Annotated in this window: 225 protein-coding genes and 3 tRNA genes (1 of these 228 running past the window's edge); 101 read left to right on the forward strand and 127 right to left on the reverse strand. The window is 66.1% G+C overall.

Annotated features, from left to right (window positions below; all coding sequences use genetic code 11):
* Positions 1-77: the 5' portion of a histidine kinase N-terminal 7TM domain-containing protein gene (locus VJ109_RS03775; protein WP_324759129.1), read on the reverse strand. 1,663 nt of this gene lie to the left of the window's left edge; the window shows 77 of its 1,740 coding nt (coding positions 1-77); its start codon is at positions 75-77; its stop codon lies beyond the left edge, outside the window.
* Between the two features lie 65 nt (positions 78-142).
* The gene (locus VJ109_RS03780) at positions 143-481 is read right to left on the reverse strand and encodes a DUF7977 family protein (RefSeq protein ID WP_324759131.1); all 339 of its coding nucleotides are present in this window, start codon (positions 479-481) and stop codon (positions 143-145) included.
* A gap of 144 nt (positions 482-625) precedes the next feature.
* On the opposite strand from VJ109_RS03780, the gene VJ109_RS03785 reads away from it, so the two are divergent.
* The 3 genes from VJ109_RS03785 (at position 626) to VJ109_RS03795 (ending at position 3,564) form a co-directional block, all read left to right on the forward strand.
* Positions 626-1,525 (forward strand): MogA/MoaB family molybdenum cofactor biosynthesis protein, encoded by a 900-nt coding sequence (locus VJ109_RS03785; RefSeq protein WP_324759132.1) that lies wholly within the window; start codon positions 626-628, stop codon positions 1,523-1,525.
* A gap of 258 nt (positions 1,526-1,783) precedes the next feature.
* Complete coding sequence (locus VJ109_RS03790; RefSeq protein ID WP_324759134.1) at positions 1,784-2,746, forward strand: WD40/YVTN/BNR-like repeat-containing protein; 963 nt, start codon at positions 1,784-1,786, stop codon at positions 2,744-2,746.
* A gap of 143 nt (positions 2,747-2,889) precedes the next feature.
* Positions 2,890-3,564: an MBL fold metallo-hydrolase gene (locus VJ109_RS03795; protein ID WP_324759136.1), complete on the forward strand. Its 675-nt coding sequence runs from the start codon at positions 2,890-2,892 to the stop codon at positions 3,562-3,564.
* Here the strand turns inward: VJ109_RS03795 and VJ109_RS03800 are convergent.
* Together VJ109_RS03800 and VJ109_RS03805 are read right to left on the reverse strand one after the other, a co-directional pair.
* Positions 3,559-3,870: a DUF7126 family protein gene (locus VJ109_RS03800; RefSeq protein ID WP_324759138.1), complete on the reverse strand. Its 312-nt coding sequence runs from the start codon at positions 3,868-3,870 to the stop codon at positions 3,559-3,561. The genes VJ109_RS03795 and VJ109_RS03800 overlap by 6 nt on opposite strands.
* 24 nt (positions 3,871-3,894) lie before the next feature.
* Positions 3,895-4,269, reverse strand: a complete 375-nt coding sequence (locus tag VJ109_RS03805; RefSeq protein ID WP_324760383.1) for a DUF5802 family protein — start codon at positions 4,267-4,269, stop codon at positions 3,895-3,897.
* Between the two features lie 126 nt (positions 4,270-4,395).
* Here VJ109_RS03805 and VJ109_RS03810 point away from each other — a divergent pair, with 126 nt between their 5' ends.
* The 3 genes from VJ109_RS03810 to VJ109_RS03820 all read left to right on the forward strand — a co-directional run bounded on the left by VJ109_RS03810 (position 4,396) and on the right by VJ109_RS03820 (position 7,299).
* Positions 4,396-5,052 carry a DUF1405 domain-containing protein gene (locus VJ109_RS03810; RefSeq protein ID WP_324759140.1) on the forward strand — a complete coding sequence of 219 codons (657 nt, stop codon included), beginning with the start codon at positions 4,396-4,398 and terminating at the stop codon, positions 5,050-5,052.
* Positions 5,053-5,147: 95 nt separating this feature from the next.
* Positions 5,148-6,599, forward strand: coding sequence for a hypothetical protein (locus VJ109_RS03815; RefSeq protein WP_324759141.1), 1,452 nt, complete (start codon positions 5,148-5,150; stop codon positions 6,597-6,599).
* A gap of 52 nt (positions 6,600-6,651) precedes the next feature.
* Complete coding sequence (locus tag VJ109_RS03820) at positions 6,652-7,299, forward strand: ArsR/SmtB family transcription factor (protein ID WP_324759143.1); 648 nt, start codon at positions 6,652-6,654, stop codon at positions 7,297-7,299.
* Here VJ109_RS03820 and VJ109_RS03825 read toward each other — a convergent pair.
* Positions 7,291-7,791 (reverse strand): DUF8526 domain-containing protein, encoded by a 501-nt coding sequence (locus VJ109_RS03825; protein ID WP_324759144.1) that lies wholly within the window; start codon positions 7,789-7,791, stop codon positions 7,291-7,293. The two genes, VJ109_RS03820 and VJ109_RS03825, sit on opposite strands and share 9 nt — an antisense overlap.
* A 102-nt stretch (positions 7,792-7,893) precedes the next feature.
* Here VJ109_RS03825 and gatD point away from each other — a divergent pair, with 102 nt between their 5' ends.
* Positions 7,894-9,141, forward strand: a complete 1,248-nt coding sequence (gene gatD, locus VJ109_RS03830; RefSeq protein ID WP_324759145.1) for a Glu-tRNA(Gln) amidotransferase subunit GatD — start codon at positions 7,894-7,896, stop codon at positions 9,139-9,141.
* Positions 9,142-9,199: 58 nt separating this feature from the next.
* On the forward strand, positions 9,200-10,090 hold the full coding sequence (locus VJ109_RS03835; protein WP_324759146.1) for a GNAT family N-acetyltransferase: 891 nt from the start codon (positions 9,200-9,202) through the stop codon (positions 10,088-10,090).
* On the opposite strand, the gene VJ109_RS03840 is transcribed toward VJ109_RS03835, so the two are convergent.
* The 3 genes from VJ109_RS03840 to VJ109_RS03850 are packed head-to-tail and all read right to left on the reverse strand — an operon-like array spanning position 10,087 to position 13,741.
* The gene (locus VJ109_RS03840) at positions 10,087-10,362 is read right to left on the reverse strand and encodes a ubiquitin-like small modifier protein 1 (RefSeq protein ID WP_324759148.1); all 276 of its coding nucleotides are present in this window, start codon (positions 10,360-10,362) and stop codon (positions 10,087-10,089) included. The genes VJ109_RS03835 and VJ109_RS03840 overlap by 4 nt on opposite strands.
* A 41-nt stretch (positions 10,363-10,403) precedes the next feature.
* Positions 10,404-12,527: a cation:proton antiporter regulatory subunit gene (locus tag VJ109_RS03845; protein WP_434737273.1), complete on the reverse strand. Its 2,124-nt coding sequence runs from the start codon at positions 12,525-12,527 to the stop codon at positions 10,404-10,406.
* Entirely contained in the window at positions 12,524-13,741 is a 1,218-nt protein-coding gene (locus VJ109_RS03850; protein WP_324759150.1) for a potassium channel family protein, read from the reverse strand. Before VJ109_RS03850 ends, VJ109_RS03845 begins: the two co-directional genes overlap by 4 nt.
* Before the next feature lie 94 nt (positions 13,742-13,835).
* Between VJ109_RS03850 and VJ109_RS03855 the strand changes: the two genes are divergently transcribed.
* Entirely contained in the window at positions 13,836-14,996 is a 1,161-nt protein-coding gene (locus VJ109_RS03855; RefSeq protein WP_324759152.1) for an NAD-binding protein, read from the forward strand.
* Here the strand turns inward: VJ109_RS03855 and VJ109_RS03860 are convergent.
* The 4 genes from VJ109_RS03860 to VJ109_RS03875 form a co-directional block, all read right to left on the reverse strand.
* Positions 14,993-16,438 (reverse strand): HPP family protein, encoded by a 1,446-nt coding sequence (locus tag VJ109_RS03860; RefSeq protein ID WP_324759154.1) that lies wholly within the window; start codon positions 16,436-16,438, stop codon positions 14,993-14,995. The two genes, VJ109_RS03855 and VJ109_RS03860, sit on opposite strands and share 4 nt — an antisense overlap.
* Positions 16,439-16,496: 58 nt before the next feature.
* Complete coding sequence (locus tag VJ109_RS03865) at positions 16,497-17,222, reverse strand: guanosine phosphorylase (RefSeq protein ID WP_324759155.1); 726 nt, start codon at positions 17,220-17,222, stop codon at positions 16,497-16,499.
* A 101-nt stretch (positions 17,223-17,323) separates the two neighbouring features.
* Positions 17,324-17,803 carry a hypothetical protein gene (locus VJ109_RS03870; protein ID WP_324759157.1) on the reverse strand — a complete coding sequence of 160 codons (480 nt, stop codon included), beginning with the start codon at positions 17,801-17,803 and terminating at the stop codon, positions 17,324-17,326.
* Between the two features lie 128 nt (positions 17,804-17,931).
* Positions 17,932-18,768: a DUF63 family protein gene (locus tag VJ109_RS03875; RefSeq protein ID WP_324759158.1), complete on the reverse strand. Its 837-nt coding sequence runs from the start codon at positions 18,766-18,768 to the stop codon at positions 17,932-17,934.
* Positions 18,769-18,846: 78 nt separating this feature from the next.
* Here VJ109_RS03875 and deoC point away from each other — a divergent pair, with 78 nt between their 5' ends.
* The 3 genes from deoC (at position 18,847) to VJ109_RS03890 (ending at position 21,495) form a co-directional block, all read left to right on the forward strand.
* On the forward strand, positions 18,847-19,500 hold the full coding sequence (deoC, locus tag VJ109_RS03880) for a deoxyribose-phosphate aldolase (RefSeq protein ID WP_324759159.1): 654 nt from the start codon (positions 18,847-18,849) through the stop codon (positions 19,498-19,500).
* 53 nt (positions 19,501-19,553) lie between these two features.
* Positions 19,554-20,837, forward strand: a complete 1,284-nt coding sequence (locus VJ109_RS03885) for a tRNA (N(6)-L-threonylcarbamoyladenosine(37)-C(2))-methylthiotransferase (protein WP_324759160.1) — start codon at positions 19,554-19,556, stop codon at positions 20,835-20,837.
* A gap of 91 nt (positions 20,838-20,928) precedes the next feature.
* Positions 20,929-21,495, forward strand: a complete 567-nt coding sequence (locus VJ109_RS03890) for a YbhB/YbcL family Raf kinase inhibitor-like protein (RefSeq protein WP_324759161.1) — start codon at positions 20,929-20,931, stop codon at positions 21,493-21,495.
* A 30-nt stretch (positions 21,496-21,525) separates the two neighbouring features.
* Here VJ109_RS03890 and VJ109_RS03895 read toward each other — a convergent pair whose 3' ends face one another.
* Both VJ109_RS03895 and VJ109_RS03900 read right to left on the reverse strand, forming a co-directional pair.
* Positions 21,526-22,440, reverse strand: a complete 915-nt coding sequence (locus tag VJ109_RS03895; RefSeq protein ID WP_324759163.1) for a cation diffusion facilitator family transporter — start codon at positions 22,438-22,440, stop codon at positions 21,526-21,528.
* Positions 22,441-22,564: 124 nt separating this feature from the next.
* Positions 22,565-23,104 (reverse strand): HIT family protein, encoded by a 540-nt coding sequence (locus VJ109_RS03900; protein WP_324759165.1) that lies wholly within the window; start codon positions 23,102-23,104, stop codon positions 22,565-22,567.
* 240 nt (positions 23,105-23,344) lie between these two features.
* Here VJ109_RS03900 and VJ109_RS03905 point away from each other — a divergent pair, with 240 nt between their 5' ends.
* Positions 23,345-23,542: a DUF7835 family putative zinc beta-ribbon protein gene (locus VJ109_RS03905; protein ID WP_324759166.1), complete on the forward strand. Its 198-nt coding sequence runs from the start codon at positions 23,345-23,347 to the stop codon at positions 23,540-23,542.
* Here VJ109_RS03905 and map read toward each other — a convergent pair whose 3' ends face one another.
* The 3 genes from map to VJ109_RS03920 are packed head-to-tail and all read right to left on the reverse strand — an operon-like array spanning position 23,543 to position 25,686.
* Positions 23,543-24,439 carry a type II methionyl aminopeptidase gene (gene map / locus VJ109_RS03910; protein ID WP_324759167.1) on the reverse strand — a complete coding sequence of 299 codons (897 nt, stop codon included), beginning with the start codon at positions 24,437-24,439 and terminating at the stop codon, positions 23,543-23,545.
* A 44-nt stretch (positions 24,440-24,483) separates the two neighbouring features.
* Positions 24,484-24,801, reverse strand: coding sequence for a hypothetical protein (locus tag VJ109_RS03915; protein WP_324759169.1), 318 nt, complete (start codon positions 24,799-24,801; stop codon positions 24,484-24,486).
* A 33-nt stretch (positions 24,802-24,834) separates the two neighbouring features.
* On the reverse strand, positions 24,835-25,686 hold the full coding sequence (locus VJ109_RS03920; RefSeq protein WP_324759171.1) for an isoaspartyl peptidase/L-asparaginase: 852 nt from the start codon (positions 25,684-25,686) through the stop codon (positions 24,835-24,837).
* Between VJ109_RS03920 and VJ109_RS03925 the strand changes: the two genes are divergently transcribed.
* From VJ109_RS03925 to VJ109_RS03945, 5 genes are all read left to right on the forward strand, one after another.
* Positions 25,685-25,882 carry a hypothetical protein gene (locus tag VJ109_RS03925; RefSeq protein ID WP_324759173.1) on the forward strand — a complete coding sequence of 66 codons (198 nt, stop codon included), beginning with the start codon at positions 25,685-25,687 and terminating at the stop codon, positions 25,880-25,882. The genes VJ109_RS03920 and VJ109_RS03925 overlap by 2 nt on opposite strands.
* Positions 25,883-25,920: 38 nt before the next feature.
* A complete protein-coding gene (locus VJ109_RS03930) occupies positions 25,921-26,307 on the forward strand; it encodes a hypothetical protein (RefSeq protein ID WP_324759174.1) in 387 nt (128 codons plus the stop codon).
* A gap of 25 nt (positions 26,308-26,332) precedes the next feature.
* Positions 26,333-26,914: an NfeD family protein gene (locus tag VJ109_RS03935; protein WP_324759176.1), complete on the forward strand. Its 582-nt coding sequence runs from the start codon at positions 26,333-26,335 to the stop codon at positions 26,912-26,914.
* A 65-nt stretch (positions 26,915-26,979) separates the two neighbouring features.
* Positions 26,980-28,158 (forward strand): SPFH domain-containing protein, encoded by a 1,179-nt coding sequence (locus tag VJ109_RS03940; protein WP_324759178.1) that lies wholly within the window; start codon positions 26,980-26,982, stop codon positions 28,156-28,158.
* Between the two features lie 49 nt (positions 28,159-28,207).
* A complete protein-coding gene (locus tag VJ109_RS03945; protein WP_324759180.1) occupies positions 28,208-28,822 on the forward strand; it encodes a winged helix-turn-helix transcriptional regulator in 615 nt (204 codons plus the stop codon).
* A 64-nt stretch (positions 28,823-28,886) separates the two neighbouring features.
* Here VJ109_RS03945 and VJ109_RS03950 read toward each other — a convergent pair whose 3' ends face one another.
* The 3 genes from VJ109_RS03950 to VJ109_RS03960 all read right to left on the reverse strand — a co-directional run bounded on the left by VJ109_RS03950 (position 28,887) and on the right by VJ109_RS03960 (position 31,011).
* A complete protein-coding gene (locus VJ109_RS03950; RefSeq protein WP_324759182.1) occupies positions 28,887-30,158 on the reverse strand; it encodes a transposase in 1,272 nt (423 codons plus the stop codon).
* A gap of 1 nt (position 30,159) precedes the next feature.
* Positions 30,160-30,552 carry an IS200/IS605 family transposase gene (tnpA, locus tag VJ109_RS03955; protein WP_324759184.1) on the reverse strand — a complete coding sequence of 131 codons (393 nt, stop codon included), beginning with the start codon at positions 30,550-30,552 and terminating at the stop codon, positions 30,160-30,162.
* Between the two features lie 216 nt (positions 30,553-30,768).
* On the reverse strand, positions 30,769-31,011 hold the full coding sequence (locus tag VJ109_RS03960; protein ID WP_276180175.1) for a DUF7123 family protein: 243 nt from the start codon (positions 31,009-31,011) through the stop codon (positions 30,769-30,771).
* 215 nt (positions 31,012-31,226) lie between these two features.
* On the opposite strand from VJ109_RS03960, the gene VJ109_RS03965 reads away from it, so the two are divergent.
* The gene (locus tag VJ109_RS03965) at positions 31,227-31,628 is read left to right on the forward strand and encodes a TRAM domain-containing protein (RefSeq protein ID WP_276180173.1); all 402 of its coding nucleotides are present in this window, start codon (positions 31,227-31,229) and stop codon (positions 31,626-31,628) included.
* A gap of 19 nt (positions 31,629-31,647) precedes the next feature.
* On the opposite strand, the gene VJ109_RS03970 is transcribed toward VJ109_RS03965, so the two are convergent.
* The 3 genes from VJ109_RS03970 to VJ109_RS03980 are packed head-to-tail and all read right to left on the reverse strand — an operon-like array spanning position 31,648 to position 33,439.
* Positions 31,648-32,340, reverse strand: a complete 693-nt coding sequence (locus VJ109_RS03970) for a YkgJ family cysteine cluster protein (RefSeq protein ID WP_324759187.1) — start codon at positions 32,338-32,340, stop codon at positions 31,648-31,650.
* Positions 32,341-32,389: 49 nt separating this feature from the next.
* Complete coding sequence (locus VJ109_RS03975; protein WP_324759189.1) at positions 32,390-33,154, reverse strand: MBL fold metallo-hydrolase; 765 nt, start codon at positions 33,152-33,154, stop codon at positions 32,390-32,392.
* Between the two features lie 15 nt (positions 33,155-33,169).
* The gene (locus VJ109_RS03980; protein ID WP_276180167.1) at positions 33,170-33,439 is read right to left on the reverse strand and encodes a MarR family transcriptional regulator; all 270 of its coding nucleotides are present in this window, start codon (positions 33,437-33,439) and stop codon (positions 33,170-33,172) included.
* 169 nt (positions 33,440-33,608) lie between these two features.
* On the opposite strand from VJ109_RS03980, the gene VJ109_RS03985 reads away from it, so the two are divergent.
* Positions 33,609-34,313, forward strand: a complete 705-nt coding sequence (locus tag VJ109_RS03985; protein WP_324759192.1) for a class I SAM-dependent methyltransferase — start codon at positions 33,609-33,611, stop codon at positions 34,311-34,313.
* A 75-nt stretch (positions 34,314-34,388) separates the two neighbouring features.
* Positions 34,389-35,291 carry a glycosyltransferase family 2 protein gene (locus VJ109_RS03990; RefSeq protein ID WP_324759194.1) on the forward strand — a complete coding sequence of 301 codons (903 nt, stop codon included), beginning with the start codon at positions 34,389-34,391 and terminating at the stop codon, positions 35,289-35,291.
* Here the strand turns inward: VJ109_RS03990 and VJ109_RS03995 are convergent.
* Positions 35,288-36,097, reverse strand: a complete 810-nt coding sequence (locus tag VJ109_RS03995; protein ID WP_324760386.1) for an amidohydrolase family protein — start codon at positions 36,095-36,097, stop codon at positions 35,288-35,290. The genes VJ109_RS03990 and VJ109_RS03995 overlap by 4 nt on opposite strands.
* Positions 36,098-36,261: 164 nt before the next feature.
* Between VJ109_RS03995 and thsA the strand changes: the two genes are divergently transcribed.
* Complete coding sequence (gene thsA / locus VJ109_RS04000; protein WP_324760388.1) at positions 36,262-37,821, forward strand: thermosome subunit alpha; 1,560 nt, start codon at positions 36,262-36,264, stop codon at positions 37,819-37,821.
* 448 nt (positions 37,822-38,269) lie between these two features.
* Here the strand turns inward: thsA and VJ109_RS04005 are convergent, their stop codons facing one another.
* The 3 genes from VJ109_RS04005 to VJ109_RS04015 form a co-directional block, all read right to left on the reverse strand.
* Positions 38,270-40,732 carry a DUF5059 domain-containing protein gene (locus tag VJ109_RS04005; protein ID WP_324759196.1) on the reverse strand — a complete coding sequence of 821 codons (2,463 nt, stop codon included), beginning with the start codon at positions 40,730-40,732 and terminating at the stop codon, positions 38,270-38,272.
* An 80-nt stretch (positions 40,733-40,812) separates the two neighbouring features.
* Complete coding sequence (locus VJ109_RS04010; RefSeq protein ID WP_324759198.1) at positions 40,813-41,568, reverse strand: SAM hydrolase/SAM-dependent halogenase family protein; 756 nt, start codon at positions 41,566-41,568, stop codon at positions 40,813-40,815.
* Positions 41,565-42,137, reverse strand: a complete 573-nt coding sequence (locus VJ109_RS04015) for a nicotinamide-nucleotide adenylyltransferase (RefSeq protein ID WP_324759200.1) — start codon at positions 42,135-42,137, stop codon at positions 41,565-41,567. Before VJ109_RS04015 ends, VJ109_RS04010 begins: the two co-directional genes overlap by 4 nt.
* Positions 42,138-42,308: 171 nt before the next feature.
* Between VJ109_RS04015 and lonB the strand changes: the two genes are divergently transcribed.
* The gene (gene lonB / locus VJ109_RS04020) at positions 42,309-44,396 is read left to right on the forward strand and encodes an ATP-dependent protease LonB (RefSeq protein ID WP_324759202.1); all 2,088 of its coding nucleotides are present in this window, start codon (positions 42,309-42,311) and stop codon (positions 44,394-44,396) included.
* 4 nt (positions 44,397-44,400) lie between these two features.
* Positions 44,401-45,246 (forward strand): CPBP family intramembrane glutamic endopeptidase, encoded by an 846-nt coding sequence (locus VJ109_RS04025; RefSeq protein ID WP_324759204.1) that lies wholly within the window; start codon positions 44,401-44,403, stop codon positions 45,244-45,246.
* Here VJ109_RS04025 and VJ109_RS04030 read toward each other — a convergent pair.
* The gene (locus VJ109_RS04030) at positions 45,241-45,711 is read right to left on the reverse strand and encodes a methylated-DNA--[protein]-cysteine S-methyltransferase (protein WP_324759205.1); all 471 of its coding nucleotides are present in this window, start codon (positions 45,709-45,711) and stop codon (positions 45,241-45,243) included. The genes VJ109_RS04025 and VJ109_RS04030 overlap by 6 nt on opposite strands.
* An 89-nt stretch (positions 45,712-45,800) precedes the next feature.
* Here VJ109_RS04030 and trpC point away from each other — a divergent pair, with 89 nt between their 5' ends.
* The 4 genes from trpC to VJ109_RS04050 are packed head-to-tail and all read left to right on the forward strand — an operon-like array spanning position 45,801 to position 49,592.
* The gene (gene trpC / locus VJ109_RS04035) at positions 45,801-46,601 is read left to right on the forward strand and encodes an indole-3-glycerol phosphate synthase (protein ID WP_324759207.1); all 801 of its coding nucleotides are present in this window, start codon (positions 45,801-45,803) and stop codon (positions 46,599-46,601) included.
* Positions 46,598-47,887: a tryptophan synthase subunit beta gene (trpB, locus tag VJ109_RS04040; RefSeq protein ID WP_324759209.1), complete on the forward strand. Its 1,290-nt coding sequence runs from the start codon at positions 46,598-46,600 to the stop codon at positions 47,885-47,887. The genes trpC and trpB overlap by 4 nt, the downstream gene beginning before the upstream one ends.
* Positions 47,887-48,762, forward strand: a complete 876-nt coding sequence (trpA, locus tag VJ109_RS04045; protein WP_324759211.1) for a tryptophan synthase subunit alpha — start codon at positions 47,887-47,889, stop codon at positions 48,760-48,762. The genes trpB and trpA overlap by 1 nt, the downstream gene beginning before the upstream one ends.
* Before the next feature lie 26 nt (positions 48,763-48,788).
* Positions 48,789-49,592: a 2-amino-3,7-dideoxy-D-threo-hept-6-ulosonate synthase gene (locus tag VJ109_RS04050; RefSeq protein WP_324759213.1), complete on the forward strand. Its 804-nt coding sequence runs from the start codon at positions 48,789-48,791 to the stop codon at positions 49,590-49,592.
* On the opposite strand, the gene VJ109_RS04055 is transcribed toward VJ109_RS04050, so the two are convergent.
* Positions 49,589-50,512, reverse strand: coding sequence for a P-loop NTPase (locus tag VJ109_RS04055; protein ID WP_324759215.1), 924 nt, complete (start codon positions 50,510-50,512; stop codon positions 49,589-49,591). The two genes, VJ109_RS04050 and VJ109_RS04055, sit on opposite strands and share 4 nt — an antisense overlap.
* 208 nt (positions 50,513-50,720) lie before the next feature.
* On the opposite strand from VJ109_RS04055, the gene VJ109_RS04060 reads away from it, so the two are divergent.
* Complete coding sequence (locus tag VJ109_RS04060) at positions 50,721-51,887, forward strand: 3-dehydroquinate synthase II (protein ID WP_324759216.1); 1,167 nt, start codon at positions 50,721-50,723, stop codon at positions 51,885-51,887.
* Between the two features lie 40 nt (positions 51,888-51,927).
* Here the strand turns inward: VJ109_RS04060 and VJ109_RS04065 are convergent, their stop codons facing one another.
* Together VJ109_RS04065 and VJ109_RS04070 are read right to left on the reverse strand one after the other, a co-directional pair.
* Positions 51,928-53,175, reverse strand: coding sequence for an MFS transporter (locus VJ109_RS04065; protein ID WP_324759218.1), 1,248 nt, complete (start codon positions 53,173-53,175; stop codon positions 51,928-51,930).
* A 1-nt stretch (position 53,176) separates the two neighbouring features.
* The gene (locus VJ109_RS04070) at positions 53,177-53,599 is read right to left on the reverse strand and encodes a zinc ribbon domain-containing protein (RefSeq protein WP_324759219.1); all 423 of its coding nucleotides are present in this window, start codon (positions 53,597-53,599) and stop codon (positions 53,177-53,179) included.
* A gap of 104 nt (positions 53,600-53,703) precedes the next feature.
* Here VJ109_RS04070 and VJ109_RS04075 point away from each other — a divergent pair, with 104 nt between their 5' ends.
* Entirely contained in the window at positions 53,704-54,039 is a 336-nt protein-coding gene (locus tag VJ109_RS04075) for a hypothetical protein (protein WP_324759220.1), read from the forward strand.
* A 15-nt stretch (positions 54,040-54,054) separates the two neighbouring features.
* Here VJ109_RS04075 and VJ109_RS04080 read toward each other — a convergent pair whose 3' ends face one another.
* The 4 genes from VJ109_RS04080 to VJ109_RS04095 all read right to left on the reverse strand — a co-directional run bounded on the left by VJ109_RS04080 (position 54,055) and on the right by VJ109_RS04095 (position 57,775).
* Positions 54,055-54,744, reverse strand: a complete 690-nt coding sequence (locus VJ109_RS04080; protein ID WP_324759222.1) for a type I 3-dehydroquinate dehydratase — start codon at positions 54,742-54,744, stop codon at positions 54,055-54,057.
* Between the two features lie 40 nt (positions 54,745-54,784).
* Positions 54,785-55,813, reverse strand: a complete 1,029-nt coding sequence (locus VJ109_RS04085; RefSeq protein ID WP_324759224.1) for a DNA-methyltransferase — start codon at positions 55,811-55,813, stop codon at positions 54,785-54,787.
* 37 nt (positions 55,814-55,850) lie between these two features.
* The gene (locus VJ109_RS04090; protein ID WP_324759226.1) at positions 55,851-56,735 is read right to left on the reverse strand and encodes a methyl-accepting chemotaxis protein; all 885 of its coding nucleotides are present in this window, start codon (positions 56,733-56,735) and stop codon (positions 55,851-55,853) included.
* A gap of 77 nt (positions 56,736-56,812) precedes the next feature.
* The gene (locus VJ109_RS04095) at positions 56,813-57,775 is read right to left on the reverse strand and encodes a transcription initiation factor IIB (protein WP_276180123.1); all 963 of its coding nucleotides are present in this window, start codon (positions 57,773-57,775) and stop codon (positions 56,813-56,815) included.
* A 286-nt stretch (positions 57,776-58,061) separates the two neighbouring features.
* Here VJ109_RS04095 and VJ109_RS04100 point away from each other — a divergent pair, with 286 nt between their 5' ends.
* Positions 58,062-58,772: a class I SAM-dependent methyltransferase gene (locus VJ109_RS04100; protein WP_324759228.1), complete on the forward strand. Its 711-nt coding sequence runs from the start codon at positions 58,062-58,064 to the stop codon at positions 58,770-58,772.
* Between the two features lie 41 nt (positions 58,773-58,813).
* Entirely contained in the window at positions 58,814-59,140 is a 327-nt protein-coding gene (locus tag VJ109_RS04105; protein ID WP_324759230.1) for a VOC family protein, read from the forward strand.
* A 51-nt stretch (positions 59,141-59,191) separates the two neighbouring features.
* Here the strand turns inward: VJ109_RS04105 and VJ109_RS04110 are convergent, their stop codons facing one another.
* The 7 genes from VJ109_RS04110 to VJ109_RS04140 all read right to left on the reverse strand — a co-directional run bounded on the left by VJ109_RS04110 (position 59,192) and on the right by VJ109_RS04140 (position 65,820).
* Entirely contained in the window at positions 59,192-59,359 is a 168-nt protein-coding gene (locus VJ109_RS04110) for a hypothetical protein (RefSeq protein WP_324759231.1), read from the reverse strand.
* A gap of 122 nt (positions 59,360-59,481) precedes the next feature.
* Entirely contained in the window at positions 59,482-60,402 is a 921-nt protein-coding gene (locus VJ109_RS04115; RefSeq protein WP_324759232.1) for a sulfide-dependent adenosine diphosphate thiazole synthase, read from the reverse strand.
* A 90-nt stretch (positions 60,403-60,492) separates the two neighbouring features.
* The gene (locus VJ109_RS04120; RefSeq protein WP_324759234.1) at positions 60,493-61,281 is read right to left on the reverse strand and encodes a hypothetical protein; all 789 of its coding nucleotides are present in this window, start codon (positions 61,279-61,281) and stop codon (positions 60,493-60,495) included.
* Between the two features lie 42 nt (positions 61,282-61,323).
* A complete protein-coding gene (locus tag VJ109_RS04125) occupies positions 61,324-63,861 on the reverse strand; it encodes an ATP-binding protein (protein ID WP_324759236.1) in 2,538 nt (845 codons plus the stop codon).
* A complete protein-coding gene (locus VJ109_RS04130; protein ID WP_324759238.1) occupies positions 63,858-64,604 on the reverse strand; it encodes a 4-phosphopantoate--beta-alanine ligase in 747 nt (248 codons plus the stop codon). Before VJ109_RS04130 ends, VJ109_RS04125 begins: the two co-directional genes overlap by 4 nt.
* A gap of 38 nt (positions 64,605-64,642) precedes the next feature.
* Positions 64,643-65,479 carry a pantoate kinase gene (locus VJ109_RS04135; RefSeq protein WP_324759240.1) on the reverse strand — a complete coding sequence of 279 codons (837 nt, stop codon included), beginning with the start codon at positions 65,477-65,479 and terminating at the stop codon, positions 64,643-64,645.
* A gap of 95 nt (positions 65,480-65,574) precedes the next feature.
* Positions 65,575-65,820: a DUF8593 domain-containing protein gene (locus VJ109_RS04140; protein WP_324759241.1), complete on the reverse strand. Its 246-nt coding sequence runs from the start codon at positions 65,818-65,820 to the stop codon at positions 65,575-65,577.
* Between the two features lie 261 nt (positions 65,821-66,081).
* Here VJ109_RS04140 and VJ109_RS04145 point away from each other — a divergent pair, with 261 nt between their 5' ends.
* Complete coding sequence (locus tag VJ109_RS04145) at positions 66,082-66,339, forward strand: DUF5789 family protein (RefSeq protein WP_324759243.1); 258 nt, start codon at positions 66,082-66,084, stop codon at positions 66,337-66,339.
* Positions 66,340-66,775: 436 nt separating this feature from the next.
* The gene (locus VJ109_RS04150) at positions 66,776-68,008 is read left to right on the forward strand and encodes a hypothetical protein (RefSeq protein ID WP_324759245.1); all 1,233 of its coding nucleotides are present in this window, start codon (positions 66,776-66,778) and stop codon (positions 68,006-68,008) included.
* 71 nt (positions 68,009-68,079) lie between these two features.
* Here the strand turns inward: VJ109_RS04150 and VJ109_RS04155 are convergent.
* From VJ109_RS04155 to VJ109_RS04165, 3 genes are all read right to left on the reverse strand, one after another.
* Positions 68,080-68,153, reverse strand: a tRNA-Ile gene (locus VJ109_RS04155).
* Between the two features lie 87 nt (positions 68,154-68,240).
* Entirely contained in the window at positions 68,241-68,795 is a 555-nt protein-coding gene (locus VJ109_RS04160) for an FxsA family protein (RefSeq protein ID WP_324759246.1), read from the reverse strand.
* A 57-nt stretch (positions 68,796-68,852) separates the two neighbouring features.
* Positions 68,853-70,229, reverse strand: a complete 1,377-nt coding sequence (locus tag VJ109_RS04165; protein WP_324759247.1) for a cytochrome P450 — start codon at positions 70,227-70,229, stop codon at positions 68,853-68,855.
* Between the two features lie 104 nt (positions 70,230-70,333).
* On the opposite strand from VJ109_RS04165, the gene VJ109_RS04170 reads away from it, so the two are divergent.
* The 3 genes from VJ109_RS04170 (at position 70,334) to VJ109_RS04180 (ending at position 74,068) form a co-directional block, all read left to right on the forward strand.
* Positions 70,334-71,950, forward strand: coding sequence for a DUF255 domain-containing protein (locus VJ109_RS04170; protein WP_324759248.1), 1,617 nt, complete (start codon positions 70,334-70,336; stop codon positions 71,948-71,950).
* A 62-nt stretch (positions 71,951-72,012) separates the two neighbouring features.
* Entirely contained in the window at positions 72,013-72,819 is an 807-nt protein-coding gene (locus VJ109_RS04175; RefSeq protein ID WP_276180096.1) for a TrmB family transcriptional regulator, read from the forward strand.
* A 52-nt stretch (positions 72,820-72,871) separates the two neighbouring features.
* Positions 72,872-74,068 carry a PQQ-binding-like beta-propeller repeat protein gene (locus VJ109_RS04180; protein WP_324759249.1) on the forward strand — a complete coding sequence of 399 codons (1,197 nt, stop codon included), beginning with the start codon at positions 72,872-72,874 and terminating at the stop codon, positions 74,066-74,068.
* Positions 74,069-74,072: 4 nt separating this feature from the next.
* Here the strand turns inward: VJ109_RS04180 and VJ109_RS04185 are convergent, their stop codons facing one another.
* The 4 genes from VJ109_RS04185 to ahbB all read right to left on the reverse strand — a co-directional run bounded on the left by VJ109_RS04185 (position 74,073) and on the right by ahbB (position 78,240).
* Complete coding sequence (locus VJ109_RS04185) at positions 74,073-75,185, reverse strand: outer membrane protein assembly factor BamB family protein (RefSeq protein WP_324759251.1); 1,113 nt, start codon at positions 75,183-75,185, stop codon at positions 74,073-74,075.
* A gap of 172 nt (positions 75,186-75,357) precedes the next feature.
* Positions 75,358-76,305, reverse strand: a complete 948-nt coding sequence (gene mptA, locus VJ109_RS04190; RefSeq protein WP_324759252.1) for a GTP cyclohydrolase MptA — start codon at positions 76,303-76,305, stop codon at positions 75,358-75,360.
* Between the two features lie 158 nt (positions 76,306-76,463).
* Positions 76,464-77,057: a response regulator gene (locus VJ109_RS04195; protein ID WP_324759254.1), complete on the reverse strand. Its 594-nt coding sequence runs from the start codon at positions 77,055-77,057 to the stop codon at positions 76,464-76,466.
* 88 nt (positions 77,058-77,145) lie between these two features.
* Complete coding sequence (ahbB, locus tag VJ109_RS04200; protein ID WP_324759256.1) at positions 77,146-78,240, reverse strand: siroheme decarboxylase subunit beta; 1,095 nt, start codon at positions 78,238-78,240, stop codon at positions 77,146-77,148.
* A gap of 109 nt (positions 78,241-78,349) precedes the next feature.
* Here ahbB and VJ109_RS04205 point away from each other — a divergent pair, with 109 nt between their 5' ends.
* A complete protein-coding gene (locus VJ109_RS04205; RefSeq protein ID WP_324759257.1) occupies positions 78,350-79,435 on the forward strand; it encodes an anthranilate phosphoribosyltransferase in 1,086 nt (361 codons plus the stop codon).
* A gap of 4 nt (positions 79,436-79,439) precedes the next feature.
* Here the strand turns inward: VJ109_RS04205 and VJ109_RS04210 are convergent, their stop codons facing one another.
* Positions 79,440-79,748 carry a hypothetical protein gene (locus tag VJ109_RS04210; protein ID WP_324759259.1) on the reverse strand — a complete coding sequence of 103 codons (309 nt, stop codon included), beginning with the start codon at positions 79,746-79,748 and terminating at the stop codon, positions 79,440-79,442.
* 98 nt (positions 79,749-79,846) lie between these two features.
* On the opposite strand from VJ109_RS04210, the gene VJ109_RS04215 reads away from it, so the two are divergent.
* The 3 genes from VJ109_RS04215 (at position 79,847) to VJ109_RS04225 (ending at position 82,351) form a co-directional block, all read left to right on the forward strand.
* On the forward strand, positions 79,847-80,791 hold the full coding sequence (locus tag VJ109_RS04215; RefSeq protein WP_324759261.1) for an alpha/beta fold hydrolase: 945 nt from the start codon (positions 79,847-79,849) through the stop codon (positions 80,789-80,791).
* 121 nt (positions 80,792-80,912) lie between these two features.
* Positions 80,913-81,461 carry a peptidylprolyl isomerase gene (locus tag VJ109_RS04220; protein ID WP_324759263.1) on the forward strand — a complete coding sequence of 183 codons (549 nt, stop codon included), beginning with the start codon at positions 80,913-80,915 and terminating at the stop codon, positions 81,459-81,461.
* Between the two features lie 113 nt (positions 81,462-81,574).
* Entirely contained in the window at positions 81,575-82,351 is a 777-nt protein-coding gene (locus VJ109_RS04225) for an MOSC domain-containing protein (protein WP_324759264.1), read from the forward strand.
* A 16-nt stretch (positions 82,352-82,367) separates the two neighbouring features.
* Here VJ109_RS04225 and VJ109_RS04230 read toward each other — a convergent pair whose 3' ends face one another.
* Positions 82,368-83,678, reverse strand: a complete 1,311-nt coding sequence (locus VJ109_RS04230; protein WP_324759266.1) for a metallophosphoesterase — start codon at positions 83,676-83,678, stop codon at positions 82,368-82,370.
* Positions 83,679-83,848: 170 nt separating this feature from the next.
* Between VJ109_RS04230 and VJ109_RS04235 the strand changes: the two genes are divergently transcribed.
* The 3 genes from VJ109_RS04235 (at position 83,849) to VJ109_RS04245 (ending at position 85,097) form a co-directional block, all read left to right on the forward strand.
* A complete protein-coding gene (locus VJ109_RS04235) occupies positions 83,849-84,190 on the forward strand; it encodes a ferredoxin (RefSeq protein WP_324759268.1) in 342 nt (113 codons plus the stop codon).
* A gap of 40 nt (positions 84,191-84,230) precedes the next feature.
* Positions 84,231-84,315, forward strand: a tRNA-Leu gene (locus VJ109_RS04240).
* Between the two features lie 269 nt (positions 84,316-84,584).
* Positions 84,585-85,097 carry a DUF5813 family protein gene (locus VJ109_RS04245; protein ID WP_324759270.1) on the forward strand — a complete coding sequence of 171 codons (513 nt, stop codon included), beginning with the start codon at positions 84,585-84,587 and terminating at the stop codon, positions 85,095-85,097.
* A 186-nt stretch (positions 85,098-85,283) separates the two neighbouring features.
* Here the strand turns inward: VJ109_RS04245 and VJ109_RS04250 are convergent, their stop codons facing one another.
* Both VJ109_RS04250 and VJ109_RS04255 read right to left on the reverse strand, forming a co-directional pair.
* The gene (locus VJ109_RS04250) at positions 85,284-85,514 is read right to left on the reverse strand and encodes an Lrp/AsnC family transcriptional regulator (RefSeq protein WP_324759271.1); all 231 of its coding nucleotides are present in this window, start codon (positions 85,512-85,514) and stop codon (positions 85,284-85,286) included.
* A gap of 3 nt (positions 85,515-85,517) precedes the next feature.
* Positions 85,518-86,204, reverse strand: a complete 687-nt coding sequence (locus tag VJ109_RS04255) for a potassium channel family protein (RefSeq protein WP_324759272.1) — start codon at positions 86,202-86,204, stop codon at positions 85,518-85,520.
* Between the two features lie 156 nt (positions 86,205-86,360).
* On the opposite strand from VJ109_RS04255, the gene VJ109_RS04260 reads away from it, so the two are divergent.
* Positions 86,361-86,588: an Lrp/AsnC ligand binding domain-containing protein gene (locus tag VJ109_RS04260; protein ID WP_276180062.1), complete on the forward strand. Its 228-nt coding sequence runs from the start codon at positions 86,361-86,363 to the stop codon at positions 86,586-86,588.
* Positions 86,589-86,638: 50 nt separating this feature from the next.
* Positions 86,639-86,959 carry a DUF7991 family protein gene (locus VJ109_RS04265; RefSeq protein ID WP_276180060.1) on the forward strand — a complete coding sequence of 107 codons (321 nt, stop codon included), beginning with the start codon at positions 86,639-86,641 and terminating at the stop codon, positions 86,957-86,959.
* Here the strand turns inward: VJ109_RS04265 and tmk are convergent.
* On the reverse strand, positions 86,956-87,549 hold the full coding sequence (tmk, locus tag VJ109_RS04270; RefSeq protein WP_324759275.1) for a dTMP kinase: 594 nt from the start codon (positions 87,547-87,549) through the stop codon (positions 86,956-86,958). The genes VJ109_RS04265 and tmk overlap by 4 nt on opposite strands.
* Positions 87,550-87,649: 100 nt before the next feature.
* Here tmk and VJ109_RS04275 point away from each other — a divergent pair, with 100 nt between their 5' ends.
* From VJ109_RS04275 to cofG, 5 genes are all read left to right on the forward strand, one after another.
* On the forward strand, positions 87,650-88,552 hold the full coding sequence (locus VJ109_RS04275) for a complex I NDUFA9 subunit family protein (RefSeq protein ID WP_324759277.1): 903 nt from the start codon (positions 87,650-87,652) through the stop codon (positions 88,550-88,552).
* 317 nt (positions 88,553-88,869) lie between these two features.
* Entirely contained in the window at positions 88,870-90,051 is a 1,182-nt protein-coding gene (locus VJ109_RS04280; RefSeq protein ID WP_276180054.1) for a tubulin/FtsZ family protein, read from the forward strand.
* On the forward strand, positions 90,029-90,808 hold the full coding sequence (locus VJ109_RS04285) for a hypothetical protein (RefSeq protein ID WP_324759279.1): 780 nt from the start codon (positions 90,029-90,031) through the stop codon (positions 90,806-90,808). The genes VJ109_RS04280 and VJ109_RS04285 overlap by 23 nt, the downstream gene beginning before the upstream one ends.
* Positions 90,809-91,420 (forward strand): 2-phospho-L-lactate guanylyltransferase, encoded by a 612-nt coding sequence (gene cofC, locus VJ109_RS04290; protein WP_324759281.1) that lies wholly within the window; start codon positions 90,809-90,811, stop codon positions 91,418-91,420.
* A 33-nt stretch (positions 91,421-91,453) separates the two neighbouring features.
* On the forward strand, positions 91,454-92,563 hold the full coding sequence (cofG, locus tag VJ109_RS04295; protein ID WP_324759282.1) for a 7,8-didemethyl-8-hydroxy-5-deazariboflavin synthase subunit CofG: 1,110 nt from the start codon (positions 91,454-91,456) through the stop codon (positions 92,561-92,563).
* Between the two features lie 111 nt (positions 92,564-92,674).
* Here cofG and cofH read toward each other — a convergent pair whose 3' ends face one another.
* Together cofH and VJ109_RS04305 are read right to left on the reverse strand one after the other, a co-directional pair.
* Complete coding sequence (cofH, locus tag VJ109_RS04300; protein WP_324759283.1) at positions 92,675-94,012, reverse strand: 7,8-didemethyl-8-hydroxy-5-deazariboflavin synthase subunit CofH; 1,338 nt, start codon at positions 94,010-94,012, stop codon at positions 92,675-92,677.
* 62 nt (positions 94,013-94,074) lie between these two features.
* Positions 94,075-95,088 carry a sodium:calcium antiporter gene (locus VJ109_RS04305; protein WP_324759284.1) on the reverse strand — a complete coding sequence of 338 codons (1,014 nt, stop codon included), beginning with the start codon at positions 95,086-95,088 and terminating at the stop codon, positions 94,075-94,077.
* 149 nt (positions 95,089-95,237) lie between these two features.
* On the opposite strand from VJ109_RS04305, the gene VJ109_RS04310 reads away from it, so the two are divergent.
* Complete coding sequence (locus VJ109_RS04310) at positions 95,238-96,122, forward strand: NAD+ synthase (RefSeq protein WP_324759285.1); 885 nt, start codon at positions 95,238-95,240, stop codon at positions 96,120-96,122.
* A gap of 36 nt (positions 96,123-96,158) precedes the next feature.
* Entirely contained in the window at positions 96,159-97,193 is a 1,035-nt protein-coding gene (locus tag VJ109_RS04315) for a phosphoribosylaminoimidazolesuccinocarboxamide synthase (RefSeq protein WP_324759286.1), read from the forward strand.
* Between the two features lie 114 nt (positions 97,194-97,307).
* Here the strand turns inward: VJ109_RS04315 and VJ109_RS04320 are convergent, their stop codons facing one another.
* Positions 97,308-98,291 carry a formyltetrahydrofolate deformylase gene (locus VJ109_RS04320; protein WP_324759288.1) on the reverse strand — a complete coding sequence of 328 codons (984 nt, stop codon included), beginning with the start codon at positions 98,289-98,291 and terminating at the stop codon, positions 97,308-97,310.
* A gap of 112 nt (positions 98,292-98,403) precedes the next feature.
* Here VJ109_RS04320 and VJ109_RS04325 point away from each other — a divergent pair, with 112 nt between their 5' ends.
* The 5 genes from VJ109_RS04325 (at position 98,404) to VJ109_RS04345 (ending at position 101,962) form a co-directional block, all read left to right on the forward strand.
* On the forward strand, positions 98,404-99,285 hold the full coding sequence (locus tag VJ109_RS04325; protein WP_324759290.1) for a GAF domain-containing protein: 882 nt from the start codon (positions 98,404-98,406) through the stop codon (positions 99,283-99,285).
* Between the two features lies 1 nt (position 99,286).
* Positions 99,287-99,937, forward strand: a complete 651-nt coding sequence (locus VJ109_RS04330; RefSeq protein WP_324759292.1) for a DUF7504 family protein — start codon at positions 99,287-99,289, stop codon at positions 99,935-99,937.
* A gap of 41 nt (positions 99,938-99,978) precedes the next feature.
* Positions 99,979-100,233: a phosphoribosylformylglycinamidine synthase subunit PurS gene (purS, locus tag VJ109_RS04335; protein ID WP_324759294.1), complete on the forward strand. Its 255-nt coding sequence runs from the start codon at positions 99,979-99,981 to the stop codon at positions 100,231-100,233.
* Entirely contained in the window at positions 100,230-100,904 is a 675-nt protein-coding gene (purQ, locus tag VJ109_RS04340) for a phosphoribosylformylglycinamidine synthase I (protein ID WP_324759296.1), read from the forward strand. The genes purS and purQ overlap by 4 nt, the downstream gene beginning before the upstream one ends.
* Before the next feature lie 425 nt (positions 100,905-101,329).
* Entirely contained in the window at positions 101,330-101,962 is a 633-nt protein-coding gene (locus tag VJ109_RS04345; protein WP_324759298.1) for a hypothetical protein, read from the forward strand.
* Positions 101,963-101,984: 22 nt separating this feature from the next.
* Here the strand turns inward: VJ109_RS04345 and VJ109_RS04350 are convergent, their stop codons facing one another.
* Genes VJ109_RS04350 through VJ109_RS04360 form a run of 3 tightly spaced genes read right to left on the reverse strand, consistent with a single transcriptional unit; the run spans position 101,985 to position 104,937 of the window.
* A complete protein-coding gene (locus VJ109_RS04350) occupies positions 101,985-103,118 on the reverse strand; it encodes an archaeosine biosynthesis radical SAM protein RaSEA (protein ID WP_324759300.1) in 1,134 nt (377 codons plus the stop codon).
* A gap of 38 nt (positions 103,119-103,156) precedes the next feature.
* Complete coding sequence (locus VJ109_RS04355; RefSeq protein ID WP_324759302.1) at positions 103,157-104,533, reverse strand: outer membrane protein assembly factor BamB family protein; 1,377 nt, start codon at positions 104,531-104,533, stop codon at positions 103,157-103,159.
* A gap of 41 nt (positions 104,534-104,574) precedes the next feature.
* The gene (locus VJ109_RS04360) at positions 104,575-104,937 is read right to left on the reverse strand and encodes a VanZ family protein (RefSeq protein WP_324759303.1); all 363 of its coding nucleotides are present in this window, start codon (positions 104,935-104,937) and stop codon (positions 104,575-104,577) included.
* A 127-nt stretch (positions 104,938-105,064) separates the two neighbouring features.
* On the opposite strand from VJ109_RS04360, the gene VJ109_RS04365 reads away from it, so the two are divergent.
* Complete coding sequence (locus VJ109_RS04365) at positions 105,065-106,141, forward strand: CobW family GTP-binding protein (protein WP_324760389.1); 1,077 nt, start codon at positions 105,065-105,067, stop codon at positions 106,139-106,141.
* Positions 106,142-106,145: 4 nt separating this feature from the next.
* Here the strand turns inward: VJ109_RS04365 and VJ109_RS04370 are convergent, their stop codons facing one another.
* The 3 genes from VJ109_RS04370 to arcS all read right to left on the reverse strand — a co-directional run bounded on the left by VJ109_RS04370 (position 106,146) and on the right by arcS (position 109,589).
* Entirely contained in the window at positions 106,146-106,304 is a 159-nt protein-coding gene (locus tag VJ109_RS04370; RefSeq protein ID WP_324759305.1) for a hypothetical protein, read from the reverse strand.
* Between the two features lie 57 nt (positions 106,305-106,361).
* A complete protein-coding gene (locus VJ109_RS04375; protein WP_324759306.1) occupies positions 106,362-107,537 on the reverse strand; it encodes a glutathione-independent formaldehyde dehydrogenase in 1,176 nt (391 codons plus the stop codon).
* Positions 107,538-107,801: 264 nt separating this feature from the next.
* The gene (arcS, locus tag VJ109_RS04380) at positions 107,802-109,589 is read right to left on the reverse strand and encodes an archaeosine synthase subunit alpha (protein WP_324759307.1); all 1,788 of its coding nucleotides are present in this window, start codon (positions 109,587-109,589) and stop codon (positions 107,802-107,804) included.
* A 127-nt stretch (positions 109,590-109,716) separates the two neighbouring features.
* Here arcS and VJ109_RS04385 point away from each other — a divergent pair, with 127 nt between their 5' ends.
* The gene (locus VJ109_RS04385; RefSeq protein ID WP_324759309.1) at positions 109,717-109,974 is read left to right on the forward strand and encodes a hypothetical protein; all 258 of its coding nucleotides are present in this window, start codon (positions 109,717-109,719) and stop codon (positions 109,972-109,974) included.
* Between the two features lie 11 nt (positions 109,975-109,985).
* Here VJ109_RS04385 and VJ109_RS04390 read toward each other — a convergent pair whose 3' ends face one another.
* Positions 109,986-110,147: a hypothetical protein gene (locus tag VJ109_RS04390; protein ID WP_324759311.1), complete on the reverse strand. Its 162-nt coding sequence runs from the start codon at positions 110,145-110,147 to the stop codon at positions 109,986-109,988.
* A gap of 97 nt (positions 110,148-110,244) precedes the next feature.
* On the opposite strand from VJ109_RS04390, the gene VJ109_RS04395 reads away from it, so the two are divergent.
* Positions 110,245-110,616 carry a CBS domain-containing protein gene (locus tag VJ109_RS04395; protein WP_324759312.1) on the forward strand — a complete coding sequence of 124 codons (372 nt, stop codon included), beginning with the start codon at positions 110,245-110,247 and terminating at the stop codon, positions 110,614-110,616.
* A gap of 31 nt (positions 110,617-110,647) precedes the next feature.
* Here VJ109_RS04395 and tgtA read toward each other — a convergent pair whose 3' ends face one another.
* The 3 genes from tgtA to VJ109_RS04410 all read right to left on the reverse strand — a co-directional run bounded on the left by tgtA (position 110,648) and on the right by VJ109_RS04410 (position 115,841).
* Positions 110,648-112,120 carry a tRNA guanosine(15) transglycosylase TgtA gene (gene tgtA / locus VJ109_RS04400; protein ID WP_324759313.1) on the reverse strand — a complete coding sequence of 491 codons (1,473 nt, stop codon included), beginning with the start codon at positions 112,118-112,120 and terminating at the stop codon, positions 110,648-110,650.
* Between the two features lie 46 nt (positions 112,121-112,166).
* Entirely contained in the window at positions 112,167-115,157 is a 2,991-nt protein-coding gene (locus VJ109_RS04405; RefSeq protein ID WP_324759314.1) for a glycosyltransferase, read from the reverse strand.
* 138 nt (positions 115,158-115,295) lie between these two features.
* A complete protein-coding gene (locus VJ109_RS04410; RefSeq protein ID WP_324759316.1) occupies positions 115,296-115,841 on the reverse strand; it encodes an NUDIX hydrolase in 546 nt (181 codons plus the stop codon).
* 86 nt (positions 115,842-115,927) lie between these two features.
* On the opposite strand from VJ109_RS04410, the gene VJ109_RS04415 reads away from it, so the two are divergent.
* Together VJ109_RS04415 and VJ109_RS04420 are read left to right on the forward strand one after the other, a co-directional pair.
* On the forward strand, positions 115,928-116,053 hold the full coding sequence (locus VJ109_RS04415; protein ID WP_324759318.1) for a hypothetical protein: 126 nt from the start codon (positions 115,928-115,930) through the stop codon (positions 116,051-116,053).
* Positions 116,054-116,094: 41 nt separating this feature from the next.
* The gene (locus VJ109_RS04420) at positions 116,095-117,738 is read left to right on the forward strand and encodes a DUF3604 domain-containing protein (protein WP_324759319.1); all 1,644 of its coding nucleotides are present in this window, start codon (positions 116,095-116,097) and stop codon (positions 117,736-117,738) included.
* Between the two features lie 70 nt (positions 117,739-117,808).
* Here VJ109_RS04420 and VJ109_RS04425 read toward each other — a convergent pair whose 3' ends face one another.
* From VJ109_RS04425 to VJ109_RS04440, 4 genes are all read right to left on the reverse strand, one after another.
* Positions 117,809-119,968: a hypothetical protein gene (locus tag VJ109_RS04425; protein ID WP_324759321.1), complete on the reverse strand. Its 2,160-nt coding sequence runs from the start codon at positions 119,966-119,968 to the stop codon at positions 117,809-117,811.
* A gap of 105 nt (positions 119,969-120,073) precedes the next feature.
* Positions 120,074-120,670, reverse strand: coding sequence for a tRNA (pseudouridine(54)-N(1))-methyltransferase TrmY (trmY, locus tag VJ109_RS04430; protein WP_324759323.1), 597 nt, complete (start codon positions 120,668-120,670; stop codon positions 120,074-120,076).
* A 335-nt stretch (positions 120,671-121,005) separates the two neighbouring features.
* Positions 121,006-121,737 (reverse strand): hypothetical protein, encoded by a 732-nt coding sequence (locus VJ109_RS04435; RefSeq protein WP_324759325.1) that lies wholly within the window; start codon positions 121,735-121,737, stop codon positions 121,006-121,008.
* A complete protein-coding gene (locus VJ109_RS04440; protein ID WP_324759326.1) occupies positions 121,734-123,263 on the reverse strand; it encodes a hypothetical protein in 1,530 nt (509 codons plus the stop codon). The genes VJ109_RS04435 and VJ109_RS04440 overlap by 4 nt, the downstream gene beginning before the upstream one ends.
* Positions 123,264-124,772: 1,509 nt before the next feature.
* Here VJ109_RS04440 and VJ109_RS04445 point away from each other — a divergent pair.
* Positions 124,773-125,240, forward strand: a complete 468-nt coding sequence (locus tag VJ109_RS04445; RefSeq protein ID WP_324760390.1) for a type IV pilin N-terminal domain-containing protein — start codon at positions 124,773-124,775, stop codon at positions 125,238-125,240.
* Between the two features lie 169 nt (positions 125,241-125,409).
* Here VJ109_RS04445 and VJ109_RS04450 read toward each other — a convergent pair.
* Positions 125,410-125,482: transfer RNA gene (locus VJ109_RS04450), tRNA-Pro, on the reverse strand.
* A 114-nt stretch (positions 125,483-125,596) separates the two neighbouring features.
* On the opposite strand from VJ109_RS04450, the gene VJ109_RS04455 reads away from it, so the two are divergent.
* Together VJ109_RS04455 and VJ109_RS04460 are read left to right on the forward strand one after the other, a co-directional pair.
* The gene (locus VJ109_RS04455) at positions 125,597-126,100 is read left to right on the forward strand and encodes an OB-like fold-containing membrane protein (protein WP_324759328.1); all 504 of its coding nucleotides are present in this window, start codon (positions 125,597-125,599) and stop codon (positions 126,098-126,100) included.
* Positions 126,093-126,599, forward strand: a complete 507-nt coding sequence (locus VJ109_RS04460; protein WP_324759329.1) for a hypothetical protein — start codon at positions 126,093-126,095, stop codon at positions 126,597-126,599. The genes VJ109_RS04455 and VJ109_RS04460 overlap by 8 nt, the downstream gene beginning before the upstream one ends.
* A gap of 9 nt (positions 126,600-126,608) precedes the next feature.
* Here the strand turns inward: VJ109_RS04460 and aglM are convergent, their stop codons facing one another.
* The 4 genes from aglM to VJ109_RS04480 are packed head-to-tail and all read right to left on the reverse strand — an operon-like array spanning position 126,609 to position 129,992.
* Positions 126,609-127,913, reverse strand: a complete 1,305-nt coding sequence (gene aglM / locus VJ109_RS04465) for a UDP-glucose 6-dehydrogenase AglM (RefSeq protein WP_324759331.1) — start codon at positions 127,911-127,913, stop codon at positions 126,609-126,611.
* Between the two features lie 43 nt (positions 127,914-127,956).
* Positions 127,957-128,607, reverse strand: coding sequence for a bifunctional 4-hydroxy-2-oxoglutarate aldolase/2-dehydro-3-deoxy-phosphogluconate aldolase (locus VJ109_RS04470; protein WP_324759333.1), 651 nt, complete (start codon positions 128,605-128,607; stop codon positions 127,957-127,959).
* Positions 128,608-128,663: 56 nt separating this feature from the next.
* Positions 128,664-129,038 (reverse strand): cupin domain-containing protein, encoded by a 375-nt coding sequence (locus tag VJ109_RS04475; RefSeq protein ID WP_324759335.1) that lies wholly within the window; start codon positions 129,036-129,038, stop codon positions 128,664-128,666.
* A 42-nt stretch (positions 129,039-129,080) separates the two neighbouring features.
* Positions 129,081-129,992, reverse strand: coding sequence for an AEC family transporter (locus VJ109_RS04480; RefSeq protein ID WP_324759336.1), 912 nt, complete (start codon positions 129,990-129,992; stop codon positions 129,081-129,083).
* A 107-nt stretch (positions 129,993-130,099) separates the two neighbouring features.
* Here VJ109_RS04480 and VJ109_RS04485 point away from each other — a divergent pair, with 107 nt between their 5' ends.
* Entirely contained in the window at positions 130,100-131,506 is a 1,407-nt protein-coding gene (locus VJ109_RS04485) for a signal recognition particle protein Srp54 (RefSeq protein WP_324759337.1), read from the forward strand.
* Between the two features lie 45 nt (positions 131,507-131,551).
* Here the strand turns inward: VJ109_RS04485 and VJ109_RS04490 are convergent, their stop codons facing one another.
* From VJ109_RS04490 to surE, 5 genes are all read right to left on the reverse strand, one after another.
* Positions 131,552-131,854, reverse strand: a complete 303-nt coding sequence (locus tag VJ109_RS04490; RefSeq protein ID WP_324759339.1) for a DUF7521 family protein — start codon at positions 131,852-131,854, stop codon at positions 131,552-131,554.
* Positions 131,854-132,204, reverse strand: a complete 351-nt coding sequence (locus tag VJ109_RS04495) for an ArsR/SmtB family transcription factor (protein ID WP_324759340.1) — start codon at positions 132,202-132,204, stop codon at positions 131,854-131,856. The genes VJ109_RS04490 and VJ109_RS04495 overlap by 1 nt, the downstream gene beginning before the upstream one ends.
* Before the next feature lie 65 nt (positions 132,205-132,269).
* Positions 132,270-133,316 carry a YihY/virulence factor BrkB family protein gene (locus VJ109_RS04500; protein ID WP_324759342.1) on the reverse strand — a complete coding sequence of 349 codons (1,047 nt, stop codon included), beginning with the start codon at positions 133,314-133,316 and terminating at the stop codon, positions 132,270-132,272.
* A 43-nt stretch (positions 133,317-133,359) separates the two neighbouring features.
* Positions 133,360-133,572: a YgaP family membrane protein gene (locus tag VJ109_RS04505; RefSeq protein WP_324759343.1), complete on the reverse strand. Its 213-nt coding sequence runs from the start codon at positions 133,570-133,572 to the stop codon at positions 133,360-133,362.
* 27 nt (positions 133,573-133,599) lie between these two features.
* Positions 133,600-134,487 (reverse strand): 5'/3'-nucleotidase SurE, encoded by an 888-nt coding sequence (surE, locus tag VJ109_RS04510; RefSeq protein ID WP_324759344.1) that lies wholly within the window; start codon positions 134,485-134,487, stop codon positions 133,600-133,602.
* A gap of 94 nt (positions 134,488-134,581) precedes the next feature.
* Between surE and VJ109_RS04515 the strand changes: the two genes are divergently transcribed.
* The 4 genes from VJ109_RS04515 to VJ109_RS04530 all read left to right on the forward strand — a co-directional run bounded on the left by VJ109_RS04515 (position 134,582) and on the right by VJ109_RS04530 (position 138,097).
* Complete coding sequence (locus VJ109_RS04515) at positions 134,582-134,980, forward strand: universal stress protein (RefSeq protein ID WP_276179967.1); 399 nt, start codon at positions 134,582-134,584, stop codon at positions 134,978-134,980.
* Positions 134,981-135,064: 84 nt separating this feature from the next.
* Entirely contained in the window at positions 135,065-136,900 is a 1,836-nt protein-coding gene (locus VJ109_RS04520) for a bacteriohemerythrin (RefSeq protein WP_324759347.1), read from the forward strand.
* A gap of 50 nt (positions 136,901-136,950) precedes the next feature.
* Positions 136,951-137,529 (forward strand): magnesium transporter, encoded by a 579-nt coding sequence (locus VJ109_RS04525; RefSeq protein WP_324759349.1) that lies wholly within the window; start codon positions 136,951-136,953, stop codon positions 137,527-137,529.
* A 49-nt stretch (positions 137,530-137,578) separates the two neighbouring features.
* Complete coding sequence (locus VJ109_RS04530) at positions 137,579-138,097, forward strand: magnesium transporter (RefSeq protein WP_434737286.1); 519 nt, start codon at positions 137,579-137,581, stop codon at positions 138,095-138,097.
* Here VJ109_RS04530 and VJ109_RS04535 read toward each other — a convergent pair whose 3' ends face one another.
* A complete protein-coding gene (locus tag VJ109_RS04535) occupies positions 138,098-140,233 on the reverse strand; it encodes a PAS domain S-box protein (protein ID WP_324759351.1) in 2,136 nt (711 codons plus the stop codon).
* A gap of 82 nt (positions 140,234-140,315) precedes the next feature.
* Here VJ109_RS04535 and VJ109_RS04540 point away from each other — a divergent pair, with 82 nt between their 5' ends.
* Positions 140,316-141,338 (forward strand): nucleoside recognition protein, encoded by a 1,023-nt coding sequence (locus VJ109_RS04540; RefSeq protein ID WP_434737274.1) that lies wholly within the window; start codon positions 140,316-140,318, stop codon positions 141,336-141,338.
* On the opposite strand, the gene VJ109_RS04545 is transcribed toward VJ109_RS04540, so the two are convergent.
* Together VJ109_RS04545 and VJ109_RS04550 are read right to left on the reverse strand one after the other, a co-directional pair.
* Positions 141,323-142,057, reverse strand: coding sequence for a GNAT family N-acetyltransferase (locus VJ109_RS04545; protein ID WP_324759352.1), 735 nt, complete (start codon positions 142,055-142,057; stop codon positions 141,323-141,325). The genes VJ109_RS04540 and VJ109_RS04545 overlap by 16 nt on opposite strands.
* 72 nt (positions 142,058-142,129) lie before the next feature.
* Positions 142,130-143,023 (reverse strand): CBS domain-containing protein, encoded by an 894-nt coding sequence (locus tag VJ109_RS04550; RefSeq protein WP_324759353.1) that lies wholly within the window; start codon positions 143,021-143,023, stop codon positions 142,130-142,132.
* 100 nt (positions 143,024-143,123) lie between these two features.
* Here VJ109_RS04550 and VJ109_RS04555 point away from each other — a divergent pair, with 100 nt between their 5' ends.
* Positions 143,124-144,122: a lamin tail domain-containing protein gene (locus tag VJ109_RS04555; protein ID WP_324759354.1), complete on the forward strand. Its 999-nt coding sequence runs from the start codon at positions 143,124-143,126 to the stop codon at positions 144,120-144,122.
* A gap of 101 nt (positions 144,123-144,223) precedes the next feature.
* Entirely contained in the window at positions 144,224-145,279 is a 1,056-nt protein-coding gene (locus VJ109_RS04560; protein WP_324759356.1) for a molybdopterin-dependent oxidoreductase, read from the forward strand.
* Here the strand turns inward: VJ109_RS04560 and VJ109_RS04565 are convergent.
* From VJ109_RS04565 to VJ109_RS04585, 5 genes are all read right to left on the reverse strand, one after another.
* On the reverse strand, positions 145,276-145,893 hold the full coding sequence (locus tag VJ109_RS04565; protein WP_324759358.1) for an HAD family hydrolase: 618 nt from the start codon (positions 145,891-145,893) through the stop codon (positions 145,276-145,278). The genes VJ109_RS04560 and VJ109_RS04565 overlap by 4 nt on opposite strands.
* Positions 145,890-146,306 (reverse strand): RNA-binding domain-containing protein, encoded by a 417-nt coding sequence (locus VJ109_RS04570; RefSeq protein ID WP_324759360.1) that lies wholly within the window; start codon positions 146,304-146,306, stop codon positions 145,890-145,892. Before VJ109_RS04570 ends, VJ109_RS04565 begins: the two co-directional genes overlap by 4 nt.
* On the reverse strand, positions 146,303-146,863 hold the full coding sequence (locus VJ109_RS04575; protein WP_324759362.1) for an AAA family ATPase: 561 nt from the start codon (positions 146,861-146,863) through the stop codon (positions 146,303-146,305). The genes VJ109_RS04570 and VJ109_RS04575 overlap by 4 nt, the downstream gene beginning before the upstream one ends.
* A 32-nt stretch (positions 146,864-146,895) precedes the next feature.
* The gene (locus tag VJ109_RS04580) at positions 146,896-147,738 is read right to left on the reverse strand and encodes a polyprenyl synthetase family protein (protein ID WP_324759363.1); all 843 of its coding nucleotides are present in this window, start codon (positions 147,736-147,738) and stop codon (positions 146,896-146,898) included.
* Between the two features lie 176 nt (positions 147,739-147,914).
* On the reverse strand, positions 147,915-149,030 hold the full coding sequence (locus VJ109_RS04585; RefSeq protein ID WP_324759365.1) for a helix-turn-helix transcriptional regulator: 1,116 nt from the start codon (positions 149,028-149,030) through the stop codon (positions 147,915-147,917).
* Positions 149,031-149,186: 156 nt separating this feature from the next.
* Between VJ109_RS04585 and VJ109_RS04590 the strand changes: the two genes are divergently transcribed.
* The 6 genes from VJ109_RS04590 to ftsY all read left to right on the forward strand — a co-directional run bounded on the left by VJ109_RS04590 (position 149,187) and on the right by ftsY (position 153,355).
* Positions 149,187-150,425: a DUF7096 domain-containing protein gene (locus VJ109_RS04590; RefSeq protein WP_324759367.1), complete on the forward strand. Its 1,239-nt coding sequence runs from the start codon at positions 149,187-149,189 to the stop codon at positions 150,423-150,425.
* A gap of 50 nt (positions 150,426-150,475) precedes the next feature.
* Entirely contained in the window at positions 150,476-150,829 is a 354-nt protein-coding gene (locus tag VJ109_RS04595) for a DUF5658 family protein (protein WP_324759369.1), read from the forward strand.
* A gap of 199 nt (positions 150,830-151,028) precedes the next feature.
* Positions 151,029-151,190, forward strand: coding sequence for a hypothetical protein (locus VJ109_RS04600; protein ID WP_324759370.1), 162 nt, complete (start codon positions 151,029-151,031; stop codon positions 151,188-151,190).
* Positions 151,191-151,477: 287 nt separating this feature from the next.
* Positions 151,478-151,651 (forward strand): 50S ribosomal protein L18Ae, encoded by a 174-nt coding sequence (gene rpl18a / locus VJ109_RS04605; RefSeq protein ID WP_276179931.1) that lies wholly within the window; start codon positions 151,478-151,480, stop codon positions 151,649-151,651.
* A complete protein-coding gene (pfdA, locus tag VJ109_RS04610; protein WP_324760394.1) occupies positions 151,651-152,124 on the forward strand; it encodes a prefoldin subunit alpha in 474 nt (157 codons plus the stop codon). Before rpl18a ends, pfdA begins: the two co-directional genes overlap by 1 nt.
* A 7-nt stretch (positions 152,125-152,131) precedes the next feature.
* A complete protein-coding gene (gene ftsY / locus VJ109_RS04615; RefSeq protein ID WP_324759371.1) occupies positions 152,132-153,355 on the forward strand; it encodes a signal recognition particle-docking protein FtsY in 1,224 nt (407 codons plus the stop codon).
* A 75-nt stretch (positions 153,356-153,430) separates the two neighbouring features.
* Here ftsY and VJ109_RS04620 read toward each other — a convergent pair whose 3' ends face one another.
* Positions 153,431-153,598 carry a hypothetical protein gene (locus VJ109_RS04620; RefSeq protein ID WP_324759372.1) on the reverse strand — a complete coding sequence of 56 codons (168 nt, stop codon included), beginning with the start codon at positions 153,596-153,598 and terminating at the stop codon, positions 153,431-153,433.
* A 392-nt stretch (positions 153,599-153,990) separates the two neighbouring features.
* Here VJ109_RS04620 and VJ109_RS04625 point away from each other — a divergent pair, with 392 nt between their 5' ends.
* The gene (locus tag VJ109_RS04625; protein WP_324759373.1) at positions 153,991-155,928 is read left to right on the forward strand and encodes an archaea-specific SMC-related protein; all 1,938 of its coding nucleotides are present in this window, start codon (positions 153,991-153,993) and stop codon (positions 155,926-155,928) included.
* Here the strand turns inward: VJ109_RS04625 and rdfA are convergent.
* Positions 155,925-156,533: a rod-determining factor RdfA gene (gene rdfA / locus VJ109_RS04630; RefSeq protein WP_324759374.1), complete on the reverse strand. Its 609-nt coding sequence runs from the start codon at positions 156,531-156,533 to the stop codon at positions 155,925-155,927. The two genes, VJ109_RS04625 and rdfA, sit on opposite strands and share 4 nt — an antisense overlap.
* 192 nt (positions 156,534-156,725) lie before the next feature.
* Here rdfA and VJ109_RS04635 point away from each other — a divergent pair, with 192 nt between their 5' ends.
* Positions 156,726-157,385: a helix-turn-helix domain-containing protein gene (locus tag VJ109_RS04635; RefSeq protein WP_324759376.1), complete on the forward strand. Its 660-nt coding sequence runs from the start codon at positions 156,726-156,728 to the stop codon at positions 157,383-157,385.
* 7 nt (positions 157,386-157,392) lie between these two features.
* Here the strand turns inward: VJ109_RS04635 and VJ109_RS04640 are convergent, their stop codons facing one another.
* Positions 157,393-157,656 carry a hypothetical protein gene (locus tag VJ109_RS04640; RefSeq protein ID WP_324759378.1) on the reverse strand — a complete coding sequence of 88 codons (264 nt, stop codon included), beginning with the start codon at positions 157,654-157,656 and terminating at the stop codon, positions 157,393-157,395.
* Between the two features lie 489 nt (positions 157,657-158,145).
* On the opposite strand from VJ109_RS04640, the gene VJ109_RS04645 reads away from it, so the two are divergent.
* Together VJ109_RS04645 and VJ109_RS04650 are read left to right on the forward strand one after the other, a co-directional pair.
* Entirely contained in the window at positions 158,146-158,643 is a 498-nt protein-coding gene (locus VJ109_RS04645) for a dihydrofolate reductase (RefSeq protein ID WP_324759380.1), read from the forward strand.
* 116 nt (positions 158,644-158,759) lie between these two features.
* Positions 158,760-160,139, forward strand: a complete 1,380-nt coding sequence (locus tag VJ109_RS04650; protein WP_324759382.1) for an aminomethyltransferase family protein — start codon at positions 158,760-158,762, stop codon at positions 160,137-160,139.
* A 177-nt stretch (positions 160,140-160,316) separates the two neighbouring features.
* Here the strand turns inward: VJ109_RS04650 and VJ109_RS04655 are convergent, their stop codons facing one another.
* The 7 genes from VJ109_RS04655 to VJ109_RS04685 form a co-directional block, all read right to left on the reverse strand.
* Positions 160,317-160,787 carry a hypothetical protein gene (locus VJ109_RS04655; protein ID WP_324759384.1) on the reverse strand — a complete coding sequence of 157 codons (471 nt, stop codon included), beginning with the start codon at positions 160,785-160,787 and terminating at the stop codon, positions 160,317-160,319.
* A 64-nt stretch (positions 160,788-160,851) separates the two neighbouring features.
* Complete coding sequence (glyA, locus tag VJ109_RS04660; RefSeq protein ID WP_324759386.1) at positions 160,852-162,099, reverse strand: serine hydroxymethyltransferase; 1,248 nt, start codon at positions 162,097-162,099, stop codon at positions 160,852-160,854.
* Positions 162,100-162,216: 117 nt separating this feature from the next.
* On the reverse strand, positions 162,217-164,175 hold the full coding sequence (locus tag VJ109_RS04665) for a molybdopterin oxidoreductase family protein (RefSeq protein WP_324759388.1): 1,959 nt from the start codon (positions 164,173-164,175) through the stop codon (positions 162,217-162,219).
* Between the two features lie 12 nt (positions 164,176-164,187).
* Positions 164,188-164,925 carry a DUF1641 domain-containing protein gene (locus VJ109_RS04670; protein ID WP_324759390.1) on the reverse strand — a complete coding sequence of 246 codons (738 nt, stop codon included), beginning with the start codon at positions 164,923-164,925 and terminating at the stop codon, positions 164,188-164,190.
* Between the two features lies 1 nt (position 164,926).
* Complete coding sequence (gene fdhF / locus VJ109_RS04675) at positions 164,927-167,161, reverse strand: formate dehydrogenase subunit alpha (protein ID WP_434737287.1); 2,235 nt, start codon at positions 167,159-167,161, stop codon at positions 164,927-164,929.
* 29 nt (positions 167,162-167,190) lie between these two features.
* A complete protein-coding gene (locus VJ109_RS04680; RefSeq protein ID WP_324759394.1) occupies positions 167,191-168,117 on the reverse strand; it encodes a 2Fe-2S iron-sulfur cluster-binding protein in 927 nt (308 codons plus the stop codon).
* Positions 168,114-169,589, reverse strand: coding sequence for an NADH-ubiquinone oxidoreductase-F iron-sulfur binding region domain-containing protein (locus VJ109_RS04685; protein WP_324759396.1), 1,476 nt, complete (start codon positions 169,587-169,589; stop codon positions 168,114-168,116). The genes VJ109_RS04680 and VJ109_RS04685 overlap by 4 nt, the downstream gene beginning before the upstream one ends.
* Positions 169,590-170,298: 709 nt before the next feature.
* On the opposite strand from VJ109_RS04685, the gene VJ109_RS04690 reads away from it, so the two are divergent.
* Positions 170,299-170,499, forward strand: coding sequence for a hypothetical protein (locus VJ109_RS04690; protein WP_324759398.1), 201 nt, complete (start codon positions 170,299-170,301; stop codon positions 170,497-170,499).
* Between the two features lie 58 nt (positions 170,500-170,557).
* Here the strand turns inward: VJ109_RS04690 and VJ109_RS04695 are convergent, their stop codons facing one another.
* A complete protein-coding gene (locus VJ109_RS04695; RefSeq protein WP_324759400.1) occupies positions 170,558-171,451 on the reverse strand; it encodes a bifunctional methylenetetrahydrofolate dehydrogenase/methenyltetrahydrofolate cyclohydrolase in 894 nt (297 codons plus the stop codon).
* A gap of 294 nt (positions 171,452-171,745) precedes the next feature.
* Between VJ109_RS04695 and VJ109_RS04700 the strand changes: the two genes are divergently transcribed.
* Positions 171,746-173,245, forward strand: coding sequence for an anthranilate synthase component I family protein (locus VJ109_RS04700; RefSeq protein ID WP_324759402.1), 1,500 nt, complete (start codon positions 171,746-171,748; stop codon positions 173,243-173,245).
* Positions 173,242-173,814 carry an anthranilate synthase component II gene (locus VJ109_RS04705; protein ID WP_324759404.1) on the forward strand — a complete coding sequence of 191 codons (573 nt, stop codon included), beginning with the start codon at positions 173,242-173,244 and terminating at the stop codon, positions 173,812-173,814. Before VJ109_RS04700 ends, VJ109_RS04705 begins: the two co-directional genes overlap by 4 nt.
* A 23-nt stretch (positions 173,815-173,837) precedes the next feature.
* Here VJ109_RS04705 and VJ109_RS04710 read toward each other — a convergent pair whose 3' ends face one another.
* Together VJ109_RS04710 and VJ109_RS04715 are read right to left on the reverse strand one after the other, a co-directional pair.
* Positions 173,838-175,694, reverse strand: a complete 1,857-nt coding sequence (locus tag VJ109_RS04710; protein WP_324759406.1) for a BCCT family transporter — start codon at positions 175,692-175,694, stop codon at positions 173,838-173,840.
* A 71-nt stretch (positions 175,695-175,765) separates the two neighbouring features.
* Positions 175,766-177,004 carry an NAD-binding protein gene (locus VJ109_RS04715; RefSeq protein WP_324759408.1) on the reverse strand — a complete coding sequence of 413 codons (1,239 nt, stop codon included), beginning with the start codon at positions 177,002-177,004 and terminating at the stop codon, positions 175,766-175,768.
* Between the two features lie 163 nt (positions 177,005-177,167).
* Between VJ109_RS04715 and VJ109_RS04720 the strand changes: the two genes are divergently transcribed.
* Complete coding sequence (locus tag VJ109_RS04720) at positions 177,168-177,578, forward strand: EamA family transporter (protein ID WP_324759410.1); 411 nt, start codon at positions 177,168-177,170, stop codon at positions 177,576-177,578.
* Positions 177,579-177,710: 132 nt separating this feature from the next.
* Positions 177,711-178,091 (forward strand): Rid family detoxifying hydrolase, encoded by a 381-nt coding sequence (locus VJ109_RS04725; protein WP_324759412.1) that lies wholly within the window; start codon positions 177,711-177,713, stop codon positions 178,089-178,091.
* A gap of 90 nt (positions 178,092-178,181) precedes the next feature.
* On the opposite strand, the gene VJ109_RS04730 is transcribed toward VJ109_RS04725, so the two are convergent.
* Together VJ109_RS04730 and VJ109_RS04735 are read right to left on the reverse strand one after the other, a co-directional pair.
* Positions 178,182-179,909: a formate--tetrahydrofolate ligase gene (locus VJ109_RS04730; RefSeq protein ID WP_324759414.1), complete on the reverse strand. Its 1,728-nt coding sequence runs from the start codon at positions 179,907-179,909 to the stop codon at positions 178,182-178,184.
* Between the two features lie 142 nt (positions 179,910-180,051).
* Complete coding sequence (locus VJ109_RS04735; protein ID WP_324759416.1) at positions 180,052-181,239, reverse strand: alanyl-tRNA editing protein; 1,188 nt, start codon at positions 181,237-181,239, stop codon at positions 180,052-180,054.
* A gap of 96 nt (positions 181,240-181,335) precedes the next feature.
* On the opposite strand from VJ109_RS04735, the gene folP reads away from it, so the two are divergent.
* Together folP and VJ109_RS04745 are read left to right on the forward strand one after the other, a co-directional pair.
* Positions 181,336-183,756: a dihydropteroate synthase gene (gene folP, locus VJ109_RS04740; RefSeq protein WP_324759418.1), complete on the forward strand. Its 2,421-nt coding sequence runs from the start codon at positions 181,336-181,338 to the stop codon at positions 183,754-183,756.
* 25 nt (positions 183,757-183,781) lie between these two features.
* Entirely contained in the window at positions 183,782-184,006 is a 225-nt protein-coding gene (locus tag VJ109_RS04745; protein WP_324759420.1) for a hypothetical protein, read from the forward strand.
* Positions 184,007-184,015: 9 nt separating this feature from the next.
* Here the strand turns inward: VJ109_RS04745 and VJ109_RS04750 are convergent, their stop codons facing one another.
* Positions 184,016-184,435 carry a hypothetical protein gene (locus tag VJ109_RS04750; protein ID WP_324759422.1) on the reverse strand — a complete coding sequence of 140 codons (420 nt, stop codon included), beginning with the start codon at positions 184,433-184,435 and terminating at the stop codon, positions 184,016-184,018.
* Between the two features lie 109 nt (positions 184,436-184,544).
* Between VJ109_RS04750 and VJ109_RS04755 the strand changes: the two genes are divergently transcribed.
* Positions 184,545-185,150 carry a hypothetical protein gene (locus VJ109_RS04755; protein WP_324759424.1) on the forward strand — a complete coding sequence of 202 codons (606 nt, stop codon included), beginning with the start codon at positions 184,545-184,547 and terminating at the stop codon, positions 185,148-185,150.
* A gap of 57 nt (positions 185,151-185,207) precedes the next feature.
* Here VJ109_RS04755 and VJ109_RS04760 read toward each other — a convergent pair whose 3' ends face one another.
* Positions 185,208-186,962, reverse strand: a complete 1,755-nt coding sequence (locus VJ109_RS04760; RefSeq protein WP_324759426.1) for a BCCT family transporter — start codon at positions 186,960-186,962, stop codon at positions 185,208-185,210.
* A 406-nt stretch (positions 186,963-187,368) separates the two neighbouring features.
* Between VJ109_RS04760 and VJ109_RS04765 the strand changes: the two genes are divergently transcribed.
* Positions 187,369-187,530, forward strand: coding sequence for a hypothetical protein (locus VJ109_RS04765; protein WP_324759428.1), 162 nt, complete (start codon positions 187,369-187,371; stop codon positions 187,528-187,530).
* A gap of 62 nt (positions 187,531-187,592) precedes the next feature.
* On the opposite strand, the gene VJ109_RS04770 is transcribed toward VJ109_RS04765, so the two are convergent.
* The 6 genes from VJ109_RS04770 to VJ109_RS04795 all read right to left on the reverse strand — a co-directional run bounded on the left by VJ109_RS04770 (position 187,593) and on the right by VJ109_RS04795 (position 196,441).
* A complete protein-coding gene (locus VJ109_RS04770; protein WP_324759430.1) occupies positions 187,593-188,036 on the reverse strand; it encodes a universal stress protein in 444 nt (147 codons plus the stop codon).
* Positions 188,037-188,097: 61 nt separating this feature from the next.
* A complete protein-coding gene (gene ilvA, locus VJ109_RS04775; protein WP_324759432.1) occupies positions 188,098-189,348 on the reverse strand; it encodes a threonine ammonia-lyase in 1,251 nt (416 codons plus the stop codon).
* 3 nt (positions 189,349-189,351) lie between these two features.
* On the reverse strand, positions 189,352-191,904 hold the full coding sequence (locus VJ109_RS04780) for a GcvT family protein (RefSeq protein WP_324759434.1): 2,553 nt from the start codon (positions 191,902-191,904) through the stop codon (positions 189,352-189,354).
* A gap of 287 nt (positions 191,905-192,191) precedes the next feature.
* Positions 192,192-192,572 (reverse strand): hypothetical protein, encoded by a 381-nt coding sequence (locus VJ109_RS04785; protein WP_324759436.1) that lies wholly within the window; start codon positions 192,570-192,572, stop codon positions 192,192-192,194.
* Positions 192,569-193,708: an aromatic ring-hydroxylating oxygenase subunit alpha gene (locus VJ109_RS04790; RefSeq protein WP_324759437.1), complete on the reverse strand. Its 1,140-nt coding sequence runs from the start codon at positions 193,706-193,708 to the stop codon at positions 192,569-192,571. Before VJ109_RS04790 ends, VJ109_RS04785 begins: the two co-directional genes overlap by 4 nt.
* Positions 193,709-193,855: 147 nt before the next feature.
* The gene (locus tag VJ109_RS04795) at positions 193,856-196,441 is read right to left on the reverse strand and encodes a GcvT family protein (protein WP_324759438.1); all 2,586 of its coding nucleotides are present in this window, start codon (positions 196,439-196,441) and stop codon (positions 193,856-193,858) included.
* A gap of 234 nt (positions 196,442-196,675) precedes the next feature.
* On the opposite strand from VJ109_RS04795, the gene VJ109_RS04800 reads away from it, so the two are divergent.
* On the forward strand, positions 196,676-197,095 hold the full coding sequence (locus VJ109_RS04800; protein ID WP_324759440.1) for a GlcG/HbpS family heme-binding protein: 420 nt from the start codon (positions 196,676-196,678) through the stop codon (positions 197,093-197,095).
* On the opposite strand, the gene VJ109_RS04805 is transcribed toward VJ109_RS04800, so the two are convergent.
* A complete protein-coding gene (locus VJ109_RS04805; RefSeq protein WP_324759442.1) occupies positions 197,092-197,820 on the reverse strand; it encodes a creatininase family protein in 729 nt (242 codons plus the stop codon). The two genes, VJ109_RS04800 and VJ109_RS04805, sit on opposite strands and share 4 nt — an antisense overlap.
* 77 nt (positions 197,821-197,897) lie before the next feature.
* On the opposite strand from VJ109_RS04805, the gene VJ109_RS04810 reads away from it, so the two are divergent.
* The 4 genes from VJ109_RS04810 (at position 197,898) to VJ109_RS04825 (ending at position 201,515) form a co-directional block, all read left to right on the forward strand.
* Positions 197,898-198,860, forward strand: a complete 963-nt coding sequence (locus tag VJ109_RS04810; protein ID WP_324759444.1) for a succinylglutamate desuccinylase/aspartoacylase family protein — start codon at positions 197,898-197,900, stop codon at positions 198,858-198,860.
* 91 nt (positions 198,861-198,951) lie between these two features.
* A complete protein-coding gene (locus VJ109_RS04815) occupies positions 198,952-199,962 on the forward strand; it encodes a DUF8073 domain-containing protein (protein WP_324759446.1) in 1,011 nt (336 codons plus the stop codon).
* 59 nt (positions 199,963-200,021) lie between these two features.
* Complete coding sequence (locus VJ109_RS04820; RefSeq protein WP_324759448.1) at positions 200,022-200,882, forward strand: methylenetetrahydrofolate reductase; 861 nt, start codon at positions 200,022-200,024, stop codon at positions 200,880-200,882.
* Between the two features lie 45 nt (positions 200,883-200,927).
* Positions 200,928-201,515, forward strand: coding sequence for a cyclodeaminase/cyclohydrolase family protein (locus VJ109_RS04825; protein ID WP_324759450.1), 588 nt, complete (start codon positions 200,928-200,930; stop codon positions 201,513-201,515).
* A gap of 444 nt (positions 201,516-201,959) precedes the next feature.
* Here VJ109_RS04825 and VJ109_RS04830 read toward each other — a convergent pair whose 3' ends face one another.
* From VJ109_RS04830 to VJ109_RS04845, 4 genes are all read right to left on the reverse strand, one after another.
* Positions 201,960-202,937 carry a Gfo/Idh/MocA family protein gene (locus VJ109_RS04830; RefSeq protein WP_324759452.1) on the reverse strand — a complete coding sequence of 326 codons (978 nt, stop codon included), beginning with the start codon at positions 202,935-202,937 and terminating at the stop codon, positions 201,960-201,962.
* A 63-nt stretch (positions 202,938-203,000) separates the two neighbouring features.
* The gene (locus tag VJ109_RS04835) at positions 203,001-203,765 is read right to left on the reverse strand and encodes an IclR family transcriptional regulator (RefSeq protein ID WP_324759454.1); all 765 of its coding nucleotides are present in this window, start codon (positions 203,763-203,765) and stop codon (positions 203,001-203,003) included.
* Positions 203,766-203,803: 38 nt separating this feature from the next.
* Positions 203,804-204,877 (reverse strand): D-xylose 1-dehydrogenase Gfo6, encoded by a 1,074-nt coding sequence (gene gfo6, locus VJ109_RS04840; RefSeq protein WP_324759456.1) that lies wholly within the window; start codon positions 204,875-204,877, stop codon positions 203,804-203,806.
* 61 nt (positions 204,878-204,938) lie between these two features.
* Positions 204,939-205,982, reverse strand: coding sequence for a zinc-dependent alcohol dehydrogenase (locus VJ109_RS04845; protein WP_324759458.1), 1,044 nt, complete (start codon positions 205,980-205,982; stop codon positions 204,939-204,941).
* Between the two features lie 99 nt (positions 205,983-206,081).
* Here VJ109_RS04845 and VJ109_RS04850 point away from each other — a divergent pair, with 99 nt between their 5' ends.
* The gene (locus VJ109_RS04850; protein ID WP_324759460.1) at positions 206,082-206,855 is read left to right on the forward strand and encodes an SDR family NAD(P)-dependent oxidoreductase; all 774 of its coding nucleotides are present in this window, start codon (positions 206,082-206,084) and stop codon (positions 206,853-206,855) included.
* A gap of 33 nt (positions 206,856-206,888) precedes the next feature.
* Here VJ109_RS04850 and VJ109_RS04855 read toward each other — a convergent pair whose 3' ends face one another.
* The 4 genes from VJ109_RS04855 to xacF form a co-directional block, all read right to left on the reverse strand.
* Positions 206,889-207,128, reverse strand: coding sequence for a TOBE domain-containing protein (locus tag VJ109_RS04855; protein ID WP_324759462.1), 240 nt, complete (start codon positions 207,126-207,128; stop codon positions 206,889-206,891).
* Between the two features lie 134 nt (positions 207,129-207,262).
* Positions 207,263-208,498, reverse strand: a complete 1,236-nt coding sequence (locus tag VJ109_RS04860) for a mandelate racemase/muconate lactonizing enzyme family protein (protein WP_324759464.1) — start codon at positions 208,496-208,498, stop codon at positions 207,263-207,265.
* Between the two features lie 127 nt (positions 208,499-208,625).
* Positions 208,626-209,489 carry a fumarylacetoacetate hydrolase family protein gene (locus VJ109_RS04865; protein ID WP_324759466.1) on the reverse strand — a complete coding sequence of 288 codons (864 nt, stop codon included), beginning with the start codon at positions 209,487-209,489 and terminating at the stop codon, positions 208,626-208,628.
* A 511-nt stretch (positions 209,490-210,000) separates the two neighbouring features.
* A complete protein-coding gene (gene xacF / locus VJ109_RS04870; protein WP_324759467.1) occupies positions 210,001-211,449 on the reverse strand; it encodes a 2,5-dioxovalerate dehydrogenase in 1,449 nt (482 codons plus the stop codon).
* Positions 211,450-212,132: 683 nt separating this feature from the next.
* Between xacF and VJ109_RS04875 the strand changes: the two genes are divergently transcribed.
* A complete protein-coding gene (locus tag VJ109_RS04875) occupies positions 212,133-213,701 on the forward strand; it encodes a spermidine synthase (RefSeq protein ID WP_324759469.1) in 1,569 nt (522 codons plus the stop codon).
* A 288-nt stretch (positions 213,702-213,989) separates the two neighbouring features.
* Here the strand turns inward: VJ109_RS04875 and VJ109_RS04880 are convergent, their stop codons facing one another.
* Positions 213,990-215,213 (reverse strand): LolA family protein, encoded by a 1,224-nt coding sequence (locus VJ109_RS04880; RefSeq protein WP_324759470.1) that lies wholly within the window; start codon positions 215,211-215,213, stop codon positions 213,990-213,992.
* A 601-nt stretch (positions 215,214-215,814) separates the two neighbouring features.
* Between VJ109_RS04880 and VJ109_RS04885 the strand changes: the two genes are divergently transcribed.
* Complete coding sequence (locus VJ109_RS04885; RefSeq protein WP_324759472.1) at positions 215,815-216,489, forward strand: CPBP family intramembrane glutamic endopeptidase; 675 nt, start codon at positions 215,815-215,817, stop codon at positions 216,487-216,489.
* Positions 216,490-216,705: 216 nt separating this feature from the next.
* On the opposite strand, the gene VJ109_RS04890 is transcribed toward VJ109_RS04885, so the two are convergent.
* The 5 genes from VJ109_RS04890 to VJ109_RS04910 form a co-directional block, all read right to left on the reverse strand.
* Positions 216,706-217,050, reverse strand: coding sequence for a MarR family transcriptional regulator (locus tag VJ109_RS04890; protein ID WP_324759474.1), 345 nt, complete (start codon positions 217,048-217,050; stop codon positions 216,706-216,708).
* A gap of 69 nt (positions 217,051-217,119) precedes the next feature.
* Positions 217,120-217,326: a hypothetical protein gene (locus tag VJ109_RS04895; protein ID WP_324759476.1), complete on the reverse strand. Its 207-nt coding sequence runs from the start codon at positions 217,324-217,326 to the stop codon at positions 217,120-217,122.
* Between the two features lie 386 nt (positions 217,327-217,712).
* Positions 217,713-219,215: a DUF6036 family nucleotidyltransferase gene (locus VJ109_RS04900; protein ID WP_324759478.1), complete on the reverse strand. Its 1,503-nt coding sequence runs from the start codon at positions 219,213-219,215 to the stop codon at positions 217,713-217,715.
* Positions 219,216-219,712: 497 nt separating this feature from the next.
* Positions 219,713-220,972, reverse strand: a complete 1,260-nt coding sequence (locus VJ109_RS04905; protein ID WP_324759480.1) for an RNA-guided endonuclease InsQ/TnpB family protein — start codon at positions 220,970-220,972, stop codon at positions 219,713-219,715.
* Positions 220,973-220,975: 3 nt separating this feature from the next.
* Complete coding sequence (locus VJ109_RS04910; RefSeq protein ID WP_324759482.1) at positions 220,976-221,098, reverse strand: hypothetical protein; 123 nt, start codon at positions 221,096-221,098, stop codon at positions 220,976-220,978.
* Between the last annotated feature and the right edge of the window lie 75 nt (positions 221,099-221,173).

Raw genomic sequence — 221,173 nt, forward strand, 5'->3', positions numbered from 1 at the left:
CGGTCACGGTGGAGCCAGACCAGGAAGGCAACACACATCCCGAGAACGGCCGCCAGGAGGACGACCGAGAGGAGCATTTGTCGGAGAGTACAGGAAACCCGAGTATAAATCGTTCCCCGACGTTACAAGCTCTGATACTGCGTTACGACCGACGGGACCGTAGCGCGGACCAGACGGCGACCGTACCCAGAACGAACGCCGGAACCAGCGGTAACACCAGGTAGGCGTCCCGGAGCGTCAGTCCCAGCGAGGCGACGATCCCCCGCGCTGCTGGGAGATAGAGGATCGCTGCGGGAACGACGAGGAAGGCGACGAACACCACACCGACGAGTATCCAGCCGTGCCAGCCAAACCCCTCGGTCGGTTCGGCCTGGCGGGGCGGCTCGCCGCTGGGTCGCTCGTAGCCGGAGTCGTCGTCAGTGACCGTCACCGAGCCGTCGCTGTCGATGGATACCCGGTCGCTCGCGGCGTCGTCACTCATCGCTGGCGAAACGGGTGACGACCCTTCGGCCGTAGTCAGAACGGACCATACCTCACGGTCGGGTCAGCGGCCGCAAAACGCTGACGGTCCGGCCGGCCAGCGGCCGCCCCCGAGTATTTACCCGGGGACCGTCCACGTACTGACATGGTCGATTTCCAGTCCAGGGATACGCGACGGGGGGCGAGCGAGCAGTCCGACGATGAGCCGGAAACGGACCCCGATCAGGAGACAGAGCCGCCCGGTGACGACGGAACGAACGAGACGGGGACAGCGAACGAGGCAGAGACGGCGGACGGAACAGAGATCGCAGACGAGACAGACACAGTGGACGGGACGGACACGCGGACGACGGAGGCAGACGCGGCCTCACGGACCGAAACAGCGGACGAAGCCGAGAAGACAGCCCCGGCCAGCGATATGGAGCCAGCCGAATCACCCGGCTCCCCGCCCGAATCGGCCTCGGCCGACACCCAGGAGCCGGCCGAAACAACCCCGGCGGGATCGAAACCAACCAGTTCGGAGCCAGTAGCGACAGCGCAGACGGCACAGTCGGTATCGATGACACCTACACGATCGATCGACGTGGCGCTCGTCGCCGTCGGCGAGGCAGCGACTTCGGAGGACGATCCGAACCCGACGGCGGATCGACTGACAGAGAGTCTGACCGACGCCGGCCACTCGGTGACTGTGACCCGGGAGCTGTCGGGCGGATACGACGAGGTCCAGGGGGCCGTCGACGGACTGGTTTCGCGACCGGACGTGGAGGCGGTCGTCACCGTCGGCGGGACCGGTATCGCGCAGTCGGAGGTCGTCATCGAGGCGGTCCACCCGCTGTTCGAGAAGGTCTTGCCCGGGTTCGGTGAAGTCGTCAGGAACCTCCTGTTTTACCGGGCCGGGACCAGCGTCGTCGGCGTCCGAACGACGGCGGGGATCGCCGGCGGGAGCCCGGTATTCTGTCTTCCCGGCGAGCGAGAACTGGCGGTCCGCGCAGTCGAGGAAGTCGTCACGACCGAAGCACCGGCGCTCGTCGCCGAACTCGAATAGCCCCGTTCGACCGGTTTTTCCCCGCGAAATCGAGGGCATAAAACGAATAAAACGTCTTAATCGAGCCGGCAGTTCACAAAACGAATGAACAGAGACGCTATGAACTGCTTGACCGACCGCTGAATCGCGATACCCCTCGGTTCCGGTAATTCCCCCTTCAGCGTCTCGAAAAATGCCCGTACAATCCCTCTAAAGGACCTAAATCGTCTTAACTGCGTCAACCCTTCAAGTGGTTTCCACCCCCCAGGTGAGCGTGCAATGTCCGATCGAACTGCGACGCGACGCGGTGCGCTCAAGGGTATCGGTGCGACAGTTGCCGCAGCCACGGGGATCGCGACGTTCTCCGGCTCGGGGGCGGCCCAGTCGCCCTGGACCGCCGTCGAGTCGCCGACGGGGAACACGCTCCACGATGTCGAGTACACGGACGAGGGCGCGTACGCGGTCGGTGGTGGCGGTATCGTCCTCGAACGGACGCCGCTGGGCTGGCAGAAGATCGTCGACTGCGGTCCGACGGGGAACGGAAACAGCCTCTACGGCGCGGACGTGACCGACGACGGCAAGCGCCTGTGGTTCGTCGGTTCCTCGGGCGCGATCGGCGAGTACGACATCGAATCCGGCGTCCTGACCGACCACAGCGCCCCCATGGACGTGACCAACAACTTCAACGATGTCTCGGTCACGGGCCGGGCCGACGAGGCGAACGTCTACGTCGCCGGTGACTCCGGGAAGATGTACTACTCCTTCGAGAACGGCGCCAGCCAGACTTGGGAGTACGTCACGCCCGGCTCGGGCTCGGCAATCAACGCCGTCGACTTCTTCGACGACCGCAAGGGCCACATCGTCGACGGCAACAAGTCGGTCTTCCGGACCAGCGACGGCGCGACCTGGGACAAGACCGGGCTGGCCGACGCCAACGTCAACTTCTACGGCGTCGATTCAGACGGCTTCGACGACGTGTGGATCTCCGGCGGTGGCGGGATGATCTTCCACTGGAACGGGGTTGAGTGGACGCCCGCCGACACCGGCGACGCCGGCCTGCGCGACATCGAGGTCACCGACGACGACAGTGACGGTCTCACGGTCGGTGGCGGCGGGAAGGTGTACGACCTCGACGGGAAGTGGAACCAGCAGGCGACCCCCAGCGGCCAGAACCTGAAAGCGGTCGTCCGGGGCAGCACCGACATCGCCGTCGGCTCCGGCGGGACCATCGTCGAGCGGTAACGGAGTGCGTGATAGGTTCGTTCGGCCCTCCAGCGACACACATCGTTGTGACGGACGACACCATCCTCTGACTGGCGGCTCGGTCAGGAAGGTCGCCGACAGAGCCGTGAAGGGTTTTGGCGTCGGCGTTCGTACCGACAGCTATGGTACAGCCTCTCGGCGACGGCGTGTGGTGGTACGACCTCACGGGCGTCAACGCCGCGCTCGTCGACGACGGCGGGACGCTGACGCTCGTCGATACCGGGATGCCCTGGCACGGCGACCGACTGATCGCGGGCCTGATCGACGCCGGGTTCGAGCGCCGCGACGTCGAACGGATTCTCCTGACCCACTACGACATGGACCACGTGGGCGGTCTGTCCGCCTTCGAACAGACCGACGCCACGATCTACGTGGGGGCCGCCGACGCGAACGTCGTCGCCGGCGACCGTTCGCCGCCCCTGCGAAACCACAAGGGCGCGCTCCAGCGACTCACGTCGCCACTGGTCGACGCCCCCGACCTCCCGATCGAACCACTGTCCGACGGCGAGACCGTCGGGAGCTTCACCGCCTATCACACGCCGGGCCACACGCCCGGCCACGTCAGTTACGTCAGTGAGTCGCTGTCGACGGCGCTGCTCGGCGATCTGGTCCGGGAGAAGCGGGGACAGTTTCACCCCTCGCCGTGGCACCTGAGCTACGACAGCCAGGAGGTCCGTCGGTCGATCCAGTCGCTCGTCGAGGACGCGCCGTCGTTCGAGATCGCGGTGCCCGGCCATGGAACGCCCTTCGAACGCGGCGGCTCAGACCGGCTTGCCGATCTGGCTGCCCGGTTATAGCTCCTCTGCGACCGCTTCCGGGCTCAGCAGGTCGGGGTCGACGACGAGATCCGCCTGCCGGCTGGCGAAATCCGGGAGCGAGCCGTCGGCGTAGATGACGACCCGGACGTCCGGGTTGAGGTCTTTCGCGACCGCGATCGAGGTCGCTTGGCGCATCTCGGTCAGCAGATAGACATCGGCCTCGTGGATGCCGGCTTCCTCCAGGCCCGGCCGGTTCGCGACATCGACCGCATGGACGTCGGCTTCGATGTCGGAAAGCGCTGCGCCCAGTCCGTCCTCGTCGGCGCCGGCGATGACGATTTGCATACCTTGACGGGGAGCTTCGAGGCGTTAATGTGTTCGGTTCCAGAACGGCCCGTTCTCGGGGGTATCGGCGCTCACAGAGAGCAGTTGCTGAGCATGGTCGGCCTTCGCCAGGAACACCTCGCGGAGATCCGGCGGGTTCTCGAACCGGTGGTCTTCGAGGAGGTCACGAGGGACTGCGAGTGTATCGGCCGGGACGCCGTCGTCGCCGTGGACGGTGAAATGCTGTGAACCGAGTTTCATTACGAGCGGGAGGTCTGTGCGTTCGACCCCGTCACCGGTCGTGTACAGCTGTCGGTTGACGCGCTCGTGTTGTTCGCGACACATCGTTGCGGCTGCGTCGTCGTGTGGCTCGACGTACAGCCGCCCGAGATAGTATCCGCGGGAGAACTGTTCGAACATCGGTGCAGTCGAGTGTGTGTCATCGACACGCATAAACGCTGGCCCATAGGTTTTTGTCGTCGCGCAATCCGACCGCCAGCAGGGCGACTCCGACAGTGCTTTTTTCTGTGGGGTCCCGGACACGGTATGGACAGCGAGCGAGCGACCGGTACCGGTGACTACCTGCTCCCCCGCCGGTACGCACGCTACTACCTGGAGAACACGCCGAGTCTGGTCTGGTTGCTGCTCGTCAACGTCGTCGCGATGTTGGTCGGCGTCCGGTACTACGTCGAGACGATGCCAGAGGTTTCGACGTTCCTCTGGCCGCTGTATGCCGACTCACCGGCGGCACTGTTTCTCATGACGCTCTCGCTGGCGACACTGCTGCCGTTTCTCGGTCGGTCGTTGGACGAGGTTCCGCTGAGTCGACCGCTCGCGTATCTCCACACCATCGCGCTGGTCTGGCTGCTCAAGATGGGGCTCTGGACCGTCGTTGCGCTGAACCTGGGGTTCGACGCCTACTTTCCCGCGCCGTGGGCGTACTTCGGGATCATCGTCACCCACCTCGGGTTCGTCGCCGAGGGGTTGTTCGTCCCACACTACGCGCGGACGACCCGCGGTGCGCTCCTGGCAGCGCTTGCGCTCGCGCTCGGCAACGACCTCCTCGACTACGGGTTCGGCTACTACCCACCGCTTCGCTACGATCCGGGGATCACGCTCACAGCAGCGACAGTCGCACTCTCGGTCGGCGCGGTCGCCGCCGCGTCCTGGCTGCTTCCGAGACACGCTGAAAACGAAGTATAAACGCTATTGGACGGTTTATGGACCCCTCGGCGGACGGTAAACGCTTCGAACGAAGACCCCTATTTTTACCACTGGATGGCCATAGCTGTCGATAGATGCGCCACCGTTACCTCGTGTTAGTCGCTGTCGTCGCTCTCGCATTCGGTGTTCCGGGTGTCGCCGCACAGGGAACTGTGGCGGACAACGACTCCGGGAGCGGCGTCGTCAGCCAGGCGAACACGACCGGTAACACCACACTAGGGACGCAGCTGAGCGCCTTCCTACAGGCCAGTTCGGCGGCAGCTGACGACACGGTCGAGTCGGGGATGTGGCGCGCCGGCTACGAGCAAGCCAGCGACGAGGAGCAGCCGGGTCTCGTTAGAAACCGAACGGGGACGCTCGAACGCCGACTCGAACGGCTCCAGGAGCGAAACGAGTCGCTCGAGGAACGGTTCGAGAACGGTTCGCTTTCGGAGCAGGCCTACGTCGCACAGCAGAGCCGGCTCGCAGCCCGGATCACGGGGCTGAAGACGGCGGTCAACGAGACCGACACGGCTGCCCGGGAGACGGGCGTCAACGACACGCAACTCGAACGGCTCAAGCGGAACGCCAGCAACCTCACCGGACCGGAGGTGTCCCAGATCGCCCGCGGGGTCGCCGGACCGCCGGATAGGGCAGGTCCGCCGAACGCGAGCGAGCGGGGACCACCGGGTGACAACGCCAGCGAGCGTGGGCCGCCGAACGCCAGCGAACGTGGCCCACCGGATGACAACGACAGCGAACGTGGGCCGCCAGATGACGCCGGCCCATCTGACGACCGGTCCGATCGAGGATCGTCGGACGATTCCGGCCCGTCTGACGAGGCAGGGAGTGAGCGAGGACCGCCGGAAGACGCCGGACCTCCTGACGATGACGACTCCGAACAGGGACCGCCGGAAGATGCGGGTCCTCCGGAAGACAGTGACTCGGAGCAAGGACCACCGGACGACACTGGACCCTCCGACGATAGCGATTCCGATCAGGGACCACCGGAAGACGCCGGACCTCCCGATGACACCGAGAGCGACGGGGGGCCGCCGGACGACACTGGCCCGCCAGCGGACAACGGGCCACCGGACGACAGCGACGGTGAGAGCAACCCATCCGAGGAAACGACACCGTCCGATGAGGATACCTCGCCCGACAACGAGGACGACGATCCGTCCGAGAGCGGAGACGAACCATCCGACGACGGAGAAGACCCATCCGACGACGGATCCCCGGACAACGGTGGGGAATCGCCCGATGATAGTGACGACCAGGACGACACCGAATCCGACGACGACAGTGACAACCAGGACGACACCGAATCCGACGACGGCAGTGACGATCAGGACGACACCGAATCCGACGACGGCAGTGACGACCAGGACGACACCGAATCCGACGACGACAGTGACGACCAGGACGACACCGAATCCGACGACGGCAGTGACGACGGTGGACCGCCGGATAGCGGCGACAGGGGGAACGGCGGCCCACCGAGTGACGATCAGTCCGGCAACGGCGGCAGCGGTGGCCCACCCTGACCCCGCTCGAAGGGGTCACCCTTTTCTACGCAGACCCGCTACCCTCGGGTGAATGGACTCCGCCGAGTTGCTCGATCTCCTCGGGAACGCCAACCGTCGGCGTATCCTCCGACTGCTCGCTCACAAACCCTGTTACATCACGGAGATCAGTGAGTACCTGGGCGTCAGTCCCAAGGCGGTCATCGACCACCTCCAGAAACTGGAAGACGCCGGACTCGTCACCTCCCGGACCGACGACAAGCGCCGAAAGTACTTCTCGATCTCGCGGAACCTCCGACTGGAGGTTCGCGTCTCGCCCTACGAGTTCGGGACCAAGAGCGCCTACCCGACCAATCCCGGTTTCGACATGTCCAGATGTCGCCATCTCAGCATCGATGTCGGCGACGGCGGAGAGGAGACGCTGGGCGACCTCGCGAGCGAACTCGAACGGCTCGAACAGTTGGAGAACGAGCTTTCGCTGGCCCAGCGGTGGGTCCAGGGCCGCGCGACAGATATCCGCGATCGGATCGACGAGGCCGTCGACGACGGCGACGGCCGGCTCTGTGCCGAACTCGTGAGCGCGCTGGCAGCCGGTGTCTCCACCGTCCCGGCGCTGTCCCGCGAAGTCGAAGCGCCACCGGAACTGATCGAGGAGGCACTCGACCGGCTGGCGGCACAGGACGTAGTCGAGGAGACCGAGGACGGCTGGCAGTTACGATAGGTCGGCGGTGAGGCCGGCCCGTAGATCCCGGCCGAAGTAGTGAGCGACCAGCGAGGCGACCAGGCCCAGTACCGCCGCGACGAGGAACAGACGGCCGGCACCGATGTTCCCGCCGGCGACGCCCCGCAGCGCGAGCTGTGAGAACACCGAGAGGACGGTGCCGATGCCGGCGACGAGCCCGCCGGCCAGTCCCGTCTCGATGTAGCGCCGCTCGCTCGCCGCGAGGCCGTAGAGAAAGGCACCGACGGGGATACCCAGGATCGCGGTATACGGGATCAGCGGGACGAGACTGCCCGCGACCATCCCGCCGCCGGTCGCGGCGAACGCGAACAGGAGCGCCCGGGCGGAGAAGTAACTCCCACCGGACTCCGCCGTCTCGTCAGTGGACTGGCGTTCGGTCGTAGTCCCGCCGATCCCACCGACGTCGACGCCCGTGTCGGCATCCGCCGTGGTGTCTGCCTCGCGGGTCCGCTCCTCGGTTCGCTCGGACATACCTACCGATGGCACGCCGAGGGGCATGGACCTTTCGGGAGCGTGTCACCTTCCGGGCCGCGAACGGATGGGTTCAAGTCCCGCCGGGCGGAACTGGCGCCCATGAACGCAGGCGACCGCGTCCGCGTCGACCGCGCGGACCAGACCTACGAGGGGGTCTTGCTCCCGTCGAGCACCCCCGACCACCTCGCGATCAAACTCGACGGTGGCTACAACGTCGGCGTCGACCGGGCCGAGGCCGAGGTCGAAGTACTCGAATCCGACGTGTACGACGTCGAGAGCGCCCAAGACGAACAGGGACAGTCCGAGATCGAGTTCGACGACGACCTGCCGACGGTGTCGCTCATCTCGACCGGCGGCACCATCGCCTCGACCGTCGACTACCGCACCGGCGCGGTCACCGCACAGTTCGACGCCGAGGACGTCCTCCGGGCGGTACCGGACCTGGCGGGGATGGCGAACTATCGCGGTCGCGTCGTCGCCAACATCCTCTCAGAGAACATGACCCCCGCGGTCTGGCAGGACCTCGCAGCGGCCATCTACGAGGAGATCGAAGCGGGCGCCGACGGCGTCGTCGTCATGCACGGCACCGACACGATGCAGTTTACCGCCGCCGCGATGGCGTTCATGTTGGATACACCGGTTCCCATCGTTTTCACCGGGAGTCAGCGGTCGGCCGACCGCCCCTCCTCGGACAACGTGATGAACGCCGTCTGCTCGGTCGAGGCGGCCACGAGCGACTGCGCGGAGGTCCTGGTCTGTATGCACGCCGACGAGTCCGACGACGTATGTGCGCTCCACCGCGGAACCCGCGTCCGGAAGAACCACACCTCCCGCCGGGACGCCTTCGAGACGGTCGGCGCAAACCCGCTGGGAGAAGTCGACTACGACACCGACGGCGACAACGAAGTTACCTTCCGCCGCGAGTACGCCGAGCGCGGCGAGACCGACCTGGCGCTGGCCGACGACCTGGCGACCGACGTGGAACTCGTGAAGTTCACGCCAGGGATGGACCCCGCGCTGCTCGAAACGGCTGCCGAGGACAGCGCCGGCATCGTCATCGAGGGGACCGGCCTGGGCCACGTCAACACCGACTGGATCGACGCTATCGACGCGCTGGACGTGCCGGTCGTGATGACCAGCCAATGTCTCGAAGGCCGGGTCTGTGACCGGGTGTACGACACCGGCCGGGACCTGTTGGAGGCCGGCGTCATCGAGGGCGAGGACATGCTGCCCGGGACGGCGAAGGTGAAACTGATGTGGGCGCTGGCAAACGCCGGGGACGTCGAGGACGCCATCCGGGAACCCCTGGCCGGTGAGATCCAGCAGCGCTCGACCCCCTGGCTGTAGCCTGCAATTGTCGGTTTTCTGCCACAGTTTCAAGACGGAGGCCGCCACCAGTCGTCGTATGTCATCGACCGTCCGGCAGGCACGCGAAGCCGACTACGAGGACGTGGTATCCGTCGTCGAGGGCGTCTGGGACGACCGCGAGACTGACGACTACGTTCCGGCCGTCTTCGACGACTGGGTCCACAGCGACGGCCCGAGTCAGCGGACCGTCGTCGTCGAGGTCGACGGGACCGTCGTCGGCCTCTGCCAGGCAGCGCTGGTCTCCGACCACGAGGCCTACGTCCAGGGAATCCGGGTCGATCCGGCCCACCGCGGCGCCGGCTACGGGCTGGCGATGCTCGGGGACCTCTTCGAGTGGGCCAGCGACCGCGGTGCGACCGTCGCCCGCGGGATGGTGTTCTCCTGGAACGACGCCGGCCTCGGACAGGCCGTCGCCGCCGGCTTCCGACCCGAGAGCGCCTTCCGGTGGGCGCGGCCGGAACCGGGCGAAGCGGAGCCGTCGATGCCCGTCGAGCGCGACCCGACGGCGGCCTGGAGTTACTGGACCCGAAGCGACGGCCGGACCGCCCTCTCCGGGGTCACACTGGACACAGAACAGACGTGGGCGGTCGCCGAGTTGACACGGGAGCGCCTCCAGCGGTTGGCCGACGAACAGGCCGTCTTCGCGGTCGCCGGGAGCGGGACCCGGGGCATAGCCTGTCGCGTCCGGACGACCGAAGACGCGGCCGACCGGACGCTCGCCGAATACGCCGTCGGGACGTGGGACGACACCGACGCGGCGGACGCGCTGTTCGACGCCGTCCGGGCCGACGCGGCTGAGTTGGGCGTCGACGGGACACGGGTCTTCATCCCGGAGACGCCGCGTCACGTCGCCGAGGCGGCCTACGTCCGGGCGAACACGAGCGACTGGCCGACGTTCGTCCTCTCGGCCGACCTCACCGGGACTTAGCCGCCGCTGACCGGCGGGAACAGGGCCAGTTCGGTGCTCTCGTCGACGGTCGTCGCCAGGCCCTCACCCGCAGCGAAGGGGTCTTCGCCGTCGACCAGGAGTCTGACGTGGTCGACCAGTTCGCCGTCCTCCGATACCTCGGCGGCCAGGGAGGGGTACTCCTCGCGGAGTGCGTCCAACGCGGCGCCGACTGTCGGTTCGCCGTCGACGTCGACGGTGACGGTGTCACCGCCGGCGACTTCCCGGAGGTGTGCGAACAGTTTCCACTCCATATCTGGAGGAGATAGCCGGGAGACAAAGAGGGTTCCGAAGGTCACTCGCGGTCACGATCGTCCGGGTCGCCGTCGGGATCGTCCCCCGTCTCGTCGTCGCTTTCGGCGGCGTCGGGGTCCCAGACTGCCACGTCCTCGTCCTCGCCCTGGAGGAGCGCGTCCAGATCGATATCGTCCCCGTCGCTCTCGTTGAGCGACTCGAAGATGTTGTCGGCAGTGTCGACGGCCTGGTCGGTCGGTTCGTCCGGCCCAGTCAGTTCGTCGGGATCAGTCGCTGCCTGCTCGGGATCGCGTGCTGATACGTCCTCGTCCGTCTCGTCGGCGAACGAGTCCAACAGATCGGTGTCCGGGGCTGTCTCGTCGTCGGACTGGTCGGGATCTGTCTCGTCGGGAGACCGGTCGGCCGCTGAGCCGTCGGTTTCGGCCGAAGGGTCGGAACCATCGTCGGCATCTGTCGGTGTTTCGTCGGCATCCGACAGTGCGGCGTCGGTCTCCTCACCCCCGTCGTCTTCGGTGTCCGTCTCGTCTCCGTCGGAGTCGTCGACCGGCGGCTCGGTTTCGGAGGTGTCGTCAGGACCCGCCCTATCGGGCGTGCCACCCAGCACGTCGACGAGTGACTGGTCGTCAGCAGGCTCTCTCGGGTCGGCCTCGTCCCCGCCGGCTGTCGGTTCGTCGGGACCGTCCGATTCGACCGCGTCCACAGCGTTCGAAGCCGGCGCGTCCTCCATCGCGTCCGAGTCAGGCCCGTCGGTGTCGGCACTCTCATCACTGTCGGACTGCTCGTTGGCCGCCGCGTCTGTCGTCGCTGCCTGCTCGGAGTCTGCGTCGGGGTGAGACGTTGTATCCGCTTCGGACGCCGTCGACTGCTCGACGGCGGGCTCGGACTGTGCGGCCGCCGGTGGTCCGGAGATGTCGTCGGTGTCGTCACCGGTTTCAGTCGTGGGAACAGCCGCCGTCGGCAGTTCCTCGCTGGCGTCGACATCGGTGGGTTCTGAACCCGCAGCCGCGGCTTCGAGCCGGCGGAGCGCGTCGGGCGTCGCGATCGCATAGAGGATGTCACCCGCGGACAGGACCCGGCTCCTGTCGGGAATCGGCTCCGGTTTCGCGCCCTCGCGGGTGATCGCGACGACGGTGGCCTGCAACCCGCCGACCGTGACCCCGTCGAGATCGCTCCCGGCCCCGACTGTCGCGGTCCCAAGCGTCTCGTCGGCCGCCCGCAACAGGGACGCGAACTCCCGGTCGGGCCGGTCCTGGACCGGGAGCGTGACGAGTTTGTACTGCGTGCTGGGGTCGACTTTCTGCGTGTCCGCCGCGTCGATAGCGACGGTGACGATCTCGCCGGCGACGCCGCGGAGCTCCCCCGTCAGGACCCGCTGGAGCGGGTCCGTCTCCCAGACCTGAACCAGGTCGCCGGCGCTGGCTGCGTTGGCCGGGTCCGCCTGGATGGCGACGGCGTTGGTCGCCGGCGGGAGCGTCGGTCCGATCCCCGCGGCCCGGGAACCGACCGCGAGGTATTCGACGGTGCCGTCGCCGGTCAGTTCCAGATCGACGTGGCCGACGCCGTAGTCGACTTTGAGCCGGGAGACCAGCCGCTCGCGGAGTTCCGTCTTCGTCAGCCGCCGCGGGAAGAGGAACCGGCGGCCGGCCAGTTTCTCCTTCGTCTTCTCGGGCATCGGGTCATAGCCGACGATATCGTCGATCTCCTCGGGCAGCGTGACAGACGTGACGCGGCCGACCGTCCGGACGATCTCGCTGACATCGGCGTCGATCTCACGACCGCCGGTCACGCCGAACAGGTCAGTCCCCAACCGCTCGCCGACGCGAGTGCCGGTGTAGGCCCCGAAGCCGCCGACGACGAACGCGCCAATGTTCGCCAGGATCGCTTCGGGGGCGAGTACGTCGTCGCTCTGGCCGATGACCTGACCCAGCGCAGTCGTCGTCCCCATGTAGAGCGCGACGGCGCTCAGGCCGACCAGAACCGCCAGTCCGGCGGGGACCCGCTCGCGGACGTACCAGCGGTACACCAGGGCAACGGTTCCCGAGAGGGTTCCGGCCACCGTCGACAGGGCGAGCAGGCCGGCAACCACGGCGACGATCTGGTCGGTGAGTGTCCCGCCCTGTGGAACCACGCCCTGGAGCGCCAGGCCGGCGACAGCGGGACTCACGCGACCGCCTCCGTGAACGCCGTCAGGGCCTCGCGGGGGCCGACCGCGTACAGTTCGTCGCCGGCGGTCAGATCGCTGTCGCCACGCGGGGCGAGTCGCCACCCCCCCTGCGTACGCACGGCCACGATCGCGACGCCGTAGGTCTCTCTGACGGCCGCGGCGCCGATCGTCTGTCCGTCGAGCGCGCTGTCGGCCCCGATCGTCACCCGCTGGAACCGGCTGCCGGCCCGGCGAAGCAAGGAGACGAGTTCGAACTCCCGACGGGTCCCGCGGGGCTCGACGACCACTTTCGCCGTCGAGGCCCTGAGCAGCGGTTGTGCGTCGGTCCGCCGGACCCCGACAGTCAGCCGACCCTGCCCGCCGTCGGTCGTCGGCGCCTGCGCCGGTGTCGGCGGTTTCTCGGTGGCGTCGACCTCGGGTTCTTCGGGCGTCTCGACCGGTTTCGACCCCTCACAGCGGGCACTGACGACGGTCCCCCGAACCTGTGCGTCGGTCGTCAATACGGTCACTTCGTCGCCGCGAGCGAGTCCCGTCGGGAGTTTCGCGTCGACCGACACCGCGTGACGACCGTCACCGATGCGTTTCGAGAGTCCCGAGAACGGCGGCGCGGCGACGACGGTCGCCTGCCCCCGCTCGTCGATGTTTACCGCGACGTCCCCGAGATCGTGTTCGGTCTTCAGGCGGTCCTCCAGTCGGGATTCGAGTTCGCCGATCCGCAGATCGACCGGAAACGTCCACTCGCTACCCCGGATCTCAGCCCGGAGCGGTTCCGAGAGCGGGGGATACCCCTCCATGTCGGCGATCTCCCCGACGACGTGGATACGGACCTCGTCGCGCCCGCCGACGAGGTCGGCCAGATCCGTCGAGAGTTTCTTCTCCCGCAGCGACTGTAAGGAGAGCCGTTTCGGGAAGTTCGCGCCCATCTGATCGCCCTTGGCGTGTGCGTACAGCGACACCATCGCGACGACCAGGATCGCGGTGATGACGCGCTCGGCGTTTGGTAGTGAGGTGATCGACTGGTCGGCAAGCGCCAGCAGTCCCCCGCTGACGCCGGCCAGCGCGATCGCTAACACGGCGACACCGAAGCCGGGCAGTGTCACCCCGGTGAAATACCTGAACGCGAACCCCAGCGCACCGGAGACGAGCGCGGGGATGACCCCCACGAGCAGTCCCAGGTAGACACCCAGGAGAATCTCGACCGGGAGCGAAGCCATGTCCCCACCGTGTATGTCCGGCAGTAAATCGCTTCCGGCGCCGGCCACCCTGCCGAGGCAGTACATTTAGGACAGGGCACGGTGACAGGGAGATATGGATCAGCCACGGAACTGGGTGGGTGTCCGCGCCGCGATCCTCCTGCCGACGGTGGTGGCGATCCTCTCGTTTGCGACCGGGGTGGTCAACATCAGCGAGGCCCCCGCCTTCGGCCCGCTGGCCGCGTACGTCCCCCGGAGCGCCCAGCGGGCAGCGGGGTTCACGGGTGCGCTGACCGGCTTCACGCTGCTGGTCGGTGTCTTCGGACTGCGGCGACGGCTCCGACTGGGCTGGTACGTGACAGTGATCCTCCTGCCGGTTTCCGCCGCACAGGGCCTCGTCCAGTCGTCGGCGGTATCGGTGCCCCTCGTCGCGCTCTCGCTGGTCTCGATCCCGACGATGCTGTTCAACCGCCGACGGTTCGACCGGGCAATCGACCTCTCGACGGCACAACTGGCCGCCGGCGCGGCGCTGATCGGCGCACAGGTGTACGGCACGGCCGGGACGTTCGCGCTGCGCGAGGAGTTCAACAACGTCTCGACACTGACCGACGCGTTCTACTACACGCTCGTGACCGCCAGCACCGTCGGCTACGGCGACGTGACACCGAACACCGAGCAGGCGACGCTGTTCGCGATGTCGGTTGTCGTGCTGGGGACCGCCAGTTTCGCGATCGCGCTGGGGACCCTGCTCGGCCCCGCGATCGAGAAACGCCTCTCAGAGGCACTCGGGAACATGACTGACGCACAACTGGAACTGTTCCAGGACCACGTGCTGGTCCTGGGCTACGGCGACCTGACGGAACCGATCCTCGAAGAACTGACCGGCGTGGTGGAGTTCGTCGTCGTCACCCCCGACTCGGACACGGCGTCACGGCTCCAGCAGCGGGACATCGCCGTCCTCACCGCCGACCCCAGCGACGAAGAGCCGCTCCAGCGGGCCGGCATCGAGGACGCCAGCGCGGTCGTGGCAGCCACGAACGACGACGCACAGGACGCGCTGGCGCTGCTGACGGCGAACAACATGAACCCGTCGGCGACGCTCGTAGCCGCGGCGACGGACCGCGAGAACATCGAGAAGCTCCGCCGGGCCGGCGCCGACACGGTCATCAGCCCGGCGGTCATCGGCGGACACCTCATCGTCCAGTCCGCGCTGGGCCGCGAGGGAATGGAGAACGTGGCCGACACGATCCTCGAAGTCGACGACGACGAACTCTAGTTCCGGTCGACGATGGCCACGTCGGCCTCGACGGCGTCGAGCCGTTCGAACGTCGGCGGCGAGACGAACCGCGAGGCGGCGCTGCGATCCTGGCTGGCACCGATCACGACCAGGTCGTACTGCGAGCCGGTCTCGGTGAGAAACGACTGGATGTCCGTCCGGGCGACGCGGGTCTCGAAGGACCCCTCGAACGGTTCGACCAGGTCCGCCAGCATCTCCTCGGCCCGGCGCCGATCCGACCGGGCGCCGATACAGGTGGCGACGGCGACCCGGCCGCTGCGGCCGGCCAGCCGGGTCGCGAAGTCGACCATGTTGTGCGAGACGTCGCTGACCCGGCGCACCGAGACCAGGACGTGTTTCCAGCGGGTCCGCTCGGTCCGTGAGCGGTGGACCAACACGTCGGTGTCACCGCCGAGCAACCGCCGGAGGTACGGCGTGAGCGCCCCGTGTTCGCTCTCGTAGGGCGCGACGACGAGGTCGCAGTTGACCGCGTCGGCCGTCCCGAGCGTGGTCGCCGCCGGGGTCCCGTCGTCGACGGCCACGACCACCTCACAGGGGACGCCGGCCCGGGTCTCGATCCGACCAGCCTCCCGCTCTAAGGCGTCGACGCGGGTCCCCAGCTCCTCGTCCAGTGGCTCGTCGCCGCCGTCGTCGGGGTCGATGTCGGTGTCCTCGCCGTCCAGTAGCGCCCGTTCCGCCGCCGCGACCGCCTGGTCGGGGACCAGATCGAGCAGGACGACCTTCCCGGCGTCGTGGGCCGCGGCCAACCGCGCGCCGAGCAGTGCGGTCCGGCCCGGCGTCTCGCCGCGCATCGGCACCAGGACGTGGTCGTCGCCCTGGGTCGACTCGTAGAGGTAGGTCGCGCGCCGGTCGTAGAACCGCTCACGCCAGACAGTGAAGACGACTGCGACGAATGAGCTCGCGAGGAAGATACTCCCGAGATAGGGGAACCGTTGGGCAGGCTGGAGCAACAGCGTCAGCAGCGCGGTGGCGTACCCCGACGGCTCCTCGATCCCCAGCGGCCAGGTCACGAGCCCGGTCAGCAGGACCGCACCCCCCGCGGCGACGGCGTTGACCGCGAACGGCCCGGGCGGTGTCGTGAGAAACGACTGTGAGACCCACAGCGCGGCGAGGCCACAGGCAGCCCCCAGTGTCAGCCCGGCGACGAACCGCCCCGGGCTGGAATATTTCCCCGTGGGGTCGACGAAGAGCGTGTAGGTGCCCGACGCCAGCGGCGGGAACAGCAGGAACGTCAGCGACGGGACGGCGTTGGCAAGCGCCGTTACCAGCCCGATGAGCAACGGCACCACCACGAGCATCGAGAGGTGGACCAGGTGGTCCGTGGTCTCCATCCACCGGCGGAACTCCCGCAACTCGCGTCGCTCGACGCGACGGAGCCGCTGGGCGCCCGTCCGGACCCGGTCTCTGACCCCGTCGAGCATGATATCTCTATCGTGTGGGCCAGCCGGAGTAAAACCACCGCCCGGCGGTCGGCGTCCCCTACAGCGACGCCGCGGCGGTCAGCCCGAGTTCGATCGCCCGCTCGACGTTGTTCTTGGCCTTCTCCGGGAGTTCGTCGGCGTCGGTCTCGCCCTTCTGTGTCCCCTCGACGAGGTTCCCGTCGACGGTACAGATAGCACCCGCGGCCAGTCCCTTCCGGCGGGCCAGCGAGAAGACGGCCGACGCCTCCATCTCGACGGCCAACAGCCCCGCCGCCTCCCAGTCGTCGACGTAGGCGTCAGTCTCGGCGTAGAAGGCGTCGTCAGTGGCGATCGGGCCGACGTGGACGTCCTCGCCGTTGGCCTCCGCGGCGTCGACGAGCGCCGAGAGGACGGCGTAGTCCGGGACGGCCGGGACGGTGAGGTCCTCGTAGCGCTCGCTGGTCCCCTCGTCTTTGGCGGCACCGGTGGCGACGACCATGTCACCGATCTCGATATCGGACTGGAGCGCCCCCGTGGTCCCGACGCGGATGAACGTCTCGACGCCGACGGCGGCCAGTTCCTCGACGGCGATGGCCGCCGACGGGGAGCCGATCCCGGTCGAACAGATCGTCAGGTCCCGCCCCTCGTAGGTGGCGTTGACGAGCTTGTACTCGCGGTTCTGTGCGACGGTCTCGGTGTCCTCGCAGTGACCGGCGATGCGGTCGACACGACCGGGATCGCCCGGAATAAGCGCGATATCGTTCAGATCGCCCGGTTCGACGAGCAAGTGGGGTTGTTTAGCCATACCCGGGGTTGCACTGGTGGGGCGAAAAACAGCGGGGGTTCGCCACAACAACGGGATAGCGGGGATACAGTGATGCGATCGCGCACCGAATCTCACGGGAGTCAGAGGACGAGTATCCGGACCATCGCCGGGATCAGCAGGGCCAGGGTTACGCCGTAGATGAACGTCGACAGCGCCCACTGGCGGACGATCGGCGTCGCCTCCTCGCGGAGACTCCCGCCGGCGCGAGGCATGGCGACGCGCTCGAAAAAGAAGTAGATGAACAGCGTGAGCACCGCGATGCCGACGAGATGGGGGATCGTCGGCACGCCGTTGAGCGACAGGGCGATCGGAAGCGGCGACAGGACGAGGACGACGGCCCCGTACAGGAGTGGAGCGACCGTCCCGGTCACCTGGTGGACCGCGACCGCGAGCGCCTGGCTCACGTCCGTCGGGTCACACCGACGGAGCCCCGCGGCGGCGACGTAGGCCGGCTGGTACCCCTGTGGCTGGACGTACATGGGAATGTTCATCAGCGCCGCTGCCATGGCGCCGGAGACGAGACAGACGAGTACCCACTGCCCGAGGGGGAGGGCAAGCATATCACCCGCTGGGACTGGCAGCACAAAGGGTGTTGTGGACGACTCTCCCCGGACTCGGACGACGCTATCTCCCGTGGCCGGGGCGGTCAGTTACGCGAATTCGGAGAAATAGACACTCCGGAGGGGTCTCAGGGCGCGAGAAACAGGAACAGGACGATATTGTTCGTCGCCGGACCGAGACCGACTGCGGCGATCAACGACAACAACAGCCCCCCCTCGACGGGCTCCTCTTCGAGATACTGGTGCATCAGGAGGACGACGGCGACGGCGACGATCAGTTTGACGGCGACGAACAGCCAGCCGCTGCCCAGCACCGACGAGGCTTCGAGACTCCCCGCGAACTCCATGATCGCCCGGGGGACCGGGGAGCGCTCGCCGATCCCGAGGATGTCGGTCCCGATGGCCGTCGAGATGCCGTCCAGGGTGTGGGCGAAGACGACGACCGGCGCGGCATAGCGGGCACGGACCACCACCGGGGTCCGCCAGAGCGCGACGATGAGGACGACGACGGCAGCGACGACGACGCTCGCGACGACGGCGACGGTCGGCCACAGCAGGAACAGCGACCCTGCCTCCAGTGCCATCGTCACGCCGATCACCAGCAGGACGGTGAGCACGCCGGTCCCGATGAGTCCGAGGTTCCGGGTGACCGTCTCGTCGTGGCCGCGCCGGACGCCGAGCAGCGACGCCGCGATCCAGGCGGTCCCCAGGACGACGTAGATCGTGAGATACACCGACGGCGTGCCGAACAGCGGCCGGTAGACGGCGTCGTAGGCCTCGATCGGCGGCTGATTGAACGCGTGGAGGGCGCCGCCGACGGCCATCCACGGCGCTAGCGCGGCAACCGTCCGCTGATCGATCGGCGGTTCGACAGCGTACAGCAGCACCGTCACCAACAGAGTCCCCGAAGCGAGTGCGATCACGTACGGCAAGGGTGGCAGTCCGAACCCGGACGGCAGTACCATACCCCAGCGGGGGACCCGGGGGCGGGAAAAGGTTCCGGCCCCGGGACGTTTACGTGCCGGCCAGTCGTTGCCGGGCGTATGGACGACGTTCCCGACCGGATCGAGCACACCGTGCTGGGGCCGACCACGACCCCCGACGACGTGCGGGGCTGCCTCGACGAGGCCATACAGTACGGCATGCGTGCCTGTATTCCACCCTGTTACCTCCCGCTTGCGACCGACTACGCCAACGTCACGCTGTCGACGGTGATCGACTTCCCCCACGGCCAGGGAAGCCCGGACGCGACCTGTCACGAGGCCCGGAGAGCGTGGAACGACGGGGCCGACGAACTCGATCTGGTGTGTAACGTCGGGCGCCTGAAAGCCGGCGAGGACGACGCCGTCCGCGAGAAGATCGCGGAGGTCGTCGCCGCCGTTCCGATCCCGGTGAAGGTCATCGTCGAGGCGCCGCTGTTGACCGAGGCCGAACTCCACCGTGTCGGCGGGCTGGCCTCCGAGGCCGACGCCGCGTTCCTCAAGACCGCCACGGGCTTCTCGGAGGGTGGCGCGACGGTCCCGGACGTCGAACTGCTGAGCAACTACCTACCGGTCAAAGCCAGCGGCGGCGTCGGTTCCTGGGCCGAGGCGAAGGCGATGTTCGAGGCCGGCGCCGAGCGGATCGGCGCCTCCAGCGGCGACGTGATCGTCAGCGAGTGGCGCGAAGACCAGGACGAATCCGGCCGGGACTGGTGAGTCCCCAACCGTCGCGCTTTTGCCCGCGCGGGAGAACAGTATTTTGACTGCAGATGGCCCGCTATCACATCGAGACGTACGGGTGTACCTCCAACAGGGGGGAGACCCAGCAGATCGAGCAGATGCTCCGGGAGGGAGGCCACCATCCCGCCGATAGCCCCGAGTCGGCGGACGTGGCCATCCTCAACACCTGTACGGTCCTGGAGAAGACCGAGCGAAACATGCTCGAACGGGCCAAAGAACTCGACGCGGAGACGCCGGCCGACCTCGTCGTCACGGGCTGTATGGCTCTGGCACAGGGCGATCAGTTCCGCGATGCCGGCGTCGACGCCGAGATCCTCCACTGGGACGACGTGGCCCAGCACGTCCTCAACGGGGAGTGTCCGACTGTCACGCCCGACACCGAGACGGTACTGAACGGCGTGGTCGGCATCCTCCCGATCGCGCGGGGCTGTATGAGCGACTGCTCGTACTGTATCACCAAGCAGGCGACAGGCCGTATCGACTCCCCGTCGGTCGAGGAGAACGTCGAGAAAGCCCGGGCGCTGGTCCACGCCGGCGCGAGGGAGCTCCGGATCACCGGCCAGGACACCGGCGTCTACGGCTGGGATACCAACCAGGGTACGAGCCTGCTGCCCGAACTGCTGGACCGGATCTGTACCGAGATCGACGGCGAGTTCCGGGTCCGGGTCGGGATGGCCAACCCGAAGGGACTCCACGGCGTCCGGGAGGAACTCGCTCGGGTGTTCGCCGAACACGACGAACTGTACAACTTCATCCACGCCCCGGTCCAGTCGGGCAGCGACGACGTGCTCGCGGACATGCGCCGCCAGCACGCCGTCGACGAGTACGTCGAGGTCGTCGAGGCCTTCGACGAGGCGCTTTCCTACTGGACGCTGTCGACGGACTTCATCGTCGGATTCCCCACCGAGGACCCCGAAGACCACGAACAGTCGATGGCGCTCTTGCGCGAAACCCGGCCGGAGAAGATCAACGTCACGCGCTTCTCGAAGCGGCCCGGGACCGACGCCGCCGAGATGAAAGGGTTGGGCGGCCAGACGAAGAAGGACCGCTCGAAGGCCATGACCGAGTTGAAGATGGAGCTGACCGGCCAGGCCTACGAGGAGATGGTCGGGCAGGAATCGTCGGTGCTGCTCGTCGAGGACGGCACCGAGGAGTCGCTGGTGGGCTACGACGAAGCCTATCGGCAGGTCGTGATCGCCGACGCCGAACAGCGGGGACTGGAGGTCGGCGACATCGTCGACGTCGAGGTGACGAGCCACAACACGGTGTATGCCTTCGGCGAGCCCGTGAAGGCGGCGCTGGCCGCCGATTGACGCGTCCTCACCCGTGGGAAACGGGACTCGATGAACCCGTCGTCACGAGTGCCACCGAAGGGGGGAAGTACGCGACGCCGTCAGTACGGGTATGCGACGCCGCTCGTTCCTGGCAGCAGTCGGGACGGCGATGGGGACGGCCGGCTGTATCGGGTCGTCGCGTCCCCGGCAGCCGTTCCGTGTCTCACTCCCCGGCAGCGACGGGACGTTTCCGGTCCGTCACACCTGTGACGGGGCGGGCGAGTCGCCGGCGATCGCCGTCGAATCGGTCCCCGAACCGGTGGCGGCGCTGGCCGTGACCGCCGAGTCCAACAGGGACGCGATCATCGAACCCGTCCACTGGACGCTCTGGAACGTCCCGGCCGACCGGGGAGAGATTCCCGCTGGCCTGCCGCGAACGGCGACGGTCGACACGCTTGGCGGTGCGCGACAGGGTCAGCCCTCGGACGGATCGCCAGGCTACGAGCCGCTCTGTCCACCCCCTGGTGGGACTGCGGAGTACCGGTTCCAGGTGTACGGGCTCGACGCGTCCCTGGAACTGCCGGGTGGGGCGGCACACGACGACGCACTTGACGCGATCACCGCCGCAGCCGTCGCCAGTCAGCGCTTCGTCCGGACGTACGAGCGACCGGCCGACGCAGATCCCGGCTCCGAGTGAGCGACCCCGCGACAGGACCGTCGGGAGCGCTCACTCCAGATCGGCCAGCCGTTCGACTTCGTCGTCGGCCTTCCACTCGCCCAGTTCCTTCGGATCGACGTGGACGAACACGTCGTCGACTTCCGGAAGCTCCTGGACCGACTGGATGACTTCCGTCTCGATGTCGTGAGCCTCCCGTAGGGTGAGAGCACCCTCGACCTCGATGTGGAGGCTGACATCGATCTCGGGGCCGACGTAGTGAGCGATGACGTCGTGGGCGCCCTGGACCTGGGGGTGTGAGAGCGCGCGTTTGAGGATCTCCTTGCGGAGGTCCTCGGGCGGTGCGGCGCCGACGAGGTACGCGACGTTGTCCCGGACCACCTCGACCCCGGTATAGAGGATGCCGACGGCGACGACCAGTGCGGCCAGCGGGTCCGCGAGCGGGAACCCCAGTAACGCGCCGACGACACCGACCAACGCCGCGGCGGCGGTGAGGATGTCGTTTCGGTTGTCCGTCGCCGTCGCGACCAGTGCCGGCGAGTTGCGCTGGCGGCCGGCCGCCAGACAGTACCGGTAGAGCCCGTACTTGGCGACCGCGGAGAGGACCAGAACCGAGACGGCAGCCGGCCCCCTGGTGACGGTGACATCGCCGGACAGCAGGACCGAACCGGCCTGCCAGAGGACGACACCGCCGGCGAGGAAGATGCCGGCGGCGACGAACAGCGAGACGAACGGCTCGATCCGCTCGTGGCCGTGGGGGTGCTCGAAGTCGGGCGGCCGCGTCGTCAGATAGAGGCCGGCGACGATGACCAGCGAGTAGGCGGTGTCGGCGGCGCTATTGACGGCTTCGGACTGGACGGCGAAGCTCCCGGTCATCGCCCAGACGCCGCCTTTCAGCAGCATCAGCGCGAGGTTCACACCGAGGACCAGGAGCCCGACCCGCCGGAGCGTCGCGCGGCGTGACATCGAGCGTCCGTAGACGGCCCCCGGTCAAAGCCGCTTCGCCGTGCGGTCGGGCGAGAGTCGTGGCCCTTTCGAACGGCCAGGCATCTCGGGCAACACTATCGACAGGTCATCGCTGTCCGGGGGCCTACGCGAACCGAACAGCGCTGTCCGGTCCCGGCGTCTCGGCGCCGTCCTGCTGGGCGAACGCGTCGTGCAACCGGTCGTAGGTGTCCGCGACCGCCTCGACGATCACCTTCGTGTCGCCGACGACCGGCATGAAGTTCGTATCACCGTCCCACCGCGGGACGACGTGTGTGTGGAGATGGTCGTCGATGGAACCCCCGGCCGCCGACCCACCGAGGTTCAGACCGGCGTTGAACGCGTCCGGTCCGAGCGCCGTCTCCAGTGCGTCGAAGGCCCGCTGTTTCAACCGGGCGTGGTCCAACAGCGTCGCCTCGTCCAGATCGCCGTACTCGCCGGTGTGATCGTGGGGAATGACCATCACGTGGCCCGGATTGTAGGGGTAGTTGTTCAGGAGGACGAACGACCGTTCGCTCCGGGCGACGACCCGGTTGTCCCGGTCGGCGTCGTCCTCCCGGAACGCACAGAAGACGCAGTCGATATCGGGGTTCGGCTCCTCGCGCTCGACCCATTCGATCCGCCACGGCGCGAACACCTGGTCCATGGCTCACAGTCCGTCCAGCGGACCTAAACGACTTCGAACGGAAGTCAGAACAGATACTTAAACCCATCGGCCGTTCAAGCCGTAAATCTGCGTAAAACCGGGCGCGAAACAGCGCGTGGAGCCCCGTCTCGGCGGTGCGCGTCGTCGGCGTGATCTCGTCGTTGTCGGGCGATAAACGGTCTGAACGGTGTGGAACTGAACTGTGTCTTTATGCGGTCTGTCATCCTCGCATCAGCTACGATGGCAACGACACCCCACGACGCCGATATGGCCGAGCCCTGTGCCGAATGCGGCCGTGAGACACCCCACGCCGTCAGCGTCGAGATCCTGACCGAGAGCGAAAAACCGGAGAACGCCGCGTTCTCTCGGGAGCCCTACCGGGTCAGCGAGTGTCAGGTCTGCGGGGCGACGACGAAGATCCGCATGAACAACGCCTGATTACCGAGACCGCGTCGTCACTTCACAGCCGTCTTCGGTGATGATGACGGTGTGTTCTTTCTGGCTGACGTAGTAGCCGTCCTGCTCTTTGAGCACGGGGTAGCCGTGGACGATGTCCTGTTGCTGGAGCCGTCGCAGCGCCATCTCGGCCCGCGAAGAGTCGAGCCACCGAGCGGCGAAGGGCAGCGTTCGGAACTCCTCAGAGATCTGATCGAGGACCTGTCGAGCCTGGCGGTTTCGGACGTTGCCCTCGCGTTCGAGCGCGAAGATCTCCTCGTCGGCCCCCTCCTGGACCTTGCCGCCGCCGTCGGTCGCGAACGGCTCGATGGCGACCACATCGCCGGTCGCTAAGACGGCGCCCTGCTGGACCTCCCGGTTCGGGATGTTCGGGGCCGTGTGCTGTTCCCAGTGGCCCAACCCGTGCCCGGTGAGGTTGACGACCGGGTTGAAGCCGTACCCCTCGATGACGTCCTCGACGGCCGCGCCGATCTCCCCGACGTCGACGCCGGGACCGGCGATGTCGAGGGCCGCGTCCAATGCTTCTTCCGAGGCCGCGGCCAGGTCGTCCTGGCCCGAGAGGTCGACGGTGACGGCAGTGTCGGCGAGCCAGCCGTCGACGTGGACGCCGATGTCCAGGTTGACCATCTCCTCGCCGAAGGTGGCGTCGTCGTCGCGCGAGGGGGTCGCGTGAGCGGCCTCCTCGTCGATCGAGATGTTGACCGGGAAGGCCGGTTCACCGCCGAGTTCCCGGATGCGGTCTTCGGCCCACTCGGCAAGTTCGAGGTGGCTGGCGCCGATCTCGACCCGTTCTGCGGCCTCGTCGCGTACCTGTGCGAGAATCTCTCCGGCCTCGCGGCACTTCTCGTACTGCTCGGCCTGGAGGTCCACGTCGCTCATGCCCAGTGGTTGTATGCTGTGGGTGAAAGCGTTTGTCGTTGGGCTCAGCCGACCGGCCGGAACCGCGAGAGAGCGCCGTACCCCGAGAGGACTGTGAGGGTGACGAGGACGACGGCACCGGCCACGAGCGCGAACACGTCCCGGGGAGCAGTGACGACCACGGGACTGCCAGTTACGGCGGTATAGCCGGCGACGAGTGTATCACTGCCTGCGAGGACGCCGCCACAGCCGACGGCGGTGGCACCACCGACCGCGACGGCGACCCGAGCCCAGGGCCGATCCCGGGCAGCCGCATCGCTCCCTGCGATCGCGGCCGCCAAGAGGGCAAACAGCGACGCGAGGGCAAGGAAGACGGGAGTCATGAACGGGAGTTGGCCGTAATCGGGTATAAACCTTCAGTCCGGCCCGGCGCGTGCCGTCTGCATCGCCTGTGTGTTGAACTCCGACCCGGCGTGCCCGGCCTGATCCATGACGATCACGCCGGCCCGACCGCCAGTCGCCTCGGCGAACTCGTCGATGGCCTCGTCCGCAGCCTGACGGGGGCCGTAGGTGTCCAGCAACTCGACGGCCCGTCGGGCGAGCCCGAACCTGGCGATCGCTTCGCCCTCGCCGGTCGCGCTCGCGCCGCCGTTCTCATCGGCGTAGAACCCCGCGCCCAGTTGTGGAACGTCTCCCACCCGACCGGCCAGCGCGAACCACCGCCCGGCCGTCGAGGTGGCCGCCGCCAGCCGATCGCCGTCGGTGGCGACCGCGCCCACGGTGTCGTGCCCGCCGAACCGATCCCGGACCCACTGGAGGTGGGCCTCGCCCAGTTGCGCCGGCGGGTCGGCCCCCTCCCAGCGCCGCCGTGTCCCGTCGGTCCAGAGGTCGACCCCGGTGTCGATCCCACACGTGGCCGCGAGGTCGACGGCCTGCTGACCGGCCACCAGGAGGTGGGGCGTCTCCGTGGCGACGGCGTGAGCGACATCGACAGCGTGGGCGACACCGGGCATCGAGCAGGCCGCGCCGGCAGTCCCGTCGGCGGTCATCAGGCCGGCGTCCGTCCGAACCACCCCGTCGCTCTGGACGGCCCCACCGACGCCGGCGTTGAACGACGGAGCGCGTTCTAACGGGCGAACCGCCGCACGGACGGCCTCGGTCGGTGTCGCCGCGTCGCTGGCGACCGTCGAAGCCTCACTGAGCGTCTCGTGGCGATCAGTCGGCTGCTCGGGGACACTCCCGGCCCCGCCGTGGACGATCACGTGCATGTGCCGACATCAGACGCCAGCCCGAAAGGGGCTTGCACCAGCGCCCGCGACCAGCCTGGACCGCAACACCGATAGAGAAGCCGTCACCCTCCGTACTGGCCCAGTCGACGGTGTCCGCCCCGGATTCGTGGTGGCCGACGACCACGGCGGCGCACGGTTCGTCTTCGACGGCGTCGAAACGGCCGACGGATCGTAGTCACAAGCCCTTTTGTAGGCTCGCCGACTATCGGTAGTATGGACGACGGCGACGCGCCGGAGGAGAGACGGGCCACCGACGAGAGCAAACGGTTCGTCGACGAGTACGAGAACGCCACCGAGGCCGATGTCATCACGGTGGACGAGCCCGCCGGTGACGACCCGGTCGAAGGGGACGACCCCTACGAGGACGGCAGCGAAGTCGGAACCTTCTCGCCCGACATCGAGGTGACACCCGGACGCCCCCGAGTGGAGAGTGTCGTCTTCGTCGCGCTCGGCGTCTACATCGGTCTGTTGGCCGTCGGTGGGATGTTCGCCGGGCCGGCCCTGTCCTCGCCGACCGTTCTCGGTGGAATGACCGCCGCGGTCGCCGTCGGGGCAGCAGTACTGTACGGGCTGTTCGTTCGTCTCGACCCGGACACTTAATCCTGCGCCGCCCCTAGCGGCTGCTATGGTAGGCTCGCTGGCTGTCCCTGTCTTCGCCCCTGCCCAGGTCGACCCACTGTTCGGGCTGTCCCTCTCGGTACTGCTGTTTCTCGCCGGGGCCGGTCTCATCGTCGGGGAGGCATTGGCACCGGGGACACACTTCTTCGTGCTCGGCGTCGCGCTCCTGACCGCCGGGTTGGTCGGCCTGTTCATCCCTGCGAGCCTGGGCATCCTCGCACCAGTCATCCTCACTGTCGTCGTCCTGGCGACGACGGCAGTGACGCTGTGGGGGTACCGGAAGCTGGATTTCGCTGCGCCGGGCCGCGGGCAGACGCTCAGTTCCGATTCGCTGAAAGGCCAGTTCGGCGTCGTCACCGAACGGGTCACGAAATCCGAGGGCCAGGTCAAACTCGAAGACGGCGGCTTCAACCCGTACTATCAGGCCCGCAGCATCGACGGAACCATCGAGGAAGGCGAGGAAGTGTTGGTCGTCGATCCCGGCGGCGGGAACGTCCTCAAGGTCGAGCGGGTCGCGGCGGCCGGCGACGACATCGACCGCGCGCTCGAACGGGATCGGGAGCGGTCGACCGAGTCGGAGAAAGCGTGACAGACGTGAGTGTGTGACACAGACACCGAAGGCTTTTCTTCGCGGGAGACGGAGTTCGAGGCGTTATGCTCCCCGCGCTAGTACCGCTGCAAATTCTCGGCGGCGTCATCGGGTTCGTCGCCGTGGTGTTCCTGCTCATCGCTATCGCGCTGGTGTACTCCAGCGTCGTGATCATCAGGCCGTACCAGAAAGGTGCCTACACGGTCCTGGGTACCTATCGGGGCGTCCTCGATCAGGGGATTCACTTCATCTACCCCTTCGTCTCGGACGTGACGCGGTTCGATATGCGTACCCAGACGCTCGACGTGCCACGGCAAGAGGCGATCACTCGTGACAACTCGCCGGTGACCGCCGACGCCGTCGTCTACATCAAGGTGATGGACCCGAAGAAGGCGTTCCTCGAAGTCGACAACTACGAGCGTGCCGTCTCCAACCTCGCCCAGACGACCCTCCGCGCTGTGCTGGGTGACATGGAACTGGACGACACGCTCAACAAGCGCGGCGAGATCAACGCCCGCATCCGCAAGGAACTCGACGAACCCACCGACGAGTGGGGCGTCCGCGTCGAGAGCGTCGAGGTCCGCGAGGTCAACCCCTCCAAGGACGTCCAGCAGGCCATGGAACAGCAGACCTCCGCCGAGCGGAAACGCCGTGCCATGATCCTGGAAGCCCAGGGTGAACGGCGCTCTGCCATCGAGACCGCGGAAGGTGACAAGCAGTCCAACATCATCCGTGCCCAGGGTGAGAAACAGAGCCAGATCCTGGAAGCCCAGGGTGACGCCATCTCGACGGTCCTGCGTGCGAAATCCGCCGAATCGATGGGCGAACGTGCCGTCATCGACAAGGGGATGGAGACGTTGGCCGAGATCGGCCAGGGCGAGTCGACGAAGTTCATCCTCCCGCAGGAACTCACGTCGCTGGTCGGCCGGTACGGCAAGCACCTCCAGGGGTCGGACGTCAAGGAGAACGGCCACGCGCTGGAAGCCCTCGACTTCGACGACGAGACCCGCGAGATGCTCGGCCTGGACGATATCGAGGAGATCCTCGGCCAGATCGACGAGGAAGCACAGGTCGATGTCGAAGCGATGGAAGAGGAAGCCCAGAAGATCAAACACGGCGAGGACTCCGGCGTCGACAGCGCCGACGACGTCATCGAAGAGATGGACGCCGAGATCGACAACGATCCCAGCAAGACCGACGTCGCCGGCGGTCCCGACGACGACGGCAGCGACGCACCGAACTGACAGTAGCCGAAGCCTTTTTACAGCAGAATCGCCTCCCTCGATATAGATTATGGGTCGGGACGGGGATGTCGACGAGGACAAGCGGGATACGCTGCGTCGCTTTGCCGCCCTCGGTGCAGCGAGCCCGTTTGCCCGGTTCGGCGAGGACAACGGGGGCAGCGACAGCGACGCTCCCGGAGCCATCGCCGGCTACGTCTCGGCCCATCCCGGAACGCACTTTTCGAAGCTCCGTGACGACCTCAAACTCGGAACGGGTGAGACACAGCACCACCTCCACCGCCTGGAAAACGAGAACGTCGTCACCTCTCGAAAGGACGGGGACTACCGCCGATATTTCCCGGCCGAGCAGTTCTCCGAGACCGAACAGGTGGTCCTGGGGTTCCTCCGGCGCGAGACCGCCCGAGGGATGCTCGTGACGCTGCTTCGAACCCCGGAGGTGACGGCCGCGGAACTGGCCGACGAACTGGGTGTCTCACGGCCGACTGTCAGTAACTACGCCGGCGATCTGGAGGCTGCCGGCCTGCTCTCGCGGACCGACGGCTACGCGATCACGAACCCGGAGACGGTGTTGACGCTGCTGGTCCGCTACGCGGACTCCTTCGGTGACGACGCCGCCGCGCTGGCGAGCGAGGCGGACTCGCTGGTTCGGTACGATCCCGAGTAAAGAGACGGTTCGGTGACATCCTCCGCGCCGTAAACGGCGCGGCTTCCCGGCATGGGAATACCAGTTACGTTTCGCTGTCGCTGGTAGAGGGTTCCGACCCGTGGAAAGTCGAGGGAGTCATCTGCGAGGGTTTCTCGCTCGTCTCTCGGTGGGTCGTGGCGCTGTCACAGGCGCTCCCATCCCATGAGATGTCATCGTCCGCCGGTTTCAGCGGCAGGCTCTCACCCCACGGGTCGTGGCGGTCAGCGATGTTGACCGCCGCGTTGATGTCTGCGTGGTACTCCGATACCCAACACTCGTCGTTCTGGCACCGGAACTCGTCGCCGTTCCGGTGCCCGATGTGGCCGCACTCGTGACACGTCTGACTCGTGTACTCCGGTCGGACGTATTCGACCGGAAGCCCGGCCTCTCGTGCTTTGTCCTCGATGCGCTGTTGAAGCCGAGCGAACGCCCATGCGTGGAGCCGTCGGTTCATCCACTCGCCGTAATCGAGGTCGTCGCGGATGTCCGAGAGGTCTTCCAGCACGAGGACTGGCTTCTCAAATTGTTGGGCGTACTCGACGGCACGTCGAGACGCCTTCTCGATGATGTCTGTGAGTGCGTTCTGGTAGTGATCGAATCGCTCGTCAATCCGCCACTGGGCGGCGTCACGCTCTTGGAGCCGCTTGAGCGTCGTGAACATCTCTTTGCGAAGGTGACGAGCGCGACCACCGTTGATGAGTAGTGGGTCGGTCGGAGCACCCTGCTCACAGGCACAGCCCGCGAGCAGGTGTGCTTCGCCAATGTCGAAGCCGACTGGTGTTACATCGTTGTCCGTCGGTTCGTAGTCCGGTTCTTCGACCGAGAACTCGACGGTGACGTGGAGCGTCCACGACCTGCGGTGGCGTTGCAGTCGGAGCTGTCCCGCCGAAGCGTCACCATTGAGGAGGTCGTGCCACAGACCTTCTTGTTCGGGGTTGATACGAAGCGGTATCCAGAAATTCGTCCCGCGACCGGGTTGTGGTGCCCACCATGTGAACTCGTAGTCACGCGCCGCCGAGTGGTCGAACTCGGCGGCTTGGTTGGTGAGGCGAACCGGGTGGTCGTCGTCTAACTCCTGTGCGTCGTAGGTGTCGTGCAGTTGTGGGACGTAGTTGCACAGGGCCGCTTTCGCCTGATACGGTAGGTCGTAGGGCGTCACCACGTCGCTGGTTGCGCTCATCGTGTCACATCCGGCGTCGAACGCCTCATGTAGCCCCTCACGGTAGGTGTCGAGTAGGTCACACAGTTTCCGCTTTTTGTGTGCTGTCGGCGAGGCAAGCGTGGCCTCCAGCGTTTTCGTGGTTGTTGTGGTCATGCTACTGGTCGTCCACGTAGTCCATCAGCACGTCAATGCTCACTTGGCCGGTCGTGGCGAGGAAGTATCCCGGTTGCCAGAACGCATCTTCGAGCGTCTGTGTCACTTCGGGAAACTCCGACCGAATCCGGCGGGATGTGACACCTTTGAGCGAGTTAATGAACTTCGTGAGGTCTGTGGTTGGTTTGGTCCGAAAGAGGATGTGAACGTGGTCGGTTCCGCCGTCCACGTTCTTGATGTCGGCCTCGAAGTCATCTGCAATGTCGTGGGCGATTTCAGCGACACGCTCCAGTCGCTCACCCGTGAGAATGTCGGCACGGTACTTGGTGACAGTCACGAAGTGATACTGGAGCGCGTACACTGTGTGCGACCCGGTTTGCAGATGATACTCCATTTGGCCGTGCCAAATATGAGACACCCAAACTAAATAACTCTTGTGAGGTGAGGTCTTCAGCAGGGAGAAACTGAGTGGTTCGTTGCACAGAGCTTACGCGATTCACTCCCGCCCTGTTCGTTCCTCGGTTCCGACTGAGCGTCGGAACACTCGTTACTCACGGGAAGGGCGGGATTCTCTCGCTGAATCAAGATAGCGGTGTTCTCGGCGGGGGAGCTACGCTTCGACCATCCACGTCGTCGACGAGGAGTAGCCCCACTTCTCGACGTCGATCGTGGTGGCGCTGTTGGCGATGGCAGTCATGTTTGCCCCGACTTCCTTGGCGGACATCTCCAGTTCGTCGCCGATGAGTCGCGACTTGAAGTAGGTCTGGCTGTCGGCGTTGGCTTCGAGGTACTCCAGGATTCGACGCTGCTTGTCCGAGAGTGGGGCATCGGTCGCCTGTGCGGTCGCGCTCATTGGTACACTACAGGGTAACAGCGACACCCCCTTAGGGGGTTTGGTACAGTCGGTTAACGCCGCGCAGTCATGCGGTTTTCCCGTTTCAGGTTGTGGAATCGAGACCGCCACAGCGGGCTTACACCGCCGGTTGGTACAGGGGGAAAACAGCCGCTGAACCGTCCGGCAGTTCTATGGTGATGGGCCAACAGTAGCGCAAACGGAGGTCTACTACATTGGAAATCTCGGAGAAACTCCTGTGTCTGTTCAGTGCGGACGTGACCGACGAAGGTGACCGATACGTCGTGGAGGTCCCGCGCCGGGAGATCGAAACTGGCGCGGTCGAGGCCGGTGGTACCTATCGCGTCGCACTCATCTCCGCCGACGACGAGAGCGCAGACAGCGAGGGAGCAGCGAGCGAGACGCCCCCCGACCAGCCACAGCCGCCCGTCGAGCCCGGTGAGACACGATACGTCGAAATCGAAGACATCGGCAAGCAGGGCGACGGGATCGCCCGTGTCGAGCGGGGGTACGTCATCATCGTCCCCGGCGCCGAGATCGACGAACGGGTGAAAATCGAAGTGACGGAAGTGAAATCGAACTTCGCGGTCGGCGAGATCATCGACGAGAACGTCTAGGGCACAGGATCGGCCGGACTCACTCTCTGTGGGTCCCGTCGGGGCGCTTTTGCCCCTCTGAGTCGTGGACGACGACCTCGCCGGTCCCCGTCTCGACCGGCTGGTACTGCTCGCGGACGCCGATCGCTTCTTCGAGTTCACGGACTGCCCGCTCTTTGAGCGCCGCCGCCAGTTCCTCGGCGTCCTCTCGGTCGATCTCCCGGCCCAGTCCCTCACACTCGTGGGCGCGGACCATCCCCGCCTCGTCAACCGCATCGCCCATCGGCTGTGTCGTCCCGCCAAGTGCGACGCTGAACGGGTAGGTCCGACAGATGAGCGGCCGGTCCTCGTGGACCGTACAGGCGCCGGTACCGTCGGTCTCCTCGTAGAACGTACAGTCGCCACAGTCGTCGGTCTGGAGCGCCCACTCGAACGTCTCGCCCTCGGGGCCGTCCGGGCCATCGGTGAGCCCGTAGGGCATCGGCCGGGCCACGTCCCGGAAGTCGTAGTCGGTATCGCCCGACGCCTGGAGCCGGCGGATCTCGTCGGGAAAGACCGTCGCCGTGTGCGGATCGTCGGTGGCTCCGGATTCGTCCTCGCTGCCACAACCGGCATCGGCCGTACAGCAGGCCCCACAGCGCGTACACTCGAACCCGATCGATTCGATGGCGTCGGCCAGGTCGGCCACGTCGAGCTCCCGGGCACGGTCGAGTTCGGATTCGAGCGATTCCATACGCAGTTGTTCGTCCGAGCGGACAAAAGGTGCGTGTCACGGACCGCCCTCAAGCGGGCACCACACGCTCGCCGTCCCAGGCGAGCGCGCCTTCGACCGCGAGTTTCTCCAGATGGGCACGGACCGTCGCGCGGGCGAGATCCCGGACGCCGGAGAGATCCTTCTCGTAGGCAGCGTCGAGGATCTCGTCGAGAGTGGCCGCGCCGTCGACGACCGCCGCCCGGACGCGCCGCTCGCGGTCGAGACGGTGGGCGAGCAGGCGTCGACACGTCTGCTCGGGGTCGTCGATACGGGGGCCATGGCCCGGAAGCAAGCGGTCGGGAGAGCGAGCGACCAGCCGCCGCAACGAGGTCAGGTACGCCCGCATGTCGCCCTCGGGCGCGCCGACGACGACGCTGCCGGCGGCGACGGCGAGATCTCCCGAAACAATCGCGTCGTCAACCTCGAACGCGACGTGTTCCGGTGCGTGGCCGGGTGTATCGAGCACCCTCACCGCGCCCTCGCGGGTGAGGATAGTCTCTCCCTCCCTAAACGTCCGATCCGGCGCGACGCCGGTCGCTTGCTCGAAGGCAGCCGTCCGGCCCGCGCGAGCCCAGACGGTCGCCCCTGTCTCGGCCGCGTAGTCGGCGACGCCGCCGACGTGGTCGGGGTGGTGGTGTGTGACCGCGATGTGTTCGACCCTGGACGTGAGAGCGTCGAGCGTGTCGCTCCCGGCAGCGGGGTCGATCAGGAGCGACTGCCCGACCAGATACGCCGCCGTTTGGCCGGTCGGTGCGCGCGTCGCCACGGGAACGTCGACCCGCGTCCAGTCCATGCCCGGACGCGTCGGTCAGGTCGACAAAAAGTACACCTGTTTGCGCGCGTCGGTGAAGCTATACCGGGATTCGACGAGTCCGGAATCCTCCAGCCGGTTCAGCGCGTACCGGACGGTGCGGTCGGGGAGCAACGAAGCGTCTGCCAGTTGTCCCTGCGAGAGCGGCGCCTCGTCTTCGAGCACCTTCGCGACGAGTTTCGCACTCGGCGGCAGGTCACGGAGCCGCTCGCGAAACTCCTCGGTCGCGAAGGGAGTTGCCAGCGTTTCATCGGAAATCGTGCTCATACTGGACAGAGGTACAAACATCCTCGTAAAAGTTGGCTACATGTGTGACCAAACAATACAGAGAGTATTGACTGTATAATGTTACCTTATATGCGCGTTCCCTGCAACGGTTTCTCACCGACTATCGATTCCAGTATCGTTTTATTCTCCCAGTGGGGAGGTTCCAAGCGTGAAAGGGCAGGAGTGGTACCAGGCCGACAACGTGGCCGAGGAGTACGACGACAAGCGCTTCTCCCGCGGTGGCCGGCTCATCGACCGCCGCGAAAAACAGGCCGTCCTCGACGCGCTCGGACCGGTCGACGACCGGAGTATCCTCGAAGTCGCCTGTGGTACCGGACGCTTTACCGTCATGCTCGCCGAGCGCGGCGCCGACATCGTCGGACTGGATATCTCCGGCCCGATGCTCCAACAGGGTCGGCAGAAGGCCGCTGCGGCCGACGTCGACGACCACGTGGAGTTCATGCGCGGCGACGCTGCCCGCCTGCCGTTCCCCGACAACCACTTCGATGCAGTGCTGGCGATGCGGTTTTTCCACCTGGCGGATACGCCTGCGGCGTTCCTCGCTGAGATGCGGCGAGTCGCCAAAGAACAGGTCGTCTTCGACACGTTCAATCGGTTCTCGACGCGGTCGACGTACAACTGGGCGCTCCCGATGGGCTCGCGGCTCTACTCCCGGTGGGAGGTCGACCGGCTACTCGACGGCGCGGGGCTCGAACTGACCGAGGCGACCCACGATTGGGTCCTCCCCTACGGGTTCTATCGAAAGATCCCGAACGAACTCGCTGCCTCCTTCCGCTCGATCGACACCGTCATCGGCGGGACGCCCCTGGGCAAGAAAATCGCGTCGGTCTCCTACTGGAACACCCACGTCTAGGCCGTGGACACGGCCGATCGACACGACATCTCTGCGCCGCGGGGTTTATGCGGTTCCGGGGAACTACCGGATACCATGGAGCTATCGGTGGTGGTCCCGACGCTGAACGGCCGGGAGGAACTCGCCGGCTGTCTGGACGCACTCGCCGAGTACGTCCCCGACGCGGAGGTGATCGTCGTCAACGGACCTTCTGCCGACGGGACGACGGGGATGGTCAGAGACCGCGACGATGTCTCGGTGCTGGTCGAGATCGCCGATCGGTCGGTCAATACGGCACGCAACGCCGGCCTCGACAGGGTTACCGGTGAGGCCGTCGCACTGGTCGATCAGACCCTCTCGGTGAGTGAGGGGTGGGCCGACGCGGTCCGGGCCGGACTCAGCGCCGGCTCGGTCGTCACCGGCCCGACCCACGAACGTCTCATGGCTGGGCTGACGACCGACAGCGAGGAGAGACGGACGATCGCTGGCCGGCAGGTGACGTATTTCAACCCCGGAAACGTCGCCTTCCGGCGGGAAGTCTTGGAGGCACTGGACGGTTTCGACGAGTCCGTGGATATCGGCGGTGCCCGGGACCTGGCACACCGGCTGTCCGGGACGGGTCACGAGGTCATCTGGGATACCTCGATGACCGCCAGCCGGGAGTTCGAGTCCGACGGCGGGATGCTCGCGACCGACTGGGGCAACAAGTACCGGTCGCTCGCGTATCGGCTGGTGAAAAACTACGGGCTCCGCCCGACGGTCATCCGGCGGATCGTCAGCCACGCGGGCCGGGACGGCGCCGACGCGTTACGGGGCGTCCTCAGAAACGAGACGACCCTCTCGGAGTGGGTAGGGACCGGGCGATCGGTCGTCCGCGGTATCGCCAGCGGGACGAAAGACGGCCTCATCGCGTCGGTCAGGGACAGAACCGACCGTCGCAACCCCAACGGGCGGTCGGTGCGAGCCGACCGTGCGGTGACCGTCTACGACTGGCGCTAGAGCGCCAGCGGATCGAAGACCCGTCCCGGATTGTTCGAGAACGCTTTCTTCATCGCGTCTTCCGGGATATCCAGCGTCAGGATCTCCATCACGGCAACGTTGGGGTGGGCGTCGGGCGCGCCACTGCCGAAACAGACCCGGTCCGGGTGTTCGCGGATCGCCCGCTCTAGCGGGTCGCGATAGCGGACGAGACTCGTGTCGAGATAGAGATCGTCGTAGCTGTCCAGTAGGTCGATCGCCTCGGCCATCAGGTCCCTGCGAAGCGGGTGGGCACCGAAATGCGAGAGGACGACCGGGAACCTCCCCTCAAGCAACGATTCGGCGACCGCTGACGGGGGGAACCGTTCACCGCCGTGGACCAGAACCGGTTGGGAAACCGTCGATAGTTCCGCCAGCACTGCGGAGTCAGGCAACCCGTCTTCGGCCGGATCGAGCACGAACCCACAGAACCGCTCGTCGTAGGCGAACTGCTCGATATCCTCGGGAGAGACGTGGTCGGGACCGCGACTGCTCGCGAAGTTCCGCAGCGCCGCGGTCGGACCGTCCCCGACCTCCCGAACGCCGTTCAGTCGAGCGAGTGCGACCAACGGGCGCCCGACGGTCGTCCGGGCGACGGCATTGTTCGCCTTCAGATAACTCCCCTCGCGCGTGTTCGGATGGACGAGCGCTCTCGTGATCCCGGCCTGACGCATCTCGCGCTCGAACTGCTCGGCACCGCCGATTCCGGGCCGTGGCCGGCGTCCTTCCTCGGGTTCGATCTGGCCCGCGACGTCGACGATCCGGAACCCGTGCTCCAGTTCGAGCATCACCGAACGGTACGTCCACCACTGCATTAAACCACCGGCGAACCGGGGCTGTGGGACCGCCGTCGTCCACGGATACGAGGGGAACCCTGTTCGGAAGTTTTATATAGAACCGCTTGCGATGTTTTAGGTGAGGAAACCCACATATGTCATCTGGCCAGCGACGCATGGGCGGCCAGCCCCTCTTCATTCTCGACGAGGACGCCCAGCGCACACACGGAAAGGACGCACAGTCATCGAACATCTCCGCCGGAAAGGCCGTCAGCGAGTCGGTACGTACCACGCTCGGTCCGCGTGGGATGGACAAGATGCTCGTCTCCGACGACGGGGATGTCGTCATCACCAACGACGGCGCAACCATCCTCTCGGAGATGGACATCGAACATCCCGCGGCACAGATGATCGTCGAAGTCGCCCAGACCCAGGAGGACGAGGTCGGTGACGGGACGACGACGGCGTCTGTCCTCGCCGGCGAACTGCTGGCGAAAGCCGAGGACCTGCTGGACGACGATGTCCACCCGACGACGATCGTCGAAGGGTACCACGCCGCGGCCCAACTGGCCCAGGCGTCCATCGAGGAGAACGTCCTCGACGTCGACCTGGACGACGACACGCTCGTCGAGGTCGCCGAGTCCTCGATGACCGGCAAAGGCACCGGCGACGTCGAAGCGGGTCGCCTGGCCGAGGTCGTCGTCGACGCGGTCCGCCACGCCAAGACCGACACCGGCGTCGTCCGTGACAACATCGAGATCTACACCCAGACCGGTGCGGCCTCCTCGGCGACGGAACTCGTCGAAGGCGTCATCATCGACGAGACGCCCGTCCACGACAACATGCCTACCTCCGTCGAGGACGCGGAGATCGCCGTCGTCGACGCCGAACTCGGCGTCAAAGAGAGCAACATCGACGCCAGCTACAACGTCACGAACGTCGACGAACTCAACGCCGCACTCGACGCCGAACAGGAGGAACTGCAAGGCTACGCCAAGGCAATCGTCGACAGTGGCGCCGACGTGGCGTTCGTCACCGACGACATCTCCGATCTCGTCGCGTCGACCCTGGCCAAGGAAGGCATCTTCGCCGCCGAGAACGTCGACTCCTCCACGGCGAAAGACATCGTCGAGACGACCGGCGCCAAGCGCGTCGGCTCCGTCGAGGACCTGACCGAGGAGGCCCTGGGTCACGCCGAGAGCGTCGCCGTCGAGAAACACGGCGACGACGAGGTGACGTTCATCCGCGGTGGCGCCGCCGCCGAGTCCGTCACCGTCTTCGCCCGCGGCTCCACCGACCACGTCGTCGACGAGATCGAGCGCGCGCTGAACGACGCGCTGGATGTCGTCGTCGCCGCACTCGACAAGGGCGGGGTCGTCCCCGGTGCCGGTGCGACCGAGATCGCGATCGCCGACGAGATCCGCAGCGAGGCGGCCTCCATCGAGGGTCGCAAGCAACTGGCCGTCGAAGCCTTCGCCGACGCCGTCGACGTCCTGCCCCGTACGCTCGCGGAGAACACCGGGCTGGACGCCATCGACGCGCTCGTCGACCTGCGCTCGGAACACGAGAGCGAGGGGATCGCAGGCATCATCAGCGAGGGTCAGACGGGCGTCGTCGGCGACCCCGTCGAGTACGGCATCCTCGACCCCGCCGCAGTCAAGCGGGAGGCCGTCGACTCCGCGACCGAGGCCGCGACGATGATCGTCCGTATCGACGACGTCATCTCCTCGTCGTAAGCCCACGGCGACACGTTCGACAAGCCACTTTTTTTGCGAGTCGACACCCCAACCGTAACGGCCGGTGAGTCGGCTAAACACAGCCAGTAGTGGATGCCGGAGCTGGCGGTCGGAAGAATCGGCGAAAACTGCTGGGAGATTCCGGGTTGCCCGCGAACGCGGGCGAGAAGATGGGACAGACACGAGTCGGCACTCGTGTATGCGGCGACGAACCGCGCCCACGGTAGACGCCGCCGCGCAGCCATGAACCGAACATGGACAGCTACAGCTCCTGACAGCCACCCCCCGTCGTCCTCCTTGCTCCGGGTCCAGCAAGCGGGAAGCCGGCGTCTCTCGACACACACTCTCCCCGGCAAAGACGTTCACACCAATCCGCTCGGTGACCCGGCATACAGTTGTTTAGGCTAGCCTAAAGCACAAAAAGGCATCGATCTTTGGCCAGCCTAGATCATTCCTCGACGACGATCGTTCCGACCATCCCCGCGGCCTCGTGGGGCGTACAGAAGTACTCGTGCTCGCCAGCCGTCTCGAAGGTGTGGACATAGCTCTGGCCGGACTGGACGGCACCCTCCCTGTTCTCCCAGCCTTCGCGGGCCGCCGATTCACTGTCGAAGCCGCCGGAGGCCCAGTAATCGGCGCCTTCGGGGATCTCGTCCCCGTAGGCCACGACGTTGTGTGCCTCGCCGGCGGCGTGTTCGAAGGCGACCGTGTCACCGACGCTGACGGTCAGTTCCTGTGGATCGAAGGCGACCGCCTGCATCCCCACGACGTGGTCCGCGTCCTCGGGGACCCCCTCGACGACGTTCGGCCCGCCCGAAAGAGACGGGTCCGACTCGGACTCCCCGCCGGAGCCGCCAGTACCGCCACTGGGGGCGGCGTCGACGGCATCCACAACGGCGAACTGTGCGGTACGGGCCGCGGCAGCGAAGGAAGCAGGGTCGCCGCTGCCGGACTGGAGCCCCTGGACGTAGTCCGAGAGCGCCGACTCGAACCCTTCGTAGGCCGACTGGGAGGCGCTCTCCAAGCGGTCGTGGACCGACGCGTTCTCGAAGGTCTGGAAGGTACCCTGCGCGATCGGGACCGGCGCGTCGCTCCCCCCGCTGGCCGCGGTGATCGCCGACACCGTCTCCAGGGCGGCGTCGCCGAAGGTCTTGGCGGGCGGGTAGACATCCTCGCCGTTCTGCGCCGCCGAGATCACTGCGCCGAGCGCCTCGTCCTCGAACCGGTGGTAGAGTTCCTCGTCGGCCTCTTCGAGAGCTTCGTGATAGCCTGCCGCGCCGTTCTCGAAGAAGGCGAGGGCCTGCTGGCCGAGTTCGGCCGCCCGGGCGTCGTGACCCAGCGCGTCGACCGCAGCCGCGTCGAACCCGAGCGCGGCCATGTACGTCGCGCCGGACCCGCTGGCGACGGCGGGCGTGTGCTCGCTCTCGAAGGACAACAGCGCGTCGAGCACGCCCTGGTGGTGGGTGTCGACTGCCGCGTCGTCGCCGTTCTCGTAGGCGGTGATCAGGCTCGTGAGATGCTCCTCCTCGAAGGTCTCGTACAGCGATTCGCTGGTCTCCTCCAGCGTCTCGTGGAAGTCCAGTTCGTTGGCCTCGAACCGTTCGAACAGCTCCTGGGTAACGGTGACCGCCTGTGCGTTCTTGTCCTGGCGGTACAGTTCCCAGGCGTCGGCGAAGCGGGCCTTGAAAAAGCCCGACTGGAGGACCGGAGCGGACCCGCCGGCCAGCGCCTCGATGCCGGCCACGAGGTTCGTATCGACCGTCCCGACCGCGTCCCCGATGCCACTGGTGTCACCGTCCTCGATCGCCGTCGTCAACGACGAGAGCCCGGACTCGAAGGCCTCGTAAGCCTCGTTGTCGGCCTCTTCGAAGGGATCGTGGGCGGCAGCGCCCTCGAAGTGGGCGAAGACGTCCTGTGCCATCTGGCCAGCGGTGTCGGCGCCGCCGCGCCGAGCGAGCCACTGGGCGTCAGCGACCCGCGCCCGGTAGCTGTTCAGGGTCGCCGCGTGTGCGTAGTCCGCGCCGGGACCGCCCAGCAGCGAGACCGTGGCGGCGTCCCAGCCTTGAGACTGGAACGTCGCGAGGTGGCCGGTATCGGCGACCGCCTGTGCGCTGGCGATGGCGTAGGCCCCCTCGACAGCGGCGTCCAGAACGGTGCCGGCGGCCTCGACGACGCCCTCGCCGTCGCCGCTGCCGGCCGCCGACTGCACCGTCGACAGTGCGCCCTCGAAGCGCTCGTAGATCCCCTCGTCAGCCGATTCGAGGGCACCGTGGACGAGGCCGTCTTCGAACGAGATTGTGGCCGCCTCGGCGACCGGCCCGGCCGCCTCGACGGCTCCAGCGCGGGCCAGGCCGGCGGCGTTGTTCGCCCGCGATCCGATCACGAGCAGGTCGAAGACGCGGGTCGCCGTCTGGGTCGTCGCCGCCTGCTGTGCGGTCTGGAGGGCACTGCTGGCCGTGTCAGCCGCGTCGGCGGCGGCCTCGACGTTGCCCTCCGAGAGCGCCGACTGGAGGTCACCGAGCGCCCCCTCGAATCCCTCGTAGGCTGCCTCGGACGTCGATTCGAGCCGTTCGTGGGCGCCGTACTCGCCGTTCGCCCCCTCGAAGCGAGCGAAGACGTTCGCCGCGACGGTCGCCCCTGCGGCGGGCGCACCGGCACGCCCGAGCGCCACGGCGTCGTACAGTCGGGCGCGGTAGACCGACCACTCGGCCGCGACGGCGGTCATCGGGCCGACCGGCGTCGGTTCCGCGGTCGCCGTCGGCTCCTCGGTCCGTGTAGCCGTCTCGGTCTGTGTGGCCGTCTCCGTCGATCCGTCGTCGGTCTGTGCGCTCGAACTCGAACCCGGACAGCCAGCGAGCAGGCCACTCGCTGCGATACCGACCGTCTTCAACAGATCTCGTCTGTCTGGCATATTTGATTAGGCTTGCCTAAAGAACTTAATCCCGTCGATTTTTTGGGCGCCCTAAAATGTGGCAGACCGAACGGATTCGGCTACAACTCCAGGGACACCGGATCGCCGACACCGACGGCGAACGCGTCGTCGCCCCGCCCCTGGTTGACCGCGAGTTCGACGTTGCCGTGGCTGCCGACGGTCACCAGTCTGTCCCCGGGATCGAGGGCCGCGTAGGCGCGGCGGACTGGGGTTGGATCGCCGTCGATGGCGACAGTACCGCCGAAATGACCCTCCAGAACCGATCCGGGGATGTTCGTGACGACGTTGCCGAAGCCGTCGACGACGAGCACCTCGCCGCGCGTGCCGCCCTCCACGAGTTCGGCGGTCGGGAACTGCAGGTCGACGTAGTCGTCGGTCGGCGTCGTCCGGTCGAGTTCGGAGACGGCGTCGGTACCGGCTTCGTGGACCGCGGCCGCGGCGGGCGCGAAGACATCCCGGCCGTGGAACGTCGAACTCGCCGGATCGTCGTAGGCCCAGGTGAACACCTCGACAGAATCGGCCAGTTCACGAGCGACCGGGAGCGCGACGCCGTTATCGGGGGCGACGAGTGCGTGCTCGCCGGCGCGGACGACGACGGCGTCCCTGTCCGTGCCGACGCCGGGATCGACGACCACGCAGTGGACCGCTGGCGGGAAGTACGGGAGCGTCTGTGTGAGCCAGAACGCCGCGGCACGGACGTCCTGTCGGGGGAAATCGTGGGCGATATCCTCGATGCGGGCATCGGTCCGCTTACAAATTACACCGCGCATGGCGGCCGGATACGGCGTCCCGAAATCCGATGCGAGGGTGATCATTGGTCCGCCGGGTCGCCGACTTCGGGTTCGTCGAGTTGCTCGTCTTCAGCGGTGTAGCGGTCCAGCGAGTCGCTGTCGGAGACGTGCTGGAGGCGCTTGACGCCGTGGATCTCCTCGATGACGTCGACCACCGAGTCCGGGACCCGGTCGCGCCAGGACTCGTCGTGGATCATCCGCTGGCGGATCTCGCTGCCTTCGAGGCGGTCCCGGTCGAACATCGGGGACTGGCGGACCTCGATGCCGCTCTCCTCGAAGAGTCGGACGACGAGCGGGTTGTTCGAGTACGCGACGTCGAAGTCCGGGCACATACTCTCGACGTGGCTCACCCAGACGGCGTTGCGGTTGATGTCCTCCAGCGGGACGACGTAGGTCGTCAGGTCGAACTCCGTGACGGCTTTGGTGATCATCATGATCCGCTCGCCGGCGGTAAACGGGTCGTGTGTCGTATGCGAGTCGTCGGCGCTCCCGATCCCGAGGACGAGTTCGTCGACCTCGTCGGTGATCCGATCGACCATCGCGTGATGGCCGTCGTGATAGGGCTGGAACCGCCCGATGTAGAACCCACGCATACCCGACTGTGTGACTGGTGGTTTGATAAACCCGACGACGGAACCGAGCGGACAACCGGACGACGGCAGGATCGAGAGCCCTCTTGCGGTTTTCGGTGTGTATCGACCCCGGGTTCGGGGAGAAAGTATATCAGTAGACAGCCCTTGAAATCCGGTGTTAGCAACGTTTGTATGAGCGACAATACCGAACACGACGCGGCTCCCGACGCCGGCCGGGAGAACACCGACGCCGGCGAGGCCACGACGGCCGACAGCCCTGCTGAGACGGACGACGAGCGGGCGTCAGAGCCGACCGTCGACGGTGACGACGGGGACACGACCCTCGGAAGCGACGTCGAGGTCGAGGGAGAGAGCAACCTCGACGGCGAAGAGGAGGACTTGCTCGGCGGCCTCGAAATCGATTCGACCGCCGACATCGAAGTCCCCGATCGTCTCGTCGATCAGGTCATCGGGCAGGACCACGCCCGTGACGTCATCAAGAAAGCGGCCAAACAGCGCCGACACGTGATGATGATCGGCTCGCCCGGGACGGGTAAATCGATGCTGGCCAAAGCGATGAGTCAGTTGCTCCCCCGTGAGGAGCTCCAGGACGTCCTCGTCTATCACAACCCCGACGACGGCAACGAGCCGAAAGTCCGGACGGTCCCCAGCGGGAAGGGTGAACAGATCGTCGACGCCCACAAGGAGGAAGCCCGCAAGCGCAACCAGATGCGGACGTTCCTGATGTGGATCATCATCGCCATCGTCATCGGCTACTCGCTGATCATCGCCCAACAGATCCTGTTGGGCATCCTGGCGGCGGGTGTCATCTATCTCGCCTTCCGCTACGGCTCGCGGGGCAGCGACGCGATGATCCCGAACCTCCTGATCAGCAACACCAGCCAGAAGACCGCGCCCTTCGAGGACGCGACCGGTGCCCACGCGGGTGCGCTGTTGGGCGACGTCCGCCACGACCCGTTCCAGTCCGGCGGCATGGAGACGCCCAGCCACGACCGCGTCGAGGCCGGCGCCATCCACAAGGCCAACAAGGGTGTGCTGTTCGTCGACGAGATCAACACCCTGGACATCCGCAGCCAGCAGAAGCTGATGACGGCCATCCAGGAGGGCGAGTTCTCGATCACGGGCCAGTCCGAGCGCTCCTCGGGCGCGATGGTCCAGACCGAGCCGGTCCCCTGTGACTTCATCATGATCGCGGCCGGGAACCTGGACGCGATGGAGAACATGCACCCGGCGCTTCGTTCCCGGATCAAAGGGTACGGCTACGAGGTGTACATGGACGACACCATCGAGGACGACCCCGAGATGCGCCGGAAGTACGCCCGCTTCGTCGCCCAGGAGGTCGAGAACGACGGGCGGCTCCCACACTTCACCGAGGAGGCCGTCGAGGAACTCATCCTCGAAGCCCGTCGCCGTGCGGGTCGGAAGGGGCACCTCACCCTGAAGTTCCGTGACCTCGGTGGCCTGGTCCGTGTCGCGGGCGACATCGCTCGCGCGGAGGACAGAGAGCAGACCGAACGCAAAGACGTCCTGCAGGCGAAACGCCGCAGCCGCTCCATCGAGCAACAGCTCGCGGACAACTACATCGAACGCCGCAAGGACTACGAGCTCACCGTCAACCAGGGCGACGTCATCGGCCGCGTCAACGGCCTGGCAGTCATGGGCGAGGACAGCGGAATCGTCCTCCCCGTGATGGCAGAGGTCAGCCCGTCACAGGGTCCCGGCCAGGTGATCGCGACCGGTCAGCTCAAAGAGATGGCCGAGGAAGCCGTCCAGAACGTCTCGGCGATCATCAAGAAGTTCAGCGACGAGGACATCTCCGAGAAGGACGTCCACATCCAGTTCGTCCAAGCCGGTGAAGGCGGCGTCGACGGCGACTCGGCCTCGATTACGGTCGCAACCGCCGTCATCTCGGCGATAGAGAACGTCCCGATCAAACAGAACCTCGCGATGACGGGCTCACTATCGGTCCGGGGCGACGTGCTCCCGGTCGGCGGTGTCACCCACAAGATCGAGGCCGCCGCCAAGGCCGGCCTCGATACGGTCATCATCCCCGAGGCCAACACCCAGGACGTCATGATCGAGGAGGAGTACGAGGAGATGGTCGAGATCATCCCCGTCTCCCACATCTCGGAAGTCCTGGAGGTCGCGCTGTCGGGCGAGACCGAGAAGGACTCGCTGGTCGACCGCCTGAAGTCCATCACGGGCAAGGCCCTCGAACACGAGGTCGGCCGCCAGGGCGGCAGCCCCAGCCCGCAGTAGAGCCGTGCCCGGTTGGGCCGCCTTCGTCGGCCTGACGGGACTCCTTCTGACCGCGTTACTCGCGCTCGCGCGCCTTTCGCAGGGACTCACCGACGAGAGCGGTCTCTCGGCAACCGCGGAGGGCGTCCCGTCACTGGAGGAGCACGCCGACGCGCCGACGGCCGACCCTGTCATCCCACGGTTCGAGACCCCGGAGAGCGCCCGGCGGCGCCGTTGGGTCGAATCGCGACGCTCGAACCGACCCGAGAGCATCTCGACCGGGGCGCTGCTGGCGAACGTCGCGCTCACCCAGGGGCTGTTCGGCGCGCTCTTGCTGGCAGCGGCGTTCTACTACCGAATCCCGGCCAGTGCGTTCGGTGTCAGCGCGGCCCCGCTCTCGACGGGATGGCCAGCACTCGCTGTCGGCGTCGCGGCCGGCGTCGGGTTCTGGCTGGGCAACGAGGCTGCCGCGTCGCTGGCCGCGGGGTTCGACATGGCCTTCGACGAGTCCGTCCGTGGGCTGCTGGCACCGGATTCGGCCGGTGGCTGGGTGGTCCTGCTTGGCGTCATCCTGCCGGTCATCGCGGTCGTCGAAGAACTGCTCTTTCGTGCGGCGGCTATCGGCGTCCCCGTCGCGGGCCTGGGCGCGCCGGCGTGGGCGATGGCCCTCGTCTCCTCGGTCGCGTTCGCGCTGGGCCACGGCGCACAGGGCCGGGTTGGAATCCTCGTCACCGGGGCGCTCGGGCTGGGGCTCGCCGGCCTGTTCGTCGTTACCGACAGTCTGCTCGCCGTCGTCGTCGCCCACTACCTCATCAACGCCCTGGAACTGGGCGTCCACGAGGGGCTGGGGGTCGAACGGCTGTCGCTATAACCCTTCGACCGACCGAAGCTTCTGTTCGACCGCCGGTGGGGCGCTACTGGGTCCGTCACGAACCCGGTGATCGGGAATGAGAAGCGGGACCGGATTGCCAGCCAGCGCCTCGCGGACCGCGGCGAGGTCGTCCTGTTCGGTCGCGTCCAGGTCCGGCGTCATCCGTGCGATCTGCTCGACGGTGGCGTTCTCGCCGTAGGGAACCTCACGGACCGCCTCCAGCACGCGACGCTGGGCGGTCGGCACTGTCAGTCCGACGGTCACGTCCTCGAAGCCGTCTTCGGTTCCGGAGAGGTAGTCGTCGATACGGTCAAGCAGTGCGTGGTCGTCGCTGGTGCCGTCCTCGGGGTGTGTCGGGAACGACAGCGAGATGACCCGGTCGCCGGCCGCCCCGAACTGGACGTACCGGTCGAGGTAGTCCGACTCCCGCGCGTAGATGCCCGCGTCGCCGCTCGGTGTCTCCATAGCCGGAGTGTCGACCCGGCGTGTCTTCAACCTGCGGCCCGTTCCCGAGGACAACGCTTATGTACACTTCTGTACGTTAGTGTTCAGTAATGGACGACAGTGTGGGTGCGATCGCACCGGAAGTTGAGTCGATACTCGCGGCGGCGCGCGAGCGCACCGGCGGTAGCGACCGGGTCACCGTCGACGCACGGTCGCTGCCGGCGGCGTTCGAACAGGCCGAGGCCGGCGGGCGCGTGCCGCTGGTCGCCGAGATCAAGCCGACCAGTCCGACGACCGACGGCGAACGGACCGACGACCCGGTAGAACTGGCCGAGCGGATGGTCGCGGGCGGCGCGGCGGCACTGTCGGTCCTGACCGAGCCGGACCACTTCGGCGGTTCAGCGGAGACGCTAGAACGGGTTCGCGAGACCGTCGATGTCCCGGTCCTGCGGAAGGATTTTATCCTCCACGAGGCGCAGTTAGACGTCGTCGAGGCCGACGTGGTCCTGCTGATCGTCCGGTTTCTGGAAGCGGAGGGAACCGACGACCTGCCGGACCTGATTTCGGCGGCCCGCGACCGGGGGTTTCAGGTCCTCGTCGAGACCCACACCGAGGCCGAGGTCGAGACCGCTGTTGAAGCCGGTGCGGACATCGTCGGGATCAACAACCGGGACCTGGCGAAACTGGAGGTGGATCTGGCGACCTTCGAGCGAGTCAGTGAATCGGTGCCCGAGAGCGTCACCCTCATTGCCGAAAGCGGCATACACACGCCGGAGGACGTTCGGCGGATGCGCGGAGCCGGTGCCGACGCACTGCTGGTCGGCTCGGCCATCATGGACCACGGCGCGGACACCGACGTGACAGCGAACACGCGGCGACTGACCGATGCGGAGACGGAGACACAGACATGAGCACGGACGACGCACACGACCCCAAGTTCGGCGAGTACGGCGGACAGTACGTACCCGAGGCGCTGATGCCGGCCATCGAGGAGCTGGCCGACGCCTACGAGCGGTACGTCCTGGAAAACGAGGACGGCTTCATGGACGAGTTCCGGGAGCGCCTGGCCGATTTCGGCGGCCGCCCGACCCCGTTACAGTACGCCGAGCAGCTCTCGGCCCGGTACGATACCGACATCTACCTGAAACGTGAGGACCTGCTGCATGGCGGCGCGCACAAGCTCAACAACGCGCTGGGCCAGGTCCTGTTGGCGAAGTACATGGGCAAAGAGCGTATCATCGCTGAGACCGGCGCGGGCCAACACGGTACCGCGACGGCGATGGCGGCGGCGCATCTGGATATGCCCTGTGAGATCTACATGGGCGAGACCGACATCGCCCGCCAGCGGCCCAACGTCTTCCGCATGCGGATCAACGGCGCCGACGTCAACCCGGTCACGGTCGGCCGGGGAACGCTCAAGGAGGCCATCTCCGAGACGATGCGAGACTGGGCGACCACTGTCGAGACGACACATTATGTCATCGGCAGCGTCGTCGGTCCCCACCCGTTCCCGAAGATGGTCCGGGACTTCCAGGCGGTCATCTCCGAGGAGGCCCGCGAGCAAGCCATCGAGAAGACGGACGGTCTCCCCGACGCGGTCGTCGCCTGCGCTGGCGGCGGTTCGAACACCATGGGCGCGTTCGCCGAGTTCGTCGACGACCCCGACGTGGCGCTGTACGCCGTCGAGGCCGGCGGCTCCTCGCTGTCGGTCGACGAAGAGCGCGGCGTCGCGCCCAACTCCGCGACCCTCTCGACCGGTGAGGAGGGGGTCCTCCACGGTGCCCGGACGAAGCTCCTCCAGGACTCGGACGGCCAGATCATGGAGTCACATTCGGTCTCGGCCGGCCTGGACTACGCCGGTGTCGGCCCGGAACTGGCCCATCTCGTCGACGAGGGTCGCGTGACGCCGGTCAACGTCGACGACGACCACGCCCTGGAGGCGTTCCACCGTCTCTCCCAGGACGAAGGGATCATCCCCGCGCTGGAGACGGCCCACGCCTTCGGATATCTCGAAGAGCACCACGGCGACCTGGGGGAGAGCGTGGTCGTCAACGTCTCCGGTCGCGGCGACAAGGACCTGGAGACGGTCATCGAGGAGACGAGCAAACGGGACCTCTCGATCGCGCCGGACATGTCCGTCTTCGACACCGGCGGGATGATGAACCCCGACAGCAGCCACACGGACGGTGATCACTGATGGGACTAGAGCGAGTCTTCGAGCGCGACGATCCGGCCTTTATCCCCTATCTCACCGCGGGAGATCCCGACTACGAGGCCTCACAGGCCTACATCGAGGCGTTAGAGCGGGGCGGAGCCGACCTGATCGAACTCGGTTTGCCGTTCTCGGAACCGATCGCCGAGGGGAAGACTATCCAGGACGCCATCGTCCGCTCGCTGGAGGCGGGGATGACTGTCGATCGGTACTTCGAGTTCGTCGAAGAACTGGACGTGGACGTACCGGTGGTCTGTATGACCTACTACAATCTGGTGTTCCAGTACGGGGACAGCGAGGCGCCCGGCGCCTCGGACCCGAGCGGTGAAACCGCGAGCAAGGGTCCACGGCCCTTCGTCGAGAAGGCCGCCGAAGTCGGCATCGAGGGGCTTGTCGTCGTCGATCTCCCCGCCGAGGAGGCCGGCCCGCTGCGGGCGGCCTGTGACGAGTTCGGCCTCGATCTGGTGTTCATCGTCGCGCCGACGACGACGGGCGACCGGTTGGACACCATGAAAACACAGGTCTCGGGATACGTCTACGTCCAGGCCCGCCTGGGCGTCACCGGCGCGCGCGACGACGTCGACGACGCTACCGAGGAGTCGTTGGCTCGCCTGAGCGACTGGGACGTGCCAAAGGCCGTCGGTTTCGGTATCAAGACCGGCGATCACGCGGAACGCATCGTCTCGGCGGGCGCCGACGGGATCATCGTCGGCTCCGCGCTGATCGACATCGTCGCCGAGGGCCACGAGAACGGCGACGATACCGAGACCGTCGCCGACCGCCTCGAAGCGAAGGCACGTGAACTGACGGAGGGTGCCCGTCGGGGGGCACAGAACCGGCCGCAACCGGAACGAACATAACCGTACTTGCCACACTGTCTCATATCATGGATACAGGGAAACACGCACGGCTCACACGCATCGGGACAGACGGCCAGTACGTCATCGTCCCGATGGACCACGGGATCACGATGGGGGCAGTCAAAGGACTGAAAGACATCGAATCGACGATCGACGCGGTCACACGCGGCGGTGCCGACGCCGTCCTGACCCAGCGAGGGATCGCCGACCGCGTCCATCCGAACAAGAACGACGCGGGCTACATCGCACATCTCAACGGCTCGACGACGATCGGTCCGGACGAAAACGACAAACGGACGACCGGGACCGTCGAAGACGCTCTCCGGGTCGGTGCCGACGCCGTCTCTTTCCACATCAACGTCGGCAGCACCTACGAGCGCGAACAGATCGAGGAACTGTCGACCCTGACCAGCGAGGCCGACCGCTACGGCCTACCTGTCCTGGCGATGGCCTACGCCCGTGGCCCCGAGATCGATCCCGAGGCGGACGACTACAACCAGGCGGTCGGGCACGCAGTTCGACTGGCCGAGGAACTGGGGTCGGACGTGGTCAAGACCGGCTACACCGGCGACGCCGAGAGCTTCCAGCACGTCGTCGAATCCACCTCGCTGCCGGTCGTCATCGCCGGCGGATCGAAAGGGACCGACGAGGAGACGCTGGACATGGTCCGGGGCGCGATGGACGCGGGCGCCGCCGGTATCTCGATGGGTCGGTCGATCTTCCAGCACGACGAACCGGAGAAGATCACCCGTGCGGTCTCGGCGGTCGTCCACGACGACGCCGACGCCGTCGACGCGCTCCGCGAGGCGGGGCTGGCAGTCGAAGCTTAACGATCGAACACGTCCTGGAGTTGTCGGCCGGACGAGTGGGGCGACGTACCCGCGTTCCCGAACGCCTGTTCGATATCGTCGGTACTAGTATCCGGTCCCCCGCTCTCCGAGTCCCGAGATGTCCGGCTACCGTTGCTCCGGTCTCCAGTCGCCGGCCCGTCACATGCGGTGCTGTCTGCCCGTCCCATCGCCGAGGAGTTCGCTGTGGTCGGCTCCGTCAGACGACGAGCGATCTTCCGGTACGCGACGGCCGCGCCGCTGTGTGGGGCATGCTCGACGACTGGTTCCCCGTGTTCCTGTGCGTACGGAACTGCATCGTCCTCAGGGACACGGCCGAGTACCGAAACGTCGAGACAGGACGCGACGTGGTCCGCGACTGCCGGGATACCCGCCCCCGACTTCGTGAGGATGAGTCCGCTGACCGCCGTCTCGACGTGGCCCGCAAGTGGCAGTGTCTCGTTGGCGTTCCGGACTGACGAGACACGCGGCGTCGAGACCAAGACGGCTTCGTCGGCGAGTTCCATCGCCCGTACCGTCTCCTCGCTCAGTCCCGCCGGCGTGTCGACCAGGATAGCGTCGTGCCGCTCACGGAGCGTGTCGACGACGCCTGGGAGCGTAGAGAGATCGGTCCGAGCGTACCCCTCCAGTGACGTTCCGCTGGGGACGAGCGACAGTCCGCCAGCGGCGGGATACGTCGCGTCCGCGACGGTCGCCTCCCCCGCGAGGACCCCGTGAAGCGTCGTCGTCGCCTCGACATCGAGAAACTCGGTGAGGTTCGCCATCGCCAAGTCGAGTTCGAGGACGGCGGCGTCGTGGCCGGCGTTCGCCAGGGCCACCCCCAGGTTGATGCTCGTCGTCGTTCGACCGACCCCACCTTTCGCACCCGCGACCGTGTAGACAGTGCATCCATCGGTTGACATCTGAAGTGATCTCCCGCTGAGATCCGCTAGCACGCCGCACCCACATTGTATTATGTCGATTACCGTCAGACGGCCCACAGTAAACACTCTTAACCGGGCGGTCTCAGAGTGCTCGACCGGGACGGTCGGCTGCCAACCCCACATCCCGCGACGAGGCGCCGTTGCCCAATCCGCCACGTTCAAGCCCCGGCGTCGCGCACGTGGGCGTATGACACGAAGCGTGTGGCTCAAAGCCGACGACGAGGTCGGCGACTGGGAGACACGGAAGCGCCGTATCACCGCCGGCCTCGAAGCCGGCGTCGACTGGGTTCTGGTCGACGAGAGCGACGTCGACCGGGTAGAGGAACTTGGTGCCGTCAACATCGCCGCCTTCTCGAACGGTGACGTCCACGTCATGGAGGCCGAGGAGGAGGCGATCACGAGCGACGCGACCATCGTCGGAAAAGACGGCGAGGGTGACGGGACAGTCGATCTCCCCTCTGATTTCTCCGGCTCTGCGGACCTCTCGACGCTGCGGCGCAACGGGACGACGACCGACGGCGGCTACGTCCGGATCTTCGACGAGGACTACGAGGCCTTCGCCGAGGCGGTCGCGGCCGAAGCCGACTTCACGATCGTCATCGGCGAGGACTGGCAGATCATCCCCCTGGAAAATCTCATCGCCCGGGTCGGCGAGGAGACACAGCTCATCACCGGCGTCCAGACCGCAGAAGACGCCCGCACCGCCTACGAGACGCTGGAACACGGCGCCGACGGCGTCCTGCTCGACACCGACGACATCGACGAGATCCGCAAGACCTGCGAGGTACGCGACGCGGTCGGCCGCGAGCAACTCGACTTGCAGTACGCCGAAGTGACTGCCGTCGAACAGACCGGGTCGGCCGACCGGGTCTGTATCGACACGGGCAACCTGATGGAACACGACGAGGGGATGCTCGTCGGTTCGATGGCCCGCGGGCTCTTTTTCGTCCATGCGGAGACCGCCGAATCCCCCTACGTCGCCTCCCGGCCGTTCCGGGTCAACGCCGGCGCCGTCCACGCGTACGTCCGGACCCCCGACGGCGGGACGAAGTACCTCTCGGAGCTCCAGTCGGGCGACGAAGTGCAGGTCGTCGACAGCGAGGGTCACACCCGCGAGGCGATCGTCGGCCGTGCGAAGATCGAGAAACGCCCGATGTTCCGGGTCCAGGCCGAGACCGAAGACGGGGACCGGATCGAGACGCTGCTGCAGAACGCCGAGACGATCAAGGTCCACACCCGCGAGGGCCGGACCGCTGTCACGGACTTGGAGCCGGGCGACGAGTTGCTGGTCTACTACGAGGACACGGCGACACACTTCGGCGAGAAGATCGAAGAGAGCATCATCGAGAAATAACGGCGACACGGCCGGGCGGCTCGTTCTCTCGTCGTCCGCACTAACCGGTTTGCTGTCCGGCCTCGACGTGCTCGTCCTCCTCCACGAGGTCCCCCGATCGAAGCGTCAGCGTCGCGAGGCCGGCGAGCGCGAGCAGCGCGGCCCCGGCCAGAAACGACGGCGTCCAGCCGGTCCGGGCGATCAGGAAGCCGGCGACGGTCCCACCCAGGATACCGCCGGGGACTTTCGCCGAGTAGACGAGCGCGTAGTTCTCCGATGAGCGAGCGCGCCCGTAGTAGCGTCCCACGAGGGAGGGAAAGACCGCGAACACTGGGCTGCGGAAGAACGCGGTCGCCCCGACCAGAAGGACGAACAGCGGTGCGAGTCCACGGACGCCGACGACGACCGCACCCGCGAGCGAACAGCCACACAACAGCAGGGAGGCCCCGACGGTCCGTTCGCCGCCGAGCCGATCGGAGAGCGCGCTGACGACGACGATACCGCCCGCGTCGGCCAGGGCGATCACCGACGCGACCGTCGTCGCCGTCCCGGCACCCATCCCCAAACCTCTGGTAAACCCGACGGACTGCCCGATCAGCATCAGCCCCACGCCGTTGACGACGACCATGACGCCGAACAACACCCAGAACTGCCAGGTCCGGAGCACCGACCGCCAGCCGACCGCCGCCGTCTCGTCGACGCTGACCGTATCCTCGTCGTCCGTGGCGTCGGTACCCGTCGGCGGATCGCGGAGCACGAGCGCCGCCAGCAGTCCCGCACCGCCGACCACGACAGCCAGTGTCAGCAGCGTCGCGCGGTAGGAGGCGTCTAGTCCGGACTGTAAGAGGGGAATGGCCACGACGCTGACCGCGCCATAGGCCATCGTGACCGCCCCCGTCGCCAGGCCCCGCCGGTCGGTGAACCACTTGACCGGCGTGTTGACCGCGACCGTGTACGCGATCCCACAGCCGACGCCGCCGAGCGTGTAGGCGACGAGGACCAACGGATACGATCGAACCACTGCCAGTCCAGCGTACCCGCTGGCCAGGAACAGCGCGCTCACCACGAGAATCGCCCGCGGTCCGTAGCGGTCCCTGATGCTGCCGGCCGGGAACTGGACGAGCGTCTGGGCGACGATATAAGCGGTGAACACGTTACCGAGTCCGGTGGAGGACGCGCCGACACGGGTCCCGACCGGACCGCTGAGAGAACTCCAGGCGAACTGGTACGTTCCGGCAGCACCCATTACCCCCGCAGCGACGACGACCAGCACCCAGCGGGTCCCGGGCCGCGATGGATCGTCGGTCACGTCACTGGGTCGAGTCCGCGCCGGCGTCCTCGGCGGCCGACAGCTCGGTCGTACACCAGTGACAGAAGTCGATATCCTCGTCGAGTTCCTTCCCGCAGTTGGGACAGGTCAACCCGTCGGCGACAGCCCCTTCGTGTTGGGTCCGTGTCGCCATCCAGTAGGCGTCGGCCATGCTGAGAACGGTAATCGCCAGCAGTGCGAGCGACGCCTCCGGCGGGAGTCCACGGGAGGCAGCGAGGAAGGCATCGACGGATAGCTCCGTCGGAAGGTCGCTCTCACCCAACAGCAGCGTCGTGGTGCTGAACACGAGTCCGAACCACAGAACGGCACGCACCCACTCCCGAAGGTAGATGTGACCCAGCCCCGGATAGACGAGCGCCAGGAGGACCGCCAGCCAGGGCCGCTTGCGTCCCGTATCGGTCATATCTCCGATGTCCGACAGCCACGCCCCTATATCTTCCGAAGGCAAGAACCGGCGGTCCTGTGGTCGGCGATAGCTTATAGACACCCGACACCCTACCGGTTGCTATGACTGACGCCGACACGCCACGGACGTACGCACGCCGACGCGTATTACAGGGGGCGAGTGTACTCGGCGGGCTGATGGCGGCAGGTGTGAAACCGACCGCGGCAGCTACGACCGAGTCCCCCAGCACTGGATTCGGAACCGGTGGGTACGGTGCGGGTCGGTACGGTGCCACGACACAGTCCCAGGTCGCTCGGTTCGATACGAACGGGACACCCGGCATTCAGCGGTCGGAAGTTCTTGCGGCCATCACGGCCTACGACAACCAGGAACGAGTTGGCGGGCAAACCGTGACTGCCGATGACGTGATGGCCGTCATAGCGGCGTACAACGCCTGAGCATCGGTCGAGGGTTCACTGATCGCTCCGGAGTTGAGAGATCAGCGAGCGTAGCGTCGCCAGGTCGTACTGCCCGGGCGCGGTCGCGTCCGCGGGGTCGACCGGTGCGTACCCGATCCGTGAGCCATACAGCGGCGCGACGGCTCGGGAATGACGGCCGGCCGCGCCCATACACATTGTTGCCACCGACTCGCCGGCGGCCGTGAGTTCTCTGGTCGCGCCCAGCATCGCCAGCACGTCGTCGGGCGAGTGGGCAGTCGATGCCAGCTTCCCCACGTCGCCGTACTCACAGGCCCGTCGGAGCCGGTCGGCGATCTCCTGCCGCGCCGGCGTCGACTCGAAGTCGTGGGTGGAAACGACGACCGATGCACCGCAATCGCGGGCGGCGTCCGCGACCCGTCCCGCGTCGTACTCCCCCGCCCCGGCAAGCGCTGCCAGTTCGAGATCGACAGCCGAGACAGCCTCGTATTCGAGCGCCGCTTCGAGCGTGTCGAGCCTGCCGGCCGTGTCGGGTGCCTCACCGCCTTCCCACTCGACACGGTTCGTCACGAGAACCGGAAGAGTACCTTCGTAGGCATCGAGCTGTGCAAGTGGCTCGTCCGCGAAGTCCATTCGGAGTTCGACGCCGTCGGCGTGTTCGCGGGCGTCGGGCTCGACAGTCAGGTCGTCGGTCGCAGCAAGCAACGTGAACGACTCGAAGTTCATACCCGTGGTTCGGCCGAGTCTGTCAAAAAGCGTCGGACTCTCACTCCACCGGGACGTGTGTAACACGGTATCCGTCGTCGGTTCCCTCGACGGTATCGGCGGCGTAGAACCGTATCTGACGCTCCTGTTTCGTGTTGACCGGGAAGTCGTAGAACTCGGCGGTGTAACCGGGCTCGTCACCGTCGTCACGCTGTCGGTGGACCCACTCGCGGTGGTCGTCCAGCCGCTCGCGGCCGATCTCGCGGGAGCGAGCCGGCGCTGTCTCGACCCGATCGTCGAGCGCCGAAAGCAGGTCGGGATCACGGTCGATACCGACCGAGTCACGGGCAGTGACCATCGCCGCCAGCGTCGTCGTCCCGGTCCCCAGGAACGGGTCGAGCACGGTGTCGCCGTAGACGGAAAACATCGAGATCAGTCGGTACGGGACCACCAACGGGAACGCGCCGGATCGATCCCGCAGCCCCTCCTGGAGGTCCTGTGCCTCACCGCGAAGCTCCCAGAGGTCCGAGAACCACTCGTTGCGCTCCTCCCAGAAGTACGCGCTCTCGTAGCGACGGGTCGACCCCGGTTCGAGGCGGCGGCGCTCGCCGTTGCGGAACACGAGGATCTGCTCGTGTTCGAGCGTCGGGTAGGCGTTCGGTGGGACCATTCCCGACCCCATGAACTTCGCGCCGCTGTTCGTCGGTTTCCGCCAGAGGATATCCGGCAACGCCCGCAGCCCGTGATCGGTGACGCGGGCGGTCACCTCGGCACCGTTTGGATACGATCGAAAGCCGTCGTCCAGCGAGCGGGTCGCGTCGCCGACGTTGAGACAGGCGATTCCCCCGGGAGCGAGGACGCGGGCGACTTCGGCCCAGACCTTATCGAGGACATCGTGCATCAACTCGAAGGCTCGGTCGCCGTCGCCGGCCGACAGCGTGTCGGCGATAGCCGGGTCCAGCTCCCCGAAGATGTCGTCCCACATCTCGATCATCGGGTACGGCGGGGACGTGACCACGAGTTCGACGCTGTCGTCGGGCAGCGGGATCTCGCGTGCGTCACCGGTGACGACCCGGTGTGTCGTCTCCATACCGGCCCGAGAAGGTGGGGCGACTCGTGTCTTGTGGTTAGCGGTCGTCGACGGCGTTCTTGAGTTCGGTGATCTTGGCGGTCTGTTGCTCGTTCGCCGCGGCGATTTGTTCGATCTGCTCGGCGACTTCCTCGGCGTTGTCGGCGGTCATGTCGACCATGCTGGCGACCTCCTCGGTCGAGGCGGCCTGTTCGTCCGTCGCGGAGGCGACCTCCTCGGCCCCGCGGGCAGCCTCCTCGACGGACTCGTCGATCTCCCGGAGGATCTCGACGGTCCGACTGACCTGCTCGATGCCGGACTCGACCTGTTCGTTGGCGTGTTCGATACTGTCGACGGTCTCCTCCGTGTCTGACTTGATGTTGGCGACGAGCTGTTCGATCTCGGTCGCGTTCTGCTGGGACTCTTCGGCCAGCGATTTGACCTCGTCGGCGACGACGGCGAACCCCTCCCCGGCTTCACCCGCACGGGCGGCCTCGATCGAGGCGTTCAGCGCGAGCATGTTCGTCTGGTCGGCGATGTCGTTGATCACGTCGACGATCTCGTCGATCTCGTCGATTCGCTCCTGGAGTTGTTCGACGTCCTGGGAGACGTCGGTGTTAGCTTCGTCGACGGCTTCCATCGCGCCGATGGCGTCGTCGGCGACGTCACGTCCCTCTGCAGCGAGTTCGCGGGCGTCGTCGCTGACCTGCCGGACCTGGCTCGCACTGGAAGCGACTTCCTCGACGGTCGCCGACAGGTTCGATACCTCGCCAGCGACTTCACGCATGTTTTCGGACTGCTGGTCGGCGAGATCGCTGATCTCCTGGGAACTGGACGAGACGTTCTCGGAGACGCGAAGCAGTTCGTCGATCGCGTTTCCGATGTTCTCGCCGGTGACATCACCGACACTGTCCGTGCCGGTGCTGTCGATATCAGAGGCCATAGCTCATCGGCCGAGAGCCAGCGAATTAAACGTACCTCCGCAGTTATCAGCGGTGATTTTCCGCCACAGCGATCCGGTTATGCGACCGGAAGGTCCTGCTCGGCTTCGAGCAGTTCGTGGTATCGGTTGCGGATCGTAACCTCGGAGATGTCGGCGACTTCGCTGACGGCCGCCTGGGTGGTCTTTTCGTTGGTCAGCAGGGCAGCGGCGTAGACGGCCGCCGCCGCGAGACCGACAGGTGATTTCCCGGAGTGGACGCCCTGCTCTTTGGCGTTCTGGAGGAGCTGACGGGCACGGTGTTCGGCCTCGTCGGAGAGTTCCAGCGAGGAAGCAAACCGGGGAACGTAGCTCTCGGGGTCAGCCGGCGCGACTTCGAGCCCGAGTTCCCGGACGACGTAGCGGTAAGTGCGGGCGATCTCGCTTTTCTCGACGCGGGAGACTTCCGTGATCTCGTCCAGCGACCGCGGGACGCCTGCCTGGCGGGCCGCAGCGTACACCGAAGACGTCGAGACGCCCTCGATGGAACGACCGGGCAGGAGGTTCTCGTCCAGCGCACGCCGGTAGATCACACTGGCAGTCTCGCGGACGTTCTCGGGCAGGCCAAGTGCGGAGGCCATCCGGTCGATCTCCCCCAGCGCCTGTTTGAGATTCCGTTCCTTGGAGTCGCGGGTCCGGAACCGCTCGTTCCACTTACGGAGCCGCTGCATCTTCTGGCGCTGTTTGCCCGACAGGGAGTTGCCGTAGGCGTCCTTGTCGCGCCAGTCGATGTTCGTCGAGAGTCCCTTGTCGTGCATCATGTTCGTCGTCGGAGCGCCGACCCGGGACTTCTCGTCTTTCTCGCTGGCGTCGAAGGCACGCCACTCGGGGCCACGGTCGATCTCGTCGGTCTCGACGACCAGGCCACAGTCCTGGCAGACCGTCTCGCCGTGTTCGTCGTCCATGACGAGCGTGCCGCTACACTCCGGGCAAGCCGTCTCTGTCGAGGCAGACTCCTCGGTCTGTTCGTCCGTCTGTCGTCGTGTGCGTGTGTGTTCGCTCATTGGATGCGAAGGCGGGTGCTCACCGGGCAGGGACAGGCCTAAAGAAACCCGGAGGCAATCGGTAAGCCTGGCTTCGGTCGAAAGTCATTTAACTCCTGTGGTATCGCTTCGAGGAGTGGCAGTTCACGCCCCGAGTACCGTCTCTGTGTCTCCCACGCACACCCATTGAAATACGTGTTTAGACAACCTCTCGGCCGTTGTTCCACCGTCGAGGTCGGTGGAGAATACGACGAGGCCGGCGGAAGTAATACCCAGTTATATACACTAGTGTATAGAAACACCCATCGTGTCTCGGGAGTTCGAAGTCGACGAGGACTACCGGTTCATCGGGCGGACCTTCGCCGAGTACGGTCGGATGTTCGGGATCGAGCGGGGCGACCTGGCCGACCGCGTCATCCTCGACTGTCCCGGCGGCCCGGGATCGTTCACCGCGGTGGCGGCACGACTCACCCGACGGACGCTTGCCGTCGACCCCGCCTACGGCCCGTCGGTCGAACGCCTCTCGGCGCGCTGTCGTGCCGCCGTCGACCGGACCGTCTCGCAGTTACAGCGGGACCCGAGCCGGTTCGTCTGGGACGAGTACGGCGACCCGGAGACCCGCGGCCGGTACCTGCGAGCGGCCGCCGAGCGGTTCCTCGCCGACTACGCCACCCACCCCGGTCGATATCTGCAGGCGGCCCTCCCGTCGCTGCCGCTGCCCACCGACAGCGTCGATCTCGTGCTCTCGGGGAACCTCCTCTTTCTGTACGACGACCGTCTTGACGCCGCGTTTCACGTCGACGCCATGCTCGAACTCGCCCGGGTCGCTCGCGAGGAACTCCGCGTGTTCCCGCTGCACGCGCTGGACCACGAGGAGTCGGCGCTGCTTGCCCCGACGGTCGAACGACTCCGCGAGCGTGGGCTGACCGTCGAGCGACACGCAGTCCCCTACGAGTTCCAACCCGGCGCGACGGAGACGCTGGTCGTCTCCGGGACCGCCGGCTTCGACGGACGGTGAGCGGGCGGTGCGTATTTGAGCCTGCCGGTCACACCACCGCCATGGACGGCATCGTCTTTTTCGCTACCGAGCGCCACGATGAGGTGGTCCAGTTTTACCGTGACCTGGGCGCCGACGTGTGGCGCGAACAACCCGACTGTACGATCCTCCGAGCAGGCGGCTTCCGTTTTGGCTTCTGTGCCAGAGACCACGCCGACACCGAGGGCATCGTGACGTTCGTCTTCGAGGACCGCGCGGGCGTCGACGCGGCCTACGAGTCACTGGACGATCCGGGCGACCCCCCGGCGTTCAACGACACCTACGACATCTACCAGTGTTTCGCCACGGACCCGGAGGGCCGAACCGTCGAGTTCCAGACCTTCGAGTAGCCGACTCTCGGCAGTCCTGCCACCACAGCCGAACCGTCGGCGCGTGCCGGGTCACGTCCCGTCGCGACCCAGCGCCACGCGAGGGACGAGCGCAGCGAGCGGCGACCACAGGGAGCCCGAGCGAGCGAGTCGGTTGGGGAGGACCGTGGCAGTCGCGGGGTGGTTGCGGGGCGGGTCGGTTACCGAGCGGGGCCGTGCGGTCGTAGTAGTCGCCAGCATACGCAGCGCGGAGCGCCGCGTTTCACTCGACCGAACGCCGGAGGCGTGAGGTCGAGCGGTTTTTCCCCAAGTTTTTGCAAACGGGGTTCGCGGAGCGAACCCCGTGCAGTAAAAAGTGGGGTCTAGTCGTCAGCGGGCGTCGCGCGACTCGTCAGATCGACCTCGGCAGCGTCGACCTCCAGTTCGTCCAGCGCGACCTGGGCGGCCCGCTTCCCGGAGACGAGCATGGCGCCGAATGTCGGTCCCATCCGCGGGAGGCCGTAAGTCGTCGCGGTCGCCATGCCGGTGACGACGAGCCCGTCGTGGGCCAGGCCGGTGTGTTCGACGACGGCGTCCTCGCTCTCGCCGACCCACATGGAGTCGTGGCCGGGCGAGTCGTGGCCGGGGGCGCCGTAGGTGTCGTCGTCGGTGGCGTCCATACCGGCGTCGCCCTCCTCGATACCCGGCGCGTTCAGGACGCCCCGTTCGTCGAGTTTCTTGACGGCCATCGCGTCGTGGCCCGTCGCGTCGATGACCAGATCGGCCTCGACGGCGATGGGGTCGACGCAGGTGATCTCGCGGGGGAGCGCGTGGACCGGCGTCCAGTTCATGACGATACCGCCGACGCGGTGATCCTCGCGGATCACGATGTCCGTGAATTCGGTCATGTTCTGCATCTTCGCGCCGGCGTCGCAGGCGGCCTTGATCAGGCCCGAACAGGCCTCCGGCCCGTTAGCGATGTACAGTCCCTCACTGTCCTGGGACTGCTTGAAGTCGACATCGAGTTCCTCCAACACCTGCTGGGCCGGGTCACGCACCGTGACCTTGTTCATGAGGAAGCCGCCGAGCCAGAACCCCCCGCCGAGGTAGTTGTTCTTCTCGACGACCATCGTCTGGACGCCCCGTTCGGAGAGTTCTTTCGCGGCCATCAACCCGGAGGGACCGCCACCGACGATGATGACGTCCGAGTCCGAGAAATCCATGAACTCCTCGGTCCACTCCTGGCCGATCGCGCGTGTCACTTCCGCCTCGCCAACGTCGCTGAACTGATCGAAGTTCTGCATACCACTTGGTAATATTCTGCTGTGGTAGAAAGGCGTTGTGGTGTGAAGAGCCGCCGCTCCGGGATCGACGAACCGAGCCGCGGGGAGTGGCTACGACCAGGCGTGCAGTCCGGCAGCGGTCAAGACCTGCTGTCCGCCGTCGGGCTGACAGACCGCCCACCGTTCCAGGTCGGCCGCCTCGGGGAACAGGTGTTCCGGGACGAGCGGCATCGGAACCGGTGCGTACCCCTCATGTCGCATCGCGGTCGGGCCGGAAAACCGCTCGACCACCTCACCCTGTGCAGTGACCTCGAAGCGGCCGTCGTCGGCCCGCCGGTAGGCATGTTGAAAGGCGTGACGCTGTGGGGCCGCCAGGTCGTCGATACTCTCGAAGACGGCGACGACTTCGGTACCGACGCCCAGCTCCAGTCGCGGCCGCTCGTCACCGACCGGCACCTCCCGCCACTGGAGGTCGGCCGTCGCCGCTCGGGCACAGGCGTAGCTCCCGTCCGAGAGCGGGACTCTATCCGGTCCCTTGTAGAAGTGTCGGCCGTCCGGACCGTCGTCGGCGACACAGGCCGGTTCGCCGAGCACCGTCGCGACAACCTGTGTGAGCGTCGTCCCGGTCGATTCCGTCGACGGAACCACGAACAGGCAGTCACGGCCCTCCCGGACTGCGTCGGCAAAGCGCGGGACCAGTCCGGCCGGACCGACATCGGCCTCTGTAAGCGGTTCGACGGCGACCGGCCGCGGGTCCTCGGGGTCGACGAGCCCGACAGCGTCCCGCGTGGGTGCCGCGAGCACGGGCGGCCGCCGTCGGTCGTCGGTCGGCTCGATCTCGTAGCCGGCCCGCTCGCACAGCTCGACGCCGTGATCGCGGACCGAAGGATAGACGGGCATTCGCCGGTCGTAAGTGCCCGAGTCGCAAGAAGGTCCCGCCGGTCAGTCCAGCGCCGTCGTCCCGTCGGCCTGAGCGTACCGGTCCCGGCCCTCCCAGTTCTCGATGCTGGAGTGGGTCTCCCAGACCGCGGTCTCTAAGTGTTCCTGGGCGAGGTCCGAACCGTCACGGAGCGCCTCCCGGGCCGCGTCCTCCGCGAGCAGTTCGAGGTCGCTGGCGGCGTAGCTCTCGGTGTGTTCGACGATCGGCGCCCAGTCGATCCCCTCGGTGATCGGCCGGTCTTGGAGGTGGATCTCCAGGATCTGTTGGCGGGCCTCGGCGTCGGGCGGTGGCACTTCGACCCGCTCGTCGAACCGGCCCGATCGACGAAGCGCACCGTCGATGTCCTCGACGAAGTTCGTCGCGGCCACCACGACGATGTCGTCCTCGGAAGCGCCCTCCAGTTCGGTCAACAGTTGGTTGACAAGCTGTTGCTCGCTGGTGTTCATCGAGCCGTGTCGCGAGCCGGCGATGCCGTCGATCTCGTCGATAAAGAGGACACACGGCGCGTTGGCCCGCGCGATCTCGAACACCTCGGCGACGTTCTGTGCCGGTTCTCCCATCCACTTGCTGGCGATGTCCGCGGGCGTGATCTCGACGAAACTATGATCGAGTTCTCCCGCGAGCGCCCCCGCCAGGTGGGTCTTTCCACAGCCCGGTGGCCCGTAGAGGAGCAGCCCGGAGAGCACGTCGATGCCGTACTCGGCGTAGGCCTCGGCGTTCTGGAGCGGGTCGATGACGGTCTCGTCCAGTCGCTGTTTCAGGTCGTCCATCCCACCGACATCCGCGAAATCCCGGCCGGGCTCGGTCTCGACCAGCGTGGAGGCCTGCAGGTCGACACCATCGGGCTGGACGACACCGTTGACGGCGACGTCTTCGGGATCGACCCAGTCTTCGATACTGGTCTCGGACTCCTCGACGACGGTCATGAGGTGGTCGGTACGGATCGGGGCGTCCTCGCGTAACGCCTCGCGGGCCGCGTTCTCGGCGATGAGTTCGAGGTCGCTGGCCGCGAACCCGGCCGTCTCCTCGACGACGGTGTCCAGCGAGAGATCGTCGGCGGTGGGCCGGCCGGCCAGGTGGATCGCCAGGATCTGCCGCCGTGCGTCGGCGTCGGGCGGCGGCACTTCGACCCGCTCGTCGAACCGACCCGACCGGCGGATCGCGTCGTCGACATCCTCGACGAGGTTCGTCGCGGCCACCACGACCACGTCCTCCTCGGCGATCCCCTCCAGTTCGGTCAGCAGTTGGTTGACAAGCTGTTGCTCGCTGGCGTTCATGTTGCCCTCGCCGCTCCGGGAACTGGCGATCCCGTCGATCTCGTCGATAAAGAGGACACACGGCGCGTTGGCCCGCGCGATCTCGAACAGTTCCTCGATCTTCTTCGCGGGTTCGCCCATGTACTTGCTCGTCACGTCCGCGGGGGTGACCTCGACGAAGCTGTGGTCGATCTCGCCGGCGAGCGCACCTGCAACGTGGGTCTTCCCACAGCCCGGCGGCCCGTGTAACAGGACGCCGTTGACGACGCCGATGCCGTACTCCTCGAACGCCTCGGGGTTCTGGAGCGGGCGGGCGACTTTGTGGTTCAGCGTCTCCAGGAGTTCGCTCATCCCGCCGACATCGGCGAAGCTCCGTTCCGGATCGGGATCGACCAGCGAGTCGGCGTCCATCTCGACGCCGTCGGGCTGGACCACGGTGTCGTCGTCGGACGGGCTCTCGCGGTTGATCGTCGGAGCGCCGTCGGGCTCGTTCTCGGGACGGTTGTTCCGGCCTCGCCCACCCTGACGCTGCTCCTCCTCGGCCTGTTCGACGCGCTCGCGGATGTCACGTTCGAGCCGGTCGGGGTCGACCTCGTAGCCGTAGGTCGCCAGCCGACGCGGGTCCGCGCTGACGTACTCGGCCAGCCAGGCGTGCCGGCGGAGTTCGTCGGTATCGACACCGGGATCGCGGAACGAGACCATCACGACATCCTCGGTATGGGGAGCGTGAAACTCCGCCAGCCAGAAGGGGAGATACACTCGTTTGACCGACTGGACGCCCTCGAACCCGTCGGGGTCGAAATCTCCCGGGAGCCCGTAGGCCTCCCGGAGTTTCCGCAGGAAGACGTTGGCCGTTCCGGCGTTCTGTTCCCGGTACTCGGTGAGCCGACTGGGGAGGATCGACGCCGCGTCGTCGGTGGTCCCCTGGAACTGCAACAGGACCGATCGACCCAGCGACGGCGTATCGGTGCCGAAATCGAAGCCGTCAGTCGCCAGTCCGGTCACGTTCTCCGCGCTGTCGGCGTACTGTGAGAGCGCACGGTCGTTGTCGGCCCAGAGCCCGTCCAGCAGCGCGCTCGCGTGCCGGCGCTCTGTCCCGAACAGTTTCCCTTCGCCGGTCTCGTAGGTGTACTCGACGCGGAACGCCGGATAGAACACCCGGTGGAGGCGTTCGAGTCGTTCGTCGTCGCCCAGTTTCGTCAGCGTCCGGTCGGCCAGCGTCTCCCGGACCGACGCCTCGTCGGGGACGCCTCGGTCGATATCGATCGAGGGCGGGAGGCTCATGCCTCCACCTCCCGGATGCGCCGCTTCGCGTCGGCAAGCGCCGCGTCGGCGTCGAACGTCTCGATGGCCGCCTGCTGAGCGGCGGGATCGCCGGCCAACTCGCGGGCGTGGTCGGTGATAGTGGGGATCGCCCGGATGATGTTGTCGACGATCGGGACCGTCGCGACCTGTGGCGAGCGGCTCAGCGGGTTCAGATCGACGACGAGTTCCGTCTTCCCCATCTCACCCAAAGCCTCGGCTCGGTCGCCGTCCTCCAGCGGGACGAGCACCACGTCGGCGTCGTAGATCCCGTCGGAATCGACCTTCGCGCGCTCGTGATCGAGGCCGGGGATGCGGGCGTCCGCGTCGAGTCCCTTGACCCCCTCGGCGCCGTGCTCGCGGAGGTAGTCGGCGATCGCTTCGATCCGCTCCCGGCTCCGATTGAACAGGTTCACTTCCAGTTCGGCGCCGGTCACGTCGGCCAACTCGACCAGTTCTTCGGGGACCAGGGCAGCGGCGTTCCCGTTGACGGAGACGACTGCGTGCTCGGCGGACAGGAGGTAGGCGGCGGCCGCACGCGCCGCACGGTCGGCACTGTCGGTGGTTTCCTCACCGAGCAGATAGTCGAACGCTTCCCCCCGTCCCTCCGCGATGAGTCCCTGTTTGGAGGTGATACCGCGCTCGACGCCCGCCTCGATGCGGTGGCGCGTCAGCAGCGACTCGTATCGCGGGTGACTCTCCGGTACGGAGACCTCTTCAGTCATACCTTCCGTTGGCCCCCCGAGGGTAGAAAATCCGTCGGTCAGCCGCCGTCCTCGACTGTCCCACCCGGCGGATACACCTCACAGACCGCAGCGTCGTAGCCGGCGTCTGTCAGTCCGGTTCCAAGCGTGAACACCGTCTCGCCGAGCATCGCCATCGAGGGGTCGCCGCCGGCGTCGGCCACCTCCCCGATGACCCGTGTAAGCTCGGGCGTCAGGAGATCGGCTTCCCGGGCGAACTGCCGCGAGGCCTGCATGAACGTCGACAGCGTGGGCTCGCGGACGACCTGCGAGATCGCCCGTTCGCCGGCGGCGGTCAGCGCCTCCGTCTCGCCGTCGATGATCTCGGCCGTCGAGAGCTCACCCAGGGAGTGGTACTCGACCCGGGTCCGCGCCGGAACCGCGTCGACGTAGTTGTACTGTGGCCCGCCTGGTTCGAGCCGTAACGGGATGCCGCCGCGGGCCTGCGCGACGACGTCACCGAGCCCAGTTCCCGCCTGGACCTCTGCCCCGTGTGCGATCGTGACCAGTTCGTTGTACGACAGCCCCCGGTCGAAGGCTGCGTTGGCCGCCAGTGCCGTCCCCAGTGCCATCCCGCCGGAGACGCCAAAGCCCGCGCCCAGCGGAAGGTCCGTCTCGGCACTAACCCGTGCCTTCGCCCGCAATGCATCCAGAACCCGATCGACCGCATCCATCTCGATGACGGTGCCGTCGAGTGTGACCGTCGTCTCCTCGGCTCGCTCGACGGTCACTCGAACCCCGTCCGAGAGCGCCAGCCCGCCCCCGCGAGAGCCCGCTTTCGTCGGATCGTCGTCCCGGTCGACGGTGAAAAACCCCGTCACGTGTCCCGGAACGAACGCGTGTGCCTCCTCGCTCATACCCCACCACTCGGACCGGGGATGGTTTAACGGTTCGCGGTCGACGGTCGGCGGAGAAGACGAGGTCAGCCGCGGTCCTCTGATCGAGCGCGCTCCTACAGGTCGCGGGCGACGCGAATCTCGCTGTCGGTGACCGTCGCGACACTCTCGGCGGGAACCTCGATATCGTCGGCGTCGGCGTCACCGAACCCGAGCCCCTGGACGATGGCCTCGGTGACGCCGGGTTCAGGCTCGACGTAGGCGATCTGCTCGTCCGGATCGACCTCGGTGACGATCCCGATCTGCTCGCCCTCGTTGTCCATCAGGAACTTCCCTTCGTCGTTCGTCGACAGGACTGTCATGTCACCTGAGAATCGAAATCCGATCGACAAATAACCCGATGGTTCTAGTTGCGCCGCTGTCCCCGGTCACACGACCCTGGGTGTCAGAAAACAGTGTACGGGGTGGTCGATTTCAGGACTGTCGAGGACGGATTCCCTGCTCAGTAGGTGTGCGTATGCAGCACGTTCCGTCTGGTTGGTCGTGAGTTACTCAGTTGCTTGTAACCCCATCGCAACGTGAAAATGTCGCCACTTCAGGTGGGCGGGCACCCAAACTCTCCCATGGGACGCGAAATAGAACTCCGTGACATTTCGACAGTACTCGACGACAGCAACTATCCCCTCGCACAATCTGCTGCGGCAGACGAGTTCTCAGATATCACGTTAGTGTTAGCCGACGGCAAAGCAGATCTTGGCAAACTGATTTCAGAGACCACCAACGAGAGGTTCGAATCGGCTAGTGACGTTGAGACAGCACTCCACAACGTGCTTCCACGCCGGGCTGTCGGTGAACCTCATCAATCGGACGGCGACGCATGAACCGCTAGCTGCTGGCGACCCGACTGCCAATGATACGCGTCTCTGAGAGCGCTATCCTCTGGACGGATCAGATCGGGGAGCGAAAACGGGTCTTTGAGTCGTTGTCTGTCACCCTCTCGGTACCGTCAACCCCGACTGTGTCGCTGGGACGCCTCCACCAGTGAGTCGAGGCTCTAGCGGATGTAGACCAGCCGGACGAATGTCGGCCACGTGGGCGCCGGGACGATGGCTGCTGGGACCCGGTACCGATGGCATCCGGCGCCCACAGGGGGCATGTCTGGTGTCTGTGTCATGACCGCTGCTATGAGCGGACTGTAGGACTACCGAGAGCTACCGGGAGGACCGATCAGCTCCCGGCCGATACGAACTCACCGGAACCGAACGACAGACGGCGGTGGCCCCGAACGCTCTTTGTCCCGCTGACTGAAGCACGGCCATGGCCGCCACCGTCCAGACCGAGCCCCAGGTCCTCGCCCGGGCAAAACAGCGACTCTTCCCCGAGAACGCCCCGGACCAATACGTCGTCGCCGACACGCAGTTCGCACAGGAACAGTGGCTCGCGGAGACGCCGATCCCCGAACGGACACGGGCGAGGCTGGCCCCGTTCAACCACGTTCGTGTCGGCTCGGGCTACCCCGATCTGGTCGGCGTCGGCCGGATCGACGACGAGGTCCTCGCGGTCGACCGACTGGGCGAGCAGCCGCCGCTGATCGCCGTCGAGGCCAAAGGCGTGACCAGCCACGGGACCACCGACATCGAACGTGGCGTCGTCCAGGCACACGACCGGCTCGGCGAAGCGAACGTCGCCTTCCTCGCCGCGCCGACCGGAGCGATCACCCAGTCGACCCGGACGCTGGCTCGACAGGTCAACGTCGGCGTCCTCGGCGTCGGTAGCGATACCGTGACGGTCCTCGAACGGCCCCGTGTCGTCGGCACCCGTTCGCCCGACGAGGCGACCGCGATCCGCTTCCAGGCCAGCGCACAGGGGGTCACCGACCGGAGTTTCGGACTGAACCACCCGAAGAACTACCTCGCGGTCCCGCTGGCGGTTGCCCACGATGGAGCGACCGACGACATCGTCGCCGAGCGCGTCGTCGGTGCCGTTGCCGACGCCCGCCGAGGGGCTGTCTTTTTGGGACTGCTCGACCGCGGCCCCGAAAACGGGCTGACACCCCTCGGCCGCGAGGTCGTCCGATTCGGCCTCCGGGAGTACGGATCAATCGACGACGCCCTGGCTGCCTTCGAAGCGTGGAAACGCTCCCGGAAACGGTTCGTCGATGTCGCCCCGCGGTGGGGCCAGCTCACCCGCCGTGTCGTCTACGCGTATCCGGCGACACAGTTACTCGTCGAGGAACTCCAGTGTCTCCACGACGACGGCTTCCCCTCGCCGTCGCTCGTCGAGTTCGTCGAATATCTCCACGCCACCCACCCAACGTTCACTGTCGAGTTGTTCCTGCGTGGCGACGTTCGGAGCCGCGTACTGACCGACGACGGCGGGCTCCGTCGGCCCGCGCTGACCGACGGCGGCGTCTATCACTCGCCGACAGTGTTCCAACTCAAAGCGATGCTGTACCACGCGGGCGTTCTGACCGAACGGGGTTCGGAACCCTCGAAGCTCGATCCGGAGACGGACACGTGGGCACTCCGAGAGTCAGTGTCCGGACACTGACAGCGGTTCGGTGCAGTACGGAGCCACTACAGACGGCTCCTCTCTCGGCTAGGAAACGGAAGGAAAACGAGTGGGCCAACGCGGATTTGAACCGCGAACCTCCCGGTTATCAGCCGAGCGCTCAACCTGATTGAGCTATTGGCCCGCTGAACGCATCAGACTGTACCCGAGGGGTAGTGAAAAGGGTAACGTTTCACCGGCGTTCGGGTGTGAAACCACACCAGGGCAGCCACTACCGGTCCGAATCCTCGAAGTCGACGTCGGTGGCCTCGTCGGGGTCGAAACCCGACCCGGAGCCACCGCTGGGCCGGGAACCGCCGTCCGGTCCCTGCCCCGCTCCCATCCCGCCCTGTCCCTCGTCGGGGAAGCCGCCGATGTACACCTGGCCGCTGGCGAAGCCGCCCGTCTTGGCGTCGATGTAAGGTCTGACTATCCAGCGGTTGGTCGCGGCGCGGATCGGGTAGCGGGTGAACGGAATCGCCAGCAGGAGGCCGACGAAGTCCGTCACCAGACCGGGGGTGAGGAAGAACGCGCCGGCGGCGATGAGCAGGCCGCCGTCGACGAGTTCGTCGGTCGGGACTTCGCCCTGAGCGAGCTTCTGCTGGATCTTCCTGAGCGTCGCCCGACCTTCGGCGCGGACCAGGAGCATGCCGACGAGGGCGGTCAGGACGACCAGCGCCACGATAACCAGCGGTGACACGGGAAAGAGGACTCCCGTGGCGAGTGCCACCAGTAGCACGGCGTCGAACAGCGGGATGAGCAACAACAGCCCGATGACCCGGAGCATACCCGCCCTTGCAGGGCCGGCCCCAAACCCCTTTCGAGAGCGGGAGGTTGGACTCGGCTACCGCTCGCGAACCCGAACCTGGATCGGTTCGGCCGGCGAGAGGGTGATCTGCATGGCCAACTCCAGCGGCGGTTCAGTGACGGGTTCGACCGCGAACCGTTGGGCGATCGTCGCCAGCGCGAGTTTCGCCTCCATCCGAGCGAAGCGCATTCCGATGCAGTGGCGCGGGCCGCCACCGAACGGGTAATAGGCGTAGTCGGGCAGCGTCGACTCGAAGTCGTCGGTCCAGCGGTCCGGGCGGAAGGCGTCGGGATCGTCGTACCACCGCTCGTCGCGGTGGACGAGCCACTGTGGGAGGGTCAGTTGCGCGTCGGGTCCGATCTCGTAGCTGCCCAGCGAGACTGGCTGGGTCGGCTGGCGGAAGACGGTAAACGCCGGCGGGTAGAGCCGCAGTACCTCCGAGAGGACCCGATCCAGGTAGGGGAGTTCGAACAGGTCGGCGGGCGTCGGCGTGGCACCGTCGAGCGTCTCGTCGAGTTCCTCGTGGAGGCGGCGCTGGATCTGTGGGTGGGTCGCCAGCAGGAACCAGGCGTACGAAAGCGTCAGCGACGTGGTGTCGTGGCCGGCGACGAGAAAGGTCAGCAACTGGTCGCCCAGCCGCTCGCGGTCCATCGTCTCCTCGTCCATCGAAAGCAACAGCGAGAGGACGTCGTCACGGGCCTCGCGAGTCGTCTCGTCCTCTCGCCGGCGGGCGGCGACGATGTCGTCGAGCGTCGCCTCGAAGGCCGAGAGCGACCGGTTCACGCGGCGGTTGATCGGCGTCGGCACCCACAGCGGGAGATACGCCGACAGCGTCCGCGGGTCGAGGCGGTGCCGAAGCGCGGACAGCAACGGTTCGAGCGCGTCGGCGGTCGTCTCGATCTCCACGTCCAGCAGCGTCTTCCCGAGAATCCGCAGCGTGAGCGCCTGCATCGACGGCCGAACGTCGAGGACTCCGCCGTCGTCCCACTCGTCGGCGGTCGCGTCGGCGAAGTCGGTCATCGTCTCGCCATAGGTCTCGATGCGGTCCCGATAGAAGGCCGGCTGGAGCGCCGTCCGCTGGCGCTGCCACTCCTCGCCCTCCAGGAGAAAGAGGCCCTCGCCGACGAACTCCCCGAGCGTGCGCTGAAGCAGTGCGCCCTTCTCGTAGTCGCTGGCGTCGGTGACGAGCACCTGTTCGATCAGGTCCGGGTGCGTGAGGAAGTAGCCCGTCGTCCCCGCGACGTTGTAGCCGACGACATCGGCCTCGTGGTCACCGACGCGGTCGTAGAAGGCCAGTGGGTCCCGCAGCATCGCGACGGTGTTGTCGACGACCGGCAGGCGACCGAGACGTGGCGGTCGGTCACCCGGCGTGACCGGCGTGTCGGCCGGCCGACCGGCCTGGTGGGCACACATAGCCGGCAGTTGGGCCGGCCGACCAATCGGTCTTTCGTCGCGTGACGACCGCGCCAGCGACCGGGGAGTGAAGGGCCTATGTACGCGCAGGGCCGACGGCCGGTATGGACGAGTTCGCGGCGGAGACGAAAGTCGAGTGGCGCGAGTGGGGGCCAGCGGCCTTCGAGGCTGCTGCCGACAGCGGCCGGCCGGTCCTGCTTTCCCTGACCGTGCCCTGGAGCGAGGAATGTCGGGCGATGGACCGTGGGACCTACGGCGAGCCACGCATCGCGGCCAACATCAACGACGGGTTCGTTCCGGTCAGGGTCGACGCCGACCGCAACCCCCGTGTCCGGGAACGCTACACGATGGGCGGGTTCCCCTCGACGGTGTTTCTCACCCCCGCTGGCGAGGTCATCACCGGTGCGACGTTCCTCGGCCCGGACGGCTTCCGCGGCATTCTCGACAGCGTCCGCGAGGCCTGGGACTCCCGGGGGACTGAGGCGGGCTCGATCCCGAGACAGCTCCAGGACGAGGCGCCGCCGGCCGGCGAGTTACGCCCACGCATCGAGGAACACATGGTCGAGCAGTTGCTGGGCGCCTACGACGAGGAGTTCGGCGGCTGGGGGACCGACGTGAAGTTCCCGCTGGCCCGGACCGTCGAGTTCGCGCTGGTCCGGGCGCGCGACCAGGCGACGCGGACGCTCGAAGCAGTTCACACCCACCTGTTCGACACGTACGACGGGGGCTTCTTCCGGTACGCGACCGATCGGAACTGGTCGAACCCGCGCCGGGAGAAACTCCTCGACGAGAACGCCGCCCTGGTCCGTGCGTTCGCACACGGCTACCGGTACACCGGGACCGAGACCTACCGCGACGCCGCCCAGCGGACCGCCGAGTACCTCACGACAACGCTGTGGGCCGACGACGCGGACGCCTTCGCCGGGAGCCAGGCCGGCGTCGACGACTACTACCGACTCGAACCCAGCGAACGCGAGGAAGCAGACCCGCCTCACGTCGACGAGACGGTCTTCGCCGACCGGAACGGTCTGGCGGTCGATGGCCTGCTGTGGCTGGCGGCCTACACCGACGACGAGCGCGCCCGTCGGTACGCCCAACGGGCCAGAGACAGCGTCTGTGACCGACTCGTCGAGGACGGCGCGGTCGCCCACTACGACGGCGAGGGGAGCGAGCGCGGCCTCCTGGGCGACCAGGCCAGCCTCCTCCAGGGACTGACGACGAGTTGGCAGGTGGCCGGCGAGTCCGGCCCCGCTCGTGCGATCGCCGACTGGACGGTCGAGCACCGCCAGGAGCAAAGCGGCGCGTTCCGGGACGGTCCCGAGAGCGGTGCCGGCCTCTGTAGCCGGTCGCTGCATCCCCTGGATACGACGGTCGAACTCGCGGACGCCCTGGTCGATCTCGCCGCGCTGACCGGCGAAGACCGATACCGGCAGGTCGCGACCGAGGCGGTCGAGGCCTTCGCCGGGGCCGCCGAGCGGATGGGTGTCGAGGTGGCCGGCTACGCCGCCGTGGCTGCACGGCTCCGAGATCCGCAGGCGTTGGTCGTCGGCACCGAGGCGGGGACCGACCTCCATCGGGCGGCGCTACGACTGGCCGACCACGAGACGACGGTCGTCCCCGATCCGGACGGCGACGGCGTCGCGCGGCTCCGGGAAGACGGGACCGTCACGGCCGAGGCCGAGACGCCGGCCACGCTCGAAGCGGCGCTGACCGGCGAGTAGCCCACCGGGGAAAACGGTAAACACGGGGCTAGTTTTTAGGCAGGCCCAGTGCATGTCCAGATATGGCGAGTTTACGCGACCTCGGTCTCTCTGAATACGAGGCACGGGCCTATCGATCGCTACTGGAGACGGGTCCGACGACGGCGAAAGAGCTGTCACGAGCCAGTGACGTTCCGATGGGGCGGATCTACGACGTTCTCAACAGTCTCGTGACCTACAACCTGGTCCGGAGCCAGACGGCGAGTCGACCGAAGAAATACGTCGCCGTCGAACCGGAGACCGCGCTTGATCGCCTGCTGGAGGACAAGAAGCGGGAACTCGAAGAGCAGTCCCAACAGTACGAGAGCATCGTCGACGACCTCGCAGAGCAGTTAGAGAGCGCCGAACCGGTCGAGGAACCGTTCTGGACCGCCGCGGTCGGTCCCGAGGACTCGCTCGATCTCCTGTTGGAGCGCCTGGCCGCCGCCGACCGGCGGATCGTCATGGTCGGGTCCTCGCCGGCACGGCAGGTCGACATCCGCGCCGGGACCGAGCGGATCGTCGACGAGCTGGAGACCGCACTGGAGCGGGGCGTCGACGTCTCCCTGCTGGTCCGACCCGACCTCTTCGAGAACCTGCCGGCGTCGGCCAACCAGGAGTACTACGACCGGCTAGCACCCTACGACAACTACACCGCACGGGCCAGTTCGGATATCACGACCACGTTCGAACTCATCGACGACATCGAGGTGTGTATCGAGGTACCCCACCCGCTGGGGCTCGAAGAGACCTTCGGCGTCATCGACCTCAAGGACCCCGACTTCACCGAGGACATCAGCGAGGCCTTCGTCGACCACTGGGAGAACGCGACGCCGATCCGGCCGCCCTGAGCCGGGCGGTCGGACCCACCTGTAATGGTTCGCCAGTGAGTGACAGTGGATTATGAACGACACGCCGACGAACCGCCGGGGGTTCCTCCGGGCCATGGCAGGACTTGCCGGTCTCGTCTCGACCAGCGGCTGTCTGAACCTCCAGGAGCCGACCGAACGGACGGTAACCGAGTCGCCGGTCCGGTCGGCGACACGCCGATCCCCCGATCGATCCTCACCGACGGCCACGGCCGTGTCGACCCCGGAGGTTCCGGAACCGGCACGGTGGGCACAGCGGACGCGCGCACCCGTCTATCAGCCCCCAGTGACCGCGAGCGGAGTGGTCCTCGTCGGAAGTACGGACCGGCGTCTGTACGCCTTCGACGCCGCTGACGGCACCCGAGCGTGGGTCAGGGAGTTCGAGACCCAACCGCACGTCTCCGTCGCCGACGGGACCGCCGTCGTGTTGAGCGATTACCGCGTCCACGCAGTCGACGTGGCGACGGGCGAGACTCGGTGGGAGAACCCGTCGGAAGCCAGCGGTCATCGCCCGCTCGTCGTCGACGGCACCGTCTTCCTGGCCGCACGTGCCAGAGAGGGGACGCGCGTCGTCGCCCGTTCGCTCTCCTCGGGTGACGTATCGTGGATATTCACCGAACGAGATGCCGACGAGCGGACGATCGTCGTCAATCAGCCAGCCTACGAAGACGGCGTCGTCTGTGTCGCGGCGGGGAAAGGCAACCGGCGGCCCAGTACACACAGCGCGGCCTATGGGATCGACGCCGACTCCGGCGAGAAACGGTGGGAGACCGCTATCGACGCGAACTTCGGTGAGACGAACGTCGCCGCCGCAGGCGGGTACACGGTCAGCGGCGGAGACGGGGGGACCCTCCGTGCGTTCGACGCGACGACCGGCGAACGGGCGTGGCAGCGCAGCGACCTCGACGTTGATTTCGTCGGATCGGTCGGCGAGCGTTTCTACGTGGGTTACGAGCGGCTCGTCGCGCTGGACCCCTCGACCGGACGCACGGCGTGGACGTTCGAGGGTCGTGACGCGGAGCTGTTCTCCCCACCCGCCGTCCGCGGCAATACGCTCTTTGCTCCGTCGACCGGGCCACTCCACGAACTGAGCAGCGACGGACGGCCCCGGGGAACCGTCGAACTGTTCGACGCGTTGCCGACCGGGGCCGCTGCCGACGGAGAAGGAGTCTACGTCGGTGCCGACGACGCGAACGTCTACGCGTATCCACATCCCGGCTCCGACCCGTGATCGGTCAGCTTTCGATCCAGTAGACACCGACCTTCCCGGACCCCAGTACGATAACTCGCCGGCCCACGGCGAAGACCAGATCGGCGGAGAGCGGGATCTCCCGTTCGACGTGAACCGTCCCAGTCTCGGCGTCGATCCCGAGCAGCGTCCGGCCACGCGCTGTCCAGACCACGCCCCGGGCGGCCGCCACGGGGGAGAGCCGGTCGTCCCGCTGGACGCGCCAGCGGCGGTCCCCGGTGGTACGGTCGAGTCCGTAGACGGCGTTGTCGCTCGCGGTGAAGGCCAGCGTCTCGCCCCACGCGTCGAACGAGACGGGGGTGCCAAAGGGTTCGTACCGCCAGACGACCTCGTTTGCCGTCGGGTCGTACGCGACGACGGGATCGTTCGCTCGTGGTTCCGGCAGGTACACCGTCCCCTCGTGTGCGAACAGGATGCGTTCGTGTGGGAACCGCCCCGCGTTGACCCCTGGGACGCCGGACGGTTGTTGTTCGGCGGGGAGTCGCGTCCCGTCGCCCGCCGCGTACCCCCGGAAACTGTCGCTGAACCCGAGGTAGAACCGCCCGTCGACGACCGGCGAGATCGAATTCGGCCGGTCGATCCCGTCGATCCGCCACCGCCGCTGACCGCTCTCCAGAGACACCGCATCGACCAGCCCGGCCCGCTCGTCGTCGAACCGGACGGGGACCAGGACCGTCGCTTCGTCCGGGGTGACGACGGGTTGGACCCGCAGTTCTCCCGGGGTATCGTAGCGCCACCGCTCGCTCCCGTCCGAACGTGCGAGCGCGTGGATCGTTCCCCCGATCGTTGCCATCAGGGCCGTCGAGCCGACGAGCCGTGGCCGGTACATGACTTCGGTGTCGAACGTCGCTCGCCACTGCTGGCTCCCGTCCCGGAGCGCCCGTGCGACACAGGTCCGCCCGTCGGAGCGCTGTGTGAGGACGGTCCCCTCCGCCGCCACGCCGGCCTGGAAGAACGCCAGGTCCGCCTCGTGGCTCCACTCGGTCGAGAGCGAGGCGGGTGTGAGAGTCGATCCCGAACCCGACGGTGCTGCGGTCGCAGTCGTCGTGTCGTCTGTCGATCGTGTCCGGGGCTCGTCCGTTCCGGGTGCCGGCGTCAAGTCGTCGTTCCTCGAACTCCGAAGACACCCGGCAGTCAGAGCAGTTCCGAGCGTCGCTAGTACGCGGCGTCGGTTCGGCCTGGGCACGACCATTCGTCGGTTCGCTGGTTACGGACGGGACGGCATAACAGTACCCCACCACTGGAGTCGCGGGCCGACAAGCCAACTGGTGTCAGTCGTCGGCAGTGGCTTCGTCGGCGGTGACCTCTGCACGCAGGTCGCCGAGTTTCGCCACCCGTTCGGCGTGGGCGTTGTGTTGGTGGATCGACTCGTCGTTTGACTGTTTCATCGTGACGATGGCATCGTCGGCCAGATCGGGGAACCGATCGACGACTCCATCCGCGAGTGCACGGACACAGTCCTCGACGAACTTGGCGTCCTTGTGTGCCTCGTAGGTCATGTGGTCCTCGTCGGGGCGTTTCGCGAGGTTGTAGATCCGGGCGCTCATCGAATCGCGGGCGACCTCGATGAGTTCGTTGAGGTCGACCTCGGGTGCGCCGTCGCTCTCGACGGTCAGCGTGGCGTGACCCCGCTGTGAGTGGCCCGCCTGGGGCATCTCTTCGAGGAACTCGTCGATGACCTCGTCCTCGACGCCCATCCCCCGCAGGGTCTGGCGGGCACGGGCCGCCGACATCCCCTGGGAACAGGGACAGACGGTCATACCGGTGACGCGGGCACCGATCTCCTCGCTCGTCCCGTCCTCGGTAGCCGTCGCCGAAGCGATGATGTCGGCCGTCGACTGGGTCGCCACGTCGGACTGTGGCGTCCGCTCGTGGGTGACGTACTCCGCTTCCATGCGAACCTCGGCCTTGGTCGTATACTCGTGTTTCTGCAGGAGCAGTTCCGCGGCGTCGCCACAGACGTCCTCGACCCGGTAGGCCTCTTCGGAGACCGCGGTCTCTAAGGTCTCGTCGATGACTTCCATGTTTCGGGACATGTCTGCCCCCTTCCGCCAGGACGGCAGGTCGACGAACACTTCGAACTCCGCCATCAGGACGATCGGATCACGGTCGCGTCGCCCCAGCTTGACGAGCTTCTCGACACCTGTCACACCGACGCGGTTGAGGCCGACGGTGACATCCGGACTCGACGCCTGTACGTCCGGGAGTTGCTGACTCATTGACCTCCCTAGGGAAGAGACACCGTTAGTGCTTTCGGAAGGGTAACTCGGGGTGACAGCACCGGAGCGGGGCGGTCCTCACCTAATTGGAGGGGGAGGCTCCACCCTCAACGAGCGAGCGGGGGCGGTTGCCCCCGAGCGAAGTAGGGTGGGGTAGTTTACTCGATGTCGGGCCACTCGTGTTCCGATCCGATGTCGGCGAACATCTTCTGGAAATCCTGGTCATCGAGCGAGGAAGTCAACTCGTCGAGTTCGTCGCGTTTCTCGGTCATGGTCGACTCCAGCGAGCCGAACTCCTCGCTGGCTTCGAGTTCGTCGACGGGCTTGCTCGACCGGAGCGCGGCGTACTTGGCTGTCAGTGAGTAGTACTCCCGGAGCCGGTCCTCGTAGTCGACACACTGATACAGGCGTTCGATCGTCTCGAACAGTTCCTCGGGGGAGACCGGCTTGACGATGTAGTCGTCGAAGGGCATTTCGATGATTTCCAGATCCGGGTCGACCGCAGTAACCATCGCGACCCGTGCATCGATTCCCCGATCGCGGATCTCTTCGAGTACCTCGTCACCGGAGATATCCGGCATCCGGCGATCGAGCAGGACGACATCGATTTCCGCCGACAGTTTCTCCAGTGCTTCTTGACCGCTGTAGGCGACTTCGACCTCGTACCGCTGGCCGACGGTCTCGGCGTACGCGTCAGCGACAGGCGACTCGTCGTCGACGACCAACACCGTCAGGCTCCCCTGGTGTGTCATTTGGTACCATTGTAAGTAACCTTACGACGGACAAAAACGTTCCGGCGGAGCCCGACCGACACACTGGCCCGACACCGCGTGCCGGCGGTCACTCGCCGACAATGTCGTCGTACCGTGCCCCGGTCTGTTTCAGCGTCGCCGTCGAGTAGAGCCGGTCGTGATCGTAGGGGAGATGGGCCGTCGCCAGGTCGTCGATCTTCGCGTCGACGGCCTCGCTCTCCCGGCCGTGGATCATCGTAAAGAGGTTGTACGACCACGCCTGGTCCGGCCGGCGCGGCCGGTGGTAACACAGCGTCACGTACGGCAGTTCGCCGACGGCCTGGCCGCGCTCGTCCAGCGCGTCGTCGGGCACGTCCCAGACGACCATACAGTTGCTGTCGAAGCCGGTGACGATGTGATTGACCACGCAGCCGATCCGTTTGATGCAGTTGTCCGCGAGCAGTTTCTCGACGGCGGCAAGGACGTCCTGAACGTCGGCGTCGACCGCATCCGCGACATCCCGATACGGGGTCGCCGTCAGCGGGAACCCCTCCTGAATCGCCAGGAGGAGCCGGCGGTCAAGCTCCGAGAGGTCCGCGGCGGCGTCCTCGCTGATCCGGGTGGCGCTGGCGTCAGTCTGGTCGAGACGCTCCCCTGCTCGCGGGTTCCCCGCTCGCTCGTCCGGAGCCCCGCTCTCCGAGCGCGTCTCCCGGGCGAACCGGTCCCCGTTGACGACCGGGAACTCCAGATCGATGTAGTAGTCGGTCAGCATCGGGAGCACGAGCACGTCACAGCCGGTCCGTGCCTCGATGTCGGCGATGATCTCGTCGCGTGTGGCCCGCGAGCCGGCGGTGACGACGAACCACATGTTCCACTCGTGGTCCCGTGCGTAGTTGTGGTTGACCTGACGATAGCCGTTGATCACCTCGGCTACCTCGTCGAACCGGTCCTCGGGGGCACTGACCGCGGCGAGCGTCGAGGAGCCGATCACCGGCGGGTTGAGGACGGGACCGAACCGCCGGAAGACGCCGTCGTCCCGGAGCCGGCGGACGCGGTCGAGTGCCTCCGCGGGGTCGACGCCCAGTTCCCGACCCACCGCCTCGAAGGGTCGTTCCTCGATCGGGAAGTCGCTCTGGAACCCGTCGATGAGAGCAGCGTCCACGTCGTCGATACGCTCGCGCCAGTCACCCGACTGGAGGCTCATTGGCATTCGTTAGGAGTCGAGGGGTGTATCCCTTTCGTCCTCCCGGGCCGTTCCCACGGAGTGGGAACGAAACGCAGGGGCTTTTGAACTCGCGCCCGAACGGGTTCCCATGGCTCAAGCGACCCAGGAGTACGGCGAATGGCCGCTCAAACGACTGATGACCGAGGTCGTCGGCTCCGGTCACAAGTCCGCCGACGACATGACACGCGACCAGGCCCGGGAGGCGTTCCGGCGCATCCTCGATGGCGAACCCGACGACACGACGCTCGGCGCGTTCTGGCTCGCCAACCGCTGGAAGCGTAATACGCCCGAGGAACTGGGCGGCTACGTCGACGTCATGCACGAGGAGTCGGTCGTCACCGCCGAACCCGAGGCCGACCCCGTCGACTGCGGGGCCAACTACGACGGTAAAGGTCGGTCCGCCATTTTCGGTGTCGCCGCAGGTCTCGTCGCGGCCGCCGCCGGCACGCCCGTCGTCGTCCACTCGGGCGATCGGGTGCCGACACAGAAACAGGACGCCTACAAGCACGTGCTGGACGAACTCGGCGTCCGAACGGAGATCGACCCCCAGGAGAGCGCCGACATGGTCGACGACGTGGGCTTTGGCTTCTACTACCAACCGGCGTTCAACCCCGGGATCGACGCGCTGTTCGACCGGCGTGACAACATGGGCGTTCGTTCGTTCGTCAACACCGTCGAGACGCTGGCTAATCCCGCCGGCGCCGACATCCACCTGGGGAGCTTCTATCACCTCGCGTTCGCGAAGAAGATGGTCCGCACCCTCGTCGAGTCCGAACAGAGCACCGTCTCGCGAGCCCTGTTCTTCCAGGGGATGGAGGGGTACGACGACGTCCGCCCCGGCGAGACCATCGTCGCCGAGTGGCCCGTCGAGGGCGAGGACGCCGACGAGGAGGACATCGCGGACTTCGAGATCCGTACCGCCGACTACGGCATGGACGTGGTCAGCGAAGACCTCCAGGTCGAGGACGTGGCCGAGGAGTCAGCGGCGATCACCGAGGCGGTCCTGACCGGCGAACGCGCGGACGGCTTTGCCGACGCCGTCGCGCTCAACGCCGCGTTGCGCATCTACGCCCGCGAGGACGCCGACAGCATCGACGAGGGTCTCGAACAGGCCCGGACGGCGATCGAGGACGGCAGCGCCGCCGACGCGCTCGACTCGCTTCGGGCGTTCTGACGCGCTATCCGTCGGTTTGCTCGTGGGCAGCGGCGACGTGCTGGCGCGCTTCTTCGGGCGTCATCCCACGGACGCCACAGGCACAGGCGAGCAGTTCCGGATCCCGTAACTCGTCGACCTGTTCGCGCTCGGTCCGCTCCAGTTCGTCGCTATCGGCGTCGTACGCGAAGTACATCCGGTAGTTGACCTGTGTGACCCCCTCGATCCGGTGGTCCTCGTCCGGGTCCGGGTTGGCGATGGCGTCGTCGTGTTCCGCCTGCATGGTCTCTTTCCACTCCTGGAGGCTGGCTTCGGGGTCCCTGTCGTCGGTCATGTCGGGTCGCTGGCTCCGGACGGTGAAAAGTGCCGGTGTCACCGCGCCAACCCGATCCGACCGACACCGACATTGTCCCGCAGGCAAACGTTCGGTCGATGGCATCGACGCCTCCCGACGGCGATCACTGGACGATTCCCGACGACGGCCGGGCGTGGGACCACGCGACCGCTGAGACGAACGGGGTCACGCTCCACACCGTCACGGCCGGCCCCGAGGACGGGGACCTAGTCGTCCTGTTACACGGCTTCCCGGAGTTCTGGTACGCCTGGCACCACCAGATCGAACCGCTTTCCGAAGCCGGCTATCGGGTCGTCGCGCCGGACCTCCGCGGGTACAACTGTTCGGAGAAACCCGAGGGTGTGCGTGCCTACGACATCGACGAACTCGTCGCGGACGTGGTCGGCCTGATCGAAGGAACCGGCCGCGATGCGGCCCACGTCGTCGGCCACGACTGGGGCGGACTCCTGGCCTGGTACGTCGCCGCCGCCCAGGAAGACGTAGTGGACCGACTGGCAATATTGAACGCTCCCCACCCGTCGGCGTACGAACGGGCGCTGCGCTCGTCGCCGACACAGGTGGCCAAGTCGTGGTACGTCTTCTTCTTCCAACTCCCGATACTTCCGGAAGCCGCCTTCCGCGCGCGTGACTTCCGGGTGGTAGAGGGGATGCTGACCGACACACCGGTCCGTGCGGACGCGTTCAGCGAGACCGATATCCGGTACTACAAGACCGCACTCGGACGGCCGGGCGCACTGACCGCGGCAGTGAACTACTACCGGGCGATGGCCCGCCGGAGCGCGAGACGGCTGCTGACCCTCGCCGGCGCACCCGAACTCCCAGTCGAGCGACCGACGCTGCTCCTCTGGGGAGAACAGGACCGGGCGCTCGATGTCTCACTGACGGAGGGTCTCGACCGCTGGGTGTCAGATCTCCGGATCGATCGGTTCCCCGACGCGAGCCACTGGGTGCAGTTCGACGCGCCCGAGCGCGTGACCGACTCCCTGCTTTCCCACCTCGCCGGCGGGGAGGGTACGCGGTGAGATAACCGATCTACGGGCGGACCGCCGTCGCCCCCAACCTCGTGGTCACTACACAGCGACGTGGTACCACAGTACACGTCCAGTGGGCAGGCTTTTCCGCCGGGGACGCCTCTGGCCGGGCATGAGCGATCTGACAGCGACCCTGCACACGACAGAGGGCGACATCGAGATCGAACTGTACGACGAGAAAGTTCCCCGAACGGTCGAGGCGTTCGTCGACCACGCGACCGAGGCGGACGACTACGACGCCGCTTCGGTCGGTCCCGGCGAAGGTGCCTGGGAGGACCCCGAGAGCGGCGAGAAGCGTATCGACCCGCTCTATACCGACATCGAGATGCACCGGATCATCGAGGACTTCATGATCCAGATGGGCGACCCGACCGGTACCGGCCGGGGCGGCCCGGGCTACCAGTTCGACGACGAGTTCCACGACGAGTTGACCCACGACGACGCCGGCGTCGTCAGCATGGCAAACGCCGGTCCCGACACCAACGGCTCGCAGTTCTTCATCACGCTGGACGCCCAGCCCCACCTCGACGGGAAACACGCCGTCTTCGGCCGCGTCATCGACGGGATGGACGTCGTCGAGGCGATCGGCAACGTCGACACCGACCGCAACGACGCTCCCAAATCCGAACTGCTGCTCGAATCCGTCGAGATCCACGACTGAGCGACGACCGGCTCGTCGCGCTCGCCGTGGCGCCGGCGAAGTCGTTCGCCGGGTGCCATGGCAGTCCCCGTTCGAGACAACTGATTTATCCGTCCCCTGCCACCCATCCGGTAGTGGCACACATCGAGCGACTCACCGTCTATCCGATCAAGGCACTGGACGGCATGGACCGCGAGACGAGCGAGATCCGCCCCGGTGGGACGCTCGCGCTCGACCGCGAGTTCGCGCTCCACGACGCCGACGGGGACGCTTACAACGGGAAGCAAGCCGTCGAGGTCCACGACCTGACGACGACGTTCGTGCCGTCGACACGAACGCTGACGGTCGACTCTCCTGACGATCGCTGTGAGTTCGCGCTCGGGAACGAGGACGGGCGAGCGCGGGTAGCCGAGTGGTTCAGCGACTTCTTCGGTGTCGACCTCGAACTGGTTCGAGATACCGACCGGGGCTACGTCGACCGGCGGGAGATGGGGCCGTCGGTGATCAGCACGGCCACGCTGGAGACCGTCGCCTCGTGGTTCGACGACGTGACCGTCGACGGGGCGCGCCGACGGCTCCGCGCCAACGTCGAGGTCGGCGGGGTTCCGGCCTTCTGGGAGGACCGCTTCGTCGGGACCGACGCGCCGGCGTTCAATGCCGGCGGCGTCCGTATCGAAGGCGTAACCCCCTGTGGCCGCTGTGTCGTCCCGGAACGGGACCCCGACACGGGCGAGCCAACGCCGGCGTTCCGCGAGCGGTTCGTCGAGCGCCGCCAAGCGACGTTCCCCGACTGGGCCGACCCGGACGCGTTCGACCACTTCTACACGCTGATGCTCATCGCTCGGGTCCCCGAGGCCGACCGCGGGAAGACCATCGCGGTCGGCGACGCGGTCGAGGTCGTCGACGGGTAGCTGTTGTCCGCAGCAGTCAGTCGTCTTCGGGGGTGACGACCTGCCGGTCCGGGAGCGACGGGTCCGGCTCTCGACCGAGGGTGAGCAACCGCTCGGTCCGGGTGAGTTCCTCCGCGCTGGGATTGGGTTTGTCGATCCCCTGGTAGTCGACGACGACTCCCTCGTCTTCGGCCGCGATACGGACGGCACAGAGCTGGTAGGACGGATAGAACACCGGCGGGAGCCGGCCGGCGATGACATCCCGCCGGTGGAGTCGCTTCAGCCACGTGCCGGTGTTGACGAGCAGCCGACCGTCGAGTTCGGTCGTCCGCGGTCGGTGCGTGTGGCCGTAGCAGTAGATCGCCGTCTCGGGGCGTTCGTCGAACACCGCTCTGGCAGCGTCCGTGTACGGCTCGTCGGGATTGACGGTCAGCTCGGTTTCGAAGATCCCGAAGCGGTCGATCGTCTTCCTGACGTCCCGTATCAGTAACGACACCGGAATGCCGACGATCAACAGCAGGCCGGCGACGGCGACGTTGACCGACAGGATCAGGTACACCGTCGCGCCGGCCTGGCCGAACTGCCCGAGGAACGCCTCCGTCTGGTTGACCGGGAGCGACCAGATCCCCGCGAGATCCAGCCCGGCGAGGATCGCCAGCACCGCGCTGACGTTGAACAGGAACAGGAACGGGATGATGGCGTACCGTATCAGCGGGTTCATCTCCCGGTAGAAGTACTTCGAGACGAGCCAGTTCGGCATCCGCTCGGTCGGCGTCACCGCCTGGACGTCTTTCAGCCAGTTGAACCGCCCCCGGTCGGAGAGCTGGCCGGCTCGGCTGGTCACGAGCGTGTTGTAGTAGTAGCCAAGCGGCGACGCGTTGGGGTTGCCGAAGTCCTCGATCCGGTTGTTCGGGTCCTGTTGGTGGCCGTGCTCGAACCAGATCGTTCGGTCGCCGACGGGGCGGGTGATCGACTCGGCCTGGACCAGGTCGACGTTGTACTCCGCGAACCACTCGACGTACTCGTCGTAGGCCGCCAGCTCGTGGTCGTGGTTCCCGGGAAGCAACGTAATCGGGATCGCCTCGCCGGTCGCCCGGAGCTGTTCGAACAGTTCGGGATACTTCTCGACGAGGATATCGAACTTCTCGGGACCGTCGATCCCGGTGAACTCCCAGAGGCCGAAGGCGTCGCCGTTGATGAGCAGCTCTGCGTCCTCGTCGGTCGTCTCCAGGCGCTCTAGAAACGCCAGGAGTTCGTCGAGGAACTCGACGTGTTCCAGCTGCTCGTCGCCGCCGATGTGGAGGTCGCTGATGACGTAGTAGACTGCATCGTCGGCGGCGTCTGGCATTGTCCGTCTCTCTTCCCGGACGGTAATAGATGTTGTCACGACGCCGTCGAAGCGAACTCCACCCGCCGATATCGCGGTTGTCAACACGCTGATGTTCGAATCGGCGGACGGTTGGGCACTGGCTGCCTGCAACCGATAGTCGAAAGTCCGTCCATCACGAAAGGACGGCAATGACTGACCCGGACGAACCGATCGATCCGAGCGATATCGGAGCGAGCGACGCCCCGTCGATCGAAGACAAGCCCTACAAGATCATCTTCGAGGCCAACAAGTGCTTCGGCGCGGGCAAGTGCGCCGAGGTCTCCGGAACGTGGTCGCTGGACCTCGACACCGGCATCGCCAAACCCGAGACGTACTACATCGACGAGGCAGACCTCGATCACAACGTCGCCGCCGCGGAGGCCTGTCCCGCCAAGAAAGACCGCGGGGTCATCCACGTCGTCGACCGCCGCACGAACGAGGAGATCGCCCCCGACCCCAACGGCGACGGGACGCTCTCCGTCGACTGGTAATCGAAACCCGTTTTCCCGAGGGGCATAGAGAGGTGAGTGCGCGAGGGTAGCCGAGCTTGGCCAAAGGCGGTGGGCTTAAGACCCGCTCCCGTAGGGGTCCATGGGTTCGAATCCCATCCCTCGCATTTTGCGGCGAACATGTCGTGAGCCGTAAATGCGACTGTTGGGATTCGAATCACGGAAACGCGAGCGAAGCGAGCGTTTGCATCGGGTTCGAATCCCATCCCTCGCATGAAGTCGGCCCGAACGGACGTGAGGGCCGGATAAATCGAGCGAATGGCGATTCGAACGACGGCAGACGCAGCGCGAACGGAGCGAGCGTCTGGCATCGAGTGAGAATCCCATCCCCCGAGATACGACGCGTTTTTCCGGCGTAACGGCCTAGAGATGGCCAATGACCGATGTACCCAGCGACGTAGCTGACGCCTTCGACCGCCGGGACGCGTTCGTCGCCGGCCAAGAGGGGTACGCCGTCGATTCGACGCGGTTCAGCGGGTTCGTGACCGCAAGCGAGGGCGAGAAGTGGAAGACCGAGTACGAGGTGACCGTCCGAGCGCCGACACTCCAGGCCGCGACCGCCGACGAGGTGGGCGAGGCCGTCGTCGACGGCTGGTTCGAGACCCTACAGCGCCGGCTCGAAGACGCGCCCAAGGCAACGCGTGTCTCGGTAGAACTGGACGAGTACACCGTCGAACGCGACGGGGAGGAGGTCGTCGTCACCTTCCGGTTCAGTCTGGGCAGCGAGTCCCAGGCGGCCGACGTGGCCAAGACCTTCGTCGAGTACGTCGAGGGGACCTACGTCGAGGGGATCGTCCCCGGCTACGACTACGTCGGCGTCGTCGCGGAGCTGATGGATTCGGCGAGTACGGGCGGGAGCGAGGGAACCCGCGGCGGGACGCCGCTGTAACGGGGCGGTGGCCGTTCGCGGCCTCCGTGCCGCGAAGTCGGGGACGGGCAGAGCTGTGGGCAGAGCATACCGCGAGCGAAGCGAGCGGTTTCCCCGGACGCGAACGCAGTGAGCGTCCGGCAGTTTTTCCCCACGTTTTTGCAAGGGGGGTCGCCTCGGCGACCCCCTGCAGTAAAACGTGGGTTACTAGTCCATCGCGATATACGTTTGCGTACTCCCGACGCCGTCGATGCCCTGGATGTGGGTCGCCGCAACGTCCTTGACGGCCGCGGGGCTGTCGACCTCGACTTTCGCGATGAGGTCGACGTCGCCGGCGACGATGTGGGCCTCCAACACCCCCTCGACGGCCTCGATCTCGTCTCGGAGTCGGTCGGCGTCTCCCGTGTTCGCTTTGATCATGACGTAGGCAGTAACCATCTGTCAGGCACCTCCGAGTGCGGTCGCGCGGTCGTCCTCCCCGACGACGAGGCTCCGGACGTCACCGAGGACATCGAAGTCGGCCAGGACGACCAGGCTGTCGTCGAGGTCGAGCGTCTGGTCCGGGTCCGGGACGGTCAGCGGTCCGTCGCCTTTCGCATGCGCGAGCAGCCGTGAGTTGGCAGGCAACTCCAGTTCCGAGAGGGAATACCCCCGCATGGGTGAGGAGTCGGTGATCGACAGTTCCACCAACTGGAGGTTGTGAGCGATGTCGGCGACGGCCCGGATGTTCCCGCCCAAGAGGGCGTTCTTGGCGGCGATCGCGCCCAGCCGTTCGGGGTAGATCACTTCGTCGACGTCCTGGGCGTAGCGCTGGTAGATCTCCTCGCGGTAGTCCTCGTCGATCCGCATGACGGTCCGACAGCCGTGTTCCTTTGCCACCATGCAGGCGACGAAGTTGTCGTTGAGGTCACCGGTCAGCGCCGCCAGCGCGTCCGCCGCATCGAGGTCGGCTTCTTTGAGTGTGTTCTCGAGCGCGCCGTCGCCAGCGATCACCTCGAACCCGGCGTTGCGGGCCCGCTCGACCGAACTCTCGTCGTGCTCGATGAGGACGACCTCGTGGTCGCTCTCACGCAAGACGCGTGCGGTGCGCAGTCCGACGCGACCTGCACCCACGATAACGAATCGCATATGGTGTCGTATGGCACGGGGGTGGATAAAGCTAGCCCGTCGCGATGATCTTCGAGACTGGATGACGACGGCGGCCCGAGCCACAACCGTTCAGTCGGTCCCGGGGAACCGGCGTCACAACAAACGTTTTCACCATGTGTATCGTTAGCAAACGATATGGTCGATGCGTTCATCATGCTCAAGACAGACACCGGAAAGTCCAGCGACCTCCTCGCGGAGGTACAGTCGTTAGCGGGCATCTCCGAGGCCCACATCGTCGCGGGCCAGTACGATATCGTCGCGGAAGCCAGCGGCGAAGTGTACGACGTGATGCAATCGGTCGCGACGCGAGTCCGGGACATCGAGGGCGTATTGGACACGCGGACCTACGTCTGTCTGGAGTAGCGCCGGCGGTGTTCCGATACGGCAAAGAGTGTCGGTCACCTACGGACGGTATGGTCGCCGTGGTCGACGTCATCGGGCTGCTCGTCATCGTCCTGGCAAACAGCGTGGTGACCGCACTGATGACTCGCTTTTTCCGGGTTCGGCTAAACACCAAGTGGGGAGGGCTCGTCTACGCGGTGTTGCTCTGCCCCGTCGTCATGTTCGTGATCGTGCTCGTTCTGAGTGGGATCTTCAGTCTCGGCGGAAACCTCGGTAGTCGGTCACTGGCACTGTTGGTGACGATCGCGATCCCGTTAGCGATCGGGATGACCTTTGACTACGTCTGGATGCCCGCACCCGACGAGGTCGAACTCCCACAGTCGATGGGTTAGAGCCGTCCCAGTATCGCGTCACGAACGGCGGTATATACAGCCTCGGGCGACTGTGTCGCGTCGATACGGACGAACCGGCCGGGGTCGTCCTCGACGAGGCGTTCGTAGTTGGCACGGACGGTCGCGAGATAGTCTGCTGTCTCGAACTTGTTCGTCGCGCCGCTGCGCCGGGCCGCAGTCTCCGGGTCGAGATCGAGATACACCGTCAGATCGGGTGGACGGGTCCACGGTTCGTGGACCTCCCGGACGTACTCCAGCGGGTCCGTGAGATGGGGAGAGTCTGCGAGTGTCGCACCCTGATAGGCGTAGCGGGAGTCACTGTACCGGTCGGAGACGACGAGCCGATCCTCCTGCAGTGCCGGCCGGACAGTGTCAGCCAAGTGAGCAGCGTGGTCGGCAGTGTAGAGGAACAGTTCCGCCAGTGAATCGGCGTCGGAGTCGTCGATCGAACGCTGGACGGCGTCACCGTACCAACTCTCGGTCGGTTCCCGGGTGAAGACGGCGTCGTCGGGGACGCCGTCGTCGGCCCGGAGCCGTTCCCAGACGGTCGTCTTGCCGCTCCCGTCCAGTCCCTCCAACGTGACGAGCATACCGTGATGGTACAGTCGGGGGTATGTAAGCACGCCGACCGGGACCGACCCAAACCAGTTGCGCGCCACACTTATACGGTATCCGAGAGTTGTCATGTGCATGGACGTACTCGTAGCCGGCGGGACCGGATTTATCGGGCAGTACCTGTGTCGGGAACTCGACAATCGAGGGCACGACGTCACCGCACTGGCGCGCAACCCACACGAGGGGTCGCTACCCGACGGCGTGACCCGCAAGGAAGGCGACGTGACAGACTACGATAGCATCGAAGGCGCCTTCGAAGGACAGGATGCCGTCGTCTTCCTTGTCGCGCTGTCACCGCTGTTCAAGCCCAACGGCGGCGACGAGATGCACGAACGAGTTCACCTGGGCGGCACGGAGAACTGCCTCCGGGCGGCCGAGGAACACGGCGTCGATCGGTTCCTCCAGATGAGTGCGCTCGGCGCGGACCCGAACGGTGACACCCACTACATCCGCGCGAAGGGGAAAGCGGAGGGTGCCGTCGAGGACTCCGACCTGGATTGGACGATCGTTCGGCCCTCGATCGTCTTCGGCGACGGCGGCGAGTTCGTCAGTTTCACCAAGCAACTCAAAGGGATGTTCGCCCCCGGCGTTCCGCTGTATCCGCTTCCCGGCGGCGGCGACACCATGCGGTTCCAGCCGATCCTGGTCGACGAGTTCGTCCCGGTTCTCGCCGATATTCTGGAAGAAGAGGGCCACGCGGGCCAGACCTACGAGGTCGGTGGCCCCGAGACACTTACGCTTCGAGAGGTGACAAACACTGTCTACGACGCCGAGGGCAAGTCGATCACGATCGTCCCGCTCCCGATGCCGATGGCCAAGATCGGGCTCACCGTCCTGGGGAACCTGGGTTTCAAGATGGGACAGGATCAGTACGAGTCGCTGGATTTCGACAACGTCCCCTCGGAGAACGATCTCGAAGCGTTAGGTCGTGACCCGGGTGACCTGACGACGCTCGGTGAGTATCTCCGGGGCGCATAGGCTCTACGTCCCGTCCCCTCACGCTCCGCGAGAGATATCGTAGCCAGTGAAAATCACTGCACAGCCGATCGCACGACTGCAGTGCGATCGGTATGTAACTCGTTTCAATTGTTACTATAGATACGTGTGTCGGCCACGAGACGAAATCCGAAGATTCGAGAGGGAATCCCACACACCCGCCAGAGAACTCCGTAGACTTCCGATATACCCCTTCCCACCCTGATCGTGTTTTTCAGCAATGACTTCTGAATTGAGGCTTTGGGGAAAAAGCTTATACCCGCGATACCGCATACCATTTTTAAGCGGAGTACCAGATAATGAAACTCGCCATGATCGGCTTCGGGCAGGCCGGCGGCAAGATCGTCGACAAATTCCTCGAGTACGACCACAAGACGGGGTCGAACATCGTCCGGTCGGCGGTCGCGGTCAACACGGCGAAAGCCGACCTGCTCGGACTCGAGCGCATTCCCCAAGACAACAGGGTCCTCATCGGCCAGGCACGCGTCAAGGGCCACGGAGTCGGGGCCGACAACGAACTCGGCGCGGAGATCGCCGAGGAGGACATCGACGAGATACAGGGCGCGATCGACAACATCCCGGTCCACGAGGTCGACGCCTTCCTCATCGTCGCCGGGCTGGGCGGCGGGACCGGCTCGGGCGGCTCGCCGGTCCTGGCGAAACACCTCAAGCGGATCTACACCGAACCGGTGTACGGACTCGGTGTCCTGCCGGGCAGTGACGAGGGCGGGATCTACACCCTCAACGCGGCCCGGTCGTTCCAGACGTTCGTCCGCGAGGTCGACAACCTGCTGGTGTTCGACAACGACGCCTGGCGCCAGACGGGTGAGTCCGTCGAGGGCGGCTACGACCACATCAACGACGAGATCGTCCGGCGGTTCGGCGTCCTCTTCGGCGCCGGCGAGGTCGAAGCGGGCGACAACGTCGCCGAGAGCGTCGTCGACTCCTCGGAGATCATCAACACGCTCGACGGCGGGGGCGTCTCGACGGTCGGCTACGCCGCCGAGGACGTCGACCTTTCGGGCGGTGGTGGACTCCTCTCGCGGTTCAAGGGCGACGACGACGGGATGGACGACGGACTGGATACGGCCAACACGACAAACCGCATCACCTCGCTGGTCCGGAAGGCTGCCTTGGGCCGGCTGACGCTTCCCTGTGAGATCGACGGGGCCGAGCGGGCGCTGTTGGTGATCGCCGGCCCGCCCGAACATCTCAACCGGAAGGGGATCGAGCGCGGGCGCAAGTGGCTCGAGGAGCAGACCGGCTCCATGGAAGTCCGGGGCGGGGACTACCCGACCGAGACGCCCAAGGTCGCGGCGTCGATCCTGCTGTCGGGCGTCCACAACGTCCCCCGGATCAAGGAACTCCAGCAGGTCGCGATCGAGGCACAGGACAATATCGACGAGATTCGGCAGCAAAGCGAAGACAACTTGACTGACTTGGTGGAAGACGATGAGGATGAACTCGACCCGTTGTTCTAGGGGTATCGCCGCGGTGCTTGGAATCGTCTGTCTGCTCGCCATCGCGGGGCCGGTGAGTGCCTTCACCGTCTCGGCGGAGGGCGTCCCCGACGAGACCGCAGTCGGCCAGGAGATCTCGGTCACGTACACGATCGACGATCCGTTCACCGACGCGCCCGACGAGTGGACGATAGCCGGTGAGACCGAACTCCGGAACGTCAGTTGGACGGTGACGGTCCTGCGTGCCGGCAACCCCATCGAGGACGGCGAGACGACTGCCGGCGGGCAGAACTTCACGCGGGACCTCGCCATCGACAACAACGGCGACCAGGTCCGCGTCGAACTGGTCGGGACGGTCCCGGAGATCGAGGACTACACCTACCAACCCGAAGAGCAGTACCTGGTCGCGTCGCTCAGCCAGACGACCGGCGACAACACCCAGGAGTTCCAGAACGACACGGCTCACCACTACACCGAGGACAGCAGGGCGGCCCGTGAGGCCATCGCCAGCGCCCAGGGGGCCGTCGAGAGCGCGCCGGGCGACAACAGCGACGCCCGGGACGACATCGACCGCGCGATCTCGGCCTACGAGGGCGAGAACTTCGAGAACGCGATCTCGCTGGCCGAGGAGGCACAGTCCCAAGCCGAACAGGCCCAGCAGAGCCAACAGACGACCCAGATGCTCCTGCTGGCCGGCGGTGCGATCGTCGTCCTCCTCCTGCTCGGGGGCGGCCTCTACTGGTGGACCCAGCAGGGCGACGACTACAGCAAACTGTAGATGCGCGTCGTCGTCCCCGTCTCGGGGTCGGACCCGAAGACGCGTCTCGCGGCTGTTCTCGACGCCGACGAGCGACTGTCGTTCACCGAAGCGATGCTCGGTGACGTGGTCGAGACGCTCGCTGCGGCCGGCTACACACCCGACGTGGTCGCGACTGGACCGATCGACTGTCCGGTCCCGGTGACAGTCGACGACCGCGGACTCGACCCACTTATCAACGACCTGCTCGACGACAGCGACGGCGATCTGGCCGTCGTGATGGCGGATCTCCCGTTGCTCACCGCCGAGGCCGTCCAGCGACTGTTCGCGCCCGACACCGACGTGATGCTGGCGCCGGGACGCGGGGGCGGGACCAACGCCTTCGTCGCTCGCCACCCCGAGTTCCGCGTGGACTACCACGGCGCCTCGATCCGCGACCACCGCCGGATCGCCCGCGAGATCGGCGCCGACCTGGCCGAGATAGACTCACGACGGCTGGCGACTGACATCGACGAACCCGACGACCTCGCGGAGGTCCTGCTCCACGGCGACGGGCGGGCGGCCGACTGGCTCGCCGACGCGGGCTTCGAGGTCGTCGTCGAGGACGGTCGCGTCGGCGTCACCCGGAACTGAACCCTTTTGCCCCCGCAGCGCCCAGCCCCGGACGTGATTCCCGGCGCCGACGCCTACGACATCGACATCGCGTTCGATCCCGCCGAGGTCGAGCGCCTGCTGTCGGTAACTCCCGACAACGTCGACGCCGCCGCGGAGTTCTCCTACTGCCGGAACGTCTTCGTGCCGCTGACGACGGCCTGCCGGTACACCTGTACGTACTGTACCTACTACGACCCGCCCGGGCAGGCCGAACTGATGAGTCCCGAGGAGATCCGCGAGACCTGCCGGCGGGGCGCCGACGCCGGCTGTACGGAGGCGCTGTTTACGTTCGGTGACGATCCCGACGACCGGTATACGGCTGTTCACGAACAGCTCGCCGAGTGGGGCCACGAGACGATCCACGACTACCTCCGGGAGGCCTGCGGGATCGCCCTAGAGGAGGGGCTGCTCCCACACGCCAATCCGGGCGACCAGACCCGCGCGCAGATGGCCACCGTCGCGGACCTGAACGCCTCGATGGGCGTGATGCTGGAGACCACCGCGGACGTCCAGGCCCACGGCGGGCCGCGAGCGAAGAGTCCCGGCCAGCGCCTCGCGACGATCCGAACCGCCGGGGAACTGGGTGTGCCCTTCACGACCGGTATCCTCGTGGGTATCGGCGAGGACTGGCGCGACCGGGCCGAGAGCCTGCTGGCTATCCGCGAACTGGACCGGCGGTACGGCCACGTCCAGGAGGTGATCGTCCAGCCGGTCGCCGAGAACGAGCGCTGGCAGGACGGCTCCCCCGATCTGTCGACAATGCGCCGCGTGACCGCGATGGCCCGGGCGGCACTACCCGAATCGATCTCGGTGCAGGTGCCGCCGAACCTCGCGCCGGCGCGGGAACTGGTCGACTGCGGGATCGACGACCTGGGCGGGGTGTCGCCGGTGACGGTCGACCACATCAACCCCGGCTACGAGTGGCCGGCCCTGGCTGAACTCGACGCCGTCGCCGACCACGCCGGCGTCCCGCTGGTCGAGCGGCTGCCGGTGTACGACCGCTACGCGACCGACGAGTGGCTCTCGGAGCGAATCCGGGCGGCGCTGGACCGCGACGACGCCCACGGCCGGCGGTTCCGCGCAGTGGCACGGCGAGGCGAGAACCCCGCCGGCCGGCACTGATCGGTTCGGTCACGTCTCCGTAGCGACCCCGTTCGATAACGGCGTGGGGGACCCGCGGGTGCGCTGAGACGGCTGTGGCCCGCGGGACGGCCCTCTCCCGTGGAGGGACGGTCACTCCAACAGCGGCGTCCCGTCGGCCTTCGGCCCCAGCCGTGGCCCGACGACATCGGCCTCGGGGTCGACGACCCGGCGGTGTTCGTAGTCCGTCGAACGTTCGACCGGCGTGCGACCGATCGCCGAGATCATGTCGGCGTACTCCCTGATCGAGCGGAACTCCCCGTAGTCCCCGCCGGCGCGTTTCGTGATCTCCTCCGAGAGGATCGTCCCCATGAAGTCGTCGGCCCCGCAGGTCAGCATCTTCAACCCCCGACTGTCGCCGTACTTGACCCACGACGATTGGATGTGGTCGACGTTGTCCAGAAACAGCCGCGAGACGGCGATCATCAGTTCGTCCTCGTCGCGGCTGGCACCGCCGTCGACCAGCCCCCGCTCGTAGAGGGGCGTCTCCTCGTGGACGAACGAGAGCGGGACGAACTCCGTGATCGCGCCGGTTCGATCCTGTAACTCGCGGACCCGCTGGAGGTGGAGTACCCGGTGTTTCGCGTTCTCGACGTGACCGTACATGATCGTCGCCGTCGTGTCCAGGCCGACGGCCGCGGCGGCCTCCATCGCTTCCAGCCACTCGGCGGAGTCGATCTTGGCCGGACAGATGACCTCCCGGACCTCGTCGACGAGGATCTCGGCGGCGGTCCCGGGGACGCTGTCGAGTCCGGCACGCGAGAGGCGGCGGAACACCTCCTCGTAGGACCAGTCGGTCCCCCGACGGGCGTGGTAGGCCTCCTCCGGGGTCATCGAATGGACGTGGACGCCGCCGACATCCATCGCCCGGATCTGCTCGCAGTAGGTCCCCGGATCGACGTCGTACTCGGCCGGCGGGCGGTAGTTCAGGTCCTCGCGGTCGCTCGCTTCCAGCAGTTCGCGGTGCGCCTCGTCGAGCACAAGCGCCGGGTGGAGTCCCGAGACCGAACAGACCTCGTAGATCCCGCGCTCGACGGCATCGGCGACGATCTCGCGGGATTCGGCCGGTTTCTTCGTGAACCCCCCGTGATCCTCCTGGTAGCTCGTGCGGAACTGCTCGGAGCGATCCTTGAAGTTACAGAACAGACAGCCGGTGTTGCAGGCGGTCGTGACGTTGTTGTTGAGATTGGCGACGAAGGTCACCTCGTCGCCGACGACCTCGGCCCGCCGCCGGTCGGCGGCCTCCAGCACCTGCTCCTTGCGACGGCGGTCGATGCCGTCCCGGTCGGTCCCGGTCGTGATGAGTTCGACGCCGTCGGCGACGGTCAAGCGCTCGCCGTCCCGCGCCTTCGCCAGTGCGTTCTCGAAGGACTGGTCGGTGGTCGGCTGGTGGGTGAACTCCAGGTCACCCGTCGGAACGGCGTCGGACATCTGTCTCAGACTAGGTGGGGGCAGGCAAAAGCATGGCGGGACCGGGTGTTCTGGCCAGTATCCTACGCCGGCAGCATACCCGTGACGACCCCCAGGGACTCGGCGACGACCCAGCCGACGAAGACGAGATAGGCACCCAGCAGCGCGTACGACTCCAGGTCGCTCAAGGCGAGATCGGTCCGCAACGCGGTAAAGAGCAGTATCGTCGCTCCGGTCAAGGCGCCGAACATCGGGACGGCCATGGCGAAATCGACCGTCCAGGTGCCGGCGATGAGCACGCCGAGCGGGATCGCCACGAGCAGGTCGAACGTGTTCGATCCCAGCACGTTCGCCAGCGACGCGACTCCGCGGTCGTCCTTTGCCGCCCGGACACTGACCAGGGTATCCGGCAGCGAGGTGGCCCCCGCCAGGATCGTCACGCCCAGCAGGAACTCCTGGACTCCGGCGGCTCGGCCGATGACGCCGACCGAGTGGACCAGGCTCTCGACGGCGACGAGGATGACACCCAGCCCCGCGAGCAGGAAGAGCCACTGTCTGCCGACGGCGATGTCGCCGCCGTCGTCGTCGGCCTGGTGGTCCGCGGTGTCCTGGTACTGGATGAAGATGTAGAGGCCGTACAGTCCGAGCGGCATCAGTGCCAGCGGTCGGGTTACGTCGCCCATCAAGGTCGCCCCGCCGGGGTAGTAGATCACCGCCATGGCGAAGGTGATGAGCAACACCGACACCGCGAGCATGTAGAACTGTGCCTCCTTGTAGACGAGCGTCCGGTTGGACTCGATGTCGTCCTCGGTAGCGATCCCGGCGACGGCTGGGATCACCAGGATGTTGAAGATCGCCGAGCCGACGATCGCACCGACGCCGAGTGGCATCGACCCACCCAGGGCCGCGACGACGACGGTCGCCAGTTCCGGGAAACTGGAACCGACGGCGACGACGATCGCCCCCTGGACGACCTGTGGGAGCCCGTAGTACGTCGAGAGTTGCTCGCTCGACGACTCCAGCCAGTCGCTGCCTTTCCAGATCGCGATCGTGGCAGCGACGATGATACCACCCTCGACGAGCAGGTTCTCGGCCATCACCTGCGGTATCCCGCGCCGTGACCAAAGTGGTTCCCCTCGGGCGGTCGGCTCCAAACGTGCTAGCAGCCATCCGTACTCTCTCAGGTGTTTAAGGATCAGGCGTAAACGTCGGTAGCGGCTGGAGTTGCATCTGTAAGAGATATCCCATGCACGAACGAACCGACCATCCCCCTGATCCGCTGTCGGACGCCATCGACGACAGCTCGGCAACCGAATCTGCACTCGTCTCGTTCATTCAGGACCGCGTCCAGTCGGCGGGAGCCGACGGCGTCGTCGTCGCGATGAGCGGTGGTCTCGACTCGACGGTAGCGGCGACACTCGCCGTCGAAGCACTCGGTCCCGAACGAGTCCTCGGCCTCGGACTCCCGTGTCACAAAACCGACGCCACTGCGGCACTGGAAGCCAGTACCGTCGCCGACGCGCTCGGAATGCCGTTCGAGCGCGTCCAGCTTCGACCCGTGCTCCTCCAGTTCGACCAGACGGTCGCACCCGCCCTCGACCCTGCCGACTCCAAGCGATCGACGCCGACGGCCGGCCGTGCCCGCGAGAACGCGATCGCCCGACTGCGGATGTTGTGTGCGTATTACGCCGCGACCCGGACGAACCGCCTCGTCCTCGGGACGGTCAACCGCTCGGAACTGTTGCTCGGTTACGTCACCAAACACGGCGACGGTGCCGCCGACCTGTTCCCGCTTGGTGACCTCTACAAGACCGAGGTCCGTGCCCTGGCGGAGCACCTCGGGGTTCCGGACCACATCGTCGGAAAAGAACCCACCGCCGGCTTCCGTCCGGGACAGACCGACGCCGACGACCTCGGCGCGAGCTACGACGTGATCGACTCACTGCTGTACCGGATCATCGAACAGGGCGTGTCTGTCGAGGCGGCCGCCGAAGCGGTCGGCGTGGACAGTTCGACCGCGCGCCAGTTCGTCGAGATGTGTTCGCAGACGGCTCACAAACGGGCCAGACCACCGGTTCCGGGCGTCGAGGGGCGGGTCCGGCGGCCGACAGTCCCGGACAGCGCCGAGTGAGAAACGTCTTTGTGTCCGCCCCGAAACCCCCCGCTAATGACGAGCGTCAAGGATTTCCGTATCGACGAACCTGCCACGGCCGAGGAACTGGGCCGCGGGGCCTTCGCGTTCACCGACGACTACTCGGTGTTCGACTGGGGGAAGATGCCCGACCGGATTCCGGAGAAGGGCGCCTCGCTGTGTACGATGGGCGCGTTCAACTTCCAACTGCTGGAGGAAAACCACGTCCCGACTCACTACGAGGGCGTCCGTCTGCCCGATCACGATGGGACCGTCAACCTCGGCGAGGCCCTCTCGACCGGCACTGCACCCGAGGAGATGGTCATCTCGCTGACGCAGGTGCCCGAGCTTCCCTTCGTCGACGGGGCCTACGACTACGACGCCTACCACGCCGACGCCGGCGAGAACTACCTGATCCCCCTAGAGATCGTCTTCCGCAACCGCGTCCCCATGGGATCGTCGCTGCGCTCCCGGACCGACCCAGCCGACCACGGCCTCGACGCCGCGGAGTGGCCCGACGAGCCCGTCGACCTGGAGACCCCGGTCGTCGAGTTCTCGACGAAATACGAGGAACAGGACCGGTATCTCGACCGCGAGGAGGCCGACCGGATCGCCGGCGTCGCCGACATCGGCCGGCTGGAGGAACTCGCTCGGGCGGTCAACCACATCGTCACCGGACAGGCCGAGGAAGCCGGCCTAGTCCACGAGGACGGCAAGATCGAGTGTCTCTACCACGACGGCCAGATCCGCATCGCCGACGTGGTGGGGACCTTCGACGAGAACCGCTTTTCCGCCGACGGCCAGCAGGTCTCGAAGGAGGTCATCCGCCAGTATCACAAGCGGACCCAGCCCGAGTGGGTCGAGGCGGTGAGCGAGGCCAAACAGCGGGCCACCGAGGAGGGGGTCGCCGACTGGAAATCGCTCTGTGAACGGTCGCCCGAACCGCTCGACCGGTCGGTGATCGACGCGATGGGAGACCTCTACTGTGCCGGGACGAACGCCTACGTGGACGGGAACGTCTTCGACGCGCCGTCGCTGGAGGCCGCGATCGACGCCGTCCGGGACCTCTGAGTCGGAAGACCCCGTCTCGGTCCCCGTACGTCCTCGGACCGGGGCGCGACGGGGACTCGTAGATAAGAAACTGATGCGGCCGGTTTCGGTAGTTCTCGGAAAACCCCGGAGCGTTTAGTCGTCGGCCTCGGTCTCGGGTTCGTCTTCCCCGGCGACGAACTCGCCCAGTCCGTCGATCGGGCGGTCGGGATTGAGTTCGTTGAGGTCCGCCGGAGCGCCCAGTTGGGCATCGACCTCGTCGTCACGGAGTTTCGTCCGACCGCGGTGGACGGTGACCTCGTCGTTGAGGTGCAGCCGGATCGCCTCCAGCAACGCGTCGGCTTCGAGTGGCTGGCCCATCTGCTGGAGGTCCTCCTCGGTGGCCTCGTCGGGCACGTTGAACGCCCGCTGGGTGATGATCGGTCCCTGGTCGAGGTCCGTCGTCACGTAGTGTGCGGTGACCCCGGCGATGCGAACGCCTTCCTCGATGGCCTGCATGTACGCCGACCCGCCGGGGAAGGCGGGCAGCAGGCTCGGGTGGACGTTGATGATCCGGCTCTCGTAGCGGAAGACGACGTCCGGCGAGAGGATGCGCATGTAGCGGGCCAACACGATGAGGTCGGCGTCGTAGCTCGCAAGCAAGTCCAGCAACTGGTCCTCGTCGGGGGTTCCCTTCTCGTCGCCGATGTCGTGGAAGGGAACATCGTACTTCTCGGCCAAGGGCTGGAGGTCGCTGTGGTTCCCGATGACGACCTCGATGTCGGCACCGAGGTCCCCGTTGGCCCAGGCCTCGAAGAGGGCTTCGAGACAGTGTGACTCCTTGGTCACGAGGACGGCGATGGACTGGGTCTCGCGGTCGGCGGGAAACCGGACCTGGAGGTCGACACCGAGTTTCTCGCCCAGTTCCGTCAGGTCCTCGCGGAGTGTCTCCTCGGTCGTCACCATCCCGCTGGTGTCGACGTGCATCGTCATCCGGAAGACCCCGTCCCGGACGGCCTGGTCGAGGTCTTCGATGTTGATACTGCGTTCGAACAGCAGGCTGGTCACCTCTGCGATGAGACCGGTATCGTCGTCGCCGACGACCGTGATCTCGGTGAAACCGCGGGTCACGGCCACCACCGTCGGGTACGTACGCTCATTGCTCAGCCGTTGGACCGGGGCAGTGCAAAAGCCTTCGTTTTCCGTCGATCAGGGCGCCACATCTATCAGGGTAGAGAGAGAGTGTGACGGTGTGAGTGTGGATTCGCCGGCTGTCGTCGTTGCCGACCCCGACGCGAGCGAACGGTCAGCAACAGTCGACACACTGGAAGCCGCTGGCCTGGCTGTCGGTTCGGTCGGTTCGATAGCCGATATCGAGACGACAGTCACCGCCGACACGGACTGTGTCGTGACTGCGACGACGTTCCCGGACGGCGACGCGTTCGACGCCGTCGACGCCGTCCGGGCCGCAAGCCCGGACTGCGTCTGTGTGCTGTTTACCGCCGACTCCCCCTCGGACCTTCCGCGAGGGCGGCCGGACCAGATCGTCGAATACGTCCCACAGACCGTCCCGAACGCCCGCGAGCGGTTGGTCGATATCGTCGGAAACGCCGTTCGGTCGTCCAACCAAGCGGCGTATCCGGTTCCGGCCGACGAGACCGAACGGCTCGCCGCCGTCGGCGAGTACGACATCGACGAACTCGGTGCGGAAGCGACGTTCCATCGCCTGACGACGCTGATCGCGAACCACTTCGACATCAACGTCGCCTTCATCGGCCTGGTCGACGCCCACGAGGAGCGGTTCATCGCCTGTGTCGGCGCCAACTGGCCGACGCTGGCCCGCGAAGACACGATCTGTACCCACACGATCCTGACAGACGAGGTGATGGTCGTCGAGGACGTCCACGAGGACCCGCGGTTCTCGGCCGTCAACCGACTCGACGAACTGGACATCAGGTCCTATGCCGGCGCACGGATCACCGACGAGGCGGGGAACGCATTGGGAGCGGTCTGTTGTATCGACGACGAGCCACGCTCGTACAGCCGCGCCGAGCGCGAGGACCTCCGTCGGTTCGCCGACGAAGTGCAGGAGCAACTGCGGTTGCGGAAACGACTATCCGAGGGGGTGGAGTGAGATGGAACAACTCGACAGACAGTACGACTTCGGCGACCTCCCGATAGCGCCGGTCGAACCCGGGACGAGCCTCCTCGTCGCCGGGCCGATACTGGGCGGGACACGGCGGTTCGCGCTGGAGCTGCTGACCGCGGACAGGGACGACGGGATCGTCCTCATCGCCGCCGACGTGAGCGCACGGGAACTGCTTGCCGGCATCGACCGGACGGGCGAGGATCTCTCGAACGGCCGGGTCCGCGTCGTCGACTGTGCGGGGGACAGCGGCGACGACCTCGGCGAGTTCGTCTCCTCCGTCGGAACGCCCGCCGATCTCACCGGGATCGGGATCGAGTACGCCGGACAGTACGAGCAGGTGTACGCCCGAGGGTTCGACGCCGTCCGGACGGGGATCTACACGCTAACGCCGCTGCTGGTCTACAGCGACGACGTCCGGCCGGTCTACCGGTTTATCAACACCGTGACGAGTCGAATCCGGACCGCCGACGGGCTCGGTGTCTGTGTCATCGACCCCAGCGCGCACGACGACCGCGTTCTGGGTAGCATCGCACAGGCGTTCGACGGCCGGATCGACCTCCGGGAGTCCGAGAGCGGCCAGGAGATCCGGGTCAGCGGCCTCCCCGATCAACCGACGGAATGGACGGCCGTAGACTGAGAACACAAGCGTTTTCTCCGCCGACCGCACCGTTGCCACTAATGACCGCCTACACTGCCACCGTCACGGTCCGGCTCAAGCGGGGCGTCCTCGATCCCGAAGCCGAAACGACACAGCAGGCCCTCGAACGGCTCGGGTTCGAGCTGTCGGACCTGCGTTCGGCCGACGTCTTCGAACTCGACCTCGACGCCGACAGCGCCGCGGACGCCGGCGACCGCGCCGAAGAGATGACCGAACGGCTCCTGGCGAACCCGACCATCCACGACTACGAGGTCGACGTGACCGAGACAGCATGATCGCAGTCATCCAATTCGGCGGCTCGAACTGCGACCGCGACTCCGTCCGGGCGCTGGAATCGCTGGGGTTCGACGCCGAACTCGTCTGGCACGAGGACGGCCTCCCTTCGGACGTCGACGGTATCATGCTGCCCGGCGGGTTCTCCTACGGCGACTACCTCCGGGCCGGCGCGATGGCCGCTCGCTCGCCGATCATGGCGGATATCCGCGCGGCGGCTGCCGACGGAACGCCGGTGCTCGGCGTCTGTAACGGCGCCCAAATCGGCTGTGAGTCCGCGCTCACTCCCGGCGCGTTCACGACGAACGAGAGCGCCCGCTTCCAGTGTGAGCACGTCTACCTCCGGGTCGAGAACGCCGAGACCCCCTGGACGAGCCACTACGAGGCGGGCGAGGTCGTCGAACTACCGATCGCCCACGGCGAGGGGCGCTACGAGATCGACGACGAGCGCCTGGACGAGTTGGAGGCCGAGGACCGCGTCCTGTTCAAGTACTGCGACGAGGACGGGAGCGTCACGCCCGAAGCCAACCCCAACGGCTCGAAACACAACGTCGCCGGCATCGTCGGCGAGGACGACCACGTCGCGGTGATGATGCCCCACCCCGAGCGGGCCTCGCTGGAAGACCTGGGTCGGACCGACGGCGAGGGCGTCCTCGAAGGGTTCGCCCAGTAGCGGCGGACAGTCTACCGAAGTGGACCGACCGGCGTCCGCGACACGGACGTTCGGGATGTCTCGTAGCGATCTAACTGATCCGGTTCCACCGACGACCGACTCGTCAGTCCAGAACCGTCAGTATGTGTCTTCTCTCATAGTGATTAGTGTAGCGATTTACCGGGACGACCGCACGCTCTCGTGCAGTCGATCCGGAACAGACCTACAATAATCACTATCAGTGGACGTGTCCAAAGGGAAAGGGTGGGGTCGCTGGAGCGTGTGACAGGTTCCGGCGGCCCCTATCGACTAGTAGGCAGGCCACGATAATAAGAGCCACCCTACCGGAGTGAAAGTGAAAGTGCCAGCGGGGAGTGGGGTGGTTCGCTGCGAGGGGCCGGTGGTACCACCGCGAGCGTTTTGCGGTGGGGGAGAGACGGGCCAGTATGGAATCCCCACCGAAGCCAAAGCGGGCGGTCGCCTGGAGCGGGGTCGGGGCCGCGGTCGGTGCCGTCTGCTGGATGACGATGCCCTGGCTCCAGATCGTGACGTTCGGGAGCCGGCCGTACGTGGGGACCGTCTACGATATCGGGTCCCTGCTGGGACTCGGGCTCCTCTTGGCCGGTGTCGCGGGCCTCTCCACGGTTATCGGCCGCCCCGGGCGGACAGGTCGAGTCGCGCTCGGCGCGACGGGACTGGGCCTGTGCTGTCTGGGAGTGCTCGCGGCCGAATCAGTGGCTGCGTACGTCGCTGCCGGGTTCGTGCCGGTCCCGGCCACTGGCGGAGACCCCGCCGGGCTCGTCCGTACGTGGCTGGCGATCACCGGCTACGCGCTGGCACTGAGTGGGACCGGACTGATCGGTGTCGTCCTCCATCGGCGTCCCGACCCGTCGGCTGTCACGGTAGCGTTGTGTCTCCTGACTCCGGTCGTGCCGGTCCTGGTCGTTCTGGCCGGAACGACACTCCCGCTACCCGTATGGATGGTCGTCGTTCGAACGTCCGCGCTGGTTCTCCCGTTCGGCGTCGCCTGGGTGGCGCTGGGACGGGTCGTCCGGGTAGCGACGACGGGACGGACGTAGCCACCGCGACCGCAAAAGCCCGTTATCGCGCCAGCGGCAGCGAGTAACTCCGCTCGCGTTCCAGGACGGCCTCCCAGGTAGCCTCACACTCACAGGAGACCTGCTCGAAGACGCTGGGGTCCTGTCGCAGGTCGAAGTCCTTGATCGCCCGCTGGACCCGGTCGTCACACTCCCCGCAGTTGTGTGGACCGCGGTCGCTGCCGTGGCCGACGGGATCGGAGACGACGATGAGGTCCTCACCGTCAGACTCGCTTTGCTCGTCTGACGAGCCTCCGGTCGCTTCGCTCCCGGAGACGTCTGCGGTCTCTTTCAGCACCTCGGCGACCGACCAGAGCCACGGCGGGCGGTACCCCCCGTCGTGGTACAGTTCCTCGACCATCGTGTACCGCTGGACGTTACAGGGGTTCATCGAGACGGTGTGACAGCCCTCGACACCGGCACACCGACGGACCGAGGCGATCATGTCGTCGAGTGCCTCCCGCTCGGAGAGGAAAGGCGGCTTCATCAGGAGGTAGGCTTTGACGCCGGCACCGGCCTCCTGTGCGGCCTCACAGGCGTCCTCGAAGTCCGCGAAGTCGAAGTACTTGTTCACGCAGTCGTGGCGCACGCGGTCGGTCGCGGTCTCTAAGCCGACCGCCACGTCGGTCTCTAAACCCACGTCGACGAAGTCGCTCACCCGCTCGTCCTCGACGAAATCGGGCAGCGACTCGACGACGATCCGCTCGCGGTCGCTGAACGTCTCGGCGATGGCCTGGCGGGTCTCGGCGGGGACCTCCCGCTCGTCGAGGAAACTCCCCGACGTGTAGATCTTGATGAGGCCGCTCTCGTCGTCGGCCTCCTCGGCCTCGTGGTCGAGACAGTGGTCAATCTGTGCCATGAGGTCCTCGTGGGCGACGCTGCCGCCCTCGACGCTCTCGGCGACGTACCCACACATCGTACAGCCGCCAGCACGCGCCCACCGACAGCCGCCGGTGTTCAGGATGATCGTCAGGCTCTGGTAGACGCCGTCGGGCGTGTTGTCCTCGTCGATCCACACCCGGGTCGGCTCGCGGGGGTCGTAGGTGGAGTCGTTGCGCGACCGAACCTCCCGCATCACGGCGTTGTGGGCGTCCATGCCCTTGCCCTGCTCGTAGACTTCGGGACTGGGCTTGCTCATTGGGACGAGGTAGCCGACGGGCGCGTATATCGGCTTCGTTACTCCGGTGGGCCAAAGGCCAGCAGTTCGTCGCCGATGGCAGCGTAGGCGGTCTCGCCCACGCCGGCGACGTCGAAGACGGTATCGGCGGGTCGGTACACGCCCCTCAGATCGCCTGTCGTCTCGTCGACGGCGAACAGACTCGTGAAGTCGGCTTCCTCGGGCGTGATCGCCTCGGCGACCACCATCCCGTCGGTCGCACCGGCCGGCCACCCGTTGTTCGACGGCGTCTCGTAGCGAAAGCGGCGCGTCCCCCCGGCCAGGTCGAACGCATCGACCGTGTCCATCCCGATGCCGGCCCTGGCGTACAGCGTCTCCCCGTCCGGGGCCACCAGTGGCCACTGACCGTGGCCGGGGACCTCCCAGCGGACTGTTCCGTCAGGCGCGAGTGCGCCCGTCGACTCGCCCAGGGCGTACAGCATCCCGTCGTGGACCAGAAACGAGTCGGCGGTACGAAAGCGCGTCCAGCGCTCGGTCCCGTCGGGATCGAACGCCCGCATCGTCGACCAGTCGCCGTCGGCGACCGCCGCGACGACGGAATCATCGAGCGCGAGGAGCGCGCGTGGTTCGGGCGTCCCGACGCTCCACTCTTCTGTTCCGTCGAGGGAAATTCCGACGATACGGTCGCGCTCCCCGACCGCGACGCCTCCGGCGTACGTGGTCGCCGGGGAAACCGCGGTGTAGGACCGCTCCCAGCGGACCTTCCCGGTCGCGGCGTCGAGACCGTAGACGACGGTAGTCAGCGGTTCGTCGGGGGTATCGTGCGTGCTGTCCGGGACGAAAAACTCCAGTCCACCGGCGACGACAGTTCCGTCCCGGACGCCGACGACCGCCAGTTCCCGCTCGCGGCGGAGCGACCACAGTTCCTCGCCGGTCGTCGGGTCCACCGCGTGCAGTGCCGACCACTCGTAGTCATCGACCGCGCCAGTGACGACGTACAACGTCCCGTCGACAGGGGTGACGCTCCACTTGTCCCGGGCGTTGGATTGGTCGAGGTGGCTACTCGTAACCGGGTCTCCTTCGAAGGAAGTCCGCCACTCGAACCCTTCGTCGTCGGGATCGACCGCCGCGATCGCGGAGCTATCCCCGTGACTCAGCGTCGCGTAGAGGGACTCGCCGTCGCGGGTCAGCTCGACGAGGTGGTCAGCTCCGGTCTCGATCGACCAGTCGGGTTCCCAGTCGCGATCTCCCTCGTCGGTCACCGGCGTCGCTGTCTCCCTGTCGGTGTCAGTTCCTGGCTCGGTCCGGGAGCGTGTCGCCGTGGCCGACGGGACCGTCGTCCGCCGGTTGCCGTCTGTATCGTTGCCCTCGGGGCACCCGGCCAGCGCGACCAGCGCCGATCCGGCTGCGGTGACGAACTGTCGTCTCGTCGGCATACACGAAGTCGAGAGGCCGACACAAAGGGCGTTCCGGAGGCTCAAGAGACGTTTGAGCGACCGAGCGACCACACGACTGCCGCCGCTGTCGCCCCGATGCCGTTGACGAGCGCATCCGTGACGCTCGGCTGTCGTGTCGGCACCAGCGACTGGAGGAGTTCGACTCCCACACCGAACGCCACGGCGACGCCGACGACGGCGACGAGCGGGCCGACAGCCCCGACACGCCATCCCCACGCGAGTGCGATTGTCAGGCCACCGTAGCCGGCGAGATGGCCGAGCGTGGTCAGTCCCAGGCCGAACGGAAGCCCAGTGGCGCCGGCCCCACCGGAAAGTGGCACGAGCGAGGCTGCGAGGACGAGCAGCGCCACCGTAACGGGCACGAGTCGTCGGGATCGGTTCACGAGTGTGCGTCGTCAGACACCAGGATAAACCGTGCGATCGGGGCAGCCAGTGGGAACGGACCGACAAAGCTTCAAGACGGCGTGACGCCTGTTAACAACCAGAGTGAGTTCCACGCACGAGATCCCAATGACGGTCATCAGCGGTCCGCTCGGTGCCGGCAAGACGACGCTGGTCAACAACCTCCTGAACGACCCCGGCGAGCGGCAGGTCGCCGTCGTCGTCAACGACATGGGAGAGGTAAACGTCGACGCGGAACTGCTGGCCGAGGAAACCGACGAGGGGGTGGTCGACCTCTCGAACGGTTGTATCTGCTGCCGACTCCAGGACGACCTCGTAACGGAGGTGACGCGGCTCGCCGAGTCGCGGACCTTCGACTACCTGGTCGTCGAGGCGTCCGGGATCAGCGAACCGATCCCCATCGCGCGGACACTGACTGTCGGGACCGACGAGGGGAGTCTCCCCGACCGGTTCCGGCTCGATACGACCGTCTCGGTGATCGACGCGTTCGGCTTCTGGAAGGCGTTCGATCCCGGCGAGTCGCTGCCCGAGGCGGCGCCCGACCCGCAGCGACCACTGACGGAGGTGATGGTCGATCAGATCGAGTTCTGTGACGTGCTCCTGGTGAACAAGTGTGATATGGTCCCCGACGAGGAACTCGACGCCGTCGAGGCAGCAGTCCGCGAACTCCAGCCGCGAGCACGGCTCCACCGGACGACCTACTCCGAGGTCGACCCCGGTGCGGTGCTCGGGACCGGGTTGTTCGACTTCGACGCCGCCCGCCGGAGCCAGGGATGGAAGCGGGCGCTCGCCGGAACCGACGACGGCAGCGAGTCGGACCACGACCACGGCGACCAACCCGCCGCGGCCGCACACGGCATCGGGTCGTTCGTCTACCGGCGGGAGCGGCCCTTCGACCCCGAACTGTTCGACGAGTGGCTCGACGCCTGGGACGGTGACATCGTCCGCCTCAAGGGGTTCGTGTGGGTAACGAGCCGGCCCGAGACGGTTCTGGGAGTCAGCCAGGCCGGGCCGGCGGTCAGGGCCGGTCCCATCGGGGAGTGGGGTGAGGACGACCCCGCGACACGGCTCGTCGTCATCGGCCGGGACCTCGACGAAGACGCGGTGACGGCGGAGTTAGACGCCTGTCTGGGCGGGGACAGTGACCCGCCGTCGGCCGAAGACGACCCGTTTCCCCGGGAGTAGACGGTTACGCTCCGTACCCGACTTCCTCGCGCAGTTCGTCCCACTCCTCGTGGAACCCGTAGGTCGACGCCGACTCCGCGACGACGGCTTCCTGGTAGACCTCGTCGTACTGGAGCAGGGCCGACCAGGCCTTACGGTCCGCGAAACTACAGTACTGGCACATACGCGTGTGCTAGCGGGTTACAAATAAAGAGCTGTCGGGAAACCGGATTCGAGTCCGCTACGGCTCCAGCAGGACCTTCGTGAACGCGCCGTCCTCGGCTTCGCGATCGTCGAAGCGCTCGTACATCTCCGGGGCCTGGTCGAGGTTGACGCGGTGGGAGACGACCCAACTCGGGTCGGCTCGCCCCTCGATGATCATGTCCCGGAGCTGTCGGTTGTAGGACTTGACGTTACACTGCCCGGTACCCAGTGCTTGTCCCTTCTCGAACAGCAGTCCGAAGTCGATGCCGAGACGACCCTGCGCGGCCATCTCGTCCGGTGCGTTGGGATCCTCCGGGACGTAGAGCCCGGGGATGCCGAGTTCACCCGTCGGCCGGACGACCCTGATGAGACTGTTGATGACGACCGCCGGGTTCTCCTTGGCAGGATCGTAGGCGTAATCGTCGCCCTTGCTGGTCTGCTCGGGATCGAGAGCCTGATACCCGACCGCATCGACGCCCTTGTCGACCTCGCCGCCGTGCTCCTCGATGATCTGGTCGACCGGATCGCCCTCGTCGAAGTTGATGGCGTGGGCGTCGCAGTACTCCTCCGCGAGTTCTAGCCGGGAAGGAACCCGGTCCACGACGTAGATCTCGCTTGCGCCTTTCAGTTTCGCGCTGTAGGCCGCCATCAGCCCGACGGGACCCGCCCCGAAGACCGCGACGGAGTCGCCGGCTTCGAGGTTCGCCAGTTCTGTGCCGTGCCACCCTGTCGGGAAGATGTCCGCGAGCAGCGAGAACGAGTCTTCGTGCTCGTCACCGTCTGGCAGTTTCAGCGCGTTGAAGTCCGCGTAGGGAATGCGGAGCTTCTCGGCTTGGCCACCCGTGTACGGCCCCATGGCGACGTAGCCGTAGGCACCGCCGGCGAAGCCGGGGTTGACGTTGGTACAGAACCCCGTATACCCGTTCTCACAGTTCTCGCAGAACCCGCAGGCGACGTTGAACGGCGCAACGACCCGATCCCCGACCTCCAGGTCGCTGACCGCGTCGCCGACCTCCGAGACGATCCCCATGTTCTCGTGGCCGAACACGATACCCGCTTCGGCGGCTGTCCGGCCCTCGTACATGTGCAGGTCCGACCCACAGATGCATGTCGTCGTGATATCGATTACCACGTCGTTGGGGTGCTCTATCTCCGGTTCGTCGACCTCCTCGACGGCAACTTCCTTCTCACCTTTGTATACGACTGCCCTCATTGACATATGTTATACCACAGCAAGAAGCGGTGGGCGTAGGAAGTATAAATCCACTGTAACTCATGACCGAGTGAACGTACGGTTCGTTTCGGATTTGCGTCGAGGCCGTCTCCTCCCCAAACCACCCCCCGCTCAGACCACCGGGAGAGTTCAGGCTAGCCGATAGGTCTCATCCCGGGATGTCGACAGCCCCGGTCGGCGTATCGGTGTCTGGTGAATCCACCGTCAGCGGCGGGCGAAGTGTCCTTTCCTGTGCGTCGGCCGCTATTGTTCCTCGACGTGGCGCATCTGGACGGCGATCCCCCGCGTCGAGGATCGCATCTCGGGGCCGCTCATCTCGGCGCGGCCGACCCCGAAGGCTGCCGCGCCCCGGACGACCACGTCGTCGCCGACGCGGATGTCGTCGCTGGCGTCGACGATCCCCGGCGCCAGCACGGAGCCATGCGGGACGAACGGTTCGATCTCGACGGTCTTGGTCGGTACGTCGCTGTCGACCCAGCGGCGCGCGCCGGCCGTCGTCAGCGACAGCGTGCCGTACTGCTGAGCCAGCGCCGCCAGTTGCTCGCCGTCGGCGTCGTCGGCCCGGAGTTGTGGATACCGCCCCTGCGTCGAGAGGTCCTCGAACAGTTCGTCGCCGGCACCGGCCCCGAACTGGTAGTCGGCGACCGCACGGATCGTGTTGTGCTCGCGTTCGCGTTTGGGGTACTTGCCCCACCCCTCCAACTCGGCCGCGAGGTTGCCCAGCGAGTCCGCGGTCGTCGGGTGGTCCGTGACGGTGTAGGAAAAGTCCAGGTCCAGGGCGTCCTCGACGCGTTCACAGATGTCCCGGTACCCCTCACCGGGGACGTGTGCGATGATCTCCGGGTAGTCGGTGTCTTCAAGGTACTTCCGGAGGACTCGGCTGACGAACTCGATCTCGTTGGCGCTCCAGCGCCCCGTCACCACCGAGTCGTAGTGCTGGGCGGGGTAGGTCAGTTCCAGTTCCTGGGGGACGACGCCGATCGGCGAGGTCATCGAGACGACGTGGGCGCGCCACTGGATCGCGTCGTGGTACTGCTTGTGGCTCTGGGAGTCGCTGTAGGGTTTGCGCGCCGAACAGGGGACCAGGACGAGCGGTCGGTCGTCGAACCGGGGGACGTACCGCTCGGTGACTCGCTGGGCGAACCGCTGGATCTCGACGCGACGGATGGCGTCCTCGGTGGCCGCGGCGAGTTCGGCCCGACGGACGAGCGGGGTGCGCTCCTCCATGTAGCCGTACTCCTGATCGAGCCGACGGACCGTCGCCGTCAGCCAGTTGTCCTGTCGGGCCTGTCCCTCGACGTAGTCCCGGAGTCGGCCGTCACGGACCCGTCGGCGGACCCGCCGGAGTTCGGCGGCCAGCGCGTTGACGTTGTGTGCGACACAGTCCTGACGGTCGAACTCATCTCGGGGTGTCCGGCAGGCCGGACAGGCACAGGGGAGTTCGTCCAGATCCTCCAGGAAGTACGCCTCGTCGGTCGTGAGATAGCGACCCTCGGTCCCCCGGACGACGGCACGGTGTGGGTCGACGAGGTCGACGCCGGCGTAGACCAGCGTCGCGACGTTGCGGGGCGTCGCCACGCCGGGCAGATACAGCGCCGTGTCGGCCGGGACCGCCTCGCGGACGGTCGTCACGGCATCGACGAATGCGGCCGCGTGACCGACGACACCGGGCGCGCCCGAGAGGACGTAGGCGTCGGTCCCGTGGTCGGCGGCGGTCGTCGGCGAGACCACGGCGGCACTGGGGAACTGGACGGGTTCGGGGTCGGCGGCGAACGCCTCGCTGACCTCCTCGGGCGTCCCGGCGGGGAGTCCACGATGGGGGAGAACCGTCAGTATCGACTCGTTGCCTTCCGGCGGGTCGGGTTCGCTCGCCCAGCGGCTCCCCGCGTCAGAGAGAATCCGATGGGGGTCCCCGGGCGTGTCCGCGTCGGCGTCGTCCACCAGCGCCGGCGTCGTCACGGACTCGGCGAGACGGAGTTCGCCCAGTCGCGCGGCGGCGTCGCGCTCGTGGACCTCGAAGTAGTCGGTCATGCCCACCCATCCGCCACGGGCGAGTAACTATCTTGCTCTTCGGGGACCGGCCGGACGACCCCTCCTCTCGTCGGCCAGTTCGAAGCCAGTGGAGTGAGCTTTTCGGGGTCGGTCACCTATGCCGGCCATGGTCGGGTCCCGAACCGCGACGGCCGCCGTCGGACTGGTCGTGAGCCTGCTGCTGACCGCGGTGCTGTGGTGGTACTTCGACACCGTCCTCGTGTTCCTGCTGGTCCCGTTCGTCCCGTTCCTGTTTCGCCGACTCGGTGCGGACGAGCCGACGGTCGTCCAGGAGTGTCCCCACTGCGGGTTCCAGGCCACCGTCGAGTCCTACGACTACTGCCCGCGGGACGGGAATCGGCTAAAGAGCCGGGGCGACGAGTGAGCAGCGACCGACTATCCGTCGGCAACTGCCGTCGGTTCGAGTCGGTCGACGATACCGTCGAAATCGTCGTCGAAACTCAGTACAGCGTCGATGTCGTGCTGTTCGACCATCACAACAGTCATCGCATCGGTGAAGCTGAGTCCGTGGTCAGCATAGGGTTCGTGTGCAGACACCGCATCGTCGAAGAGCGCAGGTGAGGCGAATCGATACCGGCCGTTACCGACTGCGCGGCACAAAGATCAATACCCCTGGCCGCCCTTGGGTGGTTCCATGGGACACGACCGAACACTCGTCGAAGAGATCATGACGACGCCGCTGGAACGGATCGGTCCGGACGCCACGGTCACCGAGGCCGCGGCCACGATGCGCGACAAGGACATCAGCGCTCTGCTCGTGACGACCGCACCCCCGTCGATCATCACCAGCACGGACATCCTCGACGCCGTCGCACAGGAGCGTGACACGGCAAAACTCGCTGTCTCGGACCTGATGACCGAATCCGTCGAGACGGTCCCGCCGGACCTGCCGCTCTCGGAGACGGCGGCGATGATGACGAACTTCGGGATCAACCACCTTCCGGTCGTCGACGACGACTACATCGGGATGGTCTCCTCGTCGGATATCACCGGCGAGATGCACTGAGACAGGCAGTACAGGCCCGCTAGACCGTTTCTCACTCGCGGGCGTGAAGATCACGGAGCCGAACCCGGTCGGGAACCCGCTCCAGTGCCGTCGCCGGCCAGTCGTCGTGGACCAGGGTAAACGACACGTCGGGGTGGAGGTCGACGAGCCGTGCGACCCCGTCGGCGGCCACCTCGTAGGCCCGCCGGTCGGTCCGGTCGGGTACCTCGGCCGTCAGCGGGTAGGTCTCCGACAGCCCCCGCGGGTAGGGACCGAACGGCGGAACGACGCCCCAGGTCTCGTCGTAGTCGCTGTTGGAACTGCCCTCGGTCAGCAGGACCTCGTCCCCGGCGAGTTCGAACCGGTCGAGACGCTGCTGGTGGCGCAGTACCTCCGGTCGGCGGGCGCTCTCCGTCGAGGTGTGGAAGAAGGCGTCTTTCGAGACCCGGTCCGTCCGTTCGAGTTGCGCGGCGTGGTCCAGCAGCGTCCGGTAGCCGTCCAGCATCGTCGGATGCCCGCGCGCTCGGGAGTCGACCAGTTCGAGGAGATTGCCGCCCCGGATCGCTTGCCGGACAGTCCGGATCTCGCCGTAGGTGACGTGGAGATTGTGTCGAGCCAGCAGTTCCTCCCGGTCGTCGTCGGCCATCTCCCTGACCGCGTCGGGCTCGTGGGCGGTACAGACCGGACACTCACAGGGGAAATACGCCAGGTCGTCGAGTTGCTCGGTCCCGCGGACCGTCAGGTAACGGTCGTCGCGGGCGTACAGCGCGTAGGCTGCCGAATCGAACAGGTCACAGCCAAGCGCGGCCGCCAGTGCGAACATCATGGGGTGGCCGGCCCCGAACAGGTGGACCGGGCCACGCTCGCCCAGGCCGCGTTTGCACGCGGCGACGACATCGACCAGGTCGTCGTAGCGGTACTCGTTCATCAGCGGCACCACAGCACCGAGCGGGAACACGTCCAGGCCGGTCCCGGCGGCCTCCCGAGCGGCCCGCTCCCGGAGGTCCGGATGCGTCGAACCCTGGACCGGTGCGGTGACCAGCATCTCGCCGGCGTCGACCTCCCCCGCCCGTTCGAGGCGCTCCTGCGTGGTCGCCAGTTCCTCGGTGGCCTGCTCGCGGGCGACGTCCGGCGGCGTCGGGATGTCGACCGGCGTCCCGATGTCGCTCCCGATATCGTACTGGAACGTCAGGATCTCCTCGGTCGTGACATCGATCTCGCCGTATTCCGCCAGTTGAAACGACCCGGAGTCGGTCATGATCGCCCCCGAAAAGTCGAGCAGGTCGTGCAGCCCCCGCTCTAAGGCCGGTTCGCGGAGTTCGTCCGAGCCATGCAGGATGTAGCTGTTGGTGATGAGGATCTCCGCCCCGAACTCGGATTCGAGCGTCGACGGCGCGACCGTCTGGACGTGGGGGTTGACGACCGGCATCAGCGTCGGCGTCTCGACGGTGACCCCGGCCCTGGGGACTGTGAGTTCGCCCAGCCGACCCGCGGCGTCGTAGGTCCTGACCTCGAAGTTGCTCATTACCTGCCGTGGACGCGGCGCGTGCCTAAGGGTTGTGTTGTCACGTTCAGCCGGCGACGGTCCGGTTGGACGCGAGGACCGGACCGGGGTCGGGACAGGCCGGATCGCCAGGGTACCGGTAGACGGTTATCGCTCCCAGGTTCTGTTCGACCGTCTCGCCGTGACACGCGTCGAGATACCGGACGACCGGGCCGTCGCCGCCGCGGTACTGGATCAGGAAGAACGTGTCGTGTCGAGCGGAGAGGTTACCGGCGTACAGAAGTGTCTGTCGGTCGACTCTGGGTGGCTGTTGGACGGTCGCGGTCTCGAAGGAGTGGTCGCCGTAGTACCGTTCGGCGACGCCGAACTGCCCCGGTTGGTGGACGACGACATCGTCGGGGCCGGCATCGGTACCGACGCTCTGTGCTACCGTCGACCACGGCTCGGTAGAGTCAGTCGTGTAGTAGACGCCGGTGAAGGTCAGCGAGCTCAGTAAGACCACCGCGAGCAGTCCGAACCGGATCCAGTCGGTCGGGACGTTCCGCAGGCCCCGGGCCGCCAAGACGACGAACCCGACGCCGGCCGGGGCGGCGTACCGGGGGACGTATATCGGGACGACAAACGAGATCGCGAGGGGCACCAGCGTCGGCACGAAAAGCAGGGCTGCGGCTTGGCCCAGCGAGGCTGGTTCCGAGAGTTCGAGCCCGTCGGGACTGATCCTGACCGTGGAGACGGTGGCCTGGAAGACGAAGACGAAAAGCAGGGCCGAAGCTAGGAGGTACAGCCAGACGTTCCCGGCAGTGATCGGGTAGTAGTCCGGAAACCCGACGAACGAGAGCGCCGTCCGGGTGGGGAGCGACGCCGAGGGTTCGGGGATCCATTCGATGTTGGCACCGCCGGTTCCAAAGAGAATGCCCACGACACGGACGACGAGCAACCCGATCCACGGGAGAACCAGGGCACCGAGTGCGGCGGACACGCGGATCCAGCGTTGCCGGGCGATCCCGCCGTCAGTCTCGGAGAGGGTGGTGTAGACGTGCTGTGCGAGGACGACGAAGAGGCCGTAGACGTGTGTGTACGCGAGCAATGCTGTCGTGAGCACGTACCCGACCGCACTGGTCGTCGTCCCGTCCCTGAGACGGGTGTACCAGTACCACGAGAACGCTGTCAGGAACGTAAACACCGCGTACATCCGGGCGACCCGGGAGTGGTGGATGAAAAACGGTGAAACCGCCACCATGACTGCTGCGAGCAGTCCGGTTCGGTCCTCGAAGAGTTCGGTCCCGAGGAGGTAGACAGCGACGACCGTCAGGACGCCCCCCAGGACCGACAGCGACCGTACCGCGGTCCGGCCCTCACCGAACAGTTCCATCCAGCCGTGCAACAGGAGGTAGTACAGCGGGGGGTGTGGGTCCGTCGGATGGACCAGCAGTTGTGTGACCGGAAGATCGCCACGGATCGCGACGGAATACAGTTCGTCGGTCCACAGGCTCCACCCGCCCAGGACGAACACGCGCAGTGCTACTGCGACGCCGACCACGAGCGCGAGTGCCCCCCACCTAGTCACCCGGGGGAGCGTCAGCCGACCCGAACGACGTCCGAGATTCCCGACCGTGTCGTCGGTCGTAGTCACGGCCTGTCGGCCGAAGTGTTCGGTGTGCTCCCAGCCGAGGTCACCCCCGTAGAGCCGGACGATCGCGCGGATGTCCGCCCCCCACTGGAGCAGCCAGTACAGCGGCAGCGACACCATCGTTAGGAGACTCCGGCGGATCCGCACGGGGAGCGGCGTCCCCGAGACCGACCAGTATCCGGCGGCGAACATGGCCGCGCTCGTGCCCGCGAAGACGCCGCCCAGGGTCAGAAGTACCCCGAGCGACGATCCCGGTTCGTACCGAGCGAGGTTCGATATCAGGAGGATGACGACCACGCCGGCGACGTTCAGCGGGCCCAGATGGGGGAGTGCCGACTGCCAGTAGACGTGGAGCCGGTCAAGAAGCGTCGACGGCGGGTATCGACGGCGGTCGAGGAACGTGTACACCTTTCCTTTCTTCCAACGGGTCCGCTGGCCGACCCAGCCGTCGAGGGTCGGGGGCGACTCCTCTGTCGTCACGGCGTCGAGGTACCCGAAGTCGTAGCCGAGTTCCCAGAGAAATAGCCCCAACTCGAAGTCCTCGGTGACGTTCTGTGGGTCCCAGGGTCGCCAGCCGGTGAGGCCACGGTCGGTGACCCACTGCCAGTCGGCCTCGCTCCACGGGTCCCCGCGCTGGTCCAGCCGCGTGGCGCTTGCCGTCTCCAGAACGTCACGACGGAAGAAACAGGTTGTTCCGGCCATCGGGATGGGATAGCCGATCCGTGCGAACGCCGGCGTGATCAGGTTGTACCAGTAGCCGTACTCGGCGCGAAACAGGAGATTCAGCCAACCATCGTCCTCGTTTGCCATGTCGAGCCGTCCCTGGACGTAGTCGGCCCCCCGTCCGATGGCACCCGCGACCTGCCGGAGCGTCGATCCCTCGACGATGTCCTCGGCGTCGATCACTCCGACGATGTCACCGCTCGTGTGTTCGAACCCGTAGTTCAGCGCCCGTGGTTTGTTCGGGTCTTCAGGATAGTCCGCCGGAACTGTCAGCACGTCGAAGGCCAGCCGGTCGGTCAGCTCGTTGACGACCGCCCGGGTCCTGTCGTCGTCAGGTTCGAGCAGGACTGTCAACTGGAACGCATCGTCCGGGTACTCGAGGGCGCAGACGGATTCGATTGATTGCGCGACGACATCAGCCTCGTTGTAGGCGGGGATGAACAGGTCAATCCTCGGCGTCCCACCGTCGGGAAGCGGTTCGTGAGTCCCGCGGTCAGGTTCCGCGAACCTCGTCCGAAGCTCGAGCAGGAGTGCTCTGCCGAGCGGATAGTAAAGATACAGGTTCGCCGCGGTCCAGACGAGACCGAAGAGGACCGTCAGGACAGTGATCGCGGGGTTGGGCGACACCGAAGAGGGGTCGAACGCGGCGGCTACCACGCCGTACTGGCCGACACGGAACGTGTCAAGTGCTCCCCCACCCGCCACTGTTAGCCACCACCACGAGGCATCGTTTTCGGCTAGTTGTAACTATCCGGCAATAATGTACCTGATTTACAGTAATAAGTGTCTATTTGCATGAATTTTTCGTTGTTTTAATATTTCAAATGACCGCTTCGCTTGCCGTCACCGCTCGAACAGCGCGTAGTACATGATCCCGACCGCCGAACGGCCGTCCCGGATGTCGCCGGTTCGGACGCCGTCAAGCAGGTCGTCGAACGCCGTCGTGTCGACACGGATCGACTCGTTGAAATCCAGGTCCTGCTGGCCCGTCGGCTCGCAGTCGGTCGCCAGGAAGTAGTGGAACACGGAATCGGCGTAGCCGTTCGCCGGTTCGGCGGTGTAGAGGAACTCGACGCTCCCGGCCTCGTAGCCGGTCTCCTCACGCAACTCCCGGTCGACGGCCGCCCGCGGGTCCGGATCGTCGGCTTCCATGCTTCCGGCCGGAAGACCCCGATTGACCCGACCGACGGCCTGTCGCCACTCCTCGATGACGACCACCGCACCCTCGGACGTGAACGGGAGGACGACGACGCTGTCTCCCTCCCGGAGGTAATCGAAGTCGCTCTCGGTCCCGTCGGGGAGTCGCACGTCCTCGTGGACCACGTCGAACCCCGGACAGTCGTAGGCGGTCTCGGCAGCCAGCGTCTCCCAGGCGAGGTCGTCTGACATGGCCGTCACTGGGGACGGCGCGGGCAAACGCGTGACGGTCAGACAGGGCCGCAAGACGTACCCGTACACAGCATAAATGTAGCTGCATGAGAATATCGACGATCGGCATCCTGCTCGGCCTCGGTCTGTTCGTCCTCCCGCTCCCAGGGACCTTCATCACAGGGACGCTCGTGGCGCTAATGGGCGGGCTGGCTCGCTGGCTCGGTCTGTAGCCGCCGACACGCCTTTTGTCGGTGACCGCCTCTCTGCGGGCATGTCGGTCCTCGCGAAGTTCGCCGAAGTCGCCAAGGTGTTCGCACAGCGCCGCCCCTCGGTCAGGGACCTGTGGAACAGCCGGTCGGGCACGTTCGACCGGGCACACGCGATCGTGCCCTCCGACGCCGTCGTCGACGAGCCGGTGACAGTGACCGTACAACTCTGGGACGAGTACGAGCGCCTGCACGCTGCAGAACGACGGTTCCGGGTGACGGCGACGGACGACCGGGCGACGGTCCCGGACCGCGTGACCCTCCGGCGGGCGGACGACGGGTACACCACGGTCGACGGCCTGTCGTTTGCCACCCCGGGAACTCAGTACCTGACCCTGACCGACGAGGAGACCGGACAGCAGTTTCACACCAACCCGATCCGCGTCCACGAGTCCGAGCCCGACAGGCGGACGCTGTGGGGCGATATCCACCTCCACTCGCGGTTCTCCGACGGCGCGGGGTCGATGTCGAAGGGGATGCGCTTTGGCCGGGACGTGATGGCGCTCGACGTCGTCGCCTACACGGACCACGACACGATGGGGTTTTTCATCCCGCCACAGCTCCAGCGCTGGCTCATGGACCGCTCGAACTTCGAGGAGATGAAAGCCCGGACGGATCGGCTCGACGACCCGGGCGAGTTCGTCACCCTGTTCGCCTACGAGTGGACCAAACAGCCCCACGTAGGCGGTCACGTCAACGTCTACTTCCGCGACACCGACGGTGCGGTGCTGTTCGACTCCCTGACCGCCCGGAGCAACACCTACGAGAAACTGTTCGACCGGCTCCGGGAGTACAACGCCGAGTGCGACAACGAGGCCGTCGCGATCCCACACCACCCGGCGGAGTCGATGTACCCCTTCGACTTCGCCGGCGTCGACTACGACGACGAGGTTGCCCCGCTCGTGGAGGTGTACTCACAGTGGGGCTCCAGCGAGTACCCCGGCAGCGAGGGCAACCGTCGACCGGTGACGATGGGCTCCGGCGAGATCGACGCGGACGGCTACTACGTTCGGGACGCCCTCGCACTGGGCAACCGCGTGGGGATGCTCGCCGGGTCGGACTACCACGGCCCCCATCCCGGCCACTCGCTGGTCCACACGAAGCCACACCTCCCCAGCCTCGCCGAGTGGCGGGAGGACGGGATCGGCTGGGGCCACATCTGGCGGGTCTGGAACGAGCCGAGCCATCCCGGCGGTCTGACGGCGTTCCGGGCCGAGAGCCACACCCGGGACGGCGTCTTCGACGCCCTCTCGACCCGTCGGGTCTACGGAACCACACAGCCAGATCGCATCCTCGTCGACTTTTCGCTCGGAGGGATCTCTGTCGGGGAAGCGGGTTCGACCGTCGAGATCGACGATCCCACGGCACCGCGGACCCTCTCGATCGACGTGGCCGGGACCGCCCCGATCGAAGTGATCGAGGTCATCAAGAACAACCGGGTGTGGGAGACAGTGGAGGGAACCGCCGATCCGGACGCAGGCCTGGAGTCGTTTACCCTGACGGCGACGCTCACCGACGACGAACCGGTGACCGGCATGGCCTACGACGACGAACGCGGAACCGAGGACGATTGCTACTACCTCCGGGTCGTCCAGGCCGACGGTGGCATGGCGTGGGTCGGGCCGCTGTGGGTGACCGTCCGCGAGTGATCGTTCATTTCGGCCAGGTTCGACGGTCGGCTCGCCGCCTTCGCTCTCGTGGTGGGCGCTGGCGGCGGGGCTAGAGCTTCGACTGCTGCCGTGCTTGCTCGGCACGGCGGGTCGCCGCGTCGAGCCGTCTGTCGGCGGCGTTGCCGATCTCGTCGGGGAGCGCCGAGCGTGCGACCGACAGCCGTTCGCCGACCTGTTCGAGCGCGTTGGAGACGCCCCTGAGCTGGTTGTCCGCGCCCGCCCGATCGCCGGCCGCTGCCCTGTCGGCGGCTTTCCCTGCTGCGGACGCGACCGACGCGAGCGCCTGTGAAAGTCCACGGATAGCGTTGGCCTGGCCGGTCACGTCACCGTTCCCGGAGACCACATCGCCGACAGCGTCCACCGCGTCGTCGGTGTCGAGATCGCCGCTCTCGATGTCGGCCGCAGCCGCGATATCCGCCTCCGTCTCCGAGGCGATCGCCGCCAGGAACCGGGCCAGCGAGGCCTTGCCGGTGCTGGGGTTCTCGATAGCCACCGACGCAGCGTCGACCGCGGGATTGACGCGGAACGCCCCGACGGCGTCGTCGGTGTCCCGGACCTCGGTCGTGTAGGCACCGCCGCTGTGGACGTAGACGGCGTCGGGTCCGGTCAGCGGTGCGTCGTACAGCCGGCCAGCGAAGTCGTCGAGGATAGCCAGGCCAGTCAACTCGCTGTCGGCCTGTGATGGATCGACGGTGACCTTCGTCGCATCGGCGTTGGCGACCAGGGGGATCTGTCCGTCGACGCCGGCGACGGTCGGCCCCCCGCTCTCCTCGACGGTGATCCGTTCGCTGTGTGGTGCGGTACCGGCGGCGTTGACCGTCAGGCGGTGCTCCCCTGCCGGAACGTCACGGACGACTGCCGTCCCTCCGAAGGTCGGAACGGCTTCAGGCTCGCTCTCCAACAGCGCGACCGCCTCGTAGGACGTCGGTTCGGTGCGGACACCGGAGTTCTCGGGGGCGTCCGGGGAGGCGACGGTCTCCGCGACTTTCCCGAACACGACCGTTCCGGGTGCTGGATCGCCGATCGCGTCGTACCGCTGTGCCAGTGCCTGCCGGTGGTTCGGTTCCGTGATGTCGGCCGCCGGGTTCTCGTAGCGTGGCTGCCCCCACGGCGCACCCGTCGTCGTGATGTGGCCGGCGATGGCGTCCTCGACGGCCTCCGGGACGCTGAACTCGAAACTCAGTTGCGGACCGGTGAAGTCGGTAATGTGCTCGATCTCTGTCGTGGGTACCAGATCGTAGTCGATGTCGGCGGACACGTCGCGGCCGCTGTGGGCGAAGACCAGTCCGTTCTCCCGTCGCGGGAGGTCTCCCGGTGGCTCCGAGAGGTCCGTGAACGATCGGACGGTCAACGCGGGCGGAACCAGTGCGGCCCGGTCGACGTTCGGGAGCCGGTCGTGCTCGTACAGCGGCTCCCCGTCGAGTTCCGGAACGACGTAGGGCAGTCGCGACCCCTCGTCGCGGGGCAGCCCGTAGGCGATCGGGATCGACGCCACGTCTTCGATACCTTCGAGCGCGCTGTTCGTGATGTCGGCGAGGCCCCCGTCGGTCGGGAGCCGTTGGAACTGGTCGGGGACGTCGTTGACGGACAGCGCACTGGAGTGTGAGCCCAACTCCGAGAGGACACGCGGGACCCGTCCGGGTTCGGGGTCGAGGAACTCGTTGTTCGGGACCTTCCGGGAGTGTGAACTCGCGACGTACAGCTGTGGCTCGCCGGTGTCGGTGTCGACGAAGACGTGCAGGACCTCCCAGTCGTGCCAGTGGAAGTTCGTCGTGAACTGATCGAACGCCGAGTAGAGCCAGTACTGGAGCCCCACCAACGGTGAGTCCTCGTATTCGACGACGTTGTAGAAGACGGTCGGCGCAGGCGGCTCTCCGGGTTCGGATTCGGCGTGGTAGCCGTCCAAGGCGTCGAAGCCGTCGACGATCGTCTCGCCGTCGCGCTCGCTCGCGTAGGGCCGCGGGTCGGTCGGGAACCACCGCTCGTCGGTGTCGAAGTACAGCGTCGGGGCGTACGTCCGGACGAGGTCGAGATACGGGTCGGAATCGGGGGACTGTGTCCCCGTTCCGCCACCGTCAGTAACCTGAACTGTCGGCCCGTCGGACTCCGGAGCGGTCCCGGGACAGCCGGCCAGGGCCGCGCCGCCGACACCTGCGACTGTTCGGAGTACTGTTCGACGGTCGACTCGTCCGGTAGGGTCGTCGGTCATCCGTGTGGCCTCACGCAAGCAGGGGCGATGTCACACGGAGCGGGAAACACGAGCATACCGCCTTTCTATGGGGAGCAGGCCATATGTCTTCCGGCCCCGGGCGTGTCAGTACGTCGTGAACCCATCCGTATCGAGATAGTTGTGCGCGACGGTGATCGCGTGGTCCGCGTGGAGCCGTTCGGGACCGAGCGAGACCCGTTCGTCGGCGTGCTCGGCCAGCAGCTCGGCCTCCGCCTCACGGAAGTCGTGGTGGTCCGAGAGGACGAAGACGGGAGCTGTCGGCGTCGCCACGTCGACGACTGGATCGCCGTCACCGTGGAGTTGGACGATCGTCCCCTCGTCGGCGACGGCCTCGATCGTCCCCTCGAACCCCCGTCGAGTGAGCGAGACACCCGGTGAGGTCTCGACCGGAATATGGCCGATGGCCTCCTCGCGCTCTTCCAGCGCGTTCCGAACGAGTGCAGCCGTCGAGCGCTCGTCGGGGTTGAGCCGACGCAGGTCGGCACCCTCGAAGGTGATCGTGTACTCGTCGGCCAGGACCAGGTGTGTCCTGACGGCCTCCCGGATGGCGTGGCTCAGGAAGAACGCGCTCGTGACACACCGACAGAGAACGTCGAGACGGCCGGCTCCACCTGCGAGGTCGTCGAGCGAGAACTCCGGCGTTGTCGGCGCGTCGTGGCCGACGACGACGAACTGGCGCATACGCTGTGATCGCCCAGCGCCGACTTACGTGCATCGACACGGTCCGAGCGGCGGGCGTCGACCGCAATACCTGTCTGCACGACAATCTTTAACAACCATGGTAACACATGACTATCCGATGGCGACGAAAACCGAGTTCTGCTCACACTGCAACGGAGAACAGCCAGTCCACGAAGACAAACCCTGGCTGCCGACAGTCTGTCTCTCCTGTGGTCGCGACGTCTGACGCTGTCGTCGTCTATCGTAGCCAGTGACCCCCGCTACACACCCGGTCGCACGCCACCGATGCGGTCGGTACCTGGCTCGGTTCAACCGTCACGATAGCGGGGGTTTTCTCAGTCTTCGACTGCGGCCTCGGCTCCTGCAGCCGTCGCCGACTGTTCCGTGCCACCCTCCAGAATCCAGACAGCGAGTGCAACGATATCGTCACGGAGGATTCCCAGACCGAGCCCCAGCGCGACGATCCGAAACGGTTTGAGCGCGCCCGTCGCAACGATGTCCCGGAGACCGACAATGACGAGCACCGCGGCCACCGCTGTGAGGAAGTAAAACAGGACCAGTTGGACCATCGTGTTCTCGAAGCACTCGTCACAGAGCACGCGCGTGGCCGTCTTCCGGACCCTGATACGGAAGTTCGTGCTGTGCTCGCCACCCTGGTACCGGAGCGTCAGCAGGGAGGCGACGCCGAGAATCGCCGTCGACTGGACCAGTGCCGGCTTGAGCCCGATCGGTCCGGGCGAGACGGCTGCCACGATGCCGGGGACTAGTCCCGGGAAGACATACGAGAGGAGTATCGAGACGAACACGAGCGCGAGCCCAAGCGCCGCCCGACCCAACCCACTGGCGTACTGTGAGAACGTCGAATCGTGGAACCGTCGCCCGTGCCCGGGATCGCCCGTGATACTGCCCAGGACACCACCCAGCGAAATGTCCATCGCTGGGCCACACACCGGCCGGCCGCAGTCACCACAGACCGCTTCTGCCTCGTCGGTGTCCCGATAACAGACCAGATAGTCACGGAAGGTCTCCGTGGTTACTTCATTGATCGCGGAGTCGTCACCGCTCATCGCCCGTCACCCCCGAGCCCAGCCTGGATCGTCTGGACCAGTTCGGAGTTGAGTTCCGCATCCGCCGACCGGGCGCGGATGTCCACGGTCGACTTCCCCCGCGTTTCGAGTCCTCCTTCGTCGGCCCTGACGATCCGGTCTTCGGTCCGATCGGAGCGGCCCGAGTACTGCGATACCTCCCGGTCCTGGGACATCGGCGTGTACCGGCCGTAGACGAGCATGTGGGCGTAGACGACACCTCTGTCACCGTACTCGCGTTTCACTTCGAGTTCGCCAGGCTGGTCGTCGCCATCACCCTTCTCGCCTTTGGTGATAGCGAATACGCCCTCCTGTCCGGCGACCGGTTCGGGATTGGTCGGCTCCGAAGACTTCGTTATCGTCATTCCTTCCCGGTCACAGACCGTCCGGAGACGATCGAAGGCGTCGAAGGGCGTATCGTTGAGTGAGACCGTCGAATCCATGACTTTCCGGGCTTCCTGCCGCAGTGCCGTCGGATCGATCGTTATCTGACCAGTGACCGTCACCCCGTGGGCCGTCTCGATATGCGAGCCCGATCCTCCCTCGCTCGTGATGTCTCGCCCGGTTCGGTCGTAGAGGCCTTCGATGCTCGTCCCCGTGAGGGTATCACCCAAGATCACCCCGCGCAGTGAGACAGAGATTTTGCCGAGATCGAGCAGTTCCTCCATCCGACCGAAGATGTCGTACCGGAGGATCTCACCGGGTTCCGCGGAGCGCTTTCGCCACTCGACTTGTTGTTGTTCGGGATTGTACGTTGAGTTGTCCCGGGGTCTAAACGAGAGGTTGGGAAATGTCGACTGCATCTCGGCCCGCAGGTTCTCGATGTGAAGCGTCCCGTCACCGGCTGCAACGTTCAGTTCAGGACTGTCCTCTCGGTACTCGATCGCGACTGATAGCGCCGCCTGCCCCTCGAACTCCTTGGGATCGGGACGTTGCGTGCGTTGCTGTGCATCCCGTTCGCCGACTGTCGAGGGCTCACTTTCGAGGTACTCCCGGGCGTCGCGGTGGAGATCAGCCCGGACCACGACGGGCAACTGCTCCCCGGACATCCCTTCGACATCGTAACTGTGTGAAACCGTCTTCTGTTCGTCGCCGGAGAGCGACCGCCGAGCCCGTTCCGCGTCCCAGTCACTTTCGAGCAGTATCGTTCCGTTCTTCGGGACGCCATCGACGGTAAAATCCTGCTGACTGTACCCCTCTTGGAACTTATCGTCACGTTGTGTCGTCGGTGGAATCCTCGTGATACCGACCATCAGATGGGTCCCCGGATACCCCTCTGCGACGTGCTCGGAGCTGTCAATAACTCCACTGACCACCCGCTCGAACAGTCCTCCCGGCGGGTGCTCTCTCGCCCGAACGACTTCCTTGTCCGGTGTTATCGCCCCGCGAATTTCCCCCGAGACACTGTGTTCACTTCGGTACTGTTCGTCCGTGATGTCGTAGTCGACACGGAGTTTCTCCCGCAGCTCGACCCGGTCGAGACACCGGTGGACTTCCCCACGATACATCACCCGATATATGCCTATCGACCTACTTTTATCTAGGGATCATGATAGACAGCCGAATGGTATCTCTCAGACAGTGGCTCAGTGAGGCAAGACGCTCGAATGTCTCATCTATCATATATCCAATCATATGTGGAGTTGTCTGGATGAGATGGTCGTATTAGTCGGCTTCGTGTACGTATCGGAATCGCTGGAAACTATGGATTGCAGTCATTAGATGAACCCCAGGACCGGTACAGTTTGTCCCGACAGAGAGCCATCGCCGCTCGTGAACTGTGCCAGGACGGTTGTGTGCGTGATGTTCGAAGTATCTTCGCTGTCTCGAATCGGTTTTTGGACCGATTGTTGCACTCATTGGGTGTCGACACCGAGGGCGTCTATGCTGTCCACTCACCCTCTGCTCGTGGATCACTGATGGCATCGGTCCGGTGTTCCCTCGTCGCAGTACTGCTCGATGGCCCGTCTCCCCGTGGTTACTTCGGCGATCACGGAGCCGAAACTACCAACAATCGCATCTGTCTCTGTACACGTGGGTCTCGTCGAGGACAGCGAGCAGGGGCAGGGGTACAAAGCTGCTCTGCACGCGGTCGAGAGACCCAGCGGGACTTGTGCCCGCTTTTGGCCACGATCACCGGACCGCTCCGAGAAGTCGTGCTGAAAGGATTCAGACGGACATTTGGTCTCGATACAGTTGCCCCCTCATCCCGCTTGTCTTGGCGCCCGGAGTGGCGATAGTAACAATTGAAACGGTTTACACACCGATCGCGTTGCAGTCGTGCGATCGGGGATGCAGTGATTTCGCAGTGCGTACTGAACCCGAGGTCCTGAGAGAAGCATCCCTGAAGGGACTCGTCCGCCATCGTTTGCAGGGTTCAGAAAACTTATTCCGGACCCCCTCACACCGTACGCTTGGGTCCCGGTTCCCGCTCCGTATCCCCTCCCGATCGCCCCCCAGCGTTACAGCCGGGGCCCGACCGCCAGCTGTCCGACCCTCGGTGCCTGGTCTACATGACGCCATGCGCCGTACGTCACTCTCTGGGGCTCGTGGTCCACCCTCGCCAGGTGACCCGTCCCCACCGGTTTCGAATCGACTACCAGCCCTCGTAGCCGCTTTGAGATGCGAGCAAGCGCCCAGAGCGACGAAGAGCCGTATTCGTCGGCCTGAGCTGGTTTTAACCGTCATTTTCAAGTGTTTCAATCCGATAGCGATAGCGATTCAATCGGGACTTGAACACTCCCAGCAGGGACTCTCGCCAGTGGGAGTGACACGGCCACCACGTGAGGACGACCCACCACAGCGCCGATTCGCAATCACGGATAGACGCCGGAGTATCGGGTAAGACAGCCACCAGACCGGGTTCTGAACACACGATATCCGTTGAGATGTGGGAGAGCATCGTCTCGACATGTCTTCAAGACGGCGCTGAAACCACCCAAGAGCCGCTTGAACTGCCGATTCTGTGTGAAACGAGCTATTACTTTATAGTAGTCACCGACTACGGTAGGAGTGTAATGGATCTGAAGCAACTGTTCAACGACGATGATGCCGTTTCGCCGGTTATCGGCGTCATCCTGATGGTCGCGATCACGGTTATCCTCGCTGCAGTAATCGCATCGTTCGTCCTCGGGCTCGGGGACCAGACACAGAGCGCAACGCCGCAGGCCAGCTTCTCGTTTGATTACGAATCTGGGACTTCACTGTCAGTTACGCACGACGGCGGTGATACCATCAATGCGAATGAACTGTATATTCGTGGGCAACTCGATACTAGTACTACCAACGTAGATTTACAATGGAGTGACTTCGGCAGTGCTGGCACCGAAGTCACGGCTGGCCAAGGAATTACTATCGACGGTAGTGCATCAAATCCATCCGCCGCGGTCGCTCCAGACGGGACCTACGATATCCGCGTCGTCTACGAGTCCGCTGAAGGCGACTCCTCGGCCACGCTCGGCCAGGACTCCGGTCCCGAAGCATAACTGACTCGCCGCTTTTCCGTTTTTTATCGAGACACCGACAGCGAGTGCTCAACACACTGTTACCGACAGATAGACCGCTCGTGTGTTGGGAAAATGAATCCTCTTCGCCGAAATTGACACGCTACTACGGACTCCTCGCTACACTCGTCGTTGCGAAGTAGGATGAAAATGGGCCGGCGCGAATTCGAATCGCGGTTACGGCCACCCGAAGGCCGAAGGATACCAGGCTACCCCACCGGCCCGTGCGATAGCAACTAGACCGACGGCGGTGATATTTTTAATCCTTCCGAAACAGCGGGAGTAGCGGACAGGCGCCAGAGCGTAACAGCTAATCGGGACCGCGTTCACCTCTCGCCGTGGAGTGGACGACCCCTCGCCGTGTCGTAGCGATCGTACTCCTCGTCGGGCTGGTGTTCGGGATGGGACTGCACGCGGGAATGGACCGGCCGCAGTCGGAGCAACACTGGCCGTATCCGCGTGGTGACGACATCGCTGCCGACTACGAGCAGTTCGTCGGCGAGAAGACTCTCCTGTGGGGAACTGTCCGGACAGTCGATCCGGCCGACGGGACGGCGGTGATTCGACTCGAAACGACGGAAGGGACGCTCGAACTCTCCGTGACCGGGTTCGACGCTGCTGTCGAGCCAGGCGGGACCGTACAGGTGTACGGGACGCTCGGACCCGGACACACGATCGAAGCCACAAACGTCGTCGTGGTCAACCCCGCGGGTTCCTCGGCCACCGTCAAGTACGCCACCTCGGCGGTCGGTGCCGTGCTGGTGCTCGTGGTCTTCTTCGGGCGCTGGCGGCCCGAATTGTCGCAGTGGGCGTTCGTCCCCAGGGAGGACAGCGATGGCTGAGTTGCTCACGCACGTCCTCGTTCCGTACGTGCTCCTCACGATCGCGGGCTGGCGCTTCGAGTTCGACCGGCGCTGGGTTCCCGTCGCGATGGGCGGGGCCGCGATTCCCGATCTGAGTAAAATAGCCATCGTCCTCGATTCGGAGACGGTCGAGCAGGCGATCGACCACGGCTTCACCTGGTCGCCGATCAGTTCGCTGGCCGGCGTGCTCGTCATCGGTGCGGCGATCAGCCTGCTGTTCGGCGATAGAGTACGTCGACGTGCGTACGCCGCGTTGCTGTTCGGTGGCGCCAGCGCGCTCGTCGTCGACGGGCTCCGGATGTTCGCCGACGGACGGAGCAACTTCTGGCTGTATCCGATCTACTGGCGACCGCCGACGCCGAGCCTCTATGTCACGTCCGATAGCCGTGTCACGGTCGTCGCGGTGAGCGTCGCAGTCGCGATCTTCCTGCTCGACCGGTACATCTTAGCGGGGCGTGAGCACGCCTCGACGGCGTGAATCCGCCAGCTACCAGGTCAGCCCTTCGTAGGTGATGCCGTCACGGCGTTCGACGATCCGTCGGCCGTCGACGACGACGGGATCAGCCATCGCGTCGAACTCGTCGTCCAGCGCCGCGAACTCGTCCCAGTCGGTGACGACGACCGCGCCCGACGCCCCCTCCAGTGCCGCTGCCGCCGAGTCGGCGTACTCGATGTCCGGATACCGTTCGCGCATGTTCTCGGTGGCGACGGGATCGTAGGCGACCACGTCGGCACCCCGCTCCAGAAGGCCCTCGATGATCGGGACCGCCCGCGTGTTCCGGATATCGTCGGTTCCAGGTTTGAACGCCAGTCCCAGAACAGCCACGCGCTTGCCCGAGACGTCGACGTGGTCGTCGAGCAAGGAGAGCAGTCGGCCGGGCTGGGCGTCGTTCAGCTCGACTGCCGCCGAGAGGACGGCCGGGTCGTAGCCGCGCTCGCGGGCTGCAGCGATAATTGCATCTGTGTCTTTCGGGAAGCAGCTACCCCCCCACCCCACGCCGCTGCGGAGAAACTGCTCGCCGATGCGGTCGTCCAGTCCGATCGCCTCGGCGACCTCGTAGGCGTCGACGCCGAAGACCTTGCAGATGTTCCCGATGTCGTTGATGAGGCTGACCTTGCTCGCGAGGAACGTGTTGTTGGCGTACTTGATCATCTCGGCCTCGGCGATGCCGGTCTCGACGACGGGGACCTCGTCGTCGGCAGCCGCGACCAGCGGGGCGTACAGGTCCCGTAAGGTCGCGAACGCGCGGTCGTCGTCGGCGCCGAAGACGAGTTTGTCGGGGTTGCGGAAGTCCTCGACGGCGGTCCCCTCCCGCTGGAACTCGGGGTTCGAGGCGACCAGGAAGTCGGTACCGCGTTCGAGGCCCGCGTCGGCGATCGCCGGCGCGAGTCGCCGTTCGGTCGTCGTCGGGATCACCGTCGACTTGGTGACGACGAGGTGGGGGTCGTCGCCGGTCTCGGCGGCGGCCAGAGCCTCGCCGACGGATTCCGCGCCAGCCTCCATGTAGGCGAGGTCGATGCTCCCGTCCTCGTTCGAGGGGGTCGGGAGCGCAAGCATCGTCAGGTCCGTCTCCGGGACGACGCCGTAGTCGGTCGTCGCCTGCAGGCGGTCGCCACCGTGTTCGGCGACGAGTTCGTCCAGCCCCGGTTCGTGGATCGGCGACTCGCCGTCGTTGATGGCGGCGACGATCTCCTCGTCGATGTCGACGTTCGTGACCTCGTGGCCGAAGTCCGCGAGACAGGCCGCGACCGTCGTCCCGACGTAGCCGCTGCCGACGATGCTTACGTGCATTGGGGGAGCGTTGGCAGCGGGGTTTCTTCAGAATTCGGGTTCCCTACTCGCGGGCGGCCTCGACGGCCTCGACGAACGCGGCGGCGCTCTCGCGGACGCCGTCCATGTCGTCGTTCTCGATGGCCTCGTAGTCGACGAGCGCGGAGCCGGCGCCGACCGCGACCGCGCCGGCGTCGAAGTACTCCGCGACGTTGTCCGTCGAGACGCCGCCGGTGGGCATGATCGGCACGTCGCCGAGCGGTCCCTGGAGCGCGCCGATGTGACCCGGTCCCACGGTCGAGGCGGGGAACATCTTCAGGATGTCCGCGCCGGCCTCCATCGCCTGGGCGGCCTCGGTCGGCGTCATCACGCCGGGGATGCAGACGACCCCCTCGCGGTTGCAGACGTCGATCACGTCCTCGTTGAGGTTCGGGGCCAGGACGAACTCCGCGCCGGCCTCGATGACGTTGCGGGCCGCGGCAGCGTCCATGACGGTGCCGGCGCCGATGACGGCGTCCGTGCCTTCGAGTTCCTTGTCGACGGCGGCGATCATGTCCGAACACCGCTTGGCGTCGGCAGTGAGTTCGAGCGCGGTGACCCCGCCCTCGTGGATCGCCGTCGCCACGTCGACCATCTGCTCCTCGGGGATGCCACGGAGGACGGCCGTGACGCCGCTGTCGATGAGTCGCTGCTGGGTCTCCTGTTTGCTCGTCATAGCTGCGGGTGCGCAGGGAGGGGGCAAAAACCTACTCTCATCGAGTCACAGGCGCGTCACTCGTCGGGATCGTAGGGGAGTGCGATGTCGGTCTTGGGGGCGCCGACGCCCAGCACCCGGACTGGACCGTCGGCGTCTTCGGGGTTGTACGCCCGGTGGGCGCTCTCCGGCTCGGCGACGAAGGCCTGGTCGGCGGGGACGACGAACTCCTCGTCGGGCGTCTCGACGTGAAGCGTCCCGTCGAGGACGTAGAACAGCTCTTCGCGTTGCTCGTGGTAGTGATACGTCCGGGGCAGTTGTTCGCCGGGAGCCATCGCGTAGGTCGCGGCGTGGAGCGCGTGCAACTCGGCAGCGTCGGAGAGCCCACGGCGGTCACAGGGATAGTCGTCGGTCTCGGGCAGGGCATCGGGATCAAGCGTGTGATAGGCCATAGCCGGATTTGCGTCGCCCGGGAGAAACCAGTTCCCCCACGATCACCCCAACAGGAGGATGAGGACGAACGACGTTCCGACCGAGGCAAGCGTCGTCGCGAAGACGTTCAGCGAGGCGAACTCGGCGTCCCCGCCCAGTTCCGTCGCGTAGACGAACGTCGAGACGGCCGTGGGCATCCCCAGCATGAAGACGCTCGCAGTGAAGACGGCTGAATCGACCCCAAGCGTCGAGAAGGTGAGCCAGGCCGCGAGGGGCATCCAGCAGAGTTTGAGCGCGACGACGCTTGCCGTCGCCGTGGGGTCGACGATGGACTGGTCGAGTTCCAGTGCCGAGCCGACGAGGATCAGCGCGACCGGCAGCGCTAGCTCGCCCACGAGCGAGAGGGGCGTCACGACGGCGGCGGGAACGCCGAGACCGAACCACGCGACGACGATACCAAGCGCCAGGGCGATCAGTACGGGGTTGGTGAGCAGTTCGCGCACCTGGTCGAGTACCGACACCTCCGCGTCGGCGACGGTGACCAGTACCCAGACGGTGACGGGCACCTGTGTGAGTGTGACGAGGCCGAGCAGGAGGCCGGCGGTCGCGGTGGCGTCGGGGCCAAAGGTCGCGGCGACGAGGGGCAGCCCCAGATACCCCAGGTTCGAGTGGTACGATTGGACGACCGCGACCCCGCGGCGATCGGCCTGGCTCCGCCGGCGGTGGACCAGCCAGGCCAGACCGACGGTGGCAAAGAGGACGACGAAGACGCCGAAGACGAGTTCCGGCGACAACAGCGTCGCCAGCGCCCGGTCGTACGTCGAGACGAAGATCAGCGACGGGAGAACCACGTAGAAGGCCAGGGCGTTGAGCCGGTCGCGCCGGTACTCGTCGAGGAGCCCGACGTAGCGGGCACCGACGCCCACCGCGAGCATCCCCAGCAGATAGACGAACCGACCGGCGGCCGCGTCCATGTCCCCCGCTGGTCGGTTCGGGGGCTTGAGCCTTCGGAAACCGAGTTCGGTTCGTCCCGGTGTGACAACAAGCCTTTACCGGTGCGGTTGCGTACCTCGGGACAACAATGGTACTCGATAATCTCGGCAGTTCACTCAGGGGGACCTTAGACGACCTCCGGGGGAAGTCACGGCTCTCCGAGGAGGACATCGAGGACATCGTCAAGGAGATCCAGCGGTCGCTGCTCCAGGCCGATGTCGACGTGAGCCTCGTCCAGGAACTCTCGAACAACATCGAGACCCGTGCGTTAGACGAGGAGCCACCGGCCGGCACGACACCACGGGACTGGGTCCTGCGGATCGTCTACGAGGAACTGGTCGAGATGGTCGGGGAGTCGACGGATCTCCCGCTCGAAGAGCAGACGATCATGCTCGCCGGCCTCTATGGGTCGGGGAAGACGACCACCGCCGCCAAGATGGCGTGGTGGTTCTCGACGAAGGGGCTGCGCCCGGCGATCATCCAGACCGACACCGACCGCCCCGGTGCCTACGACCAGTCCAAGGAGATGGCCGACCGTGCCGAGGTCGACTTCTACGGCGATCCCGACGAGGACGACCCCGTGACGATCGCTCGGGAGGGGTTGGAGGCGACGAAAGACGCCGACGTTCGCATCGTCGACACGGCCGGTCGTGACGGGCTCAACCAGGAGCTGATCGACCAGATCGAGCGCATCGAGCAGGCGGTGAACCCGGACCGGAACCTGCTCGTCCTGGACGCGGCGATGGGGCAAAGCGCCAAGAGCCAGGCCGCCGACTTCGAGGCCTCGATCGGCATCGACGGCGTCGTCATCACCAAACTCGACGGGACGGCCAAAGGTGGGGGCGCCCTCGCCGCGGTCAACGAGACCGACTCGACTATCGCCTTCCTCGGCTCGGGGGAGACGGTTAAAGACATCGAGCGCTTCGAGCCTTCCGGGTTCATCTCCCGGCTGCTGGGGATGGGCGACCTGAAGCAACTCACCGAGCGCGTCGAGCGGGCGATGGAGGAGACGGGCGAGGAGGAAGAGGACTGGGACCCCGAGGACATGATGGAGGGTGCGTTCACCCTCAAGGACATGCGCAAGCAGATGCAGACGATGAACAACATGGGGCCGCTGGACCAGGTGATGGACATGATCCCGGGCCTGGGCGGGGGGCTCATGGACCAGCTCCCGGACGACGCGATGGACGTGACCCAGGAGCGGATGCAGGACTTCGACGTCATCATGGACTCGATGACCGAGGCGGAGATGGAGAACCCCCGCGTGGTCGGCCAGTCCCGGACCGAACGCATCGCCCGGGGATCGGGCAAGCCCGAGGAGCGGGTGCGCGAACTGCTCGACCAACACCGCCAGATGGAACAGATGCTCAAGCAGTTCCAGGGGATGGGGGACGGCGACATGGAGCGGATGATGAAACAGATGCAACAGGGCGGCGGTGGCGGCGGTGGCGGTATGGGCGGCATGGGCGGTCCCGGCGGTCCGTTCGGGGACTGAAGGACGGTTCGATACCGGGCGGATTCGGGGCGTGTTGGCGGCGGGCTATTCTCGGCGAGCCAGGACCATCGCGTACAGTATCATCGCCATCCCGGCGAGGTCGAACAGACTGCTGACAGTTGGGATGACAGCGGGGGCGACGTACCGTGCGCTGAAGACCGTCCCAGCCCAACTCAAGACGGTCAGCGTCACGATACCACTCCCGAGAAACAGCATCGATCGGCTGTCGTTGCGACGGTAGCCGTAGAACGCGAGTCCGAAGATACCGAGCCCGACCACCAGCGACAGCGCCATCAGCCCACGGCCGAAGAGCCACCAGATGTCGGTCGGGATACCAGCCACCTGCATCACAGCCCCTCCCAGAGGTCGGTGAACGCGTCGGCGAACTCCGCGGTCGTCGAAGCCGTCGAGAGGCTGACCGCGAACTCCCCGTCCTCTAAGGTGACGAGGAGTTCGTCGAGGTGGGCCTCGTAGGTCTTGGTGTGGTCGCCGTCCGGATCGGGGGTCGTCTCGGCGACGACGAGGCCACAGGTTTCGAGCTGGTCGAGCCGTCGATACACCGTCGAGAGGGACATCTCACACTGGTCGCTGAGTTCGGTTGCAGACATGGATTCGTGACTCGTGGCGGCGAGCAGCGAGCGCGCGTACTCGTCGTCGAGGAGGGCGAACACGTCAGCGGGATCACAGTCACCGGCCACGCTCGCCCGTACTGCCGCCCGTCAGTAAAAAGGGGAGGCGCGTTCGCTGGTTCGGCGAACGCAACTCACTCTTTGCCGTCGGTGTCGGGCCACCACCGCAGTGTCAGCCCCACCGAGCTATCCAGCCCGAAGACGGCGCTGGTACGGTCGACGTGTGCGACCTGTGGCCGTTCGAGCACGACGGTCCGGCCGTCTACCTCGATCTGGACGGGCTCGCCGGGTTGTCGGAGCCGTTCGGAGAGGGTGTCTAGCTCCGCCAGCAGCGTCTCTCGGTCGACCGCCGCCTCCGTCGAGCCCTTCCGCCGCGGGACCCCGCCGATGACCGGTTCGATGTCGACGTCCTTCGAGCGGTTCGAGAGGACGGCGTTGATGACGACCCCCAGTAGGATCACCAGTCCGACGACGTAGAGCCACGTGAGCAACACGAGGATGCTCGCGACGAGGTTCCCGCCGGCGCTACCGGATTTGAACGTCGTGAACACGACCTGTGCGACGGCGATCCCGACGGCGGCGAAGGCCGTCCCCGGGACCACCTCGACGAACGAGCAGTCCGCGTCCGGGAAGATGTAGTACATCGGATAGAAGACCAGAAAGAGCCCGGCGGTCGTGACGGCACCTCGGAGCACCCCCGCGAGCAGCCCGTCGCCGCTGACCGCGAAGAGATCCCCCAGCACGCTGGCGCCGACGATCGCGAGCGCGACGGTCACGAGCAACAGCAGGCCGTCGCCCAGTTGGTCGACGAACGTGTTCGCTCGCTCGGTCTCGTAGATGTCCGAGAACGCGGTGTCGAGCCCGCGGAAGATCCGCAGGGCACCCCAGACGAGGATCGCGACGCCGAGCAGCGACACCGACGTATCAGCCTGTGCCAACCCCTGCTGGATCACGTCGCTGGCCTGGCTCGTCAACACGAGTTGCATGATCCGGACGATCGAGTCCCGGAGGGCGATCGACCGCGTCTGCTGGAGGATCGCCAGCAACAGCAACAACAGCGGGAGGATCGAGAGGAAGGCGTGATAGGCGATCGATCCGGCGAGAAACGTGATCTTCTCGGTTCTGACCTCGTGGACGATGGCCAGAACGATCGATCTGATCCGGCCCCGGCTGACGTGCATGTCCGGAGGTTCGCCGGCCACCGACAAATAGGGCTGGCCGGGTTCAGTCCCGGTCGCTCGTCGTGTCGATCCCGAGCGCGGCGTTGAGCCCGCAGAAACAGGTCACGGCGTTGAACCCGGCACCGACGGCACCCAGTCCGGCGACCAGCCCGACGGTTCGTCGCCCGCTCGTGAGTGCCCGAAGCGAGACGACGGTCAGTACCACTGCGAGCAGTGCACGGCCGAGACGGTCGATCCCGCCGACGTTTTTCGCCATAGCAGTTCTCGGGACGCGAGCCCCTAATCAGTTCCCACCGGCACGACGGGCGGCCTCGTTCTCGTTGAACCCGGCGACCAGTGCATCGAGCGTCGGGTCCGAGACCTCCGAGACGGGGACCGACAGCGGCGAGACGCTGATCTCGCCGTCGACGAGCGCCCGGCGGTCGCTCCCGACGGGGTAGCGCTCGTCGAGAGCAGCGTCGGTTCCGAAGGGGTTCTCCCAGCCCACGGTCTCGGGCCAGACCACGTCCCGCAGCGCGATGTCGCCCGTGTCGCCGTCGGCGCCGACCGCCGTCGACGCGTCGCCGTCTTCGGCGTCCGCGGCCGGTTCGTGATCGACGACCAGATCGTAGTCGTGGTGGGGGTCGGTCAGGCGCATCGGCGGGTCGGCCACGTCGACGGGGACGTTGACGTTGAGGATGTCCGCGCTGTCGAAGGCGGCCTCCGAGAGCGCCCGCACGACGACCTCGCGGGTGACCCGGGCCGGCCGGTCGAAGTCGTAGGAGGCCGGCGGAGAGACGAAGAAGTCCTCGCCGTGGTACGCCGAGACGGCGACCCCCGGCGTTCCGAGGAATGCCGCCTCGATGCAGGCGCCGACGGTCCCCGAGCGCCCGACGAGGTAGTTGCCGGCGTTCGGGCCGTGGTTACAGCCCGAGACGACCAGATCGAACTCGGTCTCCAGCCCGCGGAGCCCGTAGGCGACACAGTCTGCGGGCGTCCCGGCCAGGGCGTACCCCCAGGGGTGTGACTCCCGGACAGTCCGGTGGCTGCGGGTCCGTCCGACGCCGCTTTGGTTCTCGCTCGGCGCGACGACCGTGACCTCGGCGATCGCCGACAGTTCCTCGTAGACGCTCGCCAGTCCCGGCGCGTCGATGCCATCGTCGTTGGTCAGTAGGACCTGTGGCTCGGCCATTGGTTTCCGCTGGGGGAGCCCGGCGGGTCAACGCTTCGGTCCGGGCGTCGAGACGACCAGTAGTATCAGGAGGGAGCGGCCCCTCGACTCACGTATGTACGAGATCGTCATGGGTATCGACGACAACGAGGACCGGGCTCGCATCCAAGCCGAGGAGATCTTGGACATGCCGTTCGCGGACGAGACAGTGCACGTGACGCTGCAACACACGTTCGACGACCCCGAGGAGAGCGGGGCCGTCGACGAGGTGCCCGCGGTCCAGCGGGCACGCGAGACGCTGGAGGCGGACGGACTGGACGTCTCGCTGGCGTCCGCGACGGGCACCCCCGCGGACGGCATCCTCGACACGGCCGACGACCGGGACGCCGACCTGATCGTCGTCGCCGGCCGCAAGCGCACGCCGACGGGGAAGGTGCTGTTCGGGAGTGTTACCCAGCGTGTCGTCCTCGACACCGACCGACCGGTGCTGGTCTGTAGCGGACGAGACACCTGAGCCCCTCTGAACGGGTGCCCCGACCGTTTTCAGCCCCTGGGAACGCCGGCTCCGCTTTTTATATTCGCTGACGAATAGATCCGTATGGAATCTCGGTCGGGCGAGACGTTCATCGAGTGGATCGACGACCGGTACAGTACAGATATCGACCGGTTCGACGAGCAGCACAAACACCTCTTTGGGCTGTTAAACGACCTCTACGTCGCGATGGACGAGGGACACTCCGAGGAGGCGATCGGGGACATCCTGCGGGAACTGGAGCGATACACGGAGTACCACTTCGGCGACGAGGAGGAGTTCATGCAGGACTGTGGGTACGCGATGGACTGTGCGGACTGTTTCTACAACCACCGGGAGATGCACGAGGAGTTCGCACAGACGGTCAGCGAGTTCCGTGAGCGCCACGAGAACGGGGAACCGATCACGATGGATGTCCTGGAGTTCGCCCGTGACTGGCTGGACGCCCACATCGCCGCCAGCGACGAGGACCAGAAATACGCGGGCTACTACCGGGAGTCCGTCCCCGAGGACTACGAGTACAGCCCCGGGAAACTAAACACGACACGAGAGGGTGATCGGACCTACGAGGCGCCCGACGACGAGACGGCAGTCGTCCTCCGTAGCAACGTCCACGTCGGCGGTGCCGTCTCGATCCCCCACGGGACGATGGCCGACTGGCTCGCCGACCGGGCAGCCGACTTCGCCGACCGACCAGTCGCGTACGTCCGGACAGACGCCGGGTACGAGACGCGGACCTTCGAGGCGTTCTACGAGCGCGCCCGTCAGGTCGCCGGGGGGCTCCTCGATGCGGGCGTCGAACCGGGGACGACCGTCGGCATCCGGGCAGCCCCGTCCTACGAGTGGTCGGTCGTCGACGCTGCCTGCCATCTCGCGGGGTTGATCTCGGTGCCGATCTATCCGGCGTTCAGCGACGAGCGGGCGGTCGCAACCGAAACGACCGACGGCGTGAGCGTCCTCGTGACCGACGACACTGCCAGCGAGGCGGTCACGGAGGTCGCCGACACCGTCTTCGGATTGGATTCGCTCCCGACGGCCGAGATCGGGGACCTCCCCGGCTTCGACGCCGATCCGGACGACATCGCGACCGTCGTCCACCAGATCGGCCGGGACGCCGATCCGCTGGGCTGTTCGATCACCCACCGGAACCTGCTTGCGGCGGTGGCGACGCTGGGCAACCAGTTCCCCGTCTCCCCGGGCGCGACAGGGACCTGTCTGTTGCCTCTCTCGCACGTCTTCCAACGGGTGGCGACGTACTACCTCTGGGACAACGGCGCGGGCACCGCCTATCTCCCGGCCGACGACTTCATCGAGGGACTGCAGGCCGTCGAACCGGACATCCTCGTGGGCGTCCCTCGCGTGTACGAGCACCTCCACGACACGTTCCAGGACCGTATCGACGATCTCGGGAGGATGAAACGCCGGCTAGCGGATGGAGCGGCGATCGAGCGCGGCGAGGCACGCAGCGGTGTGGGCGGGAGTTCGCTCACGGACTCGGCAGCCGCCCGGCTCGTCCTCCGGCCGGTCCGCGAGCAGTTGGGCCTGGGCAACGTCGAGCACGCACTGTCGGGACTGGGGACCCTGCCGGCGGACTTGCTGTACTTCTTCTGGGGCTGTGACATCCCAGTGAGTCAGGTGTACGGCGCGACCGAACTCACCGGCGTCGGCTGTCTGGTCGAACACGACTCGGCCACGCCCGGGGCGCTGGGGAGCCCGATGCCGGGGACGGAAGTCGCCATCGCCGAGGACGGCGAGATCCTCTTCCGGGGCGACCACGTCGTGGACAGCTACTGGGAGACCAGCGATGTCGCCGTCAGCGCGACACAGGATGGGTGGTACCACACCGGCGATTACGGCGAGTTCGACGACGCCGGGCGCCTCCACCGGGTCGACCGCGACTGAGGGAGCCGGCACCGCGGGCCTTTTGCCGATGGCCACAGTGTCCACCCACAATGACCGTCCGCGAGGTCGCGACAGAGGCCTATCGGGAGGCGCTGCCTGTCCTCGGGCTCAGCGCCGTCGGCGGCCTCTTCGCTGGCGTCGTCCTGGGCGGGATGGACGCCGAACTGGAGCAGGTCGCCGGCCTGCTCGTGTTGGTGCCCGCGCTGCTGGCGACCCGGGGGAACGTCTACGGCTCGCTTGGGGCACGGCTCGGCTCGGCGCTCCACCAGGGGCTGATCGATCCACAGTTCTCGACGGGGGACCGCCGGGTTAACGCGGCCGTCTCGGCGGCCCTGGCAAACGGCGTCCTGGTGAGCGCACTGGCGGCCGTGATGACCGTCGCTCTGCTCGCTGTGCTGGGTCGGCCATCCGCTTCGCTGGGGACGCTGGTCGGCATCGCGCTGATCGCCGGTCTCGTCTCCGGGCTGTTACTCACGGTCGCCGTCGTCTCGGTCGTCTTCGTCGGCTATCGGCGGGGACTGAACCCCGACACGCTGGCCGGACCGGTCGTGACCACGACCGGCGACGTGGTCGGAATCGCGACGCTGCTACTGGCGACGCGGCTGGTGTTGGCGCTGGGAGGGGGGTGACGTGTCCGGCCACGAGACACAGTGGTCGGTCGCGAGCATCCTCAGGACGATGCTCCCCGTCCTGGCGGTCCTGACCGCCATCGAGTTGGGGAGCGGACTGGTGCTCGATACCTTCGAGGGAACACTGTTGCAGTACCCCACGCTGCTCGTGTTGGTCCCCGTGACCATCGGGATGGCCGGCAACCTCGGGAGTATCCTGGCCTCGCGGCTCTCGACGGCGGTCCACCTGGGGCTGGTGTCGTTCTCGCCGGCCGACGACCGGCTGGGGGGAAACGCCGTCGCCACCGTCGGCCTGGCGCTGACCGTGTTCCCGCTCGTCGGTGCCGGCGCGTGGCTGTTACAGACGCTCCTTGGCGGTGCCCGTCTTCCCCCCGGTACCGTCGTCGCCGTCGCGACCGTAAGCGGCGTCACGCTCGCCGTGCTCGCGGTGCTGGTCACGACGGTGACGACCTACGCGGCCTACCGGTTCGAACTCGATCCCGACGACGTGGTGATCCCCGTCGTTACGAACGTCTGTGACGTGCTGGGCGTGCTGGTCCTGTTCGGGGTCGTCCGGTTGCTCGTGTAGTCACTCGGCCGTCGGAAAAGAGAGTTCGACGGTGGTCCCCGGCCGGTCCTCGCGGACGGCGACGCGACCGCCCGAAGCCGTGACGATCCAGTTGACGAGCCACAACCCCAGTCCGGTCCCGTGTTCCAGGGGTGTCTCTCCCTCCCCGACCAGCGCGGCGCGCTCGTGATCCGGGAGTCCCGGCCCGTCGTCCGCAATGACGACCCGCGTGATCTCCCCGTCGACGACGACCCGTACCTCCACTGTGGGATCGGAGACGTGTGTGAGCGCGTTCTCCAGCAGTTCGGCGACGGCCCTCTCGACGATCGGTGTGGCGACGACAGGGGCTGTCTTCGGGAGTATCAGATCGAGACGGCTCGTGTCCGCCTCGGCACGCTCGCGTCCGGCCCGGACCTGCTCGACGAGATCGATCCGCTGTTTCGTCGGCCGATCCCGAAGCAGCGTCTCGGCACGGTGGGCCTGTTCGGCGGCGCTCAGGAGCTTCGAGCCGGCCCGCTGTATCCGCTCGGCCCCTTCGCGGGACGGCTCGCTGTCGGCCGTCTCGACGATGTGTTCGGCCTGTGCGAGCACGACCGTGAGCCGGTTGCGGACGTTGTGTCGGAGCACGCGGGAGAGCACCGAGAGGCGCTGTTCGCGCAGCGTCTTTATCGAGATGTCCCGGCCGATCCCCGTCAGTCCGATGACCTCGCCGTCGGCGTCGGTGAGTTGGCTCCCGGTGAACTCGTAGGGGATGCGGTCGCCCTGCTTGGTCAGCAGAGCCGACCGGGGCGTCCGGTCGGCGTCCTCGGTGACGACGGCGGTAATGTTCTCGGCGACGTACTCGTGGTCCTCGGGCGGGATGACGTTCAGCGCCGGCATCCCGTCCAGTTCCTCGTCGGTGTAGCCGGTCACCTCGGCCATCCGGTCGTTCCACTCGGTGAAACAGCCGTCCGTATCGAGTACGTAGAAGACATCCTGGAGCGTGTCGATGACCGCCCGGACGAACTGGCGCTCCGATTCGAGTTCCTGGCGGCGGTCGATACGGTCGGTGATATCACGGACGATACAGACCAGTCCGCCGTCGTCGAGGGTCGTCAGCGACAGTTCCTGGGGGAACACCGAGCCGTCGGCCCGTCGTCCTCGTGCCTCCCCGCGCCACTCGCCGTCCCGCTGGACGGTGGGCATGATCTCGTCGTGGAAGCGGTCGGTCTCCGACTCGTCGTACAGCATTGCCCAGTGTTCGCCGACAAGTTCCTCTGCGTCGTAGCCGTAGATATCGGCGTGGGCCTCGTTGGCCAAGACGTACCGGCCCTCTTCGTCCAGTAGTGCGACCCCGTCCATCGACTCTTCGAGTGCCGTCGCCAGTCGGTCGAGCCGCTCGACCCGCTCGTTCTGCTCGGAGATATCCCGAACCACGGCGGTAAAGCGGTATCCGTCGTCGGCCTCGCGCTCGCCGAAGGAGACACCCAGGGGAATCTCGGTGCCGTCGCGGTGCCGGCCGGGCAACTCGATCCAGTCCCAGTCCAGCGCCCGCTCGCCAGTGGTGAGGTAGTCGGCGACCGCCGCGTGGTGAGCGTCGTGGAACCGCTCGGGCATGATCGTCGTGAGCGGTTCGCCGACGAGTTCCGCGGGCGTGTACCCGAAGAGATCGGCGACGGCCTCGCTGGCGTACTGGACGGTGCTGTCCTCGTCGATCGTCAGGACGGCGAAGCTCGTGTTCTGTGTCAGCGACTCGAACCGGGCGGCGGCAGCACGGGTCTCGCGTGTGACCTGGGCGTTCTCGACGGCCGTCCGGATACGGTGGGGCAACAGTACCCGTCGGTCCTCGCCGTCGGCCACCACACAGTCCGTCGCGCCCGCGTCGAGCGCTGCCTCGGCGAGTCCGGCGGTGCCGCCCGTGACGACCAGCCGCGGGACCTCGGGCGCCGTCGCCGCCGCTGTCTCGACCAGCGCGAGCGACCCGTCGTCCTCGTCCCGACAGACGACCACCAGGCAGTCGACGGCACCGTCTCCGAGGGCTGTCAGGGACCGGTCGGCGTCGGTAGCCGTCGAGACCGCGATTCGGTCGCTCTCGAACCCGGGTTCGACGGCCGACACCACCGACGGTCGGAGATCGACGTAGAGTACGTCGATCACCGCGGACGCCCCCTCGTCCATGGCAGAACGGGACGGCGCCAAGCACGGAAAACATTCCGGTCGAACCGACGGCCCTTTGCGCGCGCCGGCCCTACGGCCGACCGTGCCTGTGCTGGTCGATCTGCTGGCAGACGTCGCCGTCCGCGTTCTGCGGATCACAGTCTTTCTCTCGCTGGGCGTGTTCCTGGCGAACCTGGCGGTGGCGTTCGGTCTCGTCGAGAAGATCGCCGTCGTCTCCCAGTATCTCACCGCGCCGGCGAACCTCCCCGACGAGGTCGGGACCGCCATCCTGACGACGACGGCCTCGCCGACCGCCGGCTACGGGATGCTCGCCGACTTCCGGGAGTCCGGAACACTGGACGACCGAGCGACGCTGGTGGCCGTGACCATCAACACGTTCTTCGGGTTCGCCCAGCACATCGTCACCTTCTACGCGCCGATCCTGATCCCGATCCTCGGGCTGCGGGTCGGTCTGTTGTACGTCACGATGCGCGGACTGGTGGCGCTGGCGATCACGCTGACGGGAATCGCTGCCGGCCGCCTCCTGCTGGACGGCTCGAACATCGGGACCGCGGCGAGCACGGCCGCCCCCGATGGGGGTCACGATGACGCACTCGACGAGGGACCGGCGACCCGTGAGGCAGCCGTCCGGGAGGCCGTCGGCGAGACCCGGGAGAAGGTCCGGGAGATCCTGCCGCGCCTGGCGGCCATCTACGTCGTCGTCTCGCTGGTGGTCGCCTACGCCGACACGATCATGGCGGCGCTGGGACAGGGCGGGACGACGGTGACGACCGCTGCCGACGGGGCCGCGAGCCTGCTGGGACTGCCGGGGGCGGCGATCCCCGTGGTGGCGGCGTTCGCACTCGACACCACCAGCGGGGCGACGGTGCTCTCGCCGCTGGTCCGCGACGGCACGTTCACCGCCCGGACCGCCGTGGCGACGATGCTGGTCGGCGGGATCATCTCCTTTGCCGTCTCGACGTTCAAGCGGTCGATCCCGTTCCAGTACGGCATCTGGGGCCGGGAGTTCGGCTCGAAGGTCATCGCCGTCAACACGGGGCTGAAGATCGTCTGGATCGCGCTGGCACTCGCCGTGTTGCTCGTGCCCGACTACTCGATCTGGTAGGCCATCATCACCTCGTCGACGAGGTCGCCGTCGATGGTGTAGTGGTCCTTCCGGATGCCCTCGGTGTGCCAGCCGTGGTCGTCTAAGAACGACAGCGCCCGCTCGGATCGCAGCGGGACGGAGTTGTACAGTTTCCGGTAGCCGTTGGCCCGCGCCCAGTCGGTCCCCCGTTCGAGCAGTTGGCTGCCGATCCCCTGCCCGCGGGCGTCGTGGGCGACCCCGACGGTCAGTTGGGCGGTCCCCCGCTGTGTCTCGACCTGTGGGAGATCCAGGTGACACCAGCCGACGATCTCCTCGTCCATCGTCGCCACGAAGAAGACGCGTGACTCGACGGTGTTGTGCCGCGTGATCGCGTCCTCGTAGAGCAGTTGCTCGGCGATGCTCTCGGCGATGACGTAGGTTCCGCCGGCCGAGACGTCCCGGATCAGATCGACCAGTCCGTCGAAATCCGCCGGCCGGGACGGGCGGATGACGTACGTCTCCGTGCCGGTCGTGTGAGACTCGACGGCGCCGATATCCAGCGCGAGCGACAGTTTCCCGCCCCGTTCCTGGAGATACCCCTTCGACAGCAACTGGTCCAGCGTCTCGTCGAACTCCGCCGGTGGCAGCCGGATCGCCTCCCGAACCCGCTCGCGTGTCGCCGTTCCGTGGCGCTCGACGTACTGGTACAGTTCGCTGGCCGCGTCCGACTCGAACGTCGGTCGTTCGATGGCGTCCATACGCATGGTATCGGTTCGCACCCGCATAATCGTTATCGTCTGCTAACAAGAACCGTCGTCTCGGCCCGAGGGTCACCCGGAGTCGGGGATGGGGTCGGAGATGACCACCGCGACGCCCTCGACGACGCTGTCGCCGTCAGCGCCCTCGACGGCGGTCGTCAGCCGGAACCGGTCGTCGGTGATCCGTTCGACGACCTCACAGTGGGCGGTAACGCGCTCGCCGATGTCGACCGGACCGCGGTAGCTGACTTCCTGGGAGAGGTAGATGGTCAGTCCCGGGAGCCGCGCCAGGGCGGCGCTGATGAGCCCGGAGACGAGCGTCCCGTGGACGATCCGCCGGCCGAAGCGGGTCCCTTCCGCGAACTCGTCGTCGAGGTGGAGGCTGTTGGTGTCGCCACTGGCCTCCGCGAACGCCTCGACGTCCGCCTGGTCGAGGGTCTTGCTGAACCGGACGTGGTCACCGACGTCGATGCCGTCGGCGACGCCGTAGCTCTCGAACTCCCAGTCGTCGCGCTCGTAGCTGGTGTCCGGTCGCTCGAACCGACTGCGCTGGGACTGGGTCTCCGCCGTCGGCCGTGGGCGGGCGAGATGCGGGAGGTAGTTCGAGATGTCGGTCGTCGTCACGATACCGAGCAACGTTCCGTCCTCGACCACGGGGAGTTTCTTGATGCCGTGGGTCCGGAGTCGCTCGACTGCCTCCTCGACGGTGGCGTCGGGACCGATCGTCACGAGTGCCGTCGACATCACGTCGCCGACGGTCAACTGCCGTGTGTCCCCCTCGGCGGCGGTGACGGCGACGATGTCGCTCTCGGTGATGATGCCGACGTTCTCGCCGTCGGACTGGACGACGAGCGAACCGATCCCCTCGTCCCGGAGCCGCGCGGCGGCCTCGACGATCGCGGTTTCGGCCGTGACGGTCCGAGCAGGTGTGTTCATGATGTCCCGGACGGGCAGGTCGACGAGCATGTCTACCATCCTCACACACGGTCGAGAAGTATAACTGTCGGTCGTCGGACCTGTCGCCCGCCCCCGGCAGATTTGTAGTCCTGGCCCGCCTCGATCCGGTGTGCGCCTCCGCGCCGCCGTCTGCTGTCTCCTGCTCGTCGTCGCCGGCTGTAGCGGCCCCTCGACGCCGGCCCCGGGGACCGGCGGGACAGCGGCCGACCCTGCCACGACGGCCGAACGGGCGACGACGCCGACGAGTTCGGCGATGGGGACGGCAGCCAATGTCTCTGTCCCCGACGCTGCCGTCGAGGTGTCCGTGACCGCCGTCGTCGACGGGGATACGATCCGGATCGAGTACGCGAACGGGACGACCGACACCGTCAGACTCGTCGGCGTCGACACCCCGGAAGTCCACGCCGAGAACGACCCGCCGGAGTTTGAGGGCGTCCCGGACACAACGGCTGGGGCGACCTGCCTCCGCGAGGCCGGCGTCGACGCCTCGAACCTGGCCAAGGACCGCCTGCTGGGCCGGACGGTTGGGCTGGCGTTCGATCCGAACCTCGACCGGCGGGGCTACTACGATCGGTTGCTCGCCTACGTCGTCGTCGAGGACCGCCTGTTCAACTACCGACTGGTCCGGGGCGGGCACGCGCGGGTCTACGAGAGCGACTTTACCCGAAAAGCGGCCTTCGACCGGGCCGAAGCGAGCGCCAGAGGGGCGGGACGGGGGCTGTGGCAGTGTGCCGACGGCAGGACACCCGTCGCGGACGGGGGGACCGTCACCGCCAGCGAGTCGGGGCTGGCGATCACCGCCCTGACGTGCGACGCGCCCGGCAACGACAACGAGAACCTGAATGCCGAGTCGGTGACGGTCACCAACCGGGGAGACGAACCGCTCGACCTCGACGGCTGGACGGTCAGCGACGAGGCGGACCACCGCTACACGTTCGCGGACCTGACCCTCGCGCCGGGCGCGTCGATCACGCTCCACACCGGCAGCGGGACCGACACGGAGACCGACCGCTACTGGGGGCGTGACGGCGCCGTCTGGAACAACGGCGGCGATACGGTCACCGTGCGGGACGCGTCGGGGACGGTGGTACTGGAACGGTCGTACTGAACGAACCGACGAGCCGGTGGTATCCCCTGGCGGGGAAGACAGGGAACGCAGTACCCCGCGCTCGACCGGCAGTATTTGTCCGTCCGGCGCCAACGACAGGTATGGACTACCGGCGGTTGACCCCCTCGCCGCGGGCCGTCGACTGGGGCCTGCTGGTCTCGGTCGCGACGCTGCTTGCGACCGGCGTCGCGACGATGTTCACCGGGACGCCCGCGACAGCCTGGGTCGTCGACCTCCACGCCGTCGCCGGCATCGTCCTCGTCGTCCTCCTCCCGATGAAGCTCTGGCGGGTCCGCCACCGGGTGACGCCCGACCGGCTGACCGCGCCGCGGGCGCTGTCGGTACTGCTTGCGGTCGACGCCACGGCGGCCCTGGCCACGGGGGTCTGGTGGATCTTCGGCGGAACGCTGGATCTGGGTCCGTGGGGACTCTTTCACCTCCACGTCGGCCTGGGCCTGCTCGTCCCGCCGCTGTTGCTGTGGCACCTCCGCTACCGGTTCCACACCCCCACCCGGCGGACCGTCGGCGGCCGGCGCAACGTCGTCGCCTACGCCGGCGTGCTCACGGCGGGGGCACTGACCTGGCGCGTCCAGCAACCGGTCAACGACCTGCTGGGCACCGCCGGCGCGGATCGGCGGTTCACCGGCTCCCGAGAGGACGGCAGCGGCGACGGCAACCGGTTCCCGGTGACCAGTTGGGTCGCCGACGACCCCGACCCGGTCGATCCACGGGAGTGGGCACTGGCGGTCACGGGTCGAGTCCGTACTCCGAGCGAGTACGCCGCCGACGAGGTCGGCCCCGCCGCCAGCGAGGACGCGCTGTTGGACTGTACGAGCGGGTGGTACTCCGAACACGAGTGGCGCGGCGTCCGGGTGGGGGACCTGCTGGACGCCGCCGACGCCGACGAGGCCGCCGCTTGGGTGCAGTTCCGGTCGGTGACGGGCTACCGCTGGAGTCTCCCCATCGAGGAGGCCAGGGACGCGCTGCTGGCCACCCACGTCGACGACGAACGCCTCTCCCACGGCCACGGCTTCCCGCTGCGACTCGTAGCGCCGGACCGCCGCGGGTTCCAGTGGGTGAAGTGGGTCACCGAGATCAGGGTGAGCAAGCGCCGCGAGGTCGGCGAGTGGCTGGCGATCTTCGTCAGCGGCCTCTAGACCATCGCCCGCAGCGTCGCCCAGAACGACGGCCCGTCCTCGTCCTCGTAGTGGACGGGGACGAACCCCGCCGCGCGAGCGCCCTCGACGTCGGCCTCGTAGTCGTTGCCGACCATCACGTACTCGTCGGCGGACAGCCGGTCGCGGAGGAGGTCGAAGGGGGCCGGATCGGGTTTGTGAGCGCCGGCCTCGTAGGAGGCGACGACGGCCTCGAAGTACTCTGCCAGGCCGTGGTGGGCGAGTTTGCCGAGCTGCCAGTCCCGGGTCCCGTTGGTGACGAGTCCCAGCGGGCCGTCATCGGCGAGCGCGTCGAGGCAGTCAGCGGCGGCCTCGGGGACCGTCGTCGTCGCGTAGGCCCGTTCCCGGAGCGTCTCGACCATCGCCTCGGGGTCGCCGTCACGCCCGGTCTCGTCGAGGACGGCCCGCATCGACCGTTCGAACGGGTTCGGTTCGAGGGCGTTCTGGGCCGCCCGGAACCGCTCCTCGGCTGTCGCCACGAGCGCGTCGTCGGCCTCGATTCCGTGGTCGGCGAGGACGGCCCGCGTGATCGTCTCGTGGGGTTCTGTGCGGTGGACCAGCGTCCCGTCGAGGTCGAAACAGACCGCGGTGGTCATTCGGTGTCGACAGGGGTGCCGTCCTCGGTCGGCGGCGCGACGTAGTCGATGTACGATTCGGCGTCGGGCTCCCGGACGATCACTTCGACGTGGATGTCGCCCAACTCGGAGGGGTCACCGACGGCGAAGTTCACCCGCCCCTCGAAGGCCGCCTGCTTCTTCAGGTCGAAGGCGAAGCGATCGCCCTCCAGTGAGTCGAAGAACACAGACCGGGCGGTGTCGAGGATCTCGTACTCGTAGAGCAACTGCGAGAAGCCGTCCATCGTGTGGACCTCGGCAGCCAACTCGCCGGGCCGTTGCTCGGGGTCGGCTTCGGGGAAGAGGTTCCGGACGGCGTCGGCGACCCGATCGGTCACTTCGGTGTCGTTGACCGGGGCGGCGATGCGGACGTCGACGCTGTAGACGGCGCTCATGCCAGTCCCTCCGGCCCCTCGCGTAAGAGTGTGCGAACCTTCCGCTGGAAGGCCGCCAGCGTCTCCGTGTTCTCGATGGTGAGATCGGCCATCTCGATCGCCTGGCCCATCCCGAAACCCAGTTCCCGCTCGTCGCGCTCTTCTAAGGACTCGCCGCCGTCGGCGGCGCCGGCGTCACGACCACGCAGGTCCAACCGCTCGGCGCGCAACTCGAAGGGGGCGTCGATCTCGACGAGGACGAACGTCTCGCCGAAGGCCTCCCGGAACGCCTCGACCTCAGTGTCGGACCGAATGCCGTCGACCAGCACCGTCTCGGCGTCGTCGAGGTTGTCCTCGATGATCGGCAGCGAGCGCTCGGCGATGGCACCCGGGCCGTTCTCCTCGCGCAGGGCCTTCGCGACCGTCCCGTGTTCGGTGGCCGGATCGAGGCCACGTTCGCGACACTCCGCGCGGATCACGTCGCCCATAGTCACGACGGGGACCCCCCGGTCGGCGGCGACGTTTGCCGCCTCGCTCTTGCCGCTGCCCGGCAGCCCGACGATACCGATGACTGTCATTGGCGTGGGTTGGCCAGCGGCGGGCAAAAGCCCTACCGTTCGCGTACGACGACGAACTCCGCGAGGTCCTTCAGGTACTCCAGGGACTGGGAGTCGGGCGCGTCGACCGTCGCCAGGGCCTCCAAGGCGGCGTCGGACTCGTCGCGAGCCCGCTGGTTTGCCTCCTCTGGGGTGAGCTCCGTCACCTCGACGAGCGAGGGGCGTTCCATCTCGGCGTCGTGGCCCGTGGGCTTGCCCAGCGTCTCCGCGTCGGCGGTGGCGTCCAACACGTCGTCTCGCATCTGGAAGGCGACCCCGACACGCTCGGCGTAGGTCCCGACCGCCTCGACCGTATACGGGTCGGCGTCGGCGGCGATCGCACCCAGTTCCGCGGCCGCCCGGAACAGCGCGCCAGTCTTGCGCCGGGCGAGTTCCATGTACTCGGTCTCGTTAGCGGGCTGGGCGATCAGTTCGGTCGCTTCCCCCTCACCGAGTTCGACCATCGACTCCGCGACGGTCTGCATCGCCCGCTCGTCGGCCGAAAACAGGGCGAAGGCCTCCCCGAGTAGCCCGTCGGAGGCGATGATCGCCGGACCGTGGCCGTACTCGGCCCACGCGGCCGGGGTGCCACGCCGGAGTTCGGACTCGTCGATGATGTCGTCGATGACCAGCGAGGCGTTGTGGACGAGTTCGATGCCCACGGCGTAGTCGACGGCGTCGGCCGGATCACCACCCAGGGTCTCACAGACCAGCACCGCGACTGTCGGTCGGACGCGCTTCCCGCCCGAGAGCGCGACGTGACGGATCTGCGCTGCTAGCTCCGTCGGCTCGACATCGTCGAGGACGTCTCGCAACCGCTCCTCGACGCGGTCACGTCGCTGCTCTAGATACTCCATCACCTCCCGGTTAGGACCACCCCGAAAAGTACCTGACGACACATGACGCCGGCGGCCTCCGCGAGGCCATCCGTGACCGGTCTGCGCTTCGCCAGTTCCGCCTCGACGCTCACTACCGGCGTATCGCCGAGCACCAGACAGGTGACGTGAAACCGGGAGAGCGCGGTAACCGCCGCTTACTCGTCGAAGTCGGTGATGTCCTCGTCGGGGAACGAGATGAGGTTCTCGCGGCCGATCCTGAGCTTGTCGATCCGGCCCTCCTCGTCCATCGACGAGAGGAGTTGGGAGACCTTCGCGTTCGACCAACCGGTCTCCTTGACGATTCGGGCCTGTTTCATCCGGCCGCCGTTTTGCTCCAGCAGGCGCTCGACCCGTTCCTCGTCGCTCAACAGTTCGGTATCGATCCGCTCGGTCGAGTCCTCGGTCTCGTCGTCGGTATCGGCCGTCGGCGGCTGTCCACCGTCGTCGGGACCGAGTTCGGACGACTCCGTCGCGGGTTCATCGCCGGTCCCCTGCCGAGTCATGTATCCGACGACGGCCACGACACCGACGACGATGATCGCGATACCGAGCCACAGCGGGACGCCGCCGGCGAAGGGACCGTCCGGATTCGCTGTCGGTGTTGCCGTCGGTGTCGCCTGATCGCCTGTGTAGACTACTCTGAGCGTCCCGGCGTCGAACGTCCGCGGTCCCTCGAACCGGAGCTGTCCGTTCTCGACCCCGACGGGGGCACTGTCGACGCCGTAGCCCGTCGGCGGCGAGATGATGAACGTATCGTTCTCCCCGAGGCTGCGGAACCAGGTCCCCTCGGTCGTATTGAACGCGTCGTCGATGACGAGCCGGTCGTTCTCAGTGGTCGCAAAGTTCGTCCAGGTGAACGATAGCGTGAGCATCCCCCGGTTCCCGTCGACATCGTAGGATCGATCGACACCGGTGATGTTCATCTGCCGACCGGTGACATCCGTCGCCGCACGGTTCGCCCGACGAAACGCCACTAGTTGCCCAGTTCCGGTCTCGCCCGCGGCGTAGTCCTCACCTAGCGACCGGAAGGTCTCGACTCCCGTTGAGGTCTCCAGGGCGTACGTCTGCGTTACGGTCCACTGTGCGTCCCCGTTCGGTCTGAGCTGGAGTTCGATGACCGTCGACTCGGATATCACCCCGTCCGTCGGTGTTGGCGTCGACTGTTGGGGAGCGATCGGCGCCGGGCTTGCAGCCATCGCTGTCGCCGCCGGTGCAAACAACAGTGGCGCAAGCAGGAGGGCAAGGAGAGGACCGGATAGCCGCAGGGACATTTTCCAGACGTGAGTCCACAGCCCGTGGGGAAAACGCTTTCCATCCGGGAATAAAACATCAACGTCCCTTGTGAAACGTCTCGACGCCTCTCAAGCACGGATATCCAGTATGCGAATGTGGGGAATTTTTGTATTCCGGCGCTCTATCCGGCACCGATGCGACGCCTCCCCGCTCTCCTGGGTATCCTCCTCGTGGTGGTCGCCCTCGTCGCCCCGACCACACAGGGAGTAGCACCCACACAGACTGCGACTGCTGCCGACGGAGACAGTCTGCCCCGTGTGACGACGGTCGACAACCTCACCAACCATCTCACGATCCCCGGCGAAGACATCGAGCAATCCGAGTACGGAACGACCGGGATCGACGTCGGTGCGGCCGTCTCGCTCACCTCACAGCGGCTCCACCGTGAGCATGATGCGCGCACGTTCGAGCAACGGTTCTTCAGAGCCAACAACGAATCGGCTCGAACTCGGCTGGTCCGATCAGAGCTAGACAGTATCGAACAGCGTCAACAGACGCTTCAACAGCGCCAACAGCAGCAACTCCAGCAATACGCTGACGGCACGACATCCGTCGAATCGGTCATGCGAACCCGTGCGCTGATCGACGCCGAAGCGCGAGAACTGGCCCGGACACTCGATACGATCGACCGGGTCGAACGGACCGAACCGACCTTTACGATGACGAGCGGGCAACAGACCCGCCTGGAGAACATCAGAGGAGAGATCCGCGTCCTTCGGGGTCCGGTCGGCGAGCGGCTCGGCCAAACGTTCACCGGCGAAACCCAACCGAACGCCGTGTACGTGATGGCATCCACACAGGATTACATGTTTGCGACGACAACCGGCCAGTCGTACATCCGGGAGACACATCTGGCGAGCGCACGCGATCCGGCGGCGGACGATCAGTTCGTCATGAGTAACGCCGATCCACTCCGAGCGGCCAACACCCGCGCTGAGGTCCTCTATCCGTGGCTCTACTCCCAGCAGCTCCCCAGCGTCAACACCTTCGGGACCAGCAGCATCTATCGGTTGACCGCCAATCACCCCAGCGGCCAGCTGACGACCTATATCGACGGCGGGACGACGGACGTGTTCCACGAGTCCCAGCAGTTGCAACTGTCGACGATCAGGACCAGCGAGACGCGGGCGACAGTCAACGAGTCGATCCGCCTCGAAGTGACACGGACCTACGAGACCGGACCGATCCACGTCGCCGTCCAGAACAACGACACGGGCGAGCCAGTGACCGGAACGGTCGCCGTCGACGGCCATCAGGTCGGAACGACCGACAACAGCGGGACCTTATGGACGGTCGAACCTCGCGGCAGTTACTCCGTGACTGTACAGACCCAGAGCGGGACAAACGTCTCCGTCGCGGTCCTGCAGAACTGAGCCCCGACCTCGTGGCTTTTTGAGGAGGCCGAACGATACTCCGGATACCGGTGGGGCCGGATCACTCGTGGACTGACGGTGTCGGACGGGTACCCAGCAAGCGACAGCTCTCGGAGAACCACGCCGTCCTCTGGACAGTCGTCATCCTAGCCTCACTGTTCGACGTGGTCACCACGATGGTCGGCCTGGGAGTGGGGCTGGCCGAGGGTAACGCCGTCGCCCGCGCGTTCATCGATACCTACGGGGCGCCGGGAATCGGCCTCCTGAAGTTCAGTGCGCTGGTGCTGGTCGTCACACTGTGGGCGCTCTTCGACGACCACCGGGCGACCGTCGTCCTCGCCGTCTTCGCCGTCGTCTCGCTGGTGGTCGTGGCGCTGAACGCACTGACGCTCGCCAGCGCGTAGCTACTCGGCGGCCGGGTTGGCGATGATATCCCCGCCGCATTCGGGACAGAACGCCCGCAGTACGTCTGTTCCGTAGTCACACTTCCGGCAAACGAACGGGTGCTGGGCCGTCTGTGCCATATCGAACCTTGCCCCTCACTACTGTTAACTATTGTCACTATACCGGATCGGTTTTAACGGTCCCAGAATAAACGGTCGCATGGCCGCCACACACCAGTGTATCTGCGGGAAGGCCGTCCAGTACCGACAGGATCTCGCCGTCGACCGGAGCGGGACCACACGGACCTGGACGTGTGTCGACTGCGGGACGCCGGTGCCCAGCGGCGTTGCGGAACGGATCGGTCACCAACATCCGTCCTGAACGGGGCGGTCCGCCGGGAGCGAGAATGTGCCAGCAGTCGCAACCGAGTGACGAGGTTAACGCAGTGCTCTGAGGAGCCTCCGCGTACGCTGTTCACGGAGATGAGGAAAGGAAGGGACGGATGTAGCAGGCGGGACACTGCGCACGCCATTCCCCCGGAAGCGCAGTGAAGCAACGTTTCCCGGCCGATATCACCCGATTTTTGCAGTTTCGGGTCGGACCGCGACCCCCCGAAACAAAAAGGCGGAAGGGGAAGATACTTCCCTACCCTGCCCACACCAGAAGGTATGAGCACGTACACTGTTCGCGGCAGTTTCCCGGCCCGAGACGGGCCTCAGGAGTTCGAGAAGGAGGTCGAGGCACCCAACGAGGATGTCGCCCAGGAGCGCGTCTACAGCGACTTCGGCTCCCAGCACAACCTCAAGCGTACACAGATCACCATCGACGAGGTGGCAGCATGATGGGTGGCGGCGGCGGTGGCGGCGGCGGCGGCCAGATGCAGCAGCTCTCACAGGAAATCGAGCAGATCGAACAGGAAGTCCAGGCCATCGACGACGAGATCGAGCGCCTGCGCGAGAAGAAGACCGACATCGACGACGCCGTCGAGGCCATCGAGACCCTCGAAACCGGCTCGACGGTCCAGGTCCCGGTCGGCGGCGACGCCTACATCCGCGCGACGGTCGACGACATCGACCAGATCGTCGTCTCCCTGGGTGGCGGCTACGCCGCCGAGCGCGACCAGGACGGCGCTATCAGCACGCTAGAGACCAAAAAGGAGACCCTGGACGACCAGATCGAGGAGCTCCAGTCCGACAAGGCCGAAGTCGAGACCGAGAAAGAGGAACTCGAACAGCAGGCCCAGCAGATGCAACAACAGCAGATGCAGCAGATGATGCAACAGCAACAGCAGCAGGAAGACGCCGACGACGAGTAAGGCCGCCATGTTCGACGGACTGAAAGACAAGCTCAGTAGCTTCACCGACGACGTCGAGGAAGACGTCGACGAGGAAGCCGACGAGGAGGGTCCCCCAGAGGAACCCTCCGACGCCGATGTCGAGGCAGAAACCGACAACGGAGTCCCTACTGCGGCCGACGAGACGGCGAGCGCGGACGCCGCCGCGACTACGGACACAGCAGAGACGGGAGCCGTCGCTGACTCCGACGAGGCGCCTCAGCCGACCGAGACAGCCGCGAGCGAGTCGTCAGTGCCCGAGTCCGAAGCAGCCGAGACTGCAAAGACTGACGAAGCTGATTCCGGGATCGAGGACGACGACAGCAGCCGGAGCCTCACGGAGAAGGCCAAGATCATGGCCACCGGAAAGACGGTCATCGAGGAGGAGGACCTGCAGGACCACCTCGACGACCTGGAACTGGCGTTGCTGTCCAGCGACGTGGAGATGGGTGTCGCCAACGAGATTCTGGAAGGCGTCAAGTCGAATCTCACCGGCGAGACCCGACGACGCCTCTCCAGTACGGGCAGCATGGTCCAGGACGCGGTGCGAGAGGCGCTGTACGACGTCATCAGCGTCGGCCAGTTCGACTTCGACGAGCGGGTCGCCGCAGCCGACAAACCCGTCGTCATCGTCTTCACCGGCGTCAACGGTGTCGGGAAGACCACGACGATCGCCAAACTCGCCCAGTACTTCGAGGACCGCGGGCTCTCGGCGGTGCTGGCAAACGGCGACACGTATCGGGCCGGCGCCAACGAGCAACTCCAGAAACACGCCGAAAACCTCGACAAGAAGGTCATCGCCCACGAACAGGGCTCGGACCCGACGGCGGTCATCTACGACGCCGTCGAGTACGCCAACGCCAACGATATCGACGTGGTGCTTGGCGATACAGCGGGTCGCCTCCACACGTCCGACGACCTGATGGCCCAACTGGAGAAGATCGATCGGAACATCGATCCCGATATGACGCTGTTCGTCGACGAAGCCGTCGCCGGCCAGGACGCGGTCAACCGCGCCCGCGAGTTCGACGACGCCGCCGAGATCGACGGCGCCGTGTTGACGAAAGCCGACGCAGACCCGCAGGGCGGAGCGGCGATCTCGATCGCCCACGTGACCGGGAAGCCGATCCTCTTTCTGGGGACCGGGCAGGAATACGACGATATCGAGCAGTTCGATCCCGAAGAGATCGTCGACCGACTGCTCGGGGAGTAAGAACGGTCCTGCCGGTAGCCATCGGTCACGTTCGATAGCCGGCGAAAACGACTTCGACAGGGGAAGTGGTCGGTTTTAACTGTTGTACGTATCCGGGATCAGTACGACGCCGTGGGTTTCGAAGAGGTCGCTCACGACGGCTTCGATCCGGTCCAGGTTCGGGGGAAGCGCGACCGCAGGGAGGTAGAAGTCGTGTTCGTCAAACTCGTCTTGGTTCGTCTCTGTGTGTTTTGTGACGCTCATCGTACTACTCTGTTGTATCCGACCACGCATCACGGTTGGGGCGTACAACTGCGGGTATTTATTACGGAGGATTATACATGATTGTTAATAGATATCGGTACGTCGACAGGCAGAGTCGTACCCGTCCGACCAGTGCCGGCTCTCTGGTAGTATTTAACTACGAACATGGATAATTCAGTGTGTTTAACTTCGATCCGTCTGACCAAACGGACACGATAGCGTTCGCTGGGTCGATGAGTACAAGACGCAACTGCGCGGCTTCGCACCGAAACGCGCTAGATGAGTACGATGACAGCAGTGTATTACTGTATTCTCTGCCAGTACCGCTGCCCCGAGGGAGACAAGCGGCCGTCTCCCGGAACCACTCTCAAGTGTGACACACGACCACAACGATGACTGAACAGGAAATCGACCAGGTGTACGACACCGAAACCACACCACGATTGAGGATTCGCAACGTCGGGGGTATCTCCGCGGCGACGGTCACACTCGAACCGGGAATTACCCTGGTTGCCGGCCGGAACGCCACCAACAAGTCGTCGCTTCTCAGATCGCTCGCCGGCGTCCTCGGCGGTCCGGTGCCGCCGGTCAAGAGCGACACTGACACCGGCTTCGTCGAGATGACGCTGGGGTCCGAGACGTACCATCTCGAACTGGCTCGCAACGGACGGGAAACGAGAGTGACCAGTGCGAAATCATATTCCGAGGCGGCCAAGCGGTGTGAACTCTTCGTCACGCTGACCGAGACGAACCCGATCCGGCAGGCCGTCCTCGCCGGCGACGACCTCTACGATCTGCTCATGCGGCCTGTCGACACCGACGAGATAGCGGCCGAGATACGGCGGCTGCAGGCCGAGAAAGACCGGCTCGACGACCGATTGGACGAACTCGATGCCATGGAGGCCCGGCGCTCCGAACTCCGCGAACGTCGGACCACACTCGAAGCCGATCTCGACGAGGTCGAAACCGGACTCGACCGGAAACGGGAGACCGTCGCCGATATCGAGGCGGACCTCGAACGGCAAAGCGACGGAACCGAGGAGTCGGACGAGCGACGCGCCGAACGGACCCGGATCAGGAACCGGCTGGAGACTACCGCCGACGCCATCACCTCCCTCGAAGCGGAACTGGAGACGGTGACGGCGGAGTTGGAGGAGATCGGACCGGACGACACTGACACCACGGTCGCGGAACTGGAAGCCGACCTCGAAACCCTTCACCAGCGGAAACAGGAACTCACGTCGACGGTCAATGCGCTGGCCCCGCTCGTGGAGCTGAACACCCGACTGCTCGACGACGGACAGCGCGTCCCCGAGGCCCTCAAGACCGACGACATCACGGCCGACCTCGATCCGTCGACGCGGACAGTGTCGTGTTGGACCTGCGGGAGTTCGGTCGAGCGGTCACAGATCGAGACGCAGGTCGAGGCCGTTCAGGAACTCCTTCAGGACAAGCGCAACCAGCGTGACACCGTCACGGAGCGCATCCAGCTGCTGACAGAGCGGAAACGCGAAATCGAACGACAGCGCGCGGAGCGCGAGGAGCTGCGCGAGCGGCGCGCAGAGCTACGCCAGGAACTCGCCGAGCGCCGGGAGACGCGGTCGGAACTGGAGACGGAACTCGCCGAGCTCGAACAGGAGATCGAGGCGTCACAGACAGACGACCCCGCCTCCGGGCAGGAGGCGAAACTGTCCGAGTACTACGACGAGATCACCGATCTGGAGTACGAACGTGGCCGCCTCACGACGGATCTCGACGACGTCGAGGCGGAACTCGACGACATCGAGACGGCGCTCTCGGAGCGGCCGACCGTCGAATCCCGGCGCGAGACGGTCGCGGCGGCGCTCACCGACCAGCGCGAGCGCATCGTGCGCCTCGAACGCGACCTCGTCGACAGGTTCAACGAGGAGATGCAGGCGGTTCTCGACACGCTCGGCTACGGGGCCGTAGAGCGGATCTGGTTGGAACGCCGTGGCGGTGACACGGACGAGGTGACGGCCGACGCGACGTTCGACCTCCACGTCGTGCGCTCGACCGACGAGGGGGCCGCCTACGACGACACGATCGAGAACCTGAGCAAGAGCGAACGGGAAGTCATCGGACTCGTCGTCAGTCTCGCGGGGTATCTCGCCCACGACGTCGGCGAGGAAATCCCGTTCATCGTCGTCGACGCCGTCGAGATGTTCGACGCCGAGCGCATCCGCGGGCTGGTGGAACAGTTCAGCGACCACGCCGAGTACGTCATCGCGACCGTCCTCCCGGAGGAACACGAGCGACTGAACGGGGCGTACGACAGCATCTCGACGGCCACACTCGACACGGAGGACTAATCCCGACCCGATTCGCCGCCGCAGGAACAGCCACCGCGATCCAGCAGGCGGGTGAACGAGTACTCGTTGTTACACTCGGAACACGCAACTCGGAGGCTCACGGTGACGGAGGGAGCCGGGATCGTCAGCGCTCCCGAGCGCACGAGGCGGTCGATCGTCCGGTGTGCGACCGACTCGGTGCGCGAGACGAGTTTGAGGACGGTGGTCCGGGCGTCGTCGACCGTGAGCGTCGTCTCGCGCTCGGTCGGCGTCTCCAGACAGTCGTTGAAGTGGGTCCGGACCGTCTGGTAGCTCACGAAGTCGTCTGCGAGGGGTTCCGGATCGATGCCGTTGCGTCTGAGCTTCGACTCCGCGTCGACGCGCTTGCCGGCGCTCACGTCTGCCCCAGTCAACAACCGATAGAGGTTCGCCGCTTCGCCGTCGACCGTCTCGGCCTGTGCCCGGTCGAGGGCCGCGGCGACGACGGATTCGTTGAAGTAGGTTTCGAGGTCGCGGAGACTGTCACCGGCCGCCCGTCGCGCCCGCAGTCGTCGGTCGATCCCCTTCAGGTCCCACTTCGCCGCGACCCGGTCGATCTTGCAGGTCGGCTCCGACTCCGCTGTCATCCCGGGCAGATAGCTTCGGTCTGGCATTATAGCTTTCGTGACAGGTGGGTGCTTCCGACCCGCCGACGGGATCGACGAACGCTTTTATGCGTCGGCTGTGACCACTTACCAACGACTCGATCGGGTTCCCACACGCGGAACGTACATTATCTCGAAACGCATAGGAACAAGATAACGACCCAGCCTCACCGTATGTCGATCACAGCCAAAATCCACATCCAGCACGAACGCCTCTCGCTCGTCCCGACGCTCCGGACACTCGACGACATAAGCATCAGGGTCATCACACAGGGGACGACGAACCCCGGCGTCCAGGTGTTCCCATACCTCATCGAACACGAGGACCGGGCTCTCCTCGAACGGATGCTCGACGACGACCCGACCGTCAAGAGCTACGAACTTATCGACTGGACGGAAAACACGGGAATCTACTACATCGAGAACACGCCCGAGACGAAGCTGATCAGCTCCGTGGTCACGGACGTTAACGGGTTTCTCGCCCACACGGAGACGAAAGGGGAGGGATGGCTCGTCAGTCTGCTGTTGCCCGACAGGGACGCGCTCAACACCATCTGGGAGTTCTCGAACGAGAACGGGATCTCTCTCGACATCATCGAGATCTACGGGAACAACGACACCGGCGGAACCTCGTCGTACGGGCTAACGGACGAGCAGAAGGCGGCGCTGACACTCGCACACGAGAAGGGGTACTTCGGCGAGCCGCGCGAGGTTTCGCTGAACGAGGTGGCAGAAGAACTCGGATTGTCGTCGACCGCGATGAGCGGTCGCCTCCGGCGCGGGATGCGAAACCTCATCGGCGCGACGCTCGTCGAGGCCGAGACGGAAGACTGAGCCGTCGTTACTCCAACTTCTTGTTCCGAGTCACCCGACGCAGCGACGCCGGACCTTTGTCGTATCCCAGCCACACGCTGAGGAGACACGCAACGATCACCAGGTAGATCGGGAAGAGCAGAACCAGCGTGTAGCCAAGCGAGAGCACCTGGAGGACACCGATCCAGTACAGCACTCCGATCACGGTGAGTCCAAGCAGTCCCCCGACGATCATGCCCAGCCGGAACGCGTGGGCGGCCGACGGCCCGGGCGAAACTCGAACTGTAGTCATACACACACTACGTGTCCGAATCGAATAAGTGACACGCGAGGTTCGGTACCGGTTCGTCCGGTAGCGTATCTCACTCACCCAGTCGTCGGACGCTGTCGTGACCACGTAGCCAGACATAAAAAATGCAGATAGAACGCATATAATATGTTTTCGTATCTGAATTTCGAGGTATTGGACATTCAGTAATAAGCCAGCATGTTTTTGCTCTCTCTCAGTTCGTCTCTTTCATCGTTTTAACAGCTCTTACCGCATCTACTCCCGTTTCGTTCCTCTCATCGATATTGAGGGCGTATAATATTCTCCAGATAATCTGTATGAGTGCGTTCTTTTGTGCCCGTTCTCGGTATTTGTCTTGTGTCATTTTTAAGTTATACTTCGGTATCTACCATCTTAGGGATACTTCAGAACCGCGGCTACGGGGCGGTGTCGACACGGGTCGGCGCCTGCGCACCCACACGGTTTATTTCGAGCAGACGCCGATTGTAGAGGGTGAAACTCTCGCTCGTCGCTGCCGTCGCCGCCAACGGCGTCATCGGTGTCGACGGCACGGTTCCCTGGGAACACCCCGAAGATCTGCGACACTTCAGACGGACGACGACGGGACACCCCGTCATCGTGGGACGACGGACCTTCGAGGCGATCACGGAGGCCGTCGGCGGGCCACTCCCGGACCGTGACAGCATCGTCCTCACGCGTCGGCCCGAGACGATCACGGGGCGCGTCACGGTCGTCGGGTCGGTCGACGAGGCCGTCGATGCCGCCACACGTACGGGAGCGCGAACGGCCTACGTCGCCGGTGGTGGCACCGTCTACGAACAGTTCCTCCCGCTGGCCGACGAACTACTGCTGACCGAACTCGATGCGGCTCACGCGGGCGACACGACGTTCCCGGCGGTGACATGGGACGACTGGACCGAGACAGCGCGGGAGCGGTACGACGAGTTCGACATCGTCCGCTACGCCCGGGCCGAGAACATCCCGGAGTGAGGGTCGTCGTCGGCTCCCCCACCGGAGACGCTCTCGGCTGAAAACCCCCCGTAATATAAACGGATGGTGTGGTGAACGTTATCTTTTATTTGTATTTGCAATCTTCATCCACAGGCATGACCGAAGACCAAGAGCATCCAAACCATCCCAGTGTCGACCAGTCAGATCGGACGGTCCCGCGGAACCTCCGCCAGACGGGGGACCCGAACATCGAAATGCTGGTCTCGACCCGGGTTCGAAAGTCTCCGTTCTTCCACAAGTCGTTCAACGAAGAGGGGGCCTGGCGAGCTACCGTCTACAACCGCCTCTATCACCCTCGTGGCCTCATCGAACCGGAAGACGGCGGTGTGATGAAAGAGTACGACGCGCTGACCAACGACGTGACGCTCTGGGACGTGGCCGTCGAGCGGCAGATCCGCGTCAAAGGCCCCGACGCCGAGGCGCTGACGAACTACGTTGTCACACGTGACGTGACGGGCATGGACGCCATGGACGGCAAGTACGTCATCCTCTGTAACGAGGACGGCGGCGTCCTCAACGACCCCGTGCTCCTGCGCCCGGAGGAAGACGAGTTCTGGTTCTCGATCTCCGATTCGACCCTGATGCAGTGGCTGCAGGGAGTCAACGTCGACAACAAGTTCGACGTCGAAATCGACGAGATCGATGTCGCCCCGATGCAGATTCAGGGCCCCAAGTCCGAGGACGTCATGGTCGACGTTGTCGGTGACGAAGTCAAAGACGTGCCGTACTACGGCCTGATGGACGCCGAAATCAACGGTGCCGAAGTCCTCATCAGCCAGACCGGGTTCTCCGGTGAAGCTGGCTTCGAGATCTACGTCAAGGACGCCCACAAGAAAGCCGAGAAGGTCTGGGACCCCGTCATGGAGTCGGTCAAAGACCACGGCGGTCGTCAGATCGCGCCGGGTCACCACCGCCGCATCGCGGCCGGTATCATGTCCTGGGGCCAGGACCTCGACCACGAGACGTCGCCGTTCCAGGTCAACCTCGGCTACCACGTGCCCGACGACAAGGAAGCCGACTACATCGGCAAAGAGGTTCTCGAGGAGCAAAAAGAGCAGATCGAGAACGGCAACTACCCGTTCGAGCACAAGCTCGTCGGTCTGAAGATGGCCGGCGAGCCGATCCGGGACTACGCGCCTGACTTCTGGCTCATCTCCGACCCCGAGACGGGCGAAGAGTGCGGGTACATCACCTCGCCGTGGTGGAACCCGGACCTCGAGACGAACATCGCCATGGGCTTCGTCCCGGCGGACAAGATCCAGGAAGTGACGGATACGCCGCTCAACGACGATATCTACGACGAGGATCTCGACCTAGAGTTCCAGGTTCACCTCCCCGACGAGTACGCAGAAGAGCCCGGTGAGCCGGTGTTCGCGACGACCGCGAAGGTTCCGTTCAAGGAGTCTGTCAACCCGAGCGCACGCGAGCAAGCCAAACTCAACGCTCGCAAGGAAGCGGAGAGCAGCGACGACTAACGACCCACGGGCCTCATACCACCCGTTTTTCGCTGCGTCGTGCTACCGATCCTGGCTGCTCCACAGCAGCCCACAGACGGTTCCGACGAAGAGCGCCCTACAGTCGTGAGGAGGGTGACGCGGACCCCGACCGTACAGAGGACGGAGGACCCGACGGTGAGGGCGACCCACGGCGTCTCAGGTGTCGAATATCTTCCGCTGGATCGTCCGGGCGACGCTCTGTTCGGTTTCCGACTCCCACTCCGTCTCGACGGACACCGACAGTTCCGAGCAGACCGCGGCAACGTCTTCGAGGACGGTGGCGAAGCGGCCGGCCTGTCCGACCGACTCCTCGCCCCTGAGCAGGCGTCGGGGAGAGAGCTCTTCGAGTTTGAACGGTCCCTCCCCGCCCCCACCGACGAACACGACGACGGTCGCCATCTCGTCGTCGACCTCCTCGACGAGCAGCGAGATGACGACCCACGAGCTTTCGTAGGCCGCCGCCCGTTCGTACGTGATCTGTGTGAAGCCGTCTCCCCGGTAGCGATGGATGTTCCGAGCGCTGCGCTTGTTGAGCGACCGTTTCGCCGTTTCGGTCTTCGAGTCGAGGAACGCGTCGGCGAAGCGGTCGGCATCCGGGCCGTGGAGGGTTAGGTTGGCCGCTTCCATGGTCGCCACACGGCCACCCGAGTGAAAAACCCCGATCCCCGGTCACAGACCGAGGGTGGGCGACTCAGTCGTAGAGCGGGTAGTCGTCGGTGAGTTCGTCGACGCGGTCGCTGACCTCGGCGACGACGCTCTCGTCGTGGGGCGCGTCGACGACTTCGGCGATCAGGTCCGCGACCTCGCGACAGGCGGCCTCGTCGAACCCACGCGTCGTCAGCGCGGGCGTGCCCGCCCGGATACCCGAGGGGTTGAACGCCGAGCGCGTCTCGCCTGGCACCGTGTTCGCGTTCAGCACGATCCCGGCTTCTTCCAGTGCTTCTTCGACCTCTTTGCCCGTCGTATCCGGATGCGAGGGTCGTAGGTCGATCAGGACGAGGTGGTTGTCCGTGCCTCCTGAAACCAGTTCCAGCCCGTGGTCCTGGAGTTGGTCACCCAGCGCTTTCGCGTTCTGGACGGTCTGGTCGGCGTAGGTCTCGAACTCGGGGTTCAGTGCCTCCCCGAAGCCAACCGCCTTGCCTGCGACGTTGTGCATCAGCGGTCCACCCTGGGAACCGGGGAACACCGCGTTGTCGATGTCGTCCGCGTACTCCTCGTCGCACATGATGATCCCACCCCGGCCCGCCCGGATCGTCTTGTGGGTCGACCCCGTCACGAAGTCCGCGACGCCGACCGGCGACTGGTGCACTCCAGCGGCCACCAGGCCCGTGATGTGGGCGATATCCGCCAGATGGTAGGCGCCGACGGAATCAGCCGCTTCCTGGATCCGCTCGAACTCGACCTCCCGCGGGTACGCCGAGTACCCCGAGACGATGATATCCGGCTCGAAGGACTCCGCCGTCGCGGCCAACGCCTCGTAGTCGATATACCCCGTCTCCTCGTCGACCTCGTACTGCTCGACCTCGTAGACCTGGCCGGCGAAGTTCGCCGGATGACCGTGACTGAGGTGGCCGCCGTGGGTCAGATCCAGCGAGAGGATCTTGTCGCCCGGGTCCAGAACGGCGAGGTAGACGCCCATATTGGCCTGGGAACCCGAGTGGGGCTGGACGTTGACGTGCTCGGCACCCCACAGCTCTTTGGCGCGCTCGATCGCCAACTCCTCGACATCGTCAGCGAACTCACAACCGCCGTAATAGCGCTCGCCTGGATACCCCTCCGCGTACTTGTTCGTCAACTCGGAACTCTGGGCCTCCATGACCGCCTCCGAAACGTGGTTCTCGCTGGCGATCATCGCCAGCGTCTCGTTCTGTCGCTGTCGCTCGCCCTCCAAGGCGTCTGCGACCGCCGGGTCCGCCTCCCGTACTGTCTCGTAGGTCATACGATACCTCAGGGGCGGACCGTTGAATAATCCGGGGACCGGCACAACCTATCATAGAACTGATTTGATATGTGTCCCGTAATCTGGCGGGGACGGACCCGTTCCGAGCGGACTGGCTCACGCCGGATCGACGGGTTCGATAGTGACGGTTGTCGTCCCGGCGCGGACGAACGGGTCGGCCAGTACCGCGTGGAGGAAGGCCGTCCCCCGGCGAACGGACGGATCGGGCGAAACACGCGTCCGTACGGTCAGGTCGCCGTCCGAGACAGTCACGGGGTCGTCGTCCCCGACGCCGGCCTGGTCGGCCTCGCTCGGGTGGAGGCGTAGACGACTGTCGGCGTCGTCGTCACGCCCGCCGGCACGCCCGCCCACGACGAGTCGGAGCCCCGCCACGCGGTCGGTCCGACTCGCCGGGGCCGACGGCGGCCGGACGAACGGGACGCGCCCGTCGGGCGTCCGGAACCGCTCGCCGTAGAGGGTCGAGTCGGCATCGGCCGGCCACCGCTGTCCGCCCGCGACGACCTGATCGACCGATAGTCCGGCGTACGGCGGTGCGACGCGGGTCAGTTCGACGAACGCCTCGGACGGTCGGTCGTAGTCGAACTGCCCGCTCGTACACGAGAGCCGGCGGCCCAGTTCACTGATGACCTCGAAGTCCGTCCGAACGTCCCCAGGCGGCTCGGCGACCGGGCGCAGTGCCTGTACCTGACGGTCCAGATTCGTGACCGTCCCGCGCTTCTCGGTGCCGGCCGCCGCGGGCAACACGACATCGGCGTGAGCCGTCGTCTCGCTCTCGGTGAGTTCGAGGACGACGAGGTGGTCGAGCGCGTCGAGTTGCCGCCGGACCCAGGCGGGATCTCGCTTCGCTATCGCCGGGTTCTCGCCGACGACGACTGCGGCCCGGACCGTCTCGCCGAACGCCGACAGGAGGTCCGGCGCGGGGAGCCCCGGGGTCGCCGGCGGGTCGACGCCCCACTCGGCGGCGACCCGGGTGCGGGCCTCGGGATCGGTCACCGGTTGGTGGCCCGGTAAACGGTCGGGGACACAACCGGCGTCGACCGCCCCCTGTTCGTTGGGCGGCCCGCGGAACACGTGGACGCCGGTCCCCGGTCGGCCGAGGTTCCCGGTGAGCGCCAGGAGGTTCAACAGCGCGTTCGGGGCCGCGGCCGTCCCCGCCGCCGCGTCCTCGTCGTCGCCTTCGAGCCCGGTGCCCACGACGGCAGCGACTCGGTCGGCGGAACCGACGAGCGCCGCGACGCGGTCAAGCGTGGCCGGGTCGACGCCGGCGGTGTCGACGCCCGCCCCGTCGTCGAGATGTCTGGCGCTGGCGGCGAAGGACGCGAACTCCCGGGTCCGGTCGGCGACGAACGCCCGGTCGGCGTCCCCGGCAGCGAGGACGCGCCGGCAGAGCAGGTCGAGGACCAGCGCGTCCCGGCCGGGGCGGGGAGCGACGTGGAGGTCGGCCAGTCGTGTCGTCCGGTTGCCGGCCGGGTCGACGTGGACGAGCGTCGCCCCGTCGTCGACGGCCGGCCGGACGAAGGAGTTGAACGCCACCGGCTGGCGCGCCGCCGGATTGGCGCCGACGACCAGGACGACGTCGGCCTCGGTCAGGTCGTCGAGCCCGTTCGTCGTCGCGGGCCACCCCAGACGCGCGTCGAGCGCCCGGGCGGTCGAGACGTGGCAGTGGCGCGCCCGGTTGTCGACGTTGTTCGTCCCGACGGTCCGGGCGAGTTTTTCGAGCAGGTAGTTCTCTTCGGTGGTCGAGTGGGGCGCACCGAGGAAAGCCAGCGCGTCCGGACCGTGGGCCTCGACCGTCGTCTCGACGGCGTCGACGACGCGACCGGTCGCCTCGGCCCACGACGCCGGAGCCAGCGTCCCGTCCTCGCGGACCTGCGGCTCGGTCAGCCGTCCGTCGATTCCTTCGAGGGCGTTTATTCCCTCCGGGCAGAGCCGTCCGTTCGGGTTCGCCGGTCCGGACCGGCCGGTTGCGCGGTCGTCTGCGCCGGCCGGCGCGAGGCGACAGCCCACCCCACAGCGGGGGCAGACCGTCGATCGGTCGGGGCCGCCGTCGCTCATCGCACCACGGAGCTAGCGCCCCGTGAGACGCCGGCCCAGTGCCCTGAGGACGGCGACGGCGTAGCCGAGTCCGGCCCGCCCCTCGCCGCTCCGGAGCGCGCCGACCGCACCCAGCAGTGACACCGGTTCGCTCTCTTGCTGTGCCTCGCCGACCGCGCCCAGCACCGCGTTCAGCCCCGCGACGGCGTCGTCGTCGAGGTCGAGCGCCGCGGCGGTTCCCGCGAGGTCGACCAGCGCGTCGAGATCGCCCTCCCGCTGGAGCGCCAGCACGGTGTCCAGCGCGTCGATGAGGTCGGCACCGTCGGCCTCCAGCATCGACGCCAGTCGGTTGCGCTCCGCCTCGGAGAGCCCGTCGGTCAGCGCCGTCGCGATGTCGAGCAGGGCCTCCAGATCACCCGACCGCTGGAGTTGGACGACCGCGTCGAGTGTGTCGGCGAGGTCGTCGGCGTCGGTGCCGACCTGCTCGGCGAGGGCGGCCGTCTCCGCCGTCGAGAGACCGTCGGCCGCGGCGACGAGGTTGGCAGTCGAGTCGGTCACGTGGTCGACCTCGTCGTCGTCGGCGCTCGCGAGGACGAGGATCGCTGTCACGAGCGCGTCTTCGAGTTCGTCGGTGCGGTCGAGCGCAGCGGCCAACGCCTCGCCCTGGTCGTCGAGGACCGCCCGGAGCGCAGCCTCGCCCTCACCTGTCTGTCGGTCGGCGCTGCCACCGTGGGTCGCCGCTTCGGGGACCGCCTCCTGTGGTTCGGCCATCTCAGTCGTCCCCCGTGCTCGTCCCGGTGTCGCCCGCAGGCGTCCCCGGGTCGACATCCGCGGGTGCGATACGCACCGCCGATACCTTGAACTCCGGCGTCGCCGCCTGCGGATCGAGGTGTTCCTCGTCGGTCAGCCGGTTGATCGCGCTCTCCGCGAAGTGGATGGGCGCGAACACGGACTCCGGACCCACGCGGTCGGTCACCTGTGCCGGCACGGTCACCGACCCGCGCCGGGACTCGACGCGGACCATGTCGCCGGTCTCGATGCCGTACTCCGCGGCCGTCCGCGGGTTGATCTCCACGAAGTCGCTCGGGGTGTACTGCATGATCCCCTCCTCGCGGTGGGTCATCGTCCCCGTGTGGTACTGATACAGCACCCGTCCCGTCGTCAGAGTGAACGGGTACTCATCGTCGGGCGTCTCCGCCGGTTCGCTGAAGCCGACCCCCTGGAGGTGGGCCAGGCCGTCGTCGGTGTTGAACTCCTCCTCGTAGAGGCGTTCGGTGCCGGGGTGGTCCTCGTCCCAGCAGGGCCACTGGAGGCCACCCTCGCTGTCGACCCGCTCGTGCGTGACGCCGCCGTACAGTGGCGTCAGGGAGTTCACTTCTTCCATGATCTCGGCCGTCGAGTCGTAGTCCCACTCCCGGCCCATCCGGGTGGCGAGGTCCTGGAGGATCTCCCAGTCGGGTCGGGAGTCGCCTTTCGGCTCCATGACCTGCTTGACCATCTGGACGGTCCGGTCGGTGTTGGTGAAGGTCCCGCGCTTCTCGACGAACGAGCAGGCGGGCAACACGACATCGGCGTACTGTGCCGTCTCGGTGAGGAACAGGTCCTGAACGACGAGGAACTCCAACTCTTCGAGTACCTCCTCGGCGTGGTTGACGCCCGGTTCCGACAGCGCCGAGTTCTCGCCGATGATGTACATCCCGCGGAGGTCTCCCCGGTCGGCGGCCAGGAACATCTGGGTCGTGTAGTGGCCGTAGTCGGGCGAGATCTCGCAGTCCCAGGCGTCCTCGAACTTCGCGCGCACCTCGTCGTCGGCGATGTCCTGGTAGCCCGGGAAGTTGTCCGGCAGCGGCCCCATGTCGCCGCCCCCGCCCTGGACGTTGTTCTGGCCGCGGAACGGCGAGACGCCGGCCCCCGGCTTTCCGAGGTTGCCCGTCACCGCGGCGAGATTCGCCATCGCCAGGACGTTCTCGGTGCCGTGGGAGTGCTCCGTCAGTCCGAGCGTCCAGCCGAACACGCAACGGTCTGCGTCGGCGATGGTCTCGGCGGCCGAGACGATCTCCTCGTGAGGGACGCCGGTGACCTCCTCGACGCGCTCCGGCGTGAACTCCTGGAGGGACTCGGCCAGTTCCTCGAACCCGGAAGTGCGTTCGGCGACGAACGATTCGTCGTAGAGGTCGTTGTCGATGATGTACCGCGTGATCCCGTTGATCCAGACGGCGTCGTAGCCCGGTTGCACGCGGCTGTACTGGGTGGCGTACTCGGCGATCTGGATCTCCCGCGGGTCGAAGACGAGCAGGTTCGCACCGTCCCGGACGTTCTGTTTGATGCGGGTCGCAAGCACCGGGTGGGCTTCGGTCGTGTTCGACCCGGTCAGCAGGATACAGTCGGCCAGTTCGAGGTCTTCGGTGCTGATGGAGGCCGCGCCGTAGCCGTACGTTTGGGCGAGGCCAGCGACCGTCGAGGAGTGACAGAGCCGGTTGCAGTTGTCGACGCTGTTGGTGCCAAGCACCTGCCGGGCGAACTTCCCCATCAGGTAGTTCTCCTCGTTGGTCGCCTTCGAGGAGGCGATCACGGAGAGGGCCTCGCCGCCGTGGTCGTCCTTGATCGCGCCCAGCCCCTCGGCGACGCGGTCCAGCGCCTCGGCCCAGCTAGCGGTACGGAACTCGCCGTTCTCGTCGCGGACCAGCGGCGTCGTCAGGCGGTCGTCGGAGTTGACGAAGTCGTAGCCGAACTTCCCCTTAACACACGTCGAGATGCCGTTGACCGGGGCGTCCTCCTCGGCAGTCGGGCGAGCCGCCAGCACCTCCTCGCCGTCGGAGTAGAGGTCGAACCGACAGCCGACGGCACAGTAGCCACAGGTGGTGTCGGCGACGTTCAGTTCCTCCAGGCGCTTGTCGCCGATCGACTGGGCGATCTCGAACAGTTTCCCCTCCGGCAGCGTCTCGGCGGCGACGCCCTCGGCGACGTGTTCGACGTTCTGTAGCGCCTGTTCCTTGGCGTTGCGCATGTAGTCGGCGACGCCGCTGTCGTCGTCGCTCACGGCCACTCCCCCCCGTCGGCGTCGTCCCCGTCGTCCGCCGGCGCGTCCCTCGTAGCGGGACTATCGACGCGTTTCTTCGGCGTCATCGGCCCCTTGGACTTCCCGTGGCGCTCGTAGCTCTTGCCGACACTGTTCTTCTGTGTGAAGCCGGGCAGCGGGATGGTCGTGGCGTCCTCGATCCCCTTCTCGACGAGCGAGCCGGTCGGACAGACGGTCGCACAGTGACCACAGGAGACACACGCCGAGTCCTCCATCGTCTCGACATCGCTCTGGAAGCCGATGCGAGTGTCCTGTCCGGACCCCTCGACGCGGAGGACACCCTCGACCTGGACATCGTTGCAGGCCTCGACACAGCGGTTACAGAGGATGCATTTGTTGCGGTCGATCTGGATGAACGACGAGGTGTCGTCGAGCGGTTCGTAGGCGTCGCGGTCGTCCAGAACGCCGTAGCGCGGTTCCTGGACGTCCTGGTCAATGGCGGCGTCCTGGAGTTCACAGCGGCCGTTCTTCCCGCAGGTCGTACAGCGGAGGTTGTGGTCCGAGAGGACCAGATCGAGGTTCACGTCCCGGGCCTCCGCAGCGGGATCGGCAGCCGTCCGGACGGTCGCGCCGTCCTCGGCCGGGTGACTGCAGGCGGGGACGACGCCGTTGGCGTCTGTCTCGACCATGCAGGTCCGACATTCGCTGCGGGGGCCGATCTCGTCCTCGCGGTCGTAGTGACAGAGCGCCGGTACGGTGTCGTCGGTGTCGGCAGCCTCGACGGCGTCGAGGAGGGTCGAGCCGGGCTCGACGGTAACGTCGGTGCCGTCGACGGTGACCGTCGCCCGTTCGGTCCCGCTGACCGGGGGATCACTGGCCGTCCCGGGAGCGATCGTTTCTGTCAGTGGCGGTGCGTCCGTCTCGTGTGTGTGGTCAGAACTCATGGTGTTACCTCCGCTGTACAGGCCCCGGCCGGACACCGGCCGTCAGCGTGGGCCTCGAACTCCGCCTCGAACGCAGCCATCGCGGTCCGAACCGGGCGGCCGGCGTCGACGCCGAACGTGCAGATACTGCTGGTCCGCATGACACGGTCGAGTTCCTCGATGCCGTCGCGGTCGTAGCGGCCGTCGTAGAGGTCCCTGAGGAGCTCCGCGAGCTGTGTCGTCCCCTCGCGGCAGGGGACACAGCGCCCGCAGTTCTCGTCGGCGGCGAACTGCGCCCGCCGACCGACGAACTCGACGACACAGCGACTCTCGGACAGTACTTCGACGACGCCCTCGGTCCCCAGCCCCGCGTCGATCAGCGACGCTGGGTCCGGCGTGATATCGAGCGCGGCGGTGAGCCCGCCGAACCGGCCGCCGACGCAGGCGGCCTTCAGCGACCCCTCGACGGTCGTCGCGTCGACCGCCGACGCGAGGCTGTCCCCCTCGGTCAGTTCGACCGTCACCGGATCGGCCACGTCACCGGTCACCGTGACGAGTCGCGTGACCGGCCCGTCCTGGCGAAGCGTGTGGGCCAACTGGGCGAGCGTCCGGGCGGTGTGGACCACCGTCGGCCGGCCGTCGATCCCCACCTCGGCCGGACCGGGCGGACGGAGCCGCGCCTCCAGCCGGTGGTTTCCTTCGACGGCTTCGATGGCCATCGTCGGTTCGGCCGCACGGTAGACCGACGGTCCGGTCACCACGTCGACGGCGACCGGGAGATCCGGGTAGGCGTCGACAGCCTCGCGGACGCTAGCAGCGGCGTCCTCGTCGGCCTCGGAGACGTAGACGACCACGCGGTCCGCGTCGACCGTTCGCGCGGTCGCACAAGCGCCTTCGAGAACGTCGAACGGACTGCTCGCGAGCAACAGCGCGTCGGCCGTCGTCCCGTGGGCGTTGACGACCACGGTGGCCTCGCCGTCGGTGCGCCGGGCAGTCTCCCAGGTGTCCGCGAGCGGTTCGTCCTGGCACCAGTCGCCCCAGCCCCGCCCACGCAGGCTCTCGCCGGCCCGCTCCGTCTCCTCGGTCGTCGCGGTGACGAACCCGCCGGCGGCCTCGTGGTCGTCGGGATCGGTCGGTCGCCGCCACCCGCATCCACCGGTGACGCGCCGCGTCCCGGCGTCGAGTCCCGCCAGGTCCGGGACGGGCAGCGACGTTGCAGACGGATCGTGGTCCACGATGGCGTCGGCCAGATCCGTCGGGAGGCCCTCGTCGAGTCCCGCCGTCAACTCGCGCAGTTCGTCGGCGGAACACCGTGTGTGAAACGTCGTCTGTCCCCCTTGTGTCACCGAGACGAGTGGTTCGACCGCCGGGGCTCCAGACGGCCCGACGGCGGCCACCGTGACGCCGGCGTCGGCCGCCGCCTCGGATAGTTCGGGCGGCCCGGTTGCCGAGTAGCGGAGAACCGTCCCGTCTCCGGATAGAATCGATGTCATTTGATAGCGTACCTGAATGGAATTCCCGGTGGAGAATAATAAAGACCCGGCAACGGCGGCGGACACCCGTCACGAAACCGCCGTCAGCGGCGTCAGCAACCCACCATAGCTTCGTATGACTCGGGTCGGCAGTGATCGTGGCCAATCTTCAAGCTATCGAGTGTCTATCACTTCGCGGCGGCGTCGGCACCGCTGGGACACGGTGTCCACATCGGAAACGGCCCGCGGTGGGATGGCCACAGGGGCCGTCGAAAGGACCTCGAAGGGACTCGCTCACGGTACGGGTCCGTCGGGAACTGGGATACGACTGACACGCTTGCACCCCTGCTGGACCCATCTGAACGGTGTGGGGAAACCGGCTTAAAAACACGTCGCCAGTGTGGGTGGTGTTTAAGTGGCCACCCGGAATCGCGGTTCCAGAGCGACCGGGAGCCCTGATAAACCGACGTACAGGTCAACACACACGTTGATGCCGGGAGCGTGCCCGGATGGAAACGTGAGCGAACGGATGCAACACGGACGACACGGCGGACGGAGTACCACACCCGGACACGCGTGTCCGGCCTGCGGAGCCGAACTCAAACAGCGGGGAGGAATGAGCGTCTGTCGGTCCTGTCGCTGGTACCAGCGGTCCCCGGCGGACTGAGCGGCCCGGCAACGGAGTGTCAGGGGCGAATACTTATTTTCCTACTCGTAGATAGGTCCGCGTATGAGCGGCGAGTGTCACTTCTGTCACGGCATCGTCTCGGCCGACGAGTCGAACCACATCCTGCTGGACGGGCACGGGGACCACGAGGTGTACCTCCACAGGCAGTGTGCGGCCGGTCACGACGTCCTCGAAGACGCGGACGGGTCGGCTGACAACGTCGCCATCACGTGTCCGGAGTGTGGAACCGTCGAGACACACTGACGGAACAGTCCGTACCCGGACGCTCAATCAGTCAGAAGAGTGATCCGATGAGTCCCGCTCAGGGCAGGTCGACAGCGACGCCGGACTGGAGGCTGGCCGCCTTGACCGTGTTGTACATGAGCATCGCGATGGTGAGCGGCCCGACACCGCCGGGGACCGGCGTGATAACCTCCGCCTTCTCCCGGGCGCTCTCGAAGTCGACATCGCCGACGAGTTCGTACCCTTTCTCCGTGTCGGCGTCGACGCGGTTGATGCCGACATCGACGACGGTGACACCCTCCGAGAGCATCTCCCCGTCGATCATCTCCGGGACCCCCGCCGCGGCGATGACGATGTCGGCCGCACGTGTCTTCGCGGCGAGGTCTTCGGTCCGGGAGTGACAGACCGTCGTGGTCGCGTTGCCGCCCGTGCCGTACTGGACGAGCAGGTTCGCCATCGGCTTGCCGACGATGTCCGAGCGGCCGACGACCACGGCGTCTTTCCCCTCGGTGTCGACGCCGGCCGCCGCCAGGATCTTCTGGACGCCGTGTGGCGTACACGGCTTGTACCGGGCGTTACCGGCGACGAGTCGGCCGACGTTCTCCGGGTGGAAGCCGTCGACGTCCTTCTCGGGGTCGATACACTCCAAGACGGTCCGTTTCGTGACGTGGTCGGGGACGGGCATCTGGACGAGGATGCCGTGGACGTCAGGGTCGTCGTTCAGCTCGTCGAGTTTCTCGAACAACGTGTCGGCCGGCGCGTCCGGGTCGATCTCGTGGTGGAACCCCCGGATACCGACCTCTTCACAGGCCTGCTGTTTCATCGAAACGTACGTCTCGCTGGCCCCGTCGTCGCTCATCAGGACCGTCGCCAATCCGGGGACCACCCCCTCGTCGGCGAGTGTCTCCACGCAGTCGCTCACGTCCGCTCTGATACCGTCGGCGATCCCGTTACCGTCGATTACCGTTGTCATGCTTGTCTCTCGCTGTCTGTCCCGTGCCGGATCGCCGCGGCTCCTCCCCGACGCCCCGCGCGAGACAGCAGTCCCGCTCACCAACCGACGCCCCGAAGATAACTGCCGACGCGGAATAGTCCACCCATTGAAATACTATCGGATGACCGTCCAGAATCGGCCGCGACTACTCGGCAAACATCGACTGTACCGTCCGTATATGCACCCCACGCAAGGTTTTTTGTCCGAAGCCGTGGATAGCTCACAGTAACGACTCGCGGACCGATACGGCGTCCGCGGAGGCCGACATATCACATGGAAGAGACGACTGTCGTCACCGACCAGGCATCGTTCGTCGAGACAGCACGCGAGGCACCGCCCGGTGCCCGCGTTCCCGTCGAGGTCCGAGTCACCGCCTCGGACCCCTTCGAGGCGTACCGGCGGGCCAGGAGTCCCGACGCCCCGGGCGTGTTCTTCGAGACCACCGGCGGTCAGTCCGGGTGGGGCTACTTCGCGGTCGATCCCGTCGAGCAGGTCAGGGTCGATCCGGACGCGGCGAGCGAGGGCGAGAGCCCCAGCATCGAAGCGATCGACGCGCTGCTCGACCGTGAGACGCTCGTCCGGGGCGACTGTGACGCCCCCTATCCCTGTGGCGCGTTCGGCTGGCTCTCGTATGATATCGCCCGCGAACTGGAGGACATCCCGGAAACGACGACGTCCGACGGGCTTCCCCACCTCCAGTTGGGCGTGTTCGACCGGGTCGCCGCCTGGGAGGAACCACACCAGGGCGACGTTACCCTCCGGGTGACGGCCTGTCCGCGGCTGAGCGACCACGAGGACGCTGCGGCGGCCTACGAGACGGGCCGCCGACGGGCACTCGATCTCGCCCGGCGGGCGCTCGACGGCGAGCGCCACGTCCGGTCACACCCGACCGCGACCCGGCAGGCCACCTTCGAGAGCGAGTGCGGGGCCGCCGCCTTCGCCGACCGCGTCAGGACGATCAAGGAGTACGTCCGCGAGGGCGACACGTTCCAGACGAACGTCTCCCACCGGCTCGTGGCCCCTGCGGCGGTCCACCCCGTCGAGACGTACAACGCCGTCCGGCGGGTCAATCCCGCGCCCTACTCGGGCCTGATCGAGTTCCCCGGCGTCGACCTCGTGAGCGCCAGCCCGGAACTCCTGCTGGATGTCGACGGCGACCGGCTGCTCACCGAACCCATCGCCGGAACGCGCCCCCGGGGCGACACGCCCGCCGAGGACGCCGACCTGGAGGCGGACCTGACGACCGACGAGAAAGAGCGGGCCGAACACGCGATGCTCGTCGACCTGGAGCGCAACGACCTCGGGAAGGTCAGCGAGTACGGAACCGTCGACGTCACCGAGTACCGCCGTGTCGACCGCTACTCGGAGGTGATGCATCTCGTCTCGCTCGTCGAAGGGCAACGGCGGGCGGACGCGAGCGTCGCCGACGCCGTGGCGGCGGTGTTCCCCGGCGGCACCATCACCGGCGCGCCCAAACCCCGGACAATGGAGATCATCGACGAGGTCGAACGGACCCGGCGCGGACCCTACACCGGCTCGATGGGCGTCTTCGGGTTCGACGATCGGGCGACGCTGAACATCACTATCCGGACGCTGGTCCACCGCGACGGGGAGTACCGCCTGCGCGTCGGAAGCGGGATCGTCCACGACTCGGTGCCCGAACAGGAGTACCAGGAGACCCTCGACAAGGCCCGGGCGCTCGTGACCGCCGTCGACGAGGCGCTGGGCGAACAGGGCTCGTTCTCCGTCGAATCGACCGGGGAGGTCAGATGATACTCATCGTCGACAACTACGACTCCTTCGCGTACAACCTCGTCCAGTACGTCGGGGAGTTCGACGACGTGGTCGTCCGGCGCAACGACGCCATCGACGTGGCCGGCATCCGCGAACTGGACCCGGACGGGATCGTCGTCTCGCCCGGCCCCGGAACCCCCGAGGAGGCCGGCGTCTCCGTCGATGTCTTCGCCGAAACGAGGTACCCAGCGCTCGGGGTCTGTCTGGGCCACCAGGCGCTGTGTGCCGCCCACGGCGTCCCGGTCGGGCACGCGCCCGAAGTCGTCCACGGGAAACCCTCGGCGGTCCACCACGAGGACACCCCGATATACGACGGCGTCGCCGACCCCTTCGAGGTCGGCCGCTACCATTCGCTGGCCGTCGAGGACACCGCCCTCCCGGCGGCCCTGGTCGAGACGGCCCACACCGAGGACGAACAACACGTCGTGATGGGCGTCGAACACGTCGAGCGCCCACACGTCGGCGTCCAGTTCCACCCCGAGAGTATCCTTACCGACGCCGGCAAACGCATCGTCGAGAACTTCTGTACGTCGGTAGCGGACGCCTGAATCCGACCGCTTGCCGGTCGCTCTCACTCCTTTTCCGGCGGATCGATGTCGTGGTGAGTCTGGATCGCCGGGAGGCGGTCGACGGCTCGGCGGACGATGGAGGTGTGGCCCCGCTCCTGTCGATACCACGTCATCGTCAGCCCGCCCAGCGCGACCAGCGAGATGACGGCGAACGGACCGCCGGTGAGGACCGCAAGCGCCTGTAGCGTCTCGGCACCGCCGCCGAGCAACACCGCGACGGCCACCGCCCCCTGGAAGGCGCCCCAGAAGACGATACTCCCGTTCGAGGGGGCCAGCCCGCGCCGGGTCGCCAGGATCGAGACCACCAGCGTCGACGTGTCCGCCGAGGTGGTGATGAACACCACGATGAGCGCCAGGAACAGGAACATCAGCAGTTCGCCCAGCGGGAGCGCCGCGAACAGCGGGAACCCGGCCACTGCCTCGGACCCCCCGCGCCGAGCGATAGCGGCGAGGACGCTCGCCTGCCCGGTGTGCTGGACGAACAGCGACGTGCCGCCGAGCAACAGGAACCAGACGATGGTCGCCGCCGAGGTGGCGACGACGGTCGTGAACACGACGGTCCTGACCCGGCGGCCACGCGACAGCGCGGCGACGAACAGACCGGCGAAGGGCGCCCACGAGAACCACCACGACCAGTTCCAGACGGTCCAGTTGGCGACCCACTCTCCGCCGGTGTAGAGACTCAAGGGCAGGAAGTGGACGACGTACCGGCCCAGCGCCCGGGTTCCCCGTTCGAGGACGAATCCGTGGGGGCCGAGGACGGCTATCAGCAGGGCGAACAGGCCGAAGAGGACGACGTTGAGGGCGGCGATCCGCCGGATGCCGCGGTGGATACCGGTGACGCTGGAGAGGACGAATATCAGCGTCAACCCGCCCACGAACAGGAGCGGCCCGGTCGGCCCGATGGCGACGTTCCACTGGAAGGAGATGCCCGCGAGGAACTGCTGGCCGACCAGCGCCACCGAGGTGGCGATGCCGCCGATGGTCGCGAAGACGGCCAGCGTATCGACCAGACGGCTCCACACCGAGTCGAGGCCGTCGACGCCCAGAAACGGCGCGAGCACCGTCGAGACCCGCAACGGGGCACCGCGCGTGAACACGAAGTACGCGACGGGGACGCCGATGACGGCGTAGGCGCTCCAGGCCGAAACCCCCCAGTGGAACAGGACGTACACCAGCGAATCGGCCAGCGCGGCGCTGGACTCCGGGGCCGCGCCGAAGTACGGTGGCGGCGTCTGGTAGTGAAAGAGCGCCTCCGCAGGCCCCCAGAACACGAGGCCGGCCGCGATGCCGGCGGTGAAGACGAGACTGAAGTAGGTCGGGTAGGTGTAGGTCGGTTCGGTGTCGGGGCCACCCAGTTTGATCTCACCCCACGGCCCCAACAGGAGGACGGCGCAGTAACACACCGCCAACAGCATGGCGACGAGAAACAGGGGGCCGCCGGTCCGGAGGATGGTACCGGAGACGGCGTCGACGGCCGCGATCGTCCGGGCCGGAAACGCCGTCTGGAGCGCGAAGAAGGCGGCGAACACCGTCACCGGCACGCCAAAGGCCAGCGGGTCCTGGTTCGCCAGGAACCCCTGGAGCGTGTGCCGGACCCGTCGTCGCCGGACGGCGAGCAGGTACGATTCGCCGGTCCCGGTGTCCCGCTCGTCGTCTGCGTACGGGAGCACCGCCAGATACCCCAGCACCGACCCGAAAAACACCAGCGAGACGGCCAGCCACCCCTGCCCGGTCACCACCTCGCCGACGAGATCGCCGAAAAAGAACCCCGAGAGGACGACGGCCCCGGAGAGTGCTGCCAGCGGGGCCAGAAGCTTCGCGAGCGACGACTCGACGCCCCCCTCAGAGGATGTCATATGTTACCGTACTGAAGCGCGTTGTGTTAATTGTATCGAGGGGACAGCGGCACGAAACGGTCCCGGGCGGCTCAGTCCGGTGCATCGTCCCCGGCGACCGGGTCTAGGCCCTCGACGACCGACTCCGTGGTGGCCTCGTCCAGTACGGACCGCCCCAGCAGTTGGCCGCCGATGGTCCGGGGGTTGATGACCTCGTCCGCGCCGACCGACTCAAACTTCTCGACGTGTTTCTCCTCGGTCGCCGCCGCGACGACCCGGACTTCGGGGTTGACGCGCTTGGCCGCGAGCACGGCGAGTACGTCCCGGGCATCGTCGTCGCTCCCGACAACGACACCCCGGGCAGCGTCGACGCGGGCGTCCGAGAGGACAGTCTCGTCGGTCGGATCCTCGGTGAGAACGTTCAGATCCTCGTCGAGCGATGCCGCCACGTCGGCGTCGTCGGTGACGACCACGAGGTCCGTCTCGTCGGTTAGTTCGTCCAGGAGCGAGTCCGTCACGTCGCCGTAGCCGAGCACGACGACGTGGTCGTCCAACAGGGTGAGTTCTGATGCTGTCATGATTCCGAACGCGTTCGCCATCCGTGATTCGATGAGCGGGCCGACGAGCGCCCCCACGGCGACGGTGAACGCGCCCGTCCCGAAGAGGATAATCGAGAGCGAGAACAGCTTCGCCTCCGGTGTCGTCGGCGTGAAGTCGCCGTAGCCCACGGTCGCGATGGTGACCATCACGAAGTAGAAGGCGTCGGCCCAGCTCAGCGGTTCGCCGGTGAACTGGTCGCGCAGGCCGTAGGCCCCGACGGTACCGTACACCACCACCCCGACGATGGACAGCAGCGAGGCGAGCTGGAGCGGCGAGAGGTCGACCGACTGGTCGAACCGGTCGCGGTTCCGGACCAGTAGGGGGACCGCGAGCGCGATGGCCGCCAGCAGGGGAACGTCGGTCGTCTGGAGCGTGAGCAGCGGGACCGCCGCCAGCGCGGGGACGAGGACGACCGCGGCCCGCCAAGCGATCCGCTTGCGCCGCTGGAGGCCGACCGTGACGATCCCCAGGACGAACGCGAACAGCACGCCCCCGAACTGGGCCACCGCCGGTGGGACGGCCAGCACGACCGTCAACGGGCCGTCGAGTGTCGGCGTCGCCTGGCTCAAGTGTGACAGTCCCGTGAGAAACGAGACGAGCGTGACGACGCCGGTCGCAAGCACCGTCGACTTCCCGCCGGAGAACGCCCCCCACTCGACGAACGGGACCTGCTCTGCCGGATAGAACACCTCTTCCAGTGCCGGCTCCTGACCGTCAGGTGGGGTACCCATTACCACGGTATTGTCGAACTCCGCATAAAAAAGCAGGCGGTGAGACACGCCGGGAGACTCAACACGGCGGGGCCACAACCGGTCGACCGATGGAACGACCGTGGGCGTGGATCGGGACGGAGTGGGTCGAACAATCAGCCCCCCACTGGACGGGTGAGCATCGGTGAACTCGGGGATCCTCTTCGGTCTGGGGACGATGATCGCGTGGGGGTTCTGGATCATCTTCGGCGACGTGGCCTCGAACGCCATCGACCCGAAGACGGCGGCGTTCATCTCCTACGCCACCGCCGCGGTGGTCACCGGCGTCTACGTCCTCGTCTCGGACGCCTCGTTGGCGGTGACGAACCGCGGGGTGATGTTCGCCGCCGTCGCGGGTGTCGCGGCCGCGATCGGCGTCGTCTCGACGTTCGTCGGCGTCAGCGTCGGGTCGGTCACCGTCGTCTCGACCATCGGCGGGATGTACTTCGTCGCCGCCGCGCTCATCGCCACAGTCGCGTTCGGCGAACCGCTCTCGGCGAAGAAACTGGCGGCCATCGGGCTCGCCATCGCCGCGATCGTCGTCGTCAACCAGTGACCGGCGGAGCCCGTCGGCCCGCTCCCGTGAGAGCGCCAGCCGCCTCGCACAACTGGTCGGACTTCCGAGTGGATGTGTGCTGGCCCGTCGACGCGACCGGGATTTATGTCAGCCGGCGAGGTAGCCGTTCCCGTGAAACGAACCATCAGTACCGACGACGCACCGGCAGCGGTCGGCGCCTACAGTCAGGCGACGACGAACGGTGACCTGCTCATCACGGCCGGACAGCTCCCACTGACGACCGACGCCGAACTGCTCGACGACGAGTCTGTCGCCGAACAGACCCGGCAGTGTCTGCGCAACGTCGAGGCGATCCTGGCGGCCGAGGACTGCTCGCTCGACGACGTGCTCAAGACGACCGTCTTCCTCGACGACATCGACGACTTCGACGCGTTCAACGAGGCCTACAGCGAGTTCTTCGAGGACGAGCCACCCGCCCGGAGCGCCGTCGGAGCCGGCGCGGTGCCGAAAGGTGCTGCCGTCGAGATCGAGGCCATCGCGACAACGGAGTAGCGAACCGGAAAGAAATCACACTTCTATCGCTGTTATCGAATCGTGGGGTCGAAACCGGCAGTCCAGCGAGCGCCGGGACGCCGGCCCCGCTCAGAACAGCCCGGAGATGTTGCCGTCCTCGTCGATGTCCATATCCGCGGCGGCGGGCCGCTGGGGGAGGCCCGGCATCGTCAGCGCGTCGGCAGTCAGTGCGACGATGAAGCCGGCACCGGCCGATGGGTACACCTCGCTGATCTCCAGTTCCCATCCCTCCGGTGCGCCCTTCTTGCTGGCGTCGTCGCTGAACGAGTGGAAGGTCTTGGACATACAGACCGGGACGTCACCGAAGCCCAGTTCCTCCATGCGTTCGATGTCGTCGAGCGCGCTGCCGGTGAACTTCACGCCGTCGGCGCCGTAGATCTCGGTGGCGACGGTCTCGATCTTCTCCTCGATGGGAGCCTCCTCGTCGTAGAGATAGCGGAACTCGTCCTCGTCGCTCTCGTCGACGGCGTCGATGACGTGCTCGCCGAGGTCGACACCGCCCTCGCTGCCCTTCTCGAAGACCTCCGACTCGGCCGCTCTGACGCCGAGGTCCTCTTGGCAGTGGTCCAGCACCGCCTGGACTTCTTCTTCGGTGTCGTCGGGGAAGCGATTGAGGGCGACGACGACCGGCACGCCGAACTTCTGGAGGTTACTGACGTGGCGGTCGAGGTTCTCGAAGCCGCGTTCGACCGCGTCGACGCCGGCCTCGTCGATCTCGTCGAAGTCGACCGGCCACTGGTCCATCCCGTGGTACTGGAGCGCACGGACCGAAGAGACCAGCACGACCGCGTTGGGCGTCATGTCACCCAGCCGGCAGACGATATTCATGAACTTCTCGGCACCCAGATCGGAGCCGAAGCCGGCCTCGGTGACGAGGTAGTCGCCCATGCCGAAGGCGGCCTTGTCCGCGATGAGCGAGTTCGTCCCGTGGGCGATGTTGGCGAAGGGGCCGCCGTGGACGAACGCGGGCGTGCCCTCGATGGTCTGGACGACGTTGGGCTTGATGGCGTCCCGCAGGAGCATCGTCGCCGGCCCGGTCGCCTCGATGTCGTCGACCGTGATGGGCTCGCCGTCCTCGCCGTAGGCGACGATGATGCGGGCGACCCGTTCCTTGAGATCGCCGAGGTCCTCGGCCAGACAGAGCGCGGCCATCAGCTCCGAGGCCGCGGTCAGTTTGAACCCGTCCTCGCGGGGGGTCCCACCCGTCTCGCCGCCGAGTCCGACGACGGTCTGGCGGAGCGCACGGTCGTTCATGTCCAGCGCGCGCTTCCAGGCCACGTCGTTGATGTTGATGTCGAGGTCGTTGCCCTGGGAGAGGCGCGCGTCGAGCATCGCCGCGATGAGGTTGTGCGCGGCCGTCAGTGCGTGGAGGTCCCCGGTGAAGTGGAGGTTGATGTCCTCCATCGGCAGTACCTGCGAGCGGCCGCCGCCGGCTGCACCGCCCTTTACGCCGAACACCGGCCCCAGCGAGGGTTCGCGGATGGCGATCATCGCCTCCTCACCGAGGTGGTTGAGCGTCTGCCCGAGCCCGACCGTCGTCACCGTCTTGCCCTCGCCTTTAGGCGTCGGCGTCATCCCGGTCACGAGGACGAGGTTCTGCTCGCGGTCCTCGGCCTGGTCCCGCAGGCGCTCGATGGCGTGGTGTTTGACCTTGGCTGTGTACTCCCCGAAGTACTGGAGATCGTCGAGGCCGAGCCCCCAGGGCTCGACGAGTTCCCAGATCGGTTCCATGTCTGTCGACTGTGCGATATCGTAGTCGGTCGGGATCGGCTCCTGTGACTCGTCCTCTGATGACATCTCGTCATTGGGTTCCCTGTACCGGCGTATGAAAGTTCGTATAGCTGATAGAAGCCGGATACGATGTGTTCTCTTCGGCGTCGGACAACACCAGTGCTCCCATCCCGTCGGTTCGCTGTCGTAACGAGTTTCCCGAGCCGACTCAGTCGGTGAGGTAGTCGACGACTGCCTCGGGCTCCGCCGAGAGACCGCCGCCCTGTGCGAGCGTCGGCTGGCCGCCCCCGCCACCGCCGAACTCGTCGGTGACCTCGTCGATCACGTCGTTGGCGTCCGTCTCGCCGTCGGTGCCGACGACCACGAACGTCGCGCCGTCGGTGCCGGTCAGGACGACGACATCGGCCGCCCCGTCGCGTGCGCTGAGGTGATCGGCGACGGCGTTGGAGTCGACGCCCTCGACGGTACCGACGAGCCACTCCCGCCCGTCACGCGTGTGCGTCTCGCCCGCGAGCGCCGACAGCCGTGCGTCCAGCAGGTCCCCGCGGAGCCGGGCACGCTCTTCCTGGAGCGCCTTCTTCTCGTCGAGCAGCCCCTCGGCTCGCTCTCCGAGTCCCTCGACGCTCGTGTCCAGCGCGTCCGCCCCGCGGCGCGCGCTGCGTGTCTCCGCGACCTGCCGTTCGATCGCCGTCGGCCCGACAGCGTACTCGACCCGAACCAGGTCCGCGCCGGGGTTGGAGACGTCGAGAACCTTGACAGGGCCGACCTCGACGGTCGAGGCCACGTGTGTCCCCCCACAGGCCGAGATGTCCCAGTCGTCAATCTCGACGATCCGGACGCTCCCGGTCGGCGTCGTATCACCGAGGTTGAAGACGATGTCCTCGTGGTCGCGGGCCGCCTCGACGTCCATCTCGTACCAGTCGACGGGACGGTCCTCCCAGACCACCTCGTTGACCATCTCCTGGACGGTCAGCGGATCGATCGCCTCGGCGCTTGCCCCCGTCTCGAAGTCGAGCCGGACCGTCTCCTCGCCGATGTCGAAGCCGCCGTAGCCGTGCCCGTCGAACAGCCGCCGGCCGGCGCCGTAGACGATGTGGCTGGCGGTGTGTGCCCGCATACTGTAGGTCCGGAAGGACTCGTCGATGGCCCCCGTGACGGTGTCGCCGGCCGCGAAGTCGGGGGCCGACGCGAGGGTATGGACCGTACCGCCGTCCATAGACTGGACGTCGACGACGTCGACGCCGTCGAGCGTTCCCCTGTCGGCGGGTTGGCCGCCGCCCTCGGCGTAGAAGTAGGTGTGTTCGAGCGTGACCGTGCGACCGTCGACCGAGTCGACCGTCGCCTCGAAGGACGTGACGTACGGTTCCCCCGAGGCGCGCGATGCATCGGCAGGCATACACGATATGTTACGGGACGCGGGCTTAAATCGCGCGTTCCGGCCCGAATCCCCGACGGCGATAGGTTAATCAGGCCACCGCCGACGATATGTGCTATGGAGTACCACGAAGCGGCCGACTACCTGCAGTCGCTCCAGCGTCGGCGGCCGAAACTCGGGACCGAGACGACGGCGCGGATGCTCGCGCACCTCGGCGACCCACAGCGTGGCCCCGACTTCGTGCAGGTCGCCGGCTCCAACGGGAAAGGCAGCACCGCGTGCATGCTCGAGAGTGTCCTCCGGCACGCGGGCCTCGACGTCGGGCTGTTCACGTCTCCGAGTCTCACCGATTTCCGCGAGCAGATCACCGTCAACGGCCGACCGATCCCGAAATCGAGCGTCGTCGACCTCGTCGAACGCATCGATCCCTGCATCGAACGATTAGACGCCGACGACGACCTGCCGACCCACTTCGAAGTGTTGACCGCGCTGGCGATCGCCCACTTCGGGGACGAGGACGTCGACGTCGCGGTCCTGGAGGTCGGCATCGGCGGACGCTACGACGCGACCAGCGCCGTCGATCCGGTGGCCAGCGCCGTCACGTCGGTCAGCCTCGAACACACGGACCTGCTGGGCGACACCGTCGCCGAGATCGCCCGCGACAAGGCCCAGGTCGCCCCGGAATCGCGCCCGCTGGTCACGGGGGCCGAGGGCGAGGCGCTGGACGCGATCCGTTCCGTCACCGACACCGTGACCGTCGGTGCGACCGACGCCGACGTCGTGGCCGTCGAGACGGGGATGCGCTGTGCCGTCGAGAACAGCGTCTCGATCACCGGCCCCGACTGGTCCACGGAGACCAACCTCAAACTGTTGGGTCAGCATCAGGCGAGCAACGCGGGGGTGGCCGCGACGCTCGCCCGGCAGGTCGCCGACGTCGACCCCGAGACGGTGGCAGGGGGCCTCCGAAGCGCGACCTGGCCCGGGCGGTTCGAGATCCGGTCGACCGAGCCGATGGTCGTCCTCGACGGTTCGCACAACCCCGGCGCGATGGCGACCGTCGAGCGCCTGCTGGCCCGCTACGACTACGCGGAGTTACACGTCGTCTTCGGCGCGATGACCGACAAGGACCACGACCGGATGGTCGCGGCGCTCCCGCCGGTCGACACCGCCTACGTGAGCCGGCCGGACATCGACCGTGCGGAATCCATCGAGACGCTCGCGGACGTCTTCGACGGCCAGGCCGACACGGTCCGCCGGATCGACTCCGTCCCGGAGGCCACCGAGCGCGCGATCGCGGCGGCCGGTCCCGACGACTTCGTGCTCGTGACCGGATCGCTGTACGCCGTCGCGGAGGCCCGCGAGCGCTGGACCCGCCTCGTTGTCCCCAAAGAGCGACACGTCCAGTCCGACGACGCCGTTCTCCCCCGTGCGGCGTTCGAGGACGGGGCGGCCGCCGAGATCTCCCAGCGGCACCTGGCGACCCACCTCCGGACCACACAGGCCGACCGGGTCACAAAGAGACTCCGGTCGCTGGGCGGCGAGAGCGTCAGTACCGACGCCGGACAGCCCGAACACGTCGTCTCGGCCGCGCTGTCGGGAACCGTCTCGCAGCTCCAGGCGTTCGCCGAGGGGGCGCCGAGTGAGGGACACGGCCTCGCCAGCGTCGGGCGGAAGCTCTCTCAGGCGCTCGACGGCCCCCCCGACGACTGGCCGGTCGACGGCTCGGAAACGGCGGTGATGGGCATCCTGAACGTCACACCGGACAGTTTCCACGACGGCGGCGAGTACGACACCGAGCGGGCCGCCGTCGAACGCGCCCGGGAGATGGTCGAAAACGGCGCGGACATCGTCGACGTGGGCGGCGAGAGTACCCGACCCGGTGCGGACCCGGTCCCCGTCGAAGAGGAGATCGCCCGCGTCGTCCCCGTCGTCGAAGCGCTCGCCGATCTGGACGTCCCCGTCTCGGTCGATACGCGCAAGGCTGCCGTCGCCGACGCGGCGCTGTCGGCGGGCGCGGACATCGTCAACGATGTCTCCGGGCTCGACGACCCGGAGATGCGCTTCGTCGTCGCCGACCACGACGCCGGCCTGGTCCTGATGCACAGCCTCGCCGCGCCGGTCGACCCCGACCGTTCGGCCGACTACGACGACGTCGTCGAGTCGGTCCTCCGGGAGTTGACCGAGCGGGTCCTGCTCGCCGAACAGGCCGGTATCGACCGCGAGCGTATCCTGGTCGACCCCGGCTGTGGGTTCGGCAAAGACGCCGCCGAGTCGTTCGAGCTGCTGGACCGCCTGCGGGAGTTCCGGGCGCTGGGCTGTCCCGTCATGATCGGCCACTCCCGCAAGTCAATGTTCGCGGACATCAACGGAGCGACCGGCGACCGCCTCGTCCCGACGCTGACGGCGACGGCGCTGGCGGCCGAACGCGGGGCAGACGTGGTCCGTGTCCACGACGTCGCGGCAAACGCCGCGGTGCTGGACACCGTCTCCGCGACCGCCGGATCGGGCGAGCACGCCAACAGCCGCCGAAAACACTGATACCGGTCCAGCACCGACAGCCAGTATGCTGCTCCAGATGCAGGTCGGCTCGGGGATCCTCGAATCGGTCAGTCAGGTGGCAGCCGCCGCTGGCGCCCTCGTCCTCCTGTTGCTGCTCGTCGCTCTCGGGAGCTTCGCGTACAAGAGCCTCAGGGGCGACGGGATCCGCTGGCCCGACGAGACGGAGGAGACCGAACAGGAGGACGGCGTCAGCCGCGGGGGCGACGACGACGAGTGGGAGTTCTACTGAGCGCGCCGACTAGTCGTAGGAGTGCTCGAACTCCCAGTGATACCGACAGCTCGTGCAGGTCGCCCACTCGGGGATGTCGAAGCTGCCGGGGTGGCGCTGGCCGTGTTCCATGCGCCCTCGGCAGACCGGACACGTGAGGTGCAACAGCTCCAGGTCGCTGAACGCCTCGGGATCGAACTCCCCGACACAGCGGGGACAGTCGAGGTCGTCCCGGGCGTTGTGCTGGAAGATCTCGGCGTCACACTGGGGACAGCGAACAGTCGCCGGCGGCCGACTCGCCCATCCGATGTCCCCGTCGTACGTGGTCGTCGCCGTGTCCACGCTCGACAGTCGGAACTTGTTCGGCCCGTCACCGGTGCGGAGCGGCGCGGCGACCCGTTCCGCGACCCAGCGGAGCTTCGAGAGGAGCGTGCGGAGTCGGCCAGTCACGGACAGTTTCAGGCGTTCCATCTGTATAAGCCCTGGGTGCGCTTGTCGGACGCGGACATTCACGAGGGTAGGCGACAGGTTTTCCCGCCGCCTCTCGGAACGTGGTGCCATGGCAGTCGGGACCGCTGTTCGAGTCGTCGTGACGGCGTCGGGGGGCAACGGTGCGGTCGGAACGTTCGTCCCGGGACAGATGGACCCGAGTATCCTCACCGACGCGTCCGGGCTCCTCCAGGGGGTGGTGTCGTTCCTGCTCGTCCTCGCGGCCGGGTGGCTCATCCTCGTTCGCTCCCCCGGACGGGTCGACGAGGCAGTCGACACGCTGTACGACGAACCGGTCCGTGCCGTCCTCTACGGAGCGATGGCGTACGCTGTCGTCCTGCTGTTGGGTCTGTACGGCGTCAACCAGATCGTCCGGATCGGGGTCGGCGGCGGGCGCCTGGCCCAGATCGGTGTCGTCGGCATCGGGGTCGCGGTCCTGGTGCTCACCGGCTTTGGCTTTCTCGTCCTCGGGACCCTGCTAACCGACATCCAGCGCGAACGCCGCCCGCAGTATGGCCTCCTCGTCGGGGCCACGCTCAGTGCCGTCGGCTGGATACTGTTGCCGCTCCCGTGGAGCGCGGTAGTCTGGTTCGGGCTCGCGGCGTTCGGCATCGGCGGTTCGGCACGGGTGTGGCTCCACACCGACCGGACCGTCGAGACCGAACGTCAGCGCTGAGGGGACAGCCGCGGCTGTCGGGCAAAACGGAGAGCGGGAAAACGGGACGACCGCCGCTCAGTCGCCGCTCGGCGTCTCGTCTCTGTCCGAGACGTCCGTCACCGTCGCGTCGCCGGCCGTCGTGATGTCGACATCGCTCTCTTCGGTGAGGTCCTGTATCGTCTCGGCGAACTCCTCGGATTCGAGGATCTGGTACTCGTTGCTGAGCCCCAGATACACCGTGTAACACATCAGACACAGGATGACCGCGAACGGCAATCCAGTCGTGATAGCGGCCGTCTGCAGCGCCGTCAGGCCGCCGCCGATGAGCAGGATCGAGGCGACAAGCCCCTCGACCAGTGCCCAGAAGATCCGCTGGATCCTCGGCACGTCGTGTTTCCCGCCGGAGGTCAGGTGGTCGATGACCAGCGACCCGGAGTCAGAGGACGTGACGAAGAAGGTGATGACCAGCAGCGTCGCGAGCAAGCCCGAGACGGCTCCCAGGGGGAACTGTTCGAGCATGGCGAACATCGCGACGGTCTGGCCGAGTTCGTTGTAGGTCGCGAGCGCCGCACCGTTGCCCTGCAGGGAGTTGAACAGCGCGCTCCCGCCGAACACCGACAGCCACAGCGTCGAGAACAGCGCGGGCAGGAACAGCACGCCCAGGACGAACTCACGGACCGAACGGCCCTTCGAAATGCGCGCGATGAACATCCCGACGAACGGCGACCACGCGATCCACCAGCCCCAGTAGAACACCGTCCAGGCCGTCACCGTCCCGTTCTCGGCCGGTCCGAGCGTGCCAGTGAAGAAGCCCAGCGCGAGGATGTTCCCGAAGTACGCGCCCAGTCCTTCGACCCAGGACCCCAGGATGTACACCGTGGGACCGACGATGAGGAGGAAGCCAAGCAGCGTGAACATCAGGTAGAGGTTGATGGTGCTGAGTCGCTTGACCCCGCCGTCGAGGCCGGCCGCGACCGACATCGTGGCGATCAGTGTGATGCCGGCGATGAGGGCGACCTGTGGCCAGGTCCCCGTCGGCACGCTGACGAGGCCGAGCATGTCACCGCCCACGTACGACAGGCCGGTGTTGACCTGTGCGACGCCCAGACCGAGCGACGTCGACAGCCCGAACAGCGTCGCGAACACCGTCACGAGATCGATGATGTGGCCGGGCCAGCCGTAGATCCGCTCGCCCAGCAGGGGCCAGAAGATCGACCGGAACGTCAGCGGTAGCCCGCGGTTGAACGAGAAGAACGCCAGCCCGAGGCCGACGAGTCCGTACACCGCCCACGGATGGAAGCCCCAGTGGAAGAACGTCTGTGCCATCGCCGCGGAGGCCGCCGCGCCGGTTCCCCCCTCCGCGCCGAAGAAGCTCGGAACGTTCTGGAAGTAGTACAGCGGTTCGGAGACGCTGAAGAACATGAGGCCGATCCCCATCCCGGCGCTGAACAGCATCGCCATCCACGAGAAGTCGCTGAACTCTTTCTCGGCCTCGACGCCACCGATCTTGATCTTCCCGTACTTGCTGAACGCGAAGAACAGCAATACAGCGATGAAGATGTTCACCGCCAGCAGATAGAACCAGCCGAACGTGTCTCCGATGAAGTTGAACAACCAGGTGTACGCCGACGAGGCGGTATCCCCGAGCAGGACAGTCACCGCGATGAACAACGCGATGATCACCAGGGCAACCGGGAAGACGATCGGGTGGATGTCGAACCCGAGCGCCTGGATGTTCGTGTCACCGGGTTCGCGGTCCGATTCCGGATGGAACAGCTCTACCTGGAGCCCATCCGACATCTCCCCAGCAGTATCGTCACTTTCTGACATGCGGTACCCCCATCTTCCGTAGTCGTTGTAATCGTCCGTGTCGTGTCATTGTCGTTGTTCGCAGTTCGGTCGCGTCGTGGTGCTGAGCCGTATCAACGACGAGTGTCGGTGCCATCACTGGCTCGCACCGCAGTTCGGTTCGTTCGTCTCGCTGTTCCGCGCGACGTAGTATCCGTGCACCCGTCAGACGGGTTGTCGCACTGTATCCAACTGCGTGTTACACAACCTCATGCGCATTCACTGTTGAACTCTAATAAAACTTTATTCAAAACCCGTAGAATAGGGGTCGGGCCGCGGTTCTAGTCGAAACATACCCCGATAATAACAGTTTTTTTATATTTTGTGTTTCCGATCCGGGAGAGAACGGGTCGCCCGTCTTTATCCTCGTACCCGTTCAAGTGACTACATGGAGAACACGATAGCGATCGGGGCAGCCCTGCTGGCGGCACTCCTGATGGGGCTCGGAATAGTAGGGATGGTCGCCGGGAACCTCCGTCTCGCCGGCTTCAGTTTTCTCAGTGCGAGTCTCGTCATCTACCTCCGGGAGACGCGGCTGATCGACGATTGACCGCAAAGCCGCCGTAAGGCAGGTTGTCAGCGGCCCCGTGTTCTGCCGGAGACGGGGTCGTTTCAGATTTCGTCCGCTTCCATCCGCTGGCTGATGACCGGAACGGTCGCCGAGCGAACCACCTTGTCGGTCGTCCCCCCGATCAGGTTGCCGAGTTTCCCCCGGTAGGCCGACCCGAGGACGATGGCGTCCATTCCCTCCTCCTCGGCGAACTCGACGATCTCCTCGCTCGCCTTCCCGGTCCGGATCGCGCGCTCGAAGCTCACGCCGTGTTCCTCGGCTATGTCGCCCAACTCCGACAGGGCCTGTTCGCCGTACTCGCGGTACTCCTCGCGCATCTCCTCTTCGTCGTCTCTCAGTGACAGTGCGCGCGGCGTCCCCGGAAGACCGATCACGTAGAGCCCGTGGACTGTCGCACCGAGCACTGCTGCGAGTTCGATGCCGTGTTTGGCCCCCTTCTGTGCCTCGTCGCTCCCGTCGTACGGAACAAGTATGTGTTCGTACATATCTGACGACTCGTGTTGATTTCCATAACAGCGGTCATATAACTTTCCCCGGGCCAGTGCCTCACCGGCTGGCCTGGGCGACGTTGTCGACAGGGTACCCCGCACCGCGGATTGCCTTGATGATGCTACCCGCGTGCTCGGCCCCGCTCGTCTCGACGTTGAACACGAGGTAGGCCTCGCCGATCTCCAGGTCCTCGACGGAGCGTTCGTGGCGCACGTCGTGGATATTCGCTCCCTGTCTGGCGATGATGCCGGATATCTCCTCCATGACTCCCGGCTGGTCGTCGATGCGGACCCGCAACTGGAGGAGCTGCTGGCGCTCCGTCAGTGCGTGAATGAGAACCTCTCTCATCTGTGTCATGTCGAGGTTCCCGCCACAGAGCAGCGGCATCACCGTCTCGCCGCTGACGTCCAGGTCGTCACTCAGGATGGCGGCGACGGACGCGGCCGCGGCCCCCTCGACGACCTGTTTGGCCCGCTCCATCAGCAACAGGATCGCGCTGGCGATCTCGGTGTCGGTGACCGTGACTACCTCGTCGACGTTCGCCTCGATGATGCGAAGCGTCGTCTCGGAGATACCGCCGGTGGCGATGCCGTCGGCGATGGTGTCGACCTCGTCCAGCGTCACTGGCATCCCCTTGTCGAGGCTCTCGTGGACGGTCGAGGCGCCCGTCGCCTGGACGCCGACGACGCGGGTCTCCGGCGAGAGGTGTTTGATCGCCGTCGAGACGCCGCTGATGAGGCCGCCCCCGCCGATGGGGACGACGACGGTGTCGGTGTCGGGGTTGTCGTGGTACATCTCGGAGCCAAGCGTCCCCTGCCCGGCGATGATGTCGATGTCGTCGTAGGCGTGGACGAACTCGGCGTCGGTCTCCTCGACGGCCGACTGGGCGCGCGTCATCGCTTCCTGGAAGTCCTTCCCGACGAGTTCTACCGTCGCACCGTAGTCGCGGGTGGCGTCGACTTTCGCCTGTGGCGCGGTCGTCGGCATGAAGATCGTCGACTCCGCGTCACACTTGGTCGCGGCGAGGGCGACCCCCTGGGCGTGGTTGCCCGCGCTCGCGGCGACGAACTCGTCGACGCCGCGGGCGACGGCCTGGGAGATCTTGTTGTACGCCCCTCTGGTCTTGAACGACCCCGTCCACTGGAGGTGTTCCATCTTGAGGTACACCTCGCCGCCGACGAGGTCGTCGAGCGACGAACTCCGCTCGACCGGCGTCTCCTTGACCACGGTGTCGTCGTCCAGCCGCTCGCGGGCGCGCTCGATGTCGGCGTACGTGACGGGAAGCTCCGCCGAATCGGTGTCTGACATGGCTTACCGGATGATCCTCTCCCGGCCCGGATCGAACAGGGGTTCGTCGCGGACGGTGGCGTCGTAAGTCTCGCCCTCGCAGTGGACCTGTACTGTGGTGCCGGCCTCGGCGTACTCGCTGGGGACGTACGTGTAGGCGATGGATTCACCGATAGTGTAGCCGTAGTCGCCCGCCTGGACGTACCCCAGCGTCTCGCCGTCTTTCGTGACCGGCCGCCCGCTCAGCATGATGTCCGTCGAGTCGTCGAGCGTCAACGGCGTGATGCGGTTGTCGATGCCGTCCTCGCGTGCCGCCTGGAGCGCCTCCTTCCCGACGAAGTCGGTGTCCATGTCGACGGCGAAGGGCAGGCCCGCCTCGAACGGGTTGGCGTCCGTGTCGATGTCGGTGCCCCACAGCCGGTACCCCTTCTCCAACCGCATCGAACTGAGCGCGCCCCCGCCCATCGGCCGCACGTCGAGGTCCTGGCCGGCCTCCCAGAGCGTCTCCCAGAGGCGCTGTCCGTACTCGGTCGGTGCCCACAGCTCCCAGCCGAGTTCGCCGACGTAGGAGACCCGCAACGCGATGACCGGTACCTCGCCGACGTAGATCTGCTTGGCCCGGAAGTACGGGAAGCCGCTGTTTGTCACGTCGGCGTCGGTACAGCGTTGGAGGAGCAGCCGGGCGTTCGGTCCCCACAGGCCGATAGTCGAGCGCGCGCCCTCCTCGACGTGGACGCCCACCGTCTCCGGGGCGTGCTCTTCGAGCCACCCGCCGTGGATGCCCGGCGAGTTCCCGCCGCCCGTGGTGACCAGATACTCCTCGTCGTCCAGACGGACGACGGTCACGTCCGCGAGGATGCCCCCACCCTCGTTCAACAACAGCGAGTAGCGGACCTGTCCGATGTCGATGTCGATGTCGTTGCTACAGACCGACTGGAGGAACTCGCCGCTGCCCTCGCCCTCGACCACGATGGAACTGAACGTGGTCATGTCGAACATCGACACCTTCTCGCGGGTGTGGAGGTGTTCGGCCGCCTCGATGGGCGAGCGGTTGATCGCCTGCCAGCCGTCCTGTTCGGGGATCTGGTCCTCGTAGCGGTCGACGAGGTCCGCGTTGGACTCGTAGTACTGCGGGGTCTCCCAGCCGCCGCTCTGGTAGAACTCCGCGCCCAGTTCCTGCTGTTGGTGGTAGAACGGACTCGTCCGCAGGCCGCGGTGATCGTCGGGCTGCCACCGGGGTTCGACGATGCTGTAGACCTGTTCGTACCGTTTCGCCCCACGGTCGACGAAGTATTCCTTCTCGCCGGCGTGGGGTTCGAACCGCCGGACGTGGATGCCGCCGGTGTCGACCGGGCCGGACGGGAGCCGCGGGACACCGTTCTCCATCCACTCGGCGAGGATCTTGCCGTAGCCCCCCGAGTGAGTCCACCAGATCGCCAGCCCGCTCCAGAGGCCGTCGACGGCGGCGGTCGGGCCGACGGCGGGCATCCCGTCGGGCGTGAACACGAAGATGCCGTTCTCAGTGGCTTCGTAGTCGACATCCTGCGTTGCCGGCAGGAGTTCGTCGAAGGCCTGCTTGGCGGACTTGTCCCGGCCGCGGTGGGTCGGCGTCTCCCAATGTTCCTTGGTGAACCCCCTGACGGAAGCCTGGTGCTCGTCGGTGTTTTTCCCCATCGCCTCGGGGTCGACCGAGAGTGTCTCGTGGTTGTACGACCCCATCCCCAGGGCGTCGCCGTGGTTCCGGAAGTACAGCGAGTGGTCCTGGTCGCGCCCGACTGGCTGGGTCGGTCCCTCGCTCATGTACTCCGCGATGGAGCGGTCGCCGGGCACGTCTAATCCGGTGGTGTTGTCGCCGACCGAACTCTCCTCGTCGGCCAGTTCGTCCAGCGGTTCGGTGACGACGTACTGGTGTTCGACGGGCGCGATCGGGAGGTCGAGGCCGGCCAACTGCCCGGTCTGGTACCCCCAGTTGTTCGTCGCCATCACACAGCGGTCACACTCGATGCGGCCGCGGTCGGTCACGACGGCCTGGACGGCGCCGTCCTCGACCTCGATGTCCGAGACCTCGGTATTCCCGATGAAGTCGGCCGCCGACTGCTCCATGTACCACTGGAGGGCGGCGATCCCGTCGACACGACCGTCGGTCGGGGAGTAGTACCCGCCCAGGATCTCCTCCTCGTCGACCATCGGGAGGTGATCTGTCACCTCTTCGGGGTCGAGCAGTTGTGGCTCTGGCAGTCCGTACGAGGTCGCCCACTCCTTCCGGCGGCGCAGGAAGTCCATCCGGTCCTCGCTACGGGCGAGTTCGATCCCGCCGACTTCGTCGTAGACACCCGCCTCCGAGAGCAATCGACTGGTGTAGTGGGCCGCCTTCGTCTGTATCTTCGATGGCGACGTTTGGAACATGATACCGGGCGCATGAACGGACGAACCGCCGGTGACCGGGAGCGGTCCCTGATCGACGACGGTGACGTCCTCCGCGCCGAGTTCCGACAGGTGGTAGGCGACGCTACAGCCGACAGCCCCGGCACCGATAATAACGGTATCCGCCCGAGATGGGGGAGTCTCTGTGCTCATATATCTCGTTCGAGACTGCTTCTGACACAAGTATAAAAACACCGATGGCGGGGATATCGAGATCGAGAATTCCAGACATAGAACCCCTCTATAGACCATACATGCCAGAATAGGGATTCAAGTCGAGACGGGTTGCACCACGGGCCACGACGAACCACAGCATTCTACACAGCTAACAGTTTCTGGTATCCGACTGGGGCGACGGGGCATTACGAAACAACGTGGCTGCTGCTGTGAGTGGAGAGGCGAATCAAGTGATCGTGACCGGTATGACGGGTAGCGACTCCTCAGACCGGCCGGAGGTGATCGGACCGGGGTTCCCAGAGCGAACCTTCCATACGCAAGTCGTACACTTCGGCCAGCGTGTCCCCGACGGTCCAGCCCTGTTTACTCATCGCAGCGGCGAGAATCCCAAGCGGGACGCCGTTCTCGAAATCGTCGTCGAGCGCCCGGAGGACAGTTTCGATGCCGTCCGAGTCCGAAACCGTCGTGACTGCTGGATGGTCCGCGAAGACCCATTCGAGATCCGTGTCCAGCAGTCCCTGCTGGCGTCGATAGACCGCGATCACCTCGTTCGCTGTCGACGCCTCGATGCGGGCACCTGTCTCGGTGGATCGAGCGACGAACGGTACGTCCGCTCGCTGGTCTGTCCGGGACACCGAAGTCACGCTTCGTAGGCCTCCTGTGCGAGTCGGTGCAGTTTGTGGACGGTGTGTTCGTTCGGTCCCAGTTGTGCCTGGGCGAGCGCTCCGGACTGCAGCCCTTCGTACTGGCGTTCGACGAGTTCGAAGTCCTCTTCCTGGAGTTGCCGGCTCGTCTGGACGAACTCTCGTTCCGCGTCAGTCATCTCCGCGGAGCTGAAGTAGTAGTCGGCAATCAGCTGGAACCGCCCCTCGTCGATCGGGTCGATAATGTACGTCCCGTACCCGTCGGCCGTGCCGTACATGTTCACCGTGAAGTTCGGCCAGAAGTAGTAGAACTTCGCCTCGTGTTCCTCGTGGATGCGGAGTTCGTCGTCGACATCCTCGTCGTGGGTGTAGTGGAGAATCCAGTGATAGTCGTTGACTTCGAGGTTGGACTCGTCGAGTTCGATGTCGGTGATCCAGTCCTGGTGGTTTGCGTGACAGTGATCGCACTCCGAGTAGTTGCCTGCGAACGTCTTCCAGTTGCAGTCGACTTCCGACACGTACCGCGCCGCGTGTTCGTACTCCTCTAGGGGCATGGCTTCCAGCTCCGTTTTCAGCGTCCCCGCCTGCTCGGCCAGCGGCATCGGGTCGTCGGCAAAGTTGAGGAAGACAAACGGTCCGATCCGGTCGGTCCGGACCTCGTTGAGTCCGTTTTCGCTGGCGTCCAAACTACAGACCTCCTCGTCATCCAGGTCCGGGTTGAGCCCGGCCTCCTCGAAGCTCTTCGGCGTGCTGTCGAGGTCGCCGTCCAGGTCGTACGACCACATGTGATACGGACAACGGATACGACCCATGTTGCCGGGGTTGGTCATGGGCGTATCCTCGACCATCTTCGACCCGCGGTGTGCACAGACGTTGAAGAACGCGCGTATCTCGTCGTCGTGGTCGCGGACGATGATCACTTGCTTGTCGCCGATCGTTCGCGTGAAGTACGCTCCCGTCTCCGGAATCGCGTTCGCGTGTCCGGCGTACACCCAGTACCGACCGAATATCTTCTCCTTTTCGAGTTCGTGAATCTGTGGCTCTGTGAAGTATTTTGCAGGTAATGCGTTCGTTTCGTCGGTTATATCCGGACTGACTGCAGTAACACCGTCGTTAGACGCGTTCCATCTAGTCATACGTGTGGTTTTCTTCTCGTAGACACTATCACCATTGGCCACGGATAGTACACCCATTTAAACGACGACGGTGGAAAATCGGCGGATTCAGCGGATCGTTCGATCGGTCGGAGAAAAAGTCCGGACGCCGGTGTTCGGGGTCCGTGCTCAGGAGACCAGCGGTTCCTCGCGGACGGTCGCAGTGTAGCGGTCGCCCTCGTAGAGGATGTCGACCTCGGTACCGGGGTCAGTGTACTCCGGCGGGAGGTAGCTGTAGGCGACACACGCCCCGACGGTGTAGCCGTACTCGGCGCTGTGGACGTAGCCGATGGACTCCTCGCCGTCGAGGACCGGACGGTTGTCCAAGATGGTCGCGTCCTCGTCGTTCAGCGTGAGACAGGCCACCTCCTTGCGCCGAGCGCCGCCGTCGGCCGCCGCCTCGGCGGTGTTCTGGAGCGCCTCCTTCCCGATGAAGTCGGTGTCCATGTCGACGGCCCAGCCGAGGCCGGCCGTCTCGGGCGTGTGCTCCGTGTGGAGGTCCTTCCCCCAGAGGCGGAACCCTTTCTCGATGCGCAGGGCGTTGAGCGCGCCGTTACCGTAGGGGCGCAGCCCGTACTCCTCGCCGGCCTCGAGCAGGTGTTCCCAGAGTCGTTCGCCGTACTCCGAGGGGGTGTACAGCTCCCAGCCGAGTTCGCCGGCATACGAGACCCGCAGCGCCGTCACGGGGACGTTCTTGACGAAGAACTGCTGGCTCGTGAAGAACGGGAAGGCGTCGTCCGAGAGGTCGACATCGGTGACCTTCGAGAGGACCTTCCGGGCGTTCGGGCCGGTACAGACCATCGCCGCCAGGCTCGAAGTGACATCGTTGACGACGACGCCGTCGGGGGCCTGTTCGCGGACCCAGGCGACGTGGTTGTTCCCCACCTCGCGACCAGTCGTCAACAGGAGGTAGCGGTCCTCGTCGGTCCGCGTGACGGTGATGTCGGCCCGGACGCCGCCGCCCTCGTTACACATCAGCGTGTACTTCACGTCGCCGACGCCGATGTCCATGTCGTTCGTACAGAGGTACTGGACGAACTCGCCGGCGTCGCTGCCGACGACCTCCATCTTGTTGAACGACGTCATGTCGTGGAGGCCGACGTTCTCCCGGACGTTCAGCGCCTCGGCGCCCTCGATGGGCGAGTAGTAGACGCCCTCCCAGCCGTTCCGGTCGGGGATCTGGTCCTCGTAGCGGTCGACGAGGTCCGCGTTGGACTCGAACCACTGGGGTTCCTCCCAGCCGGCCTCGGCCCACAGTTCCGCGTCGTACTCCTTGTGGGTGTGATACATCGGCGTCCGGCGGATGTCGCGCTGTTTGTCCGTCCACACCCACTTGGGGTGCATGATGTTGTAGACGATGCGGTATTCCTCGCCGCCGATGTCGTGGGCGAAGTCCCAGCTTCCCTCGTGGTCGTCGAACCGGTTGACGTCACAGTGTGCCAGGTCGATGGGACCGTCGTCGAGCCGCGGGACGCCCGTCTCCATCCACTCGGCCAGCGCTTTCATCGCGCCGCCGGCGTGGGTGACCCAGATTGCCGCCGCGGTCCAGAGCCCGTCGTACTCCTGGACAGGTCCCATCACGGGCAGCCCGTTGGGGGACTCGGCAAACATCCCGTTGTACTTGTGTTCGAGCTCTTTCCCGGCCGTCGCGGGGAGGAGTTCGTCGCTGGCCTGGCGCGGGGCCTTGTGGGGCCGATCCGGATGGGTCGCGTTGTCCATGTGGAAGTCGGTGAACTCGTGGACCGACCCCTGTTCGCCGTCCGGGTCGTTGCCGCCCAGGTCCCGTGGGTCCGGGACGATTGGCTCGTGGTTGTACGAGCCGATGCCGTAGGCGTCCCCGTGGGTCCGGTAGTACATCGCGTTGTCCTGGTCCCGGAGGATGGGACGGTCCGGGTCGGCCAGGAGCCGTTTGGTCTTCTCGCCGGAGACGTTCTCGTAGTTCTCGAACAGCGGGTGGTCGGTGACGTCGACCGCGTTGTCGGCCAGTTCCTCCAGCGACTCGGTCATCGTGTACTGATGTTCGACCGGCGTCACCGGGAGGTGGACACCGAGTTCCTCGCCCAGTTGCCGCGCCCAGATGTTCGTCGCGACGACCACCTCGTCACACTCGATAGTGCCGTTCTCGGTGACGACGCGCTGGACAGCGCCGTCCTCGACGTCGACGTCCTCGGTTCGGGTGTGGGGGACGAACTTCGCGCCCCGGTCCATCGCCTCCCTTGCGAGCGCGTCACAGGCGACGACGCCGGAGACCTGGCCGTCGGTCGGGGAGTAGTACCCGCCCAGGATCTCCTCCTCGTCGACCAGCGGGAGGTGGTCCGTCACCTCCGAAGGTGAGAGGATCTGTGGATCGGGGATCCCCCAGGCCTTGGCGTGTTCGACACGGCGCTGGAGGAACGCCATCCGTTCCTCGCTGCGTGCCACCTCGATACCGCCGGTCTCGCTGTAGGCCTGCTTGCCGTCTGCGCCCTCCAAGTCCGAGTAGAGCTTCCGGCTGTAGTTCGCGAACTGGCTGAGCGTCTTCGGCTCGGCCGTCTGGAACATGATCCCCGGCGCGTGCGTCGAGGAGCCACCCGTGGTGGGCATCGGTCCCTGGTCGACGACGACGACGTCCTCTCTCCCCATCTCGGTCAGTTGGTACGCGAGGTTACACCCCACGATACCGGCACCGACGATGACGGTGTCGGCGTGTTCCGGTAGGTTCTCGGTCGGTTGCATAAATCTAGTCTGAGGATGACGGTGGGGTCGGCAAATAGTTTCCGCTGGCCGGGGCGGGCTTTTCAAATGGTAGGGATACTAACTAGTGGTGGTTCGTAGTTCACAACACTATCGTTGTGAAGTATCCGGTCCCGACCGCTGTCGGGTCCCGGGCGACGCCGGAGGGCCACGACAGCGGTGTCGGTTGACTGAAACCTGGGTTCTAAGACGGTACCCGGCGAACCGGGGGATTGCATGGTCCAGTCTATTGCACTCGAGACAGCGACAGACGTTATCGAAGCAGCCGAACGGAAAGCCGAGGAGATCGACAACCCGATGGTCGTCACCGTCGCCAACAGCGAGGGGAACCTCGTCGCCCAGCACCGCATGGACGGGGCGTGGCTCGCGTCGGTGAGCATCTCGCGGAACAAGGCCTACACCGCCGCGGCGCTGGAGACACCGACCCACGAACTCGCCGAGCCATCGGAACCGGGGAACTCGCTGTACGGACTCCAGTCGACCGACGAGGGCCGCATCGTCATCTTCGGCGGCGGCTACCCCCTGGAGCGGGACGGCGAGATCGTCGGGACGATCGGCGTCTCCGGCGGCGCGGTCTCCCAGGACCGTGAGGTCGCAGAGGCAGGCGTCGAGCGCTGGGAAGAACTCCAGGCCTAACGCTCGGGAAGTTCCCGGTCGGCGACGGTCTCCAGCAGGGCGACAAGCGACCCCGTGGCCGATTCGAGCAACTGTTCGCCCAGGTCGGCGCTCCCGTCGCGGGGGTCGCCGACGACGCCGTTCTCGGTGAACTCGTCGGAGTCGAACGCGAGGTTGACACGCCCCTGCCAGTCGCCCCAGCGGTCGGCCCCGCCCGACGCAGCCTCCGCTAAGCGGTCCTCGTGGACCGTTTCGGGGTTCGCGTGCTGTAACAGCGCGGTCTCCATCGGTCCGCCGTGGCCCATGTCGATGTCCTGCTCACCCACCTCGTCGAACCACGTGAACGGGACGGCGTAAGCGTCGTCGTGGCGGACGATCCGGCCGGCCACCTCCCGGAGGGCGGCGATGTTCCCGCCGTGGCCGTTGACCAGAACGACCCGGTCCCATCCGTGAGCGGCGAGGCTGTCGACGACGTCCCGGACGTACGCCCGGAACGTGGACTCGCTGGTCCAGAGCGTGCCGGTGAACGCCCGGTGTTCCTCGGCGACGCCGACCGGGATAGCCGGCGCGACGACGACCTCACCGTCGTAGCGGTCGGCGGCCGCGTCGGCGACCGCCTCTGCGTTGAGTGTGTCCGTCCCCAGCGGGGCGTGCGGGCCGTGTTGCTCGGTGCTACCGACCGGGACCAGCGCCAGCTCCGTCTCGGCGTCGGCCAGATCGGTCCACGTCTCCGTCTCGATATGCATATCCGCCCCCTCGGGGCCGGCGGAAATAAACTCCCGCCACGCTCGCCTTTTTTGTCCCCACAGTACCCTGACAGGGTATGGAACACCAACCCGTCACGCACACGCGGACCGACCGTCGCCTCGGCCGACTGCCCTCGGGCGCGGACCTGACCGTGACGGTCCACCGGTACACGGGCGGGCCGGGACCGACCGTCTACCTCCAGGCTGCACAGCACGGCATCGAACTGAACGGGCCGGCAGTCCTGCGCCGCCTCGACGAGCGACTCGACGGCGCCGAGATCGCCGGGACGGTGGTCGCCGTGCCGGTGGCGAACCCACCGGCGTTCGACCACCGCTCGTACACCACCCCGTCGGCCTACGACGTGGTGAACCCGAACCTGAACCGCGTCTGGCCCGGGGACGGCGAGGGGAGCCTCCAGGAGCGCCTGGCCGCCCGCCTGTGGGACCTCGCCGGCGACGCCGACGCGGCCGTGGACCTCCACACCGGAACCGCCGACATGCTCGAACACGTGCGCTATCGCGCCGACGACGAGGCGGCCCGGGACCTGGCGACCGCCTTCGGGACCGAGTTCGTGTTGGCCGACACCGACAGCGAGGCGTCGGCCGAGGGCACTTTCCGGGAGGCCGCCGCGAACGCCGGGATTCCGGCCGTAACGGCCGAACTCGGCAACAGCCGCCAGGTCTCCCACGACGCCATCCGGACGGGTGTGGGCGGACTCGTGAACGTCCTCCGGTCGCTCTCGGTGCTCCCGGACACGCCGGCGTCGCCGCCCGACCGGACGACCCTCCGGGACGACGGCGAGACGGTCCGCGCACAGGCCTCGGGACTGTTCGAACTCCGTCCCGGCGTCGACGTGGGCGACTACGTCCCCCCGGGCGCCGAACTGGGGACCGTCTACTGCCCGGCCACCTTCGAGTCGCTCCAGACCGTCACCACCGACGACGGCGGGGTCCCGTACTCGCTCGCCCGGGAAGCGGTCGTCGCCGCCGGGGAACGCGTCGCCGCCATCGCGACCCGCGCCGAGTCGGACCGTCGGTGAGAGTGTCCCGATTATTTTGGGGGTATTTTAATGGGTTTGCTATTCCGCACATATCGTTATCCACCATAACGTGTCATAGATAAACAATACCATGGGATTACAGAATTCGTTCGATATCCTTTCCGACATCATCGACGAGTACGAGTCACGCGGCCGTGAGATCCGGAACGTCGAGGCGACGGCCGACGACGGCTCGGGTGACGGACTGTCGGTCACGCTGGATGTCCCCGTGTCGCTGTGCCCCGCCGGGGCCGACGGCGACTCGACACTCACCCCGGAGACGGCCACGCTAACCGACAGCGGTGGGCTCCAGGTGGAGTTCGACAGGTCGACGCCCGGCACGCTGCCCGACAACCTCTCGGGAGTCTCGGCCACCGAAGGCGCCGTCCGGGTTGTCGACGACGGTCTCCTGCTTACCGTCGAACTGACCATCGATCCCGGCAACACCGACCCGACAGAGGCGGACGAACCGCGTCGGACGGAGGAGCCGACGAGTGACCGAACCGACGATGGCGCCGCCGATTCGATGGGTGACGAGGACGACGATCCGACAGCGACCGGCCCGCAGGCGGTCCGGGACGACTCCGTTCCACCCTACGAGGACACGGAGTACCTCCGGGCGCTGTACGACAGCTATGACACCTTCACCGAGATGAGCCGCGAGATAGAGATGGAGATCTCGGCGGAGACGGTCCGCCGGTACATGATCGAGGCCGGCGTCCACAAACCGGACACGTACGACACCGGGTCGGGCGAAGCGCGCGAGAACACGGTTGATGCGGGTGCCCACGACGCGAGCGCGGCCGACACGGAGACCGATCCGACGGCGGCGATGCCCGACGAGCAACTCGTCACCGACGGCATCGGGATGCCCGAGGGCGTCACGCTGGAGGGCGTCGTCGAGGCCGTCGTGAACTCCTCGGCGATCTACGAGGTCCAGCGTGCGCTGGGACTGGAGCGCCAGCAGACCCGTGATCTCCTGCGCGAACTCAATCTCATCGGCCTCGTCCTCCACCGCATCTCCGACGGCGACCAGCAGGAAACGTCCTACGAGCAGGCCGTGGCTCGCATCAGACAGTGTGCCCCGAGCGATCACTCTTAAATGGGTTCCCTGGCACACCCCCACTACAAAGTACTCAGACCACATTTAATAGCTAAACAATGTCCTTAGGAACCAGCCGTACGACGGACCGCCGTGGGGTCGAGACACTCCTCACGAACGCACGCTTCGAGTTGATGCCGTTCGAGAGCTTCGACGAGGAGATAACCCACCTCCCCACGGACGCGACGATCGCGATCACGACATCGCCCCAGTTGGGCATCGACACGACCGTCGAAAAGACCGAAGAGGCGGTCGCACAGGGCTTCGACGTCGTCCCCCACGTCGCGGCCCGCTACGTCGAGGACCGGGAGCACCTCGAAGAGATCGCCAGGCGGCTGACCGAGGCCGGCATCACCGACATCTTCGTCCCCGGCGGCGACCGCGAGGAGCCCGCCGGCGAGTTCGAATCGGCCTACGACTTGCTCTCGGCGCTGTCGGAGACACCGTACTCCTTCGAGGAAGTGGGTATCACCGGCTACCCGGAGGGCCACGACTTCCTCGACGAGGCCACGCTGGCCGAGGCGATGGAGAAGAAGGCCCCCTACGCGACGTATATCGTCACGCAGTTGTGTTACGACCCCGACGCCGTCATCGAGTGGATCGAAGCGGTCCGCGAGCGCGACATCGACCTCCCTATCGAGGTCGGCATCCCGGGTGTGATGAAGTACCAGCGGCTGATGAAGATCTCACAGAAGGTCGGCGTGGGCGACTCGATCAAGTTCCTCCGGAAGACCACCGGCGTCCTCGGGTTCGTCCGACAACTCGTCGGCTCGCGGGGGACCTACGAGCCCGATGCGCTCATCGACGGCCTCGCACCGTACGTCGACGACGAGGAGTACGGTATCCGGGGCGTCCACATCTACACGTTCAACCAGACGCCCGACACCGAGGAGTGGCGGCTGGGCAGACTCGACCAGTAGTCCCACGGGGAATCGCCTATGCCCGCTCGGTGAGTGGTGGCCCACATGGACTACGGCAGCCGTTCTCTCGACCAGTTCCTCGACGACATCGCGTCGACAGCGGTGACGCCGGCCGGCGGGACGGCCGCCGCGGTCGTCGGCGCGACCGGCGCGGCCCTCTGTGAGATGGTCTGTCTCCACACGCTCGAACGGGGCGAGTGTCGCGCCGACGCCGCGGCCGAACTGCGCGACGCCCGTGCGGACTTACAGGAACTCCGGACCCGCCTCATGACGCTGGGCGAGTCGGACGCCTCGGCCGTCGACGACCTGCTCGCCACACTGCCCGCGGACGACGCTACGGCCGAACTGAAGCGGGCGACCGGCGTCCCGCTGACCATCGCCGAGGCGTGTCTGGCCGTCGTCGAAATCGGAACGGTGGTTACGACTCACGGGAACGAGAACGCCCGGCCCGACGCGGTGACCGGCCGTCTGCTCGCGCACGCGGCGATGCGGGCGACGGCGTTCACCGCACGGGAGAACCTGACGCGGATCGACGACCAGTCGTTCGTCGCGGACGTGACCGCCCGACTCGACGAGATCGAACGGGCGGCGGCCGATCAGTCGTGGCCCGAGGGGGCGACCGGCGAGTGGTGAGTGAATCCGGCGAACCCGTGACCACAGATCGATCGCGAGTCCCCGGGGTAGACGGTCGACGATCGGATAGGTTCGAAACACCTCGATAATGCGGGTATTTATCACTTTATTCGCACTCTTGAAATATCCGCGGAGTGTTTCCGCCGTCTTATGACCGGAGACCGGACAGTCACGCGTGTTTATGTTCTATAGATCATTAAATACCGCCGTGCTGTCAGATGATAGCCCATATACGTGAACATTGGGAGGAACATATTCGGATGGCCGACGTATCGGGACGACGATCGGCGTGCCATCGCTCAAACGGGACCGGAGCGTTCGATACCGGGTCCGAACAACTGATCCCCTGGCCGCCGTGTTTTGGACATACCCACCCGTCCGAGTCGGATGGCTGGACAGCTACGGGCGGGACAAGCTCTCGCAGTTCTGGACTTGGCCCCGGCGTCAGTCCAACTCGACTGGCTGTCCCGTCCGCGCGCTCTCGTAGAGCGCGTCGATGACGCGCATGATGGCGACGCTCTCGGTGCGGTCGACCCGCGGAGTCGCGCCACTGTCGACGCAGTCGGCGAACTGTTCGATCTCACGGCGGTAGTGATCGACCGGGTCGAACCGCTCGGTGACCTCGCGCCCGTCGACGGCGTAGGTCAGTTCGGTCGGGTTGTCGACGCCGACGTCGAACGTCGGTTCGGCCCGGAGCCAGCCATCCGTCGTCTCGACGCGGTAGTACTGGGTCAGCGGCGTCTCGAAGCCCGACTGGAGCCGTGCGCTCGCCCCGTCGCCGTACGACAGGACCGCGGCCGTCTCCGTCTCGACGCCGCAGTCGCGCCGGTCGGTCGTCGTCGCGTACACCCGGTCGGGATCGCCGAGGAACAGCCGGGCGGCGCTGACGGCGTAACAGCCGACATCCATCACGCTCCCGCCGGCCAGTTCGGGGTCAAGTCTGATGTCCTCGGCGCCGTCCGGCATCCGGAATGTGAACGTCGACGTGACGTTTCTGACCGGGCCGAGTTCGTCGTCGACGACCTCGACGGCACGCTCGGTCAGCGGGTGGTAGCGGTACATGAACGCCTCCATCAACGTGACGCCACGTTCCTCGCAGTAGTCGAAGACGGCCGCGGTCTCCTCGGCGCTCGCGGTGAGCGGTTTCTCACAGACGACGTGGAGTCCGGCGTCGGCGGCTGCCCGGATCCACTCGGCGTGGAGGCCGTTCGGAAGCGGGATGTAGACGGCGTCGAGCGTGTCGTCGTCGAGCAACTGCTCGTAGCTGCCGTAGCTCGTCGGGATGTCCAGCCGGTCGGCCACCGCCGCCGCCCGGTCGCCGTCCCGCGAGGCGATCGCCGCGACCTCGTGCGGGCTCGCCTGGATGCCGGGGATGACCGAGTCGATACCGATAGCTGCCGTGCTGAGGACGCCAAAGCGCATACCCACAGGGCGGCCGAGAAGGGCATAAATGTTGCCGTCGCTGGGGTCGTCGGCGTCCGCTACCTACGAGTAGGTCACGTTGAGTTCGATGACGTTGGCGACCTCCAACACCTTCTGTGCCATCTCCTCGCGGAACCGGTCGCCCTGGAGTCGGTTCGTCGGGCCGGAGGCGCTGATCGCGCCGATGACCTCGTCGCCGTCGTCCCTGACCGGCGCGGCGACACAGCGCAGGCCGTCGATCCGCTCCTCGTCGTCGAAGGCGACGCCGCGTTCGCGGATCTCCGCGAGCGCCTCGTCGAGTTCCTCCCGGCTACCGATCGACTGCTCTGTCGGCGCGTCAAGTCCATGACGGTCGACGATCTCGTCGACCTCTTCGGGGGAGAGAAAGGCAAGGATGGCCTTTCCGAGCGCGGTCGTGTGCAGCGGGACGCGAGTCCCGACGTGTGCTTTCACTCGGACCGCCTGGTCGCCGTATGTACGATAGAGATACGACCCCCGTCCGTGTTCCTCGACGAGCAGGTTGGCGAGCTCTCCGGTCTCCTCGGCGAGGCGGTCGACCTCCGGCTTCGCGATCTCGAAAAGCTGTTGGACGTGTCGGGCGTACGCACCGAGTTCGAGAAAGCGGAGTCCGACCCGGTACTCGGTGTCCTCCCTGACGACGTACTCCTCCTGTTCGAGCGTACTGAGGTAGTTGTGCACGGTGCTTTTCGGGATGTCGAGATGTCGCGCCAACTCGGTCACGCCCGCCCCGTCGAGCGCCTTCAACGCGTTGAGGATCTCGAACGTCGTCGTGACCGACTGGAGTGGGTTCTTGGCTGGTTTGGACATGCAGTAACTATCGTGAGAAACGTACAAAACGGTTGTTGTCAGTCGAGGGTGACGATCTCGCCCGTGTCGGCGGCCTCGTGTATCGCCCGGATGGTGCGCATGTCTTCGAGCCCGTGGCGCCCGTCGGCGACGATCTCCCCGCCGGTGAGGATACGGTCTGCGAAGTAGTCGAACTCCTCCCGCATCTCCCGCTGTGAGTCGAAGGCCGTCTGTTCGACGGTCCCCGAGACCTCGCCCCGCGAGAGGTGGAGCCGGCACTTGCCGTGGAACGCCGGGTGCATGTCGATCTGTCCCGCCGTGCCGGTGATTTTGAGCTGGGTGTCCTCCTGGGCCCGCTGGCTGGAGGTGGTGACCATCGTCACACCGTCTTCTAGCGTGAGCAGCGCGCCGGAGCGCTCGTCGGGGACGGCCGAGAACGCCTCGTGGTGGCTGCTCATTCGGGCCTGGACCGTGACCGGGTCCCGGCCCAGCAGGAACCGGGCGGTGTTCAGCGAGTAGATGCCCAGGTCCATGACGGACGTCCCGTAGCCCGAGAGCTCCGGGTCCAGGCGCCACTGGTCGTGGTCGGGGATCATCTCCAGCAGCGGCTGGCTGTTGTTCCCGTAGACCGACACGGGGTCGCCGATGAACCCGTCCTCGATGAGCGCTCGCGCCCGCCGGACGGCCGGGTCGGTGTGCATCCGGTAGGCGATCATCAGGTCGACGCCGGCCTGCTCACAGGTTTCGACGAGCTGTTCCGCGCGGTCGACGGTCGACTCCATGGGCTTCTCACAGAGCACTGCCTTGTCGAGGTCGGCCGCAGTCTCGACGTACTCTAGGTGGTAGGCGTTGGGCGTCCCGACGTAGACCGCGTCGTACGCGTCGGCCGCCTCGCCGTCGTGGAAGCCGTCGTAGCTGATGCCACGGTCGACGCCGTTGTCGGCGGCCAGGCGTTGGGCTTTCTCCACAGAGGAACTGACCAGCGTCGTCACCTCGCCGAGTTCCGAGTTCGCGATGGCCGGAAGCGCCACGTCGATCGTCCACCAGCCCAGGCCGAGTAACGCGAACCGAACGGTTCCCTCGGTGGTCGTCTGCCAGTCGCGGGCGTCGTAGTTGTCGAACCACTCTTTCATTGCGACGGGCTACCGACCGGGCGGTGTAAAACCTTCTGAAAGGTGTAAGCGATCGTGTATGTCAGCCGTGGAGTTCACTGACATCGAACACCGGCTTGCAGGTCTCGCCCGCGAGGAACGCCTCGAAGGCCTCGTCGGCCGCCGTCAGCGAGAACCGGTCGTCGACGAACGTCTCGCAGTCGACCGCGCCGCGGTCGATCAGGCGGAGCGACCGCTCGAAATCGTCGTACATCGACGCGTACGAGCACTGGAGGTCGATCTCCGAGCGGACCAGCGGGGAGTACTCCATCGTCGTCTCGCCGGTCTGTCCGACGAGGACGATCTGGCCCCCTTTCCGGACCTCCTCGACGGCCGACGGCAGCCCCGACGGGTGCCCGGTCGTATCGAAGACGACGTCGTAGCCGACCCCGTCGGTGAGCGCCGCTCGCCGGGCGGCAGCGTCCTCCTCGGCGATGTTGATCGTCTCGAACCCCAGATCCCGGGCCAGCGGGAGCCGGTACTCCGCGTCCTGGCCGACGCCGGAGACGACGACCGTGCCACCTTGTGCGCGCGCGATCTGAGCGGTCAGGAGGCCGATCGGGCCGGGACCCTCGACGAGGACGCGGTCACCGGCGGTCACCCGGGAGTTCTCGATGACGGCCCGAGCGCCGATGCTCGTCGGTTCGACGACGGCGGCGTACTGTTGGGGGACCGACTCCGGGACGGGGTGGAGCGCCCGTTCCGGGACAGCGACGAACTGCTCGTAGGCCCCGTCGTGGTCGACGCCGGTGATGACCGCGTCCTGACAGACGTTCGATTCGCCGATCTCACACTGATAGCAGTCGCCACAGCCGCGGATCGGCCGCTCGACGACGCGGTCGCCGACGGCGAACTTCGAGACCGCGTCGCCGGTTTCGATGATCCGGCCGGCGTACTCGTGACCGATGACCGTCGGCAGCTCCATCCGCTCGAAGGCCGACTCGAACTCGTAGATCCCGGCGTCGCTGCCACAGAGGCCGGCGTAGTCGACCTCGACGAGTGCTTCGTCGGGCGCTGGTTCCGGACGGTCCCGGTCGACGAACTCCATCGCGCCGTGGCTACGGCGCACTTTTGCTAACCCTCTCATACACCGAACAACTGGGTCGCCCCTAATAATTCTGTGGTTGGCGACCCGTCCGGGGGCTCCTCCACAAAGACCAAATACGGCCGCGACGACACCGCCTGTATGCCTTCCTACGAGCACACGCCAGTCTCGCTTGCGGGCAAACGCGCCGTCGTCGTCGGCGGCACGAGCGGTATCGGACAGGCCATCGCTCTCGGGTTCGCGAGCGAGGGAGCCGACGTCATCGCCACTAGCCGGAGCCCGGACGCCGTCGCGGAGACGGCCGACGCGATCGAGGCCCGCGGCGTCGACACCGCCCGTCAAACCTGTGACGTGACCGAGCGGGAGACCCTCGACGACCTCCGGGAGACCGCCGTGTCGGAGTTGGGCGGGATCGACGTCGTCGTCGCCTCACAGGGTGCGATCTCCCGGGAGTCGGTACTCGGGATCAGCGACGACGACTGGGACTTCGTCACCGACGTGGCTCTCGACGGGGTCCGGCGGGTGACTCAGGCGCTGGTCCCGGGCATGGACGGCGAGGGCGCGGTCGTCAACATCTCGTCGCTGGCGGCCCGCCTCGCGATGGCCGACCTCCCGGCCTACGCTGCGGCCAAGGGCGGCGTCGAGTCGTTCACGCGCGCTTCGGCGAAGGAACTCGCCCCGGAGATACGGGTCAACGCCATCGCACCCGGATTCGTCATCACGCCGCAGAACGAGGACACCTACGCCGAGGGGACCGAAAAGCGGGCCGAGATCGACGAACGGACCCCGCTCGGTCGGGTCGCGGAGCGCGAGGAGATCGTCGGCGCGGCCGTCTTCCTGGCCAGCGACGCCGCGTCGTTCGTCACGGGCGAGGTCCTCACCGTCGACGGCGGCTTCGCGGACAGCGCGTTCTGACTCGTCCGAAAAAGTCGCTCGGTGTAGCGATCCCTACAGCATCGGTTCCTGCTCGGCGAACGCCATGTCACGGGTGTAGAGCGCGTCGCCGCTCTCGGCGTCGAAGACGTGGATCGCCTCGACGGGCACGTGAGCCGTCACCGTCGCGCCGCTCTCGATTCGCTGTCGGCCGTCCGTCGTCGCGACGAGGTCCTCGGTCCCCTCGGTCTCGCCGGGGAACGCGAGGTGGACGACGTTCTGGTTGCCCATCGGCTCGACGACCGTCGCCGTCATCTCGAACTCGTGAGTACTGTCGCCGCTTCATAACCGAGTCAAGACTGTCATGTTCGACCATACACTATCGAGGTATAACCACTATCTGTTAAATTTATCGGTGGTCGAAGGTACGAGGAACCGAAAAGACGCGGTCAGGCCTCGTCGAACAGTTCCTGACCCGCTGCGAGGTGGGCCTCGACGGCATCGAGATCCAGCGTCAGTCCCAGCCCGGGTTTCTCGGGGATCGCCATGTAGCCGTCCTCGATGAGGTCGTCCTCCTCGACGAGGTCCTCCCACCAGCCGAGTTCGTAGGAGTGATACTCGACGGCCAGCGAGTTCGGGATGGCCGCCCCGACGTGTGCGGACGCCATCGTCCCGATGGGCGAGGAGACGTTGTGCATCGCCACCGGGATGTAGAACATGTCGGCGAGCGTGGCGATCTTCATGGTCTCACGCATCCCGCCGACCTTCGGAACGTCCGGAGCGACGATGTCGACGGCCTGCTCGGTGAGCAGGCGGCGCTGGCCGTGTGTCCGGTAGACGTTCTCGCCGACCGCGATCGGCGTCCCGGTCGACTGTGTCACCTCGCGCTGGACGTCGTGGTTCTCCGGCGGAACGGGGTCTTCGAGCCACCAGACGTCGTACTGTTCGAGTTCCCGGGCGAGGCGTTTCGCGCTCCCGCTGGCGAACGCCCAGTGACAGTCGAAGGCGGCGTCGGCCTCGTCGCCGACCCGTTCGGTGACGCGTCTGACGATCTCGGCCTTGTGCTCGATCTCGGGCTGGCGGAGGTGACGGTTCGCCCAGTCTTTCTCGTGGCCGGAGGGGACATCCAGATCGAACTTCAGCGCGTCGTAGCCGAGTTCCTCGACCACGCGTTCGGCCTCGTCGGCACAGGCTTCCGGATCAGCCTCGTCCTCGGTGTGACAGTCACAGTAGGTCCGGACCCGGTCGCGGTACTTCCCGCCCAGTAGCTGGTACGCGGGCACGTCGAGGATCTTGCCGGCCGCGTCGTGCAGCGCCAGTTCGATCCCGGAGATGGCCGCGATGTCCTTCCCGCCGATGGACCCCTCGCCGGACATCTTCTGGACCATGTGCTCGTAGAGCCGATCGATATCCAGCGGGTTCTCGCCGACGATGAACGGCCGGAGACGGTCGATGATCTCCGGGAGCGCACCGCCCCAGTAGGCTTCGCCGTTACCGACGACGCCGGCGTCGGTGTAGAGTCGGACCAGCGTCCACGGGTAGTTCCCGTCGACGATGACCGTCTGTACGTCGGTGATCTCAACGTCGCGACCGGCGCCGCGGGACTCGGTGAGTCCCATCGTCTCGGCCGAGAGGTCGCGCATGGTATACTCCGCGTTAGGGTCTCGCAGGTCTCCGTAGTTCATGCGTCACTGACGAATTCGCATCGACCCTGAAAATACTTTCGAGAGTTCCCCCGGACCCAGCCAGTGGCGACGTGCTCGGTGCGGGGAGCCACGACTGGTGGTCGGGCGTCGCGCCCGCCACTGCGGTTCAAACCGTCGTGACAGTGTTCTGGAGCCGTCCGATACCCTCGATCTCGATCTCGACGCGATCCCCGTCCTGGAGCGTGAACCCGTCCTCGGGGACGAGCGACGTGCCGGTGAGCAACACGGCCACTTCGGGGACGGCGTTGTGATCCCGGAAGTACGAGACGAGTTCTTCGCAGCTGCGCACCATCTCCTGGGTCCCCGTCTCGCCGCTGTAGATGCGGTCGCCGTCGCGGGAGATCGCCATCGTGAGGGTGAGCGCGTGCGGATCGTCGATGTCGGTCGCCACGCTCGGCCCCAGCGAACAGCACCGATCGTAGACCTTCGCTTGCGGGAGATACAGCGGGTTCTCACCCTCGATAGAGCGGCTACTCATGTCGTTGCCGACGGTGTAGCCGACGATATCACCCTCGTAGAGAACGATGCCGAGTTCCGGCTCCGGGACGTCCCACTTCGAGTCGGCCCTGATCCCGACATCCTCGTCCGGTCCGACCGTTCGGCTGGGGGTGGACTTGAAGAAGATCTCCGGTCTGTCGGCGTCGTAGACATCGACGTACATGTCCGGCATGGAACTCTCCTCCCGCCGGGCCTCCTCGCTGATCCGGTACGTCACGCCCGCCGCCCACACTTCGTCGACGTCGATCGGGATCCGGCGTCGTTGCTCGACATGGGCCGGGGACAGTTCCGTTGCGGCATCGAGGTGGCGGGACGCGATGGCATCCGGGGATTCGTCCGCGATGCTCGCCGCCCGTAGCAGGGCTCGAAACGAGGACAGCCGTGGTTTCGCGGTTGTCAGATCGTAGACGCCGTCGTCGCTGGAGACGGCCAGTCGGCTACCCGCTCCGTCGCGTAGCTGGTGATACCTCATGCCAGGAGTCTATCCGGCCTCGATAATAAAATGTGGTGTTGGCGGCTGTGACGGCCGATCTCCGACTAGCGCGTACGTATTGGACCATCTCGTCGTACTGTTCCAAATAGTCAAACAGAAGAAATAACGAGTGTACCCACGTTAGTCCAAGAAGTCGTGAAAACTGTTAACATGGCCCTCCAATCGTGAGCGGGACCGTACCGACACTCTCAGGAATCTGTCGCTAAGGACGGATTTCTGACTGTCATCTCCCGCAATCACACACCGTTGTTCCACAGTGTTGAACAGAGTTGCGAGCATAGCATCGTCGGAGTGGACCTTCGTGAACAGATAGTCGACGATATCGAGCGGCCGAACAGTCATCACGCGACGTATGCGGACCCGAGCGTGATACGGGACAGTCCGGATCGACAGTCCCGGCAGTCCGGATCGACAGTCCCGGGGCTTCGGGGACGGTGTCCAGTCGAAAACGGTCGCCGATAGTGGGCCGATTCACCCGCTGACGACGCCCTCAGTAGTTGAGATAGACCGTCTTGCTGAGGGTGTAGAAATCGAGTCCCGCGTCGCCCTGCTCGCGGTAGGTCTCGCTGGAAGAGGCTTTCATCCCGCCGAAGGGGACGTGGAGTTCGAGCCCGGTCGTCTTCTCGTTCGTCTTCACGACGCCGGCTTCGGCCTCGTCGACGAACCGGTGGGCTTTCCGCAGGTCGTCGGTGACGATACTCGCCGACAGCCCCTGTTCGACGCCGTTGGCGACATCCAACGCCGACTCGAAGCCGTCGACCGGGATGACGGAAAGCACCGGGCCGAATACTTCCTCCTGTGCGATCCGCATATCCGGGTCGACATCGGCGAACACCGTGGGTTCCACGAAGTAGCCGTCACCGTAGCGCTCCCCCGTCGGGCGTTCCCCGCCGGTGACCAGACGGGCACCCTCCGACTGCGCGATGTCGATGTACTCCAGGGTCCCGTCGAGTTCGGACTGGGTGACCTGTGGCCCCATATCCGGGTCGGTCATGCCGGCCCCGATATCGAGCGCGTCGGCGTACTCGGCGATACCGGCGACGAACTCCTCGTAGACGGACTCGTGGACGACGGCCCGCGAGCAGGCGGTACAGGCCTGGCCCGTCACACCGAACGCCCCGCTGCCCACGATGTCGACGGCCTCGTCGATATCCGCGTCGGCCGCCACCACCGTGGGGTTCTTCCCACCCATCTCCAGTTGGACGCGCTTCTGGTCTTCGGCGGCCGCCTGATAGACCGTATCACCGACCGATTCCGAGCCGGTGAACGAGACGGCGTCGACGCGCTCGTCGGTGGTGAGTACCGAACCGACGACGCTTCCCGAGCCCGTGACGAAATTGAGGACGCCGTCAGGGAGCCCGGCGTCGTCGAGCGCCTCGACGAGTTTCGCACCCGTGACTCCCGCCACCGTCGCCGGTTTGATGACAACCGTGTTACCTGCCGCCAGCGCCGGCGCGATCTTCCAGGCCGGGATCGCGATGGGGTAGTTCCAGGGGGTGATCGCCGCGACGACACCGACGGGTTCCTGCCGGACCGACAGCGTCGTGTCCCGGGCGCTGCTTTCCTTGACTTCACCGCCGATATCGCTGGCTTTGCCGGCGTAGTAGTGGAAGATGTCGATGGCACGCTGGACCTCGCCACCGGCCTCGGACCGCGTCTTCCCCTCTTCACGGACGAGCGTCTCGACGATCGACGCTTTCCTGTCAGCGAGGATCGCCCCCGTCTCCCGGAGGATCGCGCCCCGTTCCGGCCCCGGTGTGGCGCCCCACTCCTCGGCCGCTTCGTCCGCGGCGGCGATCGCACGTCGGGTATCCGCCGCCGTCGAGGACTGCACCGTGCCGACGACTTCACTCGGATCAGCGGGGTTGCGACTCTGCATAGTCTCCCCGCTCTCAGACTCGATCCACTCTCCGCTAACGTAGTTGTGCGTTTCCGCCATCGCCTAGAAGGGGTAGATCCAGATATAGAATAGTTACGGTCGACACAGTTCTCGCCGAAAACTTCGTCTCACTGCGAGGGTCGGTTGCTACCGGTGACGGGACACCTCTCCGGTCCCGGCGGGCGTCGTCAATCGAGTGATTCGACAGCTGTCGTACAAACATATATGTATTGTCGAACAATATCGGTGTCCGATGCGGTGTCCCGACTGCAACATCAAGATGAGCGTCCAGACAGAGTACTACACACCGGCCGTCGTCTGCGAACACTGCGGCTACCACGCCCCGAAAGGAGCCGACTGATGCCCTGAGACACAACTGACTGGCGGTATCGGAAACCGACCGCCGAACGAGACGACGTCATCCCGCGTTGTCCATCGTGACGATCTATTCCCGGAGACACTACTATATCTCCCATACTATCTCTTTGTTACTCCTTTTGATATCGAAATATTCAGTTTCTGATTCGATACGTCTCAAATATGCGGTTATATCCCAGCCGAGCGCGGAAGGATATCACGGCTTGCGATCAGTAACGGAGATACTCTCGTCAACGACGCGGAATAGAGAACTATCGACCGCCCGTAAATCATTCGCCCGGATGAGTCCCACAGCGGACGGGAGTGTATCGGCCCACCTGCCCGGCCGTCAATACTTAGGGACCGAGACCTAACGGCGAGTAGACATGGGCTGGGTCGGAGAACTGACAGACGGGCGGTTCACCGGCCCCGGAATCGCGGTGTTCGTCTCCGGGGTGGCGAGTATGGGACTGGAGATCCTCGCCGGCCGGATCGTCGCCCCGCAGTTCGGCAGCAGCATCTACACCTGGGGAAGCATCATCGGCGTCTTCCTCGCGGCGCTGAGCCTGGGCTATCACTACGGCGGCAAGCGGGCCGCAGAGCGTGCCAGTCGGCCGCGACTCGCCCGACTGCTCGTCTGGACGGCCGCCTACGTCGCGGTGGTGATCTTCGCGAGCGACCTCCTGCTCTCGCTGGGCGGGTCGTTCCCGCTGCCCAGTCGGTTCGCCTCGCTCCCGGCGATCACGCTGCTGTTCGGGCCGCCGACGTATCTGCTCGGGTTCATCAGTCCGTACGCGGCACAGCTCTCGGAGACCGAAGGGGTCGGCGAGGCGTCCGGCCAAGTGTACGCCGTCGGCACTATCGGCAGTATCATCGGCGCGTTCGGGACGACGTTCCTGCTGATCCCGTCGTTCAGCATCGAGATCATCGGTTTCGTCTTCGGTGCCCTGCTGGTCGCGACCGCCGCGGGACTCGTGCTCACCTCGACCCCACGCGAACCGGTGTACTCGACCGTCGCCGTCGGCGTCCTCCTCGTCGCCGCGGTCTCCAGTGGCGCGATCGGCGTCTCGACGGGTGGTCAGGTCGTCTACCAGACCCAGACGCCGTACCAGGAGCTAGAGGTGACCGAACTCGGCGGCACGCGGACGCTATATCTCGACGGCCAGCGCCACAGTGCGATGGACGTCGACGACCCCGACAGACACGTCTTCAGGTACACGCGGTACTTCCACCTGCCGTATCTCATGGCCGAGGACCCCGACGACATCGACCGGGTGCTGTTCGTCGGCGGCGGGGGGTTCAGCGGTCCCAAGCGGTTCGTCTCGGAGTACGACGCCACCGTCGACGTCGTCGAGATCGATCCGACCGTCGTCCGCGTCGCCAAGGAGTATTTCGCCGTCGAGGAATCGGACCAGTTGAACATTCACACGGACGACGGCCGGCGGTTCCTCCGCCAGACCAACCGGACCTACGACCTCATCGTCCTCGACGCCTACAAGAAAGACAAGGTCCCCTTCCAGTTGACGACGGTGGAGTTCATGCAGCTGACCCGGGACCGCCTCTCCGAGGACGGCATCCTCATGTCGAACCTCATCTCCGCACCCCGCGGGCCCGCCTCACAGTTCTACCGCTCGGAGTACCGAACCGTGAACGAGGTCTACCCACAGGTCTACAGCTTCTCGACGGCCTCGGGGTCGACCGTCGTGCAGAACATCGAACTCGTCGCGACGAAAGATGACGAGCGACTTTCCGAAGCCAACCTCCGCCAGCGTAACGCTGAGCGCGACATCGGCGTCGATCTCACGGACGAGGTCGACAGCTACCAGGACCCGCCCCCAACCGAGGACGTGCCGATCCTCCGGGACGACCGCGCTCCGATCGACAGCCTGCTCGACCCGATGGTCGGTCAGGAGTACGTCGTCGAGCAGGTACCGGAAAACCGGAGTGCGGGGTGATCGCCCTCGGCCGGGACTGCCGCGGTGTCGACCGTCGTCCCAGGCCCGTGTGTGTAGCACGTCGAACCTCCACTCGACGAGATCCACCCGACGAGACCCGTCGGTTCGGACGGATCACACTGTTCGGCGAGTCGTCGTGCATGGGTCGACACTCGTTTCCGCGAGGACTTCCCGGGCGTACCCGTCGCTGAGTCGGTCGAGCAACTCGCCCACGCCGGGGCTTCGCTCACTACAGGACCGCCGATTGCGCCCACCCGTCGTTTCCCGGGGCAGAACCCGGGCCGGCACTCAGGTCGTCTCCGCCACGGAGCGAGCGACGCGGCGGAGCGTGGCGTTGTCGACCTGGCCGGTCACGTGATACCGGTCACCGTCCGCGTTCCAGGTGATGCTCGTCCGGTCGTCGGTCCGGCTCTGTCTGGCTTCGTAGGGGCCGATCTGGACGGTCGTCCCGTTCGAAACAGTGCGTGGCTCGTCGACGATAGAGACAGTGATCTGGCCGTCACCGCGTGACTGTTCGTACCGGAGCACAGCGAACTCCGGCTCGGTCGTCCGATGGGACGCGGACGCGAACTCGAACCCGGGCGGGACCGTGGGATCGGGAATCGACAACTCGGTGGCGTTGACCAACGCGGCCAGGGAGTCGTAGCTGCTGGACCGTACCCGCTCAGCGTCGTCCGGAACCTCGTCGGCCTGGAGTTCGAACGTCCCCGGTTCGATCGTCGGATTGAACGTCACGTTCCGGTACGTGACGGTGGACTCGTAGGTGGCTCCATTGTACGTCGAGACCGTCTGCCGTTTGATCGGGAACACGTACTCCCGGTCGAGCCAGAGCGTCTGTGATTCGAGTGCCATCGCGTCGGACGCGGGCGTCACCTCAAGTCGGTAGGTGGTCCGCCCGTCGACCGTCTCGGTCCCGGCGTACGTGACCGTGACGTTCCCCTGTCCGTAGGCTGTCGAGTCGTTCTGCTCGCCGTCCGTCCGCGGGACAGCCGGCAGCGGCGATATCCCGGGCGTCACGGTCGGCTTCCCGACGGCCCGGCCGCTCCGGGCTGCGCCGAGGAGTTCGGGGTAGTCGGGCTTCACGGAGTCGTTGTCCGATGCGATCGACGCCCGATGGAGCCGCTCGGCTGCCGGGTCGTAGAACACCAGCGTCGATCCGTTGGCGATGACGAATCCGCCTTCGGCGACCAGCGGCGGGTTCGCGTCCGCGGACGCGCTCACCGATAGCACACGGTCGTGATACGCGTACGGGTCGAGACGTTGCTGTTTCCGCGAAACGGTCGTTGTCGTTGCGTTGTCCCGCTCCTGGACGGTCGTCACCGTCGCGTTGATGGTCTCCAACTCCGCGTAGCGGTCCGCCGCCTCGCGCTCGGTCGGGAGTTGCTCAGCCGTCCCGGACAGGCTACCGCTCCCGATCGCACTGCAACCGCTCGCGAGGAGGACGACGACGACGAGCGAGAGCCGCGCGAGCCGCCGGAGCCGTACCGAACCGGTATTCGGGCGTGTGCTCATCGGTCAGTTGTGTTAGAGGGTTGTCTGGACTGGATATAAATGCAGGGTCCGTCTCGAACCCGTCGGGACTCGACATGGGAGGGTCACAGCGTCAGCGGACCGATGGGGGCGTCCGCGGGAAACAGCGTGGGACAGGGAGAGGGGTGGGGTGGGAGTACCGACCACGTGCCCCGCGGACCAAGCCACGGACGGTGGTACAGTGTCGGGGGATGAGTGACCACCGCAGTTGGGTAGACGGACGACTGCATCATATATGTCGGGCGTGAGTTTCTGGCCCAGAAACTGGCTTGCGGTAGAGCGACTGTGGCCGCCTTCGAGACACCAGCAAACACACCCGAACGTGGAATCGACGCTCCACCGTGGTCCTGCGCGACTCGTCAGTGCGACCGGGACCACCGTTCTGGACGCCTACGAGATCAGCGCTGCGAAAAATTACGGCGTGTACGGTTCGTTCAGCCGTGCCCTCACGCGGAAATACGACGCCGATTACCTGATCACGACCGACAGCGATTTCGACGACACAGGTAGCTCTCTCCGTAGTGTTTCACGGCGCGAGACACTGTTCCGACCGTTATCTGGGTTCCACTAGTAGACGGCGTCAATGACAGACCAGCCACATATCGAGGCCCCTGGACTCGGGACGATCCCGCCGCTGACGATCTGTTGCCTGGCGCTGTCACTGTTCGGGCTCCCGCTGCTTGCACTGCTGACGGAGACGGGCGGACTCTCGGTTTCCCCGCTGGCACAGATTGCGCTCCAGTGGCTAGTCGTCGCGCTCGTGGTCGGCGTCGCGGTCGGCTACAACGGCCGCTCGTTCGCCGAGATCGGCTGTCGACGACCGGGCTGGCTCGACGTTGGCTACCTGCTGGGAACGGCAGTGGTCGCGCTCGTCGTCTTCGTCGCGACCGATCCACTGGTCGCTGCACTCGGCTTGCCCGTCGAGTCGGGTGCCGGCGCGATGTCCGCTGGCGTCGGCATCAGACTGGCGCTCGCGAGCGCGGTGACGACGGGTATCGTCGAGGAGGTGCTCTTCCGGGGGTACCCCATCGAGCGACTGCTAGCGTATACGGGGAGCCCCCTCGTCGCCGGTGGCGTCACGTGGGGCGCGTTCACTGTCGGCCACGCCGCGGTCTGGCCGCTCGGGAATCTCATCCAGATCGCGGCCGTCTCGGCAGTCCTCACCGTGGTGTATCTGCGACGCCGGACGCTCGTCCCGGTCGCCGGTGCACACGTCCTCGTCTGGGTGCTCGCGGCACTCGGGCAGGTCTACGGATAGCGTGGCTACTTCGCGAAGATACTCGTGAGTCCCACACCCACAGTTGGGCGTCGGAACAGGAATACCGTCGTGCCGGCGCGGCGAGTGGCTCAGGCCAGTCGGGACCGATGATCCGCCGGAAGGGGTCGCGACGGCTCTGAATGACGACCTGCCCACCGTCGGCGACCACCTGCCGGTCAACTCCGAGGAACTCTTCCAGCGGCTACTTCTTCGTGACTACCGAGAGGCTACGTCGTCTTCCCAATCATCCTCTGCATAGGCATCGTTATCGGGTGCGGTAGTGTGCAGACGTTCAGCCGAATCAACCGATGTCAGCCGATGTCGAAGGATCTTAGCAGTCTCTGCGTCCACGTAATAACTCCCCTGTGATCGGCTAGCGAGATCCCGCTCGTAGAGGGAAGACACTACTCTTGAGGCCTCGTTCTCAGTGACATCCAGCGTCGAAGCGATTTCTGAAGGGGTGAAGCTGCTTTCTTGATTACGTACGAGGAAACTGGTTATGTCATACTCGTCGGTCTCTGGCTTCACGAGAAATGGATCATCGGTTTTCTGATCTTCCATGGTTCGAGATATTATTTCTCTGTCATAAATGTTCTCATAAATTCGTCTTGCAGTTCCTCAAGAGGGACCTCAGGATGTCTGGACGGGTCGCGTCCAGTGGTTGACATCGGTGACGGTAGCCTGGCCGACGAGCTGCCACTCTCGGGTCCGCCAGACTTCCTCAAGACGCTGCCAGCGGTCGCTGTTGTCGGACTGGGGGACGAACCGGATACGGCGTCGCGTCCCGGATTGGTCGGTAAACTCAACGATTTCCTCACAGCGAGTTGATCGGGTCATTGGTTGCGTGGGTGTCGCAGTGCTCTGTGGCGTGGTACAACTGCTCTGAACGGATCGAGTCGTGGTCTCAGTTCTCTCAGTAGGCATTCTTTCACCGGGCGCTGTGTCTCACACGCCCTCCACCCAACCACGGGGGGTACAAACAAATCCAAGAACAGGCCCACCGCTACTGTCGGTGCAACACCACTATCGAATGTCACACGCGACAGACTTGGGGGGTCAGACTGATGCCGCGATCAGGAGAGTACGTGGTTCTTTGACAGCAAAGGGAGACGAAATCACTCGGCCGACAGCGCTCACCCCTCGGGATTTCTACAGGCACAGCGTGGGGAGTGCTTCGGCATCGTTCGAAAAGCGGAGATTTCTGTGATGGGCGTTGTGTAGCGTTAACGATCAGTTGATTCAGCTCGCTGGTACGTATTGAGCCGACCGCTACGGTCGACGGTGATCTGTCCCCCCTCTTCGAGCTTCCGGAGTTTGTTGTAGATCTGGTGATCAGGGAACTCCAGCTCTTCTCGGAGATCTTCGATCGTTTTTGGGGCCTCCAGCGAGACGAGCAACGCGTTCTCGAGACAGTACGAGACGAGCCGATCCGTAATTGGCGCAACAATATTGTGCCGCTCGTCGAGGACATCGAGCGTATCGAGTACAGCAAACGAGAAGAATTGACCAGTGCGGTCTTCCTGGGTTGTGATCTCTTGGAAGATGCTCTCCCAGTCGAGGTCAGCTTGTCTGGCGATCAGTGCGGCATCTTCGAGATCGCCTTCGCGTTCCGTGATCGATTTGAATACGAAGATGTCGGTCAGCGAGAGCAGATGGACATGAAGATTGCCGTACTCGAATGATTGGTCGCACCGCTCGATCATCGCCGGCGTCAACTGGAGCTGGCCGGCGACCGCCTCCACGAAAATATCCCAGCGCGGAAACCCGTCCTTCTCCAGCACACTACTGGGATCGAGCTGGTTGTACGCCGCTTCCAAATCACGCCGCTCCTCGTATCCTAGGTCCTGGAGCGATTCGGCGATTGCAAAGAACGTCTGTCCGTCCGCAACGACGATGTCGACGTCTTTCGTCGAATCTTTCAACCCACGCAGAATGAGGTTGCCGCCCCCGAGAAGATACACGTCGACAGGCGTCTCCAGGTGGTCGCCAAGCTCTTCGAGCCCCCGTCGAAGGCTATCTTCCGGATGGTGGCCGCGCGGATAGACCCCATAGTCGTTCGCGAGATCGATGAATTCCTCCCACGGGAGAAAGAGTTCCTCGTCGTGGACCTCCCGCTGGTCGATGTATGCAAAGAGATCTGCCCATTTCTCGACGCACTCCCACCTGTTTGCGAGTCGCCACAGGTCACTGGCGTCGAGGGTCGCGCGGTGCGTCAGATAGAATACGCCAGCCATCGCCATCTGTTTCTTGGTCTCAGCGACGGTCACCGCATGAATCAGCACCGCTTCGAGTCCCAGGGACCGATCACCGTGATAGACGTAGGTCTTCGCTGGGTGATAGTCAACACCGTAGCGAGTGAACGCCGAGAACGCAGTCGGCGTCCCATCGACGGTGTCCTTGCTCGTCGCGACGAGTCGGTCGCCGTTCGCGCGGTATTCGGTTTCGAACGGTGTCGTTCGGGCTCTCGCTTCGAGGAACGACCGAAGCGTGTCATCGGTGATAGCATACCCGTCGTCCGTGTGTGCGATCGCACCCGTCTCCTGGATCTCGTTCAAATGCTTGTAGAGCGTGGACTTAGCGAACCCCTGTGTTTGTAACTCCGAAATCGTCTTCGGACCGTCGAGCAGCACACCCAAAATGTCCTCTTTCGTCCCTATCAGCACGTTCTCGAGTGCGTAGCGGTCGAGGAGCTCGGCAAGCAGTGATGCTTCGTATGTGGTTGCCAATTGGACTCCGTCGGTTCGGTCCACAAGATGGGCGTTTTCGAGGTCGCCAACGACCTCCGACGTCCAGCTCTGACTGTTATCGATTGCATCGGCTAATTCGCCAACAGAGTAGGACTGATCCCGCAAACAGTCGATAACCCGTAACTCCGCTTCCCTCATAGATTCCAATTCTACCGATGTATTTATAATAATATCGGTGAGTATGGAATACAGATAATTGGCGCTCAGATCGGGTCGTCAAATGGAGAGGCGTTTGCACAAACGTATTTCCGAGAGGCAATTCGATCTGCGAGTCCGAACTACTCGAGAGACGATGTGAACAGGCGCCGATACTCATCAAGCCACTCGATCTCGTGGTACGTCACGTCATTCTGAATGTCGTATTCAAGCGGGAGTGGATCCGAACGGTGGGTCGTGAACGTGAGGTTGATTTCGACACAGGGGCCGTGCTCTGAGACGCACTCGAAGTCATCGTCAAAGGGGTATACAACAGTGAACTACCCCTCCCTGCTCGCGCTAACGCGCTCGCTGAGGGCGGGGCTTCCTGCTTCCACGACGCGCTTTGCAGGAACCGGGGTGGTACCCGCAGGGAGCGCAGTCTCCACAGGCGTTCCTTCGGAGTGACCCACTCCTAGTTTGGAGAGTCCGCGAGAAAGGATGTTCCACGCCGCATTTGCATCTCTGTCCGCTTCGAAGCCGCAGGCGGGGCAGGAATGCTCACGCACCCACAGCGGCTTGTCTGTTTCGACGCCACACTGAGCGCACTCTTTGGTGGTGCCTTCGGGTTCAACTTCCACGAAGTGCGTGCCTTCGCGCTCGCACTTGTATTCAAGCATATCGGTGAAGGTGTTCCATGCCGCCGACGCCGTGTTGCGGCTGTTGCGTGGCGATTCCAACATTGCTTTCACCTCGAGGTCTTCGACGGCCACCAGTTCGTACTCCTGAGCGTAGTATGCCGAGAGTTTGTGCAGGAAATCACGTCTCTTGCGCTTGATTTGTAGGTGACACGCAGCAACACGCCGACGTTGGTTCTCCCAGTTGCTCGACTCGTACTCTTTGCGCGAGAGGGTCCGCTGTTCCCGTTCGAGCTTGTCTCGTTCCTCCGAGAGATTGAGTGATCCGACCGCCGTGCCGTCAGTGTCGTGGGCATACTTCAGAATCCCCACGTCGATGCCAACCATGTTCTCTGCGTCAATATCCTCTAGGGGCGGCTTGGCTGGCGGTTCCGTGTCCATCTCGATACCGAAAATGGCGAACCAATCGCCAGTTTTCTCTTTTTTGAGCGTGACTTCCTTGACCGTAGCGTTGTCGGGCAGCGGTCGGTGGAGTTCGATGGGAATCTCTGCGAGTTTCGACAGCGACAACACGGCCTGACCACTCTTCTTGTCGAGTTCGAAGCCAGACTGGTTGTAGGTGAAACTTCGAAATTCCCGCGGTGACTTCCATCGGAGTTCACCAATCTTGTAGCCCTGTTCTTTGAGCTTCCCGAGTGCGTTGATATTCTTCGCGATCCGCATGACTGTGGGCTGAAGCACCTTCGAGTACACGTCGGTGAGTGCGTCCCACCAGCCTTTGAGGTCGGGAAGCTCGTCACGAATCTTGCGGACACGCTGTTTGACAGTGCCCTCATCTTCGGGAATCTGGTTGAAGCGGTACAGGGCGTGGTTGTAGAGTTGTCTACAGGTGTCTCGGTAGTAGTCCAGCGTCTCACGCTGGCTGTCTGTCGGATTGAGACGATACCTGTAGTTGTAGTTCATGGGCTATGAGTCGCGTTCTTCGATAAGTTCATCCAGTTGTTCTTGGACGAACGAGGAGAGATTCAAGTGGTTGTCTTGAATCCACTCCTCTTGATCTTCACGGATGGTGATTGTCTTCCGTTTCACCGTATGCATACTATATGCTTAATACATAAGATATTTTCGGAACGCGTGGGCCTGTGGGCCAGTAACAGAACAGTT

This window comes from Haloarcula montana, from assembly GCF_035666295.1.
GTDB lineage: Archaea > Halobacteriota > Halobacteria > Halobacteriales > Haloarculaceae > Haloarcula > Haloarcula montana.

Coding starts and splice junctions, on each gene's coding strand:
- VJ109_RS03780 (WP_324759131.1), bottom strand. CDS start 481: ATGAGTGACGACGCCGCGAGCGACCGGGTATCCATCGACAGCGACGGC.
- VJ109_RS03785 (WP_324759132.1), top strand. CDS start 626: ATGGTCGATTTCCAGTCCAGGGATACGCGACGGGGGGCGAGCGAGCAG.
- VJ109_RS03790 (WP_324759134.1), top strand. CDS start 1,784: ATGTCCGATCGAACTGCGACGCGACGCGGTGCGCTCAAGGGTATCGGT.
- VJ109_RS03795 (WP_324759136.1), top strand. CDS start 2,890: ATGGTACAGCCTCTCGGCGACGGCGTGTGGTGGTACGACCTCACGGGC.
- VJ109_RS03800 (WP_324759138.1), bottom strand. CDS start 3,870: ATGCAAATCGTCATCGCCGGCGCCGACGAGGACGGACTGGGCGCAGCG.
- VJ109_RS03805 (WP_324760383.1), bottom strand. CDS start 4,269: ATGTTCGAACAGTTCTCCCGCGGATACTATCTCGGGCGGCTGTACGTC.
- VJ109_RS03810 (WP_324759140.1), top strand. CDS start 4,396: ATGGACAGCGAGCGAGCGACCGGTACCGGTGACTACCTGCTCCCCCGC.
- VJ109_RS03815 (WP_324759141.1), top strand. CDS start 5,148: ATGCGCCACCGTTACCTCGTGTTAGTCGCTGTCGTCGCTCTCGCATTC.
- VJ109_RS03820 (WP_324759143.1), top strand. CDS start 6,652: ATGGACTCCGCCGAGTTGCTCGATCTCCTCGGGAACGCCAACCGTCGG.
- VJ109_RS03825 (WP_324759144.1), bottom strand. CDS start 7,791: ATGTCCGAGCGAACCGAGGAGCGGACCCGCGAGGCAGACACCACGGCG.
- gatD (WP_324759145.1), top strand. CDS start 7,894: ATGAACGCAGGCGACCGCGTCCGCGTCGACCGCGCGGACCAGACCTAC.
- VJ109_RS03835 (WP_324759146.1), top strand. CDS start 9,200: ATGTCATCGACCGTCCGGCAGGCACGCGAAGCCGACTACGAGGACGTG.
- VJ109_RS03840 (WP_324759148.1), bottom strand. CDS start 10,362: ATGGAGTGGAAACTGTTCGCACACCTCCGGGAAGTCGCCGGCGGTGAC.
- VJ109_RS03850 (WP_324759150.1), bottom strand. CDS start 13,741: ATGGCTTCGCTCCCGGTCGAGATTCTCCTGGGTGTCTACCTGGGACTG.
- VJ109_RS03855 (WP_324759152.1), top strand. CDS start 13,836: ATGGATCAGCCACGGAACTGGGTGGGTGTCCGCGCCGCGATCCTCCTG.
- VJ109_RS03860 (WP_324759154.1), bottom strand. CDS start 16,438: ATGCTCGACGGGGTCAGAGACCGGGTCCGGACGGGCGCCCAGCGGCTC.
- VJ109_RS03865 (WP_324759155.1), bottom strand. CDS start 17,222: ATGGCTAAACAACCCCACTTGCTCGTCGAACCGGGCGATCTGAACGAT.
- VJ109_RS03870 (WP_324759157.1), bottom strand. CDS start 17,803: ATGCTTGCCCTCCCCCTCGGGCAGTGGGTACTCGTCTGTCTCGTCTCC.
- VJ109_RS03875 (WP_324759158.1), bottom strand. CDS start 18,768: ATGGTACTGCCGTCCGGGTTCGGACTGCCACCCTTGCCGTACGTGATC.
- deoC (WP_324759159.1), top strand. CDS start 18,847: ATGGACGACGTTCCCGACCGGATCGAGCACACCGTGCTGGGGCCGACC.
- VJ109_RS03885 (WP_324759160.1), top strand. CDS start 19,554: ATGGCCCGCTATCACATCGAGACGTACGGGTGTACCTCCAACAGGGGG.
- VJ109_RS03890 (WP_324759161.1), top strand. CDS start 20,929: ATGCGACGCCGCTCGTTCCTGGCAGCAGTCGGGACGGCGATGGGGACG.
- VJ109_RS03895 (WP_324759163.1), bottom strand. CDS start 22,440: ATGTCACGCCGCGCGACGCTCCGGCGGGTCGGGCTCCTGGTCCTCGGT.
- VJ109_RS03900 (WP_324759165.1), bottom strand. CDS start 23,104: ATGGACCAGGTGTTCGCGCCGTGGCGGATCGAATGGGTCGAGCGCGAG.
- VJ109_RS03905 (WP_324759166.1), top strand. CDS start 23,345: ATGGCAACGACACCCCACGACGCCGATATGGCCGAGCCCTGTGCCGAA.
- map (WP_324759167.1), bottom strand. CDS start 24,439: ATGAGCGACGTGGACCTCCAGGCCGAGCAGTACGAGAAGTGCCGCGAG.
- VJ109_RS03915 (WP_324759169.1), bottom strand. CDS start 24,801: ATGACTCCCGTCTTCCTTGCCCTCGCGTCGCTGTTTGCCCTCTTGGCG.
- VJ109_RS03925 (WP_324759173.1), top strand. CDS start 25,685: ATGTGCCGACATCAGACGCCAGCCCGAAAGGGGCTTGCACCAGCGCCC.
- VJ109_RS03920 (WP_324759171.1), bottom strand. CDS start 25,686: ATGCACGTGATCGTCCACGGCGGGGCCGGGAGTGTCCCCGAGCAGCCG.
- VJ109_RS03930 (WP_324759174.1), top strand. CDS start 25,921: ATGGACGACGGCGACGCGCCGGAGGAGAGACGGGCCACCGACGAGAGC.
- VJ109_RS03935 (WP_324759176.1), top strand. CDS start 26,333: ATGGTAGGCTCGCTGGCTGTCCCTGTCTTCGCCCCTGCCCAGGTCGAC.
- VJ109_RS03940 (WP_324759178.1), top strand. CDS start 26,980: ATGCTCCCCGCGCTAGTACCGCTGCAAATTCTCGGCGGCGTCATCGGG.
- VJ109_RS03945 (WP_324759180.1), top strand. CDS start 28,208: ATGGGTCGGGACGGGGATGTCGACGAGGACAAGCGGGATACGCTGCGT.
- VJ109_RS03950 (WP_324759182.1), bottom strand. CDS start 30,158: ATGACCACAACAACCACGAAAACGCTGGAGGCCACGCTTGCCTCGCCG.
- tnpA (WP_324759184.1), bottom strand. CDS start 30,552: ATGGAGTATCATCTGCAAACCGGGTCGCACACAGTGTACGCGCTCCAG.
- VJ109_RS03960 (WP_276180175.1), bottom strand. CDS start 31,011: ATGAGCGCGACCGCACAGGCGACCGATGCCCCACTCTCGGACAAGCAG.
- VJ109_RS03970 (WP_324759187.1), bottom strand. CDS start 32,340: ATGGAATCGCTCGAATCCGAACTCGACCGTGCCCGGGAGCTCGACGTG.
- VJ109_RS03975 (WP_324759189.1), bottom strand. CDS start 33,154: ATGGACTGGACGCGGGTCGACGTTCCCGTGGCGACGCGCGCACCGACC.
- VJ109_RS03980 (WP_276180167.1), bottom strand. CDS start 33,439: ATGAGCACGATTTCCGATGAAACGCTGGCAACTCCCTTCGCGACCGAG.
- VJ109_RS03990 (WP_324759194.1), top strand. CDS start 34,389: ATGGAGCTATCGGTGGTGGTCCCGACGCTGAACGGCCGGGAGGAACTC.
- VJ109_RS03995 (WP_324760386.1), bottom strand. CDS start 36,097: ATGCTCGAACTGGAGCACGGGTTCCGGATCGTCGACGTCGCGGGCCAG.
- thsA (WP_324760388.1), top strand. CDS start 36,262: ATGGGCGGCCAGCCCCTCTTCATTCTCGACGAGGACGCCCAGCGCACA.
- VJ109_RS04005 (WP_324759196.1), bottom strand. CDS start 40,732: ATGCCAGACAGACGAGATCTGTTGAAGACGGTCGGTATCGCAGCGAGT.
- VJ109_RS04010 (WP_324759198.1), bottom strand. CDS start 41,568: ATGATCACCCTCGCATCGGATTTCGGGACGCCGTATCCGGCCGCCATG.
- VJ109_RS04015 (WP_324759200.1), bottom strand. CDS start 42,137: ATGCGTGGGTTCTACATCGGGCGGTTCCAGCCCTATCACGACGGCCAT.
- lonB (WP_324759202.1), top strand. CDS start 42,309: ATGAGCGACAATACCGAACACGACGCGGCTCCCGACGCCGGCCGGGAG.
- VJ109_RS04030 (WP_324759205.1), bottom strand. CDS start 45,711: ATGGAGACACCGAGCGGCGACGCGGGCATCTACGCGCGGGAGTCGGAC.
- trpC (WP_324759207.1), top strand. CDS start 45,801: ATGGACGACAGTGTGGGTGCGATCGCACCGGAAGTTGAGTCGATACTC.
- trpB (WP_324759209.1), top strand. CDS start 46,598: ATGAGCACGGACGACGCACACGACCCCAAGTTCGGCGAGTACGGCGGA.
- trpA (WP_324759211.1), top strand. CDS start 47,887: ATGGGACTAGAGCGAGTCTTCGAGCGCGACGATCCGGCCTTTATCCCC.
- VJ109_RS04050 (WP_324759213.1), top strand. CDS start 48,789: ATGGATACAGGGAAACACGCACGGCTCACACGCATCGGGACAGACGGC.
- VJ109_RS04055 (WP_324759215.1), bottom strand. CDS start 50,512: ATGTCAACCGATGGATGCACTGTCTACACGGTCGCGGGTGCGAAAGGT.
- VJ109_RS04060 (WP_324759216.1), top strand. CDS start 50,721: ATGACACGAAGCGTGTGGCTCAAAGCCGACGACGAGGTCGGCGACTGG.
- VJ109_RS04070 (WP_324759219.1), bottom strand. CDS start 53,599: ATGACCGATACGGGACGCAAGCGGCCCTGGCTGGCGGTCCTCCTGGCG.
- VJ109_RS04075 (WP_324759220.1), top strand. CDS start 53,704: ATGACTGACGCCGACACGCCACGGACGTACGCACGCCGACGCGTATTA.
- VJ109_RS04080 (WP_324759222.1), bottom strand. CDS start 54,744: ATGAACTTCGAGTCGTTCACGTTGCTTGCTGCGACCGACGACCTGACT.
- VJ109_RS04085 (WP_324759224.1), bottom strand. CDS start 55,813: ATGGAGACGACACACCGGGTCGTCACCGGTGACGCACGCGAGATCCCG.
- VJ109_RS04090 (WP_324759226.1), bottom strand. CDS start 56,735: ATGGCCTCTGATATCGACAGCACCGGCACGGACAGTGTCGGTGATGTC.
- VJ109_RS04095 (WP_276180123.1), bottom strand. CDS start 57,775: ATGAGCGAACACACACGCACACGACGACAGACGGACGAACAGACCGAG.
- VJ109_RS04105 (WP_324759230.1), top strand. CDS start 58,814: ATGGACGGCATCGTCTTTTTCGCTACCGAGCGCCACGATGAGGTGGTC.
- VJ109_RS04110 (WP_324759231.1), bottom strand. CDS start 59,359: ATGCTGGCGACTACTACGACCGCACGGCCCCGCTCGGTAACCGACCCG.
- VJ109_RS04115 (WP_324759232.1), bottom strand. CDS start 60,402: ATGCAGAACTTCGATCAGTTCAGCGACGTTGGCGAGGCGGAAGTGACA.
- VJ109_RS04120 (WP_324759234.1), bottom strand. CDS start 61,281: ATGCCCGTCTATCCTTCGGTCCGCGATCACGGCGTCGAGCTGTGCGAG.
- VJ109_RS04125 (WP_324759236.1), bottom strand. CDS start 63,861: ATGAGCCTCCCGCCCTCGATCGATATCGACCGAGGCGTCCCCGACGAG.
- VJ109_RS04130 (WP_324759238.1), bottom strand. CDS start 64,604: ATGACTGAAGAGGTCTCCGTACCGGAGAGTCACCCGCGATACGAGTCG.
- VJ109_RS04135 (WP_324759240.1), bottom strand. CDS start 65,479: ATGAGCGAGGAGGCACACGCGTTCGTTCCGGGACACGTGACGGGGTTT.
- VJ109_RS04140 (WP_324759241.1), bottom strand. CDS start 65,820: ATGACAGTCCTGTCGACGAACGACGAAGGGAAGTTCCTGATGGACAAC.
- VJ109_RS04145 (WP_324759243.1), top strand. CDS start 66,082: ATGGGACGCGAAATAGAACTCCGTGACATTTCGACAGTACTCGACGAC.
- VJ109_RS04150 (WP_324759245.1), top strand. CDS start 66,776: ATGGCCGCCACCGTCCAGACCGAGCCCCAGGTCCTCGCCCGGGCAAAA.
- VJ109_RS04160 (WP_324759246.1), bottom strand. CDS start 68,795: ATGCTCCGGGTCATCGGGCTGTTGTTGCTCATCCCGCTGTTCGACGCC.
- VJ109_RS04165 (WP_324759247.1), bottom strand. CDS start 70,229: ATGTGTGCCCACCAGGCCGGTCGGCCGGCCGACACGCCGGTCACGCCG.
- VJ109_RS04170 (WP_324759248.1), top strand. CDS start 70,334: ATGGACGAGTTCGCGGCGGAGACGAAAGTCGAGTGGCGCGAGTGGGGG.
- VJ109_RS04175 (WP_276180096.1), top strand. CDS start 72,013: ATGGCGAGTTTACGCGACCTCGGTCTCTCTGAATACGAGGCACGGGCC.
- VJ109_RS04180 (WP_324759249.1), top strand. CDS start 72,872: ATGAACGACACGCCGACGAACCGCCGGGGGTTCCTCCGGGCCATGGCA.
- mptA (WP_324759252.1), bottom strand. CDS start 76,305: ATGAGTCAGCAACTCCCGGACGTACAGGCGTCGAGTCCGGATGTCACC.
- VJ109_RS04195 (WP_324759254.1), bottom strand. CDS start 77,057: ATGACACACCAGGGGAGCCTGACGGTGTTGGTCGTCGACGACGAGTCG.
- ahbB (WP_324759256.1), bottom strand. CDS start 78,240: ATGAGCCTCCAGTCGGGTGACTGGCGCGAGCGTATCGACGACGTGGAC.
- VJ109_RS04205 (WP_324759257.1), top strand. CDS start 78,350: ATGGCTCAAGCGACCCAGGAGTACGGCGAATGGCCGCTCAAACGACTG.
- VJ109_RS04210 (WP_324759259.1), bottom strand. CDS start 79,748: ATGACCGACGACAGGGACCCCGAAGCCAGCCTCCAGGAGTGGAAAGAG.
- VJ109_RS04215 (WP_324759261.1), top strand. CDS start 79,847: ATGGCATCGACGCCTCCCGACGGCGATCACTGGACGATTCCCGACGAC.
- VJ109_RS04220 (WP_324759263.1), top strand. CDS start 80,913: ATGAGCGATCTGACAGCGACCCTGCACACGACAGAGGGCGACATCGAG.
- VJ109_RS04230 (WP_324759266.1), bottom strand. CDS start 83,678: ATGCCAGACGCCGCCGACGATGCAGTCTACTACGTCATCAGCGACCTC.
- VJ109_RS04235 (WP_324759268.1), top strand. CDS start 83,849: ATGACTGACCCGGACGAACCGATCGATCCGAGCGATATCGGAGCGAGC.
- VJ109_RS04245 (WP_324759270.1), top strand. CDS start 84,585: ATGACCGATGTACCCAGCGACGTAGCTGACGCCTTCGACCGCCGGGAC.
- VJ109_RS04250 (WP_324759271.1), bottom strand. CDS start 85,514: ATGGTTACTGCCTACGTCATGATCAAAGCGAACACGGGAGACGCCGAC.
- VJ109_RS04255 (WP_324759272.1), bottom strand. CDS start 86,204: ATGCGATTCGTTATCGTGGGTGCAGGTCGCGTCGGACTGCGCACCGCA.
- VJ109_RS04260 (WP_276180062.1), top strand. CDS start 86,361: ATGGTCGATGCGTTCATCATGCTCAAGACAGACACCGGAAAGTCCAGC.
- VJ109_RS04265 (WP_276180060.1), top strand. CDS start 86,639: ATGGTCGCCGTGGTCGACGTCATCGGGCTGCTCGTCATCGTCCTGGCA.
- tmk (WP_324759275.1), bottom strand. CDS start 87,549: ATGCTCGTCACGTTGGAGGGACTGGACGGGAGCGGCAAGACGACCGTC.
- VJ109_RS04275 (WP_324759277.1), top strand. CDS start 87,650: ATGGACGTACTCGTAGCCGGCGGGACCGGATTTATCGGGCAGTACCTG.
- VJ109_RS04280 (WP_276180054.1), top strand. CDS start 88,870: ATGAAACTCGCCATGATCGGCTTCGGGCAGGCCGGCGGCAAGATCGTC.
- VJ109_RS04285 (WP_324759279.1), top strand. CDS start 90,029: ATGAACTCGACCCGTTGTTCTAGGGGTATCGCCGCGGTGCTTGGAATC.
- cofC (WP_324759281.1), top strand. CDS start 90,809: ATGCGCGTCGTCGTCCCCGTCTCGGGGTCGGACCCGAAGACGCGTCTC.
- cofH (WP_324759283.1), bottom strand. CDS start 94,012: ATGTCCGACGCCGTTCCGACGGGTGACCTGGAGTTCACCCACCAGCCG.
- VJ109_RS04305 (WP_324759284.1), bottom strand. CDS start 95,088: ATGGCCGAGAACCTGCTCGTCGAGGGTGGTATCATCGTCGCTGCCACG.
- VJ109_RS04310 (WP_324759285.1), top strand. CDS start 95,238: ATGCACGAACGAACCGACCATCCCCCTGATCCGCTGTCGGACGCCATC.
- VJ109_RS04315 (WP_324759286.1), top strand. CDS start 96,159: ATGACGAGCGTCAAGGATTTCCGTATCGACGAACCTGCCACGGCCGAG.
- VJ109_RS04330 (WP_324759292.1), top strand. CDS start 99,287: ATGGAACAACTCGACAGACAGTACGACTTCGGCGACCTCCCGATAGCG.
- purS (WP_324759294.1), top strand. CDS start 99,979: ATGACCGCCTACACTGCCACCGTCACGGTCCGGCTCAAGCGGGGCGTC.
- purQ (WP_324759296.1), top strand. CDS start 100,230: ATGATCGCAGTCATCCAATTCGGCGGCTCGAACTGCGACCGCGACTCC.
- VJ109_RS04345 (WP_324759298.1), top strand. CDS start 101,330: ATGGAATCCCCACCGAAGCCAAAGCGGGCGGTCGCCTGGAGCGGGGTC.
- VJ109_RS04350 (WP_324759300.1), bottom strand. CDS start 103,118: ATGAGCAAGCCCAGTCCCGAAGTCTACGAGCAGGGCAAGGGCATGGAC.
- VJ109_RS04355 (WP_324759302.1), bottom strand. CDS start 104,533: ATGCCGACGAGACGACAGTTCGTCACCGCAGCCGGATCGGCGCTGGTC.
- VJ109_RS04365 (WP_324760389.1), top strand. CDS start 105,065: ATGACGGTCATCAGCGGTCCGCTCGGTGCCGGCAAGACGACGCTGGTC.
- VJ109_RS04370 (WP_324759305.1), bottom strand. CDS start 106,304: ATGTGCCAGTACTGTAGTTTCGCGGACCGTAAGGCCTGGTCGGCCCTG.
- VJ109_RS04375 (WP_324759306.1), bottom strand. CDS start 107,537: ATGAGGGCAGTCGTATACAAAGGTGAGAAGGAAGTTGCCGTCGAGGAG.
- arcS (WP_324759307.1), bottom strand. CDS start 109,589: ATGACCGACTACTTCGAGGTCCACGAGCGCGACGCCGCCGCGCGACTG.
- VJ109_RS04385 (WP_324759309.1), top strand. CDS start 109,717: ATGGTCGGGTCCCGAACCGCGACGGCCGCCGTCGGACTGGTCGTGAGC.
- VJ109_RS04395 (WP_324759312.1), top strand. CDS start 110,245: ATGGGACACGACCGAACACTCGTCGAAGAGATCATGACGACGCCGCTG.
- tgtA (WP_324759313.1), bottom strand. CDS start 112,120: ATGAGCAACTTCGAGGTCAGGACCTACGACGCCGCGGGTCGGCTGGGC.
- VJ109_RS04410 (WP_324759316.1), bottom strand. CDS start 115,841: ATGTCAGACGACCTCGCCTGGGAGACGCTGGCTGCCGAGACCGCCTAC.
- VJ109_RS04415 (WP_324759318.1), top strand. CDS start 115,928: ATGAGAATATCGACGATCGGCATCCTGCTCGGCCTCGGTCTGTTCGTC.
- VJ109_RS04420 (WP_324759319.1), top strand. CDS start 116,095: ATGTCGGTCCTCGCGAAGTTCGCCGAAGTCGCCAAGGTGTTCGCACAG.
- VJ109_RS04425 (WP_324759321.1), bottom strand. CDS start 119,968: ATGACCGACGACCCTACCGGACGAGTCGACCGTCGAACAGTACTCCGA.
- trmY (WP_324759323.1), bottom strand. CDS start 120,670: ATGCGCCAGTTCGTCGTCGTCGGCCACGACGCGCCGACAACGCCGGAG.
- VJ109_RS04435 (WP_324759325.1), bottom strand. CDS start 121,737: ATGAGCGGTGACGACTCCGCGATCAATGAAGTAACCACGGAGACCTTC.
- VJ109_RS04440 (WP_324759326.1), bottom strand. CDS start 123,263: ATGTATCGTGGGGAAGTCCACCGGTGTCTCGACCGGGTCGAGCTGCGG.
- VJ109_RS04445 (WP_324760390.1), top strand. CDS start 124,773: ATGGATCTGAAGCAACTGTTCAACGACGATGATGCCGTTTCGCCGGTT.
- VJ109_RS04460 (WP_324759329.1), top strand. CDS start 126,093: ATGGCTGAGTTGCTCACGCACGTCCTCGTTCCGTACGTGCTCCTCACG.
- aglM (WP_324759331.1), bottom strand. CDS start 127,913: ATGCACGTAAGCATCGTCGGCAGCGGCTACGTCGGGACGACGGTCGCG.
- VJ109_RS04470 (WP_324759333.1), bottom strand. CDS start 128,607: ATGACGAGCAAACAGGAGACCCAGCAGCGACTCATCGACAGCGGCGTC.
- VJ109_RS04475 (WP_324759335.1), bottom strand. CDS start 129,038: ATGGCCTATCACACGCTTGATCCCGATGCCCTGCCCGAGACCGACGAC.
- VJ109_RS04480 (WP_324759336.1), bottom strand. CDS start 129,992: ATGGACGCGGCCGCCGGTCGGTTCGTCTATCTGCTGGGGATGCTCGCG.
- VJ109_RS04485 (WP_324759337.1), top strand. CDS start 130,100: ATGGTACTCGATAATCTCGGCAGTTCACTCAGGGGGACCTTAGACGAC.
- VJ109_RS04490 (WP_324759339.1), bottom strand. CDS start 131,854: ATGCAGGTGGCTGGTATCCCGACCGACATCTGGTGGCTCTTCGGCCGT.
- VJ109_RS04500 (WP_324759342.1), bottom strand. CDS start 133,316: ATGCACGTCAGCCGGGGCCGGATCAGATCGATCGTTCTGGCCATCGTC.
- VJ109_RS04505 (WP_324759343.1), bottom strand. CDS start 133,572: ATGGCGAAAAACGTCGGCGGGATCGACCGTCTCGGCCGTGCACTGCTC.
- surE (WP_324759344.1), bottom strand. CDS start 134,487: ATGGCCGAGCCACAGGTCCTACTGACCAACGACGATGGCATCGACGCG.
- VJ109_RS04515 (WP_276179967.1), top strand. CDS start 134,582: ATGTACGAGATCGTCATGGGTATCGACGACAACGAGGACCGGGCTCGC.
- VJ109_RS04520 (WP_324759347.1), top strand. CDS start 135,065: ATGGAATCTCGGTCGGGCGAGACGTTCATCGAGTGGATCGACGACCGG.
- VJ109_RS04525 (WP_324759349.1), top strand. CDS start 136,951: ATGACCGTCCGCGAGGTCGCGACAGAGGCCTATCGGGAGGCGCTGCCT.
- VJ109_RS04530 (WP_434737286.1), top strand. CDS start 137,579: ATGCTCCCCGTCCTGGCGGTCCTGACCGCCATCGAGTTGGGGAGCGGA.
- VJ109_RS04535 (WP_324759351.1), bottom strand. CDS start 140,233: ATGGACGAGGGGGCGTCCGCGGTGATCGACGTACTCTACGTCGATCTC.
- VJ109_RS04545 (WP_324759352.1), bottom strand. CDS start 142,057: ATGGACGCCATCGAACGACCGACGTTCGAGTCGGACGCGGCCAGCGAA.
- VJ109_RS04550 (WP_324759353.1), bottom strand. CDS start 143,023: ATGCTCGTCGACCTGCCCGTCCGGGACATCATGAACACACCTGCTCGG.
- VJ109_RS04560 (WP_324759356.1), top strand. CDS start 144,224: ATGGACTACCGGCGGTTGACCCCCTCGCCGCGGGCCGTCGACTGGGGC.
- VJ109_RS04565 (WP_324759358.1), bottom strand. CDS start 145,893: ATGACCACCGCGGTCTGTTTCGACCTCGACGGGACGCTGGTCCACCGC.
- VJ109_RS04570 (WP_324759360.1), bottom strand. CDS start 146,306: ATGAGCGCCGTCTACAGCGTCGACGTCCGCATCGCCGCCCCGGTCAAC.
- VJ109_RS04575 (WP_324759362.1), bottom strand. CDS start 146,863: ATGACAGTCATCGGTATCGTCGGGCTGCCGGGCAGCGGCAAGAGCGAG.
- VJ109_RS04580 (WP_324759363.1), bottom strand. CDS start 147,738: ATGGAGTATCTAGAGCAGCGACGTGACCGCGTCGAGGAGCGGTTGCGA.
- VJ109_RS04585 (WP_324759365.1), bottom strand. CDS start 149,030: ATGTCCCTGCGGCTATCCGGTCCTCTCCTTGCCCTCCTGCTTGCGCCA.
- VJ109_RS04590 (WP_324759367.1), top strand. CDS start 149,187: ATGCGACGCCTCCCCGCTCTCCTGGGTATCCTCCTCGTGGTGGTCGCC.
- VJ109_RS04600 (WP_324759370.1), top strand. CDS start 151,029: ATGGCCGCCACACACCAGTGTATCTGCGGGAAGGCCGTCCAGTACCGA.
- rpl18a (WP_276179931.1), top strand. CDS start 151,478: ATGAGCACGTACACTGTTCGCGGCAGTTTCCCGGCCCGAGACGGGCCT.
- pfdA (WP_324760394.1), top strand. CDS start 151,651: ATGGGTGGCGGCGGCGGTGGCGGCGGCGGCGGCCAGATGCAGCAGCTC.
- ftsY (WP_324759371.1), top strand. CDS start 152,132: ATGTTCGACGGACTGAAAGACAAGCTCAGTAGCTTCACCGACGACGTC.
- VJ109_RS04620 (WP_324759372.1), bottom strand. CDS start 153,598: ATGAGCGTCACAAAACACACAGAGACGAACCAAGACGAGTTTGACGAA.
- VJ109_RS04625 (WP_324759373.1), top strand. CDS start 153,991: ATGACTGAACAGGAAATCGACCAGGTGTACGACACCGAAACCACACCA.
- rdfA (WP_324759374.1), bottom strand. CDS start 156,533: ATGACAGCGGAGTCGGAGCCGACCTGCAAGATCGACCGGGTCGCGGCG.
- VJ109_RS04635 (WP_324759376.1), top strand. CDS start 156,726: ATGTCGATCACAGCCAAAATCCACATCCAGCACGAACGCCTCTCGCTC.
- VJ109_RS04640 (WP_324759378.1), bottom strand. CDS start 157,656: ATGACTACAGTTCGAGTTTCGCCCGGGCCGTCGGCCGCCCACGCGTTC.
- VJ109_RS04650 (WP_324759382.1), top strand. CDS start 158,760: ATGACCGAAGACCAAGAGCATCCAAACCATCCCAGTGTCGACCAGTCA.
- VJ109_RS04655 (WP_324759384.1), bottom strand. CDS start 160,787: ATGGAAGCGGCCAACCTAACCCTCCACGGCCCGGATGCCGACCGCTTC.
- glyA (WP_324759386.1), bottom strand. CDS start 162,099: ATGACCTACGAGACAGTACGGGAGGCGGACCCGGCGGTCGCAGACGCC.
- VJ109_RS04665 (WP_324759388.1), bottom strand. CDS start 164,175: ATGAGCGACGGCGGCCCCGACCGATCGACGGTCTGCCCCCGCTGTGGG.
- VJ109_RS04670 (WP_324759390.1), bottom strand. CDS start 164,925: ATGGCCGAACCACAGGAGGCGGTCCCCGAAGCGGCGACCCACGGTGGC.
- fdhF (WP_434737287.1), bottom strand. CDS start 167,161: ATGCGCAACGCCAAGGAACAGGCGCTACAGAACGTCGAACACGTCGCC.
- VJ109_RS04680 (WP_324759394.1), bottom strand. CDS start 168,117: ATGAGTTCTGACCACACACACGAGACGGACGCACCGCCACTGACAGAA.
- VJ109_RS04685 (WP_324759396.1), bottom strand. CDS start 169,589: ATGACATCGATTCTATCCGGAGACGGGACGGTTCTCCGCTACTCGGCA.
- VJ109_RS04690 (WP_324759398.1), top strand. CDS start 170,299: ATGAGCGGCGAGTGTCACTTCTGTCACGGCATCGTCTCGGCCGACGAG.
- VJ109_RS04695 (WP_324759400.1), bottom strand. CDS start 171,451: ATGACAACGGTAATCGACGGTAACGGGATCGCCGACGGTATCAGAGCG.
- VJ109_RS04700 (WP_324759402.1), top strand. CDS start 171,746: ATGGAAGAGACGACTGTCGTCACCGACCAGGCATCGTTCGTCGAGACA.
- VJ109_RS04705 (WP_324759404.1), top strand. CDS start 173,242: ATGATACTCATCGTCGACAACTACGACTCCTTCGCGTACAACCTCGTC.
- VJ109_RS04710 (WP_324759406.1), bottom strand. CDS start 175,694: ATGACATCCTCTGAGGGGGGCGTCGAGTCGTCGCTCGCGAAGCTTCTG.
- VJ109_RS04715 (WP_324759408.1), bottom strand. CDS start 177,004: ATGGGTACCCCACCTGACGGTCAGGAGCCGGCACTGGAAGAGGTGTTC.
- VJ109_RS04730 (WP_324759414.1), bottom strand. CDS start 179,909: ATGTCATCAGAGGACGAGTCACAGGAGCCGATCCCGACCGACTACGAT.
- VJ109_RS04735 (WP_324759416.1), bottom strand. CDS start 181,239: ATGCCTGCCGATGCATCGCGCGCCTCGGGGGAACCGTACGTCACGTCC.
- folP (WP_324759418.1), top strand. CDS start 181,336: ATGGAGTACCACGAAGCGGCCGACTACCTGCAGTCGCTCCAGCGTCGG.
- VJ109_RS04745 (WP_324759420.1), top strand. CDS start 183,782: ATGCTGCTCCAGATGCAGGTCGGCTCGGGGATCCTCGAATCGGTCAGT.
- VJ109_RS04755 (WP_324759424.1), top strand. CDS start 184,545: ATGGCAGTCGGGACCGCTGTTCGAGTCGTCGTGACGGCGTCGGGGGGC.
- VJ109_RS04760 (WP_324759426.1), bottom strand. CDS start 186,962: ATGTCAGAAAGTGACGATACTGCTGGGGAGATGTCGGATGGGCTCCAG.
- VJ109_RS04765 (WP_324759428.1), top strand. CDS start 187,369: ATGGAGAACACGATAGCGATCGGGGCAGCCCTGCTGGCGGCACTCCTG.
- VJ109_RS04770 (WP_324759430.1), bottom strand. CDS start 188,036: ATGTACGAACACATACTTGTTCCGTACGACGGGAGCGACGAGGCACAG.
- ilvA (WP_324759432.1), bottom strand. CDS start 189,348: ATGTCAGACACCGATTCGGCGGAGCTTCCCGTCACGTACGCCGACATC.
- VJ109_RS04780 (WP_324759434.1), bottom strand. CDS start 191,904: ATGAGCACAGAGACTCCCCCATCTCGGGCGGATACCGTTATTATCGGT.
- VJ109_RS04790 (WP_324759437.1), bottom strand. CDS start 193,708: ATGACTAGATGGAACGCGTCTAACGACGGTGTTACTGCAGTCAGTCCG.
- VJ109_RS04795 (WP_324759438.1), bottom strand. CDS start 196,441: ATGCAACCGACCGAGAACCTACCGGAACACGCCGACACCGTCATCGTC.
- VJ109_RS04800 (WP_324759440.1), top strand. CDS start 196,676: ATGGTCCAGTCTATTGCACTCGAGACAGCGACAGACGTTATCGAAGCA.
- VJ109_RS04805 (WP_324759442.1), bottom strand. CDS start 197,820: ATGCATATCGAGACGGAGACGTGGACCGATCTGGCCGACGCCGAGACG.
- VJ109_RS04810 (WP_324759444.1), top strand. CDS start 197,898: ATGGAACACCAACCCGTCACGCACACGCGGACCGACCGTCGCCTCGGC.
- VJ109_RS04815 (WP_324759446.1), top strand. CDS start 198,952: ATGGGATTACAGAATTCGTTCGATATCCTTTCCGACATCATCGACGAG.
- VJ109_RS04820 (WP_324759448.1), top strand. CDS start 200,022: ATGTCCTTAGGAACCAGCCGTACGACGGACCGCCGTGGGGTCGAGACA.
- VJ109_RS04825 (WP_324759450.1), top strand. CDS start 200,928: ATGGACTACGGCAGCCGTTCTCTCGACCAGTTCCTCGACGACATCGCG.
- VJ109_RS04830 (WP_324759452.1), bottom strand. CDS start 202,937: ATGCGCTTTGGCGTCCTCAGCACGGCAGCTATCGGTATCGACTCGGTC.
- VJ109_RS04835 (WP_324759454.1), bottom strand. CDS start 203,765: ATGTCCAAACCAGCCAAGAACCCACTCCAGTCGGTCACGACGACGTTC.
- gfo6 (WP_324759456.1), bottom strand. CDS start 204,877: ATGAAAGAGTGGTTCGACAACTACGACGCCCGCGACTGGCAGACGACC.
- VJ109_RS04845 (WP_324759458.1), bottom strand. CDS start 205,982: ATGAGAGGGTTAGCAAAAGTGCGCCGTAGCCACGGCGCGATGGAGTTC.
- VJ109_RS04850 (WP_324759460.1), top strand. CDS start 206,082: ATGCCTTCCTACGAGCACACGCCAGTCTCGCTTGCGGGCAAACGCGCC.
- VJ109_RS04855 (WP_324759462.1), bottom strand. CDS start 207,128: ATGACGGCGACGGTCGTCGAGCCGATGGGCAACCAGAACGTCGTCCAC.
- VJ109_RS04860 (WP_324759464.1), bottom strand. CDS start 208,498: ATGAACTACGGAGACCTGCGAGACCCTAACGCGGAGTATACCATGCGC.
- VJ109_RS04865 (WP_324759466.1), bottom strand. CDS start 209,489: ATGAGGTATCACCAGCTACGCGACGGAGCGGGTAGCCGACTGGCCGTC.
- xacF (WP_324759467.1), bottom strand. CDS start 211,449: ATGGCGGAAACGCACAACTACGTTAGCGGAGAGTGGATCGAGTCTGAG.
- VJ109_RS04875 (WP_324759469.1), top strand. CDS start 212,133: ATGGGCTGGGTCGGAGAACTGACAGACGGGCGGTTCACCGGCCCCGGA.
- VJ109_RS04880 (WP_324759470.1), bottom strand. CDS start 215,213: ATGAGCACACGCCCGAATACCGGTTCGGTACGGCTCCGGCGGCTCGCG.
- VJ109_RS04885 (WP_324759472.1), top strand. CDS start 215,815: ATGACAGACCAGCCACATATCGAGGCCCCTGGACTCGGGACGATCCCG.
- VJ109_RS04890 (WP_324759474.1), bottom strand. CDS start 217,050: ATGGAAGATCAGAAAACCGATGATCCATTTCTCGTGAAGCCAGAGACC.
- VJ109_RS04895 (WP_324759476.1), bottom strand. CDS start 217,326: ATGACCCGATCAACTCGCTGTGAGGAAATCGTTGAGTTTACCGACCAA.
- VJ109_RS04905 (WP_324759480.1), bottom strand. CDS start 220,972: ATGAACTACAACTACAGGTATCGTCTCAATCCGACAGACAGCCAGCGT.